Source organism: Caballeronia sp. SL2Y3 (assembly GCF_022879575.1).
GTDB lineage: Bacteria > Pseudomonadota > Gammaproteobacteria > Burkholderiales > Burkholderiaceae > Caballeronia.
In genome coordinates this window covers 966876-1192705 of record NZ_CP084260.1, presented here as the reverse complement: position 1 = coordinate 1192705, position 225830 = coordinate 966876, and the positions used below count along the sequence as shown (strand labels likewise).

Genomic DNA, 225830 nt, shown 5'->3' with positions numbered 1-225830 from the left:
CGACAGCTCGGGATGCCGCTCCATCGCCATGCCGACGCCGAACACGGTCAGCGGCAAGCCGCGCTTCTCGAATTCGCGCAAGATGCGCCAGACGCCTGCGCGCGAGCCGTATTCGTAGATGGACTCCATGCTCATGTGACGCGCCGGATACGACGCCGCGCCCACGATCTCCGACAAGAACTGCTCGGAGCCGGGATCGCCGTGCAGCACGCAGTTTTCGCCGCCTTCCTCGTAATTGAGCACGAATTGCACGGCGACGCGCGCACGCCCCGGCCAGTTCGCCTGCACGGGATGGCGGCCGTAGCCGATCAGGTCGCGTGGATAGTTCGGATCTAGAGACATGGCTGGGTCAGGAAACGGGGCGTTGGGAAGCGGAATGTCGACGATTCAGTGTAGCGAAAACGCCCGGACGCGCCCATACAGCGGCGCAGATATTGCGGGTCACGTCACCGGTATGTGTCGATCGTTCCGTGCGTTCAGCGCGGGCCGAAATCGGCGAGCACGCCGTCGTAGCGTTTCGCGAGCGGCCGCGCGAAGTCCCCGCGTTTAGCAGTATGCAGCCTGAGCGCGATGAGCGCCTCGGCCCATTTGACGGCCGCCGTTACGCCCTCCACGACCGGCGCGCCGATGGCGTCCTCCACTTCGCGGCAGAATTCCGCCATGCCCGCGCATCCGAGCACGATGGCGTCCGAGCCGTCTTCGTCGAGCGCGCGCCGGCATTCGTCGATGATCGTCTGCCGCGCCGCCGAGCCCGGCTCGTCGAGTTCGAGCACGGCGACGTCCGTCGCACGCACGTTCTTGCAGAAGCGCGTCATGCCGTAGCGCTCGGCGAGATGCCAGGCCATGCCGCACGTGCGCCGCAGCGTCGTCACGACCGAGAAGCCCGGCGCGATGACGCTCGCCGCGTGCATCGCCGCCTCCGCGATGCCGATCACCGGCCCGCGCGCCAGTTCGCGCGCCGCATACAGCGCCGGGTCGCCGAAACACGCGATCACGTAGCCGTCGAAGCCCTGCCGCTCGCCCGCCTCCACTTCGGCGAGCAGCCCGAGCGAGGCAATGGCTTCGTCGTAATAGCCTTCGATGGAAGGCGGACCCATCGTCGGGCTGACCGCGACGATTTCCGTGCCGGGCGCGGCGACCTCGCGCGCGCAGCGGGCCATCGAATCGGTCATGCGCTGCGTGGTGTTCGGATTGATCAGTTTGATGCGCATTGCTGTCTCCTGCTCATTGCGTCTTTCCGTCCGCCGCGACGTATCGCGGCGGCTCGGTTCCCTTCACTTCAAGCCACGTGCTTGCGATCCGCGAGCATCCAGTAGAACAACGCGCCGAGCCCCGCCCCGATGAACCACGAGAAGTTCGCGGCGCCTTCGAGCGAAGGCAGCATCACGCAGAGAATCGCGATGACTGCGGCTGGCAAGAGCGCCATGACCGCACGGCGATTGACGCCCTTCGTGTACCAGTACTTGCCGGTGTCGGACGTCGTGTAGAGGTCGTTCACCGCGAGCTTGCCGCGCTTCAGAAGATAGAAGTCGAGAATCAGCACGCCGTACAACGGTCCGATGAAGCTGCCGAGAATGTCCAGCGTGTAGTGGATCACGGCGGGATTGTTGAAGAGATTCCACGGCGTGATGAAGATCGACGCGGTCGCGGCCATCATCCCGCCCATGCGCCAGCTGATGAGACGCGGCGCGACGTTGGAGAAGTCGAACGCCGGCGACACGAAGTTCGCCACGATATTGATGCCGATGGTCGCGATGGTGAACGTCAGCGCGCCGAGAATGACGGCCGTCGGATGATCGATGCGGCCCACCGTTTCCACCGGATCGGTAATCAGTTGTCCGAACACCGGCAACGTGGCCGCCGTCGTGATGACCGTCACGAGCGAGAACGCGAGGAAGTTGACCGGCAGACCCCAGAAATTGCCGCGCTTCACGCTGCGAAAGCTCTTGCAGTAGCGCGAGAAGTCGCCGAAGTTCAGCATCGGCCCGGAGAAATAGGACACGACGAGCGAGATCGCGGTGATCATCACCGGCACGACTTCCATGCCGTGATACTTCACGCCGCCGAGATTCAGCCCGATGTTGTGGATGCCCGCGCGCCACACCATGTATCCGGCGAGCCCGAACATCACGACATAGACGGCAGGTCCGGCAAAGTCGATGAACTTCTTGATCATCTCCATGCCGCGCCAGAACACGACCGCCTGCAACACCCACAGCAGCATGAAGCCGGCCCAGCCGAGCGCCGACAGCCCGACGAAGCCATAGCGATGCACGTCCGCATAGGGCATCAGCGACGGCACGAACTTCAGCACGACGATCACGAGCGCGCTGGAGGCCAGATACGTCTGGATGCCGTACCACGCCACGGCGATCAGCCCGCGAATGACGGCGGGAATGTTCGCGCCGAGCACGCCGAACGTCGCGCGGCACGCGACCGGATACGGCACGCCCGCCACTTGACTCGGCTTTGCGATGAGATTGCACAGCAGATTCACGAACCCGATGCCGATGAGCAGCGACACGAGCACCTGCCAGCTCGTCAGCCCGAGCGCAAAGAGACTGCCCGCGAACACATAGCCGCCGACGCTATGCACGTCCGACATCCAGAACGCGAAGATGTTGTACGCGCCCCACGTCTGATTCCTGAGCGGCGCGAGATCTTCGTTGTACAGACGATCGCTGTAGCCGGCCGGCAAGCCGGTATCGTGCTCGGAAGATTCGTACGGGGTTTCATACGGCGGCAGTGCTGAACTGCCGGGCGTTGCACTGAACTGAGCCATGACCTCTCCTTGGATGGGCGGCTTGCGTCATGAAAAAGCGGCAATTGCTTGGGATCAAGCGTCGTCGGATACCTTCGCGAACGGGCTCGCCGCCACGCTCGCGCGGTACTCTTCGGATTTGCTCCATCGCCTGCGGCGTAGTGCCGAGAGCGAGCGGGCTTCGGCCCATCTCGCTCGCCGTCAGGCGTTTTTCATTGCACGCTCGTCGTTGAGCGTCTCGTTCAGTGCGGCGCATGCTGCGAACGGGGTCGCGCGCGCGTCTCGCCACGCGTCCGCTGCAATCGGCGCGGGCGCGGTCTCCAGTCATGTGTGTTCGTGCTGCGGCTTGGCTACGCGCCGAACGCCTTCTCGCGTTCGCCCGGCCTCGCGAATACTTCCTTCAGATCGACCGCGCCACGGGCGGGCCGCTCCAGCATCTTCAATTCGACATCGCGCAGATGTTGCGCCATCAGATCCGCGGCTTTCGCGGCGTCGCCGGCATCGAGCGCGGCGAGGATCGCTTCGTGATCTTCGAACGAGCACGAACTCTTGCCGAGCGATTCATACAGCGCCGAAATGAGCGTCGAGCGCGCGACGAGTCCGGACAGACAATCGCACAGCACGGCGTTGCCGGTGAGCGCGGCCAGTTCGGTGTGGAACTCGCCCGACAGCCGAATCCACGCGGAAAAGTCGCGGTCCTCAAACGCTCGCCTTTCGCGCCCGATGGTCGCGCCGATCGACTTCAGCCGCCGCGTGCCGTGCCCTTTGCAGATGCGCTCGACGACAGCCAGCTCGACGATGCGCCGCATCTCGAACACGTCGTGCACTTCCTGCAGCGACGGACTTGCCACGAACGCGCCGCGATTCGGTTCGAGATCGACGAGCCGCTCGCTTGCCAGCTGCGACAGCGCCTGGCGCACCGGGCCGCGTTTCACGTCGAACACTTCGCACAACTGCGCTTCGGTCAGCTTCGCGCCGGGAGCAAGCCGGTGTTCGAGGATCGCGGCGCGGATGTTCTCGGCGATCGACTCGGGGCTCGCTGCGGCGGCTCCGTTCAGAGAACCGGCGGAAGCGTTCGATGCAGCACTCGATTTACGGTCGGACATGATGTGCTCGCTTGCATGTTGATCATCTTAGAATCGACATAAAGATTGTCAACAATTCAAATTAAAAATCTTGGTGGTGAGCGGCGTCGCGGGAGGCGCTGCCTACCCGCAAGCCAATACCGGCAGGCATTTCGGGGGATTACACTACTTTTTGTCGGCATTGCCCGCCGTATTTTGTCGACAATTTCCAGTGCCTCGATGGTGCATCGCGATTCACGGTGATGCATACGAAAGACCGTTAGTTGCGCCGGAGGTCGAACAAAAAGGCACTCGCAACAAGTGCCCTAACCCGCAAACTCAAGCCAGATGCGGATAGTCCGAAAGCGCCAGCGTGAAACCCCGCTCCTTCGCGACAAGGTGTGCAGTCGCACCAAAAGGCAGCGTCAGCAGGTTATCGACGTGCCCGAACTGCAAGCCGGTGACGAACGGCACGCCGGTCGCCGCCCTCATCTGCTCGATCACCGTGTCGAGCGAGAAGCCGTTGTCGTAGTCGGACAGGCGCCCGCCCGAGAACTCGCCCATGACGACCGCCTGCTGCCGTCCGAGCACGCCCGCCTGATGCAGCTGGTAAATCATCCGCTCGATGCGAAACGGATGCTCGTTCACGTCTTCGATGAAGAGAATGCCGCCCTCGACAGGCGGCAAATACGGCGTGCCGACCAGCGCGGCCAGTATCGCGAGGTTGCCGCCCCAGAGCATGCCGGTCACATCCACTGACTGTCGCTGCGGCGTGTGGCTCGTCACTGTGAAGCTCGGCTGCGAGATCGCCTGCCAGAAGTGGTGCATGGTGAACGCGCTCAACTGCTCCGCGCCGAAGTTCCCGGCGAACATCGGGCCGCCGAAGCTCTTCACCGCCGAACGCGCGTACAACGCGCACTGAATCGCCGTGAAATCGCTATGGCCGACGAGCGCCACCGGTTCGTCGGCGAGCCGTCGCAGGCCGTCGTAGTCGAGGCCGTGCAGGATGCGCGATGCGCCATAGCCGCCCCGCACCGCCAGCACGATATCGGGCAGCCGCCGCGACGGATCGGCGAGACGGTTCAGATCGGCGGCGCGCTCGCTGTCCGTGCCGCCGAATCGTTGGAAGCGGCGGCGCGTCGCATCGAGATTTTCGAGCCGATGACCCTGCGCCCGCAAACGCCCGATGCCCCGCTCGACAGCCGCAGAATCGTGCGGATAGCCGGAAGGCGCGATGAGGTCGATGGTGCGTGATTTCACGATGTTGAATTCGTGTTGATGGAAAGATCGGTGTCGAGGCGCGCGGGCGATTGCGTTTGTCCTTGCTCTTGACGCGCGGCGCGCTCTTCCCGCGCGAGAAGCCGGCGCTCGGCGAAGAAGTTCTTGAGCGCGTGGCCGCATTCGTCGGCAAGCACGCCGCCCGTCACGGCCGTGTGATGATTCAGCCGTTCGTTCGCGAACATATCGACGACGCTGCCGCACGCGCCGGTCTTCGGGTCGGCTGCGCCGTACACGACCCGCGCGATGCGCGCGTGCATGATCGCGCCCGCGCACATCAGGCACGGCTCCAGCGTCACGTAAAGCTCGCAGCCCGGCAGCCGATAGTTCCGCAGCGCCTGCGCCGCAGCCCGCAGCGCGACCATTTCCGCGTGCGCGGACGGATCGTGCCCCCGAATCGGATGATTGAAACCCGTGGCGATGACTTCATCGCCCAGCACGACGACCGCGCCCACCGGCACTTCGCCCGCGCGGCGCGCTTCGTCGGCGGCGCGTTGCGCGAGCGCCATGAAGCGGCGATCGCGGTCGCTGGCGGGAGCGGTATCTTCTGATGTGTCGGGAGAAGCGCCGGGCGGCGGCTCGGGGAGCGTCAAGGCTGCTCCGGCTCCGTGTCGCCGCGCGCCGCGACGCGCTCGGAGAGCCGCTCCGCGATGCGCCGGCGATATTCGTGCGGCACGCAGCCGCCGCCGCGCAGCGATTCCAGCGCCATGTCGAGCGCGAGCATCTTCACCTGAATGCGGCAGCGGGCGGCAGGATCGGTCACTTTGTCGAGTTCGTCCTGCAGGCCACGCAGCGCGCGAAGCTGCTCGACGGCGGGCGGAACGAAACCCGCGTTCTTGAGAATACGGTTGGCGACGCGCACTTCCTCGGGAACGAGAAGATCGTCGTCCAACTTAAGCGGCGCGCCTGCGCCCGGCAAGTTGTTCAACTCGCCGCGAGACACGGCTTCGTTGATCCGCTGTTCTACCAGAGCATCTAGCAATTTCATCGGGGATTACGACCGGCTTTCGAATGACACCGAAGCGGTCTGTCACGATTTGCGGGGTTAGCGTGAAACCGGAGCCCGCCGGAACAACGCGCTCGCGCGTGGTTCGGCTCGCTTCGACAATTCATCTCGTATTCTATCAGCGGCGGCCCTGATTGCTTCGCGCCGCGCACGGCCGTTCGCGCGCGTGCGCCGTATAGAGAAGATATTCCGCGACATCGCTTGCCGCGCGGCAGGCGTCCGTGCTTACCAGCGCACGGGCTCGCGCGTGTAGCCTTGCGTCGCCAAGAGAAGCCGCCGCGTGTACTCGTGCTTCACGTCGTGCGCCCTCACCGCCTCCACTCCGAGTTGTTCGACGACTTCGCCGTTGCGCATGACAGCCACGCGCTGACACAGGAAGCCGACGACCGCGAGATTGTGGCTCACGAGGATCATCGTGAGCTTGCGCTCGCGATGCAGCCGTCGCAACAGGTTCAGAATTTCGGCCTGCACGGACACGTCGAGCGCGGACGTCGGCTCGTCGAGCAGAAGCACGCGCGGCTCGACGATCAGCGCACGAGCGATCGACACGCGTTGCCGCTGCCCGCCCGACAACTGATGCGGATAGCGAAAGCGGAACGCCGCGCCGAGCCCGACTTCGGCGAGCGCGTCCAGAATGCGGGTGTCCCGATTGCCGATGCCGTTGATCGCGAGCGGCTCGCGCAATGTGCGGTCGACGGTGAAGCGCGGATGCAGCGAGCCGTACGGGTCCTGAAACACCATCTGCACGTCGCGCTGCGGGCGATCCGCGACGCCCCGCCCTTCGATGCGCATCGCGCCGCCAGCGAGCGGCACCAGACCCGCGAGCGCGCGCAGCAGCGTCGACTTGCCGCTGCCCGATTCGCCGACGAGACCGAATACTTCGCCGTCCTCAACGCGCAACGACACGTCGCGCACCGCATCGACGTGGCCGGTTTTCGTCTTGAAGCGAATGTGCGCGTGGTCGATCTCGATCATCGCGCGGCTTCCTCGATGGTTTCTGCGAGCCACGACGGATCGCGGCGCAGCGTCGGCAGTTCGTCGGGCGGATGGGTCAACGGCGGGCTGGCCGCGAGCAGTCCGCGCGTGTACGGATGCCGCGCGTTGCCGAGTTCACGCGCCGCGCACGTCTCCACGACGCGCCCGCCGTACATCACCGCGACGCGATCGCAGAACGACATCACGAGCGGCAAGTCGTGGCTGATAAACACGAGCCCCGTGCGATGACGCTCGATCATTTCGTCAAGGACGGCGAGCACCTGCATCGACACGAGCATGTCGAGCGCGCTCGTCGGCTCGTCGGCAATCAGGAGGCGCGGACCGGCGCTCACCATCATCGCGATCATCACGCGCTGGCCCATGCCGCCGGACAGCTCGTGCGGATACGCGTCCGCCACGCGCTCCGGATCGCGGATATGCACGGCCGCGAGCGCATCCACGATGCGCGCACGCATCGCGCGCCGGCTCAAGCCGCCGTCCCGGCGCGCGATGGTCTCGCGCATCTGCTGGGCGACCGTCATCACCGGATTGAGCGAGTACTTCGGGTCTTGCAGGATCATGCTCATCTGCGTGCCGCAGAGGCGCCGGCGAGCGCTCGGCTTCATCGCGAGCAGGTCCTGGCCGTCGAAGCGCAAAGCCTTTGCGGACCATCGCGCTTCGGGCGGCAAGAGGCCGAGCAGCGCGCGGCCGGTCAGCGACTTTCCCGAGCCCGATTCCCCGACGATGCCGAGCCGCTCGCCGCGCCGCACCGTCAGCGAGACGCCGCGCACCGCGGGCATCGCGACGCCGTCGTGGCCGGCGAAGGCCACTTCGAGACCGTCGATTTCAGCGAGTGCATCTTCCATGTCAGCCTCCATGACGCGGATCGAAGACATCGCGCAGACCGTCGCCGAGCAGATTGAACGCGAGGCTCACCGCGAGAATCGCGAGGCCGGGAATGGTCGCGACCCACCAGGCGTCGAGCAGCACGTTGCGGCCGGACGCAACCATGTAGCCCCATTCCGGGCTCGGCGGCTGCGCGCCCAGCCCGAGAAAGCCGAGCCCCGCGACGGCGAGAATGATGCCGGCCATATCGAGCGTCGCGCGCACGATCACCGACGACGAGCACAGCGGCACGATATAGCGCAGCAGAATGCGCGTGTGCGATGCGCCCGCCAGCCGCGCCGCGTGGATGAAATCCGCCTGCGCGAGCCGCAGCGATTCGGCTCGCGCGAGCCGCGCATAAGGCGGCCACGCGGTGATGGAAATGGCGATGACCGCGTTCAGCACGCCCGGCCCCAGCGCCGCCGCGAACGCAAGCGCGAGCACGATCTTCGGGAACGCGAGCGCGACATCCGTCACGCGCATGAGCGCCGTGTCGACGAAGCCGCCGCAATAGCCGGCCACCGTACCGATCAGGAGTCCGACCGGCACGACGAGCACGACGACGAGCATCGCAATGGATAGCGTGAGACGCGAGCCGTGCACCAGTCTCGACAGAATGTCGCGGCCGAGCTGATCCGTGCCGAACCAGTGCGCGGCGCCCGGCGGCATCAGACGGTCGGCGAGCACTTGCCGCAGCGGGTCCTGCGTCACCAAGAGCGGCCCGACGACTGCCGCCACGACGAGCACGATCAGAATGACGAAGCCCAGCATGCTGAGCGGATTGCCCGAAAACCGCCGCCAGCGCCGGTACGCGCGCCCGAGCGCGGCCTGTCGCGGCGACGCGGGCGTGTCGGTCAGGAGCCACGCGCGCCATGTGGTCGGGGCGGGTTCCATCGGCGTGCGCTTGGCGGGCGAATGCATGCGGCGAGGGTCTCCGTTGTCAGCGAGCGCGCGGATCGAATACGCGGTACAGCGCATCCGTCAGCAGATTGAGCGCGATGAACGTCGCGCCGATCACGAGCGTGCTGCCCAGCACCGCGTTCATGTCGGCGTTCAGGAGCGCGCCCGTCAGATACGAGCCGATGCCCGGCCACGCGAACACGATCTCGGTCAGCACCGAGCCTTCCAGCAAATAACTGTATGCGAGCGCGATCACCGTCAGCAACGGCACCGCGATATTGCCGAACGCATGACGCCAGATCACGCGGCGCTCGGGCAGGCCCTTCGCGCGCGCCGTGGTCACGTATTCCTGGCTCAGTTGTTCGAGCATGAACGATCGCGTCATGCGCGACAGATACGCGATCGAATAGAACGCCAGCACGCCCGCCGGCAGCGCGATATGCGAAAACGCGTTGGCGAACACGTCCCACTCGCGGGCGATGAGCGCGTCGATGAGGAGACTGCCGGTGCGCGTATCGACCATGCCGTCGTACAGCGGATCGATGCGGCCCGGTCCCGACACCCAATGCAGCCGCGCGTAGAACAGCAGCAGCCCCATCAGCGCGAGCCAGAACACCGGCACCGAACTGCCCGCGAGGCCGATCACGCGCGCGACATGATCGACGATGCGATTGTGGCGCACCGCCGCGATCACGCCGAGCGGCACGCCGATCATCACGCCGATGAACGTCGAGAGCGTCGCCAGTTCGAGCGTCGCGGGAAAGACGCGCCGGATATCGTCGATGACCGGATTCGCCGTCAGCAGCGACACGCCGAGATTGCCGTGCAGTACGTCGCGGGCGTAGATCAGGAATTGATCGACGAGCGGCTTGTCGAGCCCGAGCTGCACGCGCGCCGCGGCATACGCGCTCGCCGATGCGCGGTCGCCGAGAATCGCGAGCACGGGGTCGATCGGGATCTTGCGCCCGATGAAGAACGTGATCGCGAGCAGGCCGGTGAACGTGACGGCGAGCATCGCAATCCAGCGCAGCAGCGCCAGCGCGATCCGCGCGCCGCCGCGATTCGCGTTCGCGGCGCGCAGGCGGTCGAGCACGGTCGGATGCGGCGTCATCGCGTCACTGCTTCTTTAGATTGCGATAGGAAACGAGATCGTTGATCGGCCCGACTTCGAGACCGGTGACGCCCGGACGCGCCGCCACTTGCGACACCTTCTGGAACATGATGACGAACGGCGACTTCGCGAGCATCTCGCGCTGCATCTTCTCGTACATCTGCGCGCGCTTCGTGGTCGAGCTTTCCGCGAGCGCCGCGTTGGTTTCCTTCGTCAGATCGGGGATATTCCACGCGTTGCGCCACGCGAGCATCTTAAAGCTGGACGCATCCGAGTTGTCCGGATTCCACGCGAAGCCCTGCGCGTTGCTGTGCGGATCGATATAGTCCGCCGACCATTCGCCGATATAGATGTCGTGCGCGCGCGCCCGGTAGCGGCCGAGCGTCTGCTTGTTGTCGCTCGGAATGAGCTGCACCTTGATGTTCGCGAGCGCGAGATTCGCCTGCACGGCCTGCGCGATCTCGCTATACGGATAGTCGTTGCGCACGTCCATCTTCACGGTGAAGCCGTCCGCGAGTCCCGCTTTGGCCAGCAGCGCCTTCGCCTTCGCGACATCCTGGTGATACGGATTCTCGTTGAGCGCGCCGAGAAAGCCTTCGGGCAGGAACGTCTCGTGAACCTTGTACGTCGTGCGGATCACGTTCTTCTGGATGCCCTGATAGTCGATCAGCCACTTCATCGCTTCCCAGACTTCCGGCTTCGCCAGGTACTGATTCTTGTTGTTCAGCCCGAGGTACATGAGCGTCGCTTGCGGCACGGCCGTCGCCTTGATGACGCCGTTCTTCGAGAGCGTGTCGAGGTCGTCGGGGCTCAGATCGCGCGCCACGTCGATATCGCCGTTCTGGATCATCAGACGCTGGCTCGCCGCTTCAGTCACATGGCGCAGCACGATGCGCTTCATCGCGAGCGGCAGGCGATACCCGTCGAAACGTTGCAGCACGATGCTGTCGTTCGCCGTCCACTTCACGAGCTTGTACGCGCCCGAGCCGGCCTCGTTGGTCTTGAGCCAGTCGTTGCCGTAGTCGTTACCCTTCGCGTGCGATTCGAGCAGCTTGCGATCCACCACCGACGCCGGCCACGCGCCCAGCACGTTGAGCACGAAAGTCGGCGCATAGCGTTGATCGGTCGTGACGGCAACCGTGCTGTCGTCGATCTTCTTTACGTTCGCGAGCGCGTTGGCCTTGGTGATGCCGATGCCCGCGAGCACCGCCGCCGCGCCTTTGTCGAGCAACGCGGTGCGCTGGATGGACCAGGCGACGTCATCGGCCGTGAGCGGATTGCCGGAATGGAACTTGAGGCCCGGGCGGATCTTGAACGTGAACGTGAGCCCGTCCGGGCTGACAGTCCACGACTGCGCGACGTCGCCGTCGAACTTCGACGGGTCTTTCAAATCGACGCGCACCAGCCGGTCATACGTGTTCGCGACGTATTCCTCCGGCACGAGTTCGTAGACTTCGCCCGGATCGAGCGTCGTGAATTCGTCGAGCAGCGTCGCCATGACGAACATGTCTTTCGGCGTCGCCGCGTGCGCTGCGGACGCAAAGCTCAACGCCAGCGTCATCGCGACAAGGGCCTTTCGTGCGCTCAGTCTCATGGTCGTTTATCCCGTTCACATCAGCCGCAAGGGGCCGCTTTCTTCGTTGTCGATGAGCGCGAGTTCGCGCGATCCGGGTAATTCGTAATGCCACCATTCGCTCGGAATATGCGCGAAGCCCGCGCCGTGCATCACGCCGAGCAACAGCGTGCGATTGCGCTGCACGTGAGCCGGCAGACCCGCGTGAAAGTGGCCGGACTCCGGCACCATCGCGTCGAAGCCGGTGCCCATGTCGAACTCGATGCCGTCGCTATCGACGAGCGTCAGGTCCACCGCCGTCCCGCGGCTGTGATTCGAGCCGCGGCCGAGATCGGCGATGAAGGTGGGATCGGGCAGGAAGTTCCACAGCACTTCCTGCGCTTGCGGCGGGCGGTAGGCGTCGAAGATTTTCAGCGTCGCGCCGAAGCTCTGCGCGATGCTCACGGCTTGGCGCAATGCCGCTTCGGCGGGTTCGAGCAGCAGACAGTGCTGCGTCTTGTAGATGGGCTTGCCGGTGAGATTGCGATCGGTCGCGTAGACGAGGTCGATCTGGACGTGATGCGTTTCGGGCGTGACGGGCAGCAGACGGGATCGAGTCATGTAAGCGGAATCCTTGGGTCGAACCCGTCAACCATAACCCGGACGAAAAATCCGCGAAACAGTTTATTCCGAATGTGCGGGTTCTTACACGTCGAGCGGCCAGCGTTCGATGACCTGATGCTCCGAGCGTCCGAGCAGACTGCGCACGAGCGCGAACTCGCGCACGGTCCATGTGATCGGCTCGACGGCTTGCCGCGCGACGCGGTGCTCGTCGTAAAGCAACGTCACATGCGGGATGAAGCGCGGATGCGATTTGACGAAGATGCCGACCAATTGCAGCGACTTGTCGAGCGTATCGACGAAAGCGGAGAACGCGTCGCCCGGCTCGCCGGCTATCACGAGCGGCCGCTTCGGACGGCGCGTGGCGAAGGTTTCGACGCGGTCGAGCGTTACGTCGAACGACGGCATGTGCACCGATGACGCCGCCGCGCGGGCTGCGGCCAGCGTGTCGGACGGCACGCCCGCGAAGGCGCCGAGGTAATGCAGCGTGATGTGCAGGCGGTCGGTTGGGATCGGCCGGGCTTTCATCGCGTGCTCGGCGCGAAGGCGGGCCGCATGGTCCCCGATGCGCGCGGCAGCGGCGGCATCGGGGTAGACGGCGAAGAAAAGGGAGTCGGTGGGGTGGTTGGGGCGAGGGGTGTTCATGCGTCTTCGCACGTTCGACTCGCGTGCCGATCGGGACGGCTGAGGTCGGCACACCGAATCAGCGCGCGTCTTATTTGGGTAATCACGAACATTGGCTGTCCCAGGCGACTTGTGAGCGCCTTCCCGTTGTTGATACTGTCAGACGCATTGAAGGATGCCCCAAATACCGTCACAACCGCAACGCCGCATCAAGATCATCATGTTCGAAGGCGCTTGCCATGCGAGCAACCTCTGCGCGCCGGCAACCGACTTCCTGAGCAACCGCTTGCCATGTACGGGTCACGTCTGCGACCTCGCGGATCGCGGCCCGAGCCTGCTTCACCGACAAACCGAAGAACTCCGCCGCGCTCTCTAGCAGGTCGAGCGAACACGTCCCCTCGTCGAGATCGATGTTGGTCGTCAGAATGCGCGCCTTGAGGTCGGTTGGCGTGGGGTTGAGGTCATAGGCCGGCGACAACACCCAGCCGTCGCGGCCGGCCCAGAGGAAACCATGGTTACGCAGATGGTCATCGACATTGGAAACCAGTACGTTGAAGGCCACGCGACGATACAACTGGGCAGCGTCGGCTCTCGCCCTGGCACCATGTTGTGTCAGTGCATCGACCAGTTCGGGATAGCTGCCGCGTTGGCCGTCCCGAGATCCTGTCATCGACATTGCCGAGAGAAAGGGAATGCGAACACCGCCAGCGCGATCGAAGCGCCGCGACAACAGCACAGGCTTGCCCGCTACCTGAAGCAGTTGATGATGCGGGGTCAAGATGCCGGCGCGTTCAGCCAATCGGAGGGCGACCTCCTCCCAGGCCTCGATGCTGTATTCGTCGAGCTCCTTCGGAAATTTGGCAATCGACAAATGGCCATACTCGTCGATGACCGACGCCTTGGGACGCGCGCCACCGAGCGATGATCCAGGCGCGAAGATCAGTTGCAAATCTTCATCGGTTTCCTCGTCTCGCAGGATACGCTCGGTGATTTCAAGCAGCCGGCCCAATTCGATCAGCGCGGGGACACCCGCGGGCACGGGCGCCTGGAATTCACTATCTCCGCCCCACCGGAATCGCAGCGCGCCGAGACGCGTTTCGTCCGCCACGCCCAACAAATAGTCAAGTTCACCAAGCGTCCGGACGCGCCGCCCCTCCCGTTCGGCCTGTCGACGCTCCGCGCGTTGCATGAGTCGCCGTCCCCAGGTGTCGGGCGCTGAATCGCCGATCGAACCGAAAATGGACTGATCTGGCGGCGGTGGAAAAACGCCGCGCGTCAACGCCAGCGCCGGCTCAATTGAGAACCGCCCGTCGTCGGCCAGCCATGTCTCGTCGTATTCGAACGTGACCGTTTCTTCTCGACGCGACGCATGACGTCTGAGAAGGCCTACCGGACGCGGTGAGCCATCTAGATCGATGTGCACCTCGACATCAGTCATGATCGCCCTTTCCTCTGCCGCTGCGAGGCGACCTGACGCGCTGAGGCAACGCGGCGGTTGCCAGCGACTGCCCCACGGTGTCCCGCGTGGCGTCGGCGACCTGAGTCAGTCCGTCCAGCAGCCCAAGCGCCTGTAACACGGCCGCGTAGATGCCGATGCTCACCCCCGCATCGCCCGCCTCGACCCGCTGCAAAGTCGCTCTCGACGTGAACGCACGGTCGGCGACCACCGCCATGGTCAGTCGGCGACGGCGGCGCGCATCGTGAATATCGTCGCCCAGTTTGCGCAGCGCACGCCGGACGCCGGCCGAAGGCGCGTGAGGGGTCGGCATATTGCTGTCTTCGTAAGCCTTTAGAGGCTTTAATGTATCACGATGTTAGCATTTCGCGAACCGTTGAGATCGAGAGGCTGTCTTGACGTCGTGCGGTACTTCGGTCGCGTCGCCCCGAGCGACGTATTTTGACCATGACCAGCGTTCAACGCGCCGCCCACGCCGTAGTTGCCTGCAGGGTCACGAAACCCGCAGCCATGTTCGCGGATATTTCCATCAGCCGCCTTTGCGCCGCAACCAGCCATCGAAGCCACGGTGATAAGAATGGTTGTTGCCACGCGCCGCATTTTTTCGACTCTCCCAGCAACGACGCATCGGTCGTGTTTCGTTCAGGCGAAGCATGACTTCGCCAACTTCGACCGTCTAGACGGAAGAGTGCAAGGGAAGGTCAATGAGATCGCTCCCCAAGCAATTCAACGCTCGATTAGCTTGGTTGTCCTAACACTTTACACCCACAGCAGCCACGACTCGAAGTCGGAAGGTAGTTCGATCAGTCGAGCGACTGACACGTCGACGCCGCGCGGATCAAGCCCCTGTCGCAGCGTATCCAGCTGCCGCCTCGGATACCGCCCACGCCGCGGACGGTATGCGGCAGGTGTCTTGCAAACAGCCCCCGCATACCGTCACAACTACCGCAGACTCCGGCCCTCTACGAGCCGGCACGAATAGGTTGAGAGATCCTCGTAGCTTCTAATTGGTTGGTAAACGACCCCGGCAAGCGATAAACAAGCACTGACTAGCTACCGGTCGCAGCAACCAACTACTCCGACCATTTACTCCCCCTCACTCCCACTCGATCGTCGCAGGCGGCTTGCCCGAGATGTCATACACCACCCGATTGATCCCGCGCACTTCGTTGATGATGCGGTTGCTCACATGCCCGAGCAGTTCATGCGGCAGATGCGCCCAGTGCGCCGTCATGAAGTCCATCGTCTGCACGGCACGCAGCGCGACGACGTAATCGTAGGTCCGGCCATCGCCCATCACGCCGACGCTCTTCACCGGCAGAAACACCGCGAAGGCCTGGCTCGTCAGTTCGTACCACGACTTGCCCGTTTCCTTGTCGATGGTATTGCGCAGCGTCTCGATGAAGATGGCGTCCGCACGGCGCAGCAGATCGGCGAACTCGCGCTTCACCTCGCCGAGAATCCGCACGCCGAGGCCGGGACCGGGGAACGGATGGCGATACACCATCGCGGGCGGCAAGCCCAGCTTCACGCCGAGTTCGCGCACTTCGTCCTTGAAGAGTTCGCGCAGCGGTTCGAGCAGCTTCAGCTTCAGCGTCTCGGGCAGGCCGCCCACGTTGTGGTGACTCTTGATCGTATGCGCGCCCTTCTTGCCCTTGCCCGCCGATTCGATCACGTCCGGATAAATGGTGCCCTGCGCGAGCCATTTCGCGTCGGTGAGCTTGTGCGATTCGGCGTCGAACACTTCGATGAACTCCGCGCCGATGATCTTGCGCTTCGCCTCCGGATCGGTCACGCCCGCGAGCTTCTCGAGGAACGCTTCGCTCGCATCGACATGGATGACCTTCACGCCCAGATGATCCGCGAACGTCGACATGACCTGCTCGGCTTCGTTCTCGCGCAAGAGGCCGTGATCGACGAACACGCACGTCAGCTGATTGCCGATCGCGCGATGCAGGAGCGCCGCCGCCACCGACGAATCCACGCCGCCAGACAAGCCCAGAATGACGTGCTCGTCGCCGACCTGGGCGCGAATCTTTACGACGGCTTCGTCGATGTAGTGGCCCATCTCCCAGTCCGCCTTCGCGCCGCACAGTTCGAGCACGAAGCGGTCGAGCATCGCGCGGCCCTGCACCGTGTGCGTGACCTCCGGGTGCCACTGCACGCCGTAGAAGCGGCGGTCGTCGTCGGCCATCGCGGCGATCGGGCACGCGGGCGTCGAGGCCATCAGCTTGAAGCCGGCCGGCATGTCGGCCACCTTGTCGCCGTGGCTCATCCAGACCTTGAGCATCGACTCGCCTTCGGCGGTCTTGAAGTCTTCGATGCCTTCCAGAAAGCCCGTATGGTTCAGCGCCTGCACTTCCGCGTAGCCGAACTCGCGCACCTTGCCCAGCTCGACCTTGCCGCCGAGCTGGTCGGCCATCGTCTGCATGCCATAGCAGATGCCGAGTACCGGCACGCCGAGATCGAACACGATCTGCGGGGCGCGCGGCGACTTCGCCTCGGTGACCGAGTTCGGCCCGCCCGACAGGATGATGCCCTTCGGCGCGAACTCGCGGATGAACGTCTCGTCGACGTCGTACGGATGGATTTCCGAATAGACGTGCGACTCGCGGATGCGCCGGGCGATCAGCTGGGTGACTTGGGAGCCGAAATCGAGAATCAGGATTTTGTCGTGCATGGCTGCGGCCAAAGGCTAAGTGAACGAATGGTGTGGGCGGCCGTCCCGGTGCTGCCGGGTCCGGCTGCCAATAAATCGACGGCCGGCGCGAAGGCCGACCGTCCTTGTGTTTCCTTGCTGCGCGCGCCGCCGCGCTCGCTTTGGCGCATCTGCGGGCGCCTCAGCGCGGCGCGCCGCTCGCCGGGTCCGGCGCCACGCGGCCTGTCAGCGGGTCCACGCGCCGTCCGGTCGCCGGATCGATGTCGCTGCCGATCACCGGGTCGATGGGTCTGCCGGTGGCCGGGTGGATCTCGCGGCCCGTCTGCGCATCGAGCGTGCGGCCCGTGACCGGATCGACGACGCCGGCTTCCGTGCGCGTGCGCGCAACCGGTGGCGCGGTATCGGCATCGATCGGACGGCCCGCCGGATCGACGGCGCGGCCGGTGACGGGATCGATGGCAGTCGCTTCGGGCGCGCGCGCTGTCGGACGCGTTGCCGTATCCGACGGCGGCACGGCGGTCGTGGCAGGCGGCCGCGTTTCGTCGCGCTTTTGCGCCGCCTTCTTTTCCGCCCGCTCCGCCGATGCCGCGCCGGCCAGTGCCGCGCGTTCCCGCCGCCGCACCGCGCCCGCGAGCCTCACGCTGCCGAGCCCCAGCACCAGCAACACGATGCCGATCAAGGCCGCGCCGACCTGCCCGAAGCCGTCGACCTCGGGCGTGCGCAGTCCGAGCAGCCAAACCAGCACGACGATGCCCGACAGCCATTCGACATGGCCCGACGCCCTCGCGGCTGCGGCGGTCAGCGCACCGTCGATGGCCGCGTGCAGCGACAGCCACGCGAAACCGATCAGCGCGATGCCGAGCAGTTGCCCGGCAAACGCCGGTTCCACTCGCATCGCGTCGAGTTGCAGCGCGTCGTAGAGTCCCGCCCACGGCGTCAGCAGGAACAGCACGCCGAACACCAGAAAAATCAGCGCATTGACGACCAGCACGACGCGCAGCAACGGTTTCATGATCGGTCCACGAGGTTATCGGCGCAAAAGCCGGGAGACGGCGCGAGCAAGCCGGTCAGTCGACGTGATAGTTCGGCGCTTCCTTGGTGATCTGCACGTCATGCACATGCGATTCGCGCATGCCCGCCGCCGTGATCTGCACGAATTCCGCCTTGTCGTGCAGTTCCGCGATGGTGCGGCAGCCGCAATAGCCCATGCTCGCGCGCACGCCGCCGACGACCTGGAACAGGATGGCGTTGACCGAGCCCTTGTAGGCCACGCGGCCTTCGATGCCTTCCGGCACGAGCTTGTCGATGTTCGCCGAGTTGTCCTGGAAGTAGCGATCCGCCGCGCCGTCCTTCATCGCGCCGACCGAGCCCATGCCGCGGTACGCCTTGTACTGACGGCCCTGGAACAGGAACACGTCGCCCGGCGACTCTTCGGTTCCGGCAAGCATGCTGCCCATCATGACGACGTTCGCGCCTGCCGCGAGCGCCTTCGCGACATCGCCCGAGAAACGCACGCCGCCGTCCGCGATGACCGGCACGCCGCTGCCGCGCAGCGCCTCGGACACGTTCGCGATAGCCGTGATCTGCGGCACGCCCACGCCCGCGACGATACGCGTCGTGCAGATGGAGCCCGGGCCGATGCCGACCTTCACGGCGTCCGCGCCGTACTCGACGAGCGCCTTGGCCGCCGCCGCCGTCGCGATGTTGCCGCCGATCACCTGCACGCGCGGATAGTTCTGCTTGACCCAGCGCACGCGCTTCAGCACGCCCTGGCTATGGCCGTGCGCCGTATCGACGACGATCACGTCCACGCCCGCCTGCGCCAGCAGATCGACGCGCTCTTCGTTGTCCGGGCCCACGCCGACCGCCGCGCCCACGCGCAGCTTGCCGTCTTCGTCCTTGCAGGCGTCCGGGTTCTCGGTCTGCTTCGTGATGTCCTTCACGGTCATCAGTCCGCGCAGTTCGAACGCGTCGTTGACCACGAGCACGCGTTCCAGGCGATGGCTGTGCATCAGCGCCTTCGCTTCGGCGAGCGACGTGCCTTCCTTGACCGTCACGAGACGCTCGCGCGGCGTCATGATGTTGCGCACCGGTTCGTCGAGCCGCTCTTCGAAACGCAGGTCGCGGTTGGTGACGATGCCGATGAGCTGCGCGCCTTCCACCACCGGGAAGCCGGAAATTCCGTGCTGCTGCGTGAGCGCGATGACATCGCGCACGCGCATTTGCGGCGGGACGGTGATCGGGTCGCGCACGACGCCGGACTCGAAGCGCTTGACCTTCGCGACTTCGCGCGCCTGTTCCTTCGCGGTGAGATTCTTGTGAACGATGCCGATGCCGCCCATCTGCGCCATGGCGATGGCGAGCCGGCCTTCGGTGACCGTGTCCATGGCGGCGGACACGAGGGGCATGTTCAGGGAGATGTTGCGAGTCAGCTGGGATTTCAGGCTGGTATCGCGCGGAAGAACGCTGGAGAACGCAGGCACGAGGAGCACGTCATCGAACGTGAGTGCTTTCTGGATCAGACGCATGGCAAATCCTATGGGCGCAAAAGCAGATTATACCGATAGTTCCCCGCATTTTCACTGCCCGAACAGCAGGTTACGGCCGAGCGCCGCAAAATCCGGGCCGGCGGCCGCGCGCCATGTGGTGCACGTTTGAACAAGACGCGGGCTGTGCGCCGCGCTACGCTTTCGCGTCATTCGAGTGCAAGTCGGAGTCGGTTCATGCAGCGCGGTGTCGTTTTCGGAATGCTGGCGGGAGCCATCTGGGGTTTCATTTTTCTCGCGCCGCGCATGTTGCCGGACTTTTCGCCGCTCATGCTGAGCATCGGGCGCTACGTGATGTATGGCGTCGTGTCGCTGGCCGCTGCCCTGCCGTTCGCGCGACGGCTCGCCGCGAAGCTCACGCGCGCCGATGTCATCGCGCTCGTGAAGCTCGCGCTCGTCGGCAATCTGCTCTACTACATGCTGCTCGCGAGCGCGGTGCAACTCGTGGGCGTGGCGCCGTCTTCGCTGATCGTCGGCATTCTGCCGGTGACGGTGACGCTGGCGGGCCGGCGCGATCACGGCGCGGTCGAGCTAAAGCGCCTCGCCGCGCCGCTCTTGCTGGTGCTCGCGGGCATCGCGTGCATCAATCTGGACGTGTTCAGCGACGTCTTCACGCATCACGGCGACGCGAGAGCGAGTAGCGTGCTCACGCGCCTTGCCGGGCTCGCGTGCGCGGTCGGCGCGCTGGCGTCGTGGACGTGGTATGCGGTCGTCAATGCGCGCTATCTGCAGGCGAACCGTCACTTCGACGGCAACGAGTGGTCCGTGCTGTGGGGCATCGTGACCGGCGTGCTCGGCGCGGTCCTAGGGGCGGTTGTCTGGATGTTGCCCGCCGGTGCCGTGCAGGCGAGCGTGCCGGCCGCGCGCTGGCATCTGTTCTGGATCGTATGCTTCGCGCTGGCCACAGGCGGTTCCTGGCTCGGCAACATGCTGTGGAACGCGGCGGCGAAACGCCTGCCGCTCACGCTTTCCGGGCAGATGATCGCGTTCGAAACGCTCTTCGCCCTGCTCTATGCCTTCGTCTACGACGCCCGCTGGCCGCGCGCGCCGGAATTGCTGGCTATCGTGCTGCTGCTCGCGGGCGTGAGCTGGTCGGTGCGGCAACATACCGTCGAGCCGGCGGCGGCATCGAAGGAAGCGCCCGCGCATTGATGCCGTCTTGCATCAGCGCGAATCCTTCGACTGCCACTTGCGCCCTTCGATCGACCCCGCCTTGCGCGCCTTGTCGACCCGGCGCTGGCGCGCGGTCTTCGGATCGACCTTCAGCGGCCGATAAATCTCCACGCGGTCGAAATCGGCAAGCGCTGCATCGAGCGCTTGCGACTTGCCGAAGACGCCGACCTTCTGCGCCGTCAAATCGATCTCGGGATGCGCCTTTAGGACGCCGCTCGCCTCGATAGCTTCACGCACGGTCGCGCCGTCGCGCAGATCGACGCGCGTGAGGAAGCTCTTGCCGTCCGGCAGGCCGTAGCAGACATCGATATGCAGATTCATTTCTTGCCGTACCGCTGATCCGCGCGCTTCACGAACGAATCGACGAAGGTGTTTGCGATATGGCTGAACACCGGCCCGATGATCTTCTCGAGAATTAAATTCGAGAACTCGTAGTGCAGCGCGAACTCGATCTTGCACGCGTCGGCGCGCAGCGGCGTGAAGCGCCAGTAGCCCGTGAACTTCTTGAAAGGGCCGCTCAGGAACTCCATATCGATGTTCGTCGGGCGCTTCTGCACGTTGCGCGTCGCAAAGTGCTGCTTGATGCCCTTGAAGTTGATGTCGATCTTCGCTTCCATGCCGGTCTCGTCCTGGCGGCCGATCTCGACGCCGCCGCACCACGGAAGGAAGTTGGGGTAGTCGGCGACATCGGTGACGAGGTCGAACATTTCTTCCGCTGAATGGCGGATCAATACGGTTTTCTGGACGTCGGCCATAAGGGCGCAGCGGGTGACGGGATCGGGGGGCGGCGCGTGCGGCTTTCCGCGATGAGCTACGTCTGCCCATCGTACGTCAAGCGGCGCGCTGCTAAAATCGTGATTTTAAACGAGTTGGGCACTTTCCATTCATGAGCATCATTGACAACAGAAAAGCCTTCTTCGATTACTTCATCGAAGAACGCTACGAGGCCGGTCTCGTGCTCGAAGGCTGGGAAGTCAAGGCGCTGCGCGAAGGCCGCGGGCAGATCAAGGAAGGCTATGTCGTGATCAAGAACGGCGAACTGTTCCTGATCGGCACGCACATCAGCCCGCTTCCCGAGGCGTCGAAGTTCGCCAATCTGGATCCGGTACGCACGCGCAAGCTGCTATTGCATCGCGAGCAGATCGACAAACTCATCGGCAAGGTGGAGCAGCGCGGCCATACGCTCGTGCCGCTCAATTTCCATTACAAGGAAGGCCGCGTGAAGTGCGAAATCGGTCTGGCGAAGGGCAAGAAGCTGCACGACAAGCGCGAGACCGAGAAGAAGCGCGACTGGGAGCGCGAGCGCGCGCGCCTGATGCGCACGTCCGCGCGCTGAGCTTTACGCTTGCATAGAACAAGGGGCGCTACGAAGCGCCCCTTGTTGCATCAACTCTTTCGGATGACGCCGCCGCCCTCGCCCTTCACGATGGCAAGCGCCGAAGCGATCATAGAACTCATGTCGGACATGTTGCCCGGCACGATCAGCGTGTTGCCGGTTTTCGCGATGTTCGCGAACGCGCCGACATACTGCTCCGCAACCTTGAGGTTAACGGCGTCCATGCCGCCCGCCGACTGAATGGCGGCGCCGATCTTCTCGATGGCCTGCGCGTTCGCCTCGGCCACCGCGAGAATCGCCGATGCCTCGCCCTGCGCCTGATTGATCGCCGCCTGACGTTCGCCCTCGGACTTCTGGATGGCCGCTTCGCGCGCGCCCGAGGCCAGATTGATCTGCTCCTGCTTGCGCCCTTCCGACGCCGCGATCAGCGCGCGCTTCTCGCGCTCGGCGGTGATCTGCGCCTGCATCGCGTGGAGAATCTCCTTCGGCGGCGTCAGGTCCTTGATTTCATAACGCAGCACCTTCACGCCCCAGTTGGACGCGGCTTCGTCGAGCGCATTCACGATGCTGTGATTGATGTACTCGCGCTCCTCGAAGGTCTTGTCGAGCTCGAGTTTGCCGATGACCGAGCGCAGCGTGGTCTGCGAGAGCTGCGTGATGGCGAGCACGAAGTTGCTCGAACCGTACGACGCCTTCATCGGGTCGGTGACCTGGAAGTACAGCACGCCGTCCACCTGAAGCTGCGTGTTGTCGCGCGTGATGCAGACCTGGCTCGGCACGTCGAGCGGAATCTCCTTGAGCACGTGCTTGTACGCGATGCGATCGACGAACGGCAGCACGATGTTCAGCCCCGGCGTGAGCGTGGCGTGATAGCGGCCGAGGCGTTCCAGCACCCACGCGTGCTGTTGCGGAACGATCTTGACCGTGTTGACCACGATCACGATTGCGATGACGAGCAGGACGACGGCGATAGTCATGTGTGACTCCTTCAGTTCTTATGCGGCGAGTGTGCGTGCTCTAGCGTTTGGCGGCCACGACGAGCCGGCTTCCGTCGAGCGCGGTGATGCGATACCAGCGCGCGCTTTCCGACTCGCCCGGCGCCAGTTCCACGTCCCACTCCGCGCCGCGATACATCGTGCGGGCCCGGCGGTCGTGCCATTCGGCGACTTCCAGCGTCGCGCCGATGTCGAGGTTCACGGCGGCATCGCGCGAGGCGTCGCGCCGCTTGCGGCTTCCGAAGCGCGACCGGCGCAGCGCTGCGACAGCGATCAACGCGACGAGCGCCGCGACGCCCACTTGCACGTGCAACGCGAGCCCGATGGCGAACGCGATGCCGCCCGCGATCATCCCGAGCGCGATCATCAACAGATAGAACGTGCCGGTGAAAAGCTCGGTGACGATCAGCGCGCCGGCTGCTATCCACCAGATGAGTTCATGGGTCGCCATGCCAGTCTCCAAACGAAAACACCCCGGAAGGTCCGGGGTGTTTTTTATAGCACGCGGCGCCTTCCCGAAAGCATCCTGAAAGGCGCGACCGACTTATTTTGACAATGTGGTCGCGAGCTTCTGCCACGTGTCGATGATCGTATCCGGGTTCAGCGACATCGATTCGATGCCCTGCTTCGCCAGCCACTCGGCGAGGTCCGGATGATCCGACGGCCCCTGGCCGCAGATGCCCACGTACTTGTTCAGTCTCAGGCACGTCTCGATGGCGCGCTTCAGCATGAACTGCACGGCTTCGTCGCGCTCGTCGAAGTCGGCCGCGAGCAGTTCCATGCCGGAATCGCGGTCGAGCCCGAGCGTCAACTGCGTCAGGTCATTCGAGCCGATCGAGAAACCGTCGAAGTATTCGAGGAACTGTTCGGCGAGAATCGCGTTGCTCGGCACTTCGCACATCATCACGAGCTTGAGACCGTTCACGCCGCGCTTCAGGCCGAACTTCTCGAGCAGCCCGACCACGCGCTCCGCCTGCTTCAGCGTGCGCACGAACGGCACCATGATCTCGACGTTGTCCAGACCCATTTCCTCGCGCACCTTCTTCAGCGCGATGCATTCCATGTGGAACGCCTCGGCGAAGTCTTCCGCGATGTAGCGCGACGCGCCGCGGAAACCGAGCATCGGGTTCTCTTCGTCCGGCTCGTAGCGGGAACCGCCGATCAGCTTCTTGTACTCGTTCGACTTGAAGTCCGACAGACGCACGATGACGGGCTTCGGATAGAACGCCGCCGCGATCGTGGCGATGCCTTCGGTCAGCTTGTCGACGTAGAACGCGCGCGGCGACGCGTGGCCACGCGCGACGCTCTCCACCGCTTTCTTGAGATCCGCGTCGACGTTCGGGTACTCCAGAATCGCCTTCGGGTGCACGCCGATGTTGTTGTTGATGATGAACTCGAGCCGCGCGAGGCCGACGCCCGCGTTCGGCAACTGCGCGAAGTCGAACGCGAGCTGCGGATTGCCGACGTTCATCATGATCTTGACCGGAATCTTCGGCAGTTCGCCGCGCTGGACTTCGGTCACTTCGGTTTCGAGTAGGCCGTCGTAGATCTTGCCTTCGTCGCCTTCCGCGCACGACACGGTGACGAGCGCGCCGTCCTTCAGCAAGTCGGTCGCGTCGCCGCAGCCGACCACCGCCGGCACGCCCAGCTCACGCGCGATGATCGCCGCGTGGCAGGTGCGCCCGCCGCGATTCGTGACGATGGCCGATGCGCGCTTCATCACCGGCTCCCAGTTGGGATCGGTCATGTCGGCGACGAGCACGTCGCCCGGCTGCACGCGTTCCATTTCCGACGGATCGTAGATCACGCGCACGGGACCCGCGCCGATCTTCTGGCCGATCGCGCGGCCCGTGGCGATCACGTTCGACTGGCCCTTCAGCTTGAAGCGCATCTCGGCCTTGCCCGCCGCCTGGCTCTTCACCGTTTCAGGACGCGCCTGAAGGATGAACAGCTTGCCGTCGCGGCCGTCCTTGCCCCACTCGATATCCATCGGACGCTGATAGTGCTTCTCGATGATGACCGCGTACTTCGCGAGCTCGATCACGTCTTCGTCCGAAATCGAGAAGCGGTTGCGCTGCTCGTGCGGCACGTCGACGGTCTTCACGCGGCCCGGTTCGCGCGGCTGCGTGAACTCCATCTTGATGAGCTTGGAGCCGATGGAACGGCGGATGATCGGATACTTGTTCTGCGCGAGCGTGGTCTTGAAGACGTGGAATTCGTCCGGATTCACCGCGCCCTGCACCACGGTTTCGCCGAGGCCGTAGCTCGACGTGATGAAGACCGTGTCCTTGAAGCCGGACTCGGTGTCGATGGTGAACATCACGCCCGCGGCGCCGACGTCCGAGCGCACCATGCGCTGCACGCCAGCCGAGAGCGCGACTTCCGCGTGCGTGAAGCCCTTGTGGACGCGATAGGAGATGGCGCGGTCGTTATACAGCGACGCGAAAACGTGCTTCATGCGATCGAGCACGTCTTCGATGCCGACCACGTTCAGATAGCTTTCCTGCTGCCCCGCGAACGATGCGTCGGGCAGGTCTTCGGCCGTGGCGGACGAGCGCACGGCGAACGACAGCTCTTCGGGCGAGCTCTTTTGCAGGACTTCGAATTGACGGCGGATTTCGTCTTCGAGACGCGGCTGCAGCGGCGCGTCGACGATCCACTGACGGATTTCCTTGCCGGCCTCGGCAAGCGCCTTCACGTCGTCGACGTCGAGCGTCTCGAGACGTTTGGCGATGCGCTCCGTCAGTTCGTTGTGATGGAGGAAGTCGCGGAATGCGAGCGCGGTCGTGGCAAAGCCCGTCGGCACGCTGACGCCGGCTTCGGAAAGCTGGCTGATCATTTCGCCGAGCGACGCATTCTTGCCACCGACGATTTCCACGTCGGTCATTCGCAACTGCTCGAATGGAACTACATACGCTTGATCCTTTGCGACATCGTTCGCAACATTGACTGCGTTGGTCATACAAGCCCCTAAGGTGGATGAAATTCACGATCGCACGAGTGGGCTCGCATGCGGCGGCGCTCATTGGAAGCGCCGGCGCATCTCGTACAACCTGTTTGATAAGCCTTCGCGGCGGTGGGGAATCGCACTCCGGCTTGCCGAAAACGGCGCAGTCATGCGGTGAAAACGCACGAACTACCCGTCAATTGAGGAAGATCAGGCTCAATCTCGACGCAATTGCTTATCGAACAGGTTGCCGCTATTCTACCGTGCCGATTCTCGCATTTGTCTGGGCACGGACAGTAAATCCACGGCAAAATCGAGGTCTTTCACGCCTCTTGGTGCGCCTGCGCACACGTTTGGGCCGCTCAATGTAACACACGCTCAGGCGAGGTCGCCTGACCGCGCACGCTCCGGTTCGAGCGTGCTGTTTTCAACTCGTTCCCACTGGTTCACCGCCGATGCCGCCTTCCGTATTCATCGTTTCCGACGGTACCGGGATCACCGCCGAAACGTTCGCGCATTCGATCCTCGCCCAGTTCGACCAGAAATTCCGGCTCGTGCGCGTGCCGTTCGTCGATTCCATCGACAAGGCGCATGCCACCGTCGAGAAGATCAACGAAGCCGTGTCGCTCGACGGACGCCGCCCGATCGTGTTCACGACGCTCGTGGACAGCGCATCGAACGAGATCGTCAAGCGCTGCAATGCGCTCGTGCTCGACATGTTCCAGACGTTCATCGAGCCGCTCGAACACGAACTGGAAATCAAGTCGACGCACGCAATGGGCCGCGTCCACCAGAACGCCGACACCGAGGAGTACAAGAACCGCATCGAGGCGATCAACTTCTCGCTCGCACACGACGACGGCCAGTCCAACCGTAATCTGACCGAAGCGGACGTGATTCTGGTCGGCGTGTCGCGCAGCGGCAAGACGCCGACGAGCCTCTACCTCGCGATGCAATACGGCGTGAAGGCGGCGAACTATCCGCTGATTCCGGAAGACTTCGAACGAGGCAAGCTGCCGACGCCGCTTCTGGAACATCGCGAAAAGATGTTCGGCCTGTCGATCGACCCGCAGCGCCTCGCCGAAATTCGCAACGAGCGCCGGCCCGGCAGCAAGTACGCGGCGCTGGAAAATTGCCGCTACGAGATCAACGAAGCCGAGAGCATGATGAAGCGCGAAGGCATCAAGTGGCTGTCCTCGACGCACAAGTCCATCGAGGAAATCGCCACGACGATCCTTCAGGAAATCAAGCCCGAGCGGCCTTCGTATTATTGATTTAGCGCTGCTGGCGGCACTGCTCGAAGAGACAGATCGCCGCCGCAGCTGCCACGTTCAGCGATTCCATGCCGCCCGGCTGCGGAATGGTCACGCGATGCGTCACGGCATCGCGCCAAACCTGCGACACGCCCGCGCCCTCGTTGCCGAAGACCCACGCGACGGGCGACGACAGATCGCAGTCGTAGATCGCGACCGCGCCGTGCGAATCCGTGATCGTGACCGGGACGTCGAGCCGCGCGATGAGTCCGGCCGGATCGACGTCCTCGAAGATATCGAGCAGAAAGTGCGCGCCCATGCCGGAGCGCAGCACCTTCGACGACCACGCGTACGCGGTGCCCGGCGCGCAGAACACGCGCCCGACGCCGGCCGCCGCCGCGCTGCGCAGAATCGAGCCGACATTGCCTGCGTCCTGAATGCCGTCGAGGATCACGCACGTCTCGCCGACGCGTTCGGGCAACGCCGCTTCGATCTTCTCGACGAGCAGCAGCATGCCCACGCCATGCACGACGCTCGATAGCTGACCGAATAGCGCATCCGGCAACACGATCACGCGCTTCTCTTCGATGCGCGCCACGATCTCGCGGGCTTCCGCGTGCGTCAACGCCCCTTCGGTGACGACGCACGTTTCCGGCTGGCCGGCGGTGTCCAGATAAGCAGCGGCGAGATGCAGACCTTCGAGCAGCGCGTGACCGCTGCGCCGCTGCTGCGCCGTCGAGCCGGCGAGCGCCTTCAGGCGCTTGTAAAGCGGGTTGTCCCGCGAAGTGACGGATTTCACGTTGGAATGGAACGGCAAGGCCGCTCAGAACGGATGCGCTTCGGGATCGGCGTCGAGCGCGGCGGTTGCCCGAATGACTTCAGGCGCGATGTCGGGCAGCACCGAGCCGAAGCGAAGATGCGCCTCGCGCACCGGCGCAAAAGAACGCCGGTGATGCTCGCAAGGCCCGTGTTCGCGCAGCGCGGCGAGATGCTGCGGCGTGCCGTAGCCCGCGTGCACGTTGAAACCGTACATCGGATGCGCTTCGTGCAACTCGCAGAGCAGGCGGTCGCGCGTGACCTTGGCGAGAATCGACGCCGCCGAAATCTGCTTGACGAGCGCATCGCCGCCGATCACGGCTTCCGCGCGTATCGACAGCACCGGGCAGCGATTGCCGTCCACTTTCACGAGCGTCGGCGCAACCGACAAGCCTTCGACCGCGCGCTTCATTGCGAGCATCGACGCGTGAAGGATGTTGATGGTGTCGATCTCCTCGACGCTCGCCGACGCGATGCAATACGCGAGCGCGCGATCCACGATCTTCTCGTAGAGGTCCTCGCGCTTCTTCGCCGACAAGGCTTTGGAATCGTCCAGCCCGTTGATGCGCGGCTTCGCCGGATCGAAGATCACGGCGGCCGCCACGACCGGCCCCGCGAGCGGGCCGCGCCCGGCTTCATCGACACCGCAGACGACGTCGAACGGCGAGCTGAAGTCGAGTCCGCGTTGCGCCGACCGGTTCGCAGCCTTCATTGCGGCCTCCGCGTGTCGAGCACCCGCGCCACGGCTTCGGCCGCCCGCTGCGACGTGTTCTGGCGCAGCGCGATGTGCATCTCGGTGAAAATCTCGGTCAGGGTACGGCGGTTCGCGTCGTCGTTCAACTGTTTCAGCGTGGCCTCGGCGAGCGCTTCGGGCGTCGCGAAGTGCTGGAGGATTTCCGGCACGACGAAACGGCCCGCGAGAATGTTCGGCAAGCCCACGTACGGCAGATAGCCCTGCCGCTTCATGATCTGGCCCGTGAGCCAGGGCACCTTGTACGAGATGACCATCGGCTTCTTCAGGAGCGCCGCTTCGAGCGTGACCGTGCCGCTTTTCACGAGAATCGCGTCGGCGGCGGTCATCGCGGTTTGCGCGCGCCCGTCCGTGATCGTCAGCGACAGATGTGGATGCGCCTCCACCAACGGTTGCAGCAACTCGCGCAGCGCCGGGTTCGCGGCCGGCATCAGAAAGCGCACGTTCGGCTCCCGAAGCTGCATCAGTTCCATGGCGTCGAAGAACGTCGGGCCGATCAGCGCGATCTCCGAACGGCGGCTGCCGGGCAGTACCGCGATGACCGGTCCGCCTTCCGCGATGCCGAGTTCGCGCCGCGCGGCCGCCGTATCCGGTTCGAGCGGAATTTCATCCGCGAGCGGATGGCCGACATAGCTCGCCGCGACCCCCGCTTTAGCCAGCAGCGCCGTTTCGAACGGGAACACGCAGAGCATGTGATCCACGGCTTTCGCGATCTTCTTGATGCGCCCGCCGCGCCACGCCCAGATCGACGGACACACGAAATGCACGGTCGGAATGCCGGCTTCGCGCAGCGGCTGTTCGAGCCCGAAGTTGAAGTCCGGCGCATCCACGCCGATGAACACCGACGGCGGATCGGCCAGCAACTGCCGCTTCAGCTCGTTGCGAATGCCGAGAATCTCGGGAATATGCCGCAGCGCCTCGACGTAGCCGCGCACGGTCAGCTTGTCCATCGGCCAGTGCGCTTCGAAGCCGGCCGCCGTCATGCGCGGGCCGCCGATGCCGCTGTAGCGCGTTCCGGCCGGCAGCCGTTCCTGCAAGCCCTTGAGCAGCGAGGCCGCGAGCAGGTCGCCGGACGGCTCGCCCGCGACCATCGCGATACGCGGCGCAGTGGTGATAAGCGTCATCGGATGGCGCGATCAGCGGATGATGCCGCGCTGCGACGCCGCGATGAAATCGGTGAACGCCTTGACCGGCGCGTCGCCGTCGCCGCCTGCCGCGCCCAGTTCCTTCAGTTGCGCCTTGGCTTCTTCGAGCGACAGACCGCTCTTGTAGACGATGCGATACGCCTGGCGCAGCGCCGAAATGGCGTCCGGCGTGAAGCCGCGGCGGCGCAGCCCCTCGACGTTGATGCCGTGCGGCTCCGCCTTGTTGCCGGCCGCGATGACGAACGGAGGCACGTCCTGCACGAGCGCGGACGCGCCGCCGAGCATCGAATGCGCGCCGATGCGCACGAACTGATGCACGCCCGACATGCCGCCCACAATGGCGTGATCGCCCACCGTCACGTGCCCGGCCAGTTGCGCATTGCTCGACATGATGACGTGGTTGCCGAGCGTGCAGTCATGACCGACGTGAACGTACGCCATGATCCAGCAATCGTCGCCGATCGACGTCACGCCGCGGTCCTGCACGGTGCCGGTATGCAGCGTGGTGAATTCGCGGATGGTGTTGCGGTCGCCGATGACGAGACGCGTCGGCTCGTCGCGGTACTTCATGTCCTGCGGCCGGCCGCCGATGGACGCGTAATGCCCGATGCGGTTCTCGCGTCCGATGGTCGTGTGACCTTCGATCACGCTATGCGAGCCGATTGTCGTGCCCGCGCCGATGACGACATGCGCGCCGACGACCGCGTATGGTCCGACTTCGACCGAATCGTCCAGTTGCGCGCCCGGCTCGATGATCGCGGTGGGGTGAATGGTGGTCATGCGCCTCGCCTCTGTATGCTGTGTTTCTGCCGTTGTCTGCTGCGCTTAAGCGCCGGCGTCCGTGTTCTTCACGGTGCACATGAGTTCCGCCTCGGCGGCCGTCACGCCGTCCACTTCGGCGCGCGCCTTGAACTTCCAGATGCCCCGCATGTACCGCTCGAAGTTGACGTTCAGAATCAGCTGATCGCCCGGCTCCACCACGCGCTTGAAGCGCGCACCGTCGATGCCGACGAAGTAGTAGAGCGTGGTCGTCGGGTCGTGCGGCTCTTCGGCGAACGTGAGCAACGCCGCAGTTTGCGCGAGCGCTTCGAGAATGAGTACGCCGGGCATCACGGGACGCGTCGGGAAATGTCCCTGGAAATACGGCTCGTTGATCGACACGTTCTTCAGCGCCTTGATGCTCTTGTGCGGCTCCAGTTCGAGCACGCGGTCCACGAGCAGGATCGGATACCGATGCGGCAGCAGCGTGAGGATCTTATGGATGTCGAGGTTGATTTTTTCTGTGCTCATGGTGGTTCTGCTCGCGCGCATCTCCTGCGCGGAAATTGACTGCGGGCGTCGTGCGCCCGCTTGTGAATTCACTCTGTTGCCGGTGCTCGCCTGCGCGCTCATCCGGCAGCCTTGCGGTTATGCTTCGTCGCCCTGCTCGCCTGCCTTCTGCTGGCTCAGCGCCGATTCCAGCGCCTTGATGCGATCGCGCAGCTTGTCCAGATTGCGCACGAGCGCGGCGCTCTTGTTCCAGTCAGCGTGATTCACGGCCGGAAATGCGCTCGTGTACATGCCGGGCCGCGTGAGCGACTTCGAGACGCCCGACTGCGCCGTCACGATCACATGATCCGCCAGCGTCACGTGGCCCGCGATGCCCACCGCGCCGCCGATCATGCAATGCCGCCCGATGTTCGTGCTGCCCGCGATGCCCGCGCACCCCGCGATCACCGTGTACGCGCCGATGCGGCAGTTATGGCCGATCTGCACGAGATTGTCGATCTTCACGCACTCTTCGATGACCGTATCGGCCATGGCGCCGCGGTCGATGGTCGTGTTCGCGCCGATCTCCACGTCGTCGCCGATATCGACCGCGCCGACCTGCGGAATCTTCACCCAGCTTCCGGTGCGCGCCTCGCCCTCGCCCACGAAATCCGGCGCGAAACCGAAGCCGTCTGCGCCGATCACCGCGCCCGCATGCACGATCACGCGCGCGCCCAGCTTGCAGCCATGATAGACGGTGACATTGGGATACAGATGCACGTCGTCGGCCAGCGTGACGCCCTGACCGACGGACACGCCGGCGTCCAGCCGCACGCGCTCGCCGACGACCGCGCCCGCTTCCACCGTGACGTGCGGGCCGATGACCGCGCTCGCGGCCACCTTCGCGGCCGGGTCGATCCATGCGCTCGGATGCACGCCCGGCACCGCCTTGGGCGACGCCAGATCGATGAACGCCTGCGCGACGCGAGCGAAGTAAGCGTAGGGATTCGGCGTGACGATGAAATTACTGCCTTCGCGCGGCGCGGGCAGTTTGTCGAGATCCGCGCGGGAAATCAGCACGGCGCCGGCGCGCGTCGTCTCGACCTGCGGCAGGTACTTCTGATTCGCGAGAAACGCGAGTTGCGCAGGCCCCGCCTTGTCGAGCGGCGCAAGGCCCTCGACGCGATGCGCGCCCTGGCCGACCACCTCGCCGCCAAAGCGCCTGACCAGTTCGTCGAGCGTGATCGCCATGCCTGATGCCATGCCTATGAAAACTCCTCGTCAGTTCGGGCTCGCGCCGCCGTTCTGGCTCGTCGCCGCCAGCGCCTTCAGCACCTGATCCGTGATGTCGATGCGCGGGCTCACGTACACCGCTTCCTGCACGATCAGGTCGTAGTGCTGCTGCTCGGCAATCTGCTTGATGACCTTGTTCGCGCGATCCAGCACCGCCGCCAGTTCTTCGTTGCGGCGCTGGTTCAGGTCTTCGCGGAATTCGCGCTGCTTGCGCTGGAAGTCCGCGTCGAGTTGCGCGAGGTCGCGTTGACGCGCGGCGCGGTCGGTGGCCGACATCGAGGCGCCGTTCTTGTCGATGTTGTCCGACATCGACTTGAGCCGCTGCGCCATGTCCTGCAGCGCCTTGTCGCGCTTGGAGAATTCCTGCTCCAGCTTCGACTGCGCGGCCTTCGCCGCCGACGATTCGCGCAGGATGCGGTCGGAATTGACCGCTGCGATGCGCGCTTCCTGAGCGTCCGCTTTCGCGACGGCGCCGAGGCCGAAGACCAGAGACAAAGCCAGCGCCAGCGCAGCATGTTTCGAAAGCATACCGGTTCGCAAAGTGTTCCTCACGTCACGTCGATTTGAATGAAGTGTCCGTTCGTTCACGTCGGGCCGTCTCTTAGAAGGCCGTACCGATCTGGAACTGGAACTTCTGGTATTGGTCGCCCGTGTGTTTCTGCAGCGGGAAGCCGAGACTCAGCTTGAGCGGGCCGATCGGCGAAATCCACGCAAGACCCACGCCGTAGCCGTAACGCAGGCCGTTTGCGCCGTCGCTCGTACCGCCCTGGTTCGGATCGCCCCACACGTTACCGGCGTCGAGGAACGTGAACACGCGCAGCGTGCGGTCGTAGCCCGTGCCCGGCAGCGGGAACGTCAGCTCGATGTTGCCGACTGCCATGCGCGAGCCGCCGATCGGATCGTTCGTCTTCGCGTCGCGCGGACCCAGCGAACTCGGCGAGTAGCCACGCACCGAACCGATACCGCCCGCGTAGTAGTTCTTGAAGATCGGGTACGTCTGCCCCTGGAAGCCCTTGCCGTAGCCGCCTTGCAGATTGAAGCCGAGCACGAACCCGCGCGCGAACGAGTAGTAGTACTGGAACTGCGCGTCGAACTTCGCGTACGTGGTGTTGCCGAGCGGCGTGCCGTATTCCGCGTTCGACTGGATGTAGTACCCGCGGCTCGGCACGAGCGCGCTGTCCCGGTTGTCGCGCGACCAGCCGACCGTCACCGGATAGTTGTTCACCACACGGCCGAAGTCGTGCACGTACTTCTGGTAGGACGCCGGCGTCGTTGAGTCCACGTCCATCGTGTTCTGCTCGGCGCCGAGGCCGAAGAACACCGTGTCCTGCTCCGAGAACGGAATGCCGAACTTCGTGTCCGCGCCCATCGTCACGATCTTGAAGCTCGAATCCGTCGAGTAATACAGCGGCTGATACGTGCGGTAGTACGCGTCGGTGATGCGCTTGATGCCGTCGATCGTGAAGTACGGATCGACCTGCGTGACCGTGAGCGTGCGATACGTCTTGGCCGTGTTCACGTTGACGGAAAGGCTCGTGCCCGAACCGAACACGTTGTCCTGCGACACGCCCGCCGACAGCACCACCTTGTCCGTCGACGAGAAGCCCGCGCCCAGCGTGATCGCGCCAGTCGGCTTTTCGGCCACCTTGACGTCGACATCGACCTGGTCGTTCGTGCCTTCCACCGGCGTGGTGGTGACGTCTACATCCGTGAAATAGCCGAGACGATTCACGCGGTCCTTCGACAGCGCGAGACGGCTCGAATCGAACCACGAGCTTTCGAGCTGGCGCATTTCGCGGCGCACCACTTCGTCGCGCGTGCGCGTGTTGCCGACGATATTCACGCGGCGCACATAGACGCGGCGGCTCGGATCCACTTGCAGCGTGAGCGCGACCGTGTGATGCGCCTGGTCGATTTCCGGCTGCGCATTGACCTGCGCGAACGCATAGCCGTACTGGCCGAGCTTGTCGACGATCGCCTTGGTGGTTGCCTGCAGCTTCTCCGCCGAGAAAAGCTGGCCCGGCTTCACGGTGATGAGCTTGTTGAGCTCGGCTTCGCGGTCGAGCAGATTGCCGGCGAGCTTGACGCTCGCGACCTTGTACGGCTCGCCCTCATGCACCGCGATGGTCAGGTACATGTCCTTCTTGTCGGGCGAGATCGACACCTGCGTGGAGTCGATGCTGAACTCGAGGTAGCCGTGGTTCAGGTAGTACGAACGCACGTTCTCGAGGTCGCCCGTCAGCTTTTCCTTGGCGTACAGGTCGCTCTTCGTGTACCACGAGAACCAGTTCGGCGTGGACAGCTGCATTTCGCTCAGCAACGTGCCGCTGCTCACGGCCTTGTTGCCGACGAAGTTGATCTGGCGGATCTTCGCGCTCGGGCCTTCGGCCACCGAAAAGAGGATCGACACGCGGTTGCGGTCCACCGGCGTCACCGTGGTGGTCACTTCGGCCGCGTAGTAGCCGCGCGTCAGGTACTGGCGCTTCAGTTCCTGCTCGGCCTTGTCGAGCAGCGACTTGTCGTACGAGCGGCCCTGCGACAGACCGACCGAGCGCAGCGCCTTGGTGATGGTGTCCTTGTCGAACTCGTGAAGACCGCTGAATTCGATATTCGAAATGGCCGGCCGCTCCTGCACCTGCACGACCACCACGTTGCCTTCGGTCGCGATCTGTACGTCGTTGAAGAAGCCGGTTGCATACAGCGCGCGAATCGCTTCGGAGGCCTTGTCGTCGGTGAACGTGTCGCCTTGCTTGATCGGCAGATAAGCGAATACGGAGCCCGGCTCGATGCGTTGAAGACCTTCGATCCGGATATCCTGCACGACGAACGGCGTGGTGGCGTGTGCCGCCATGCCCGTTGCGGCGAGCGCCGCGGCCACAGCCGACTTAGGAACAAAGCGATGAGGTTTGAACAACGTGCTTCCCCAGTATTTAAAGCTGCATTCGTTCCGGCGGTCGCGTGAGGAGCGCCGCCAGACATTATCAAAGTGGATCAGAAACGGATCAGGCGAGTCAGGTCGTTGAAGAGCGCGATCATCGACAGAGCGACGATGCAGACCAGCCCCGCCCGCTGCAGAACCAGCTGCCAGCGATCGGACACGGCTTTGCCGGTAACGGCTTCAACCAAATAATATAACAGATGCCCACCGTCCAGAACCGGAATCGGTAACAAGTTCAACACACCCAGGCTGATGCTGACGAGCGCCAGGAAAGACACGAACGCGGTCAGACCGAGCCGCGCGCTCTTGCCCGCGTAGTCCGCGATGGTGACCGGGCCGGACAGGTTTTTCAGCGACGCCTGCCCGACGATCATGCGGCCGAACATGCGCAGCGAATACACGCTGATGTCCCAGGTCCGATTGACGCCGAGACGCAGGCTTTCGAGCGGACCGTAGCGCACGTCGACGGTCGGCAACTGGTTCGCGAGCGCCGCGCCGATGCGACCCATGTCCTTGCCCGTCGCCGCGTCGCGCTTCACGTCGGGCACGATCTGTACCGAAGTCCGCTTGGCATCGCTGCCCGCGCCGCGCTCGATCTGAAGCGTCACGGGCTTGCCGCCGTGCGCCTTCACGTAGTCGATGAAGCTCGTCGCGTTGTCGACCGGACGGCCGTCGATCGCGCGCAGCCGGTCGCCGGCGACGAGACCGCTCTTCTGCGCCGCGCTGCCCGGCTCCACGCCCGCGACCGTCAGCGTGCCGCCGCCCGGCGCGAAGCCGAGCTTGTCCATGAAGTCCTGTTCCGCATCGGCGTCCGTTATGCCCGCGACGTTGACCGGAAAGTCGAACGTGCCATCGTGCGTCTTCGCCATCAGCACGACGCGCCGGTGATCGAACGACGCGTCGAGCAGCTTCCAGCGCAGGTCGGACCACGAGCGGATGGGCTCGGTCTCGCCGCCTTGCGCGTCGCGCATCGACACGATCTTCTCGCCGCCCTCGAAGCCCGCGCGTGCGGCGGCCGTCGCGGGCGCGGGCGTCGATACGATCGCCTGCGGTTCGGTCACGCCGCCCGCGAAGACGGCGGAAAAGAGCGCAATCGCGAGCAGGAAATTCGCCACCGGCCCGGCGGCGACGATCGCGATGCGCTTGATGACCGGCTGCCGGTTGAATGCGCGCGGCAGGTCCTCGGACGGGATGCTGTCTTCCGTCTCGCGCTCGTCGAGCATCTTCACGTAGCCGCCGAGCGGCAGCGCCGCGATCGTCCACTCGACGCCGGTCTTCTTGCTGACCCAGCGCACGAGCGGCTTGCCGAAGCCGACCGAGAACCGCAACACCTTGACGCCGCATAGTCGCGCGACGCTGTAGTGACCGAATTCGTGGACGACGACGAGCACGCCAATCGCGACGACGAAGGCGACGATTTCGGTCAGGAAGTTCATGACGGCCTCAATGGGCGATGGGTTCCGCGCCTGGCGCGCTCGCAGTGAGCTCTGCGACGAAACGGGACGCGAGACGGCGCGCGCTGGCATCGGCGGCGAGCACGTCGTCGAGCGATGCGGCGCTCGTGTTCGGCAAGGCGCTCAGCACCCGCTCGACCACGCCGCCGATCGACATGAAGCCGATGCGCCGCGCGAGAAACGCTTCGACCGCGATTTCGTTTGCCGCGTTCAACGCCGCGCTCGCGATGCCGCCGGCTTCGAGCGCGTCGATGGCGAGCGCGAGACACGGAAAGCGCGCGAAATCGGGCTTTTCGAACGTCAGCGACGCGATCTGCGCGAGATCCAGCGGCGCGACACCCGACTCGACGCGATCCGGGAACGCCAGCGCATGCGCGATCGGCGTGCGCATGTCCGGATTGCCGAGTTGCGCGAGCACGGAGCCGTCGGCGTACGACACCATCGAGTGAATCACGCTTTGCGGGTGAATCAGCACTTCGATGCGCGAGCCCGGCAGATCGAAGAGCCAGTGCGCCTCGATGACTTCGAGGCCCTTGTTCATCATCGTCGCAGAGTCGACGGAAATCTTGCGGCCCATCGCCCAGTTCGGATGCTTGCAGGCTTCGTCGGGCGTGACGTCCACGAGCGTCGAAGGCTCGCGCGTGCGAAACGGACCGCCGGACGCCGTGAGAATGATCTTCGACACGCCGCCGTGCAGGCGCGCCTCGCTGTCCGCGCAGGGCGGCAGGCACTGGAACACGGCGTTGTGCTCGCTGTCGACCGGCAAGAGCACGGCGCCGTTGTCGCGCACGGCGTCCATGAAGATCTGGCCGGACATGACCAGCGCTTCCTTGTTCGCCAGCAGAATGCGCTTGCCGGCGCGCGCGGCGGCCAGCGTCGGCGCGAGGCCCGCCGCGCCGACGATCGCCGCGACCACGGTATCGCACTGCGCGGCGCGGGCGACATCGACGAGCGCGTCCGGGCCGTACGTCACTTCGGTCTTGCTGCCGGCGGCGCGCAACGCCGCGGCGACGCGCGCGGCGGTTTCGGCATCGCCCACGACCGCTACTTCGGGCTGGAAACGCAGGCACTGCGCGACAAGTTTGTCGCCGTTACGGTGAGCGGTGAGCGCGTAGACCGAGAACCGGTCCGGGTGCCGCTCCACGACGTCGAGCGTGCTGTCGCCGATCGAGCCCGTGGAGCCGAGCAATGTAAGACGTTTTTGCATGAAATCTTCTCTGGCCGATCTATCCGAGCATGAGCAATGCGATCGGCAATACCGGCAACAATGCATCGATGCGGTCGAGCACGCCGCCGTGGCCCGGCAGCAGACCGCTTGAGTCCTTGACGCCGGCCTGGCGTTTCAGGAGCGATTCGAACAAATCGCCGACCACGCTGAACGCCACCAGCACGGTGAGCGCGACGAGCGCGCGCGCCCAGCCGAGATGTCCGACGAAAGCGGAAAACACGGTCGGCGCATAGACGCCGGTGGCCGCCGCCAGCGAGCCGATCACCATGACGGCCGCCCAGCCGCCGATGGCGCCTTCCCACGTCTTGCCCGGGCTGATGGACGGCGCGAGCTTGTGGCGGCCCAATGCTTTTCCGGCGAAGTATGCGCCTATGTCAGCCAGCCAGACGACTAGGAGAAGCGATAGCACGAACGCGACGCCGACGGTGCGCGCCGCGACGACTGCATGCCAGCACGCGACGAACACGATGATTCCGGCGAAAAGCAGGAACGCGCGCCACGCGCCGCCTGCCAGAACCGGCTTGCGCAAGAGCGCGTACGGTCCCGCGAGCACCCAGAAAATCGCCGTCATCTGGAAAAGCGCCTTTGGCGCGACGCCGAGGTACGTGCTGAAAATGAGCGCGAGCCCCGCGACCAGCGCGTACGCCACGGGCCCTGCGCCGTTGAGCTTCAGCAGGCGTCCCCACTCCCACGCGGCGAACACGACGACGAAACCGATCAGCGCGCCGAATGCGCCGATCGGCGCGAACAGCGTGACCGGCACGAGAACCGCCAGCAGCACGATTGCCGTGATGACACGGGTCTTTAGCATGAAAGGGTGTCGGCCTTCTGCGATTGGGACGCGAGTTGCGCACTGGTGCGCCCGAAACGGCGCTCACGGTCGCCATACGACGCAATTGCGCGGTCGAGCGCGTCGGCGTCAAAATCGGGCCAGTAAGTGTCGGTGAAATAGAACTCGGTGTACGCGAGCTGCCACAGCAGGAAGTTGCTGATGCGCTGCTCCCCGCCCGTGCGAATGAAGAGGTCGGGCTCCGGCGCGTAAGCCATGGCGAGATGCTCGGCGAACGACTCGTCGTCCACGCGGGCGGGCGTGCCCTGTTCGAGCGATTGCGCGATGAGCTTCTTCGTCGCCTGCATGATGTCCCAGCGCCCGCCGTAATTGGCCGCGATGGTCAGCGTGAGGCGCGTGTTGCGCGCGGTCTTGGTTTCGGCGCGCTGAATGAGCGCGCGGATGCGGTCGTCGAACATGGAAATGTCGCCGACGACGCGCAGGCGAATGCCGTTGGCGTGCAGCTTGCCGATCTCGCGTTCCAGCGCGGTCACGAAAAGCCGCATGAGGAACGACACTTCTTCCGTCGGACGACGCCAGTTTTCGGAACTGAACGCGAACAGCGTAACGAATTCGACGCCGCGCTTGGCGCAGCTTTCGACGGTCGCGCGGACCGCATCGACGCCGCGCGTATGACCGGCGACACGCGGCAGGCGCCGCTCGGTCGCCCAACGGCCGTTGCCGTCCATGATGATCGCGACGTGGCGCGGGACAGCCGCGACATCGGGCACGCGAACGGTAGAGCTGGTATAGGTCATGGCCGCTGAATCTTGTAATCGACGGGAAATGAAAAGCCAGCCTGGGTTTTTGGTCACCCGAGGCTGGCAGGACCGGTTAGGGCCTCACACCGTCATGATTTCGGCTTCTTTCGTCTGAACGAGCTTGTCGATTTCCGCCACGAATTTGTCGGTGAGCTTCTGAACGTCGTCACTTGCGCGGCGCTCGTCGTCTTCCGAGATCTCCTTGTCTTTCACGAGCTTCTTCAGCTGCTCGTTGGCGTCGCGGCGCAGATTGCGCACCGCGATCTTCGCCGTTTCGCCTTCGCTCTTCACGACCTTCGTGAGTTCGCGGCGGCGCTCTTCGGTGAGCGCGGGCATCGGCACGCGGATCAGATCGCCTTGCGTGGCCGGGTTCAGGCCGAGATCCGATTCGCGGATCGCCTTCTCGACGACGGCGACCATCTTCTTTTCCCACGGCTGCACGCCGATCGTGCGGGCGTCGACGAGCGTCATGTTCGCCACTTGCGAGATGGGCACGTTCGAGCCGTAGTAATCAACCTGGATGTGATCCAGCAGGCCGGTGTGTGCGCGGCCCGTGCGGATCTTGGCGAGATCGGCCTTGAATGCTTCGATCGATCGCTGCATCTTCTGATCGACGCCCTTTTTGATGTCAGCCACACTCATTTGAACCTCCAAAACCTGGGTTTACTGGCGATGCGGGCGCCCGCTTCGCCCTCACCCGGCGCGGTTCACGCCGGGGTGCGCGCGGCGCCCGATTACGCGAGAGTTTACACGTGGACGAGCGTCCCTTCGTCGTCGCCTTGCACGATGCGCTTGAGCGCGCCGGCCTTGGTGATCGAAAACACGCGGATCGGCAGTTTCTGGTCGCGGCACAGGGCGAAAGCCGTGGCGTCCATCACCTGCAGATTGCGGCCGATCGCCTCGTCGAAGCTGATCGTGCTGTAGCGCGTCGCGCTCGGGTCCTTCTTCGGGTCGGCGGAGTATACGCCATCGACCTTCGTCGCCTTCAACACCACTTCGGCGCCGACTTCCGAGCCGCGCAGCGCGGCAGCGGTATCGGTCGTGAAGAACGGATTGCCCGTGCCGGCCGCGAAAATCACGACCTTGCCTTCTTCGAGCTGGCGAATGGCGCGCGGGCGAATATACGGCTCGACCACCTGATCCATGCGCAGCGCCGACTGCACGCGCGCCTCGATGCCCGCGTGGCGCATGGCGTCCTGCAGCGCGAGTGCGTTCATCATCGTGGCGAGCATGCCCATGTAGTCGGCCGTCGCACGGTCCATGCCGGCCGCGCCGCCCGCGACGCCGCGGAAGATGTTGCCGCCGCCGATCACGACGGCCAGTTGCGTGCCCATCCGCACCACTTCAGCGACGTCCGCCACCATCCTTTCGATTGTTGCGCGATTGATGCCGAAAGCATCGTCGCCCATGAGGGCTTCGCCGGAGAGTTTGAGAAGTACGCGTTTGTAGGCTGTGGGCATATGAGGTTCCGATCGCGCCGAGGAGGGTTGCAACAACGTAGAACTGTAGGGGTGAAACAATAGTTACCGCAAGCGGCCCGGATCGGACTGACGGGCGCGGCATGTACGGGTTAACCCGAACCTACCGCGCCCGCCACATGATGCGAACCGGAACGCCTTGAATCGTGCGGCAGATGCATGATGCGGTCCGCCGCGGTGTTCGCTTCGACGCGGCGCCGCGCCATTTGCGCGCAGGCGCCGCGGATACCGCTTATGACTGTTTGGCCGCCGCGACTTGCGCCGCCACTTCGGCTGCGAAGTCGTCCTGGCGCTTCTCGATGCCCTCGCCCACGACGAACAGCGCGAACTTCTGCACCGACGCGTTGGCCGCCTTCAGCATCTGCTCGATGGTCTGCTTGTCGTTCTTCACGAACGGCTGGTTCAGCAGCGACACTTCCTTCAGATACTTCTGGATGCTGCCGTCGACCATCTTCGCGACGATCTCGGCCGGCTTGCCCGACTCGGCGGCCTTCTGCTCGGCGATGCTGCGCTCTTTCGCGATCAGGTCCGCCGGCACTTCGTCCGACGACAGCGAGACCGGCTTCATCGCGGCGACGTGCATGGCGACGTCCTTGCCGACTTGCTCGTCCGCGCCCGTGAACTCGACGAGCACGCCGATGCGCGTGCCGTGCAGGTAGGACGCCAGCTTGTTCGACGTTTCGAAGCGCACGAAGCGGCGGATCGACAGGTTTTCGCCGATCTTGCCGACGAGCGCGAGACGCACGGCGTCGACCGTGTTGCTTTCGTACGGCATGGCCGACAACGCAGCCACGTCAGCAGGATTGCTCTTCGCGACCAGCGCCGCGATGCCCTTGCCGAACGTCATGAAGTCGTCGTTCTTCGCGACGAAGTCGGTTTCGCAGTTCAACTCGACGAGCGCGCCCACGCCGCCTTCGACGTGCGCCACGACGATGCCTTCGGCCGTCACGCGCGATGCCGCCTTGCTCGCCTTGTTGCCGAGCTTCACGCGCAGCAGCTCTTCAGCGCGCGCCATGTCGCCGTCGGCTTCGGTCAGCGCCTTCTTGCATTCCATCATCGGCGCATCGGTCTTCGCGCGCAGTTCTGCCACCATGCTTGCGGTAATTGCCGCCATCATTCGCTCCTTGAGTCTGTTTGATACGTGCCGCCGGCGTCTGCGCCCACGGCAAAGATTGGTTCAACCATCGCGCCGACTAAAAAAAAGGGGCCTTTCGCAAAGCCCCCTTTTTTGTCGGCCACAGGGCTCGATTACGCCTCTGCGTTGACCTCGACGAACTCGTCGCCTTCGCCGTTGCGCACAGCCTGAACGACGTCGTTCACGGCGTTCGCGCGCCCTTCGAGGATCGCGTCCGCGACGCCTTCGGCGTACAGGGCCACGGCCTTCGACGCGTCGTCGTTACCCGGGATCACGTAGTCGATGCCTTCCGGCGAGTGGTTCGTGTCGACCACGGCGATGACCGGAATGCCGAGCTTCTTCGCTTCGGTGACGGCAATCTTGTGGTAGCCGACGTCGATCACGAAAATCGCGTCCGGAATGCCGCCCATGTCCTTCACGCCGCCGATCGACTTTTGCAGCTTGGCGATTTCACGTTCGAACAGAAGGGCTTCCTTCTTGCTCATGCGCTCGGTTTCACCCGACTCGACCGCTGCTTCCATGTCCTTCAGGCGCTTGATGGACACTTTCAGCGTCTTGAAGTTCGTCAGCATGCCGCCGAGCCAGCGGGCGTTGACGAACGGCATGCCCGCGCGCTGGGCTTCCTGCGCGATGGTGTCGCGCGACTGGCGCTTCGTGCCGACGAAAAGAATCGTGCCGCGATTCGCTGCCAACTGGCGCACGTACTTCAGCGCGTCGTTGTAGAGCGGCAGCGTCTTTTCGAGGTTGATGATGTGAATCTTGTTGCGATGACCGAAGATGTACGGGGCCATCTTGGGGTTCCAGAAGCGCGTTTGGTGACCGAAGTGGACACCGGCTTCCAGCATTTGACGCATCGTGACTGCCATGAAATTCTCCGCGAGGGTTGGGTCTTAAGCCGGCTGCCGCATCCTGCGCCCGGTTCAGCATCTCTCGCTCACCAGACGCCGGACACCCTGGGTGCGCCGGCTTGAGTTTCGGCTTCAGTTTCGAATCAGCGCCGCGTTGTAAACCGCGAACGCTCTCAGCCTTGCCCACTCCGAGTGGACTAAGACTTAGCCCATGAGTATAGCATGTGACGATTACGCCGCTCAAGCCGCCCGATGCCCGCAAAAAGCGGCGCGCGAACCGGCTGCGCCCTGGCGCGCGCCGCAGAATCGCGCTGCGGCGCCTTTCCTAAGGTGCGATAATGCCGGCTTCGCGGCTCACGCCCGCCTCCCTGCAAAACCGCGCATTCAGAGCCCGTCATGTCCATTACGCTGAAAAACGAACACGATATCGCGCACATGCGCGTCGCCTGCCGGCTCGCCAGCGAAGTGCTCGATTTCATCACGCCGCATATCGTGCCGGGCGTGACCACCGAAGAACTCGACCGCCTCTGCCACGAATACATGGTGAAGGAACAGGGCACGGTTCCCGCGCCGCTCAACTATCAGCCGCCCGGTTATCCGCCGTATCCGAAGGCCACCTGCATCTCCGTCAACGACGTGATCTGCCACGGCATTCCCGGTGAGAAGGTGCTGAAGAACGGCGACGCGCTCAACATCGACATCACGGTAATCAAGGACGGCTACTTCGGCGACACGAGCCGCATGTTCATCGTCGGCGAGGGCTCGATTCTCGCGAAACGCCTCGTGCAGACGACCTTCGACTGCATGTGGCTCGGCATCGATCAGGTGCGCCCCGGCGCGCACCTGGGCGACATCGGCCACGCCATTCAGAAGCACGCCGAAGCGCAGGGCTACAGCGTCGTGCGCGAATACTGCGGCCACGGCATCGGCACGGTGTTCCACGAGGAGCCGCAAGTGCTGCATTACGGGCGGCCGGGCACGGGCATCGAATTGCAGCCGGGCATGATCTTCACCGTCGAGCCGATGATCAACGCCGGCCGGCGCGACATCCGCACGATGCCCGACCAGTGGACCGTCAAGACGCGCGACCGCAGTCTGTCGGCGCAATGGGAGCACACCGTGCTCGTCACGCCGACGGGCTACGAAGTGCTGACGGTGTCCGCCGGCACGCAGGCGCCGTCGCAACTGATCGCGGCTGCGGCCTGACGCCTGCGCCAATGCGCTGCGCGCCGCGCGCGCAGCCGTCTTCCGCCGTTCCATTCACCTCTCGCCGATCCGTCCCATGAGCGTCACTGCCGTCGTCGCCTCGCCTTGCGAAACGCTGCGCGCCGCCTACAAGGCGGCGAAGGCGGCACTCATCGAACGCTTCGAGACGGCATCGAATGTCGACTCGTTGATGCAGGCGCTCGGCCGCGCCACCGACGACGCGCTCAAAGGCGCCTGGTCGGCATCCGACATGCCGGCGAGCGCCACGCTCGTCGCGGTCGGCGGCTACGGGCGCGGCGAGCTTGCGCCCTACTCGGACGTCGACATTCTCGTGCTGCTGCCGGACCCGGTGCCGCAGGCCGAGGAGGCCGACATCAACGAACGCGTCGAGCGCTTCATCGGCATGGCGTGGGATCTCGGGCTGGATATCGGCAGCAGCGTGCGCTCGGTCGAGCAATGCATCGCGGAAGCCGCCAACGATGTGACCGTGCTTACGTCGCTGCTCGAAGCGCGGCGCCTGTGCGGCGACGCGGCGCTCTTTTGCCGCTTCACGGAGCGCTATCGCGAAACGCTCGATCCGCGCGCCTTCTTCCAGGCGAAGGTGCTGGAGATGCGGCAGCGTCACGCGAAGTTCCAGGACACGCCGTACAGCCTGGAGCCGAACATCAAGGAAAGCCCGGGCGGCCTGCGCGACCTGCAATTGATCCTCTGGATCACGCGGGCGGCGGGGTTCGGGTCGAGCTGGCGCGAACTGGATGCGCGCGAGCTGATCACCGAGCGCGAAGCGCGCGAACTGCGCCGCAACGAAGCCTTTCTGAAGACGCTGCGCGCCCGCCTGCATGTGATCGCCAAGCGCCGGCAGGACATTCTCGTGTTCGACTTGCAGACGCCGCTCGCCGAGAGCTTCGGCTTCAAGGCGACCGCCGCCAAGCGCGCGAGCGAACAGCTGATGCGCCGCTATTACTGGGCCGCGAAAGCCGTCACGCAGCTCGCCACCATCCTGATCCAGAACGTCGAAGCGCAGCTGTTCCCGTCGACGTCGGGCGTCACGCGCGTGCTGTCGGAGCGTTTCGTCGAAAAGCAAGGCATGCTCGAAATCGCGAGCGACGACGTGTTCGAACGCGAACCGCACGCCATTCTCGAAGCCTTCCTGCTCTACGAGCAGACGCGCGGCGTGAAGGGCCTGTCCGCGCGGACACTCCGTGCGATCTACAACGCGCGCGAGATCATGGACCGCAACTGGCGGCGCGACCCGGAGAACCGGCGTCTTTTCATGGAGATCCTGAAGCAGCCCGAAGGCATCACGCATGCGCTGCGGCTCATGAACCAGACGAGCGTGCTCGGGCGCTACCTGTTGAACTTCCGGCGCATCGTCGGGCAGATGCAGCACGACCTCTATCACGTCTACACGGTCGATCAGCACATCCTGATGGTGCTGCGCAATCTGCGCCGCTTCGCCATTGCGGAGCACGCCCACGAATACCCGTTCTGCAGTCAGCTGATGGGCAACTTCGAGCGGCCGTGGGTGCTTTACGTCGCGGCGCTGTTTCACGATATCGCGAAGGGCCGCGGCGGCGATCATTCGACGCTCGGCATGGCGGACGCCCGCCGCTTCTGCCGCGAGCACGAGATGAGCGCGGACGACACGGAACTCGTCGTGTGGCTGGTGCAGCAGCATCTGACGATGAGCCATGTCGCGCAGAAACAGGACACGAGCGATCCGGAAGTCATCAAGCAATTCGCGTCGGTGGTGAAGACGGAGCGGCGTCTGACCGCGCTCTACCTGCTGACCGTGGCCGACATTCGCGGCACGAGCCCGAAGGTCTGGAACAACTGGAAAGGCAAGCTGCTCGAAGATTTGTACCGCGCGACGCTCGCCGTGCTCGGCGGCGCGCGGCCCGACACGCATTCCGAACTCAAGTCCCGGAAAGAAGCCGCGCTTGCGCTCCTGCGCCTCGAAACGGTGCCCGAGCACGCGGAAAAGCGGCTGTGGGATCAATTGGACGTCGGCTATTTCCTGCGACACGATCCGGCGGACATCGCGTGGCAGACGCGCGTGCTGTACCGGCACGTCGAGAGCGCCGCGCCGATCGTGCGCGCCCGTCCCTCGCCGATCGGCGCGGCGCTGCAGGTGCTCGTCTATCTGCGCGACCGGCCGGATCTCTTCGCCGGCATCTGCGCGTATTTCGACAAGAACGGCCTCTCCGTGCTCGATGCGCGCATCACCACGACGCGCCACGGTTACGCGCTCGACAACTTCCTCGTCGCGCATCCGGATCACGACGGGAGCTATCGCGATATTGCGAATCTCGTCGAGCAGCAACTGAGCGCGCGCTTGATGGACGAAAGCATTCTGCCGGAGCCGTCGAAAGGCCGTGTCTCGCGGCTCGTGCGAAGTTTCCCGGTCACGCCGCGCGTGGATTTGCGCCCTGACGAGCGTGGCCAGTACTACATCCTGTCCGTGTCGGCGAACGACCGGCAGGGCCTTCTTTATTCGATCGCGCGCGTGCTCGCGCAACACCGGATCGGCGTGCAGGCGGCGCGCATCAACACGCTCGGCGAACGCGTCGAAGACGTGTTCCTGCTCGATGGCCGAGGCCTGTCGTCGAACCGCACGCAGATCCAGGTCGAAACCGAACTGCTGCGCGCGATCGCAGCCTGAGACTTTATGCGCGTCAAACTGACAGCCAAACATCCGCGTCCCACGTCGTCGACGCGATCGCCGATCCGTTCCGGATCGATCACTGGGCGCAAGCCTGCGCGCGATGCCGCGCCTGAGAAGCCGCTGGTCAAGCGCGGAAAGCCGGCCGATGCGCGGGCGGGGTCGACCGGACGGTCGGAGGCGTCGGGCGAGCGGCGTGCTTTCAAGCCGCGTGATGCGGCTGGGGATCGCAATCGCGATACGCGCGGCGATGAGCGGCGTGCTTTCAAACCGCGTGGGGATGAGTCGCGTGCTGCGTTTGGCGATCGCGGTCCGCGTCGGGCGGCTGAAGGACACGGCGAGCGACATTCCCGCAGCGACGAGCGCCGTCCGTTCAAACCACGCGGGGATGATTCGCGCCCGGCATTCGGTGATCGCGGCCCGCGTCGGCCGGCGGAAGCGCGCGGCAACAGCGATTCCCGCAGCGACGAACGCCGTCCGTTCAAACCACGCGGCGATGATTCGCGTGCTGTGGGCGATCGTGGTCCGCGTCGAGCGACTGAAGGACGCGGCGATCGCGAATCGCGTTCCGACGAGCGGCGTGCTTTTAAGCCGCGCGGCGATGATTCGCGACCGGCTTTTGGCGATCGCGGTCCGCGTCGGGCGGCTGAAGGACGCGGTGAGCGCGATTCGCGTTCCGACGAGCGGCGTGCTTTCAAACCGCGCGCCGGTGATTCGCGGGCTGCGTTCGGCGATCGCGGCGGTCCGCGTCGGGCGGCTGAAGGACACGGTGAGCGACATTCCCTCAGCGACGAACGCCGTCCGTTCAAACCACGCGGCGATGAGTCGCGTGCTGTGGGCGATCGCGGTCCGCGTCGAGCGGCTGAAGCGCGCGGCGACCGCGATTCGCGTTCCGACGAGCAGCGTGCTTTCAAACCTCGCGGCGATGATTCGCGTCCAGCGTTCGGCGACCGCGGCCCGCGTCGAGCGGCCGAAGGACGCGACGATCGCGATTCCCGCAGCGACGACCGCCGCCCGTTCAAGCAACGCAGCGACGACCCGCGCCCGACTTTCGGCGATCGCGGCCCGCGTCGGCCGGCCGAAGCGCGCGGCGGCCGCGATTCTCGCAGCGACGACTCCCGCCCGTCATTCGGCGACCGCGGCCCCCGCAAACCGACTGAAGCACGCGATTCCCGCACAGACGACCGTCGCTCATCGAAAACGCACGGCGACGCTCCGCGAGCGGCCTTAGCAACCAACGAAGGAGCCCCCAAGAAACCCCACGCTCACGGCGACAACCTCGTTCGCCTGTCGAAAGTCATGTCCGAACTCGGCCTGTGTTCGCGCCGCGAGGCCGACGAGTGGATCGAAAAGGGCTGGGTGCTGGTCGATGGCGAAGTGATCGACACGCTAGGTTCGCGCATTCGCCCGGATCAGAACATCGAGATTCTGCCCGCCGCCCGCTCGGCGCAGTCGCAACTAGTGACCATCCTCTTGCACAAGCCCGTCGGCTACGTGTCGGGTCAGGCCGAAGACGGCTACGAGCCTGCCGTCACGCTCATCAACCCGTCGAATCACTGGGACGAAGACCGCTCGGGAATTCGTTTCTCGCCGGGACATCTGCGCACGCTCGCGCCGGCGGGCCGTCTGGATATCGACTCCACAGGCCTGCTCGTCCTGACGCAGGACGGCCGCATCGCGAAGCAGCTGATCGGCGGGCACTCCGAAGTGGACAAGGAGTACCTCGTGCGCGTGCGCTACGGCGAGCATACCGTCGATGTCGACCAGCACCTGCCCGCGGAGAAACTCGCGCTGCTGCGTCACGGCCTGGAACTCGACGGCGTGCCGCTCAAGACCGCCCAGGTGAGCTGGCAAAACGGCGAACAGCTTCGCTTCGTGCTGCGCGAAGGCAAGAAACGTCAGATTCGCCGCATGTGCGAGCTCGTCGGGCTGGAAGTCGTCGGCCTGAAACGCATTCGCATGGGACGCGTGACGCTCGGTGCGCTGCCGCCCGGCCAGTGGCGTTATCTCGCACCCAACGAGACGTTCTGATTCATCACACGTCGCAAAAACGCGACATCCGAAGTCCAAAAACGGCGCGATCGCTTATCGATCGCGCCGTTTTATTTTGTTCACATTTAGGCTAAAGAAAATCGGTCAAATGTCCGTTAGGTACGGAATGTCCGAGCACTTTTGACAGCCTCAACGCGTCGAGGACGGGCACCGGAATAACGGCAATCAGCATCAACGCTTCAAGGAGAATGGCCATGTCAGTTGAAATCATCGTTCGTGCGACGGAAACCGGTCTTGAAATCGTGAGCGGCCGACGACGGCTCGAAGCCTTGCTCGCCCTGCGTGATGAAGTCGTCGTGACGAGCCCCGGCATCGGAGAGATGGTGTTCGCCCGCCTGCCCGACGGCCGTCTGCAAGGCTCCGCCAATCCCAAGCACGTCGCGCTCTTTCGCCAGCCCGACACCGCGCGCGACCCTGAAACGTTGGCCTGAACGAAAAAACCCGCTTGCAGCAAGCGGGTTTTTTCGTGGGCGGTGCCTGAATCGGTCGGTTCAGTCGTCGCGCGGGTCGAGCCCCGGAAAAAGCACTTCGGTGAAGCCGAACTTCGAGAAGTCGGTGATGCGCATGGGATACAGCTTGCCGATCAGATGATCGCACTCGTGCTGCACGACGCGCGCATGAAAGCCTTCCGCGAGCCGTTCGATCGCGTTGCCGTACTGATCGAAGCCCTGGTAGCGAATCATTGAGAACCGCTGCACCGCCCCGCGCAGCCCCGGCACCGAAAGACAGCCTTCCCAGCCCTCCTCCATGTCGTGCCCGTTCGGCGTGATGATCGGATTGATGAGCACCGTCTCCGGCACGGGCGGCGCGTCCGGATAACGCTCGTTGTGCCCGAAGCCGAAGATGACCACCTGCAGATCGACGCCGATCTGCGGCGCGGCGAGTCCCGCGCCGTTCGCGTCGCGCATCGTGTCGAACATGTCCTGCACGAGCGTGTGCAGTTCCGGCGTGTCGAAATGTTCGACAGGCTGAGCAATGCGCAAAAGACGCGGATCGCCCATCTTGAGAATTTCCCGGATCATGGAGTGACTCCTTCCAATAGCTTCTTCATGCCGTCTTCGTCGACGACGGGAACCCCGAGTTCCTCCGCCTTGGCGAGCTTGCTGCCCGCCTCCGCGCCCGCCACCACGTAGTCGGTCTTTTTCGAGACGGAACCGGCCACTTTCGCGCCCGCCGCCTCCAGCATTTCCTTCGCTTCCTCGCGCGAGAGCGTGGGCAGCGTGCCCGTCAGGACTACCGTCTTGCCGGCGAGCGCCCCCTGCGGCGCTTTCGGCGCGGGCGGCCCTTCCGGCCACGACACCTTGGCGCGCAACTGCTCGATCACGTGCTGGTTATGCGCTTCGCTGAAAAAGTTGTGAATGGCTTCAGCGACGACCGGGCCGACATCGTTGACTTCCAACAACTGTTCGACCGATGCCGCCATGATCGGATCTAGCGAGCCGAAGTGCTTCGCGAGGTCCTTCGCCGTCGATTCGCCGACATGCCGGATGCCGAGCGCGTAGATGAAACGCGGCAGCGTCGTATGTCGCGCCTTTTCGAGCGAATCGAGCAGGTTCTGCGCCGACTTGTCGGCGAAACGGTCGAGCGCCGCGAGCGTCGAAAAGCCGAGATTGAACAGATCCGCAGGCGTGCGCACGAGGTTCTGCTCCACCAACTGGTCGATGATCTTCTCGCCGAGACCGTCGATGTCGAGCGCGCGGCGCTGCGCGAAATGCCGCAGCGCCTGCTTGCGTTGCGCCGGACAGAAGAGCCCGCCCGTGCAGCGCGCCACGGCTTCGTCCGGCAGGCGCTCGATCTTCGAGCCGCAGACCGGGCATTGCGTCGGCATGACGAACTCGCGGGCGTCGGCAGGACGGCGTTCGAGTATCGCGCCGACGACCTCCGGGATCACATCGCCCGCGCGGCGCACGGTCACCGTGTCGCCAATGCGGATGTCCTTGCGGCGCACTTCGTCTTCGTTATGCAGCGTCGCGTTGGTCACCGTCGCGCCGCCGACGAACACCGGCGTGAGCCGCGCCACCGGCGTGATCGCGCCCGTTCTGCCGACCTGCACGTCGATGGCCACGAGTTGCGTGAGGGCTTCCTGCGCCGGGAACTTGTGCGCGAGCGCGAAGCGCGGCGCGCGCGAGACGAAGCCGAGCTTGTCCTGCTCGTCGCGCCGGTTGACCTTGTACACGACGCCGTCGATGTCGTACGGCAGCTTCTCGCGCTTCTCGCCGGTCTTGCGGAAAAAACCCAGCAAGCCTTCCGCGCCTTCGACCACGCCGCGCTCCGCGTTGACCGGCAGCCCCATTTCGCGGTACCAGTCGAGGAGCGCCGCGTGCGTGTCGGGCATCTGAGCGCCTTCGAGCACGCCGATGCCGTACGCGAAGAACGACAACGGCCGCTGCGCCGTCATCTTCGGGTCGAGCTGGCGCAGGCTGCCCGCCGCCGCGTTACGCGGATTCGCAAACTCGCGCTGTCCGGCGTCGCGCTGGCGGGCATTCAGCCGGTCGAAGTCGCGCTTGAACATCAGCACTTCGCCGCGCACGTCGAGACGCTTCGGCACATTCGCGCCTTTGAGCGTCAGCGGGATCGAGCGGATAGTCCGCACGTTGGCCGTCACGTCCTCGCCAGTCGCGCCGTCGCCGCGCGTCGACGCCTGCACAAAGCGGCCGTCGTCATAGCGCAGGGAGATGGCCAGTCCGTCGAATTTCAATTCGCACGCGTACTGCACCGGCGCGTGGCCGAGCGCGTCGGACACGCGTTTGTCGAACGCGGCGATGTCTTCGTCCGCGAAACCGTTGTTGAGCGACAGCATCGGCACGTCGTGGACGACCGGCGCGAAACCTTCGGCGACCTGGCCGCCCACGCGCTGCGTCGGCGAATCCGGCGTGACGAGTTCCGGATGCGCCGCCTCGATGCCCTGCAACTCCTTGAAGAGCGTGTCGTATTCGGCGTCGGGCAAATCCGGCTGGTCGAGCACGTAGTACGCGTAGTTCGCGCGCTCGAGCTCCGCGCGCAGCCACGCGGCGCGCTCCTCCGGCCGGTCGGCGCTGGGCACGGGCGCGAGCGACTTGGCGGTGGCGGCGGATTCGGCTTTGGTTTTTGCGGACATGCGGCTTTCGAGGAATGAAATGAGTCAGTTGGACCGACCGTTCGATTGTCTCAGAAGATCGGTCGTCGCGGCATCGGCCGAAAGGTCTAGGCCGCGTGCACATCTGGCGGCGCGTATCAACGCAAAGCGCCCCGAAGCGGGGCGCAATCGCGACACGACATGCAGGCTGCGAACGCTGCGCTTACTGGCTGAACAACCTGCGCGTGGCGGGCGACCCGGCCGGCATGCCCGCCTGCTCCAGCTTCGCGTACAGCGTCATTAGCTGTTTCTCGATGGCGAGCAGCGCCGATTCCGGCAACGGGCGACGCTGATCGTCGACCACGCGCGCCCCGATGCGCTCGGACAGCGACTTCGCGTAATCGCACATCAGGCGGAACGGCAGAATATCTTCGTCGGCAACGGGCACGTCGAGCACCAGCGTAATCATCTGGCCGCCCTTGTACGTGAGGTCGTCGCGCAAGAAATTGGTGTCGCCGAACTGGAGCATGAACACCGGATTCTGCTTCGCGTCGAGCTTGACGAAGCGCGTGCCGTCGCGCGACAGCAGCAAGCCGTCTTGCGAGGCCACCGCCTGCACGTAATTCGCGGACCACGGCGCGCCGTCGGAGAGAATGTTGATGGACAGCTGCGCGTCGCACTGGGCGGCGAACGCGTCCAGCTCGCGCGCCATGCCGACGGTTTCCATCATGTCGGGAAATTCGGGCGCGCCGTCGATGGCGTCCGCGAGACGCTGCACGCCCGTCACGAACTCCGAGAACTCGAGTTCGTTCAGCGGACCGCTGCGGTTGGCGAGTTGGGCCGCCGCGCGCAGTTCCTCATAGCGCACGCCGTGGCGCAACAGTTCCCAAGTGCTCTCGCCTTCGGCCTTGCCTTCGATGGTCACGGGCTTCGTGCCCGCGCGACGCAGCCGCTGCGCGAGCGGAATCACGCGGTCGCCGGCCACGGGCGCCGCGAGCCGGATCGGCACGACGCAGTCGATGCGCCGGTCGACGACAGCGGGCGGCGTCGAAGATATGGTCGTGGCGGCGGGCATGACCGGCTCGCTGCGCTCGTCTTCTTCTACGACCGCGGGTTCATCGGCGACGCCGTTCGCGGAGGTCGCTTCGGCCTGCAGATCGACGGGCGTATCCGCCGGCGCGACGGCTGGCGTGACCGCCGCAGGCTCGGTCGATACAGACGCACCGCCGAAGCTCGGTTCGACGCGCGCGTCTTCCTGTGCATCGGCCGCGAGAGGCTCGCGCCGCGCCGGGCGCACCGGCTCGATGAACGGCTGCTCGTCGTCGGTTTCCTGGCGCGCGAGCGCATCGGCGGCTTCGTCGGGCATCGGGCGCGGCATCTTGCGCCGCACTTTCGCGCTCTGCCACGCGTTGTACACCACCACGCCGCCGACCACGACAGCTCCCGCTCCGATCAATCCGAGTGTCAACTCGTCCATGCACGCTCCATCATTCTTTTGAGTTACGAAGCGCCGCGCGATCTGTCGCGCGCATCCGATGCACGCCACTCCGCGCCTGCGCGCCTGGCCGGCTCAACGTCCGGCCGTCATTCAAAAAACCGGGTCAGCCGTTCTGCGCGAACCCCGCGGCGGATTCCATATCCACCGCGACGATGCGCGACACGCCCTGCTCCTGCATCGTGACGCCGATCAGTTGCTGCGCCATCTCCATCGCAATCTTGTTGTGCGAGATGAAGAGGAATTGGGTCTTGCTCGACATGGCCCGCACCAGGTTGGCGAAGCGTTCCGTGTTCGCGTCGTCGAGCGGCGCGTCCACTTCGTCCAGCAGACAGAACGGCGCGGGATTCAGCTGGAACATCGCGAAGACGAGCGCGGTCGCGGTGAGCGCCTTTTCGCCGCCCGAGAGCAGGTGAATTGTGGAGTTCTTCTTGCCGGGCGGCTGCGCCATGACCTGCACGCCCGCGTCGAGAATTTCGTCGCCCGTCATGATGAGCTTCGCCTGCCCGCCGCCGAAGAGGCGCGGGAACAGCTCGCCGAAATGGCGGTTCACTTCGTCGAAGGTGCCTTGCAACAGCGCGCGCGTTTCCTGGTCGATCTTCTGGATCGCGTCTTCCAGCGTGCCGATGGCGTTGTTCAGATCGGCCGACTGCGCGTCGAGGAAGTGCTTGCGCTCGGTCGCGGCCGCCAGTTCTTCGAGCGCGGCCATGTTGACCGGCCCGAGCGCGATCACGGCATTGTTCAGGCGCGTGACTTCGCCTTGCAGGTACGACGGCTTCATGTCGGGCGTGAGCTTCGCCTGCAATTCGGCTTCGTCGACGCCCGCAGCCTGCAACTGCTCGGCGAACTGCTCGCCGCTGATGCGCGCCGCCTGCTCCTTCAACTGCAATTCGTTGATCTTGTCGCGCAGCGGCTGAAGCGACCGCTCGGTCTGAAGACGCTGCTCGTCGGCCTGACGCAGCCGCGCGGTGAGATCGTCCAGTTCGATGCGCGCCGCGTGCAGCGCCTCTTCGCGGGCCGCGCGCACTTCGAGCGCGTCCTGCAAGCCGGTCTGCGCGGTCTGCGCGTTGATGGTTTCGAGTTCGGCCCGCGCGTCTTCCAGCGCGCCTTCGACGCGTTCGCTCTGCTCGTGCGCCGTGTCGATGCTGCGCTTGTATTCCTCGATCTTGGCCGCGAGACCGCGCGCCGCGAAGTTCGCGTCGCTGGCCGCGCGTTCCAGTTCGCGCAGTTCGTGGCGTGCGTTGGTGAGCGCCTCGTCGAGCGATTCGAACGCAAGCTGATTGTCTTCGAAGCGCGCCTGCAATTGCGCGATCTCGGCGTCATGCTGCTCGAACGCAGCTTCCGATTCGGCCCGCAGCGCGCGCTGTTCTTCGATCTGCGCGGCGATTTCTTCGAGTTCCTCGCCGATCTGCGTGCTGCGCTGCGTGTAGCGCTCGTGCGCCTGCGTGAGCTTGAGCACGTCCATCTGCAACGCGTGGACGCGCTGCGTGGCGCGCTCGGCGGCGGAACGCGCATCGGCGAGAACTTGCGATGCATGCGTGTGAGCCGCGTCGGCGCGCACGGCGTTGGCCTTCGCTTCGTCCGCGAGCAGCGCTTGCGCGCGCACTTGCCGCGCGAGGTTTTCGATTTCCTGCGCGCGCGCCAGCATGCCCGACTGCTCGGAATCCGACGCATACAGTTGCACGCCGACGCGCGTGACCATGTGCCCGGCCTTCACAACGAACGCGCCGCCTTCGGGCAACTGATTGCGCATGGCGAGCGCCTGCGCGATGTCGTCGGCAATGAACGTGTTGCCGAGCCATTCGTTGAGCACGGCGCGGACGCCGGGATCGTCGATGCGCAACAGCGATGTCAACGGCCGCAAGCCTTGCGGCGCGTCCAGCGGCTTGCCCGCGACAGGCGGCGCGAAGAACGCGAGCTTGGCGGGCGGCGCGTCGCTCGCGAACGCCTTGATCCAGTCCAGATTCGAGACTTCCAGCGCGGCGAGACGCTCGCGCAGCACGGCTTCAAGCGCCGGCTCCCAGCCCGCCTCGACGTGCAGCTTCTTCCACAGACGCGGCAACCCGCCGAGTTCGTGCTTGTCGAGCCACGGCTGGATCTTGCCTTCGGTCTGCACGCTCTCCTGCAACGCTTTCAGCGCGGCAAGGCGTGCTTCCAGCTGATGAATCTGCGCGCTTTCCGCCTGCACGCGCTCTTGCGCGGCGCGGCGCTCGGCGTCGAGGCGCGGGACGGTTTCCTGCGCATCGGCAAGACGCGCTTGCGCTTCGGCCAAGATCTCTTCGTTCTCGGCAAGCTGCATGCGCAGTTCTTCGAGTTGCGCTTCGTCGGGGGCATCGAGGCCGCCCGCTTCGTTCTTCAGGCGTTCCTGACGCTGCTGCAATTGCTGAAGCTGCTGGTCCGCGTTGCGCTGATGCGCGGCTTCGAGCTTCAACGCCTGCTCCGCCCGCGCGATGCCGGCGCGTTCCTCGTTCAGCTGTGCCTGCGCGTCGCGCCAGCGGGCTTCGAGCGCGGGCAGCGCGTCGTGCTTCGCGGCGGCGTTCTCTTGCGCGATCGCGGCCTTCTCTTCGCCTTCGGCCAATGCTTCGGACGCCGTTTCGATTTCGTCGCGCGCCTTTTGCGCCTGCATCTGCCATTGCTCGCGCTGCGCGGCGAGCGCGGCGATCTGCGCCTGCACGCGGTTGCGCGACTCGACGATGAAGCGGATCTCCGCTTCGAGCCGGCTCACTTCGGCGTTGGCTTCGTAAAGCGCGCCCTGCGCGCCCTGCATTGCGTCGCTGGCGCTGTAGTGCGCGACGCGCAGCGTTTCCAGTTGGGCTTCCACTTCGCGCAGACGCGCCGTTTGCGCTTCCAGTTCGATCTGCGCGTCGCGAATGGCGCGCTGCTGGCGCTCGGCTTCGTTGCCCGCCTCGTTCTTGCGCAAGAGCCACAGCAGGCGCTGCTTCTCTTCGCCTTCGGTCTGCAAGGCCTTGTATTTCGTCGCGACGATGGCCTGCGCTTCCAGCTTCTCCAGATTGGCCGTCAGCTCGCGCACGATGTCTTCCACGCGCGTGAGATTCTCGCGCGTATCGTGCAGACGATTCTCCGTCTCCCGCCGACGCTCCTTGTACTTCGACACGCCCGCGGCTTCTTCGAGGAACACGCGCAGGTCTTCGGGCTTCGCCTCGATGATCCGCGCGATCATGCCCTGCCCGATGATCGCGTAAGCGCGCGGGCCGAGGCCCGTGCCGAGAAAGATGTCCTGAATGTCGCGGCGGCGCGCGGGCAGGTTGTTGATGTAATAGCTGGAGGTGCCATCGCGCGTGAGCACGCGCTTGACGGCAATCTCGCCGTAGGCGCTCCATTGACCGGCGGCGCGGCCGTCGGCGTTATCGAAGATCAGTTCGACGCTCGCGCGGCTGCCCGGCTTGCGCGCGGTGGAGCCGTTGAAGATGACGTCCTGCATCGACTCGCCGCGCAATTCGGATGCGCGCGATTCGCCGAGCACCCAGCGCACCGCGTCGATGATGTTGGACTTGCCGCAGCCATTCGGCCCGACGACGCCGACCAGCTGGCCGGGGACCTGGAAATGCGTGGGATCGACGAAGGACTTGAAACCAGCGAGTTTGATCGAAGTCAGACGCACGGCGATATCGCTGTTTGAAGTGAATGACGGAGGATGAACGGCAGACAAGCCGCGGCGCGGCCGGTCGCGGACGAAGGTCTCATGCGCGCCGGACGCCGCCTGCCGCGGCGCGAGCGGACACCATCATACCATCGCGCGTGTCGATTTCTTTTCGGGTTCGGCCTCGCCGGGCGGGCTTTGCGATGCGTCGCGCCCCTGCCTGTGCGCCCATGCCGACAGCACGCACGCGGCCACGATGCACGCGCCGCCCGCCCATTCGCGCGGCCCCGGCACTTCGCCCGCGATGAGCCACGAGGACAGCGCCGTCACCACGAGTTCGAACAGCATGATGATGGACGCGCGATTGGCCGGCACGCGCGCGAGCCCGATCTGCACGATCACGTTGTTGACCGCGAGCACGACGCCCAGCGCGATCACGATGAACGCGACCGTGCCCATCTGCGCTGCGGCGGGCGGCGCGGGCATCGGCTCGAACAACGTGGCGACCGACGCCACGATCGCCGCGCCGCCGAAGATCACGGCCGTGCGCATCTCCGGCTTCATGTCCGGCATGACACGCGTGATCTTCACGACGAGCACGTTGCTCATCGCGAAGCCCATGCCACCCATGAGCCCGGCCCACTCCGCGAGGTTCGCGGGCAGCGGCACGCCGAGTTCGGGCGACCAGAGCATGGTGACCGCGCCCGCGAGCGACAAGAGCGACAGCGCGGCATCGGCGCGCGTCAAGCGGTCGCGCAAGATGCAATGCGCGAAGACGGCGGTCCACGCGGGCGTCAGATAGAAAAGCAACAACACGCGCATGACCTGCCCGTGGATCGCGCCCCAGACGAAGCCCACGCTCGTCACGCCCGCCGCCAAGCCGAGGCACGCGAGCAGCCAGTGCCACGACACCGTGCGGATCGAGCGGCGCTTGAGCAGCAGCACGAAGAGACACGCGGCGCCGCTCGTCGTCGCGCTCGCGGCGGTGCCGGTGAGTCCCATCGATGCGATGAGGCGCATCGGATACCAGACGAAGCCCCACACGGAAGCGCCGATCATGATGGCGAGCGTGGGCAGCGCGTCGTGCAGGCGGCGCGTCATTGCGGCGCTCCTTTGCGCGTTCGTTTCGATACGGTTTCGCTGCGTGTCATGCGTCTGTCGTCCTTGCTGCCGCGCGCCGTGAAGCGCAAAAGCGCGCGGTATAATCGCCCGTTCTCTGATGTCTTTCTCGTGCCGCCATGCATATCGCAGCGGCCGCATGGCGCTCGCCGCCGACCGACGTTCATCGCTCAATCGACACGCCGTGAATCCACTTCTCCAGAAACTCCAGCCGTATCCCTTCGAAAAGCTGCGCGTGCTGTTCAAGGGCATCGAGCCGCGCGCCGGATTCACGCCGATCAGCTTCGGCATCGGCGAGCCGAAGCATGCGACGCCCGCCCCCATCCGCGACGCGGTGATCGACGCGCTCGGCGGCCTCGCCGCCTATCCGGCGACGCTCGGCAGCGAGCCGCTGCGCGAAGCCATCGCGGCATGGGTGAAGGCGCGCTACGGGCTCGCTTCGATCGACGCGGCCACCGAAGTGCTGCCCGTTTCCGGCTCGCGCGAAGCCTTGTTCGCGCTCGCGCAGACGGTCGTCGACAGCCGCAGCACGCACGAGCTCGCGGGCGCGAAACCGCCGATCGTACTCTGCCCGAACCCGTTCTATCAAATCTACGAAGGCGCCGCGTTGCTCGCGGGCGCGGAACCGTACTTCGTCAATAGCGACCCCGCGCGCAACTTCGCGTGCGATTACTCGGCCGTCCCCGACGACATCTGGGCGCGCACGCAACTGCTCTATGTCTGCTCGCCCGGCAACCCGACGGGCGCGGTGCTCACGCTCGACAACTGGCGCGAACTCTTCGCGCTCTCGGACAAGCACGGCTTCGTGATCGCCTCTGATGAATGCTATTCCGAGATCTACTTCGACGAAGGACAGCCGCCGCTCGGCGGTCTCGAAGCCGCGCGTCTGCTGGGCCGCGGCTTCGAGCGCCTCGTGATGCTGTCGAGCCTCTCGAAGCGATCGAACGTGCCGGGCATGCGTTCGGGCTTCGTCGCCGGCGACGCTTCGGTGCTCAAGAGCTTCCTCTTGTATCGCACGTATCACGGCGCGGCGCTTTCGACCGTCTTTCAGCGCGCGAGCATCGCCGCGTGGCAGGACGAAGCGCACGTGCGCGAGAACCGCGCGCTCTACGCGAGCAAGTTCCGCACGGTCACGCCGATGCTCGCCGAGGTGCTCGACGTGCGTCTGCCCGACGCCGCGTTCTATCTCTGGGCGAACGTTTCGCGCACCGGACTCACGGACACCGAGTTCGCCGCGCGCCTGTACGCCGACTATAATGTGACGGTTCTGCCGGGCTCCTATCTCGCTCGTCCCGCGCATGGCACGAATCCCGGCGAAGGGTTCGTGCGTATCGCGCTCGTTGCCGGGACCGATGAATGTATCGAAGGCGCCCGCCGCATCGTCGAATTCTGCCGCACGCTCAAGCCCTGAATGGTTCTGAAACGCGCTGCCGGTCCCTCTCTCCATCCTTGATATCACTATGTCGGAACAACTTCAGAGCATCATCGACAACGCCTGGGAAAACCGCGCCGAGCTGTCGGCGAAAGCCGCGCCCGCGGAAGTGCGCGAAGCCGTCTCGCACGCCATCGAGCAACTGGATCGCGGCGCCTTGCGCGTCGCCGAGAAGCGCGACGGCGACTGGGTCGTGAACCAATGGCTCAAGAAGGCCGTGCTGCTGTCGTTCCGCCTCGAAGACAACGTGCCGATGCCCGCCGGCGGCTACAGCCAGTTCTACGACAAGGTGCCCTCGAAGTTCGCGAACTACACCGCCGAAGACTTCGCAGCGGGCGGCTTTCGCGTGGTGCCGCCGGCCATTGCCCGCCGCGGCTCGTTCATCGCGAAGAACGTGGTGCTGATGCCGTCGTACACCAACATCGGCGCTTACGTCGACGAAGGCACGATGGTCGATACGTGGGCCACCGTCGGCTCGTGCGCGCAGATCGGCAAGAACGTGCACCTGTCGGGCGGCGTGGGCATCGGCGGCGTGCTGGAGCCGTTGCAGGCGAACCCGGTCATCATCGAGGACAACTGCTTCATCGGCGCGCGCTCGGAAGTGGTGGAAGGCGTGATCGTCGAGGAGAACTCGGTCATTTCGATGGGCGTCTACCTCGGCCAGAGCACGAAGATCTATGACCGCGAAACCGGTCAGGTGAGCTACGGCCGCATTCCGGCGGGCTCGGTCGTCGTGGCGGGCAATCTGCCGTCGAAGGACGGCTCGCACAGCCTCTACTGCGCGGTGATCGTGAAGAAGGTCGATGCGAAGACCCGCGCGAAGGTCGGCCTGAACGAACTGCTGCGAGGCGACTGATCGTGGCGCGCGGCCCCAATGCCATGACGGTCGTGTACGGCATTCCCAACTGCGACACGGTGAAGAAGGCGCGCGTGTGGCTGGAAGAGCACGGCGTGCCGTTCGAGTTCCACGACTTCAAGAAGGCCGGCGTGAACGAGAAGCTGCTGCAGGACTGGCTGAAGGACGTGCCGCTGGAGCAGCTCATCAACAAGCGCGGCACGACGTGGCGCGGTCTTTCGGACGTGCACAAGGCGGAAGCCGACACGACTTCCGGCGCGATCGCGCTGATGATCCACAAGCCGTCGATCATCAAGCGGCCGGTCGTCGTGGTGAACGGCCGCGTGAAGACGCTCGGCTTCTCGGCCGAGCAGTACGAGACGCTGTTCGCGTGATCTCTTTGCGATGGCTCTGGACATCACGCCGTCGCATCACGCCAAACCGCTTGCCGGCCCCGCGCCGGCATTTTTTTACGCTGTCGAAAGAAATGCAGGCTGAAACCATGTCCGGCACCTTGTCCCTAACCGAAGCCCTGATCGAGCGGGCGTCCGTCACGCCCGACGACCGCCATTGCCAGGCGCTGATGATCGAGCGTCTGTCCGCCGTCGGCTTCGAATGCGAAACCATCGAGTCGGGCGGCGTCACGAACCTGTGGGCCGTGAAGCGCGGCACGGACGGCGCGTCGGGCAAGCTGCTCGCGTTCGCCGGACACACCGATGTCGTGCCGACCGGCCCGCTCGATCAATGGACTTCGCCGCCCTTCACGCCGACGCATCGCGACGGCAAGCTCTACGGGCGCGGCGCCGCGGACATGAAGACGTCGCTCGCGGCGTTCGTCGTGTCGAGCGAAGAGTTCATCGCCAAATGTCCGCAGCATCGCGGCTCGCTCGCGCTGCTCATCACGAGCGACGAGGAAGGCCCCGCCACCGACGGCACCGTGAAGGTGGTCGAAGCGCTGAAGGCGCGCGGCGAGCGGCTCGATTACTGCATCGTCGGCGAGCCGACCTCGAACGAGACGCTCGGCGACATGGTCAAGAACGGGCGGCGCGGGTCCATGTCCGGCAAGCTCGTCGTCAAGGGCGTGCAGGGGCATATCGCCTATCCGCATCTCGCGCGCAATCCGATTCACCTGCTCGCGCCCGCGCTCGCCGAACTCGTCGCGCAACGCTGGGACGACGGCAACGAATATTTTCCGCCGACCACCTGGCAAGTGTCGAACCTGCGCTCGGGCACCGGCGCGACCAATGTCATTCCGGGCCACGCCGAACTGATGTTCAACTTCCGCTTCTCGACGGCGAGCACGGTCGAGGGCCTGCAAAGCCGCGTCCAGGCGATTCTCGACAAACACGCGCTCGACTACGATCTGACGTGGACGGTGAGCGGCCTGCCCTTCCTGACGCCGCGCGGCGCGCTGTCGAACGCGCTCGAAAAAGCCATTCACGATGAAACCGGCGTGCGTCCGGAACTGTCCACTACGGGCGGCACGTCCGATGGCCGCTTTATCGCGCGCATCTGCGAGCAGGTCGTCGAGTTCGGGCCGCCGAACGGCAGCATCCACAAGATCGACGAACATGTCGACGTGCGCTTCATCGAGCCGCTGAAAAAAGTCTACCGCCGCGTGCTCGAAGAACTGATCGCGTAAATCCTTACCGTAAAAAAACAAGGAGCCTTCGATGGCGCTACCCTTCACCACCGTCCGCGACCTGCTGCGCTTCGGCGTCTCGCGTTTCACGGAAGCCGGCCTCTCGTTCGGTCACGGCTCGACCAACGCCTATGACGAAGCGGCGTATCTGATCCTGCATACGCTGCACTTGCCGCTCGACACGCTGGAACCGTTCTTGGACGCCCGCCTGCTCGACACCGAAATCGATGCCGTCATGCAGGTCATCGAGCGCCGCGCCAAGGAACGCGTGCCGGCCGCGTACATCACGCAGGAAGCGTGGATGCACGGCCATCGCTTCTATGTCGACGAGCGCGTGATCGTGCCGCGCTCGTTCATCGGCGAGTTGTTGCAGGACGGGCTGCAACCGTACGTGGCCGATCCGGACCACGTCACGCGCGTGCTCGAACTGTGCACCGGCTCCGGGTGCCTCGCGATTCTCGCCGCGCAAGCGTTCGAGAACGCCGATATCGATGCCGCCGACATCTCAGCCGATGCGCTCGCGGTCGCGCGCCGCAATGTCGACGACTACGCGTTGCAGGACCGCATCGCGCTGCATGAAGGCGACCTGTACGCGCCGCTTTCGCCGGCCCGCTATGAGGTCATCATCACCAACCCGCCGTACGTGAACGCGGCCGCGATGCAGGCGCTGCCCGAGGAATACCGTCACGAGCCCGAACTCGCGCTCGCGGGCGGCGCGGACGGCATGGACGTCGTGCGGCGCATCGTGCGCGAGGCTGGCAAGTGGCTGACCGAAGACGGCGTGCTCGTCGTCGAAATCGGCAACGAGCGGGCGAACGTCGAGGCCGCGCTCGGCGGGCTCGATCTCGTCTGGCTGTCGACCAGCGCCGGCGACGACAACGTGTTCCTGATTCAGGCGGCGGACCTTCCCGCCTGAGCGGCATTCGCCGCGCAAGTCAGGTTCGGTAAGCAGGTTCGGTAAGCAGGTTGGGTAAGCGGGTTCGGTAAGATAAGGCATCGCCGCCGCGGCTCGCGGCGGTGTTCGTCGTCTGGCTTCGCGCCGATTCGCGCGCATCAAGCTCCGAACCGAACGCATCTATGCAAGCAGCAGACTGGCTCCACGTCGGCACGCTCGTGATGGCCGCGCATGTGCTCGGCGTGATCGCGGCCGTCCACGCCATCATCAATACGCGGACCTCGCAAGGCGCGGTCGCGTGGGCGGTCTCGCTCGTCGCGATGCCGTATCTCACGCTCATTCCGTATCTCTTTCTCGGGCGCAGCAAGTTCGCCGGTTATATCGACGAGCGCCGGCTGGAAATCGAGATCCTGCGCAACCGCACAAAGCCGACCGAGTGGGATTCGACCGACCGCAGCGACGCTCCAACGACAGGCACGGCGCTCGTCGACGCTTCGGGCGCGCGCGGCGAACTCGACCCCGGCCCCGCGCGCTACCTCGGCAATCCGACCATCCGCACGCTGCAACGACTCTCCGGCATGCCGTTTCTGCGCGGCAACGCCGTGCGCGTGCTGGTGAACGGCGACGCGACGTTTTCCGCGATCCTGGAAGCCATCGAAGCGGCCGAACAGTATGTCGTCGTGCAGTTCTTCATCGTGCGCGCCGACGCGCTCGGCGAGATGCTGAAGGACGCGCTTATCGCCAAAGCGAAAGCCGGCGTGCGCGTCTATTTCCTCTACGACAGCATCGGCAGCTTCGACCTGCCGCATCGCTACGTGCATGCGCTGCGTGCCGGCGGCGTCGAAGCGCATCCGTTCGCGACCAAGCGCAAGTTCGTGCACCGCTTTCAGATCAACTTCCGCAATCATCGGAAGATCGTGGTCGTCGACGGCAAGCGCGCATTCGTCGGCGGACACAACGTGGGCGTCGAGTATCTCGGCGGCAACCCGCGGCTTTCGCCGTGGCGCGACACGCATGTCGAAGTGCGCGGGCCGGCGATCGCCAGCATTCAGTTCGTCTTCACCGAAGACTGGTACTGGGCGACGCAGCGCCTGCCCGAACTCGGCCCCGCGTCGCATGCGGACGAGAACATGCATTGCATGGTGCTTTCGAGCGGCCCCGCCGACAAACAGGAGACCTGCTCGCTCTTCTTCGTCGAGGCGATCAACGCGGCGCGCGAGCGGATCTGGATCACGTCGCCGTATCTGATCCCCGACGAAGCCGTGTTCTCCGCGCTGAGACTCGCCGTGATGCGCGGCGTGGACGTGCGCATTCTCATTCCGAGCCGGCGCGATCATCGCGTAGTGTTCGCCGCGTCGAAGCTGTACGCGTACGATCTTGTGCAGGCGGGCGTGCGTATCTTCCGCTACAAGCCGGGCTTTCTGCACCAGAAGGTCGTGCTCGTCGACGACATCGCCGCGTCGGTCGGCAGCGCCAATCTCGACAACCGCTCCTTCCGGCTGAACTTCGAGATCACCGTACTGACCGTCGATCACGACTTCGCCCGCGAAGTGGAGAGCATGCTGCTCGTGGACTTCGCGCATGCGTACGAGATCGACGGCAACGACTATCGCGGCGCCGCGTTCTGGCGGCGTATGGCGATGCACGTCGCCCGGCTCTTTTCCCCGATTCTCTGAGCGTCAGAGCAACTTTTCGATGTCGTCCGCAATCGACTCGGGCTTCGTGATCGGCGCGTAGCGTTTCACGATGTTCCCGTTGCGGTCGATCAGGAACTTCGTGAAGTTCCATTTGATCGCTTCGAGCCCGAGCACGCCCGGCTCTTTCTCCGTCAGATACTTGAAGAGCGGATGCGCGTTCGGCCCGTTGACGTCGATCTTCGCGAACATCGGAAACGTGACGCCATAGTTCGACTCGCAGAAGCTGCCGATCTGCGCCGCGTCGCCCGGCTCCTGCTTGCCGAACTGGTTGCACGGAAAGCCGAGCACCTCGAAGCCGCGCCCCGCGTAAAGCGTGTACAGCTCTTGCAGGCCCCTGTACTGCGGCGTGAAACCGCATTCGCTCGCCGTGTTCACGATCAGCAGCACCTTGCCGCGGTACGTGTCGAGGCTCGTGGTCCTGCCGTCGAGCCGCTCTGCCGTGAAGCCGTAGATGCTGTCGGTAGTCGAATTCATGCCGTGCTCCGCGCGTTGAAGTGGTGAGACATTGAAGGGTGAAAGTCAGGCGATGCTACTCCGCCGCGCGCTCGCCCGCCATTAGCCGAATGGACGATCCCTTGCGGCGTACGCGCCCGGTCTAAAATAGCGGTTTCCTCCAGTCCGCGCTCTGCCGCCGCCCCCCCGACGTGATTCGCTTCAACCAGTTCAGCCTGTCCCGCGGCACCAAGCCGCTCTTCGAAGAGACCAGCTTCACGCTCAATCCGGGCGAGAAAGCCGGTCTCGTCGGCGCGAACGGCGCGGGCAAATCCACGCTTTTTTCCGTGCTGCGCGGCGAGTTGCACGCGGACGGCGGCGATTTCTCGATGCCGCCGTCGTGGCGCATCGCGCATGTCGCGCAGGAAACGCCCGCCGTGGATCGCACCGCGCTCGACTACACGCTCGACGGCGACACGCAGTTGCGCGCCATCGAAGCGCGCATCGCGGCGGCGTCTGCGGCGCACGACGGCGCAGCGGAAGCCGAAGCCCACGCCGCTTTCGCCGATGCCGACGGCTACACCGCGCCCGCCCGCGCGGAAACGCTGCTGCTCGGGCTCGGCTTCACGCTCGAACAGACGCGCGAGCCGGTGGCGAGCTTTTCGGGCGGCTGGCGCATGCGGCTGAACCTGGCGCAGGCGCTGATGTGCCCGTCCGACCTGCTGCTGCTCGACGAACCGACCAACCACCTTGACCTCGACGCGATCGTCTGGCTCGAAGACTGGCTCGGCCGCTATCCGGGCACGCTCGTCGTGATCTCGCACGACCGCGAGTTTCTCGATGCAGTCTGCAACGTCACGCTGCATCTGGAAAACCGGCAGGTGAAGCGTTACGGCGGCAACTACAGCCAGTTCGAAGTGCTGCGCGCGCAGCAGCTCGCGTTGCAGCAAAGCGCCTACGAGAAGCAGCAGAAGACGGTGCAGCATCTGCAGAGCTTTATCGACCGCTTCAAGGCCAAGGCCACGAAGGCGAAGCAGGCCCAAAGCCGCGTGAAGGCGCTCGAAAAGATGGAACTGATCGCGCCCGCGCACGCGAGCTCGCCGTTCACGTTCGAGTTCCGCACGCCGGATGCCGCGCCCAATCCGATGATGGTGATGGAAGACGTGAGCTGTGGTTATCGCACCGACGAAGGCATCGAGATTCCGATTGTCGAAGGCGTGACGCTGTCGATCCAGAACGGCCAGCGCATCGGTCTGCTCGGCGCGAACGGTCAGGGCAAGTCCACGCTCATCAAGACGCTCGCCGGCACGCTCGACGCCCTCTCGGGTCACGTGCGGCAAGGCAAGGGCTTGCAGATCGGCTATTTCGCGCAGCATCAACTGGAAACGCTGCGCCCCGACGACTCCGCCCTCGCCCATCTCGCGCGCCTCGCGCCGGACACGCGCGAGCAGGAACTGCGCGACTTTCTCGGCAGCTTCAACTTCTCCGGCGACATGGCCACCGCGAAGATCGCGCCGTTCTCCGGCGGCGAAAAAGCGCGGCTCGCGCTCGCGCTCATCATCTGGCAGAAGCCGAATCTGCTGCTGCTCGACGAACCGACGAATCACCTCGACCTCGAAACGCGTCACGCGCTGACCATGGCGCTCGCGCAATTCGAAGGCACGCTCATTCTCGTGTCGCACGACCGGCATCTGCTGCGCGCCACCACCGACACGTTCATGCTGGTGGCGAAGCACCGGCTGAGTCCGTTCGACGGCGATCTAGACGATTATCGCGACTGGCTTCTGCAACATGCCGCCGAGACCCGGGCGGCGGCGAAGGAAGCGAACGGCGTCGCGTCGGCTGCCGGCAATGCGCCGGACAGCGCGGCGAATCGCAAGGAACAGCGCAGGCAGGAGGCGCAGGAGCGGCAAAAGCTTTCGCATCTGCGCAAGCCGCTGCAATCGCGCATCGCGAAGATCGAGAAGGAAATGGACGCGCTGAATGCCGAGAAAACGACGCTCGATGCGTTCGTCGCCGATCCCGCGAGCTACGACGCCACGCTGAAGGCGAAGCTCACCGATACCATTCGCCGTCAGGGCGAAGTCAACGCGCGGCTGGAGACGCTCGAACTGGAGTGGCTCGACGCGCACGAGGAACTCGAACAACTAAGCTCGTAATCCTTCAAGGAGACCGACGACTTGACGACCTCCCCCGCTCTCGCCGGTCTTCGCGTGCTGGATCTCACGCGGCTTCTGCCCGGTCCGCTCGCCACGCTGCGCCTCGCCGAACTCGGCGCGGACGTGTTGAAGATCGAGCCGCCGGGCGAAGGCGACTACGCGCGCTCGATGCTTCAAAGCGACGCCGACCGCGCGAGCGGCGCGCCGAGCGCGTTCTATCGGATCGTGAATCGCGGCAAGCGGTCGCTGACGCTCGATCTGAAGACCGAAGCCGGGCGCGCAAAGTTGATCGAACTCGCAAGGGACGCGGACGTGCTCGTCGAGAGCTTCCGGCCGACGGTGATGACGCGGCTCGGCGTCGGCTACGACGTGCTGCGGCAGGTCAACCCGAAGCTCGTCTACTGCGCGATCACGGGGTTCGGCAGCGAAGGCGCGTTCGCCGACAAGGCGGGGCACGACCTGAACTACATCGCGTATGCGGGCGTGCTTGATCAGCTTGCCAATGGGGACGGCGCGCCGATCGTGCCCAACTTCCAGCTTGCGGACCTGCTCGGCGGGGCGCTCGCGGCGGTGACGCAAATGCTGGCCGCGCTCTGGCACGTCGCGCGCGGCGGCGAAGGCCGCTTCCTCGATGTTTCCATGACGCACGCCGTTCACGCCCACAACGTGATGGCGCACATCGCGCTCGCCAATGCCGATGAGCCGGGCACGCGCGCGGGAGCCGGCCTGCTCAACGGCGGCGTGCCTTGCTACAACGTCTATCGCACCGCGGACGACAAGTTCGTGGCCGTCGGCGCGCTCGAACTGAAGTTCTGGCAGACGCTATGCGGCGCGCTCGGCCGCCCGGAGTGGGCCGCGCGGCACTGGAGTCTCGGGCAGGCCATCGGCGGCGCGGATGCGAAGGAACTGACGGCGCGCCTCGCCGCGTGCATCCGCGAGCGCACGCGCGACGAATGGATGGCGCTCCTCGAACCGCTCGACTGCTGCGTCGCGCCGGTGCTCACGCCGGCGGAAGCGGCGGTGCATCCGCTCTTTCGCGGCCGCGAAGACTAACGTCGCGGCAAGGTCTGACGCGGCTGACGCTCGTCGTCGACGAGCACGTGCTTGCGGCCCGTGACGTGACGGCGAATGGTCGCGACGACTTCGGCCTCGGTCACGTCCGCGGACACGACGCGCCGCGAAATCTGCCCTTCGCCATCGATCCATTCGACGATCCGGCATCCGCTGCCGAACGGCTGTTGCAGGGGCGCCGAGACGCGGCAGCCGCGCAAATGGAATGCTGGGGCGGGCCGGGCTGTTTTGACATGTTTCAAAGCGTGATCCTCTCGATCCATCCAGTCACTTCGGCGCGGCGGCGCGTGGTGGCTTCATCCGCCGGTCCTGGGTCCCAGAAGGATATGAAAACCGCGCCCGCGCCAGGTTACAGCGGCGCGCGATTTTCTTACGGCCCGTTACCGAGGGTCCGATCCGTTCATTCGAGATCGCGCACGCGGTCGATGGCTTCTTCGATCCGATCGACCGCGATCACCTTGAGACCGTCCACCGCCTGTTTCGGCGCATTGGCCTTCGGAATCAGCGCGACGGAGAAGCCGAGCTTGGCCGCTTCCTTCAGGCGATCCTGCCCGCGCGGCGACGGCCGGATTTCGCCGGCCAGCCCTACTTCGCCGAACGTGATGAGGCCCTTCGGCAGAGGCTTGTTGCGCATCGACGAATGAATCGCGAGCAGCACGGCCAGATCGGCGGCGGGTTCGGTGATCTTCACGCCGCCCACCGCGTTCAGGAACACGTCCTGATCGAAACACGCGATGCCCGCGTGGCGATGCAGCACCGCGAGCAGCAGCGCGAGCCGGTTCTGCTCCAGCCCGACCGCGAGGCGGCGCGGATTCGGCACATGCGCCGTATCGACGAGCGCCTGCACTTCGACGAGCAGCGGCCGCGAACCTTCCTGCGTCACGAGGACACACGACCCCGCGACGCTCTGCTCATGCTGCGACAAGAAAAGCGCCGACGGATTCGCCACGCCGCGCAAGCCTTTCTCCGTCATCGCAAAGACGCCGAGCTCATTGACCGCGCCGAAGCGGTTCTTGAACGCACGCACGAGCCGGAAGGACGAATGCGTGTCGCCTTCGAAGTACAGCACCGTATCGACGATATGCTCCAACACGCGCGGCCCAGCGAGACTGCCTTCCTTGGTCACGTGGCCGACCATGATGATGGCCGTGCCCGTCTGCTTGGCGATGCGCGTCAGTTGCGCCGCGCATTCGCGGACCTGCGCGACGGAACCCGGCGCGGAGGTCAGCGCCTCGGAATAGACGGTCTGGATCGAATCGATGACGGCGACTTCCGGACGTTGTTCGTCGATGGCCGCCTGAATCTTTTCTAGCTGGATTTCGGCGAGCAGCGCGAGGTCCGCCGCCGCGCTCGCAGAGCCGCCGAGCAAGCCGAGCCGCTGCGCGCGCAACGCGATCTGCGCGCCGGACTCCTCGCCGCTCACGTAGAGCGACGGCCGCTCGCGCGCGATTTCGGCGAGCGATTGCAGCAAGAGCGTCGATTTGCCGATGCCCGGGTCGCCGCCAATCAGCACCACGCCGCCCGGCACGAGACCGCCGCCGAGCACACGGTCGAACTCGCCGACGCCGGTCGAAAAGCGCGGCACGTCCGCCGCTTCGATGTCGGCGAGCCGCTGCACCGGCGAGCTTTTCGCGAGCGCCTGGAAGCGATGCGCCGACGGCGCCTGCTCCACCGATTCCACGAGCGTGTTCCACGCTCCGCATGCCGCGCACTGTCCGGTCCACTTCGGCGCTTGTCCGCCGCACTCGCTACAGATGTAAAGCGTCTTTGCCTTCGCTGCTTTTGCCACGTATTGCCTTTAGATTTTCAATGCCAACGCCCGATGCGGCGTTCATTCCGCGCGGACCGGCACGCGCTGCGCGATCGCGCACATCAGCTCGTAGCCGATGGTGCCGCACGCGCGGGCCACGTCGTCGATGGGCAGGGTCGCGCCCCACAATTCCACGCGCGAACCCATGCCCGCGTTCGGGCACGGCGTCAGATCGACGGTGAGCATGTCCATCGAGACGCGGCCGACGAGCGCCGTCCGCACGCCGTCGACGATGACCGGCGTGCCTTCGGGCGCGATGCGCGGATAACCGTCCGCGTACCCGCACGCGACCACGCCGATGCGCATCGGCCGGTCCGCCGTGTAGGTCGAGCCGTAGCCGATGCTGTCGCCCGGCTGCACCGTCTGCACGGCGATCAGCTCGGAAGCGAGGGTCATGGCGGGTTTGAGGCCCGTATCGGCGATATCGGCCGTCACGCCCGACGGCGACGCGCCGTAGAGAATGATGCCCGGGCGCACCCAGTCAAAATGCGCGTTCGGATGCCACAGCACGGCCGCCGAGTTCGACAGGCTGCGCGCGCCCGCGATGCCTTCCGCGCCCCGCTCGAACGCCTCCAGTTGATGCGCGATGCCGCGTTCGCTGTCGGCGTCGGAAAAATGGGTCATGAGCGTGATCTGGCCGATGCCGTGGCAGGCGCGCGCCCGCTCCCACGCCGCGCGGAACCGCTCCGGCGTGTAGCCCAGCCGGTTCATGCCGCTATTCATCTTCAGCTGGATGTTGACCGGCTTCGAGAGCCGCGCCATTTCCAGCATGCGCAACTGCTCGTCGCAGTGAATGGCCGTGGTCAGACTATAACGGTCGATCACGTCGATATCGGTCGGACGAAAGAAGCCTTCGAGCAACAAAATGGGGCCCGCCCAGCCGAGTTCGCGCAACTTCGCTGCTTCTTCGAGGTCCAGAAGACCGAATCCGTCCGTTGCGCGAAGTCCGGGGAACGCTCGCGCGAGACCGTGGCCATACGCATTGGCCTTCACGACGGCCCAGATTTTGGATTTCGGCGCGTACTTGCGCGCAATGGCAAGGTTGTTGGCGAGAGCGGCGGTGTGAATCGTTGCGGAAAGGGGGCGCGGCATGAGTTTTGGTCGGAGATGCGGTCCAAAAGGCGGTTCAGGCGGAAAGGCAAGCATACGCCAACGGCGCAAGCGGCCGGTTCGCCGATCGAGACACCTTGCGGATCAGTACCTTATGACAAAAGAGACGTGCAAACGTACCGTCTCGCATGTAATCGAGATTACTGCTAGTCAGAATGCGCCTATTTTCGTGTTATAAAGCCGTGCGCACAACCCATTTCGAACGGCATAAGCCCGAACGCGCGACCGGTATCAGCGGCGGCGTCGGGGGCGAATTCCCGGCAGTGAGGAAAGCTTCGGATCAGATGAAAAAAGGTTTTTACACCATCATGGCCGCGCAGTTTTTCTCGTCGCTGGCCGATAACGCTCTACTGATCGCTGCCATCGCACTGCTGAAAGACCTTCACGCGCCGAACTGGATGACGCCGCTGCTCAAGCTGTTCTTCGTGCTCTCCTACGTGATTCTGGCGGCGTTCGTCGGCGCTTTCGCGGACTCGCGGCCGAAGGGGCGCGTGATGTTCGTGACGAATTCCATCAAGGTGGTGGGCTGCATCACCATGCTGGTCGGCGCGCATCCGCTTCTGGCTTATGGCATCGTCGGCTTCGGCGCGGCGGCCTATTCGCCCGCGAAGTACGGCATTCTCACGGAACTGCTGCCGCCCGATCGGCTCGTCGCCGCGAACGGCTGGATCGAAGGCACGACGGTCGGCTCCATCATTCTCGGCACCGTCATGGGCGGCGCGCTCATCAGCCCGCATATCGCGAGTCACTTGCTGACGCTGCACATACCGCGCATCAATACGCCCGCCGAAGCCGCGATGCTCGTCATCATGCTGATGTACGTGGTCGCCGCCGTCTTCAACCTGCGCATTCCCGATACGGGCGCGCGCTACCCGAAGCAGGAACATCGGCCCATCAAGCTCATCACCGATTTCGCCGACTGCTTTCTCACGCTCTGGCGCGACAAGCTCGGCCAGATCTCGCTCGCGGTCACGACGCTCTTCTGGGGCGCGGGCGCGACGCTGCAATTCATCGTGCTCAAGTGGGCCGAAGTGTCGCTCGGCATGACGCTTTCGCAGGCGGCCATCCTGCAGGCGGTGATCGCCGTGGGCGTGGCGGCCGGCGCGGTGCTCGCGGCCGCGCGCGTGCCGCTCAAGCGTTCGCTCTCGGTGCTGCCGGTAGGCATCGCGATGGGGCTCGCCGTCATGCTGATGGCCTTCTACACGCGGCATCTTTTTCCCGCGCATTGGGGCGTCTACTTCGGCCGGATGCACTTCCCGGGCTATCTGCTGATCGCGTATCTGTTCCTGATGATCGTGGGCGGTCTGTCGGGCTTTTTCGTCGTGCCGATGAACGCGCTTTTGCAGCATCGCGGGCACGTGCTGCTGTCCGCCGGCCATTCGATCGCCGTGCAGAACTTCAACGAGAACCTGTCCGTGCTCATCATGCTGTGCCTGTACGCGGTGCTCGTCTGGCTCGACATGCCGATCCAGTTCGTGATCGTGATGTTCGGCTCGTTCGTGTGTCTGATGATGTACTTCGTGATGCGCCGGCATCAGGCGAACCAGCGCGCGTTCGATTCCGTCGCGCTGATCGGCGAAGCGCGGCACTGACGTTGCCGATTTGGCTGCTGTTTGGGCTGCGGTCATCGGCCGATCGGGCTAATCTCTCTTCATCATGCTTGCTGCCGATCTCTTCTCGTTCGTCACGCGCGTGCGCGAGCGCGCGCCGCTCGTCCACTGCCTGACGAACCTCGTCGTCACCAACTTCACGGCCAACGTGCTGCTCGCCATCGGCGCGGCGCCGGCGATGGTCGTCGCGCGCGAGGAAGCCGCGCAGTTCGCGCCGCTCGCCAATGCGCTCCTGATCAACCTCGGCACGCTCGACGTGCCGCAAATGCGCGCGATGCGCGCCGCCGTCGATGCCGCCAACAACGCGGGCACGCCCTGGGTGCTCGATCCGGTCGCAGTCGGCCCGCTCGCGTTCCGCACCGAATTCGCGCTCGAATTGCTCGACGCGAAGCCGGCCGTGATTCGCGGCAACGCGTCGGAAATCATCAGCCTGTCGGGCGGCGAAGCGAGCGGACGCGGCGTCGACAGCACCGCGGCCACCGACGCCGCGCTCGACGCCGCGCAAATTCTCGCGCTGAAAACGCAGGCTGTGGTCGCGGTCACCGGCGCGACCGACTACATCACCGATGGCCGCCGCGTGATCGCGCTCTCGAACGGCTCGCCGCTGATGACCCGCGTGACGGGCGTCGGCTGCGCGCTTTCGGCGACCGTCGCGGCGTACGTCGGCGCGGCGCAATCGCGCGATGAACACTGGGCCGCGACGATCTCCGCGATTGCCTATTCGACCGTGGCCGGCGAGCTCGCCGCCCGTGAAGCCGCTCTGCCCGGCAGTTTCGCCGTCGCGTATCTGGACCGGCTGGCGTCCGTGGACTCGGCCGCATTCGACGCGACGCTCGTGCTGCGCGAGGTGGCCGTATCGTGAACATGCGGCGCGCGTTCGATCTCTCGCTCTATCTCGTGCTTGACCCGGTGCAGTGCGGCGGCCACGACGCGGCCGTTTCGGTCGCCCGCGCGGCGCTGGACGGCGGCGCGACGCTGCTGCAACTGCGCGCGCCGGAGTGGCACAAGCGCGCGTGGCTCGCGCTGGCACTCGACTTATTGCCGTTGACGCGTGCGCGCGGCGTTCCGCTCGTCATCAACGATCACGTGGATGTCGCGCTTGCGGCCGGCGCGGACGGCGTTCACGTCGGCCAGCGCGATCTGCCCGCGGACGTCGCGCGGCGGCTGCTCGGGCCGGATGCGCTGATCGGCCTGTCGGTGTCGAATCTCGCGGAAGTCGCGGATGCGAACCGGCTGGAAGGCGTGATCGACTATGTCGGAGCGGGACCGGTCTACGCGACGCCGACCAAAACCGACGCCTCCGCGCCCTGCGGCATCGATGGCCTCGCCGCGATGCGTTCGAGTTCGCGCTGGCCGACCGTGGCGATAGGCGGCATCCAGGCACACAACGCGGCCGACGTCATGCGCGCGACACCGGCGGGACTCGCAGTCGTCTCCGCGATTTGCAAGGCAGCCGACCCGCGCGCTGCGTCGGCCGAACTGCGCGAGACCATCCGTCGCGCTTCATCCTGACTTTTCTCATGTCTTCGACCCAACCTATTCCCAACGTGCTCACTGTCGCCGGTTCCGATTCCGGCGGCGGCGCGGGCATTCAGGCCGATCTCAAAGCGTTCTCCGCGCTCGGCGCGTACGGCGCGAGCGTCGTCACCGCGCTGACCGCTCAGAACACGCGCGGCGTCACGGCTGTCCACGCGCCGGAGCCGGCGTTCGTCGCGGCGCAGCTCGATGCCGTTTTCGACGACATCCGCATCGACGCGGTGAAGATCGGGATGCTGGCCAATGCGGGCATCGTGCGCGCGGTCGCCGACGCGCTCAGGCGGCATCGCCCGGCGCATGTCGTGCTCGACACCGTGATGATCTCGAAGAGCAATCACGCGCTGCTCGCGCCCGAAGCGGTGGCCGCGCTGCGCGACGAGCTGTTGCCGCTCGCCACGCTCGTCACGCCGAATCTGCCGGAAGCGGCGGCGCTGCTCGGCACGCAGCCCGCCGCAGACGAAGACGCGATGGTGCGTCAGGGCGAGGCGCTGCTTGCCTCGGGCGCGCGCGCCGTGCTGATGAAGGGCGGGCATCTGGCATCGGCGGACAGTCCGGACTGGCTGATCGAAACGACGGGCGCCCTGCGGGTTGCCGGCGCGCGCGTCGCGCTGAAGAACACGCACGGCACCGGCTGCACGCTGTCGGCGGCGATTGCCGCGCTGATCCCTCAGACCGGTGATCTCGCCAGCGCCACCGCCGAGGCGAAGCGGTATCTCAGCGGCGCGATCGAGGCGAGCGCGCGACTGGACGTCGGCCACGGCGTCGGGCCGGTGCATCACTTTTATCGATGGTGGTGATCGGGCAGCCCTAGGAGGCGGCGAACGCTTCGGCTGGAAAGAAGAAGCCGCGCGATTCCTTCGGTGAGCGCCACCGCCGAGGCGAAGCGCGGCCGAACGCCGACCACGGCGTCCGATAGTCACGCGGGCGCAGAAAGCTCCGAAGCAGCGAACGCCCTCGCCCGCTCGGGCCAGTCGTCCGGGACGATGAAGCCGCGCGATTCCTCGCTCCAGCCGGTCGCGCCGTCGCGCAGGTAGGCGGCGACCATGGTCGGCGCGGCGATGGCGGCGAGACGCGTGTGAATGGCGGCGGCCTCGTCCATCAGCGAATCGGCATCCGGCGCGTTGAGGCGGCGCGGTGCGAGCCACGCAAGCCGAGGCTGCACCACCCACGCGCGCGCTTCATGCGCTTCGTGCGCTTTATGCCGATCGCGCCATTCCGTCGCCGTCAGCCACCAGCCGCGCACGTGCGCTTCGCCCACTTCCGGCGCGGGCGCGATGCCTTCATCGTGATAAAAGAGCCGCCCCTTGATGAACAACTGCGGCTGCCACGGCCCCTCCAGCCCGAGCGCGGCGAACTCCGCCCGCGACGTCAAGCCGAGTTGATGCGTCAAAAGCCGCGCGTGCTTCAGATCGAAGCGGTCCTGCAGATTGGGCCCGACATAGTCCGACAAGCGCGCCGCGCGCTCGACGCCATCGCCGATGTGCAGATAGAACTTCACCGCCAGTTCCCAGTGCAGCCGCGCGCCGGCCGCCGTCTCCAGCAGAAAATCGCACTCTCCGATGGTGCGGCGCTGACGCCGCAGCGGCGCGTTCGCCGCAATCAGCCGCGCGGCCGGCCCGTGCGCCAGAAAGAATTCGAGCAGGCTTTCGGCGTAGATGCCGAGGCGCGTCGATTTGGGATTACGCGAGCGCACGTGCAATGCGTCCGGCGCGGCGTCGAGTGCGGCGAGCCACGTAAGCGTGGCGTCTCGCGCATTGGCCGACTCAAACGGGTGCGCGAGCGGCGCGCCCGCCGCGCTCTCGCGCAGAAGATCGGGTGAGAAAAGCAGCCACGCCAGATCACGCACCGTCGCGTCCCCGAAGCGATCGACGAGGCGCGACAGGCCGGTCATCCGCGCGCGCCCTTCCCGGCTCCCGGTTCGACGCCGAGCGCGGCGAGCGCATCGGCGTGCGTCTTGCGGGCGAGGCACAGATCGGCCCAGGCCTTCGCCTTGTCGGGCAGACTGCGCAACAGATACGCCGGGTGATAGGTGACGACGACCGGCACGCCGCGATACTCGTGCACGCGCCCGCGCAACGCCGCGATGCTCGCCTCGCTCTTGAGCAGACTCTGCGCCGCAAAACGCCCGAGCGCGACGATGATCTTCGGCTTCACCAGTTCGACCTGACGTTGAAGATACGGCTCGCAACGCGCGACTTCGTCGAGTTCCGGATTGCGGTTGCCGGGCGGCCGGCACTTGATGACGTTCGCGATATAGACGTTCGATTCGCGCGAAAGGCCGAGCGCATGCAGCATGTTGTCGAGCAGCTTGCCCGCCTGTCCGACGAACGGCTCGCCCTGCTTGTCCTCGTTCTCGCCGGGCGCTTCGCCGATCAGCATCCAGTCGGCTTCGCGGTCGCCCACGCCGAAGACCGCGTTCGTCCGGCGTTCGCACAGTCGGCACAGTTCGCAGCCCGTGACGCGATCGTCGAGCGCCGTCCAGTCGAGCGTGCGGACGTCGTCGGGGACGGCGGGCGCGACGGGCGTGGCAGACGATGGCGCGTCGTCGGTCCACGGGAGGTCGTCGTAGGCGTCGAACGGAGGGTAATCGGAGTACTGCGCGTCTGATTCGGACTGCGGCTCGGTGCGGACTTTCGCGGATGTGGCGTTGCGGGCGAGCACAGGAGCCGGAGCGTCGAGCGGCGGCGTCGGTCTCTCGGAGCGGCTCGGGGGCGCTGCCGGGTCCGGGCGGGGCGCCGCTTTCGCTGCATCGGCCGCTCGCGCGCGGGGGGCCGCAGTATCCGCGAAATCTGGCGCGACTGTGCCGGAGGCGTCGATCGGCGGCATCGGTGCTTGCAAACCGGGCGCGGCGACTGCCGTGTCCGGCTGTGGCGCCGCTTTCGCCGCATCGGCGGCAGTATCGCGGGAGGCGCGCGGCGGCAGCGGCTCGGCGGGCGCATTCGCCCCCGCCTTTCTCCTCACCCATAGGAACCCGATCCCGAGTTCCTCGACTAGCGATTCATCGAGCGCCATGCGCACTCTCCTTGAACGACAGACGCATGACGATTGCGTCCTCGCGCGACCGATGCCGCGCGGGGTAATAATTCTTGCGACGCCCGATGGCCGTGAAGCCGAAGCGCTCGTAAAGCTGGATGGCGCGCGCATTCGACGGCCGCACTTCGAGCAGCATGCCTTCGAGCTTTTCGGCACGCGCGACGCGCACCGCCTCGCGCAGCAGCGTCAGGCCCGCGCCGGCGCGCTGGGCGCACGGCGCGACGCAGAGATTGAGCAGATGCATCTCATCGACGACCGGCATCAGCACGCAATAGCCGATGAGCGTGCCGGTCACGTGGCGCAGGCACACGCCGTAGTAGCCGTTGCGCAGGGAGTCCTGGAAATTGCCGCGGCTCCATGGGAATTCGTACGCGAGCTTCTCGACGGCGGCGACTTCGTCGAGGTCCGCTTCGGTCATCGGCGTGAGATACCGATCCGCGAGCAACACGCCGCTCACCGAAGCGCCTCCGCGCCGGCCGACTGCGCGCCGGCCTTCGCCGCAGCGGCGCGCGCTTCGGTGCGCTCGGCTGTCGTCTGCGCGACCTTGTTGCGCACGTACTCCGGCGCGGCGAGTTCCGGCGCGACCGCTCGTCCGGCCCGCAGCGCGCGCAAACCGAGCAGCGCGACCGGCAGCGCGTGGGGCAGCGCATCCCGGTCCACATGCGCGGCGGCCGCCAGCGCGGGCAGACGATCGCCAAAGGCCGCCGCCGCGTTGCCCGCGAGCGCGAACAGCACCGAGGGAAGCGGCAGCGCGTCGGGACGATCGAGCGATGCGGCGTGCACTTCGCGCCAGTCGCCGAGCGTGGGTTCGCGCTCGTATTCGAATTCGGCCCAATAGACTTCATCCATGCGCGCATCCAGCGCGACGAGCACGCGATCCGGCAACGACGCGTCGTTGAGCCGGGCCGCTTCCGCGCAGGCGACCAGCGTGCTCACCGGCACCACCGGCACATTCAGCCCGAACGCGAGCCCTTGCGCGACGCCGGTCGCCGTGCGCAGGCCGGTGAACGACCCCGGCCCCGCGCCGAAGGCAATGGCGTTGCAATCGGCGAGCGCGAGCCCTGCTTCGTTCAGCAGCTCGCGCACCGCCGGCAAAAGGCGCGTGCTCGACACAGCGCCCGTCGCTTCGTGGCGGAACCACACCGATGTATCGCCGCTCATGTAGGCGGGCGCGGCAGCGGACGACGGCTTTGGCGCGGGATCGTCGAGCAGGAGCGCGACGGAGCAGAATTCCGTCGAAGTATCGAGAGCGAGCAGTACGGTGCGTGTCATAGGCCGTATTGTAATGCGGGACTGCGCCGGCTTTTGCGGCTCGCGTGACATGCGGCATGCGTTCGCGGACTTTTCCGCGCGATGACGCGCGCAGTTTGTCATGCGACCGGATTCGAAGGATGCCTCCACAGCCGGCCCGCTCGCGCTTGCTAAGATCGTCTGCATCTCAAATTCGATAGGACGCCCGCATGACCGACATCGATCAGCAATTCGCCCGCGCGCAAGCCGAGGTCACGCAGTTGCCCGAGCGCCCCGGCAATCTCACGCTCCTGCGTCTTTACGCGCTCTATAAGCAGGCGAGCGTCGGCGACGTGCAAGGCGACGCGCCCGGCTTCACCGATATCGCCGGCAAATACAAGCACGAAGCCTGGGCCGCGCTGAAAGGCACGCCGGCCGATACCGCAAAGGAGCGCTACGTCGAACTCGTCGAGTCGCTCAAGCGCGGCGAGGCAGGCTGACCGAACCACGTGTGCCGCGCGCCGTCGATGCCCTCCGATGGCGCGCGAATGCGTCAAACTGTGGCGCGGTGCAGCAAATTCCGATATACTTCTTGTCATGCAGCTTGATTACGTGGCGCACGCCGCAAGGCAACGTGCCCCGTTTGAAAGCGCTTCGTAGCGTTTCGCTCCAATCCAGTTTAGAAACTGTCCCTTCCCTGCCAGGCCGTAGCGCATCGTTTATGCGCTATTCATTTCGCGGCCCGTCATGCACCAGGCTGACGTCAGTGCTTAAGCGCCCTGACGTATCCGATACAGCTTCTAACAACGATGCTCGCCGTCTGTTTGCGCGAGTTGCCCCCGTTTTTCGATTTGCTCGCTGTTTCTTCGCTCGCTGAATCCAACGACCTGGGTATGCCGATTGGCGCCGACGCCTTATTTCCCGTTTCAAGGATCGACATGACTTCGAGCTTCACCCCCAGCCCGTTGGACAACATCGCAGCACAAACGCTTGGCATTTCCCCGGACGCCGACACGGCCGCACCCGCAGCTTCGGCCGCTGCCTCAGCCGAAACGGCTCCCGCAGTGCCCGCCGGCCCCACTTTCGAATCGCTCGGTCTTTCGGCCGATATCGTTTCCGCATTGACCGAAGCCGGCTACCAGTCGCCGACGCCCGTGCAGCAGCGCGCGATTCCCGCCGCGCTCGCCGGCCGCGATCTGCTCGTTTCGAGCCCGACCGGCTCCGGCAAGACGGCGGCGTTCATGCTGCCGGCCATCGAAAAATTCGCGCAACTAGAAAAGCTCCAGGCGCAGCAGCCGCGTCAGCCGCGCGACCCGAACGCCCGTCCCGGCCGCCGTCCGCAGCCGATCGCGCGCCCGCAGTTGCTCGTGCTCACGCCGACGCGCGAACTCGCAATGCAAGTGTCCGCCGCCGCGACCACGTACGGCCGCCATCTGCGCCGCCTGCGCACCGTCAGCATTCTCGGTGGCGTGGCGTACGGCCAGCAACTGATGCTGCTCGCGAAGAACCCTGAAATCCTCGTCGCGACGCCGGGCCGTCTGATCGACCATCTGGAGCGCGGCCGCATCGACCTGTCGAACCTCAACATGCTCGTGCTCGACGAAGCCGACCGCATGCTCGACATGGGCTTTATCGAAGACATCGAGACGATCGTCGCGGCCACGCCGGCCACGCGTCAGACGCTGCTCTTCTCGGCAACCATCGACGGCAAGATCGCGTCGCTGACCGGCCGCCTGCTGAAGGACCCGGAGCGCATCGAGATCGTGCAGAAGCTCGAAGCGCGCAGCAACATCGCGCAAACCGTGCATTACGTCGACGACCGCGACCACAAGGATCGCCTGCTCGATCACCTGCTGCGCGATACCGAGCTGGATCAGGCTATCGTGTTCACGGCGACGAAGAGCGACGCCGATCTGATCGCGAATCGTCTGTCGGACGCGGGCTTCGAATCCGCCGCGCTGCACGGCGACCTGCCCCAAGGCGCGCGCAACCGCACCATCCGCGCGCTGCGCGAGCGCCGCGTGCGCGTGCTGGTGGCCACGGACGTCGCGGCACGCGGCATCGATATTCCGGGCATCACGCACGTCTTTAACTACGACCTGCCGAAGTTCGCCGAAGACTACGTGCACCGCATCGGCCGCACGGGCCGCGCGGGACGCAGCGGCACGGCCGTGAGCCTCGTGCATCACGCCGAAATGGGCGCCCTCAAGCGCATCGAGCGCTTCGTGCACGCGCCGCTACCGGTGAACGTCGTCGCGGGCTTCGAGCCGCGCAAGTCGCCGCCGAAGGGCGGTTTCGGCGGCCGCGGCCGTCCGGGCAGCGGTAACGGCGGCCGGCGCTTCGGCAGCGGCAATGGCGGCGGACGCGGCTACGGCGCGGCAAACGCCAGCGGCTACGGCAACAAGTCGGGCGCCGGTTCGCGCGAAGGCGGCTACCGCGAAGGCGGATATCGTGGCAGCAACGCCGGCAGCGGCGACCGCGACGGCGGCTATCGCGGCGGCAGCCGCGAAGGCGGCTTCGGCCAGCGCGACGGCTACAGCGCCCGCCGCAACGACGGTCCGCGCGCACCGCGCCGCGGCAACTGATGTAAGCCCAGGGACGGCGCGATAGCGCCGTCTTCCGCCAGCAGGACAAGAAAACCGATGCCTCGCGCATCGGTTTTTTTTCGCCCGTCTTTGAATTTCATAATGCGCAACGTTTTTTTGCGTCGCAAAAGCCTTGCTGCGCGGCACAACGGGCGCGATTGCGGCATGGGAAAGGACGTTTCACTTTATGGAAAGGTGGCCTTAAGCGATTGATTTCAGGAGAAATTTATATCGGCTAAAACTCCTTGCGACAGCTTTTTATCGACCATCGACCGGCCTACACTCTTATATAAGAGTTGAGCAAAAACGCTGCGGCATTGCTCACAACGCGGTAAAGCATCGACCACGGTTTCGTGTACAGCCCAATCTCAAGGAGAAACGCCATGACCTCACGTCAACAACAAGCCCAGCAACTCCATCAGCAGTGGGAAACCGATCCGCGCTGGAAAGGCATCAAGCGCGGCTACTCGGCCGAGGACGTCGTGCGCCTGCGCGGCTCGGTGCCGGTCGAGCACACGCTCGCGCGACGCGGCGCCGAGAAGCTGTGGTCGCTAATCCAGGAAGAGCCGTTCGTCAATGCGCTCGGCGCGCTGACCGGCAATCAGGCGATGCAGCAGGTCAAGGCGGGCCTCAAGGCCATCTACCTGTCCGGCTGGCAAGTGGCCGGCGACGCCAACATCGCGGGCGAAATGTATCCGGACCAGTCGCTGTATCCGGCCAATTCGGTGCCGCTTGTCGTGAAGCGCATCAACAACACGTTCACGCGCGCGGATCAGATCCAATGGTCCGAAGGCAAGAACCCGGGCGATGAAGGCTATATCGACTACTTCGCGCCGATCGTGGCGGACGCGGAAGCCGGCTTCGGCGGCGTGCTCAACGCGTTCGAGCTGATGAAGGCGATGATCGAAGCCGGTGCGGCGGGCGTTCACTTCGAAGACCAGCTCGCCTCCGTGAAGAAGTGCGGCCACATGGGCGGCAAGGTGCTCGTGCCGACGCGCGAGAACGTCGCGAAACTGGTCGCCGCGCGTCTCGCCGCGGACGTCTGCGGCACGCCGACGCTGCTCGTCGCGCGCACCGACGCCGAAGCCGCCGATCTCGTGACCTCCGACATCGACGAAAACGACAAGCCGTTCCTGACCGGCGAGCGCACCGTGGAAGGCTTCTATCGCACGCGGCCGGGTCTCGAACAGGCCGTGTCGCGCGGTCTCGCTTACGCGCCGTACGCCGATCTCGTCTGGTGCGAAACGGGCAAGCCGGATCTCGAATACGCGAAGAAGTTCGCCGAGGCCATCCACAAGCAATTCCCCGGCAAGCTGCTGTCGTACAACTGCTCGCCGTCGTTCAACTGGAAGAAGAACCTCGACGACGCGACCATCGCCAAGTTCCAGCGTGAACTCGGCGCGATGGGCTACAAGTTCCAGTTCATCACGCTCGCGGGCTTCCACGCGCTGAACTACTCGATGTTCAACCTGGCGCACGGCTATGCGCGCACGCAGATGAGCGCGTTCGTCGAGTTGCAGCAGGCCGAGTTCGCCGCCGCCGACAAGGGCTTCACGGCGGTCAAACATCAGCGCGAAGTGGGCACGGGCTACTTCGACGCGGTCACGCAGACGGTCGAGCGCGAAGCATCGACGACCGCGCTGCACGGATCGACCGAAGACGAGCAGTTCTTCGACAAGAAAGTGGCCTAAAGCATCGCCCGAGGGCAGGCTGAATCAGGGAGAGCGGTAGAGAAAGCGGCGGCCCGGGCGCGCGTGGTAGGCACGTCGGCCGCCGCGACATCAGCGGTACACGATGACCGGGATGCGCGTGTGCGTCAGCACGCGCTGCGTTTCGCTGCCGATAAGCAGGCTTCCGAGCCCGCGACGGCCGTGCGACGCCATCAGAATGACGTCGCAGCCCTTCTGCTCCGCCGCGTCGATGATCCCGATATACGGCGCCGCCTCGATGCTCGTCACGCTGTCGCACGGCACGCCCGCCTCCTCCGCCGCGCGCTCGACGGCCCGCAGATGCTCGCGCGCCTCGCGTTCGGCGCGGGCGTGAAAGTCGTCGGGCGGCTCGACGGCGACATCCGCGAACGGCGAGTACGGATACTGCGGCAGACACGCGTAAGCGGTGATGCGCGCGCCGACCGACTGCGCGAGGTCGATCGCGCCGTCTATGGCTTTCTGCGACAGCTCCGAGCCGTCGGTCGGTACCAGGATGTGCTTGAACATGGCGTCCTCCTTCGAACGGCGGGGCACGCTTTCATTGTAGCCAGGCGGCCGCGCGGCGATGCAATCGAAATCAAGATAAGTAGGAATCCGTAGCGAGTCGCGTTACGAAACGAGCGCTTCCCAGTATCCCGGAGCGGCATAGGTATGCTTGAGCAGATCGAGAAACAGCCGCACCCGCAACGGCAGGTGCCGGCGCTGCGGAAACACAGCGTGAATACCGATGGGCGGCGCGGCGAAATCGTCGAGCACGCTGACGAGCCTTCCCGCGCCGATATCGGCGCCCACTTCCCACCAAGATCGCCACGCGAGGCCGCGCCCTTCGAGGCACCAATCATGGAGCACCGCGCCGTCCGAGCATTCCATCGTGCCGGACACCTTGATCGTCACGACCTTGCCGTCCTGCTGAAACACCCAGCCGCGCTGCTGATTGGCGGACGCGCCGAGCGCGAGGCAGTTGTGATCGGCAAGCGCGCTCAACGTGGCGGGCTTGCCGCGCTTTTGCAGATACTCGGGCGACGCCACGCAGACGCGCCGGTTTTCGCCGAGCTTGAGCGACACCAGCGACGAATCCGGCAACTCGCCGAGCCGCACCGCGCAATCGAAGCCTTCGTTCACGAGATCGACCATGCGATCCGTCAGGTCGAGGCTCACGGAAACGTCCGGGTGCAGCGCCGTGAAAGCCGCGACCAGCGGCGCGACGTGGCGCCGGCCGAAGCCCGCGGGCGCCGACACGCGCACGTGCCCGCTCGCCTTCACGCCGCCCGCCGACACGCTCGCCTCCGCGTTCTGCATGTCGTTGATGATGCGCTGACAGTCTTCGAGAAACGCGGAGCCTTCGAACGTGAGCGTGATCTTGCGCGTCGTGCGCACGAGCAGCTTCACGCCGAGCCGTTCCTCCAGCGCGTCCAGCCTTCTGCCGATGACCGCCGGCGCGATGCCTTCCGCCTGCGCCGCCGCCGAAAGACTGCCTTTCGCCGCGACGGAGGCGAACGTCTCCATCTGCTTGAACCGATCCATGCGTCTTGCTCGTCAATGCGGGACACTGGCGCACAGATTAGCTATGTAAAAGTAAAAGATCAAGTGATCTCGCCGGCCTTTTTCCACCCGTTCGATCACCAATAGAATCGACCCCGACCTCTTTATGGAGCGCACGGCTATGTCGGCCACAACGACACACGCATCGTCCACACCCTCGCCCACGCCCACGCATCTTCTTCCCCGCGCAGTCATCTTCGACGCTTACGGCACGCTCTTCGACGTTCACTCGGTCGTCGCTGCCGCCGAGCAGCTTTTTCCCGGCAACGGCCAGGCGTTGTCCCAGCTTTGGCGCCAGAAGCAGATCGAGTACACGCAGCTCCGCAGCCTCGCCGATCCGTCCGGCAGCCACTACGCGCCGTTCTGGGACATCACCATCGACGCGCTGCGATACGCAGCCGCGCGCCTCGGCCTCACGGACGCGCTGACGGCCACTGCCGAGAAGCGCCTGATGGACGAATACGCCTGCCTCTCTGCCTTCCCCGACACGCTGCCCGCGCTGAAAACGCTGCGCGAACGTCACGGTCTGCCGCTCGCGATTCTGTCGAACGGCAATCCGCCGATGCTGGACATCGCCGTCAAAAGCGCCGGCATGACGGGCTTCTTCGATCACGTGCTGTCGGTCGAGGCCGTGCGCGCGTTCAAGCCCTCCGCCGCCGCCTATGAACTCGGCCTACAGGCGTTCGGCGCGGCGGCGCGCGAGATCGTGTTCGTCTCGTCCAACGGCTGGGATATCGCGGGCGCGACGTGGTTCGGCTACACCACGTTCTGGCTGGATCGCGCGAGCCTGCCGGTCGAGGAACTCGGGGTCGCGCCGCGCGCGATGGGGCGCGGCATGAACGAACTCGTCGCGTTCATCGAAGCGGGTTGCGCGCAGCAGCCCATTGCGCTTGCCGCCGATCGCGCGGGCGCGCGAATGCGCTCGTCATCGCCGAACCAGTAGAACCCAAAAGCAAAACCGTCTGACCGACCAAGGAGAAAACACATGACGCACCCTTCGAACCCGCTCGCGTTGCCGGAAGGCATGGCCATTTCGGCTGAGATCAAGCCCGGCTTCGAAGCCATTCTGACGCCCGGGGCGCTCGCGTTCGTCGCAATGCTGCATCGCCGGTTCGAGCCGCGCCGTCAGGAACTGCTCGCCGCGCGCTTGGAGCGCACCAAGCGCCTCGACGCGGGCGAGCGCCCCGGCTTTCTCGAAGAATCGAAGGCGATCCGCGAAGGCGACTGGACCGTCGCGCCGCTGCCGAAGGATCTGCAATGCCGGCGCGTCGAAATCACCGGCCCGGTCGAGCGCAAGATGATCATCAACGCGCTCAACTCCGGCGCGGATTCGTACATGACCGACTTCGAGGATTCGAACGCGCCCGCGTGGGAGAACCAGATCGTCGGCCAGATCAACCTCAAAGAAGCCGTGCGCCGGACGATCTCGCTCGAGCAGAACGGCAAGTCGTACACGCTCAACGACAAGACCGCGACGCTGATCGTGCGTCCGCGCGGCTGGCATCTCGACGAGAAGCACGTGACCGTCGACGGCCAGCGCGTGTCGGGCGGCATCTTCGACTTCGCGCTTTATCTCTTCCACAACGCGAAGGAACTGATCGCTCGCGGCAGCGGCCCGTACTTCTATCTGCCGAAGATGGAAAGCCATCTCGAAGCGCGTCTGTGGAACGACATCTTCATCTCGGCGCAGGAAGGCGTCGGCATCCCGCGCGGCACGATTCGCGCGACCGTGCTCGTCGAGACGATTCTCGCCGCGTTCGAAATGGACGAGATTCTCTATGAGCTGCGCGAACATAGCGCCGGCCTGAACGCGGGCCGCTGGGACTACATTTTCTCGGCGATCAAGAAGTTCAAGAACGATCCCGACTTCTGCCTCGCGGACCGTTCGCAGATCACGATGACGGTGCCGTTCATGCGCGCCTACGCGCTCGAATTGCTGAAGACGTGCCACAAGCGCAACGCGCCCGCCATCGGCGGCATGTCCGCGCTGATTCCGATCAAGAACGATCCCGCCGCGAACGACAAGGCGATGGGCGGCGTGCGCTCCGACAAGGCGCGCGATGCCACCGACGGCTACGACGGCGGCTGGGTCGCGCACCCGGGGCTCGTGCCGGTCGCGATGGAAGAGTTCGTCAAGGTGCTCGGCGACAAGCCGAATCAGATCGAAAAGCAGCGCCCCGATGTGCAAGTGACCGCGCACGACTTGCTCGATTTCCGCCCGGAAGCGCCGATCACCGAAGCGGGCCTGCGCAACAACGTGAACGTCGGCATCCATTACCTCGGATCGTGGCTTGCGGGCAATGGCTGCGTGCCGATTCACAACCTGATGGAAGACGCCGCCACGGCGGAGATTTCGCGCTCGCAAGTGTGGCAGTGGATTCGTTCGCCGAAGGGCAAGCTCGAAGACGGCCGCAAGGTCACGGCCGCGATGGTGCGCGAGATCATCATCGACGAACTGGAGAAGGTGAAACAAAGCGTCGGCGGCGCGGGCAGCGATACGAAGCCGTATGAGCGCGCCGCGAAGATCTTCGAAACGATGTCGACCTCGGAGCAGTTCACCGAATTCCTGACGCTGCCGCTGTACGAAGAAATCTGAAACGCGCGTCCTTGCGTACCGCATGAAAAACGGCCCGCGGGTTCACGCCCGCGGGCCGTTCGCACATGCGAGGCGCGTCACGGGGAACGCATGGCGTGTGCTACATTGCGCATCGTCTTTTTCAACGATTCAACCGTGGAGCGCACTCGCGTGCGAACGACAGCATGAGCAATATTCAACTCGATATCGAATGGACCGACGCGGCATCGCGCAAGATCGAGAAACTGATGCCGCGCAACGCCAACAAGGACGCGTTCCTGGCGCTGCCGCCGGTCGAGTGCCTGCCGATGGAAGGCGACGTGCTGTTTCTCGGGCCGGCAGGCAAGCAGCAGCCGTTTATCGTGGCGGAACGTCAGTATCACCATGACGGCGAAGCGGACTGGACCATCATCCTGATCCTGGATGTCCCGCACGAAACGCACTGACGACTTGCTTCAGAGCAGCTTGCTCGCGACGTGCACTTCGCCGTGTTCATAGAGTTCGGGAGCCTTGGCCCTGAACGCCTGAATGTGCGCGGTCTGGCCGTGGTCTGCGAGCGCGGCTTCGCTTTCCCAACGTTCGACGAAGATAAAGCGGCGCGGCTCCTTGATGTCGCGATGCAGATCGTACTGAAGCGCGCCGCGTTCCTGGCGCGTCGGTTCGACGTTGGCTTCCAGCACTTGCCGCAACTCTTCTTCTTTTCCCGGCTTGGCGATAAAAATGGCGACCACGGCGACTTCTGACATACGCGTTCTCTCCTGTCTTCAATAAACGATTAAAAGCAAAGCATAAACGCGTGACGCAAAACGCGCCGGGAACGATTTAAACGCGCAAAGAAAAAACCCGCGTTCCGGGTGGAACGCGGGCAAAAGCCGTCGCCCTACGAGGATAGGCGACGGGGCCATCGGGACTCGCTGCCGCGAGCCGTTATCGGGTGTTGTCTGCGGGTGACTTGCTGCTCTGAATCGAGCGGCGGCGCGTCAATCACGCCATGACCGCAATGTACTGTCCCCCGTGATTTTTTTATAAGCTATTGCGCACATTGGATGATGAAAAGAATCCTCTGCGCAATATAAGCACGCTCTTCGCATGCAATTCGTCTGTCGGCGCACTTTGCATTCGGCGCCAGACTCCGCGGTTCGCCTGTATGCGTGGCGAAAAAAAACCGCCTCGTGAAGAGGCGGTTCTCATAGCGCTGAGCGACTGTGCGCTTCAGACGCCGGATCAGCTGATCTGATCAGCCAGCAATGCCATGATCTGCCGCGCTTGCGGAGACGAATCCACCTGGCCCTTGTCATCGACGATCGCCACGCGCGTTTCGCCTTCGGTAATGGCGCGCACGTTGACCTGATACTGCTTCACGGCGATTTCCTTGCGGCCGTGGAAAACCTGGCTCCAGAACCCTTGCTCGCGGGCCGACTTGTCGTTCGGGTCGGCATAACGCACGAAGTAGACGCCGCGCGCCCGGTCCCGGTCGTCCACCGTGAAGTTTGCACGGTCGAGCGCAATGCCCACGCGCAGCCACGCGCGGTCGTACGCTTCGGGCAACGTGAGTTGCGCGGACTCGGCCCGCGGCACCGTCTCATTGCGAATCGGGCTATTGCCGGCGTTCGCGACGTTCTGCGCGGCCGTGGCGGCCGCCTTGTTATCGCCGCCCTTCGCGGGCTGCGCGTTCGCGGATGCGGCCGTGTCGCCTGCGCCCGCGACACCCGCCGCCTGGCGAGAGTCAGCGATTGCCAGCGACGACATCAGCCGCTTCAGGTATTCGTTTTCGAGCGCCGGATCGTTCGGACGCGCCTGCCACTGGCTTGTGTCGTTGTTGACGCCGGTCAGCGCCTCACGCATGCCCTTCTGGCTGATGAACACGTAGGTGCCGCCGTTCGATCCCGCTTCCAGACGCGTGCGGTACTTGTTGCGCTCGGCCGTCACATACGAATTGCCGGTGGCCTTCGCGAGCGTGTCGCGGATAAGGCCGTCCGAAATCTGCGGATGCGTTTCGTTCCAGTCGGTTTCCATCACGCCCTTGTCGCGCGAATCGACGACGAGCAGGAAGCCCTGCTCCTGCCAGAAGCGGCGGATCTGCGGCCAGACCTGATCGGGCGATTTGTTGTCGATGACGAGCCAGCGCTCCGCGCCGTCGCGCTGGATATGCATGCCCGAAACCGGCGGCACCACGGTGGGCGCGTTCGGCGCGACTTTCTGAACCTGCTGAAGATCCGAGAGCGACGCCTGCCCGCCTTGCGGCGGCAACGAACGCTGGTCGACCGCTTCGTCGAGAAGGTTCGGCGGAACGGCGAGCGACGATTGCTTCGAGCGTTGATCGCTCTTGTAGTTGATCGCGGTGGGCGATGAGGTGCCGCAACCCGCCACGATTCCGGCCACCGCGAAAAGCGCAGCCATCCGCTTGGTTACACGAAAATCTGTCATGTCTGGAAAGTCCTTCCGCTACGCCACGGGGTCGTCCGTGGATCAACCCAGCATTTTACCGGTCCGGCGCAACGCCGTGCAAAAAGAGGGGTAAGCGACTCGCCGGGCGCGACCGGATGACATCGCATTCTTCTGGCCGCGATCGACGCGCGACGATGGAGTCGATCCCCATCCTTATTAGACCGCCGTCGCACACATTTGACAATTTATGACATTCGCGCAAATCGGCAATGTGCCGTTCCGTTTTCCGCAACGTCTTGAATTTTCGGACTTCTCTGCGTTTTTCCGTCGCTTTCCTAGCGCGCTCGTTCCCGTATCGCTCGCCTTCGCATTCATCTTAGAATTCTGTCTTGAAAATAGGATTGCTCCTAGAACAATCGGAGACAACGATGCGAAACATAAGATGTCCTCAGTACCTTGCCGCCGCCTGCATCGCGCTCGGCGTCAGCACGCTGTGCCATGCGCAACTCGGCGCGACCAAGCGCGCGTCGGACGCAGCGGACGGCCCGGTAGTCCACCGGGCACAGAGCGGGCTCGCGACCTACCGCGAGACGACAGATCCGCACGGCATCGTGCTGCGCGAATACGTCGATGCGGCCGGCACCGTGTACGCCGTCTCGTGGCGCGGACCGGCGATGCCGAACGTCGAGGCGTTGCTCGGCGCTTACTTCTCGCGCTTTCGGGAAGGCGCAAGCGCCACGGCGGGCGATGCCGGGCTGCACACGGCCCGCGTGTCGGACGCGGATCTGAGAGTCGAGAATCGGACGCGCCTGCGGGAATTCAGCGGGCGCGCGTGGCTCATGAGCGCGTTGCCGGCGGGCGTATCGGCAGCGGATATCCAATAAAGCGCGAGAGACCAGCCATGACCATCCGCACGCTTTGCCGCCTGCCCGTGATCGCCGTCTGCCTGCTGCTTCACGCTTGTGGCGGCGGCGGCTCGGGAAACACGACGACCGCTTCGCCAGCCGCGCCGGCACCATCGGCAGCAAGCACGCCCGCCCCGGCCAGCGCGCCGGTTGCCGCTAGCCCGCCGAGCGCCGCGAGCAACGTCGTCGTTCAGTCTGTGACGCCCAACGTGCAGCCCATTCAAGTCACGCGCATTTCCACCGGCACGCGCAACATGCTGCAAACGAGCGTCACCCTCTGCGTACCCGGCACGAACAAGTGCCAGACCATCGACAACATTCAGGTGGATACCGGCTCGCAAGGCTTGCGCGTGCTCGCGTCCGCGCTCGATCCGTCGATTGCGTTGCCTCTCGTGGCGGGCAAGACGAGCAGCGCGGGCAGTTCAGTCGTCGCGGAATGCGCGGTGTTCGGCTCCGGTTATACGTGGGGCGCGGTGCGCCAGGCCGATGTACGGCTTGCCGGCCAGGTGGCGAGCGCGATCTCCGTTCAGCTGATCGCCGATTCCGCCGTGCCCGCCGCCGCCACGGATTGCAGTCAGTCCGGTCTGCCGATGCTCACCGCGTCGAACCTGCGCGGCAACGGCATTCTGGGCGTCGGGCCGTTCACCGCCGATTGCGGCGCCGGTTGCGCTGCGTCCGCGATGCCGCGCTGGTACTACGACTGCACGTCGAGCGCGTGTTCCGCCACCACGGTCGCCGTCGCGCAGCAAGTGACGAATCCGGTCGCACGCTTCGCCACGGACAACAACGGCGTGCTGATCGAATTGCCGGCCGTGCCGCCCGAAGGCGCGTCCACGGTCGCGGGAACGATGACCTTCGGCATCGGATCGCAGGCGAACAATCTGTTGGGCTCGGCGACGGTGCTCAAGTCCAACTCCATCACAGGCTACGTCTCGACGAACTTCGGCGGCAGCGACTACGGCTCGAGCTTCATCGACAGCGGATCGAACGGCCTCTTCTTCCCTTCGACCACACTTCCGTCCTGCGGCGCGTGGTACTGCCCGGCCACGACGCAATCGCTGAACGCGACGCTCAGTTCCGCGACCGGCGCGTCGGCCGCCGTGTCGTTTTCCGTCGCCAGTTCGACGACGCTCCTGTCGAGCAGCAATAACGCGTTCAGCAATCTGGCGGGGCCGGCGAGCGGCTACTTCGACTGGGGCCTGCCGTTCTTCTACGGCCGACGCGTGTTCACCGCGCTCGAAGGCCGCGCGACGCCAGCGGGCAACGGACCGTACTACGCGTTCTAGAAGCGCAAAAGCCGTCTCCGGCATAGCGGAGACGGCTTTTTCGAACGTGATCCGGCTACTGCCCGCCCGACCGCGCTTCTTCCTCGAAAATCTTCTGCGCGAGGTGGAACGCCGAATTCGCCGCAGGCACGCCGCAATAGACCGCGGTCTGCATCAGCACTTCCTTGATCTCGTCCTGCGTCACGCCGTTGTTCTTCGCGGCGCGCAGGTGCAGCGCGAGTTCTTCGCTGCGGTTGAGCGCCACCATCATCGCGATGGTGATGAGACTGCGCGTGTGGCGCGGCAAGCCTTCGCGCGTCCAGATCTCGCCCCATGCATAACGCGTGATGAAGTTCTGGAACTCGGTCGTGAGGTCCGTGCGGTTGGCGAGCGAGCGGTCCACGTGCGCGTCGGACAGCACCGCGCGGCGCACTTGCATGCCCGCTTCGTAGCGTTCGTCGTCGGTCATTGCTGTTCTCCGAGGAAGTCGAGCACGGCGTGCGTGTAGGCGTCGTGCTTCTCGATGTTCGACAGATGCGCGGCATCCAGTTCGACGTAGCGCGATCCGCCGATGGCGCCCGCGAGTTCGCGGCCCTGCTCGGCCGTCGTCGACAGGTCGTGCGTGCCCGCGATCACGAGCACGGGCAGCGCGATGGTCTTCGCTTCTTCGCGAAGGTCTGCGTCGCGGATCGCCTCGCAGTTGGACGCGTAGCCGTCGCCTGAGGTGTGGCGGAACACGTCGCGGATATTGGCGAGCACGAGCCGCTCACGCTCGATGAACGGCGCGGTGAACCAGCGCGCGATGACGCTATCGGTGAGCGCGGCCATGCCGCCCGTCTCGCGCGCTTTCGCGGCGCGCGGCGTCCACACGGCGTCCGATCCGATCTTCGCGGCCGTGTTCGACAGCACCACGCGCGAGAAGCGCTCGGGATGACGCGCGGCGAGCCCGATGCCGGTCAGGCCGCCCATCGAAAGGCCGCAGTAGTTCGCGCGCTCGATGCCCACATGGTCCATCAGCGCGACGACATCGCCGATCAGTTGATCGACGGTGTACGGGCCGGCCGGCACGTCCGAATGGCCGTGACCGCGCGTGTCGTAGCGCAGCACGCGGTAGTGCTTCGCGAACGCCTCGATCTGCGGCGTCCACATCGACACGTCCGCGCCGAGCGAATTCGAGAGCACGAGCCACGGCGCGTCGTTGCCGGCGGCGGCGTCGATCCGGTAGTGAATCCGGGTTTGGTTGATATCGGCAAAAGGCATGCTGTTATTGCTCCGAATCTTGGTCTTGATACTGGCGATGCTGCGCGATGGCGGCATCGACGAACGCCTGAGCCTGACCGACGTAGTTCGCCGGATCGAGCAGTTCCTTGAGACGCGCTTGCGACAGATGCGCGCTGACCGTTTCGTCCGTGGCGAGCACGTCGAAGAGCGACTGACCGCTCGCGACCGCCGCCTTCGACGCGCCTTCGACGAGCTTGTGCGCGTCGAGCCGGCCGATGGCGTCGCCGAGCGCGAGCATCACGGCCTCGCCGAGCACGAGGCCGTTCGTCGCGTTCAGATTCGCTGCGAGCCGTCCGACGTTGACTTCGAGCCCCGGCACGATGTCCTTCACGTTGGCGAGCGCGCCCGACGTCAGCCGCGCGAGGTCCGGCAACGCTTCCCACTCGGCTTGCCAGCCGCCGAGCGCGCGCTCGTGTTCCTGCACCATGCCCGCGAAGATCGTCGCGACGAGATTCGGCGCGCGCGTGGCCGCCGTGAGCACGGCCGCGCAGCCGACCGGGTTGCGCTTGTGCGGCATCGTCGACGAGCCGCCCTTGCCCGCCGCCGACGGCTCGGCCACTTCGCCGAGTTCCGTCTGCATCATGAGCGAAATGTCCCGCGCGATCTTGCCGAGCGTGCCCGTCAGCATGCCGAAGAACGACGCCGCTTCCGCGATCCGATCGCGCTGCGTATGCCAAGGCAGCGCAGGCAGCGCGAGGCGCAGATCGTCGGCGAGCGCGCGCGCCGTCGGCAGCGCCTTGTCGCGCAGGCTCGCGAGCGTGCCCGCCGCGCCGCCGAACTGGAGCGCGAGCGCGCGTGCGCGCACATCGGAAAGACGCGCGCGATGACGTGTCACCGCGTCCAGCCATTGCGCGAACTTTAGGCCGAGCGTGATCGGCAGCGCCTGTTGCAGCCACGTGCGGCCGATCATCGGCGTCGCGCGATGCTTGTCCGCCTGATCCGCGAGCGCGTCGGCAAGCGTGCGCAGGTCCGCGTCCAGCAGATCGAGCGCCGCGCGCAATTGCAGCACCACGCCCGTGTCGATGATGTCCTGGCTCGTCGCGCCCCAATGCACGTACTTCGCGGCTTCGCCGTCGCGCGTCTTGACGACGGCGGTCAACTGCTTGACGAGCGGAATCGCGAGATTGCCGCCCGCGGCCGCGCCCGACATCAGCGCCGCCGCGTCGATGTTGTCGGCGTCGCACGCGGCGACGATCGCATCGACGGCGCTCGCGGGAATCACGCCCGCTTTGGCCGACGCGCGCGCGAGCGCCGCTTCCACGTCGAGCATGGCCTGCACGGTGGCGCGCGGCGACCAGACCGCGTTGGCCGCTTCACTGCCGCAGATGAGGTCGGTCAGTCGTCCGGTGGAGTCGAACATGTCGTCAGACGCGTTCGATGACCATCGCAATGCCCTGACCCACGCCGATGCACATGGTGCACAGCGCGAAGCGGCCGCCGGTGCGTTCGAGTTGATACGTCGCCGCCGTCACGAGCCGCGCGCCGCTCGCGCCGAGCGGATGCCCGAGCGCAATTGCGCCGCCGTTCGGATTGACGCGCGGATCGTCGTCGCCGACGCCCAGCATGCGCAGCACCGCGAGCCCTTGAGACGCGAAGGCTTCGTTCAGCTCGATCACGTCCATCTGGTCGATGGTCATGCCAAGACGCGCGAGCAGCTTCTGCGACGCCGGACCCGGCCCGATGCCCATCACGCGCGGCGGCACGCCAGCGGTCGCCATGCCGAGGATGCGCGCGCGCGGCGTGAGGCCGTGGCGCTTCGCGCTGTCTTCGTCGGCGATCAGAAGCGCGCAGGCGCCGTCGTTGACGCCCGACGCATTACCCGCCGTCACGCTGCCGTCCGGGCGCACGACGCCCTTGAGCTTGGCCAGCGCTTCGAGGCTCGTTTCGCGCGGATGCTCGTCGCGATCGACGACGATCGCATCGCCCTTCTTCTGCGGAATCGTGACCGGCGTGATTTCCTGCGCGAGCGAGCCGTCCTTCTGCGCGCGCGCCGCCTTCTGCTGGCTGCGCAGCGCGAACGCGTCCTGATCTTCGCGGCTCACCTTGTAGTCGTCGGCGACGTTCTCGGCGGTCTCCGGCATCGAGTCGACGCCGTACTGCTTCTTCATCAGCGGATTGACGAAGCGCCAGCCGATGGTCGTATCGTAGATATCGGCCTGACGCGAGAACGCGCTCGTCGCCTTGCCCATGACGAACGGCGCGCGGCTCATGCTTTCGACGCCGCCCGCGACGAGCAACCCCGCCTCGCCCGACTTGACGGCGCGCGCCGCGATGCCGATCGCGTCCATGCCCGAACCGCAGAGACGATTCACCGTGGAACCGGGCACGCCGACCGGCAGGCCCGCGAGCAGCGCCGACATGCGCGCGACGTTGCGGTTGTCTTCGCCCGCCTGATTCGCGCAGCCGTAGATGACTTCCTCGACAGCTTCCCAGTCCACTTCCTTGTTGCGCTCCATCAGCGCGCGCAGCGGCACGGCGCCCAGATCGTCCGCGCGCACCGACGACAGCGAGCCGGCGTAGCGGCCGAACGGCGTGCGGATCGCGTCACATACGAATGCATCTTTCATCGCTTGCTCCAAATCTAGATATGTTTCTCAGGCTGCCTCGGAAATGGGCGCGTACTGAAGCGGCACGTTGGCCAGCTTCTGCAATTCCTCGAACGACAGACCGTCGACGATCTCGCGCACGACGAAGCCGTCCGGCGTCACGTCGAACACGGCGAGGTCCGTGTAGACGCGGTCGACGCACTGCACGCCCGTCACCGGATAGGAACACTCGGCGACGAGCTTGCTTTCGCCCTGCTTCGTGAGCAGTTCCATCATCACGTAAACCTGCTTGGCTCCGATGGCGAGGTCCATCGCGCCGCCGACAGCCGGAATCGCGTCGGGCGCGCCGGTGTGCCAGTTCGCCAGATCGCCTTTCGCCGACACCTGGAACGCGCCCAGTACGCAGAAATCGAGATGGCCGCCGCGCATCATCGCGAACGAATCCGCGTGATGGAAGAACGCGCCGCCCGTCAGCAGCGTGACGTGCTGCTTGCCGGCGTTGATGAGTTCGTCGTCCTCTTCGCCTTTCGCCGGCGCCGGTCCCATGCCGAGCAGTCCGTTCTCGCTGTGCAGGAAGATTTCGCGATCGGCCGCGAGATGATTGGCCACGAGCGTCGGCACGCCGATGCCCAGATTCACATATGCGCCTTCGGGAATGTCCGCGGCCACGCGCTTGGCCATTTCGTCACGAGTCAGTTTCTTCATGGCATCTGTCCTTTATGCGGCTTCGGCGGCGAGTTCGGCGGCATGCACCGCTTGCGGCACTTCCACGACGCGCTGCACGAAGATGCCGGGCGTCACGATGTGTTCCGGGTCCAGTTCGCCGAGCGGCACGACCTTCGAGACCTGCACGATGGCCGTCTTCGCGGCGCTCGCCATGATCGGCCCGAAGTTGCGCGCCGTCTTACGATAGACCAGATTGCCCCAGCGGTCGCCCTTGAACGCCTTCACCAGCGCGAAGTCCGCGTGCAGCGGCGATTCGAGCACGTAATGCTTGCCGTCGATCTCGCGCGTTTCCTTGCCTTCCGCGAGTTTCGTGCCGTAGCCGGTTGGCGTGAAAAAGCCGCCGATGCCCGCGCCCGCCGCGCGAATGCGCTCCGCGAGATTGCCCTGCGGCACGAGTTCCAGTTCGATCTCGCCCGCGCGGTAGAGGGCGTCGAAGACGTGCGAATCCGTCTGCCGCGGAAACGAGCAAATGATCTTGCGCACGCGCTTTGCCTTCAGGAGCGCGGCGAGCCCGGTATCGCCGTTGCCCGCGTTGTTGTTCACGATGGTCAGCTCGCGCGCGCCCTGCTCGATGAGCGCGTCGATCAGTTCGGACGGCATGCCCGCCGTGCCGAATCCGCCGATCATGATGGTCGCTCCGTCGTGAACATCCGCCACCGCGGACGCGAGCGATTCGAAAATCTTGTTGATCATTGCCGTTCTTCTCCGGTCCCGTTCGGCGCGCGCAGACACTACGCGCTGCTTCGAACTTCGGGTTTACCTGCGCGTCGGTGACGCTTGCGTGAGTATGTTCGATATGCGAACATGGATTCGTTTAGCGAACAACCGAATGGTAGTCCTGCGTTCGTTGCAGTGTCAACGAAACCCGCGCGATTCGCGGGTTTGTACGGAGCCAGAGCCGTCGAGAATGTCATGAATAACCTCCCAACGCCCTCTTCCGATACCGACGTGCAGGACGCGCCGTCGCGTCCCGGCGACGCCTATGTGCAGTCCTTCGCGCGCGGCCTGGCCGTGATCCGTTCGTTCGATGCAAGCCGCCCCGCGCAGACGCTTACCGATGTCGCCGCCGCCACGGGCCTCACGCGCGCCGGCGCGCGGCGCATTCTGCTCACGTTGCAGTCGCTAGGCTACGTGGAAGCCGACGGCCGGCTCTTTCAACTGACGCCGAAGATTCTCGATCTCGGCTTCGCCTATCTCACCTCGATGCCGTTCTGGAATCTGGCCGAGCCGGTTATGGAGGATCTCGTCGAGAAGGTTCACGAAAGTTGTTCGGCGGCCGTGCTGAACGGCGCGGAAATCGTCTATGTGCTGCGCGTGCCGACGCACAAGATCATCACGCAGAACCTGTCCATCGGCAGCCGTCTGCCCGCGTTCTGCACGTCGATGGGCCGCGTCCTGCTCTCGGCGCTCGACGACGCGCGGCTCGACGCGGTGCTCAACGCCAGCAACATCGTCGCGAGGACGCCGCATACGATCACCGACCGCAATGCGTTGAAAGACGCGATCGCGCTCGTGCGCCGCCAGGGCTGGGCCATCGTCGATCAGGAACTGGAAGAAGGACTGATCTCGATGTCCGCGCCGATTCGCGACCGGCAAGGCCGCGTGATCGCGGCGCTCAATATCAGCGGGAATGCACAGCGCAAGAACGCGAAGCAGATGGTGAAGGCGTTTCTCGACCCGCTGCAAAGCGCGGCGCAACGCGTATCCGAACTGGTCGCGCGACGCGGCTGACGGCGGCCCGCGCTCCACATCATGAACGACCTCGACCTGAACCTGATTCCGTTTCTCGTCGCCATCGAGGAAACGCGTAACGTGAGCCGTGCAGCCGAACGGCTCGGCGTGAGTCAACCGCGCGTGTCGACGGCGCTCGGGCGGCTGCGCGAGTACTTCAACGATCCGCTTTTCGTGCGCACGTCGCGCGGCATGGAACCGACGCCGCGCGCGCTCGCGCTCGTGCCTGCGGCGCGCGAGGCGCTGAGCCGCATCGAGCGCGGCCTGCTGGACACGCAGCATTTCGATCCGTCTTCCAGCACCGACACGTTCGCCATCGCGCTCTCGGATGTCGGCGAGATCGTGTTTCTGCCGCGTCTGTTGCAGGCGTTCGCGAAAGAAGCGCCGCACGCGAATCTGCGCTCGGTGTCGGCATCGCACGGCGAAGTCGAGCGCGGGCTCGCGTCCGGCGACATCGATCTGGCCGTCGGTTACTTCCCCGACCTGCACGGCAACAACTTCTTCCAGCAGCGGCTTTTCTCGCATCGCTTTATCTGCCTGATGCGGCGCGATCATCCGTTTGCGAATGCGCCGCTCACGCTCGAACGCTTCGTCGAATGCGGTCACGCGGTCGTGCGCGCGGAAGGTCGCAGCCAGGAAATCCTTGAGAATTATCTGGACAAAGAGCGCGTGCGACGCCGTGCCGTGCTGGAGACGCCGCACTTCATGAGCTTGCCGTTCATCCTGTCGCGCACCGATCTGATCGCGACGGTGCCGCATGCGATCGGCTTCGCGTATGTCGCCGAGCACGCGTCGATCACGCTCGCCGAGCCGCCGCTGCCGTTGCCGCGCTTCGATCTTAGGCAGCACTGGCATCGCAAGTATCACAACGATCCGCGCACGACATGGCTGCGTGGCGTCGTCGCCTCGCTCTTCAACGACGCGCTCGATGAATGGCCGAAGTGATCCGGCTAAGATCGCGCTTTCCCTTCCCTGCGGATTCTGAACGATGGATGCGCTCACCAGCCTGCGCGTGTTTCGCGAAGTGGTCGAAGCCGGCAGCTTCGTGAAGGCAGCCGAGCGCCTCGACATTTCGACGGCCATGACGAGCAAGCATGTCGCGAATCTCGAACGTCAACTCGGCGTGCGGCTGCTGAACCGCACGACACGGCACCTGAGCCTGACCGAAGCAGGCAGCGTGTACTACGAGCAGTCCCGCGAGGCGCTCGACATATTGCAGGCAGCCGAGGCGGCGGTCGGCGCACAGACCGCCGAGCCGAAGGGCGTGCTGAAGGTGACGGCACCGGGCTGGTTCGCGAATCGCCGGTTCGCGGATCTGCTCGTCGCGTATCAGGCGCGCTATCCCGGCGTGCTGGTCGACTTGCGGCTGGAGAACCGCTTCGTCGATTTGGTCGAAGAAGGCTACGACATGGCATTGCGCGCGACGTCGGAGCCGTCGCCTTCGCTGATCGTGCGGCCGCTCTGCACGATGCCGTTCGTGCTGGCCGGCTCGCGCGCTTATCTCGAACGTCACGGCGAGCCTCGCCATCCCGACGATCTCGCGCGGCATCGCATGGTTCTGCCGACTTATACGAACATCGAGTCCGTGACGCTTTCCGGCCCGGACGGCGCTGTCATCGTCAGAAATCAAGCCGTGTTGAAAACAAACGACACTTCGATGGCGCTACAACTGGTGAAAGCCGGCATCGGGCTCGCGTATTTCCCGCTGTGGATCGTCGAAGCGGAGTTGGAATCGGGCGCGCTCGTGCGCGTGCTGCCGGACTACGCGGCCTTTGCGCCAGCCGTCTACGCCGTGTACACGAGCCGCAAATACATGACGACGAAGGTGCGCACGTTCATCGACTTTCTCTCCGGGGCGCTGGCGGATCGGCCAAACTGATTAGGAATACTCTTATTCAAGCACAACGGGGCTGCGTGTGAAGATCGCGCCCGGCGTCCGGTTGGCGGGCGGCCGATCTCTTCAGCGCATGAGGCATCCGCACATGGACTTCCCCTGGGTTCCGTTGCTTTTCAATCTGTTACTGCTGGGCGCGGTGCTCTTCGCGTGCCGCACGGCCAACGCGGCGAGCGGCAAACCGGTCTGGAACGGCGCGCTCATCTACTGCGTCTTTTGCGCGCTGGCCATGGTCCTCGACTTCACTCTGACGATGGTGTTCGCGTCCGCGGGCTTTCATGCGCATACGCGGTACGAGGCCGTCGGGTCGCGCACGGCGTGGAGCGCGCGCGTGCTCGGCTATCTCGTTCCGTGCGCGGTGTCGCTGGTGCTGGCGCTGCGGTTCCGGCAGCGGCAACGGAGCGCCAAGCCGCGCGTCGTGGAAGCGAAGATGCCGGACATGGTGGAAGCAGATGCCACGTCGGCCGCGGCGTCGTAACGCATGAGCGGCAGAAGTGGATTCTTCGACGTTTGCCGTAAAAATCGCCGAAGCAGTTCTACTATCCGTTTCGCTCTGATATACTTTCGCTCTTTCGGGGCGTAGCGCAGCCTGGTAGCGTACCTGCATGGGGTGCAGGTGGTCGGAGGTTCAAATCCTCTCGCCCCGACCAAAAATTCAAAAGGCTCTCCGGCTTTCGGCCGGAGAGCCTTTTGTCTTATTCGGCTACGGTTTCCTCGTTTGGCCATGACGACGCTCCGCGTCGAGCGCGTGTCTCGCAACCGCCGCGGCGCGCGCGAATTCACTTGCCCAACAGCCACTTAAGCTCTAATGTTCGACTGACACATAAGGAGCGGCACCGCAATGCCTCTGTCCGCTTGCGCGACTGTCGATCACAGGCGCGCCCAGGCCAAATACACCCCATCCTCTTTGCGCAGTGAAATCGCCAGAAGGTTCGATGCGCGAAGTGCTGCGCGCGTGGCGCGCTTCGGCCGCATTTATCCCGGCGGAAGCCGCTATGTCTGCGTAAGCGCGCCCGACACAATACGCGGCGGCTTTTACGCGCTCTACTTCTTTCACCATGGCGCGAACGACTGGCGCATTTACCCGCCGCGCGGTATCGGGCCCAGCATCGTCTATTGGTCGGTCGCGGGATCGGAGAAAAGCGTCAAGGCCGCACCGGGCTGACGCCGCTCATCCTTTGGCGACGAGCAGCACTTGTCCGGTCATCGCTTCGTCGATCGTGCGCTTGTATGCCCGCGCCACATCTGCGGCCGGAATGCCGCCGGAGGGGTCCTTGCCCATCGACTGAAGCGTCTCGGCAACCCATCCCGGACTCACCACGTTGACGCGCATCGTGCCCTGCAACTCGAGCGCCGCCGCACGCGCGAATCCTTCAACGCCCGCGTTGACGATACTCACGGCCGCGCTGCCGATCATCGGCTGTTGAGCGAGCGTGCCGCTCGTCAGCGTGATGCAGCCGCCCGCGTCCACATGGCCGATCGCGCAACGCACGAGGTTGACCTGTCCCATCAGCTTGTTGGCGAGACTAAACGCGAAGTCGTCGTCGGAGAGCGAGTCGAGCGGCGCAAACTTCGCCGTCCCGCCGACGCATAGCACCCCGCCCACGTTGCCGACCTTCGAGTACATCGCCGCGATGCTCGCCTGGTCGGACAAATCCACAGCGACATCCGAGCCCTTGCGGCTCGCCGTTATCACATCGTGCTCGGGCGCCAGAATCCGCGCGATCTCGGTGCCCAGCAATCCCGTCGCGCCCACGATCAAGACTCGCATAAAGCCTCCCTGAAGAGAACGAGAAAGACACGCGGGTATCGTACAGCCGGCCTGCGATGCACGCTCGATACAAACGAAAAAGCCGCGATACGCGATCGCGGCTTTCTCGTGTTCATGCAACCGGCGCTCATCCGCCGAGCAGATCGATCACCTGCATGAGTTCCTTGCGAAGCTGATCGACGTCGACCGCCGGCTGCTGCGCCTCTGTCGCGCCGGACGACTCGGCGGACATGGCATCGTCGCCATTGGCGCGCCCTTGCGCGTCGAGCCGATTACGCGCGCCGTTGATCGTGAAGCCCTGCTCGTAAAGCAGTTCGCGAATCCGCCGGATCAGCAAGACTTCGTGATGCTGATAGTACCGCCGGTTGCCGCGCCGCTTGACCGGCCTGAGTTGCGTGAACTCCTGTTCCCAATAGCGCAGCACGTGCGGCTTGACACCGCACAGCTCGCTGACTTCGCCAATCGTGAAATAACGCTTGGCCGGGATCGGAGGCAAGACGACTTTTTCCATCGTCGATCAACCATCGTGGTGAGTGATGTCGATGAAGCGCGGCGGTCGGACAGCGGGATGCGCCCTCAGGCGCGAGATACGCGTCAGCGAGTCAGACTCGTCTCCGCTCCCGTTTCGACCAGCGCCTTCAACTTCTGGCTCGCGTGAAACGTGACGACCCGCCGCGCCGCGATGGGAATGGCTTCGCCAGTCTTCGGATTGCGTCCCGGACGCTGCGGCTTGTCGCGCAACTGGAAGTTGCCGAAGCCCGACAGCTTGACGCTGTCGCCGCTTTCGAGCGCGTCGCGGATGACCTCGAAAAACGCTTCGACCATGTCCTTCGCTTCGCGCTTGTTCAGACCGACGTGGTCGAACAGCATTTCCGCCAGTTCGGCCTTGGTGAGCGTCGGCGTGTCATTCGACAACGCGCCCGAAGTGGTGTTGTCTCGGGTCATGGCGCTACGCTGCGCCGAAAGAAGGGCTTCGAAATCACTCGAGTTCATTTGGTTCATATCGGTAAAACGGCAAATGCGTGTGAGACGGAGGGGCCAACTGCAGGCTATCCGCGCAACCGCGCGCCGTGTACTCGAGCCAGGCGATCCACCAGCGTGTTGATGGCCGTGTCGACCGTTTCGTCCTGAAGCGTGCCGCCAGTATCTTGCAACGTTACACGGAAGGCAAGACTTTTCTCGTGCGCTCCCAAACCGCCGGAAGTGTTTGATTTTGGACGGAATTCGTCGAAAAGCACAACCCGCGTGACGTACTTGCAGGCGGGCTCCGAACGGGCGTTTTCGAGCTCGTCGAGAAGCGCCTGCACGGGCACGTTCTGATCCACGACGACAGCGATATCACGTCGCACCGGCGGGAATTTCGATACTTCGGACGGCGTCGGCAGCGCACGTTCCATGAGCGCCTCGGCGTCGATTTCGAAGAGAATCGGCGCGTGCGGCAGGTCGTACTTCTGCATCCAGCGCGGATGCAATTCGCCGATCCAGCCGACCGCGCGCCCGGCTACGTCGATGCGCGCGCTGCGTCCCGGATGCAGCGCCGGATGCTCGGCCTTGACGAAGCGCGGCACGACCGGCGCGAACAGCGCCTCGACGTCGCCCTTCACGTCGAAGAAGTCGACTTGACGCGACGCCACGCCCCACTGCTCTTCGAGCGCGGGACCGTACGCGAGACCGCCGATGCGCTTGGGCTGCGCGAAGCCTTCCACGGTAAGTTCGCCCGCCTTCACCGATGCATCGCGCAGAAACACGCGCCCTGCCTCGAACACGCGGATGCGCTCCGCGCGGCGATTCAGGTTGTAGCGCAGCACGTCGAACAGACTGCCGAAGAGCGTCGTGCGCATGACCGAAAGCTGGCTCGCGATCGGGTTGATGAGCCTGACCGGATTGTCGTTGCCGGCGAAGTCCTTCTCCCACTCCGCGTCGACGAAGCTGAAGTTGACCGTCTCCGCATAGTCGCGCGCGGCAACGGCATGACGCAGCACGTGAATGGAGCGAACCGTCTCGTTCGTGCGGCGCATCTCGCTCGCGGCCACCGGCGGGCGCGCCGGAATCTTCTCGAAACCGTAGATGCGCGCCACTTCCTCGATCAGGTCCTCTTCGATCTCGATGTCGAAGCGATACGGCGGCGGCGTCACCTTGAAGGTGTCGCCGTCACGTTCGAACGCGAGGTTCAGGCGCGTGAAAATCTGCGCGATCTCCTCCGCGCCGATCTCGACGCCGATGATGCGATGCGCGCGCCCGACGCGCATCGTTACCGGCCGACGCTCGGGCACGTTGAGGATCTGGTCGTCGACCGGACCGGCTTCGCCGCCGCAGATATCGAGGATCAGTTGCGAGATGCGTTCGATGTGCTCGACGGTCGTCGAATAATCGACGCCACGCTCGAAGCGATGCGCTGCGTCCGTCGAGAAGTTGTACTTGCGCGCCCGGCCGCGGATCGCGTCGGGCCACCAGAACGCGGCTTCCAGATAGATGTTCGTGGTATCGAGCGAGACGGCCGTGCTGTCGCCGCCCATGATGCCGGCGAGACTTTCGACTTGGCGGTCGTCTGCGATCACGCCGACGGTTTCATCCAGCTCGACGGTGTTGCCGTTCAGGAGTTTCAGCGATTCGCCCTTCTTCCCCCAGCGCACTTCGATGCCGCCGTGAATCTTGTCGAGATCGAACACGTGCGTCGGACGGCCGAGTTCGAGCATCACGTAGTTCGAAATATCGACGAGCGCGGAGATGCTGCGCTGGCCCGCGCGTTCGAGACGCTCGACCATCCATTGCGGCGTCTTCGCGCGTGCATTCACGCCGCGAATCACGCGGCCGGAGAAGCGGCCGCACAAGTCCGGCGCCAGCACCTTGACCGGCAGCTTTTCGTCGAGCGCCGTGTTGACGGGCGGCATGTCGAGCGTCTTCAGCGGTGCGCCGGTGATCGCAGCCGTTTCGCGCGCGACGCCGAACACCGAGAGGCAATCCGCCTTGTTCGGCGTGAGCTTGATTTCGAAGACGGTGTCGTCGAGGTTCAGCGCCTCGCGGATGTCCTGACCAACCTTCGCGTCCGCCGGGAGAATCAGCAAACCGCTGTGGTCTTCCGACAGCTTGAGTTCGCGCGCCGAGCACAGCATGCCCTGGCTGTCGATGCCGCGCAGCTTCGTCGGCTTGATGGCGAACGGCTCGCCGCCTGCTTCGACCGGCGGCAACACCGCGCCGATCAAAGCCACCGGCACCTTGATGCCCGGCGACACGTTCGGCGCGCCGCAGACAATGTTTAACTGCTCGCCCGTGCCGGCATCGACCTGGCAGACGTTGAGCTTGTCGGCGTTCGGATGCTTCGCCACTTCCAGCACTTGCCCGACGACGATCTTCGCGGTCGGCGGCGCGACCGGGCGCAGGTCTTCGACTTCGAGACCGGCCATCGTCAGCGCGTGAGCGAGTTCGTCGGTGGAGAGCTTGGGATCGACGAAGCTACGGAGCCATGATTCGGGGAATTGCATGTGTGTCTACGTTCGAATGAGGTGGTGTCTCGCGCCCGATGCTTCCGTGAAGACCGGGCGTCGCGGGCTGTGCGGCTTCAGGCGAACTGGCGCAGGAAACGCAGATCGTTTTCGAAGAAGAGGCGCAAGTCCTGCACGCCGTAACGCAGCATGGTCAGGCGCTCGAGCCCGCTGCCGAACGCGAAGCCGATGTACCGCTCCGGGTCCAGGCCCATGTTGCGGATGACGGTCGGATGCACCTGCCCCGAGCCGGAGATTTCCAGCCATTTGCCCGCGTTCTTGCCGTGCTCGAACATCATGTCGATCTCGGCCGACGGCTCCGTGAACGGAAAATACGACGGGCGGAAGCGCACGAGAATGTCGTCGCGCTCGAAGAATTTCTTGAGGAAATCGGTGTAGACGCCCTTCAGGTCCGCAAAGCTGATGTTCTCCTCGATCCACAAGCCTTCGACCTGATTGAACATCGGCGAGTGCGTGGCGTCGCTGTCCACGCGATACGTGCGGCCCGGCACGATCACCTTGATCGGCGGCTTGTTCATGCGCGCGTAGCGCACCTGCATCGGGCTCGTGTGCGTGCGTAGCAAGAGCGGGCGTTCTTCGGCGTCCTTGCCATCGACATAGAACGTGTCCTGCATCGAACGCGCCGGATGATTCTCCGGGCTATTCAGCGCCGTGAAGTTGTACCAGTCGGTCTCGATCTCGGGACCATCGGCCACGTCGAAACCGATTGAGCCGAAAATCTGCTCGACGCGTTCCCACGTGCGCATGACCGGATGCAGCGTGCCCACGCCCGCGCCGCGCCCGGGAAGCGTGACATCGATGGCTTCGGCGGCGAGCCGCTGGTTCAAGAGCGCATCGGCCAGCGCCTGACGGCGCGCGTTGAGCGCGGCCTCGACCTGCTGCTTCGCCTGATTGATGCGCGCGCCTTCGGTTTTCTTCGCTTCGGGATCGAGCTTGCCCAAGCCCTTCAGCAGTTCGGTCAGCGCGCCGGACTTGCCGAGAAAGCGGGCCTTCTCGTTTTCGAGCGTCGTGGCATCGGTGGCGTGTTCAAAGGCGCTTTTCGCGTCGGCGACAATCTGGTCCAGATCCATTGATCCCATCTTTTCAACGTCGAAAGTTCTAGTCTGATTTGCGGTTTTGCGCGTGACCTGTGGACAATCCAAGTCATGCGCAAAACCGTCCGGCCAACAAAAACGGGGCTCGGTGAGAGCCCCGTTTTCTGCCTTTGCGCAACCGTCTACGACACGGCGGCGCTCAGGCAAACCACGCAGTACTAATTTCGCAATTAGGCTGCGACGGCGGCTTTCACCTGCTTGACGATCGCAGCAAAAGCAGCCTTGTCGAACACAGCCATGTCAGCCAGCACCTTGCGGTCGAGTTCGATCGAAGCCTTCTTCAGGCCGTTGATGAACACGCTGTAGGTCATGTCGTGCTGACGCACCGCCGCGTTGATACGCGTGATCCACAGTGCGCGGAACACACGCTTCTTGTTGCGGCGATCGCGGTAGGCGTACTGCCCAGCGCGCATGACCGCCTGCTTGGCGATGCGATAGACGTTATTGCGACGGCCGCGGTAACCCTTGGCCAGACGAATGATCTTCTTGTGACGGGCCCGTGCGGTAACCCCACGTTTTACTCGAGGCATGTTGCTCTCCTTAAGTTAGATGAGGTTAGGCGAACGGCAGCATTGCGCGGACGGAGTTCAGATCGGAATCATGAACGGCCGTGGCGCCACGCAGATGGCGTTTGTTCTTGGTGGTTTTCTTGGTAAGAATGTGGCGCTTGAAGGCCTGACCGCGCTTGACGGTACCGCCCGGACGCACCACGAAGCGCTTTGCAGCACTCTTCTTGGTCTTCATCTTCGGCATGAAACTACTCCAGTTTATTAGATGGTCATGGGTGTGCGGCTGATCTTCGCGTACCGGCCAAGATCCCTTCCCGCCCTTCGAAACCCACGCTCCACTTGTATGCGGACGATCTCGTTTGCAGACCGCCGCTTTTCATGAACCGCGCCGCTGAACCGGCACGCTTCTGAAAACCGCTGGCGATGCCGCGCTGGCCGCCCTGTCCGCAGACCGGGCGGCGCGCGATCCATCGCTTACTACTGTGCTTACTTCGCCTTCTTTTTCGGCGCCAGCACCATGATCATCTGGCGGCCTTCCATCTTCGGCATCTGCTCGACCTGGCCAACTTCGTCCAGATCCGCCTTCAGGCGTTCGAGCATGCGCATGCCGATTTCCTGGTGCGCCATTTCGCGCCCACGGAAACGCAACGTGATTTTCGTCTTGTCGCCGTCTTCGAGGAAGCGCGTGAGGTTGCGCAGCTTGACGTTGTAGTCACCGTCATCCGTGCCGGGGCGGAATTTGACTTCCTTCACCTGCACGATCTTCTGCTTCAGCTTTGCCTCGTGCTGCTTCTTCGCTTCCGAGTACTTGAACTTGCCGTAATCCATCAAACGGCAGACAGGCGGCGAGGCCTGCGGCGCGATTTCGACGAGATCCACGTCGAGCTGTTCCGATTGACGGAACGCCTCGGCCAGTTTCACGATTCCGAGCGGCTCGTTGTCCACTCCGACCAAGCGCACTTCCGGCGCAGTAATTTCACCGTTGATGCGATGTGACGACTTATCAGTAGCGATGTTACGTTTCCTCTAAAAATGAAAAAACTAGCCGCGCTGCGAGTGACTTACTTGAACGCCCGCACTTCCTGCTGCAGACGTTCGAGGAATGCGTCGACCGGCATGACGCCGAGATCGACACCGCCACGAGCACGCACGGCCACGGTTTGCGCCTCACGCTCCTTGTCACCGACAACCAGCAAATACGGGACCTTTTGCAGCGTGTGCTCGCGTATTTTATAGCTAATCTTCTCGTTGCGCAAATCGGCCTCAACTCTAAGCCCTTGTTTTTGCAACGATTGGACTAGCGATGCCGCGTATTCGGTCTGACTTTCGGCAATATTCAGCACGACTGCCTGCACAGGCGCGAGCCACGGCGGCATTGCACCGGCATGGTGCTCGATCAGGATGCCGAGGAACCGCTCCATCGAACCGACGATCGCGCGGTGAAGCATGACCGGGCGGCGGCGGCTGTTGTCCTCAGCGACGTACTCCGCGCCGAGACGCTCCGGCAGCACCATGTCGAGCTGCAGCGTGCCGCACTGCCAGGAGCGGCCGAGCGCGTCCTTGATGTGATACTCGATCTTCGGACCGTAGAACGCGCCCTCGCCTGCCAGTTCTTCCCACTTGAGACCGCACGCGGTCAGGGCTTCGCGCAGGCCCTGCTCCGCGCGGTCCCAGATCTCGTCGGTGCCGGCGCGCTGCTCCGGGCGCAGCGACAGCTTGATGTCGATGTGCTCGAAGCCGAAGTCCTTGTACACGCTCATGGCCAGCGTGTTGAAGGCGATCGACTCGGCGATGAACTGGTCTTCGGTGCAGAAGATGTGCGCGTCGTCCTGAACGAAGCCACGCACGCGCATGAGACCGTGCAGCGCGCCCGACGGCTCGTTGCGGTGGCACGAGCCGAACTCCGCGTAGCGCAGCGGCAGATCGCGGTACGAGCGCAGGCCGTGGTTGAAAACCTGCACGTGGCCCGGGCAGTTCATCGGCTTAATCGCGTAGTCGCGCTTTTCCGATTCGGTCGTGAACATGTTCTCACGATAGTTCTGCCAGTGACCCGACGCTTCCCACAGCGAACGGTCCATGACCATCGGAGTCTTGATTTCCAGATAGCCGGCTTCGTTCACGCGACGGCGCATGTACTGCTCGACCTGTTGCCACAGCGACCAGCCCTTCGGATGCCAGAACACCATGCCCGGCGCCTCGTCCTGCAAGTGGAACAGGTCGAGTTGCTTGCCGAGCTTGCGATGGTCGCGCTTTTCCGCTTCCTCGAGCATGTGGAGATACTGGTCCTGGTCTTCCTTCTTGGTCCAGGCGGTACCGTAAATGCGCTGCAATTGCTCGTTCTTCGAATCGCCGCGCCAGTAAGCGCCCGCGACCTTCATCAGCTTGAAGACCTTCAGCTTGCCGGTGGACGGCACGTGCGGGCCACGGCACAGGTCGATGAAGTTGCCGTGCGAATAGAGCCGAATCTCGTCGGACTCCGGAATCGACGAGATGATTTCGGCCTTGTACTGCTCGCCGATGCTCTTGAAGTACTCGACCGCCTCGTCGCGCGAGACGACGCGGCGCGACACCGGCTCGTCCTTCTTCGCGATTTCCTGCATGCGCTTCTCGATCTTCTCGAGATCTTCGGGCGTGAAGGGGCGGCTGTACGAGAAGTCGTAGTAAAAGCCGTTGTCGATGACCGGTCCGATGGTCACCTGCGCTTCAGGGAAAAGGTCCTTGACCGCGTAGGCGAGCAAGTGCGCCGTGGAGTGGCGAACGACATCCACGCCTTCCGGGTCTTTGTCGGTGACGATGGCGAGCGAAGAATCGTGGTCGATCACGAACGACGTATCGACGAGCTCGCCGTTCAGCTTGCCGGCGAGCGCCGCCTTGGCGAGGCCCGCGCCGATCGATGCCGCGACTTCCGCGACGGTCACCGGGTGGTCGTATTGGCGGACCGACCCATCAGGCAAACGTACCGAAACCATTTCGTTCTCCAGGACGCCGGCGCACGCCGAGCGAGTTCGAATAAGCACTGGCCCGCGGTGTCGAGAAACAGAAACCGAGGGACAAAAAAAATGCGGCCCCGCTTTCGAGGGGCCGCATTCACTTTTCACACATACCGCGAAACAAAAAGGGCAGAAGGCGAAAGAGGTCCTCGACTAGCGTCGCTCCGAATATGTTTCGGTCAACGTTCGAAGTGCCATTTCTTTGTTCGCCTTTTGCGCCTTCGCGCTTCTTGCGGAGTGAAACTCCGTGAACCGATGATTCGCCGAAGTCTCGTTTTCGTTGGTAGGCTCGATTGGACTCGAACCAACGACCCCCACCATGTCAAGGTGGTGCTCTAACCAGCTGAGCTACGAGCCTGAAAGAAGTGAGATTATATGGAGCGTTTCGTATTTTGGCAAGTGTTTCTGCACATGAATCGCGAAAACATTCGCCGATCCGTTCAACTTTCCGCGCTATCAAGCGCTAGGCGCGCCGCGACGCGCGGATGACGCCCGGCACTTCGCCGAGCAACGTGCACGCGCGCTGGATCTGCGCCGCGTTCGACACCTCGACCGTGAACTGCATGAAAGCGATGTTTCGCCGGCTCTGGCTTTTCACGCCGATCACGTTGATCTTCTCCCGCGCGAACACTTCGGAGATATCGCGCAGCAGCCCCTGCCGGTCCGCCGACTCCACCGCGAGATCCACCGGATAAACCGACGATCCGCGTCCGTTCATCACCTCTGCGGACCACGTCGTATGCAGCACGCGCTCCGGCGAGCGATGCGCCATGCGCTGGAACGTCGCGCAGTCGGTGCGGTGAATCGACATGCCTTTGCCGCGCGTGACAAATCCGGCGATCGGATCGGGCGGCGCGGGACGGCAGCAGCGCGCGAGCTGCGTGAGCAACGCGTCGACGCCGACGACCAGCACGCCCGTCGACGCGCCGTGCGCCACGCTCTGCCCGCTGCTGCGCTTTTCGAACTGCGCGGGCGCTTCCGGCTCCGGCTCGGGCGGCGGCGCGTCCGAGAGCGCCTGCTCGATGTTCCGAAGGCTGAACTCGTCTTTCGCGACGACCGCGTATAGCTCCTCGGGCGCCTTGAAGCCCAGCTTGGCCGCGAGCTGATCCAGATTGACCGAGGTCTTACCTTCGCGCTGCAAGGTCTTTTCGACGATCGCGCGACCCTGCGCGACGTTCTCCGCCGCGTCGATCGCGTTGAACCACGCGCGCACTTTCTGCCGCGCGCGCGGGCTATGCAGATAGCCGAGCTGCGGATTGAGCCAGTCGCGCGACGGTCCGCCCTCCTTCACCGCGATGATCTCGACGGTCTGCCCGTTTTGAAGCGGCGTGTTGAGCGGCACCATTGCGCCATCGACACGCGCGCCCCGGCAGCGATGCCCGAGCTCGCTATGCAGGTGATACGCGAAATCGACGGCCGTCGAACCGTGCGGCAGCGCGATCACGCGTGCCTGCGGCGTCAGCACGTAGATGTGGTCGTCGTCGAGCGTGGCGTCGCGCAGATGCTGCCAGCCGGGACGATCGCCCTCCACGTCGTCTTTCCACGCAAGAAGCTGACGGAGCCAGGCGATCTTTTCGTCGTACTTCTCGCTTGCCATGACCTGGCCCGCGTAGCCGCGCGCGCCGGCCTCCTTGTAACGCCAATGCGCGGCCACGCCGTACTCCGCGAACTGATGCATCTCGTGCGTACGAATCTGCACTTCGAATGCGCGTCCGTCGTCGCCGACGACCACCGTATGCAGCGATTTGTAGCCGTTCGGCTTCGGCCGCGAGATGTAATCGTCGAATTCGCGCGGCACCGGCTGCCACAGGTTATGCACGATGCCGAGCACCGTGTAGCAATCCTTGATATCGCCGACGATCACGCGGAACGCGCGCACGTCGTTCAGTTCCGAGAAGTCGAGCTGCTTGCCGCGCATCTTCTTCCAGATGCTATAGATATGCTTCGGCCGGCCGCTCACTTCGGCCTTGATGTGCGCGGTATCCAGTTCCTTTTGCAGCCGCGCGATGGCCTCGGTCACATACGATTCGCGCTCGATGCGCTTTTCGTCGAGCAGCTTGGCGATGCGCTTGTAGGTAACCGGGTCTTCGAAGCGAAACGACAGATCTTCGAGTTCCCATTTGAGCTGCCAGATGCCGAGACGGTTGGCGAGCGGCGCGTAGATGTCGAGCGTCTCGCGCGGCACCTCGGGCGGCGGCTCTGTCTTGTTCGCGGCGTGGTAGCGCAGCGTCTGCAGGCGCGAAGCGAGCCGGATCAGCACCACGCGAATATCCTGCGCGAACGCGAGCAGCATCTTCCGCAGCGATTCGACCTGCGCGCGCCGCGCCGCCTGCGCGTCGCGTGTGTTGTCGGGCAACGCGGCGAGCGTCGCACGGGAACTGACCGAGCCTAAGCGCAAGAGCTTACGCACATCGCTCACGAGCCGCTGCACTTCCGGCCCGAAGCGTTCGGCGATCAAGGTCTCCGGATTGTCGAGATGCGGCGCGAGCGCGAACAACGCGGCGGCGGCGACCGCATGCGGGTCGACGTTGAGCGTCTGCATGATGCGCGCGGTGCCGGCGGCGTGGTCCGCGAGCAATTCGCCCGTCGAGAGCCGCGCGTCCTTCGCGTGCTCGCGCACGAACGCGAGCGCGTCGTCGAACGACGGCTCGGGCAGCGTGTCAGCGGGGGCGGTGCTCTCGGTCATACGGTAAAGCCACGACGGTCGTAATGCTGACCGGTTCAGCTGCGCTGCGCAGCCACCACAACGACTTCGACGAGGCAAGCCGGGTTCGCGAGCTTCGCCTCGACGGTGGCGCGCGGCGGCGTGTGGCCCGGCGCGACCCACGCGTCCCACACGGCGTTCATGCCGGCGAAGTGCACCATGTCCGAGATGAAGATCTGCACGGACAACAGGTGCGACTTGTCGCTGTTCGCCTCTTCGAGCAGACGGTCGATGTGGCCCAGCACTTCGCGCGTCTGGCCGGTGATGTCCTGATCGGTGTCCTCCGCGATCTGGCCTGCGAGATACACGGTGCCGTTGTGAATCGCGATCTCGGAAAGGCGCGCGCCGACGTGATGACGAGTAACTGCCATGGGTTATCCAGTCCTGTGATGAGTTCAAAAACGAGACAGAGCGTCACGCGCTCAGCCCGTTATTATGCCCCGCGGCCCTCGTTTTCGAGAAAGAAGCGCTGCGCGACGGCGATCTGCTCGCTGTCGAGAAACGCGGGCGCATGGCCGGCGTTCGGCACTTCCACGCTCGATACCGCCTGCCCCTTCTCGACCATCTGCGCCACGGTCTCGCGCGACAGCAGGTCCGAGCTTTCGCCGCGCACGACGAGCACCGGCGTCGCGATCGACGCGAACGAATGCCACAGAAACGCCTCGCCCGCCGCGTTCTGTTCGTCCGTGGCCTCGGAGAACGGCGCGGCGATGCCCGGGTCGTAGCGGAACGTCCACACGCCGTCGCGCTCGTGCAGAAGCGGCGCGTTGATGCTCGCCCACTCCTCGTCCGTGAGCGGCCCGAAGGACGCCGCGAGCGCCGCCGCGTGCCGGATGCCTTCATCCAGCGTCGCAAAACGCGCGGGCTTGCCAAGATAGCTGCGGATACGCTCGAGCGCGACCGGCTCGATATGCGGCCCGACATCGTTCAGGAGCAGCTTGCGGATGGGCGTGTTCTTCAATCCGCCGAGCACCATGCCGATCAGCCCGCCCATCGACGTGCCGAACCAGTCGACCGTTTCGACATTGAGCCGCGCGATCAGCGTGGCCATGTCGGCGACGTACTGCGCGAGACCGTAATAGCGCGAATCGGCAAGCCAGTCCGAGAGGCCGCGGCCCACCACGTCCGGGCACACCACGCGATACTCGCTCGCGAACGCCTGCGCGACCTTGTCGAAGTCGCGGCCCGAACGCGTCAGGCCATGCACGCAGAGCAGCACGCGCGGATTCGCGGGATCGCCCCACTCGGTATAAGCCATGCGATGCAGCCCCGCCGGACTCGCGCACTGCACGAAACGCTGGCGCGGCGCGGTGAGCGTGGAATGCGAAGCCTCGACGACGATGGATGCGCTCATGGAGATTCCTCGTGGAAGTTGTCCGATCGATTCTAAAGCGTCCGGCGCACGGCCGAGCGTCGTTAGCCGAACGGACGATGCCTTGCGCGCCCCAAAAGCAAAGCGGGCGAAGCCTTCCGCCCCGCCCGCTTCCGAACCGCGTTCTCTTGCAAACTTACTTCACGCTGCTCACGTCGAGCGGCGCGCCGGTCTTGCGCTGAATCTCTTCGACGGTCACGCCGTCGGCTAGTTCGACGAGCTTGAGGCCGCTATCGGTCACGTCGATCACGCCGAGATCGGTGATGATGCGATCCACGACGCCCACGCCCGTCAGCGGCAACGTGCATTCTTCGAGAATCTTGTGCTGGTCGCCCTTCGCCACATGTTCCATCAGCACGACGACGCGCTTCACGCCCGCGACGAGGTCCATGGCGCCGCCCATGCCCTTGATCATCTTGCCGGGGATCATCCAGTTGGCGAGGTCGCCCTTCTTGCTGATCTGCATCGCGCCGAGAATGGCGAGGTTGATGTGGCCGCCGCGAATCATCGCGAACGAATCCGCCGACGAAAAGATCGACGAACCCGGCAGCGTCGTCACCGTCTGCTTGCCCGCGTTGATGAGATCGGCGTCGACTTCTTCCTCGGTCGGCGACGGCCCGATGCCGAGCAGCCCGTTCTCCGATTGCAGCCACACTTCGACGCCCGGCGGCACATGGTTCGCGACGAGCGTCGGCAAGCCGATGCCCAGGTTCACATAGAAGCCGTCCTGCAATTCCTTCGCCGCACGCGCGGCCATCTGGTCACGAGTCCAAGCCATGGTCATTCTCCTTTCGCGCGGACGATGCGTTGTTCGATGCGCTTTTCCGGATGCGCATTCAGGACGAGCCGTTGGACGAAAATGCCCGGCGTGTGGATCGCGTCCGGATCGAGTTCGCCGACTTCCACGATCTCTTCCACTTCCGCGACGGTGATCTTGCCGGCCATCGCGCACATCGGATTGAAGTTGCGCGCCGTGCGGCGATAGATCAGATTGCCGGACTTGTCGGCTTTCCACGCCTTCACGAGCCCGACGTCCGCCGTCAGCGAATGCTCCAGCACGTAGTGATTCTCGCCGAACTGGCGCGTTTCCTTGCCTTCCGCGATGATCGTGCCGTAGCCGGTATTCGTGAAGAACGCCGGAATGCCCGCGCCGCCCGCGCGCAGCTTCTCAGCCAGCGTGCCCTGCGGCGTGAATTCCAGCTCTAGTTCGCCGGCCAGATATTGCCGCTCGAATTCCTTGTTCTCGCCCACATAGGAGGAGATCATCTTCTTGATCTGGCGCGTCTCCAGCAAGAGGCCGAGGCCGAAGCCATCGACGCCCGCGTTGTTGCTGATGCACGTGATGCCCTTCACGCCCGAATCGCGCAGCGCGGCAATCAGCGCCTCGGGAATGCCGCACAAGCCGAATCCGCCGACGGCGAACGTCTGCCCGTCCTTGACGATGTCATCGAGCGCCGCTTTCGCGCTGGGATAGACCTTGTTCATCTGTTTGTCCCTTCCATGTTGAACCCGACTAAAGAACCGGTTTTAGCGCCGCCCGATATCGCGCGGCGGCGTTTTGATCTGGCCGAAAGGGTACGCTGCGCGATCCATCCTGCACAATACGCAAAAATACATAAGTCATTGCCCGCGCCCGGCCGTTGCTTGCAACGCCGGCGGGGCGCCGGAATCGACATGCGTGAACTGGACTATCAAACCGCGTTTCATCTCGCGCCCGTCGGGCTCGTGTTGTCGCGAGAACGCAGCATCGAAGACTGCAACGAGGAAGTCTGCGCGATTTTCGGCGCCACGCGCGAGACGCTCATCGGCTGCTCGTTCGAGGTGCTCTATCCGACGCCGGACGAATTCGCGCGCATTGGCGAGCGCATCGCGGCGCATATCAGCGGCCGCGGCACCTACAGCGACGACCGCATCATGAAACGCGCGAACGGCGAACTCTTCTGGTGCCACGTGACCGGCCGCGCGCTCGACCGCGCCGCGCCGCATGCGGCGGGCGTCTGGACGTTCGAGGACCTGAGCGCGACGCGGCGCGTCGCCATCGAACTGACGCCGCGCGAGCGCGAGATTGCCGCGCAGCTCGTTACGGGCAAGACGAGCAAGCAAATTGGCCGCGTGCTCGATATCAGCCCGCGCACCGTGGATATCTACCGTGCACGGCTCATGCGCAAATACGACACCGGCAATGCAACCGAGCTTTTGCAGCGGCTGCTCGGCAATTGAGCCGCGCGATCAGGACGCGACGGGCGCGGCGGTTTCGATCATCTGACGCAGCAGATCGGGAATCGGCACCGACTTGCCCGCCGCGTAATCCACCCACACGACCTTCGCCGCGCCGCACGCGTACAGCGTGCCCGGCGCATCGGCGCGATACAGCTCGAAGTGCGTGTCGAAACTGCTGCGTCCCGGCTTGCCGACCGACATGCGCGCGATGACGTCGCCCGGATAGTGCAGCTGCTTCAGAAACTCCATCGACGCATTCACGATGACGGGCCCCTGGCCCTCGCCGTTGCCGCCCGCCGCGCCGATCTGCTCGAACCACGAAATGCGGACCTGCTCCATGTAGCGGAAGTAGACCGTGTTGTTGACGTGCCCGAAGGCGTCCATGTCGCCCCAGCGGATGGGCATGGACATCTCGAAGACCGTGTGAAATTCGGGGTCCGCGTTCTTGGGCGTATTGGTGTTGCTCATTCAACCTTCCAGTGTCTGATAACAGCGCGCCGCGCGGCGTTTGCCCGCGCGATGCTCATAGTGAAAAACCGTCGTCCGCCGAAATGACCGAGCCATTCATGAATTGCGATTCGTCGGCTGAAAGCAGCAGCAAAAGGCCGTCCAGGTCTTCGGGCGCGCCGACGCGCCGGCGCGGCAGCATCGACACGAGCTTCTGGCCCTGCTCGGTCTTCCAGTGGTGGTGATTGATCTCGGTGTCGATATAGCCCGGGCAGATCGCGTTCACGTTGATGCCGTGGCGGCCCCATTCCATTGCCATGGCCTTGGTCATCTGCACGACGGCGGCCTTGCTCATGGAATACAGGCCGATTTGCGGAAACACGCGCAGCCCGGCCACGGAGGCGATGTTGATGATGCGATAAGCGGGCTTGGCCGCGCCGTTGCCGCGCATGATCATGCGCTTGGCCACTTCCTGCGCGACGAAGAACGCGCCGCGCACGTTCGTGCCGAAGACGAACTCGAAGTCCGCCGGGGTCACGTCGGTCAGCTTCTGCGTGGTGGAGACGCCCGAGTTATTGACGAGAATGTCGATGGTACCCGCTTCCGTCTCGGCGTGCGCGACGGCGGCCTTGACGCTCAGGTAGTCCGTGACGTCGAGCGACACGACGTGCGCGGCGCCGCCGGACGCCTCGATTTCGGCGCGCAGTTCCTTCAGCCGCTCGACGCGGCGGCTCGCGAGCACCACTTTCGCGCCCGCCTGCGACAGCACCTGCGCAAAACGCTTCCCAAGCCCACTGGACGCGCCGGTAATCAGCGCGACCTTGCCTTCCAGGTTGATCGAACGGCCCATTGTGCTTCCTTCTTGTACGGTTGATGCAGCCTTGCGGGGGACGCGGGCAGCGCGAGGCGCGCGGTCGCGCCACTTGGCGTAGACACCGATATCACGGTATTACGGAAAATAGTACGATCGTGCAGATCAGGACGCCTTCGGTTGCAGCCCGCCTGACGTTCGCTGACAATACGCGATCCTGGAAGGCCATTCTAACGGTAGAGAGGAATATTGATGACCCCGGCGAGCCTTATCGAGCAATACGGTCCCCGCGAATCGATGGAATACGACGTGGTGATCGTCGGCGGCGGCCCAGCGGGTTTGTCGGCTGCGATTCGCCTGAAGCAACTGGCGGCGGAAAAAGGCGTCGAAATCGGCGTCTGCGTGCTGGAGAAAGGCTCGGAGGTCGGCGCGCACATCCTCTCGGGCGCGGTGATGGACCCGCGCGGCCTCACGGAACTCATCCCCGACTGGAAGGAACAGGGCGCGCCGCTCGACGTGGAAGTGACCGAAGACCGGTTCCTTTTCCTGTCGCCTACCGGCGCAAAGCAGGTCCCGAACTGGCTGCTTCCCGACAACTTCAAGAATCACGGCAACTACGTCGTGAGCCTGGGCAACGTCACGCGCTGGCTCGGGCAGCAGGCCGAAGCGCTCGGCGTCGAGATTTTCCCCGGATTTCCGGCAGCGGAAGTGCTCTATGCTGACGACGGCTCGGTGCGCGGCGTCGTCACCGGCAACATGGGCGTCGGCAAAGACGGACAACCGACCGACAACTTCCAGCTGGGCATGGAACTGCACGCGAAGTACACGCTCTTCTGCGAGGGCGCGCGCGGGCATCTGGGGCGCCAGCTCATCGACAAGTTCAAGCTCAATCAGAATGCCGATCCGCAGGTGTACGGCATCGGCATCAAGGAATTGTGGGAGGTCGATCCGGTCAAGCACAAGCCGGGGCTCGTGATTCACACGGCCGGCTGGCCGCTGGAACCGGATACGTACGGCGGGTCGTTCCTCTATCACATGGACAATAACCAGGTCGTGGTCGGCTTCGTGGTCGGGCTCGGGTATTCGAATCCGTACCTGTCGCCGTTCGAGGAATTCCAGCGTTACAAGACGCATCCGTCCATCCGTGGCTTTCTGGAAGGCGGCAAGCGCCTGTCCTACGGCGCGCGGGCCATTACGGCGGGCGGTCTGATGTCGCTGCCGAAGCTGACGTTCCCGGGCGGCGCGCTCGCTGGCGACGACGCCGGTTTCCTGAACGCATCCCGAATCAAGGGCAGCCACGCGGCGATCAAGACCGGCAAGATGGCCGCCGAAGCCGCGTTCGACGCCGTGCAGGCCGGACGTCAGGCCGACGAACTGACAGCTTACCCGGAAGCATTCGAGAACTCCTGGCTCAAGACCGAGCTCTACCGCGCGCGCAACTTCAAGCAGTGGATGAGCAAGGGCCTGTACCTCGGCTCGTTCATGGTCGGGCTGGAGCAGAAGGTGATGGGCGGCAACGTGCCGTGGACGCTGCATCATCAGCATTGGGATCATGAGATGCTGAAGCCGGCGTCGCAGTGCAAGCCGATCGTGTATCCGAAGCCCGATGGCAAGCTCACGTTCGATCGCCTCTCGTCCGTGTTCATCTCGAATACGAATCACGAAGAGAATCAGCCGGCGCATCTGACGCTGAAAGATCCGAGCGTGCCGGTCAACGTGAATCTGCGGACGTATGCCGGTCCCGAAGCCCGCTACTGCCCCGCCGCGGTCTACGAATTCGTGAAATCGGAAGACGGTAGCGATCGCCTGCAAATCAACGCGCAGAACTGCGTGCACTGCAAGACGTGCGATATCAAGGACCCGACGCAGAATATCGTCTGGGTGACGCCGGAGGGCGGCGGCGGGCCGAACTATCCGAACATGTGACGAGAGCGCCGGTCCCAGGACCGGCGTTTCTTTTTTTATGCGGCGTTACTTGCCCGGTACGTGCGCGGGAATCTTCGGCGTGGCGACGGTCACATCGCCGCATTGCGCGCGGTGCCGCAGCGCGTGGTCCATCAGCACCAGCGCGAGCAGCGCCTCCGCGATGGGCGTCGCGCGGATGCCGACGCAAGGATCGTGGCGCCCGAACGTCTCGACGGTAGCCGGCGCGCCCGACTTGTCGACGGACTGACGCGGCGTGCGAATGCTCGACGTCGGCTTGGTAGCGATGGACACGGTAATGTCCTGCCCGCTCGAAATGCCGCCGAGAATGCCGCCCGCGTGATTGGTGGCGAAGCCTTCGGGCGTCATCTCGTCGCCGTGCTGCGAGCCGCGTTGCGCGACGCTCGCGAAGCCCGCACCGATCTCCACGCCCTTCACGGCGTTGATGCCCATCATCGCGTGGGCGATGTCGGCGTCCAGCCGGTCATACAGTGGTTCGCCAAGACCGACCGGCACGCCGCTCGCCACCACTTCGATGCGCGCGCCGACCGAATCGCCATCGCGGCGCAGAGCGTCCATGTACGCTTCGAGCTGCGGCACGACATCCGCGTTCGGCGCGAAAAACGGATTCTCGCGCACGTGTTTCCAGTCGACGAACGGAATCGGAATCTCGCCGAGCGCGCTCATGTATCCGCGCGTTTCGATGCCGAACTTCTCGCGCAGCCACTTCTTCGCGACCGCGCCCGCCGCGACCGTCGGCGCAGTCAGGCGCGCGGATGACCGCCCGCCGCCGCGATAGTCGCGCACGCCGTACTTTTGCCAGTAGGTGTAGTCGGCATGACCCGGACGGAACGTCTCGGCGATATTGCCGTAGTCCTTGCTGCGCTGATCCGTGTTGCGGATCAGAAGCGCGATGGGCGTGCCGGTGGTGACGCCTTCGAACACGCCCGACAGAATCTCGACCTGATCGGCTTCCTGCCGCTGCGTCACGTGACGCGACGTGCCCGGACGGCGCCGGTCGAGTTCCACCTGAATGTCGGCTTCCGTGAGTGCCATGCCCGGCGGGCAGCCGTCGATCACGCAGCCGATCGCCGGTCCATGCGATTCGCCAAAATTCGTGACGGTGAAAAGCGTGCCAAGGGTGTTGCCGGACATGAGTCGACCTGAGAGAAGTGTCGGGGGAGACCGCTATTATGCCAGCGCCGTCCAGCGTCCACCGCTATCGCCGCGCGCCTCGCAGCGCCGTCACGCGGTCCTGCAAGTGCTGCGGGGTCGCATCTTCCGGGGCGATCGGCTCGCCCACCGCTAGCGTAAGGCGCGTCATCACGCCTCGCCGAATGGGACGCGGCCACTGCGCGTTCTGATCGCGCGAGAAGACGCTGCCCCACAGTCCGCGCAGCGCCATCGGCACGACGGGCGCGGGATGCCGCCGCAAAATCTCCGAGATACCGTGCCTGAACGGGTTCATTTCCCCGGTACGCGTGAGTTTCCCCTCGGGGAAGATGCAGATCAGATCGCCGTCTTCGAGCGCGCGCTGGCATGACTGATACGCGCGTTCGAGCAATTCCGCGTCTTCGTGCGCGGGCGCGATCGGGATCGCCTTCACATGACGGAACAGCCAGCCGACGAACGGCGTGCGAAAGATGCGGTGATCCATCACGAAGCGGATCGGGCGCGGACTCTCAGCCATGATGACGACCGCATCCACGTAACTCACGTGATTGCACACGAGCACCGCCGCGCCGTGCGACGGAATGCGCGCGGCATCCACCAGGCGAATGCGATAGAACGTGTGCACGAGCATCCACGCGATGAATCGCAGCAGAAACTCGGGCACGAGCGAGTAGATATAGACGGCGACGAGCACGTTCAGCAGCGCCGTCACGAGAAAGAGACCGGGAATGCCCACGCCCATCGACGTGAGCGCGAGCGCCATGAGCGCCGAGACGATCATGAAGAACGAATTGAGAATGTTGTTCGCGGCGATGATGCGCGCGCGGTGCGTCGGCTGGCTGCGCGCCTGAATGAGCGCGTAGAGCGGCACGCTGTAGAAGCCGCCGAACATCGCGAGCAGAAACAGGTCCGCGAGAATGCGCCAGTGCCGCGACACGAGCAGAAATTCGCTGACGTTGAGCAGATGCGAAGCCGGCGCGATGCGGTGACTCGCGAAGAACAGGTCGATCGCAAACACGCTGATGCCGATGGACCCGAGCGGCACCAGCCCTATTTCGACGCGGTGTTTCGAGAGCCGCTCGCAGAGCAGCGACCCGGTGCCGATGCCCAGCGAAAAGGTGGCTAGCAGAATGGTCACCACATCGGGATTCGCGGACAGCACGTCTTTCGCGAAATTGAAGAAGGACGTGAGAAACGTCGCGCCGACGAACCACAGCCACGAAATGCCGAGCAGACTCAGAAACACGGTTCGGTCCGACCGGGCGAGTTTCAGGTTGCGCCAAGTCTCGGACACCGGATTCCAGTTGATGCGCAGATCGCGCTGAGACGCCTCCGACTTCGGCACGGAGCCCAACACGACGCGCCCGACGATCGCGAACGCGAGGCACGCCGCAGCGAGCCACAGCGCGCCGTGCTCCGCCGCGCCCGCCGCCGCCCCGCCGATGATCGTGCCGATGAGAATGGCGACAAACGTGCCCATTTCGACGAGGCCGTTGCCGCCGACGAGTTCGGTGCCTTTCAGATGCTGCGGCAGATAAGCGTACTTCACGGGACCAAAGACGGTGGAATGAACGCCCATCAGGAAGGTGCAGACGTACAGCAGCGGCGCGCTGTGCAGCAGGAATCCGGCGCCGCCGATCAGCATCACGACGATCTCGAAGCTCTTCACGAGACGCGCGAGCACGGCTTTGTCGTACTTGTCGGCGATCTGTCCGGAAGTCGCCGAAAACAGCACGAACGGCACGATGAAGATGGCGGAGATCAGAAACGCCGCGGTCTTCGGATCCACGCCGGAGAAGCGCGCCGCCTGAAACGTCACGAGCGAAGTGAAGCCGACCTTGAAGACGTTGTCGTTCATGGCCCCGAGAAACTGCGTCCAGAAGAACGGTGCGAAGCGGCGCTCGCGCAGCAGACGGAACTGGCTCTCGCCTGCTGCGGGCGAGTTGCGGGAAGCACGCGGGCCTGCGTCGTTCTTTGCGTTCAACGGGTTGTCACTCATGGGTTGTCGGTCAAACTGTGTCTTTGTGTGCTCAAACGCCGGGCGAAAAAAAACGCGCCCTTCGGCGCGCTGCGATGTTCCGGCTCGACTTCTGTATGGCGATTTCGGTCAGTGCAGGCAGCCGCGCGACGACGACGCGCGGCATCAAGCCCTGACGTCAGCGAACGTTCTGCTGCTCCTGCTGGCCCTGCTCTTCCGGCCAGTCGCGGATATACGCCTTCAACATGCGATTCTCGAAACCCTGCTCCTCGACCACGGCCTTCGCCACGTCGTAGAACGAGATGACGCCCATCAGCGCGCGATTCTCCATGACCGGCAGATAGCGCACGTGATGCTCCAGCATCATGCGGCGGATTTCGTTCACGTCGGTTTCCGGCGTGCAGGTGAGCGGATGGTCGTCCATGACCTTGCGGATGGTCGTGGTGCCGACGCCGCCGCCGTTCTCGCGCAGCGTCAGGATGATTTCGCGGAAAGTCAGCATGCCCACCAGATCGCCGTATTCCATGACGACCAGCGAGCCGATGTCGTGCGCCGCCATCACGTTGATCGCGTCGGAGAGCGGCGTATCGGGCGTAACGGTGAATAGCGCGTTGCCCTTCACCTTCAGAATATCGCTGACTCGCATGACTTTCTCCTTGCGAAATGCCTGTTCAGATGCCTAAGCGTTTGTGAAACCATGGGTCGATGCTATCGGAAAGGCCCGCAAAAGGAAAGCGAACGGCGCCCGCGTTAGCCTTTCGGATAAGGCTTCGCGGCCCGGCCGCAGGCGTTCGCCCTAGGTTTGCGCGCGCCGCCGCGATGATAGGATGGCCGACCGACATTTTCGCCGGACGCACGCCGCGCCGGCCGCCGACGATGCCCGCCAACCGCTTCGATACGCTCGCGCTGCACGCGGGCGCCGCTCCCGATCCCGCCACCGGCGCACGCGCGACGCCCATCTATCAGACCACGTCGTTCTCGTTTCGCGACACCGACCACGCCGCCGCGCTGTTCAACATGGAACGCTCGGGGCACGTCTATTCGCGCATCTCGAATCCGACGGTCGCCGTCTTCGAGGAGCGTGTCGCGGCGCTGGAGAACGGCGTCGGCGCCATCGGCACGGCGAGCGGGCAGGCGGCGCTGCATCTGGCGATCGCCACGTTGATGGGCGCGGGCTCGCATATCGTCGCGTCCGCCGCGCTGTATGGCGGCTCGCATAATCTGCTGCATTACACGCTGCGGCGCTTCGGTATCGAAACCACGTTCGTGGCGCCGCACGATCTCGACGCGTGGCGCGCCGCCGCCCGGCCGAACACGCGCCTGTTCTTCGGCGAGACGCTCGGCAATCCGGGGCTGGACGTGCTCGATATCGCAGGCGTCGCGGAGATTGCGCACGCGCACGGCGCGCCGCTGCTCGTCGATTCGACGTTCACGACGCCCTACCTCCTGCGCCCGTTCGAGCACGGGGCGGATCTCGTCTATCACTCCGCGACGAAGTTTCTCGGCGGCCACGGCACCACCATCGGCGGCGTGCTGGTGGATGGCGGCACCTTCGACTTCGCCGCGAGCGGCCGTTTCCCCGAATTCACCGAGCCTTACGAAGGCTTTCACGGCATGGTCTTCGCCGAGGAAAGCACGGTCGCTCCGTTCCTGCTGCGCGCCCGGCGCGAGGGCCTGCGCGACTTCGGCGCGTGTCTGCATCCGCAGGCCGCGTGGCAACTGCTTCAAGGCATCGAAACGTTGCCGTTGCGCATGGACCGGCATGTCGCGAATACGCGCAAGGTCATCGAGTTCCTGCTGAGTACGCCGGCGGTCGAAGGCGTGGCCTATCCCGAACTGCCGACGCATCGCGATCATGCCCTCGCCAAGCGCCTGCTGCCGCGCGGCGCGGGCGCCGTCTTCAGCTTCGATGTGCGCGGCGGCGTGCCGGCAGCGCGCGCGTTCATCGAATCGCTGACGCTCTTCTCGCATCTGGCGAACGTCGGCGACGCGCGCTCGCTCGTCATTCATCCGGCCTCCACGACGCATTTCCGCATGGACGCGGCCGCGCTCGCCGCCGCGGGCATCGGGCCGGGACGGATTCGCCTTTCGATCGGGCTGGAAGATCCTGACGATCTGATCGATGACCTCAAACGCGGGCTGAAGGCTGCGCAAAAGGCCGCCGAGAGCGGTGACGGCGCGAACGCGACGCCGCTCGGGAGCCGCGCATGATGCTCGATCTTGACGGCCGCCGCGCCTACGCCTACACCGGCGGCAAGCTTTTCGACGCGGCGCGCCCCGCCGTCGTCTTCATTCACGGCGCGCAGCACGACCATAGCGTGTGGGCGTTGCAGACGCGCTACTTCGCGCATCACGGCTTCGGCGTGCTGGCGCTCGACCTGCCCGGCCACGGCCGCAGCGACGGTCCCGCGCGGCACGACATCGCCGGGCTCGCGGACTGGGTCATCGGCGTGCTCGACGCCGCAGGCGTGCGCCGGGCCATGCTCGTCGGCCACAGCATGGGCTCGCTGATCGCGCTCGACGCCGCCGCGCGCTATCCCGACCGCGCCGCCGGTCTCGCGCTGATCGCGACAGCCGCCCCGATGACGGTTTCCGACGCCCTGCTCGACGCCGCCCGCGAGCGCGAGCCGCAGGCGATAAGCATGGTCAACCAGTGGTCGCATTCGACCATTGCGGCGAAGCCTTCGAGTCCCGCACCCGGCTTCTGGCTGCAAGGCATGAATCAGCGGCTGATGGAGCGCGTGAGCGCATTGGGCGAGGGGCAGCTTTTTCACACGGACTTCAGCGCCTGCAACGCTTACACGGAGGCGCTCGACCGCGCCGCGTCCGTGCGCTGTCCCGTCACGGTGCTCTACGGCAAGCGCGATGTGATGACGCCGCCGCGCGCCGCGCGCTCGCTCGTCGATGCATTGCGCAAGGCGGGCGGCCGGGTGCGCACGGTCGAACTGGACGGCGGCCACGCGCTGATGACTGAACAGCCGGACGCCGTCCTCGATGCGCTAATCGCGTTCGCGCTGGAGTGTGCCGAAGGCCAGTGAAGCGCGGCTTGCGCGCTTGGGGCCGCCGGTCGCAGAATGGATCCTGCTGATGAATCGGATATCCGCCCAGCAGCGGCTCATCGACACGGAGGCCATCATGGCGCACACGGCACACGGGGAGCACTTCGCGAGCTTCGCCGAGTTCTATCCGTATTACCTCGAAGAGCACCGCAACCTGATCTCGCGCAGGCTGCATTTCATCGGCTCGCTGGGTGTGATCGGCTGCCTCGCGATGGCGCTCGCCACCGGCGACTGGCTCTGGCTTCCGGCGGCCGTCGTCTGCGGCTACGGCTTCGCGTGGATCGGACACTTCTTCTTCGAAAAGAACCGCCCGGCCACCTTTCGCCATCCGCTCTATAGCCTGATGGGCGACTGGGTCATGTTCAAGGACATCTGCATCGGCCGGATTTCGCTTTAAGCCGCGTTATGCCGTTTGTTGGGGCATCGGCGAACGCGGCGTCTCGCGCACCGGCGCATTCGGCAGTTCCTTCGCGCGCACCGCGATCAGCGAGCCCAGCGTCGCTTCGAGTTTTTCGTTCTGCAGCGCGTTGATGAGCGCATCGCGCTCGATCTGAGTGGCATCCAGACGCAACTGGTAGTCCAGTTCTTCGCGGTCGACGACAAATTCCTGAAACAGCATGGTAAGCGTGATCTGGTTCGGATTCGCGATCATCACGTAGCGCGGCATGCGCGCGTCCTCCAGCCTGCCGATCCAACCGAGCGTGTCGAGCCGCGCGATGATGCGCGTGGACGTATCGAGATCGCAGCGCACCAACTTCGACAATTCGAGCGCGGTATAGCCGGGCTTGCCCTCCTCGCGCGCCTCGACGAGCCGGGCAAGAATTTCGAGCGCGTCCAGCAGGTCGCTGCCCGGAAACGCGCGCCGGTGATACTGCCCGATGCGGATGGCGGGCAGCGCCGAAGTCAGCATCGCGCCGACGAGCGCGATCATCCAGCAGAGATACACCCACAGCAGAAACACGGGCAGCGAGGCGAACGCGCCATACACGGCGGTATAAGTGGGGATGCTGCGCACGTAGAGCCCGAAGCCGCGCTTGCCGATCTCGAACGCGACGGCGGCGATCAGCCCGCCCACGACCGCATCGCGCCACTCGACCTTGCAGTTCGGCATGTAGACGTAGGTGATCGTGAAGCCGAACACCGTGAGCGGCAGCGAAACGCCGGTGAGCAGCCATTCGACGACGGGCGGCATCAGATTATGCGAGCCCGCGTACGCAACCGAATGCGCGAAGACATAGGACGAAATCGACAGGCTGCAGCCAAAGAGAATCGGGCCGAGCGTGATGATCGACCAGTAGACCAGCACGCGCTGCGCGAGCGGACGCGCCTTCTTCACGCGCCAGATGACGTTGAATGCGGATTCGACCGTCATCATCGTCATCACGGACGTGACCAGAAGGATGATCATCCCGACGGTCGTGAGCCCTTTGGCCTTCGACGCGAACTCGTTCAGGTATCCGAGGATCTGGCTGTTGATCTGCGCGGGCATGAGGTGATCCGCGAGGAAATCCTGCAACGAAGCCTGGAAAGACCCGAAGATGGGAAACGCCGTAAACAAAGCGAAAGCGACAGTGGCGAGCGGCACGAGCGACAGCACGCTCGTGAACGTGAGACTGCCCGCGACTTGTGCGACGCGATCCTCGCCGATACGCCGCGCGACGAAACCGGCGAGGCGCTTGACTGCTGCGAGATCGATTGAAGGACGCTGCAAACGTTTTCTCCTGTGCATTGCATGGGGTCGCCGCGGTTCACGAACAGCCAGCCCGCTGACCGCCTCGCCCCACGCACGCCGACCCAATCCCTATAATAGCCGTTCACCAAAAAGCTCATATGAACGACATCCTCGTGCTTTACTACAGCCGCCACGGCGCGACGCGCGAGCTTGCGCTCGCGATCGCGCAGGGCGTCGACAGCGTTCCCGGCATACAAGCCCGCGTGCGTACGGTGCCGCCCGTTTCCACCGTCTGCGAAGCGACGCAACCCGACATTCCGGCAGACGGCCCGCCCTACGCGGAGTTGCGCGACCTCGAAGAATGCGCGGGCCTCGCGCTCGGCTCGCCGACGCGCTTCGGCAACATGGCCGCGCCGCTCAAATACTTCCTCGACGGCACCACGCCGCAATGGCTCTCCGGCGCGCTCGCCGGCAAGCCCGCGAGCGTCTTCACATCGACCGGCAGTCTCCACGGCGGCCAGGAAACCACGCTGCTTTCGATGATGCTGCCGCTTCTGCACCACGGCATGATGATCGTCGGCATTCCGTACACCGAGTCCCGGCTGACGACGACGCAAACCGGCGGCACGCCGTACGGCGCATCGCATCACGCGCGCACCGGCGACGAGGCCGGCCGGCAAGGCATCTCCGCCGACGAGAAAGCGCTCGCCGTCGCACTTGGCGCGCGTCTTGCCCGCGCGGCGCGCGACCTCGTTCGCGGCGCGCAGGCGAACTGAGCCGGCCATGCGCGCGCCTTCCGTCGACGAATCCCGAAACCACGGCGCGTTCGCACTCGGCGCCACCACGAGCCTCGCCGCGCTCATCGCGCTCACACTGCTCTGGGAGTTGTGGCTCGCCCCGCTGCGCCCCGGCGCGTGGGTGCTTGCGCTGAAGGCGCTGCCGCTCGCATGCGCGCTGCCGGGCGTCGCGAAACGCAACGTCTACACGCTGCAATGGTCGTGCATGCTCGTGCTGCTGTATCTCGCCGAAGGCATCGTGCGCGGCATGAGCGACACGGGCTTGTCCGCGCGGCTCGCCTGGCTCGAAGCGTTGCTTGCGCTCGCATTCTTCGTTTGCGCAATCGCCTATGTCGCGCCATTCAAGCGCGCCGCGCGTGCGTACAAACGCCAGCGATGACCGCTGTCGTGCCGCTTCGTGCTTGCGCTGAGAAGCTTTGTAGCACGAAATACGGCCACAGGCGCATGGGGCGCGCGTGCCTATGCCATTCGGCCGATGCTTCGCCAATCGGCCGCCTGCGTGATACTGTCGCTTAATCTCAGCACTTCCCTTCGCCCATGACCGCTTCTGCCGCAACTTTCATCGACGCCTGCGTTCAACTGATCGGCGCGTCGCACGTCCTCACCGATGACCACGACACCGAGCCGTATCGCGTTGACTGGCGCAAGCGCTATCGCGGCAACGCCTGCGCCGTGCTGCTGCCCGCCGACACCGAACAGGTCGCCGGCGTCGTGCGGCTCGCGCGCGAGCATCGCGTGGCAATCGTGCCGCAAGGCGGCAACACGGGACTCGCGGGCGGCGCGACGCCGGATGCAAGCGGCGCGCAAGCCATCATCAGCCTGAAGCGGCTGAACCGCATTCGCGGCGTGGACCCGCACAACAATACGATCACCGTCGAAGCGGGCGTCGTGCTCGCCGAGATTCAGGCGCGCGCCGAAAGCGCGCAGCGTCTCTTCCCGCTGAGCCTCGCGGCGGAAGGCAGTTGCACGATCGGCGGCAATCTGTCGACGAACGCGGGCGGCACCGGCGTGCTGCGCTACGGCAACACACGCGAGTTGTGCCTCGGTCTCGAAGTGGTGACGCCGCAAGGCGAAATCTGGGACGGCCTGCGCGGACTGCGCAAGGACAACACCGGCTACGATCTGCGCGATCTCTACATCGGCGCGGAAGGCACGCTCGGCATCATCACGGCGGCCGTGATGAAGCTGCATCCCGCGCCCGTCGCCAAGGTCACGGCGCTGGCCGGGCTGGCCTCCCCTCATGCCGCGCTCGACTTTCTCGCCATGGCGCAGCAGCACGCCGGCCCGCTTCTGACCGGCTTCGAACTGATGTCCGACTTTTCGATGCGCCTCGTCGGACGCCATTTCCCGCAACTGCGTTATCCGTTCGGCGAGCCGCACGCGCAGACCGTGCTCCTGGAGCTGTCCGATAGCGAAAGCGACGAACACGCCCGCGCGCTCTTCGAACGCCTGATGGAGCAAGCCATCGAACAAGGCATCGTCGAGGACGCGGTGGTGGCCGAGAACCTCGCGCAGTCGCAGGCATTCTGGGACTTGCGTGAGCACATTCCGCTCGCGCAGGCGCAGGAAGGGCTCAACATCAAGCATGACATCGCCGTGCCCATTTCGAGCATCGGCCGCTTTATCGACGAAACGGATGCGATCATCGCGAAAGCCGTGCCGGGCGCGCGCATGGTCACGTTCGGGCATCTGGGCGACGGCAATCTGCACTACAACGTTCAGGCTCCGGAAGGCGTCGATCAGAAGGCGTTCCTCGTCGAGTACCAGACGCCGGTCAACGCGCTCGTGTACGAGCAGGTACACAAGCATCGAGGGAGCGTCAGCGCGGAGCACGGGCTCGGGCAACTGAAGGTGGACGAAGCCATGCGCCTGAAATCGCCGGTCGAAGTGCGGCTGATGCAAACCATCAAGGCCGCGCTCGATCCCGAGAATCTGATGAACCCCGGCAAGGTCGTGCGCTGGAACGCCGAAGCCGGCAAGGAGAGGACCGCATGAAGATTCGTGTGCTCTCGGACCTGCATCTGGAATGCGACGAGCCGCTCGCCATTCCCTATGCCGACGCCGATCTCGTCGTGCTCGCGGGCGACATTCACAACCACGCGGAAGGCTTGCGCTGGGCAGCGGAGAACTTCGACAGCGGCGTGCCCATCGTCTATGTGCCCGGCAATCACGAGTACTACGACGGCGAGTTCGGCGCGATGGAAGCCGCGATGCACGACGCCGCGCGCAGCGTCGACAACGTGCACTATCTGAACAACGCCGCACTCGTCGATCGCAGAGGCGCGTGGCGCGTGCTCGGCACGACGCTCTGGACCGACTTCGCCTTGTTCGGGTCGGGCGCGGATGAGATTGAGAAAGCGAAGGAAGCGTGCGCGAAGGTGATGCTGGACTATCGCGGCCTGATCCAGCTCGCCTGGCCCGAACCCGACGGCGAACCGCATGCCTTCACGCCGGACGATTCGCTCGCGCTGCACGTACAGGCGCGCGCGTGGCTCGAAAGCGAGCTGGCGAAGCCGTTCGCGGGGCAGACCATCGTGGTCACGCATCACGCGCCGCTGCGCGAAAGCCTCGCGCCGCGCTATGCAGAAGACATCGTGTCGGCGGGCTTCATCAATCACTTGCCGGCACTCGCCCGAGAACCGGTCGCGCTCTGGATTCACGGCCACACGCATACGGCGTTCGACTACACCGTGAACGGCACGCGCGTCGTGTGCAATCCGCGCGGCTACTTCGACAAGCGCACGCAGCGCTGGGAGAACCCGGAATTCGCGTGGGACAAGGTCGTCGAGATCTGACGCCGAAGTGGAGGAACGCCATGTGCGGCCGAATCAGCCAGTACCGACTGCCGATGCACTATGCCGAGCGCCTGCATCTGAAGAACCCGTTCGTACTCGTGGACGCCGCCGACCGCCGCCCCGGCTATAACCTGTCGCCCGGCACGCATCCGCTCGCGGTCTATCCCGACGAGACCATTCGCGCGGTCCATTGGGGCTACTGCCCGCCGTGGGCCCGAGAGAAGAAACTGCCGCAGACGATCAACGCGCGCGTCGAGACGGCATCGACGAGTGCGTATTTCCGGGACTTGTGGCGCAACGCGCGCATCCTCGTGCCGGCGGACGGCTGGTTCGAATGGCGCGTGGAACCGCGCCCGGGCGATCGCGCGGGCAAGCCGTTCAAGCAGCCGTATTACATTCGCCGCGCGGACGGCGAGCCGATGTTTCTCGCGGCGCTCACGAGCATCGTGCGCGATGAAGACGCCGCGACGCCGGGCGCGGGCTTCGTGATCGTGACGTCGAAGGCAGACGAGGGTCTGGTCGATGTGCACGACCGCCGTCCGCTCGTCTTTTCGCCCTCTGCGGCCCGGCGCTGGCTGGACGCGACGGCCACGCCCGCCGATCTTCAAGCGCTCGTGAAAAGCGATGGCGTGCCTGCCGCGCACTTCGTCTGGCATCGCGTGACGAGCGACGTCAATCGCACGGTCAACGACGAACCGCGCCTCATCGAGCCCTTAGAAGCCGCTTAGCGACGATAGCGGTCACGATCGTCGTCGATCCGCACCGGCACGAGGCGCCGCTTGGCCTCACGCTCGGACTGGGCGCGCATTGCCTGAAAGAGGTCGCGCGAGGCAGGCACGGCGACCAGCACCAGTAGCGCGGCAAGGGCGAACAACAAAGGCGTGCTCATTCGACGTTTTCCCGGAAAAGTTGCGTTGAGGGGAGTCCAGACGAGTCCAGACGTTACCAAGCTGCGGACGAAACGGGCGTAAGCAAGTGTTGCACCGCGCTTTATTCGGTAACGAAAGACTCGAGCGGGCGCATCAGGTCGCGACGAACTCTTTGAGCGACTCCTCGTCGGCTGCGAGCGTTGCGGGCAACGCCTCGCGCAAGAACTCGACCCATGTGCGGATCTTCGCGTCCAGATACTGGCGCGACGGATACAGCGCGTAGACCCGCAGCTCCTGCATCGTGTATTGCGGCAGCACCCGCACGAGCGTCCCTGCGCGCAGCGCGGGCAGCGCGGAGGACGTCGGCAGCACGCCGATTCCCATGTTCTCGCGAATCGCGACGACCATCGCTTCGGCGACGTTCACCGTGAACGTGGACGGCCCGAGCGTCACGGTCTCCTGCCCGTTCGGTCCGTCGAAGACCCATCGGCCGGGCGGAAACACCGGCGTGATCAGATGCAGACAGGTGTGGTGCGCCAGATCGGCCAAGGTGTGCGGCGCGCCGTGCTTTTCGATATACGCCGGCGATGCGCACGCGATGCTGAACACCGTGCCGAGCCGCGCGGATACGAGGCCCGAGTCCGGCAACTCGGAGGCGAGCACGAGCGACACGTCGTAGCCTTCGTCGAGCAGGTCCGGCATGCGCTGCGCGAGCGTCAGATCGACCTGCACGGACGGATGCCGCTCCTGGTAGCGCGAGATCATCGGCACGACGTAATGCTGGCCGAAGCTCGTCATCGAATGCACTTTCAGACGGCCGGCCGGACGGGCGTGCGCGTCGCTCGCCTCGGCTTCGGCCTGATCGACATACGCCAGAATCTGCTCGCAGCGTTGAAGATAACGCTCGCCCGCTTCGGTCAACGCGATGCGGCGCGTCGTGCGATTCAGAAGGCGCGTGCGCAGATGCGCCTCCAGATCCGACACCGCCCGCGACGCGTAAGCGGTCGTCGTATTCAGATGTTGCGCGGCGGCGGTGAAGCTGCCTGCCTCGACCACGCGCACGAATACGCGCATGTTTTGGAGCGTGTCCATAGCGTTCTTCGACCCTGAACTGTCCTGTCGTCTCCTCAGACCTGAGCGACTGCCCTCGCATTGTTGCATGGGCTAGGACTCCGCATTCTCTCACGATCTGCAAGAATTCTTTGCGATAGCGCCGGTTATTCGCGGATCGTTGCAAAAATATAATCACCGCTTGGTCGATTCTTTTGCGATTGAGGAGCGGAACGTGCAAGGCCGGGGGTTCAGACGCGCTAGCTGCGCCGCGCTGCTTACAACAATACTCACGATGGCGGGCTGCGCAAGCACGGGCGACATCGCGCCGCAGGACTCGCTGAAGGACGCTTCGGCGCTCGATGCCGGCCACGCGATCGAAGCGACCACCCGCGCCGCCGATGCCGACGCCGCCTGGCCCGATGCGCAATGGTGGCGCGCCTACCGCGACCCGCAGCTCGACGCATGGATCGCCCGCGCGACGGCCGGCAATCCGACGCTAGCGATGGCCGCGGCGCGCGTGCGCGAGGCGCGCGAACAGGCGGGCATCGCGCGCTCGGCGCTGTTTCCACATGTGGACGGCAGCATGAGCGTCACCCGCAAGAAATGGCCGGACAACGCGTTCTACGGGCCCGGGCCTTTCGCGGACGCCACGACCTGGGACAACACGGCCGGTCTCACCCTCTCCTACGATCTCGACCTGTGGGGCCGCGACGAGCACGCCGCCGAGCGCGCGCTCGATGTCGCCCACGTGCGGGCCGCCGATGCGCGGGCCGCGCAACTCGAACTCCAAACGAACGTCGTGCGCGCCTACGTCGGCTTTTCGCAGTCGTTCGCGCTGCTCGACATCGCGCAGCAAACGTACGACCAGCAGGCGCGCATTGCCGAACTGGCGCGGCGGCGGCTGAAAGGCGGGATCGGCACGCAGCTCGAAGTGAGTCAGGCCGAAGCGCCGCTGCCCGAGTACGAACGCCAGATCGATCTGTACAAGGAAGCGATCCAGCTCGCGCGTCATCAACTGGCCGCGCTCGCGGGCGGAGGCCCCGGCGCGGGCGAAGCGCTCACGCGCCCGGCGCTATCGCTCGCGACGCCGCTGCCGCTGCCCTCTTCGTTGCCCGCGGAACTCATCGGGCATCGGCCGGATATCGTCGCGGCGCGCTGGATGGTCGCGGCACAGGCGCGCGGCATCGACGTCGCGAAGGCGCAGTTCTACCCGAACATCAATCTGGCGGCGTCACTCACGCAGATGTTCGCGGGCGGCGCGCTGTTGAGCTTCCTGACGAGCCAGGCGACCGGCTACGCGTTCGGCCCGGCGCTCTCGCTGCCGATCTTCGAAGGCGGACGGCTGCGCGCGCAACTCGGCGCGGCGTCGGCGCAATACGATCAGGCGGTCGACCACTACAACGCGACGCTCGTCGCGGCGCTCAAGGACATCGCCGATCAGGTCGTGCGCGTGCAGTCGCTCGACACGCAGCTCGAAACGTCGGGCCGCTCGGTCGCCGCCGCGCGCAAGAACTACGACCTCGCCAACGAAGGCTACAGGCGCGGCCTGACCGATTACGTCAACGTGCTGATCGCGCAGTCGCAACTGCTGCGCGCAGAGGACGGCGAAGCGCGCGTGCGGGCGCAGCGGCTTGCCGCCTACGCGACGCTCACGGCCGCGCTCGGCGGCGGCATCGACGATCCCGCGAACGGACCGGACGCAGCGAAGCTCGCGCCGTCGAAGCATATCGGGCCGCTCGCTCGCGTGGCCGGCGAGAAGTAGAGGGAACGCGCATGTCGTCCTTAACTGCCAAACCCGCGCATCAATCCGCGCATCAATCCGCGATGGACGCGCTCGCCGACTGGGCGCGCACCGATGGCCTCGCGTGGGTCTACATCTTCAAGGCGGTGCTCGCGGCGCTGCTCGCGCTCTGGATCGCGATGCGCCTCGACATGCAGCAGCCGCGCACCGCGATGACCACGGTCTTCGTCGTGATGCAGCCGCAAAGCGGCATGGTGCTCGCGAAGAGCTTCTATCGTTTCTGCGGCACGATGGTCGGTCTCGTCGTGATGCTCGCGCTGATCGCCGTTTTCGCGCAGCAGCCGGTGCTCTTTCTGTCGGCGACGGCGCTGTGGTTCGGCGTCTGCACGGCGGGCGCGGCGCGCAACCGCAATTTCCGCTCGTACGGCTTCGTGCTCGCGGGTTACACGGCGGCGCTGATCGGCATTCCGGCCGCGCAGCATCCGGATGGCGCTTACTTGTCGGCGCTCACGCGCGTGGGCGAAGTCACGCTCGGCATCGTCTGCGCGGGCACGGTCAGCGCGCTCGTTTTTCCGCAGCACGCGGGCGAGCAGATTCGCGCGACGGTGCGCCGCCGCTTCGCGCAGTTCGTCGATTACGTATGCCGCGCGATGTCCGGCGACATGGAGCGCGCGCAGATCGAGCGGGCGAATCTCGGCTTCGTCGCGGATGTCGTCGGCTTCGAGGCGGCGCGCAGTGTCGCCGTGTTCGAGCATCCGGAATCGCGGCGGCGCGGCGGACGGCTCGCGCGCCTCAATAGCGAATTCATGACCGCCTCGACGCGCTTTCACGCGCTGCATCAGTTGATGAACCGACTGCGCGACAGCGCGTCCGCGACGACCATCGCGGCGCTGACGCCGTTCATCCACGAAGTCCCGCCGCTCTTGCTCGACGCAGGCGAGCCCGTGCGCAATGCCGCCGAAGCCGCCCACGCCGCCGCGCGATTGCGCGAGTTCAAGGCTGCGCTGCCGAAGCGCGTGCGCGCGGCGCGCGAGACGATCGCGAGCGACGCGGCCTTTGCGCCGCTGGAATTCGACACCGCGACGGAACTGCTCTACCGCTTCGTCGACGACATGCTGGCGTACGCGGAAACGTACGCGTCGCTGGCTGCGCCGTCGCATGAACGCGAACGCTGGACCGCGCGCTACGTGCCGAAGACCAACCTCGCCGCCGCCGCGATCTCCGGCGTGCGCGGCGCCATCGTGATGTTCGTGCTCAGCGCGTTCTGGATCGCCACTGCGTGGCCGAGCGGCGGCACGATGGTGCTGAACGCGGCGGCCGTTTGCGCGCTCGCGTCGTCGTCGCCGCGCCCAACGCTCATGTCGGCGCAAATGGCCATCGGCACGGCGCTCGCTGCGGTGGTCGGCATGATCGTCATGTTCGGCGTGTTCCCGCACATGGACGGCTTCGTGCTGATGTGCGTCGCGCTCGTGCCCGCCCTCTTGCTCGGCGCATTCCTCAGCACTCGGCGTCCGGTGGCGGGCGTGGGCATCGGCTATTGCATCTTCTTCTGCTTTCTCGCGGGTCCGGACAACCTCGTTCACTACGATCCCACCGGCTTTATGAACGACGGCATCGCGCTCGTGCTGTCGATGATCGTCTCCGCCGTCGCGTTCGCGATCATCCTGCCGACCGATGCGCCGTGGCTGCGGCGTCTGTTGCTTGCCGACCTGCGCCGCGAAGTCGTGCTTGCGCGGCGCGGCCGTCTGACGAACGTGGCGACGCGCTTCGAGAGCCGCACCCGCGACGTGCTTTCGCAGATCGACGCGCTCGCCGCTGGCCGGCCCGCGCTGCAACGCGAGGCGCTGCGTTGGCTCTTTGCGGTACTGGAGGTCGGCCGCGCGGTCATCGACTTGCGGCGCGAGATCGCCGCGCTGTCCGACGCGCCGGAGTATGCAGCTTCTCAGCCGTGGCGGCGCGCGATCGACGCCACGCTCGATGCCGTCGCGCGTCTCTTCGATCGCCCGAATACGGCGCGCTTCGATGCCGCGCTGCGCTGCGCGGAAACCGCCATCGCCGAAGTGCAGCGTCTCATCGCGGCGTCGGAGCGTCCGCGCGAAGAGCGGCATCGGTTGCAACGCATCGCGAGTCATCTGCATTTCATTCGCACCGCGCTGCTCGATCCCGAGTCGCCTTTCGCCACGCCCGATTCCGATTCACCCGAAGGAGCGCCCCATGCCGCGTGACACCGCGATTCTCGAAGCCTATGTGCCGACGCTCTTGCTTCTGTTCGTTGCGGGCGCGCTGATCACATGGGTGATCGACCGCGCGCTCGCGCTGACCGGCATCTATCGCGTGGTCTGGCATCCGGCGCTGTTTCGCGCGAGCCTGCTCGTCTGCATCTGCGGCGCGCTCGGGCTCGCGGTGTATCGCTGAAAGCAGTCATTCGCTCACACACGTTCACACACGTTCTTACACGTTCACAAGAGTTGCATCATGGTTCTCAGGAAAATCATCGGCTTCGTCATGACGATCGTCATCTTCGCGGCCGCGCTCGTCATCGGCCGCATGCTGTGGGTGCATTACATGGATGCGCCGTGGACGCGCGATGGCCGCGTGCGCGCCGATGTCGTCAACGTCGCGCCGGACGTGTCGGGCGCGGTCGTGCAGATGCCCGTGCGCGACAACCAGTTCGTGAAGAAAGGCGATCTGCTGATGGAGATCGATCCGTCGCATTACCGGATCGCGGTCGAGCAGGCCGAGGCGAACGTCGCGGCGCGCGCCGCCGAACTGCGCATGCGGCGCTCCGACGCGGCGCGGCGCGCGGACATGGACAGCCTCGTCGTCTCCAAGGAAGCGCAGGAAAACGCGATGCAGACGGCATCGACGGCGGCGGCGCAGCTTCAGCAGGCACAGGCGGCGCTGGATGCGGCGAAGCTCAATCTGGAGCGGACGAAGGTCTATTCGCCGGTGGACGGCTACGTGACGAACCTGAACGTGTATCGCGGCGACTACGCGACGGCGGGCGCGGCGAAGCTCGCCATCGTCGATAGTCATTCGTTCTGGGTCTACGGCTACTTCGAGGAAACGAAGCTGCCGCACGTGCGCGTGGGCGACCGCGCGCAGATTCGCCTGATGAGCGGCGGCGAGCTGACGGGACATGTGGAGAGCATTTCGCGCGGCATTTATGATCGCGACAATCCGCAAAGCCGCGAACTGCTCGCCGACGTGAACCCGACGTTCAACTGGGTGCGGCTCGCGCAGCGCGTGCCGGTGCGCGTGAGAATCGACGAGGTGCCGCAAGGCGTCATGCTCGCGGCGGGGACGACGTGCACGGTGGTGATTGCGCCGTCGATGTGATAGCTTCGGCGTATCCGGATGAACGCGAGTCACATAGAAATGGCACCGAAACGAATAGGTCGATTGCTGGCCGACGAGATCCCGCCGCGCGTCAAGATTGCACCGCGCGCGGACAGAAGTATCGACATGTCGACGCCTGAAGCGCGCGAACGTGTCATGCAAGCCGTGCGGAAGGTGATTCGAACGCACAACGTCGCGATCAAGGCGCTCGCCAAACGCTAATGCTGCTCGATGCGCAGTACGTCATCGCGGTGCATGATGACATCCTGGAGCATGAAGGCGGCCTTTCCGGCTTCGCGCAGGCAGGCCCGGGCGGCGTGGAGGCGGTTCTGGCTCGCGTTGAAAATCACGCGCACTACGCCGGACTGGACGATACCTTCGGGATCGCGGCCATGTATGCCGTGGCTATTGCAAGAGGCCACGTCTTCAACGATGGAAACAAACGTACAGCACTGGTTTGCGCACTGACGTATTTGAGCGTGCAGGGATACGACCTCGCATCAACCGTGGATATCGAAGACGATCTCGTCGAAGTGATGGTCGAAGTCGCCGAAGGAAAGATCGACCGCGAAGAACTGGCGGACTATCTGTCGGTCGTCTGCATGTGCTCGTGATATCGACGCAAAAAAGCCCGCCCCGGCCACGACCGGAAGCGGGCTTCGCACCACCCTCACGCCCTTACTTCAACACCACCTTCACATCGAAGTACTTCGCGGCAAGCCGGTCGATGGAGCCGTCGTCCTTCAGCTCCTTCAGCGCGCGGTTGAGCGCGTCCTTCAGGGCGCGGTCGCTCTTGCGCACGCCGAAGCCCACGCCCGAGCCGAGCAGCTTGTCGTCGCTCACCGCCGGACCCGCGAACGCGAAGCCCGCGCCCTGCGGCTGCTTCAGAAAGCCCTTCGACGCCGCCTCGGCATCCTGAAACGCCGCATCCAGACGCCCCGACGCGAGATCCGCGTAAATCTGGTCCTGCGCCTGATAGGACTCCACATCGATGCCCGCGGGCGCCCACTTCGCCTTCGCGTAGGTCTCCTGAATCGAGCCCTGCAGCACGCCGACGCGCTTGCCCTTCAGGCCGTCGACCGTCGGGAGAATCGCGCTGCCCTTCTTCGCGATCAGCTGGTTCGGAATCGTGTAGATGGGATCGGTGAAGTCGATCGCGAGCTTGCGCTTGTCGGTGATCGTCATGTCCGAATTGATGCCGTCGAACTTGCGCGCCTCCAGGGCCGGAATCAGCCCGTCGAACGAGTTCTCGACCCACACGCACTTCATCTTGAGCTTCGCGCAGACCGCGTTGCCGATGTCGATATCGAAGCCCGTCAGCTCGCCCGTCGGCGTCTTCGATTCGAACGGCGCGTACGACGCCTCCACGCCGAAGCGCAGTTCCTTCATGTTATCGGCGGCGTGCGCATTAAGCGACGCGGCGCCCGCGGCGGTCATGGCGCCGAGCACGGCGAGCGCGGCGAATTTGCGGTTGATCCATTGCGATTTCATCTACTGCCATCTCCTTCCAGTGTGTTTCGTGATCTGTCGTCCGATGCGGCACAACGCCGACCATTGCAGAATCGCGGCGTCAATAAAAACGCTCAAACGAGGCGCGCGCTTTTGATGCGCCGCATCATGGACAGGGCCGCGATTGTATCGCGCGTCCGAAGCCGCACCCGCGCGGCGGCGCGCGGCGTGTGCAGCAAAAGCGGAAACGAAAACTGGCAAGCGGATGTCGCGCCCATGCAAGTCCGGGCGCAAGGAGGCAGGATTATTCGAGCGATGCGAGCGTCGCGTCGGTGGTATCGACGACCATCAGACCCGCGCGCAGACCGGGCTTCACCTTGGGATTCGGAAACACGATGCGCTCTTCGTCGTGCGCCACGCGATAGGTGTAATCGCCGTCGCGGGCGAGCTCCGCGCCTGCCGGAAACGCCGTGAAATTCGGCACATCGGCCGCGACGTTCAGCACGAATGCTTCGCTCTGCTTGTCGATTTGCGCGACGACGGTGAATACGCGCAGCGGCGCCTCTTCGACCGGCGCGCTGCCCGCGACGAGCCGCCGCAAAGCCGCATCCGATGCCGCGAAGCGCGCGAGATCGTTCTGACCGAAGGGCCGCACCTTGCCCAGTTCGAGCGTGCAGGCGAGCGCGCCACACTGCTCGGCGGTGAAATGCGTGAACGTGTTGCCCTTCTCCCGATGCAGCAGCACCGCTTGCAGACGCGCATCCCGCAGCCAGTCGAACATCGCGCGGGAAAGCGGCGCGCCGGTGTACGGCAAGAGCGCGAACTGCTCGAAGACCGACGCGCGAATGGCCGTATGCATGTCGATATGCCACTTCGGATGCGCGACGCCCTCGAAGAAGCCGCGCGCCGCGCGTTCGAGCTCGGCTGCGCGCGGCGCTTCCGCGCTCGAAGGCAAGTTCGCGTGACGGCCGCTGAACAGGCGATTGAGGTCGTCGTCGGCATAGCGCACGCCCGCTCGCATCGCGCCGATATTGCCGAGGATCACCAGCACGCGGCCTCCAAGCGCAGCTTTCCCGCTCGCGATATCGGCAACAAGGCGCGACAGCATTTCGATCGGCGCGGTTTCGTCGCCGTGAATGCCGGCAGACGCGATCACGCTATGCGTCGCGGCTTGCGCGGCGGGTTCCAGCAGCAAGACGCCTTCGCCCTGCCACGTCCAGCGCACGCCGGATGCCGCCGTGCCGGACCGCGTCGCAGGCTCTTCGCCCGAGAGACAGAACGCGAGAAAGTCGTCGAGATGCTCAGTGCTGGAAGTCATAGATCGCGCCCAGTCCGAGAAGCGTCGTCAGTTCGTCGAGCGCCCTGCGCGATTGATCCAGCAGTTGCGGATCGGCAAGATCGGCGGGCGCGAGGCGATCGCGATAATGCGTGTCGATCCACGCGTCGAGGCGCGCAAAGAGCGCGTCGTTCATCCACACGCCCGGGTTCACCGCCGCGCGCTCGGCAACGTTGAGCACGACGCGCAGCCGCAGGCACGCCGGGCCGCCGCCGTTTTTCATGCTTTCGCGCAGATCGAAGACGAGCACTTCGTCGATAGGCGTCGCGCGATTGGCGAGCGAATCCAGATACGCCGCCACGCGCTCGTTCTCGCGGCACTCCTGCGGCACGACGAGCACTTGCGTGCCGTCCGAGCGCGACAGCAGCTGGCTATTGAACAGATATGACGACACCGCATCCGCCACGCTCACTTCGCTCTGCGGCACTTCGAGCGCCGTGAACGCCGCGCCGTGTTGCGCGAGCTTCGCGGCGAGTTCGTCGTAGACCTTCTGCTGATCCACGAACGCGCGCTCGTGGCAGAACAGCGTCGTGCGATTGCCGACCGCGATGACGTCGTTGTGGAACACGCCGGCGTCGATCACATCGGGCGATTGCTGCGCGAACACGGTCGATGCGTCCGAGAGTCCGTGCAGGCGCGCCACCGCGCGGCTCGCCTCCAGCGTCTGCCGCGCCGGAAAGCGCTGCGGCTGCGGCCCCTCGCCGTATTCGCTGCGGCCATATACGAAGAACTCGACGCCCTTCTCGCCGTATTCCCGCGCGAAACGCGTGTGATTGGCCGCGCCTTCATCGCCGAGCGCGGGCGTGCCCGGCAACGCATGATGAATGCGAAAGCGCGCTTCGTCGGCGAAGATAGCGGCAAGCGAGCGGCGCGTTTCGCCATGCTCGATCGCGCGATGCAGCTTCGCCGCCAGATTCGCGGGCGTGAAGTGGACGCGGCCATCGGCGGTATCGGCCGAAGGGCTCACGGTCGCCGCGTTGGCGGTCCACATCGCGGAGGCCGAACTCGCGGCCGCGAGCAGTTCGGGCGCATCAACGGCGGCGCGCTCGATCACGGCGGCATCCGTTCCGGTGAAGCCGAGACTTCTCAACAGCCGGATCGACGGACGTTCGAGCGGCGGCAGCACGCCCTGATGAAAGCCCAGGTCCGCGAGCCGCTTCATCTTGCGCAAGCCCTGCTTCGCCGCGGCCTTCGGATTGGCGACCGACTTCTCGTTATTGCGCGACGCCACGTTGCCGAACGACAGCCCCGCATAATTGTGCGTCGGCCCGACGAGCCCGTCGAAATTCGCTTCGCTCGCCGCGCGAGCTTCGTGGGTCTGATTGGCTTGCTGTGCCTGCATGTCGGATTCCGGTGCTTAGAACGTGAGACCCGGCGATACGCTCGCGGGCATCTGCAATTGCGCGCTTTCCACGGATGCCATCGGATACGAGCAGTAGTCCGCCGCGTAATACGCGCTCGGCCGATGGTTGCCCGAGCGCCCCACGCCGCCGAAGGGCGCCGCCGACGACGCGCCGTTGGTCGGCCGGTTCCAGTTGACGATGCCCGCGCGAATCGTGCGCTGGAAGTGCCGCCACGCGGTCTCGTCGTCGGCGAGGAGGCCGGCGGAGAGGCCGAAAGCCGTGTCGTTCGCGCGCTCGATGGCTTCATCGAAAGTCTTGTAGCGCGTGAGTTGCACGATCGGGCCGAAGTGCTCTTCGTCGGGAACGTCGCGGGCATCGGTCACGTCCAGAATCGCGGGCGTGACGAAACCGAGATTCGCCGCGCGCTGCTGCATCGTAAGCAAGGGCTGTGCGCCGGCTTCGATCAATTGCGTTTGCGCCGCGACGAGCCGCGCCGCCGCCCGCGCCGAGATGACCGCGCCCATGAAGGGCTGCGGCTCGTCGTCGTACGCGCCGATGCGGATGCCCGCGCTCACTTCCGCGAAGCGTTGCAGGAAACGCTCGCCGAACGCATCGTCCGGGACGAAAAGACGGCGCGCGCACGTGCAACGCTGACCGGCCGAAAGAAACGCCGATTGAATCGTGTGATGCACGGCTGCGTCGATATCCGCGACCGGCGCGACGACGAGCGGATTGTTGCCGCCCATTTCCAGCGCCAGCACGATTTCCGGCCGCCCGCCGAACTGGCGATGCAACAGCGTGCCGGTATCCGAGCTGCCGGTGAAGAACAGCCCGTCGATCTGCCGATGGTTGGCGAGCGCGATGCCCGTGTCCTTTTCGCCTTGCACGAGGTTGAGCACGCCCGCAGGCAGCCCCGCCTCGATCCACAGCGCGACGGTCGCCGCCGCGACGCCCGGCGCGAGTTCCGAAGGCTTGAACACGACCGCATTGCCCGCGATCAGCGCCGGCACGATATGGCCGTTCGGCAAGTGCCCGGGAAAGTTGTACGGCCCGAACACGGCGACCACGCCGTGCGGCCGGTGCCGCAGCACGGCAACGCCATCGGCCATCGGCGCGCGCTTTTCGCCGGTGCGTTCGTGATACGCCTGCACGGAAATATCGACCTTCGCGGCCATCGACGCCACTTCGGTGCGCGCTTCCCACAGCGGCTTGCCGGTTTCGCGGCCGATGGCGTGCGCGAGCGATTCCTTGTTTTCGTTCAGCAGCGACGCGAAACGCTTCGCGACCGCGACGCGCTCATCGAAGCTCACGGCCGACCACGACGCGAACGCGCGCCGCGCCGAGGACACCGCGCGATCCACGTCGTCGGCGGATGCGCTCGCGCCTTGCCACACGGTTTCATCGCTTGCTGGATTGCGCGACGCGAACGACGCGCCCTGCCCGTCCTGCCACTCACCGCCGATATACAACTGGTTTCGGATATCCATGACGTCTCTCAGTTATTTCGCACGCTGCGATGTCAGCACGCGCACGGTGTCGCCGTTCTTCACGCGCAAGGCGGCGGCTTCGTCGGCTGTCAGCAGGAATTTGCCGTCGTTGACCGCGCCGGAGGTTGCGCCGCAGCGGAAGTCGTCGAGCGAGGTGTTCGATACCAGGCTCTTCGCATGGCTCTGCGCGTCGTCGCGCTCGCCGATGCGCACCGTCGCCAGCACGCTTTCGCGCACCGTGCGCAAGTCCGCGACGTGGCATTCGAGCACCGGACCGGCATCGAAGATATCGACGTGGTTCTCGTAGCGCAGGCCTTCAGCTTCGAGCATCTTGCGCGCGGGCGCGGTGTCGCGGTGCGTAACGCCGACCGTCTGCTGCGCGGACTCCGGCAGCAAGTCCAGATACACCGGATAGCGCGGCATCAGTTCCGCGAGGAACGACTTCTTGCCGTGCGAGCTTAAGTAATCGGCTTCGTTGAAGTCGATCTGATAGAAGTGCGAGCCGACCGCGTTCCAGAACGGCGATTCGCCGTTCTCGTCGAAATGGCCGCGCAACTCCGCGCACAGCCGCTGCGGAAAGCGGTCCCGGAATTGCGCGATAAACATGAACCGCGAGCGCGACAGCAACCCGCCCACGCCCGCCGTGCGATAACGCGGGCTCAGGAACAGCGAGCAAACCTCCGAGTAGCCCGTGAGATCGTGCGAAATGTTGAGCAGCGACATGCGCGTCCACACGCCCATGTCCTTGCTCGCATGCACGACCGTCGACACGCGATAGTTGTAGAACGGCTGCTCCAGCCCGACTTCCGTTTCGATGCCGCACACGCCGGCGACGTCCCCGGTCGCGGTGTCTTCCATCACGAAGAAGTAGCCCGCTTCGAACGGCTCTGCATCGCCCGCGAGCGTGCGCCGCGCGCGCTCGACACGGGCCGCCAGCGCGGCGCGATCCGGCTTGAACGTGGTGAGCCCCGGGCCCGTTTCCAGCGCCAGCGCGACGAGCGCGTCGACATCTCCCGGCTGCACGCAGCGCACGACGATCATTGCAATTCTCCCGAGGCTTGATGCAGCGGCACGCAGCGCACCGTGTCTTTTTCCGCGACGCCGAGCGCGCCGCACGCATCGGCGCTCAACGCCGCGCCGTCCGAGCGCGTGCCCGTCAGTTCCGCGACGATGCAGCGGAACTCGTGCGCCCCGCCCGCCGCGACGAGATACGCCGCGCCTTTCGTGTCCGTGCCTTCGTGCACCGCGCGCAGTTCGCCCGAACTCGCGGATGCGCTCTTGTCCACCGCGAGCGTCAGCACCGGGCCGGCGTCGAAAATATCGACGAAACGGTCCGGCTCGAAGCCTTCTTCGAGATGAATGTCGTAGGCGAGCAGCGTGCTCGCGTTCGGCTCGCCGAGCACGCGCTGCGCCTCGCCGGGCAGAAGCGGCACATAGAGCGGATACGTCGGCATGACTTCGGCAATGAACGTGCGGCTGCGCCCGCCCGACTCCAGTTCCACCTGCTCGAAGTCACGCCCGAAGAACTTGCGGCCGACGGCTTCCCAGAACGGCGACACGCCCGCGTCGTCGGTGACGCCCAGCATCAGCGAGAACACTTCGCTCGAAAAGCGCTTGCGGTTCGCCGCGATGTACATCATGCGGGCGCGCGAAAGAAGATGCGCGGTCGCTTCGCCTTCGGGCGTGCGCAGCGACGGATCGATATAAAAGCCCGTGAGCCGGCTCTTGCCCGTCAGTTCGTGCGACATGGTGAGCGCGTGAATCTTGCGGTTCACCTTGAGTTCGCGCGATGCGTGAATCAGCGCGTCGTTGCGAAACGTGTAGAACGGCTCGGAATAGCCCGCCGACGCGACAATGCTCGACGTGCCGTAGAGCTTGCCGCTCTGCGCGTCTTCCAGCACGAAGAGATAGAACTCCTCGCCCGGAAAATCGACTTCGGCGCGAAACGAATCTTCGGAGAGCGCGACGCGCGTTTCCAGCGCGCGCCGGTCGCGCGGCAACGAGTGCAGCACGGGCGCGGCCGAGCGCGCCATGCGCTCGAGCTCGTCGAGATCGGAGAGTCTTGCCGGACGAACGAATAGCATCGCCGTTTCCTGTAAAGCGGTGATCAACGATGAATCAGCGCGCGACGGCCGTCGCGCCCACGACCTGTTCGATCGCCTGCTCGATGCGCGCGAAGCCTTCGTCGAGATCGGCCATCGGCATGATGAGCGACGGCGCGAAGCGCAGCACGTTCGGCCCGGCGATCAGCATGATGACGCCGTTGGCCGCAGCCGCATTGAGCACGTCCTTCGCGCGGTCCTTGTAGGCGTCGGCGAGTTCCGCGCCGATCAAAAGACCGCGGCCGCGAATCTCCTTGAAGAGGCCCAACCGCTCGTTGATGCGCGCAAGATGCGCCTTGATCGCTTCGCTGCGCGCGCCGACGCCTTCGAGCAATTTCGGATCGCTGATCAGTTCGACCACTTTCTCCGCGATGGACGCGCCGAGCGGATTGCCGCCGTACGTCGTGCCGTGAACGCCGACCTTGAAGTGCTGCGCGATCTCATCGGTGGTCAGCATGGCGCCGATGGGAAAGCCGTTGCCGAGCGCCTTCGCGGTCGTGAGGATGTCGGGCGTCACGCCGTATTGCATGTACGCGTAGAAGGTGCCCGTGCGGCCGACGCCCGTCTGCACCTCGTCGAAAATCAACAAAGCGCCGTGCTTGTCGCACGCTTCGCGCAGGCCCTTCAGGAACGCGGGATCGGCGGGCAGCACGCCGCCTTCGCCCTGCACCGGCTCCACGATCACCGCGCACGTCTTGTCGCCGATGGCTGCGAGCGCCTGCGCGAGATCGTTATACGGCAGATGGCGGATGCCTTGCGGCTGCGGCCCGAAGCCTTCGGCATACTTCGGCTGGCCGCCGACGCTGACCGTGAAGAACGTGCGGCCATGAAACGACTGCGTGAACGAGATGATCTCGATCTTCTCGGGACCGAACTTGTCGATGGCGTAGCGGCGCGCGAGCTTCAACGCCGCTTCGTTCGCCTCGGCGCCCGAGTTCGCGAAGAACGCGCGATCCGCGAACGTCAGGTCCGTCAGGCGTTTCGCGAGACGCAATACCGGCGCGTTCGTATAGCCGTTGCCGATGTGCCAGAGCTTCTCGCCCTGCTCGTGCAGCACCTTGAGCAGTTCGGGATGCGCGTGGCCCAGCGCCGTCACCGCGATGCCGCCCGCGAAGTCGATGTAATCGCGGCCTTCGGTGTCCCATACGCGCGAGCCGCGGCCTCTGTCCGGCACGAAATTGGCGGGCGAAAACACCGGAACCATTACTTCGTCGAACGTACCGCGATTCACATTGATGTCGGTCATGTGCCACTCCTCTACGGGTTCTTGCTGCAGTCGTATTGCAATGCTTTCGATATTAGGCGCTTGCGTGCGTTCCGTCTTGCGCGTTCGCGACATGCTTTCATGCGCTTTCACGCCAGGCTCAAACGTCGATTCAACGAGCTTCGGGCGGCTCGATCAACGCCCCGCCGCGCGGTTCGTCGAGCGCGCCGCGCTGCTTTTCGATCCAGTTGCGCCGCTCCTCGCGCGGCGTCACGCCGAAGCGGTCGCGATACGCATTGGAAAAATGCGCCGCCGATGAAAACCCGCACGCGAGACTGATCTGCACGACCGATTTGCTCGTGCGCTGCAACTGCGTGCGCGCCTTCGTCAAACGCAGATTGAGGTAATACTTCGAGGGCATCGCGCCGAGATACTGACGAAAGAGCCGCTCCAGTTGCCTGCGCGAGATACCGACGAGATTTGCTATGTCATCGGTGGACAGCGGGTCTTCGATATTCGCTTCCATCAGTTGCAGCGCGTCGTTCAGGCGCGGATGCCGCTCGCCGGGCGCAGTGACGAACGGTATGCGCTGCCGCTCGGTGCCCGCGCGCAACGCGCCGACGCCGAGCGAATCCGCGATGCGCTCCGCCAGATCCTGACCGTGATCGCGAGCGATCATCGCGAGCATGAAGTCGATGCTCGCCTGACCGCCGGCGCACGTCGCGCGGTCGCGGTCGATTTCGAAGATCTGCTGCGAGACGATGGCGCGCTCGAACTGCTCGGTGAACTGCTGATACGTCTCCCAGTTCACGGCCACGCGATATTGCGCGAGTTGTCCGGCCATCGCGAGCCACCAGACGCCGTGATGGATGCCCGAGACGAGCGGCGTGCGCGGCGCGACGCGCGCAAGGCTCGCGAGAAAGAGCCGGTAGTCGGCGAACTGCTGATAGCGTTCGGAGACGACGATCAGCCAGTCGCAATGAACGGCGTCGTTGAAGGCGCAATCGGCGGGAAGCTGCGCGCCGCCCGAAAGCGGCACCGGACGGCCGTCCCACGAACAGACGCGCCAGTCATAGAGACGATGCCCGTCGATTTCGTTGGCGAGCGTGAGACTGTCGATGATCGGCGCGATGCCGCTCATCGATACCGGCGGGAGCGCCACGATCGCCACTTGCAGCGGCCCGCGCGCCGGGCCCGAAGCGCTCGCCACGTTACTTGAGACTGCCCGACAGGAACTGCTTCAGGCGCTCGCTCTTCGGCGCGCTCAACACCTCGGAAGGCGCGCCTTCTTCTTCCGTGCGTCCCTGATGCAGGAACATGACGTGATTCGACACGTTGCGCGCGAAGCCCATTTCATGCGTCACGACGATCATCGTGCGGCCTTCTTCGGCGAGGCGCTGCATGACCTTCAGCACTTCGCCGACGAGTTCGGGGTCGAGCGCGGAGGTGGGTTCGTCGAAGAGCATCACGTCCGGATGCATGGCAAGCGCGCGTGCAATGGCGACGCGCTGCTGCTGCCCGCCCGACAGATGCGACGGATACTGCTTTTCCACGCGCGGCGGCAGGCCGACCTTCTCCAGATACTCGCGGGCGCGGTCCTCGGCTTCCTTCTTCGAGATGCCGAGCACGTGAATGGGCGCTTCCATCACGTTCTCGATGGCCGTCATGTGCGACCAGAGATTGAAGTGCTGAAAGACCATCGCGAGCTTCGTGCGCACGCGCTGGAGCTGCTTGTGATCGGCCACTTCGAGATTGCCGTTGCGGTCGGTCTTCGTGCGCACGGCTTCGCCATCCACGACGATCTGCCCCGCGTTCGGCTTCTCCAGAAAGTTGATGCAGCGCAGGAACGTGCTCTTGCCCGAGCCGCTCGCGCCGATGATGCTGATGACATCGCCCGCGCGCGCCGCGAGCGACACGCCCTTCAGCACCTCGTTGTCGCCATAGCGTTTGTGGATGTCCTCGGCGACGAGCTTCGTCGCGACGTCTTTGGCTTTCGGCTCCAACGCAATCTCCTCGGGTGATGACATGATTCTCCGCACGGCTGGAATTTTAACGCTCGTCAGGCGCTCGACGGGCTCAGGTACGCGAGCCAGCGGCGCTCCGCGCGTCGAAACGCCGCGACGAGCACGAACGAAATCGCCAGATACAGAAGCGCCGCGATGCCGAACGAACCGAACGATTCATACGTGGCGGAATTCGCATCGCGGGCGACCTTCAGGATGTCCGGCACCGTCGCCGTGAACGCGACGGTGGTCGCGTGCAGCATCAGGATCACTTCGTTGCTGTACAAAGGCAAGGCGCGGCGCAGCGCGGACGGCAGGATCACACGTCGATACATCGTGAACGTGCCCATGCCGTAGGCGCGCGCGGCTTCGACTTCGCCGTGCGGAATCGCGCGGATCGCGCCCGCGAAGATTTCAGTCGTATAGGCGCAGGTGTTCAGCGCGAACGCGAGCACCGCGCAGTTGAAGCCGCTGCGAAAGAACGCTTCGAGCAAGGAATGCGTGCGCACGAATTCCAGGCTGTACATGCCCGTGTAGAGCAGCAGTAGTTGCACGTAGAGCGGCGTGCCGCGAAACACGTACGTGTAGAGGCGCACGGGCGTCGAGAGCCAGCGGCGCTTCGACACCCGCGCGCAGGCGAGCGGCACGGCCGCGCAGAAGCCGATGGCAATGGACGCCGCGAGCAGCCACAGCGTCACGACGAGGCCCGACGCGCGCATGCCGTCGGAATACAGAAACGGACGCCAGTATTCGGCGAAGATCGACATCATATTCTCGGTCCTCAAAGATCGGCGTGACGCACGCCCGTCGAATAGCGTTGTTCCAGCGCCATCAGCACGAAGTTCGACGCCGTGGTGATGGCGAGATAGATGAGCGCGGCGATCAGAATGAAGAAGAACATGTTGAACGTGCTCTTGCCCGCGTCCTGCGCGGCCTTCACCACGTCCGCGAGGCCGATGATCGACACGAGCGCCGTCGCCTTCACGAGCACTTGCCAGTTGTTGCCGATGCCCGGCAGCGCGAAGCGCATCATCTGCGGAAACAGGATGCGGCCGAACACGCGCATGCCGCTCATGCCGTACGCGCTGCCCGCTTCGAGCTGGCCGCGCGGCACTGCCAGAAACGCGCCGCGAAACGTCTCGGTGAAATACGCGCCGTAGATGAAGCCCAGCGTGAGGACGCCCGCCGTGAACGGATCGATATCGAACTGATCCCAGCCGAACGCATCGGTGACATGGTTGATCGCGATCTGGATGCTGTAGAAAAGCAGCAGCATCAGCACGAGATCGGGCACGGAGCGGATGAGTGTCGTGTACGCGGTCGCGATGCCGCGCAAGAATCCGTGCCGCGAGAGCTTCGCCGACGCGCCGACCAGTCCGAGCAACACCGAGACCGCGAGCGAAAGCAGCGCGAGCGCGAGCGTTTCCTTTGCGCCCGCCCAGAGCAGCGGGCCGAAGCCGTACAACGACATGAGCGCCTCCTGTTTCGTCTAACGGAGGCGGCGTCCTGCCGATGCGCGCCTCCCGGATTGGCGCGGATAGTCGCAAGCGAAAAATAATCGCTCAAAGAAGCGGCGTCGGCTTGTTGCGATGCAGCATCCGGTGCGCGGGCGCGGCGTGCGGTTCATGCGCCCGCGCCGCAACGTCGGCGACGCGCGACAGCCGTGAAAACCCGCATGGGCGCGTCGTGCGGAATTCGTGCTTTTGCGTCGCTTTTTCGATAGCGGAAAACGCGGCGCCGTCAGCCCGCAGCCACGCCTCGCACGACCTGCACGACATGGCCGTTGGCGACCGCGATCTCCGGGCTCTCTTGCAGAAGCGGCAGGAAGCGTTCGGCGAAGGCGGGATCGCGCGTCTCCGCGCGGAACATGCCGATGACCGCCTTCGCATGCCCGACGCGCGCATCCGGCGTGGCTTCTTCGTCGTCGAGCACGTCGTCGAGGGCGGCGATGAGCGTCGACAGCGGCGAGAGCCAGCGATACGCGCTGCCGTTGATCACGATCTGCAGGAATTCGCCGGGCGACACCGGCCCGAACTCGGCCTCGTGCGCATGGCGCAGGTGCGCGAGCACCGCGCGATGCAGCGCGAGCAGCGGATGCCGAACATCGCGGAGAAAGGAAACGGCGGTTTGATCGTCCATGAAGGCGTCCAGTTGGGGCTTGAGATTGCGTCTTAACGATGAAGGCTCAACGAGCGCGTGTCGCGCCCGCGTAGCGGATGAATTCGGCGGCCGTGAGCGGCGGCGAAAAGAGCCAGCCTTGCCCGAACTGCGCGCCGCGTGCGTGGAGATACGCCGCCTGCTCTTCGCGCTCGATGCCTTCGGCGATCACCTGCACGCCGAGCGTCGCGGCCATCTCGATGATATGCGAAGCGACGCTGCTCGACGCCGCGTCCTGTCCGATCGTATCGACGAACGACTTGTCGATCTTGAGGCCGTCCACGCGAAACGTCTGCAAGTGCGACAGACTGGAATAGCCGGTGCCGAAGTCGTCCAGATAGACGGCGTGGCCCGCCGCGCGGAACGCGCTGATGACCTCCTTCGCCGCGTCGGCGTCGAGAAAGCCGCGCTCGGTGGCCTCGATGCGGATCTGCTGCGGGCGGATGCCTTGTCGCGCGAGCGCGGGACCGATCACGCCGAGAAAACGATGCGTCGTCAGGTCCGGCGCGGACACGTTCACGGAGATGTAATAGTCGGCGTAGCGCCTGAGAAAGTCGCCGAGTTCCAGCAGAACGGTGTCGAGCACCTGATCGGTGATCGCCTGAATGAGCCCGCGATGCTCGGCGAGCGGAATGAAATGGTCCGGCCGCACGATGCGGTCGTGATGCTTCCAGCGCACCAGCGCTTCGGCGCCGACGCATTGGCGCGTCGCGAGATCCACGATCGGCTGATACGCGACGATGAACTGGTGGCGGCGCACGGCGTCGCGCAACTGTCCGCGCGGCGAGAGCCTGCGCACGATGACAGCGGCCGCCCAGCCCGCGCACGCCACGCCCGTCGCGATCCCGGCGAGCAACGACGCCCACGGCAGCGAGCGAGCGCGCGTGCGCCACGTCTCGCGCGGCGTGCTGACGACGACCGCTAGCGGCATCGTCGCCGAGCGGCGCACGGCGACCGACGCGCAATCCAGCAGCGACGGCGAACTGCGATAGACCGCGAGGACCGCGGACGCATCCGTGGCGGGCGTGCCGGCGATCACGCGCCGCGCCTCGGTGTTGATGACGGCAACATGGCCCGAGCGCGCGATGTCCGCGTCGATGCCGTCGACGTAGAGCGACGGATCGGCGGCAATGTAGACGCCGCCGCGCCCCATCACGAGCGAATCCTTGCCCCCCGGCAGGCGCGCCATGCCGTACCACGCGCTCACGCCATCGCGGGGACGCCAGTCGGGCGGCGGCAATGCGAGACCGTCCGACGCGCCCGCCGACACCGCGCCGAGCGACGACGAGCATTGCCACCGGCCGTCGCGGTCGTACGCGCCCGCGTCGCGCAGCGGCGCACGCGTGAGCGCGATGTGCCGCAGCGCGCGAAGATAGCTCGTGGAGCACGGCGCGTCGCTCACTTCGCCGATGTCGCCCAGCGCGCCCGACAGACGCCGCGTCAAGACTTCGGCGCGAACCAGCGCGGCATCGGCGAGCTTGCCAAGCCGCTCGACGCGCGCCTGCCGTTCGCTGCGCGCGGCGAGCGTGAAGGCGATCCCCGCCGGCGCGAGCGCCGCGATCATCACGACGACGATCAGGAGCGCCGCCAGCGCCCCGCGTTGAAGTTTGTTCATTCGTATTGTGGTCGTGCGCTGCAGGGCAGGACGCTCGGCGCGCTGCCGCGCCGCGTGCGCTGATCGCGCTGACGTGCCTGCGTTGCGACGGCTGCGCGGAAATGCGGAGAACAGGCCGCCGCACGAGGCGCACGCGCCGGCTCGGTCGACAGGCGCCTTAGTGTAGAGGGCGGCAAGCAGGCGACTCAACGTTTATTTAGCCAGAAAGTGGCGCATTCGGTGGGCTGGCGCACGAGCCGCACGCGATTTATGGTCTTCGCGCGGCGTGCGAAAATTGCGGCTGCAAAGCCCGCCGATGCGGGCTTCTTCGGCCGCCACCCGAGAAACCGCCATGACATCGAATCGCGCGCCAGCGCCCATCATTCGCGACGCCGCGTCCGGCGACTTCGACGCCATCGCGCGCATCTATTCGCACTACGTGCTGCACGCGCTGGCGACGTTCGAGGAGGCGCCGCCGACGGCCGACGAGATGCGCGCGCGTCACGCGACGGCGGTCGCGGCGGGCCTGCCTTATCTCGTCGCGGAACTCGACGGCGAGGTGGCCGGTTACGCGTATGCCTCGACGTATCGCGCGCGCTCGGCGTACCGGCATACGATCGAAGATTCCGTCTATGTCGCCGACGGCTTCGGCGGACGCGGCATCGGGCTCGCGCTGCTTTCGGCGCTCGTCGAGCGATGCGAGCGCGGCCCGTGGCGGCAGATGATCGCGGTGATCGGCAACAGCGGCAACGCCGGGTCCATCGCGTTGCATGCGCGGCTCGGGTTCGAGCATGTCGGCGTGTTGCGCGACGTCGGCTTCAAGTTCGGCCGATGGGTCGATACCGTGCTCATGCAGCGCGCGCTTCGCGCCTCGGCCTGAATCCCATTCGTTCTCGCAGAAGCATCCCGCCTTGCCTACCTATACGCTCGCCTCTCCCGTCTGCGCCGAAATCGACGTGCGCAAGAGCCGCTTCATCGCGCTCGCCATTCCGGTTTCCAACCGGGACGCCGCCATGCAGGAACTCGACCGCCTGCGCGCTGAGCATCCGACGGCCACGCACGTGTGCTGGGCGCTGCTCGCGGGCGGCCAGTCGGGCATGTCCGACGATGGCGAGCCGTCCGGCACGGCGGGCCGCCCGATTCTCGAAGTCCTTCGGCATCACGAAGTGGACGGCGTGCTGGCGGCGGTCGTGCGCTATTACGGCGGCATCAAGCTGGGCGCGGGCGGGCTCGTGCGCGCGTACACCGACGCGATTGCCACCGCGATGCAGTCGGCCGAGCGCATCGAGCGTATCGAGCGCGGCCTGCTCGCCATCGAGATCGACTACGCCGACGAAGCGCGTGTGCGACGCTGGATCGAGCAGCACGAAGCCGAACTGGTAGACAGCGCCTATGGGATGACGGTGCGCCTCGTCGTGCGCATGGCCGCCGCCGCGCGCGACGAGGCGGCCGCCGAACTGCGCGATCTCACGCACGGACGGGCGAACGTCGAGGTGCGCACGTGAGCGAGCCGCGCGTCTTTGCGATGACCGTCGCGCCGCGCGGCGATGTCGTCGAAGTGCAGCCGGGCGAATCCCTGCTCGAAGCGGCTTGGCGCGCGGGGCTGTCGCTGCCCCGCTCGTGCCACAACGGGACCTGCCGCACATGCATTTGCAAGCTGGAATCGGGCGACGTGGACTATCGCATCGAGTGGCCGGGGCTCACGGCGGAGGAGAAGGCGGACGGCTGGATCCTGCCGTGCGTGGCGCTCGCGCGTTCGGACGTGACCATCCATCAGCCGGACGCGGAGCCGCGCGAGCCGGAAGACCGTCCGCGCCGTTCTCGCGGCTTCTGAGCCAACACGAGGGCCGGGTTATTCAGGATTTGTCGTCTCGATTCAACGACCTACGATGTGAATCCCGAGCCGCGCCGCGCAGATTCTCGTGCAAAGAGGATGCAGCGCGTCTCTCAGAAAGTGTACAATTGCGCTTTACCCCAAATTCTGGCAGGGCCAGATCAACCGAGATTTCAATGACTAAAGTACTGTTGAAAGAGAATGAGCCTTTCGACGTCGCCATGCGACGTTTTCGTCGTACCGTCGAACGCACGGGCCTGATTCAAGAACTCAAGTCGCGCATGGCGTACGAAAAGCCGACGACTGAGCGCAAGCGCAAGAAAGCTGCTGCTGTCGCTCGTCTTCGCAAGCAGATCCGCCGCGCGCAACTGCCGAAGAAGTTTTATTGATCGCTGCGCGCAGCCATCGACGGTGGGCGTGACGCCCTCGTTTTTCGCAATGCGTAGTGGGTCGGCGGTCCGAGTTCGAACGGGTCGCGGTTTCGCGGAAGCGGCGTTGAAAACGCCGGACGCGAAAGCTCGCTGATAGCACGTCTAGCGCGTGCGCCCGGTCGGATGAAGGCCGAAGGATTCGCAAAAAGCCTGCATGAGTTGGTGCTCATGCAGGCTTTTCGTGTTTAGGGTGGTCGCTCGGGGTAAGGCGAGCCGACGACGAACGCACTCGCCTAGCGACGGAACGGGAGCAGTAGAGATTTTGACGACGGACGGATCACAAGCAACGCAACTGCCTTGTTCCGACGCGTCGAGGAAGAAATACTGGATTGGCGCTTGCGCCACTTGGACAACGTCTCCAAGCGGCCTGATACAACGGCCGCCGGAAACGCGGTTTTGAATTCTGGTTGCGGGGGTAGGATTTGAACCTACGACCTTCGGGTTATGAGCCCGACGAGCTGCCAGACTGCTCCACCCCGCGTCTGAAGAATTAGATTATAGACTGAACCGCTCAGCGTCGTCAAACAGTGTTTTCGCTCAAGACGCCGAAACCGGCGTCATGCGTTTGGCATCGGTGCTCGCACTCGCGCCTGCCGCGCGATGATGCGCCCGCGACAGTCTGCCGAGCAGCGGCAACAGCACGAGCGCGATGGCCGCCCCGCCCGTCGCGAGCCAGCCGAGCGACACGAAAAGATGCGTGTACATCGGCAACGACTGAAGCGGATAGAGATGGCCCGACGGCATACGGGCGAAGTTCGCCACGACGGTGCCGAGATACTGCGACACCCCTGTCGCCACGAAATACGCGCCCATCATGAAGCCGCTCATGCGGGCCGGCACGTAGCGCGCGATCATCGCGAGGCCGAGTCCGGACACCAGCAATTCACCAAGCGAATAGAGGCCGTAGCCCGCCACCATGAACCACGACGAAACACGGCCCTCCACTGCGTAGCGCCCGCTCAGGCCGAACACGAAGAAGCCTACCGCGACCACCACGAAACCGAACGCATATTTGGCGGCCACCGACACGTCTCGGCCGCGCCGCGCGAGCCCCGCATAAGCGACGGCGAGCAGCGGACTCAGAATCATGATCCAGATCGGGTTCAGCGCCTGGAACTGCGCCGCGCTCCACGTGAAAAGACGCACGCCGGCAACCGAGAACGCAGGATCGACATTGCGCAGCGCGAACAGCGTGAGCGACGTCGACATCTGCTGATAGAAGACGAAAAACAGGATGACTTGCAGCGTTAGGATGAGCGCCGCCCAAAGGCCGGCCCGCTCGCCGCGGTCGCAGCGCGCCAGCATATAGCCGAAGATCCCGAGAATGCCGAGCGCGGCGGCCCAGACGCAAACTCTCGCCACCGTCTGATGCTGGAGGATAAACACCGTCGCCGCCGCGAGCACCGCACCGCCGGCCGCGACCGCGATGAAGCGGCCCCAGCGCATCGGCTGATCGTCCGGCGCGGAGCCCACATGCGCAAGCGTGCGGCGCATCAGCGCGAAATTCGCGAGACCGAGCGCCATGCCGCCGCAGCATACGGCGAACGCCGCGTGCCAGCCCCAGTGGTCCTTGATCCACGGCGTCGCGAGCATCGAGAACGTCGATCCGATATTCACCGCCATGTAGTAAATCGTGAAGGCACTGTCGATGCGCGCTTCGTCGCCTTCGTAGATGCGGCGCACGAGATTCGCCGCGTTCGACTTGAAGAGCCCGTTGCCCACCACGATCACGCCGAGCGACGCATACATGAAGCCGAGCGCGTCGTACGGCAGCGCGAGCATGAAGTAGCCGAGCGACAGCACGATCGCGCCGAAGGTCATCGTGCGGCGGGCGCCGAGCACCTTGTCGCCGATCCAGCCGCCAATCGACGGCGCCGAGAACACGAGCGCGGAAAATGCGCCCCATGTGAGATTGGCGTAATCGTCGGCGAAACCGACTTTGTCGATCATGAACAGGACGAGCAGCGCGGCCATGCCGTAATAACCGAAACGCTCCCACATTTCGATCAGAAAGACGGTCGCAAACGCGCGCGTCTGCGACACGGCGGGCGATTGATTATTCATGGGAAATTCCTTCAACCACAGAAGCGGTACGACGCCTTCGAGAATGCGTGGAGATTGAAACGAACTCGTCCTGAAAAGGACGATGACTGTGCAAAAGCACGTGATTATCGCTTATCGCTGCCAAAGGAGGCGTGGATAAGCCGCAACGACTTATTCCGAATCAAGGCGCGGAGCCTTCAACGTGCGATTGGAGAAAATCGCGAAAAGAAAAATGACAAACGTCCGGGTGCGCGGACGACCCGTTCTCAGGCCGCCGGACGGCGCACCAGCGCGAGCATCACGCCGAAGCCGATCATCAGCGCGCCGCTGACGCGATTGAACCACCTGAAACCGCGAGCGCCGCGCGAAAGCGAACCGAGCCGTGCGCCGAGCGCCGCGTAAATGACGATCGCGACAAGCTCGAACAGCAGGAATATCGCGCCGAGAATTGCAAAGCTCGTCGCATACGCGCTGCGGTCGACGAATTGTGGGAAGAAAGCGGTGAAGACGAGAATCGCTTTGGGATTGCCGGCGGCGACGAGAAACTCCTGCTTCGTAAGCCGCGCGAGTCCGGCAGCGCCCGCGCCCTCCTCGCCCGTGATGGTTTGCGGTCCCGAGCGGATGAGCTTGATGCCGATCCACACGAGGTAAGCCGCGCCCACGAGCTTGATCGCCGTGAAAAGCGTCTCGGACGCGAGCAGCAACGCGCCCAGTCCCAAGCCGGCAATCGCGATCATGACGGCGAACGCGGCGAGCCGTCCGAACGACGCAAGCACCGACGTGCGCACGCCCCGACGCGCGCCGTTCGAAAGCGAGAGCATGTTGTTCGGCCCGAACGCCATGTTGATGGCGAAACACGCGGGCACGAACAGCGAGAACGTCTGAATCGACATGGGACACCCTTCGAGGCGAGCAACCGGATCTCGCCAAATTACCAGATTCAGAACCGGTGGCGAATGCCTGTGGTGAACATCAACTGATTGCGGCCGCTCGACGGGTCGTTCGTGTTGATGACAGCGGGCGCGTACGACGACGCGCGCTGATAGATGGACTCGACATACACGTCCGTGCGCTTGCCCAACAGATAGTCCACCTGCAACGCGCCTTCGTGCCAGTGCGCGCCGCCGCCGTTCGTGTACACGTACATGCCGGCGAGCAGGATCGCGGGCGTCAGCTTGTAGATGCCGTTGATCTCGTAGTTATTGAGCGCGAGCGACGGCAGCGCGGCGCCGGTATCCGCGTCGTTCACGCCGGAATTGATCGAGCGGGAGAATGCGCCGGCAAGCTGGAAGTCGCCGATGCCATAGCTCATCGCGACGCCGAAGGTGTTCTGCCGCTGCACGTTGGCCGCGATGACCGCGCCCGGCCCACTGCCGGGCAGCGCGAGCGCGTCGTATGCGCCGCCGGTCGTGTTGCCGCGTCCGTCGTTGTGCAGATAGGCCGCCCCGGCGCTGAACGACTCGAGCGTGTAGTTGGCGCCGATGCTGTACGCGCGGTTATTCGCGAACCCGCCCGCCGCGTTGGAGAACGCGTAGAGGCCGCCGAAGCTGAAGCCGCCGTACGTCGCGCTCGTGTATTTGACGGAGTTGGCCGCGAGAAACGAGTTGTTCGCGTTGTCGTTGTCGAGCACATGCGCGAAGGCCGTGCCGCCGGTGCCGCCCGTCAGCGTGAAGGGCGCGAAATAGTCGTGGATGGAGTCGTACTGACGGCCGAACGTGAGGGTGCCGAGCGCGTCGGTGCCGAGGCCGACGTACATCGGATGATCGTTGAGGCCCTGCCCCGTCGACACCGCATAGCCGCGCTCGAGCCGGAAGATCGCCCGCGCGCCGCCGCCCAGATCTTCGCTGCCTTGCAGCCCCCAATAGCTGCCGTCGATGGTGCCGGTCGTCAGCCGGTATTGCGAGTGCCCGCCGACATTGCTGACATACGCGAGGCCGGCGTCCAGCTCGCCATAGAGCTGCACCGAGCTTTGCGCCCATGCGGCGCCCGGCACGCCGATGAATCCGATGCACGCCGCGAGCACCGCCGCGAACTTCGGGCGGGCCGCTGCGGGAGAAACTGCGCGCCGGGCACGCGTGACGGACGGCGCGACGTTGCGTGCGGTTAGACGGATTGGCATAGAAGAACTCCAGATCGTTTCGCGGCTGACGATTGTCGATTCTGCAGCCCATCTTGTCAGGTAAAAAAACGCTCGGCGCACGGGTGTGACCCATTACCAACGGATGACCGGAAGCCCCTTCCCAATTCGGCGTTTCGGCGCTATTGAGGCGAGCGCCGCTAGAATCGGAAGACATCGACTCCTTCCAAGCCACCGGATCTCTCCATGCCACAGACCACTCTCGCGATCGTTACCGGCCACACGCGCGGCCTCGGCGCGGCGCTCGCCGACGCGCTGCTCTCGCGCGACGCCGAGATTCTCGCGATCTCGCGCAAGCGCAATGCGGCCCTTGCGGCGCGCTATCCCGGCCGGCTGCACGAAGCCGAGCTGGATCTCGCCGATCTGTCCGCGCTCGGCGCGTGGCTCTCGGACGGCGCGCTCGGCCGCTTTCTGGCGCGCGCCGATCGCGTGCTGCTCGTCAACAATGCGGGGATGCTCGCGCCGGTCGGGCCGCTCGCGGATCAGGATGCGGGTGCGGTCGCGCGCGCAGTCAGCGTGAACGTCGCGGCTCCGCTGATGCTTGCCGCTGCCTTCGCCGCCGCGAGCGCGCAGGCGGCGGACCGGCGCGTCGCCCATATTTCGAGCGGCGCGGCGCGCAACGCGTATCCCGGCTGGAGCATCTACTGCGCGACGAAGGCCGCGCTCGATCACCACGCGCGCGCGGTCGCGCTCGACGACAATCGCGGCTTGCGCATTTGCAGCGTCGCGCCGGGCGTCGTCGATACGGACATGCAAGCGGAGATTCGCGGCACCGCGCTCGAGCGCTTCCCGCTGCGGGAGCGCTTCGACACACTGAAGCGCGAGGGCCAGCTCGCGACGCCCGAGCAGTCGGCAAGCAAGCTCGTCGATTTTCTGCTGAGCGATGCCTTCGGCAGCTCGCCGACCGCCGATATCCGCGAGCTCGGCTGACGGTCAGGGCGTCAGGGCGTCAGGCCGCTGACACCGCGCACGCAGGCGCATCCCCGACGGCGAGCGCCTCGCGCGAAAGCCGGTCGGCGTGCGCGTTGCGGGCGCGCGGAATCCATTGCAGGCGGACTTCGCCGATCTGCGCGATGAGCGCCCGCACGCGTGCCGCGTGATCCGCAAGCGACTGGATGCCGCGAGCTTCGCCGCCTTGAACGTCGTCGATGACGACGCGGCTGTCGCCATAGATTGTGAGATTGACGGCGCCTTCGCGCTGCGCCGCTTCGAGAAGCGCAGTCAGCGCGAGATACTCGGCCACGCTGCTGTCTCCCTGCCCGGCCGTCGCGCTGATGTGCAGCGTGCGGCCATCCGGACTTTTAAGCACCGCGCCGATGCCGATGCGCCCCGGATTCGGCAGCGCGGAACCGTCGAACCAGCCGGTCCACGCGCTCCCATCGTCCGGTCGCGGATCGGACGCGCGCGGCTGCGCCGGACGGTCTGCACGCGCCAGCCTGCGCAGGCGCAGCGCGTCAGCGGCTCTCGCGTGCGCGGCGCGCCGTGCATCGACCAATTCTTTCAAGGACTGCGTGCCCGCCGCCTTCGTCAGCGTCTTCACGAGCGCCGCGTGCTCGGAATAGGCCGCGCTCTTCACGAGCCGGCGGCTTTTCAGACGTTCCTTCTTGTAGGCGACGGCGAGCAGTTCCTCGAATTCGATCATGGGCGGCACGAAGGATGAACGAGCCCGCAGCTTAGCAGAACGCAGCAGGCGCACGGGCACAGGCGTTGCTCATGCGGAGTAGTCCGGATAGCCAACGACGCGGCGAACCGGACACCGACGAACAGCAGCCAGACACACGCCTGGGCATCAGGGAAACGTCAAGGAGCAGATCATGAACCGACCGATGGGAGAATCGTCCGGTGGTGCAACGATCATCGGCAAGGGCGCCGCGACGGCCGCGGGTCCGGGCCCCGACGTCATGGCGGCGAGCACGCTGGATGGCAACGCAGTGCTGAGCAGCGACGGCCACGACGTCGGCTCGCTCAAGGAAATCATGCTGGATGTGACGAGCGGCCGCGTGGCGTATGCGGTGCTCTCAAGTGGCGGCTTTCTCGGCATCGGCGACAAGCTGCTGGCTGTGCCCTGGAGCGCGCTGACGCTCGACACGGACAACCGCTGCTTTCGCCTGGCGGCGACGGCCGACCAAGTGCGCAATTCGCCGGGATTCGACAAGGACGCGTGGCCGTCGATGGCTGATCCCGTCTGGGCGAGCTCGGTGCATCAGCACTATGGCCGCGAGCCGTACTGGTCAAGCGGGTCCAGCGGCCCCGGCGCGCCGAGCACGAACGACGTCAGCGGCACCGGCGCGATTCCGCCCGGAGGCGTCGACGCGCCGGAAGCCGGCGGCGTCAAGCTGTAGCGAAGCGCGCGCCGCACGGCGCGCGCGTCAACGGCAATCAGTCGAGCGGACGCTCGCCGATCGGCAAGTCGACGTCTTGCGCGTCGTCGCCCATGAGCACGCGCAGGACATCGGTTGCGAACTCTTCCACCGCGAAATGCCATTCGAGCGAGCCAACGGGGAAGTCGTTCGGGCTGCACTTGCCCTGCGCGCGACGAATCGCGCCGACGGACAGACTCAGCGCGCGCGCGTGCTGGAAGTGCGGATCGTTTGAATCGAGAAACGGCAATTGATCTTTATCCATGACACCCTTCTGGCCCCGGCCGCTGACACATAACAACGATATCGGCCGGAACCGGAAATTCTTTAGTACCGGCTTTGATTAAATGCTTGCCGCCCGCCCTGCGGCGAGAACGTGCGGGGAAAACGCTTATGCAGCCCTATCGGAACGACGCGGGCAATTCCGGCGTGTCGGCTTATGAAATTCTGCCCGACGGCATTCGCGTGCGCTTTGCCGACGGACGGACCTATCTTTACAACTACCGCGAGTCGGGCCGCACGCACGTCGAGCAAATGAAGCGGCGTGCCCGCGCCGGCCGCGGCCTCTGCAGCTACATTTCGCAGACCCACGTTTCGTACGCCGACAAAGACGAGCGAAGAGACGCTTGACGGCGCGGTTGCGCCCGGGATTCTGCCTCAACGCCCCGATGGCAGATGTGGCACCGTTTCGTTGCTGGTCGCGGCGAGCTGGTGCATTTGCCGTTGCAGCTTGTTCAATTGCGCCTGAGCCGCCACGCGCCGCACTTCCAGTTGCGCGAGATCCTTGCGAACCTCCTGTTGCCTGAGCGCAACCTCCTGGTCCTGCGTACTGCCGCGCTGGAGATCCACGCGGGAACGTTCGACCTGCGCCTCCGACTCGGCAATCAGCCGTGCGAACTGCTCGTTTTGCGCCTGCAAGTGCGCGCGCCGCATTTCTGCTTCCGCGAGCCGCACGGCCTGCTCGACGAAATGCCGGAATGCGGGCTCGGCGGCGTCGATATCGCCCGCTTTCAGCACGCGCCATACGGCGTCCTCGTGATAGAGCACGGCATAGTAAGTGAGATCGCGCGGATAGAAAAGCAGGCTCGCACTATACGCGAAACTTTGAAATGTCCGGAAAACGGCGAGCGTGGATTGCTGAATCAGCCACTCCACTTCCGCAATCTGCGCCGCCTGCAGACCGTGCGCGGCAAACGGCGCCGACCCGCCTGTCGGACGCAGCGGCGTGACGCGCGTGGCGGTTTGCGGCGCGGCGGGTTCGGATTCGTCGGACGGCTCCGGTGCGTCGGGCTTGCTTTGCGCAGCGAAGCGGACCGGAGCACTCCCCTTCTGGCGGAGAAGGAACGAGGGCGCGTTATCGAGTAATGTGCCGCGTCTGCTCAGCAGGCTTTTCACGATGACTCCAGAGTTGACTTACGGCTGCGTTTTTGACGTTCCCTGATGAATCCAGGTGCCTTTATGCGCGTCGCATATTCTGAATATTCGCGCTGATTATTCTGGATGACGAACAAGCGACCACGAGAATCGAACAGACTTTCGGCTGATGAAACCCAGTATAGGCGAGCGATTTTCAGATGCAATCGAACTCATGCAGCAAATCAAATCGCCGGCATGTCAACGCGTTAAACGGTAAGTGACCCGGTCATTCGTTTCGCGCGCACAGATAATTACATGTGCCGGTAGACGGCCTGCATTCCGCTGATGCGCAGATTGGCGAGTTGCGCCGATCGCGCCTTCGACATCAGCGCCACCATCCGCATGATCCGGATACCCTGAATGCCGCACGCGATGCCCGGCGTATCGGCAAGCCGCGACTCGAGATTCTTCATCCGCCCATAGAGATTGACGATCGGCTCGGCCGGCGTTCCCGCTCTGATCGCGTAGTTCGCGTCGCCGTTGGTCGCGACGGGCGCGCACAGCCGGTCTGGGCCGGCCTGACCGTCGACGAAGGAATCGGCGAGAATTTCGGGCGCTTCGAAATGCAAGCGCCCTTCGTTGCGATCCCGAAAATATTCATACACCGCCTCCAGATGCGCGGTGGAAGTTTGCTCGATGCGCCGCGCCGTTGCCGCGCACCGATGCAGTTTCCAGTTCTCTTGCTGACTCACGGCCGCAATCAAATCAGCGATGCGCAATCTCAATTCCGCTTCACGTTTCTGGATGAGTGCGTCAAGCATTTTCGCTTCGTCGCTATTGCGATCGGGCAGGCTTTCGCTCCATGCCAATAAATCGTTCAGTGTGATCGACATGAAACACTCCGGTTGCATCGGGCCCATTGAATCGAATATGGGCGGCTCAAGTTCGTTTGGAGCGCGAATTGTAATGAATCGGCATCCGTTTGGCAGCGCCAATATTCATCGTAGATGGTTTTGAGATAAGCGGCAGATTTCGTCTGTAGAGCGCGGCACAGCCGATGCTATTACCCTTGCACGGCGCGACTTGCGCCTGGAACCAGGAGACAGCCATGAAAGCGACCGCAGCGATCGCAGGCGCCCTTCTCGCGCTTGCCAGCACCGCCACCCTTGCGCAGGAAATGACGCGCGACCAGATGAACCAACGCCCGGAAACGCAGCAGCAGGGGCAGAACGCCTCGCCCGGCGGCGCAAACGATGCGTCGCAGGGCGGCGCGCCTTCCGGCACGTCCGGGAGCGGCACGCTGATGGAAAAGCGCGAGCAAGGCATGTCGCCGGATACGTCGCAACAGCCGGCGCGTGGTTCCAAGTCGACCGGGACGATGAAGCAATAACGCGCCCGCCGTTCTACCACGCCTGCGCAGCGACGCCGGAAGGCGAACCGGCGTCGCAGCATGTCTGTTAAGCAGCCGAATCCTTGACTCGTTGACGGAAAACGTAAAGGATCGTTGCCGACTGCGCGAATAGGAAAAGTCCTGCTGTATTTTGTCCGGCGAGCCGATTTAATGCCGCATTCTTCTGAACGAATGAGGCACGCATCATGAAAGACCTGCACATTTCCGTCGACGCGAACGGCCGCGCAACCCTGTCGCACTCCATGCACATCAAGGAGCATTGCGTGAACCGTGCGCGTCTCTTGACGTCGCTCGTCAATATGGTCGCGGCGCCCGGCGGCTTCGAGCACTTCTGTTCGTATCCGGAGTCGATGCGCCGCGACATCCTGAGTCTTCTCCACTCGATCGCCGAAGAGCAGATTCCGCTGATCTCGGCGCTGGAAGAACACACCGCGCGCGCGTCGTACGACCGCGGCGTGCAGGCCGCACGCGAGTTCCTCGTACAGGAGCAGGCAGCCAATTCCGCGCTGCACTTCGACGCCGAGAACCACCAGCCGGAACAGCTTGCCATCACGCATTGAGCGACGGATTCGACGCATCGAACGCGCCAATCGTCGGTGATGAATCGAGCCGCACGCATTATGTCGTGCGGCCATCGCCGTTTCGCGCTTGGAAATCCAAAACGACAAGAAGAAACCTCATGCTCGCACGAAAAGCCTGCTTCGCTCTGCTGCTTTCCTTCACGGTTCTGACGCTGACCGCGCCTGCCTTTGCCAAGTACACCGAAGAGTGGATCGGAAGCGGCAACGTCACGCGCCCGCAGACGGCGCCGCGCGCCAGCGACAAAGCGACCTCCGCGTCGAGCGCGGCAGCGTCGCGTGCGCCTTCGCAGCCGGGCCGGCCGAAAGCGCCGCTGACAGCTTCGCCGTTCGACAAGGATCCGATCGCCGCCTATGCCGACGATCCGATCGCCGAGTTCGCGCGCCCTCGGACCAAGCGCAATCATCTTTGATGCTGCGCGCTGTCGCAGGAGGCGCGCTGCCATCGCCCGCCCTGCCATGTGCGCGACGGTTTGCGCATTATCAGAAGCGCGGACGTCCAGGCAGGCCACCTCTTCCGACGCCTATTACTGTAACAACGCGAGCAGCGATGTAAGCAAAAAAGCCCGCGACCAGCAATGAACTGCTGGATCGCGGGCTTTCGCTTGTGCGCGCCTTTAGCCAATGAGATCGGCGGGCAACTTGCCGCCGTTCGCGGCGAGCGCCTGCATCAGTTGCTTGTGCAACCAGATGTTCATCGAAGCGGAGTCGTTCATGTCGCCGCTGTACTTGAGCTCCGTGGCGAGTTGCTTGCGATGGTCCAGACTGCTGTCGACGTCGAGCAGCTTCATCATGTCGACGATGGAAACGCGCCAGTTCAACTGCTGGCTGCTCTCGCTCGCCAGTTGATCCATCACGGCGGCGACGTCGATGTCGGACAGCGGCGCGGGGGCCGGAGCGGCCTCGACGCTTGGCTGCGGCGCCGGGTCCGGCGCGGCGACGGGCGCCGGATCGGCGGGTTTCGCCCTGTGGAAGATCTTGCCTACGATGTCACCGAAGATGCTCATGTCTGTGTCCTTTGCGAGTTAGCTACGGAAGTGCCGGCCGCTTGCCGGTCAGCGACGGGACGCGGCGACGGCTGCCGGAGGCTTTAACGCCGGGCGCTTTGGGAAGTTGACTCGTTGACACAAAACGGAGCGGATTTTGATGAATAGTTGCAGTGGTGATTAGGAGTCCCGTCCATACCGAAGGCGCGTGCAGGTCGCCTTATGAGGAAGGTTGTCGTTCTGTCTTGGGACCGTTGCAACCATGCTTGCGAGACCGAGATGCCCTGTCGGGCCTCGACAAAAAGGAAAAAGATCCTGCTTGCCCGACGGCGTCTCACTGCTTCAGCGACACCGACTCACACAGTACAGCCATTTCTCCTCCGCACGACGGTTCAAGAACGAACAGCGTTCTTCGCCCGGTCTCGAGATCCCGCATGTACTCCCCTGCTTGTTCCTCGCTGATATCTCGCGCCTTCGAATCGTCGCGACTGTTAATCCACTGAATCCAGAAGCGGACCTCGGCGAGCGAAAACATATATCTAGGCGAAAACAAAAGCCTGGACGCGACATTCTGAGTGGCGAAGTCGATCATCCGCAAGGCGGTTACCCCCGAAAATCTTAGCGTCTCCAGTTCGCCGCCCACCCGACGGAAGCGGAGTTCGAGAAAGCGCTCTTCGCGGTCGTGCTCTATGCCAAGCAACTCGGCATCGTGAAAGCTTGGAAAATTTCTTATATCTCGAATATTAATGTAAGTAGCTCTGTTCATACGGTCTCCCGTCAAAAGCTCACAATGGAGAAAAGGAAACTCCGGGGCCACGCACCCCGTTTTGCCAATTGTGCGCATCTGGCACGCCCTGCCCATGGTCGTGGTCAAAATCGAAGTCCACAAGGGGCTTACCATCGTCTCCATACATGCGCATCTGGCCGCTTCCCGGGTTGGTGTACCATGTTCCGGGCACACCGGCGTTCGGCGTTTTTGCGATCTCGAACGAATCGCTCTCCGGTGCCGCGTCTTCGCTGTACTCGAAAGGCGACGCATCGCCGAGCGCAGTTGAATCGTTGGATACGTCACTATCGGTGGAAACTTCTGTGAAACCTTCGACAACGCTGGGAATACCCTCGCGGTCGTGATCCACATCGTCACTCTCGCCAGGCAAAGCGCCCGCCGCTAATTCCTCGGCACCGATAAAGTCGAACTCATCTTCCGCGGAGGCCGGAGCGCCTAGACCCGGTAACGGGTCCAGCGTAGTACCCGCCACGCCGCCGGCCAATGAGTCTAGCGCGGGAAGCTCCCCGTTTGCTCGCTTGAGGGCGAAGAACTTCGCGGTAGTCAAGACTTCAGTTGGGTAGGCATGGCCACCGCCGACTATTGCAGGCCAAGATTGCGGCGCTGGGTCAGGCTGTACCACTCGCGGCGCGGCGCTAGATCTGCGATTCACTACAGGTACGAATCGGCCAGATGTCACCGCAACCTGTAGCAGCTTCTGTACTTCGGTGTTGTTAGTCGGCAATTTCCAGTGCGCTAACTTAAGTCGGTCGCGGACAAATGCCTGAACGTCGCGCAGCGCCTTCGCGCCGACAATGGAACGTAAATCCCAATCGGGGCGAAAGTGTCGGGAGAAAACAGCCCGATCATCCGCAAGCTGCCTTAGGCGTCCTTTCTCCCACAACTCGCCCTTATCCACTTCGCTGAGGGGTCGCGCATTTCCCGAACCGGCAAAGGCTTCCCGCGCGGCGTCCGGATAAAGCATGCGAGCCGACATGTCACCGTATCCGCGTCCCCAACGCGTCAGGTCGTGATATTGCACCTCCGGGATGAGCATGCACTGCCACCCGGTCTCAAGCGGCACGAAAAGCGTGTTCCACGTCATAACTTAGCCGTTCAGTTTTCGAGGTTTCAGCGTACTGCGCATTCACGAACTAAGTTGCAAAATATGTTTAACATCCAAACGGATAACCTCTGAAGGGCTACTGTGCGCAACGTGATGCACACGCCGGCACGCGAAGACACCTCGTTGCGGGCTTGTCTTGGGTGAGCAAATGAACTCACGGTTACAGTCCGATTTTTGAGAGGCGATACAGGGCGAGCCTCCATCATGGAAGAATTCCGCCGGACGGCTGGACGTACACAGAGAAGGAAGGGCTTCGCAACAGGGAAGCGATGTAGTCTCGTTTGGCTAGACTGAGGCGGTCAACATAGCCGCCCTTCGCGACCAAGCCGCGAATATCGCCCAGTTCGCGTGCTGATCGGGCCTAGTACCTTCGAGTTCGTGGCGTTTTCGATCAGTCGGACGTGGACTGGATAAAGGGCGCAGTGGTCGTCCGGCGCACTGCGACGCAGACAGCCGACGAAGCAAAGGACACCAAACGAAGACGAGCCGCCACGAGCTGAAGTTGTTGCTGCCTGCCCTCGCCGCTCTACAGGCGCAAGAGGTGCACACGTTCGTAGCCAGCGTTGATGTGTTCCAAGGTCCGCGCAACCACAAGCGGCGGACTGAAGATTCCTCGATCTGGACATTGTGAACGCGCGGGTTGCGCAAGGCGCAAGTGCGCTACCCAAAACCTTACCAAACGCGCCATACATACGCGTCTATGATGCTCTCGGCGGGCGAACATCCCTTGGGTAGCTAGGCAAATGGGCGTATCTATGCTCGATGGATGCCGAGCGGGGACCCTAATGCAGGAGGAAAAGCGGTGGAGAAATTCGCAGCGGAGGTGCTGCGATTAGCGTGCGATTCAGAGACGAAAATAGCCGAAAACAGCTAAATGAATCGCAGCGGGGATTTTCTAAGTGCTTGATTCTTAATGTTTTTCTGGCGGAGAGAGGGGGATTCGAACCCCCGATAGGTTTTACCCTATACACGCTTTCCAGGCGTGCGACTTAAACCACTCATCCATCTCTCCGGAAGACTGCGATTATACCAAGTTCCCGCCGCCCGCCTAGCCCCTACGGGTGACGAATGTAGTCGACGAGCGCGCGCGTGTACTCGTCCGGCTTGCGATCGACAAGACTCACCGCAATCGCCACCGCGAAGCCGGCCGGCACGCCGAACACGCCCGAGCTGATCGGCTCGATGCCGAACCAGCGCGGCCCGTCGAAGCCCGTCAGGTGCGTGAAGAACGGATACGTCGACACGATGTAGTACACGCACACGATCAGCCCCGCGATCATCCCCGCGACGACGCCTCGCTGCGTCGTGCGCTTCCAGAACACGCCGAGCACGAGCGCCGGAAACAGACTCGACGCCGCCAGCGAAAACGCCGCGCCCACGAGGAACAGAATGTTCCCCGCATTGAGCGACGCGACATAGGACGCAAGCAGCGCAACACCGAGCAGGAGTATTTTCGAAATCGTGACGCGCCGCTGGCTCGTCGCGCGGCGATCCACCATGCAGTAATACACGTCGTGCGACAGCGCGTTGGCGATGGTGAGCAGCAGGCCATCCGCCGTCGAAAGCGCCGCGGCCAGCGCGCCCGCCGCAATCAGTCCGGACATGACGTAAGGCAAGCCCGCGATCTCGGGCGCGGCGAGCACCACCATGTCCGGCTGCATCTGAATGCCGGCCCAGCGCACGACGCCATCGCCGTTGATGTCGCCGATACGGATCAGATACGGCTCGATATGCCGCCACTGCGTCACCCATTGCGGCAGCTCCGCGAAGCGATGCCCGACGAGCCCCGTCAGAATCTCGTGCTTGATCAGCACTGCAAGCACCGGCACGGTCAGATAGAACAGCGCGACGAAAAAGAGCGTCCAGCCAACCGAGCGCCGCGCCGATGCCACGGAAGTAGTCGTGTTATAGCGCGTGAGAATGTGCGGTAAGCTCGCCGTGCCGATCGACAAGCACAGGATGAGCGAGAGAAAGTTCAACCGGTGCGCCCGCGCGCTGCCCTGCTCCGCCGTGCCGGAGGAAGACGCGAACGCAGCGGTCAGCGGCACGGGGGCGGCGACGCGCTCGCTCAACGCATCGCGTTCGCGCGACCACTTGGCCTGCGCATCGGCGGGATCGCGCGGAAACGACGCCAGTTCGCGCTCGCGCTCGCTGATCTCGCGCAGCGGGCCGTTGTGCCGACGCAAATCGGCGATCTCGGCGACGAGCCGCGCGTGCTCGTCGAAGAACGATCGCGGCAGCGCATCGATCCGCTCCTGCGCACGCGCCGCCTGACGCGCGAGATCGGCGCGGGCGCGGGCTTCGTCGGGCGACACGGCCAGCGCGCGTTCGAGCGTCTCGACGCGCTCCATGACGCGGCCATAGTTGAACTGCGGAAACCAGCCGAGCCCGTCGCGATGCGCAATCATCGACACGGGAATCAGCATCGCGCTAATCAGGATGATGTACTGCGCCACCTGCGTCCAGGTCACCGCGCGCATGCCGCCGAGAAACGAGCACACGAGAATGCCCGCGAGCCCGCAGAAGATGCCGATCGAGAACTCGATGCCGATGAAGCGCGACGCGATCAGCCCGATGCCCTGAATCTGCGCGACCAGATAGACGAACGAGCACAGGATCGCGGCGATGGCCGCGAGTCCGCGCACGAGGTTGCTCGAAAAGCGCGTGCCGAGAAAATCGGGAATCGTGTAGCGCGCGAGTTTGCGCACGTACGGCGCGAGCAAGAACGCGACGAGGCAATAGCCGCCGGTCCAGCCCATCACGTAGGCGAGGCCGTCGTAGCCGCTCGCATAGATGGAGCCGGCCAGTCCGATAAACGACGCCGCCGAGAGCCAGTCCGCCGCCGTCGCCATGCCGTTGAACGCGGATGGCACGCGCCGCCCGGCCACATAGTATTCGACGAGATCGGACGTGCGCGAGAGCAGGCCGATGACCGCATACACGGCGATCGGCACGAACAGGAACACATAGCCGACCCACATGCCCGCGCCGGCCGTCCGCTCGATACGCTCCATCAGGAAGATGAACAGCAAAAAGCCGAGCGTATAGAGCGCGTAAGTGACGATGAGCCGGTTGGTGAGCTTCATCGTTGGCCGTCGTCACTCGCTTGGGCGTCTCCGACGGCGCGCGCGAGTCGCGCATCGGCGAGTTGCATCAGCACGATATAGACGGCGATCAGCGTCACATAGACGAGAATCGCGCCCTGCGCACCGAAGAAGAACGGCAGCGGAAAGCCGGCGATGCGCACGTGCTGCAGACGCTCCGCGAAAAGCGGCACGCAGAACGACACCACGAATCCGACGGCAAGCAGCACCGCGATCAGCGCGACATTGAAGCGCCAGTACGCGCGATGCGCACGTGCCGCGGCCGCCGGGACGCGCGGCGGCGGGGCAAGCGTGGGATTGAGCGGATCGGCGGGCGTGACCATGCGGTTATGTACCAAAACCGCGTGGCATCGGCAATCGGGATCGACCGCCGCTTATCGGGCGGCGGTCGTTTAGAACAGCTTCAGCGGGCTTCGCCGAGTTGATCGAGAATCGCGGGATTCTCCAGCGTGGACACGTCCTGCGTGATTTCCTCGCCCTTCGCGAGCGAACGCAACAGACGCCGCATGATCTTGCCCGAGCGCGTCTTCGGCAAGTTCTCGCCGAAGCGGATGTCCTTCGGCTTCGCGATCGGCCCGATCTCCTTCGCGACCCACGCGCGCAAGTCGTTGGCGACCTGCTTCGCTTCGTCGCCTTCCGGACGCGCGCGCTTCAGCACGACGAACGCGACCACGGCTTCGCCTGTGGTGTCGTCGGGACGTCCGACCACGGCGGCTTCCGCGACCATCGGATTCGCGACCAGCGCCGACTCGATTTCCATCGTGCCCAGACGATGTCCCGAGACGTTGAGCACGTCGTCGATGCGGCCCATGATCGTGAAGTAGCCGGTCTCCTTGTCGCGGACCGCGCCGTCGCCTGCGAGATACAGCTTGCCGCTGAGTTCTTCCGGGAAGTAGCTCGTCTTGTAGCGGTTCGGGTCGCCCCAGACGTTGCGCAGCATCGACGGCCACGGGCGCTTCACGACCAGAATGCCGCCCTGCCCGTTCGGCACGTCCTGCCCGGTTTCATCGACGATCGCGGCCATGATGCCCGGCAGCGGCAGCGTGCACGATCCCGGCACGAGCGGCGTCGCGCCCGGCAGCGGCGTGATCATGTGGCCGCCGGTTTCCGTCTGCCACCACGTATCGACAATCGGGCACTGCCCGCCGCCGACATTCTCGTGGTACCACATCCACGCTTCCGGATTGATCGGCTCGCCGACCGTGCCGAGAATGCGCAGCGTCGAGAGGTCATAACTCTTCGGATGCACTTTCGCGTCCGCTTCCGATGCCTTGATGAGCGAGCGGATCGCCGTAGGCGCGGTATAGAAGATGGTGACCTTGTGACGCTGGATCATGTCCCAGAAGCGGCCCGCGTTCGGATACGTCGGCACGCCTTCGAACATGACCTGCGTCGCGCCGATGGCAAGCGGCCCATACGCGATATAGCTGTGTCCCGTGATCCAGCCGATGTCCGCCGTACACCAGAAGATGTCGCCCGGCTTCATGTCGAAGGTCCACTTCATCGTCTGCGCGGCCCACAGCAGAATGCCCGCCGTGCTGTGCTGCACGCCCTTCGGCTTGCCGGTCGAACCCGACGTGTACAGGATGAAAAGCGGATGCTCCGCGCTCACCCACTCGGGCTCGCACTGCGCCGCTTCGTTTTCGACGATCTCGTGCAGCCACACGTCGCGCCCTTCGTTCCACGCGATCTTGCCGCCCGTGCGGCGATACACGATGACATCCTTCACCGCGTCGCAGCCGCCGGCCGCGAGCGCTTCGTCGGCGATGCTCTTGAGCGGCAGCGCCTTGCCGCCGCGCATCTGCTCGTCGGCGGTGATGAGCGCGACCGCGCCGACATCGACGAGCCGCTCGTTCAGCGACTTCGACGAGAAGCCGCCGAACACGACCGAATGCGTCGCGCCGATGCGCGCGCACGCCTGCATCGCGACGACGCCTTCCACGGACATCGGCAGATAGATCACGACGCGGTCGCCCTTCTTCACGCCGCGCTTCTTGAGCGCGTTGGCGAGGCGGCACACGCGTTCGAGCAGGTCCTGATACGTGACGTTGGTCACCGTGCCGTCGTCGGCTTCGAAGATGATCGCGTTCTCGTTGCCGCGCCCCGCTTCGACGTGCCGGTCGAGGCAGTTATACGACGCGTTCAGCTCGCCATCCGCGAACCACGTATAGAACGGCGCGTTGCTTTCGTCGAGCACGTTCGAGAACGGCTTGTGCCACGCTAGCGTTTCGCGCGCGAGCCGCGCCCAGAAGCCTTCGTAGTCGCGCTCCGCTTCGGCGACGAGCGCCTTGTACGCGTCCATGCCCGAAATCGCCGCGCCGGACGAAGCCTTGGCTGACGGCGGAAACACACGTTTTTCCTGAAGAACCGATTCGATCGCAGACATCGACAACCCCTCCGATGGTGATTCCAAAAGCCGGCGGCGCGCTCGACGCTTAAGGCGGGCACGCCGCATGTTATTGAGGTTCGAGAGCGTCACGCGCACGGGCGTTCTCGCCGAACCCTGTCTCCTTTCGACCGGCTCCACCGTCTCGCGGAACGCCGGCCACTTGCAACCTTGCCGGCGCGATTCGTTCGAGAATCGCGCTTGCCGACTCGTTGCAGCCTGCATGAAGATCAAGATAGGCCGCGCAACTTACCCGCTTCTTACGCGGCCGACGGCTGCGGCACGGGGTATACACGGAGTCGGCGCGGCTTCTACAATGCGTCCCCACAATCGTAACTGAACTCGCCGCGCGCTTGTCGTGCGCTTGCTGCCGAAATCACAGCTTGAATCGCTACGCCCTCTATCTCATCGCGTCGATGCTGCTCGTCGGAAGCAACGTCGGCATCGGCAAGTCCATCGTCACGTCGGTGCCGGTGCCGCTCTTCGCGCTGCTGCGCTTCGTCATCGCGCTGGCGGTGCTGTGGCCGCTGCTGCGTCCGTCGAAGATGAGGCGCGTCGCGCGCGCCGAGTGGATCAACCTCTTCTTGCAGGCGCTCTTCGGCACGTTCGGCTTCACGCTGCTGATGCTCAACGGCGTCGCGCGCACGAGCGCGGTCGCGGCGGGCGTCATCACGAGCACCATGCCGGCTGTCGTCGCGCTCTTCGCGTGGCTCTTCCTTAAGGAAAAGCCGGGCGGACGAGCGTTCGCTTCGATTGCGCTGGCGGTCGTGGGCGTCGTCGTGATCAACGTCGCGCACAGCGGCGGCGGCGGCGATCACGGCGGCGGGTCGCTCGCGGGCAATCTGATGGTGGTCGGCGCGGTCTGCTGCGAATCGCTCTATGTAATCCTGTCGCGGCGGCTGACGCAGACGCTGCCCGCCATCGACATCTGCGCTTACACGCACGGCCTGGGCTTTCTGCTGATGTTGCCGCTCGGCCTGCCGAGCGCGCTCGCGTTCGACTGGCGCGGCGTGGACGGGGTTACGTGGGCGCTCGTCGGATGGTATGCGCTTTCGGCGAGCGTCTTTTCCTTCTGGCTCTGGATGAAAGGCATCCGCCACGTCGCCGGCAGCCTCGCGGGCGTCTTCTCGGCCGTCCTGCCGATCGCGGCGGCGCTCTACGGCATCGCGTTTCTCGGAGAGCGGCCGACGCTCGCGCATGGCATCGCGCTCGCTTGCGTGATGGCGGGCATCGTGCTCGCGAGCCTGAAGCGCCGCACGCCAGCGCCGCGCGACGAGCGCGAGCGGCGCGAAAGCGGCGTGTAGCCAGCCGCGCGCGGGCCACGCGCTCGCCGCTTGCCGCTTGCGCGTTCAGGCAGCCGCACGCCGTGACACGCTACAATACCGAGCTTTCCCGGACGGGCCATAACCGCCCGTTTCACGTTTTCAGCCGTTCACTCTCCGCCGACCGCCCGACCGACACGCCGCCCATGTCCGCTCAGAAGCCCTTCCCCGACTCGCCCGCTCGCCCCGGCCCGATGAAGGCGTTGCCCAGAATCGTCTTCATGAGCCGCTGGCTGCAGGTGCCGCTCTATCTCGGACTGATCGTCGCGCAGGGCGTCTACGTCGTCCTGTTTCTGAAGGAAGTCTGGCACCTCGTCACGCACGCGATGACGCTCGACGAAACCAACGTCATGCTGGTCGTGCTCGGCCTCATCGACGTGGTGATGATCTCGAACCTGCTCATCATGGTGATCGTCGGCGGATACGAAACGTTCGTGTCGCGTCTCGGCGTGGAAGGCCATCCCGACGAACCCGAGTGGCTCGATCACGTCAATGCGGGCGTGCTGAAAGTGAAGCTCTCGATGGCGCTCATCAGCATCTCGTCGATTCATCTGCTGAAGACCTTCATCAATCCCGATCAGCACACGTTCCATACGGTGCTGTGGCAAGTCGTGATTCACGTGGCGTTTCTCGTGTCCGCGCTCGTCATGGCCTATGTCGACCGGCTGACCACGCATACGCATCCGCGGCATTTCCACAGCGAAACAGCAACACCCCGAAGCGCACTCGATTGAAGCGTCGAAGAGAACGCAGGCAGTCTTTCGTCCCCAGAGCCCAAGCCATGACCGTTATCAAGCAAGAAGACCTGATCCAGAGCATCGCCGATTCTCTGCAGTACATCAGCTACTACCATCCGCTCGACTATATTCAGGCGCTCGGCCGCGCCTACGAGCTGGAGGAAAGCCCCGCCGCGAAGGACGCCATCGCGCAGATCCTGACCAACAGCCGCATGTGCGCCGAAGGCAAGCGCCCGATCTGTCAGGACACGGGCATCGTCACGGTGTTCGTGAAGGTGGGCATGGACGTGCGCTGGGACGGCGCGACGATGTCCGTCACCGACATGATCAACGAAGGCGTGCGCCGCGGCTATCTGAACCCGGACAACGTGCTGCGCGCGTCGATCGTGAGCCCGCCCGAAGGCGCGCGCAAGAACACGAAGGACAACACGCCGGCCGTGATCCATTACGAGATCGTGCCGGGCGACAAGGTCGATGTGCAGGTCGCCGCGAAGGGCGGCGGCTCGGAGAACAAGTCGAAGTTCGCGATGCTCAATCCGTCGGATTCGATCGTCGACTGGGTGCTCAAGACCGTGCCGACGATGGGCGCCGGCTGGTGCCCGCCGGGCATGCTCGGCATCGGCATCGGCGGCACGGCCGAAAAGGCGATGGTGATGGCGAAGGAATCGCTGATGGACCCCATCGACATCCAGGACATCATCGCTCGCGGGCCCAAGGACTGGATCGAAGAACTGCGCGTCGAACTGCATGAGAAGGTGAACGCGCTCGGTATCGGCGCGCAGGGTCTCGGCGGCTTGTCGACCGTGCTCGACGTCAAGATCATGGCCGCGCCGACGCACGCGGCTTCGAAGCCCATCGCGATCATCCCGAACTGCGCGGCGACCCGCCACGCGCACTTCACGCTCGACGGCTCGGGCGCAGCCAAGCTCGACGCCCCGCCGCTCGACGCATGGCCGCAGGTCACGTGGCAGCCGAACACCGAGACGAGCAAACGCGTCGACCTGAACACGCTGACGCCTGAAGAAGTCGCGTCGTGGCAGCCGGGACAGACGCTCTTGCTCTCGGGCAAGATGCTGACCGGCCGGGACGCCGCCCACAAGCGCATCGCCGATATGCTCGCCAAGGGCGAAAAGCTGCCGGTGGATTTCACGAACCGCGTGATCTATTACGTCGGTCCGGTCGATCCGGTGCGCGACGAAGCGGTCGGCCCGGCGGGTCCGACGACGGCCACGCGCATGGACAAGTTCACGGAAATGATGCTCGCGCAGACCGGCCTCATCTCGATGATCGGCAAGGCCGAGCGCGGCCCGGTCGCCATCGAGGCGATCAAGAAGCACAAGGCCGCGTATCTGATGGCGGTCGGCGGCGCTGCGTATCTCGTGTCTAAGGCGATCCGCGAGGCCAAGGTGCTCGCGTTCGAAGACCTCGGCATGGAAGCCATCTACGAGTTCGACGTGAAGGACATGCCGGTGACGGTCGCGGTCGATTCGAACGGAACGTCGGTTCACAAGACCGGCCCGGCGCAATGGCAGGCGAAGATCGGCAAGATTCCGGTCGCGACGGCGTAAGCATGCGACGCGGACCGCATCGCGCGTGACCTGCGCGGCGCGGCCGCAAAGCCGGGCCGTGCGCCCGGCTTTTCTTTGCAAGCCGCATCTGCCGATAGCGCTTTCCCTTCTTACTTTCGGCCGCGACAAAAAATTCCCTCTCTACCTTGGCAGGCCCCAGCCCCAAGGTTTATCTTTCCCCCATGCTCACACGCCCGGAACAAGGACACCTATGAAAGGCGACGCGAAAGTCATCGAATATCTGAACGCGCAGCTGAAGAACGAGCTGACCGCAATCAATCAATACTTCCTCCACGCCCGGATGTACAAGCACTGGGGCCTCGAGCAGTTGAACAAGCACGAATACGACGAGTCCATCGGCGAGATGAAGCATGCCGACTGGCTGATCCAGCGCGTGTTCATGCTCGACGGCTTGCCGAACCTGCAGGACCTGCACAAGCTCCTGATCGGCGAAGAGACCAAGGAAATCATCGAGTGCGATCTGAAGCTCGAACAGATTTCGCAGTCCACCTGCAAGGAAGCCATGGCGTATTGCGAGTCCGTGCGGGACTACGTTTCGCGCGATATCTTCGACAAGATTCTGAACGACACCGAAGAGCACATCGACTGGCTGGAAACGCAACTGGATCTGATCGACAAGGTCGGCATCCAGAACTATCAGCAGAGCATGATGGGCGAGCAATAAGCCGTCCCAACCGATGTCCGCTGTCGTCGCATCCTCCCCCGCCACCAACGCGCGCGCGCCGGCCGGCGCTAACGCGCCCGTCGGCATCTTCGATTCCGGTCTGGGCGGTCTGTCGGTGCTGCGCGCGGTGCGTGCGGTGCTGCCGCACGAGCGGTTGATCTACGTGGCGGACTCGCTGCACGCGCCCTACGGCGAGCGCGACGATGCGTTCATCACCGCGCGCACCACGGCCATCGGCGAATGGCTCGTCGGACAGGGCGTGAAGGCGCTCGTGGTCGCATGCAACACGGCGACCGCGCAGTCCATCGCGCACGTGCGCGAGCGGCTGGCGATTCCGCTCGTCGGCGTCGAGCCCGGCGTGAAGCCGGCCGCGGCGGTGTCGAAAACCGGCGTGGTCGGCGTGCTCGCCACGCAGGCGACGCTGCGAAGCGCGCGCTTTCAGTCGCTTCTGGACCGCTATGCCGGCAATTGCCGCTTCATCTGCCAGCCGGGGCACGGGCTGGTGCAGGCGGTGGAGCGGTGCGACACGTCATCGCCCGGCCTCATGGCGCTGCTCGAAAGCTATCTCAAACCGATGCTGGACGCTGGCGCCGACACCCTCGTGCTCGGCTGCACGCACTACCCTTTTCTCGACCGCGCCATCCGGGAGATTGCGGGCGAGCGGCTGCATATCGTCGATACGAGCGTCGCGGTCGCGCGGCAACTCGAACGTCTGCTCGACGCCAGCGGACTCCGAAACGCCGATGTGTCGGTCGCAACGACCCCGCTTTTCTACTCCACGGCCGACGGCGAACCGCAGCGGCAACTCGCCGCCTCCCTGCTGCAAATCCAGGCGGAAGTGCGGCACGCGGCTATTCCGAGCGCGTAATCGCCACAGCGCGCGAGTTGCTCCTCCGCCCCGAGGCCCGCGAAAAGCCGCCTTGCCCCGCCCGGTAAGTCTCCAGCGGGCAAACCCCGCATCCTGTTACAAAAAACCCCACCTCTCGCTTGCCAAGCACGCGACACTGAATGATAATAATTCGCATTAACGGAAGCTATCGCGAACCATCATGATCGTCTGTGTCTGCAAGTCAGTGTCCGACAGAAAGATTCGCGCCGCCATCGCGGAGGGCGTCGATACGTTCGACGAGCTCCAGTTCGAACTCGGCGTTGCCATGTGCTGCGGGAAGTGCGAGGAAAGCGTGCGCGATGTGATGGCGCAAAGCGGCGTCTGTGCCTCGCACTGCGGCGTGCAGGCGGCGCCGGTCACGTTCTACGAACGCCAGGCCGCCTGACGTATTTGCGCCATTCGGTCGCACGCCCGGTCGCGCCATTCGGTCGCGCCGCGCCGGTAGCCAGCCGGGGTACCTTCTGCAAACCGTTCAGTCCTGTCCGAGGAGAACGAGATGGAATTGCTGATCGGTTTCGTGGCTACCCTGTTCATTTCGCTGCTGATATTTCGTCGATGACTTCGCCCTTCGCTTTCGGGCCAGCTTATGTTCGGGATCTCAGCATCAGGAGCCGTCAGGCAAGCAGACTCTCGAACAACGCCCAAGAATGCAGTCCCCGACCACGTCTTCAGCCGCCTTTTCGCCCGCGCCGTCATCCGGCATCAGTCCTCGCATGGTGGCCGCGTGCGCGCTGGTACTCGCGATTCATGCGGCGCTCCTCGGCACCGTGCTGACGATGCGGCACGAAGCGCCGCCGCGCCCCGTGGAGTCCAAGGCGATCACCGCGCAGCTGATCAGCGAGACTCCGCAGCCCGCGCCGATGCCCGTTGCCGTCCAGTCCCCGCCGACGCCCCAGCCGCCCAAACCCGTCCCGCAGCCGAAGCCACAGCCGAAGCTCAAGCCAAAGGCCGAGCCTAAGCCCGCGCCGATGCCAGTCACGCCGGCGCCGTCGCCGATTGCGGCGCCCGCGCCCGAGCCGACGCCGCCCGCTCCCCGCTGCGCCGCCGCCCGCGCCGGCGCCGGCTGCGCCCGCTGCCCGCCGCCCCCGCCATCGGGCAGCCGACGATGGACCTCGCCGCGCCGAAGAACGTCGCGCGCCTGTCGTGCAATATCGCGCAGCCGGACTATCCGGCCATGTCGCGCCGCCGGGGCGAGACGGGTACGGCGCTGGTGAGGCTGACCGTCGGGCTGTCGGGCAAGATCGAAAACGTGACGCTGCAAAAAAGCAGCGGCTCTTCCCGCCTCGACGACGCCGCGCTCGACGCCGTTCGTTCCAGCGCATGCACGCCCTACAAGGAAAACGGCGAGGCGATCCGCGCCACGGCCACCGTCCCGTTCGTCTTCAGCCTGAACGACTGACCGATTTTTTGGAAACAAGGAAACAGCAATGCAAAACTACGGAATTGCGCACGTCTGGGCGCAGGGCGATTTCGTGACGCGCGGCATCGCGCTCGCGCTCGTCATCATGTCGGTGCTTTCGTGGACGGTGATCGTCGTCAAGGCGTGGAACGTCGTGCGGCTCAAGCGCCTGACGAAGAACGCGGAGCAGGCCTTCTGGCACTCGGACGACTTCAACGACGGCATCCAGAAACTGGGCGCGCAGTCGTCGAGCGCAGCCGACAACCCGTTCCTCGTGCTCGCGCTCGCCGGCCAGGAAGCGGCGGATCATCATCACCAGACGCAGCCGCATCTGCACGATCGCATGGATGTCTCCGACTGGATCACGCGCTGCCTGAAGGACGTGATGGACGAAGGCGTCGGCCGCATGCAGGCGGGGCTCGCGGTGCTGGCGTCGATCGGCAGCACGTCGCCGTTCGTCGGACTGTTCGGCACGGTGTGGGGCATTTATCACGCGCTCCTGACCATCGGCGCGACGGGGCAAACGTCGATCGATCAGGTGGCGGGCCCGGTCGGCGAATCGCTCATCATGACCGCCTTCGGCCTCTTCGTCGCGATTCCGGCGGTGCTCGGCTACAACGCCCTCACCCGCGCGAACAAGAGCATCGTGACCAAGCTGAACCGCTTCGCGCACGGCCTGCACGCGTTCTTCGTCACGGGCTCGAAGCTGTCGTCGAGCAAGCGCGCGACGGCTGCGCAATCCGACAGCCTGCGTCTTGCGACGCGCGCGAGCTAAACGGAGGTTCGCATGGCCATGAGTCCATTCGCCGGCGACGAAGACGACGGCATGATGAGCGAAATCAACATGACGCCGCTCGTCGACGTCATGCTCGTTCTCCTCATCATTTTTCTGGTGACCATCCCCGCGATGCATCACGCGGTCAAGATCGACTTGCCGCACGCGAGCAGCCAGCCGCAGGACGAAAAGCCCGCGCATGTGAACGTGGCGATAGAGGCCGACGGCACGATTCTCTGGAACGACCAGAAGATCGACGACGCCGCGCTCGACGCGCGCATCGCGCAGGCGTCGAAAGAAACGCCGCAGCCGGAACTGCATTTGCGCGCGGACCGCAAGGTGCCGTATGAGCGCGTCGCCGATGTCATGTCCGCGGCGCAGTCGGGCGGCTTGTCGAAGATCGGTTTCGTGACGCAGCCGAAGAGCGCCAAGTAAGCTGCGGACAACGCGTAGCAAAGCAAAAGGCCTTCATCGTCGGATGAAGGCCTTTTTTCGTGCGCACTCGGCGCATTCGGGCGAGACGGTTACTTCGGGCTCGAATACCCTGAGCCGCCAGAACCGTCACATGCGGCAGCCGTGGTCGACACGGACAGCGCGATCAGCCCTATCAGGCTAACTATCAGAGTAGCCGTCAGTTTTCGCATAAGAAGCTCCTTAGCGAAAGAGACCTCAATATAACGCCGCCGATTTTGCCGTACAAGATTCCGCGCGATTGAATCTCTGCATCGCAAACGCGTGCTTCAATGTCTGAAGCGATGCTAAACCGTTTCCTGCTCGGCAGACTCGATCACGGGGCATTCGCCCGGAAAGCGCTTGCCGTCGTCGATGCATTCGACGAGAAAATCGACGAACGCGCGAATGGCGGGGACCATGCCCTGCCGCGACAGAAACACGGCGTAAAGCTGCGGCGTCGGGAAGGTCCAGCCGGGCATCACGGGCGAGAGCTGTCCGCTCCTGAGCGGCGCGCCGTACATCATCTCGGGCAACGCCGCGATGCCGACGCCGCGCATCACGGCTTCGCGAATCATCGAGAGGTCGGCGGTGACGAGCCGCGGCTCGTGCTCGAATTCGTGGCGCGTGCCGTCGGGCGCGATGAGGCGATACACGTGCCGCCCGTCCGCCGATGGCGTGTCGAGCGTGTCGTATTGCGCGAGGTCCGCGACGCTCATCGGCGGCGCGTTGGGTTTGAGCAGCGAGGGCGCGGCAACCAGCATCTGCTGCGTGCGCCAGAGCGGCCGCGCCACGACGTTCGAGCTCGCGGGCGGCTCCGAGCGCACGCGCAGCGCGACGTCGATGGCGTCCTCGAACAGATCCACGACGCGGTTCGTCACGCGCAAGACGACGCGCACTTCCGGATAGCGATGCATGAAGTCGGGCATGACGGCCGCGAGAAACGTCTGCGCGATGGTCACGGGCACGCTCACGCGCACGGTGCCGCGCGGCGAATCGCGCAGGCTCTGCACGACGTTGACGGCGGCTTGCGCCTCGGCCAGCATCGCCTGGCAGTGTTGGTAGAACAACTGTCCCGCCTCGGTGAGCGCGAGCTTGCGCGTGGAGCGCTGCAACAGCCGCACGCCGAGCGATGCCTCTAGTTCCGATACTCGCCGCGACAGCCGCGACTTCGAAATGCCCAGCACGCGCTCGGCCGCGGAAAAACCGCCGTGTTCGACGACGTGCGAGAAGTACATCAGATCGTTGAGATCGTGCGAGTCGGATGTCATGGCGTGTTCGGCGTTGGCCGTTGTCGCCGGCGCAAGGCCGGTTTGTTTATCGCAGCAGGACAATCCATTGCGCTGCGGCGTCTTTTACCCACAAATACGGCTCATATAATAGCTGCGTGTTTCACATTTATCGCTATTCCCCTAATGGCGACGCGAGGCAAAACATCATGAGCCGCACTATTTCGAGCATCATTCCCGCCATGCGCACCGTCGAAGGCGGCGGATTCGTCGTGCATCGCCCGTTTCCGACCCGCCTTCTGATGGACTTCGATCCGTTTCTGTTGCTCGACGAGATGGGCCCGGTCGACTACGCGCCCGGCGAGGCGAAAGGCGCGCCGGATCACCCGCATCGCGGCTTCGAAACGGTGACGTACATGCTCGAAGGCGAGTTCGGCCACAAGGATTCGGCCGGACATTCCGGCACGCTGCGTCCGGGCGACGTGCAATGGATGACCGCCGGCGCGGGCGTCGTGCATAGCGAAATGCCGGGCGAAGCGTTCACGCAGCGCGGCGGGCGCGTGCACGGACTGCAACTGTGGGTGAATCTGCCCAAGCGCGACAAGATGATTGCGCCGCACTATCAGGAGATTCCGTCCGAGCGCATTCCCGTGGCGACGAGCGAGGACGGCAAGGTGCGCGTGAAGGTGATCGCGGGCGAAGCGCTCGGCGTGAAGGCCGCGATCCAAACGCGCACGCCCATCCTGTACAAGCACTTCTCGCTGCAACCGGGCGCGACCATCGAGCATCGCGTGCCGCGCGATTTTCGCCTCTTCGCGTACGGCCTCTCGGGCACTGCGCTCTACGGCCCGCAGCGCCAGCCGGTGCGCGCGCAGCAGATGATCATCTTCCGCGACGATGCCGATACGATCACGCTCGCGGCAGGAGACGAGCCCGCCGAAGTGCTGCTGCTCGGCGGCGTGCCGCTCAAGGAGCCGGTCGTGCGCTATGGCCCGTTCGTGATGAACACGGAAGACGAGATTCGCCAGGCCGTGACGGACTATCAGGCGGGACGCATGGGCGCGATCACGCACTGAGCGGGCGTATATCGCAGTGTTGAAATAATGCGGAACGGCGCGGCAAGAACGGGTACATTGCGTCACAATGACCGTTCGGCCGGCGCCGTTTCTTCGCGTCCGTCGGTCGTCACGCTGTTTGTTCGTCATCGATAAATCCGAGGAAACGCGCATGTCCGCTCCCGTCGTGACCGCCACCATCGGCAGCGCCGATTACGAAACCCGCCTCGAAGACGGCACGCATACGTGGTTCGCCGACGAGCCGGCCAGTCTCGGCGGCGCGGATTCGGCGCCGCAGCCTTCGTCGCTCCTGCTATCGAGCCTCGGCGCATGCACGTCCATCACGCTGCGCATGTACGCGAAGCGCAAGGGCTGGCCGCTCACGTCGCTGCGCGTCGAGCTGTCGATGAACACCACGGCGGACGGCACCGTGATCGACCGCCGCATTTCGCTCAACGGCCCGCTTGACGAAACGCAACGGGAACGTCTCTTGCAAATTGCCAATGCCTGCCCGATGCACAAGGTTCTCGTCGGTGCCATTCGCATCGACTCGGGGCTCGTTCCCGCCGAACCGGTGTGACCGGGCGTCACGAACGTCCAAGGAAACGTCGTCTTGAATTTTGAACACCTCATCCAGATTAACGATCCGACGAACCCGCTCGTCGACTCGCTGACGCGCGAGCAACTGTGGGAAGGCCTCGTGCTGCGCGCGGAACAGCCGCAGCTTTTCGTACTGGGCCTCGATAGCTGCGCGATCCTTTTCCGCGAGGGCGATGTGATGGAGCGCGAGCTGCACTACGGTCAGGCCGTGGTGCGAGACCGCGTGACGCTCGATCCGCACAACAGCGTGCGCTACGACATTCTGCCCACTGCCGAGCACGTCGGCGGCTCGCTCACGATGGCGATCGAGCAGCCCGACGCCATGCAGCTTTTCCTGCGCTTCACCTACAGCACGACGCTGCCCGAGAGCGAGAACTCGACGCCCGACGAACGGCAGACGCAGGAGATCGTGAAATCGGCATATCGCGAGTCGGATATCGACACGGTGCGGCTCATACGCCAGTACGCGCACGGGCGCACGGGCGAGAGTCCGCTGCACTGACGCATGATGGATGAAGCGCGGCTATCGGAAGCCGCGTTTTCATCGGAAAGCCTTAGTTGCAAATAGGAATGGTTATCATTTACTATGGACCTATCGAATCAACGACGGCACTTTCCGACCAACCCACGAACATGACCGACACGCCGCGATCCACCACGCTCAGGCTGCGCCGCCCGCTTGCTCGCGACGCGGCCATCACCCGCCCGAAGCCTCCGGCAGAAACCACGGAGCGCGTCTCGGCGAACGATGCCAACGGCGAACGGTCGCTGCGCAGCGACGCGCTGCTGCAAGGCCGCAGCCATGTCGCCATCGTGCATAACGGGGAAACGTATCAATTGCGCGCGACGCGTCTGGGCAAGCTCATCCTGACGAAGTAGCGCGAAAGAACAGCAGGACGTACCGGGTATTGTGGGGACCACCTCGCCAAGAGGTGTTTGGCCTTAGCCAGCAAGGACGACTTGCACGCGAGAATTTAGACCCCTTCGTGCAAACACCAGCCAGTCGTCGGTAGCCAGCGAAGCCGTTTTTTTGCCGCTCCAACGCTTGAACAAACGGCGCGATCTCTTGCGAGACCGCGCCGTTTTTCTATTTGCGGTCGGCCATGAATTCAGACGTTCTCGATTCCCAGCGCCGCGATACCCGCGCGCGCGATCTGCGCATCCTGATCCGACTTCACGCCCGAGACGCCGAGCGCCCCGACGATATCCGTGCCGACGAAAATCGGCACGCCGCCTTCGAGCATCGCCGTCATCGGCGCCGACAGGAACGCGGTGCGCCCTTGCTTGATCGTGTCTTCGTAGACCTTCGTCTCGCGGCGGCCGAGCACGGCCGTGCGCGCCTTGCCCGTCGCCATTTCCACCGTGCTCGCGCCCGCTCCTTCCAGCCGATGCAGATGCAGCAGATGCCCGCCGTCATCGACGATGGCGATGGTCACGTTCCACTTGTGATTCTTCGCGTGCGCCTCGGCGGCGGCGGCCATGGCCAACACGTCGTCGTCGGTCAGTGCGGGTTTGGTTCTCACTTGGCGCGCCTCCTGTGCTGGCTTTATCGGGAAAAGCCCCAGAACATCAGGTACCAGGCGCTGTCGACCACGGCCAGCGCCGCGATCAACCATATCATCGAAAGGAGCCGGGGACCAGGCGTCGACGCATAACGCCCGGTCACGCGCCACGCGAGCCATGCGCTCCACACATTCGCGATGGCCAGAAGCGCGAGCCGCAGATCCGCGACCCACCACAACGGCACGTGCTCGGCGCGCAGAAGCGAAACCGTCGTCGCCGAAAGACCGAGGAACACGCCGACGCCCGCAATCGGAATCAGCGCGAGCGTCAGATGATGCACCCGCGTCGCGTTCAGCTTCCCGAGCATGCGCGCGCCGATTGCAATGAGCGCGAGCAGCGTCGTGCCGTAGACCAGCGCCGTCGCGAGGATGTAGCCGACGACCATCGTGCCGTCCAGCCACGAAAAGACGTCGTTCTGCTCCGGATAATGCGTGAACAGGAACCACGGCGCGTTGGTGTCGAGCGGCCAGAGGATGTTGTGATCGATCAGCCAGCCCGCGAAGAACTGCTTCAGATCGACGAACCATGTGCTCACCGTCCAGTGGAACGCGCCGATGGCAATGCCGAGCAGGCCATAGAGAATCAGCGCCGTGTCCCACGGATTCGCCGCCTTGTCGCCGAGCTTCACGACTTCCTCGGCGGGCGAGCGCCACGTCAGCGCGATCGCATCGCGATGACCGCTGCAACGGCCGCACATGTGGCAGTCGGCTGCGCCCTTCATGTTGCGCAGCGGCACGAGCGGCGCGCAGTTGATCGGAATGACGCGGTGCCCGTGTTCGCCCTGCTTGTAAGAGCGGCGCCACGCGTCTTCGCTGACCTTGTAGTGGAACGGCGCGAGACGCGCGAGCAGCGAGAACACGCCGTTGACCGGGCACAGATACTTGCACCACACGCGCTTTTCGCGGCCGTACAGCAGGCCGATGACGATCGCCGCGACCGTCGAGCCGCCGAGCACGAGCAGCACCGCTTTCGGATATTGATAGACGCTGACCATCTGGCCGTAGATGGTCGTGAGTCCGAACGCGACGAACGGCCAGCCGCCCCAGCGCATCCAGTGCGGAATCGCGCGCCCGCGGCCGAAGCGGCTCGCGAACTCGGTCAGCGCGCCTTCGGGACACAGCACGCCGCACCACACGCGGCCGAGCATGACCATCGACAGCAGCACGAACGGCCACCAGATGCCCCAGAACACGAACTGCGCCGCAAGCGTCAGGTTGTTCCAGAGATGCGCGGAGCCGTCGGGCAGCGGCAGCACGGCCGGAACGATGATCAGAAACGCATACACGGCAACGACGACCCACTGAATTCCGCGGATCACGCTGCCGTGCCGTTGCATCCAGTGGCCGGCTTGCTGGAGCCGGCTCTGGCCTTGCGTATCGGGCTGCACGCTGTGTTGCATCGAGGAGCTCATGCGGGGCGTCCGGCCGCCTTCTGTTTCTGCGCCATCTGGCTATTCGAGCGGCGCAACAAGAGATAGATGACGATCCAGTACACCGCATACGCGACGATGTTCATGCCCGCCGGATGCGCGCGATACCCCGTGAGCGTCGCGACGAGCGAGCCGAACGTGCCGGAGTCGTCGAGGATCGCAGACGTCTTCCACATCTGATTGACGATGACCGGCAGCACTTCCATGTCGATCAGCTTGTCGACGCCCGTTTCGAAGAGACCCGCCGCGAGGAACAGCAGCATGATTTCGGTGACGCGGAAGAATGCGCGCCACGAGAACACCTTGCCGCCGAGCTGAAGCACGTAGAAGGTCAGCAGCGCGAGCCCGAATCCGATGATGATGGCCGCATACTGCGAAGCCGCGACGTGTCCGGATTGCCCGAAGCCGACGCCGTACAGGAACACGGCGGTTTCGCTGCCTTCACGCGCGATGGCGAGCGCCACAAGCAGCGCGATGCCCCACCAGTGGCCGTCCTGCGTGGTCTTTTGCAGCGACGTTTCCATGTCGCGCTTGAGCGTGCGGCCGTGGCGCTTCATCCACAGCACCATCTGCACGATCAACACGCACGCGACGAGCACCATCGCCGTCTGAAAGTAGTCTTGAGCATTGCCGGAGAGAACTTCGGTGAAGCCGATCAACGCTGCCCCGAGACCGACCGCCGCGAGCAACCCCGCCACGACGCCGAGCCACAGATAAGGCAGGCCGCGACGCGCCTGATGATCGCCGTTCTTGAGCCACGCGTACAGAATGCCGACGACGAGAAGCGCCTCGACGCTTTCCCGCCACACGATGAAAAGTACCTGCCCCATATCGAAACTCCCTGCCCGTTCTGCTGTATCGGCCGCGCGATGCCTATGCTGAAGCGCCGCGCGGCTCAATCATCACTTCGCGACGATCACGCCTTGCGCCGTCTGATGAAAATCGTCGAAGAACTTGTACTCGCCCGGATCGAGCGGCGCGATCACCACGAACGAATCCGCGCCCGGCGCCAGCACTTTCTCTTTGCGCAGCTGCACGCTTTCGAACTCGGCCGCGCCCTTGCCCACGTTATGCACTTCGATCTTGATGCGCTGTCCCGCCGGCACCTCGATGCGCGCCGGGTTCAGCTTGCCGTCGTTCATTTCCAGCTTGAACGTCGGCAGATCGGCCGCGCCCGCCGTGCCGGCCACCACGGACAACGCGAGCGCAACTGCCTTGATTTTCGAGCTCATTCTTTCTTCCCGAAGATGCTCGCGCCCGCCAGTCGATTGAACTCGGGCGCGCATTCAAGCAAACTGCTTAATAGCCGCCCTTCTTGCCGATGCCCGCGAACGGGAAGTCGTATTCCACCGTGAACGGCTTGAACCACGCGCCGACGCCCGTTTCCTTGTCGGTATGACGGCCGAACGCCATGTGGCCCGTCTCCGACGGCGGCGCGATATGCAGCTTCAGGTGATACTTGCCCGGCCCGAACAGCTTGACGTTGTCGCCGTAGTGCGGGCCGTCGCTCGCGACCATCGGCATCAGGTCGCCCTTGACCGTCTGCGTCGTGCCGACCTTGCTCAGTTCGTACGTGACGTTGAGGTACGGCATCCAGTCGCCTTCCGCGAAACCGGTCGGATTGTTCTTGACCGCGTGGATATCGGCTTCCAGATGGATGTCCGAGTCCGACGCCTTGCGCATCATGCCTTCCGGCGCCATCGTGATCGGCTGCAGGTAGACGGCCCCCGTTTCCATGCCGCCTTCGATGTGCTGCTTGCCGATCGGATATTCGGCAGCCGAGGCCGCCATCATCGCGGTGAGACCAGCGGCGGCGACGAGGCCGCGCGTCAACGTTGAAACCATCAAACACACTCCTTTCTTGTTATCGGTCGGCGCGTGCGGCGTTGCTTCGCGCTGCCTTGCCACGAGACGGCTGCATCGCGGTTTTCCGTCGCCCGACCGGGCTGCGGCGTAACGTTAATGCGAACCATTCTCAATGTTTGTCAGTTTAGCATCGTTTGATGCGGCGAACAATTTGGCGGAGCGAATGAGACCAATGCTCGTAAGGGTTTTCGGCTGTCGGGCGGCTTTCACGGACGGTCAAGAAAGTCACGAAAGGCGGCGAACTCCAGCCTCGCCGCCTTCCCGGGGCTCATTTGCCGCCGATTCCGCTCACATGATCGCCCACGTTCGCGCCGAACACGCGCTGACGCAGGAGCGCCAATTGGTCGCGGGTCTGCGCCGCCTTTTCGAATTCGAGGTTCTTGGCGTGATCCATCATCTGCTTTTCGAGGCGCTTGATTTCCTTCGCGATCTGCTTCTCGCTCATGTCCTCGAACTTGGCGCGCGCCTGCGCTTCCTTTAGCTCGGCGCGCGCTTCGTCGGCGCTGTAGACGCCGTCGATGATGTCCTTGATGCGCTTCTCGACGCCGCGCGGCGTGATGCCCATCGCCTGGTTATGCGCGATCTGCTTCGCGCGCCGCCGCTCGGTTTCGTCGATGGCGCGCTTCATCGAGTCGGTCATGTTGTCGGCATAGAGAATCGCCTTGCCGTTCACATTGCGCGCGGCGCGGCCGATGGTCTGAATGAGCGAACGCTCGGCGCGCAGGAAGCCTTCCTTGTCGGCGTCGAGAATCGCGACGAGCGACACTTCCGGGATATCCAGCCCTTCGCGCAGCAGGTTGATGCCGACGAGCACGTCGAACGTGCCGAGGCGCAAATCGCGGATGATCTCGACGCGCTCAACCGTATCGATGTCGCTATGCAGATAGCGCACCTTCACGCCGTGGTCGGAGAGGAATTCGGTGAGCTGTTCCGCCATGCGCTTGGTCAGCACGGTGACGAGCACGCGCTCCCCTGCAGCAACGCGCGCGTTGATTTCCGAGAGCACGTCGTCCACTTGCGAGCGCGCAGGCCTCACTTCGATTTCCGGATCGACGAGGCCCGTCGGTCGCACGAGCTGCTCGGCGACCTGCCCTGCCTTCTTCTGCTCGTAGTCGGCGGGCGTGGCCGAGACGAAGATCGCCTGACGCATCTTGCGCTCGAACTCGTTGAACTTGAGCGGCCGGTTATCGAGCGCGGACGGCATGCGAAAGCCGTAATCGACGAGATTCTCCTTGCGCGCGCGGTCGCCGTTGTACATGCCGTTCAACTGGCCGATCAGCACGTGCGATTCGTCCAGAAGCATCAGCGCATCGGGCGGCAAATAATCGACGAGCGTCGGCGGCGGCTCGCCGGGCGCGGCGCCCGAGAAGTGCCGCGAGTAGTTCTCGATGCCCTTGCAGAACCCCAGTTCCTGAAGCATTTCCAGGTCGAAACGCGTGCGCTGTTCGAGCCGCTGCGCCTCGACGAGCTTGCCCTCGCGGTGGAAGAACTCCAGCCGGTCGCGCAGTTCTTCCTTGATGGTCTCGATGGCGCGCATGACGGTGTCGCGCGGCGTCACGTAATGCGACGACGGATACACGGTGAAGCGCGGGATCTTGTTGCGCACGCGGCCGGTGAGCGGATCGAAGAGCTGCATGGCCTCGATCTCGTCGTCGAACAGCTCGACGCGCACCGCCATTTCGGCATGTTCCGCCGGAAAGATGTCGATGGTGTCGCCGCGCACGCGGAACGTGCCGCGCTGGAAGTCGGCTTCGTTGCGGTTGTACTGCATCGCGATCAGCCGCGCGATGATGTCGCGCTGGCCGAGCTTGTCGCCCGTGCGCAGCGTCAGAATCATCTTGTGGTACTCGGACGGATTGCCGATACCGTAGATCGCCGACACCGTCGCCACGATCACCACGTCACGCCGTTCCAGCAGGCTCTTGGTGGCCGAGAGCCGCATCTGCTCGATGTGCTCGTTGATCGACGAATCTTTCTCGATGAAAAGATCGCGCTGCGGCACGTACGCTTCCGGCTGGTAGTAGTCGTAGTACGAGACGAAGTACTCGACCGCGTTGCGCGGGAAGAACTCGCGGAACTCCGCGTAGAGCTGCGCGGCGAGCGTCTTGTTCGGCGCAAACACGATGGCCGGCCGGCCGAGCCGCGCGATCACGTTCGCCATCGTGAAGGTCTTGCCGGAGCCCGTGACGCCGAGCAGCGTCTGGAACGAGAGGCCGTCCTCGACGCCTTCGACGAGCGTCTCGATTGCGCCGGGCTGGTCGCCGGCGGGCGGATACGGTTGATAGAGCTGAAACGGCGAGCCGTCGAAGGTGACGAACTTCGACTCGTCCAGTGCGTCGGGCGCTTCGATGAGGGTATCGGACATGGGAAACGGAGTCTTCGCCGGGACAAACACTTATTCTAGCGGCTGCCGCAAAACTGGCGCTGCGCCCGGACGGGTGCGAAAAGGGGCGTCGGTATGACGCGCATGAGAATGCACATTGGGCCCGTCACGGCGATCTCAAGCGCTTTCTCCGCGCTGGCCGGGCGCCTTGCGACCCAACCGGTAAAAAGCACGCGCGTTCTCGCCACTGCGCGCCGAAAAAATGCGACGGATTCGATACAATGTGCGACTGGGCCGAACGGCACGCGAGCGTTGTTTGAACCGCGTACCGCATTCGTCACCCGCGCGCGAGCGCCCTCCGCTTTTGCCGCAGCCTGTCCTTTCCACACTGCCGATAGATCATGTCCCTTTTTTCTGCCGTCGAACTCGCCCCCCGCGACCCGATTCTGGGCCTCAACGAAGCCTTCAACGCCGATCCGCGCCCGACGAAAGTCAATCTGGGCGTCGGCGTGTACACGAATGAAGAAGGCAAGATTCCGCTGCTGCGCGCCGTGCGCGAGGCGGAAAAAGCTCGCGTCGAGGCTGCGTTGCCGCGTGGTTATCTGCCGATCGACGGCATCGCCGCCTATGACGCCGCCGTGCAGTCGCTGTTGCTCGGCAAGGACTCGCCGCTGGTCGCAGACGGCCGCGTCGTCACGGCGCAGGCGCTCGGCGGCACGGGCGCGCTGAAGATCGGCGCGGACTTTCTGAAGCGCATGAACCCGAACGCAATCGTCGCGATCAGCGATCCGAGCTGGGAAAACCATCGCGCGCTGTTCGAAGGCGCAGGGTTCGAGGTCGTCAACTATCCGTACTACGACGCCGCGACGCACGGCGTGAACTTCGAAGGCATGCTGGCCGCGCTCAACGGCTACGCGGCGGGCACGATCGTCGTGCTGCACGCGTGCTGCCATAACCCGACGGGCGTCGATCTGACCGACGCGCAGTGGGCGCAGGTCGTCGAAGTGGTGAAGGCACGCGATCTCGTGCCGTTCCTCGACATCGCGTATCAGGGTTTCGGCGAGAGCATCGAGGCGGATGCCGCCGCCGTGCGCCTCTTCGCCGCCGCCGGACTGAACGTGTTCGTGTCGTCGTCGTTCTCGAAGTCGTTCTCGCTGTATGGCGAGCGTGTCGGCGCGTTGAGCATCATCACCGCGAGCAAGGAAGAATCGACGCGCGTGCTGTCGCAACTCAAGCGTGTGATCCGCACCAACTATTCGAACCCGCCGACGCACGGCGGGTCGATTGTGGCAGCCGTGCTGGCATCGCCCGAACTGCGCGCGACGTGGGAGCAGGAACTCGGCGAAATGCGCGACCGCATTCGCGCGATGCGCAACGGCCTCGTGCAGCGTCTGAAGGCGGCGGGCGTGGACCGTGACTTCTCGTTCGTCGACAAGCAGCGCGGCATGTTCTCCTACTCGGGCCTGACCGCCGCTCAGGTCGACCGCCTGCGCGAAGAGTTCGGCATCTATGCGGTGAGCACGGGCCGAATCTGCGTGGCCGCGCTGAACACGCGCAATCTGGATGTCGTCGCGAACGCCGTGGCCAGTGTGCTGAAGTAAGTAGCCTTATCGCGCGATCGATGGAAACACAAATGGCGTCTTGCGAATGAAGGACGCCATTTTTTGTGCGCCGCGTAAGCGGCGAGAGCGGCCAGAGCGATCAGAGCGCGCGGGAGGCCGGGCCGACGGCGGGCGCCGCTTCGTCCGATTCGACGAGACCGTAGGAAATCGCGCGTGCCAACTCCGCGCTGACGCTGGCGACGCCCGGCTGCTTGTGACGGACGGCAGCGGACTCGCGCTCCTGCGCGTGCATGCAAACGGTCAGCGCGGCGATCAAGAGCACCGCGAGAGGCCAGTAAGTCGATATGTTCTTTCTCATGGGGACTACCTTCATTGGATGCCGGAGCGGGCAGATCGCCCACTTATCGACGCTACGAATGGTACGGAATCGTCCATCTCTTAAAAAGCCGGCTATGAGCGAAAGTCCGTTGCGCGAAGGACAACAAGCAAGGCGCCGGCCTGACGCTTTCCCGTACAAAAAAGTGCAACGGCCGTCATAAAACCTTACAAAGTTCATAGGGACATTGGCCTCAAGCTGATGTCTCATGAAACATGCTTGCAACGAAACGCTCAACGGTCATGAAAGTCGCTGGATTGCTTGTTTTCTCGTCTGCGCTGCTGCTCGGCGGCTGCGCAGCCTATCCCGATGGTCCCGCGTATGGCGGCTATCCGGCCCCGTACTACGGCGATCCGGGCTACGAAGCCTACGGATACGGCGGCCCGGTGGTGCAGCCGGGCGTCGTGGTTCAGGGCGGCTATTACGGCGGCGGCGGCTATTACCCGGGCCCCGGACGCTACTGGGACGACGGCCCCGGCTGGCGCCACGCCCCTCCGCGCGGATGGAACGACGGCGGTCGCCACCACGGCGGTCCGCCGCCGGGTCACGAGGGTCAGGCGGGCGGTCCGCCCCAGCACGGCGGGGGTGGCAATCCCCAGGCGGGAGGCGCACCGCACGGCGGCGGCGGCGGGCCGCTGCCGCAGGCAGTCGGCGGCGCGCGGCCACGGCCGCCACAGCCCGCCCCGGCGCCTGCGGGCGGCCACGGCGATCCCGCTCGTGGCGGAGTGGATCAACGCGGTTTTCTCGGGCGCACCGGCGGCTAGCGCGCACTGACAAGCGCGAAATCGAAAAGGCCGCGCCGGATCACGCGATCCGGCGCGGCCTTCCCTTTTTCGCGACGCGTCGACCGAATCAGCCGATGTGCGACCGCTGCGCCTTGTACAGTTCCCGGAACGTGCGGCCGACCGGCGCGGGCATATCGCGCGTCGCGGTCCACCCCGCGCCGAACGGCAAGCGCGAGATCGCCTTCCGGCTGCCGCCCGCGCGTTCCAGTACGCGCACCATCAGTTTGGTCAGCAGCGCATACGCAGCAGGCCGCATCGCCAGATAACCCCACGCCGCGAGCGCCGCGCGTTCGGTCCACGGACGCAGCCGCCGCTCCATCTGCTTTTCGCGCAGTTTGCGAAGCAGGTCCGAGATCGGAATGCCCACCGGGCACACGCTATTGCATTCGCCGCAGAGCGTCGCGGCTTGCGGCAGGTCCAGCGCCTTGTCGATTCCCACATACGCCGGCGTGAGCACCGAGCCCATCGGCCCGGGATACACCCAGCCGTACGCGTGTCCTCCGACCTTCTGATACACCGGGCAATGATTCATACACGCGCCGCAGCGAATGCAACGCAGCATCTCCTGGAAGTCGCCGCCGATCAGTCCCGTGCGTCCGCCGTCGACGAGCACGAAATACATATGCTCCGGCCCGTCCGTCTCGCCGGGCGCGCGCGGGCCGGTCAGCAGCGAGAAATAGTTCGAGATGGTCTGACCGGTCGCCGAACGCGGCAGCAGGCGCATGGCCGTGGCGAGATCTTCGAGCGTCGGCAGAATTTTTTCGATGCCCGTCACCGCGACGTGCACGCGCGGCATGACGGTACACATGCCCTCGTTGCCTTCGTTGGTCACGACGGCGACCGAACCCGTCTCCGCGATCAGAAAGTTGCCGCCCGTCACGCCCATGTCCGCGGTCATGAAATGCGGCCGCAAGACTTCGCGCGCCTCGCGCGTCATCGCGGGAATTTCGGTCAGGCGCGGCCTTCCGTGCGTCTTCGCGAACAGGTCTGCGATCTCGTCCTTATCCTTGTGCACGACCGGCGCGATGATGTGGCTCGGCGGCTCGTTGTCGTTGATCTGCAGGATATATTCGCCGAGATCCGTCTCGATGGACTGCACGCCCATCTCGCCGAGCACGCGGTTGAGCTGCATCTCCTCGGACACCATCGACTTCGTCTTGATGACCTTTTTCACGCCGTGCTCGCGTGCGATGTCGGCCACAAGACGCGCCGCGTCCGCCGTCGATTCGGCGTAAAGCACCGTCGCGCCGCGCCGTGTCGCCTCGCGCTCGAAGGTCTCGAGCCACACGTCGAGGTTCTCGAGCGCGCGATTGCGCCGTTCCTTGAGCGCCGCCCGCGTGGCGTCGAAGTCGATGTCGCGCACGGCGCTCGCCCGCGCGCTGACGAACTTGGTCGAGAGCTTGGTGAGATTGTGCTGAAGCCGTTCGTCGGCGAGCTTGCTGCCGGCGCGCGCCTTGAAGTGCATCGTCTGTACTTGCATGAGTGGCTCTCAGGTGAGGCGCTGCGCATCGCCGGCGAGCACCTGCGCGATATGCAGCACGCGCGTCGTGGTGTCGCCGGTGCGGCGCAGGCGGCCTTCGATGTTGAGCATGCAGCCGAGGTCGCCGAGCACGACGGCCTCCGCCCCGCTCGCCTTGATGTTGGCGCATTTCTCGTCGACGATTGCGGTCGAAATGTCGCCGTACTTCACCGCGAAGGTGCCGCCGAAGCCGCAGCAGTGCTCGCAGCCGGCCATCTCCTTCACCGGCACGCCGGCCTGCGCGAGCAGTTCGCGCGGTTGCGACTTCACGCCGAGTTCGCGCAAGCCCGAACAGGCATCGTGGTACGTGACGATGCCGTCGAAGACGCCCGGTTCCATGCGCGCTTTTGCGACCGTCACCAGAAAATCGGTCAGTTCGAATACGCGCGGCTGCAAGCGCGAATAGCGGTTCATGAGTTCGGGATCGTCGCGGAACAGGTCGCCGTAGTGCGCGCGGATCGTGCCGCCGCACGACCCCGACGGCACCACCACATAATCGAACTGCTCGAATTCGCGCAGGGTTTTTTCGGCCAGATCGCGGGCGAGGCGGCGGTCGCCCGAGTTGTATGCAGGCTGACCGCAGCACGTCTGCGCCGGCGGCACGCTGACCTCGAAGCCCGCGCGCTCGATCAGCTTGATGACGGAGAAACCGATCTCCGGCCGCATCATGTCGATGAGACACGTCACGAATAAACCGACCCGCATGGCGTTTCCTTGTTTGAGTTGATGCGAAAGCGCGGCGATTACCGCCGACGGTCGGCTGTTCCGGAATGCGCCGTCTTTTCACATTATGAGATACAATCGATCTTCCGCTGTTTGACGCATCAACCGATTCAGACGATGAGCGATACGAACCCGGAATCAAAAACGTCCATTCAGGTCATCGAGCGCATGATGAGCCTCCTGGACGCCCTCGCCGATCATACCGATCCGGTCAGCCTGAAGGAACTCTCGCACAACACGGGGCTGCACCCATCCACCGCGCACCGCATCCTGAACGACATGGTGCTGTGCCGGCTGGTCGACCGCTCCGATCCCGGCACGTACCGGCTCGGCATGCGCCTGCTCGAACTCGGCAATCTCGTGAAAGCGCGGCTTTCCGTGCGCGAAGCGGCCATGTCGCCGATGCGCGAGCTGCACCGCCAGACCGGGCAGACTGTGAATCTCTCCGTCCGTCAGGGCGATGAGATCGTGTATATCGAGCGCGCGTATTCGGAGCGTTCGGGCATGCAGGTGGTTCGCGCGATCGGCGGGCGCGCGCCGCTGCATCTGACGTCGGTCGGCAAGCTTTTTCTCGCCGCCGACGAAGCCGCCCGCGTGCGCGCTTACGCCATGCGCACCGGCCTGTCGGGGCACACGCAGAACAGCATCACGGATTTGGCCAAACTGGAGCGCGAGTTGTCGTTCGTGCGTCAGCAATCGTGCGCGCGCGACAACGAAGAACTCGAACTGGGCGTGCGCTGCATCGCGGCAGGCATCTATGACGACACCGGACGGCTCGTCGCGGGTTTGTCGCTGTCCGCGCCGGCCGACCGGCTTCAGGACGCCTGGCTCAAGCAACTGAGCCATACCGCGCTGGAAATTTCGCGGTCGCTCGGCTATCAGGAGCAACAGCCGGGCGAGGCCCATCAGCCGCAGCGTTGATCGCGCGATCAAACGGAAAAGCCGGATTCGTCTCTCGACAAATCCGGCTTTTTATTTGGCCGCTGACTGCGGTGACCGCTAACTTTGCTTACGCGATCACGGGTTCGCGCCGCCACCCATGTCCGCGCTCATGATGCGCGGCTCGCCGAGCGTGTCGAGATACGTGCGCAGACGCGTTGCATCGGCAAAACGCGAGTACTTCCCGTACGAATCGAGCAGCACCATGATGACGGGACGTCCGTGCACGTTCGCCTGCATCACGAGACATTCGCCCGCTTCGTTGATGAAGCCCGTCTTCTGCAAGCCGATATCCCACGACGCGTTGCGCACCAGCGCGTTGGTGCTGTTGTACGCGAGCGTGCGCTTGCCGGTGAAGACGTCGTAGCTACGGTCCGTGGAAAACTTGCGGATCAGCGGATACTGGTAGGCCGCGTTCACCATCTTGACGAGGTCACGCGCGCTCGACACGTTGAGGCTCGTGAGGCCGGTGGAATTCTCGAAGTGCGTGTCGGTCATGCCGAGCGCCTTTGCCTTCGCGTTCATCGCCGCGATGAACGCCGGACGCCCGCCGGGGTAATAGCGCGACAGCGCGGCCGCAGCGCGGTTTTCAGACGCCATCAGCGCGATGTGCAGCATGTCTTCGCGATTCAGCACCGAGCCGACGGAAAGCCGCGAGCCCGTGTACTTCTCGTAATCGCGGTCTTCGTCCGTCACCGCGATTTCATCGGTGAGCGGCAAGTGCGAATCGAGCACGACCATGGCGGTCATCAGCTTCGTGATCGACGCGATGGGCACAACGGCGCGCGAGTTCTTGTCGAAAAGCGTCTCGGACGTGTCCTGATCGACGACGTAGGCCACGCTCGAACGCAGCGCGAGACTATCCGCCGTGTCATGCAGACCGAACGCCTGGCCGACCGACGTGGCGCGCGGCTGATACGCCACCGCATGCACGGCAGACCGGCGCGCGTGCGGGTCCATCCGGTAGTTCACGCGATGCTTGCGCGAGACCTTCGGCGCGTCGTCGTCATCGCCAGCTGCGGCGACTTTCGCGGCGCGTGCCGACTTGCCCGCCTTCGCGACGCGAGCGCGGCCGGCGGTCTTTTCTTCGGTAGCGGACTTCTTGTGATGCGTGGCGGTGGCAGTTTTGGCGAGGGCTTCAGCCGGAGCCGCTGCAAACGATGTCGCTACAGCCAGTGATACGGCAAAAGACAAAGCTGAGCGCAATGCCACGCCGTGCACCACCTTTAGCGACGAAAACATTTCGGTTTTCATTAGTGTTCTGTTGGGCGGCTGAGGTACCGCCAAGTGTAGTGAAGCTGCGAAATTTAAGCAATATTAAGCACTTATCGACGCTCGTTAAACTGAGTTGTAAGCGTTGATTGCTTGTTTCTGAATAATTTCCAGTAGCGATCGGCAAAAACGATCGCTTTCTGCAGACCGAAGGCCGCTGAGAACGCGCTTTTGTACGACACGACTGACGCGCTATCGGCAAATTTTCCTGAAACTTGAGTGCTGAACGATGAACGGACCAACTCGCTCTCGAACTGGCCGCGATGCTGCGGAGCATCGGGGTGCGTCGGATCAACAGTCGAAATGTTAACGGTTCTTTAACAATTTGGTGTACGGCGACATCCTAAAAATAGGACGGATGCACGAATCGTCTGATCTGCCGCAGTGCGAGGCTCGCACCGGCGTCGGTCACCCACCGCCAGAAGCGTTCCCATACGGTGCAACGGGCGCTGTCCAGCAGTGCCGGTTGGCTTGCCAGCGTCGATTACTTAAGTCCATGATTCACAACGCCTTCGCAACGATTGTGCAATGCACAAAAACTGCTTGACATCACTAAGAATATCTCTAAAATGGGCTTCATGTTGCGACGCACCAATAGAAGTAGCACCAACTAGCAGCGCCTCGCTGCATCAACCAAGCCACGACCCGCCATGATGGGTCGGCAATCAGGAGCCTGAGATGACCCTACTGACCCCCGAACAAATTGCCGCTGCACAGAAAGCCAACTTCGACACGCTGTTCGGTCTGACGAACAAAGCGTTCGAAGGCGTGGAAAAGCTCGTCGAACTGAACCTGCAAGTCGTCAAGTCGACGCTCGCCGAAGGCCAGGAAAACGCCCAGCGCGCGCTGTCCGTGAAGGACGCGCAAGAACTGCTCGCGCTGCAAGCCAGCCTGACGCAGCCGGTCGCCGAGAAGGTGCTGTCGTACGGCCGTCACCTGTATGAAATCGCGTCGGCCACGCAAGCCGAGTTCGCCCGTGTTGCCGAAACGCAATACGAAGAGCAGAACCGCAAGGTGCAGGCACTCGTCGACAACGTCGCGAAGAACGCGCCCGCCGGTTCGGAAACCGCCGTCGCCGTGATGAAGTCGGCCATCACCGCCGCCAACACGACGTACGAAACGGTTCACAAGGCAACGAAGCAAGCTGTCGAGATCGCCGAGAGCAACTTCAACGCAGCCGCCACGGCCGCGACGAAGGCTGCCACGCAAGCGACGGAACAAGCTGCCCGCGCTGCAAAGCGCCCGACGGTCGCCTAAGTTCGAACGACTGTTCGTGCTGTAAGCGTTGTACGAGAAACCCGGCTGCGGCCGGGTTTTTCTTTGCACCGACGACTCGTCGCGCCAAATAAAAAGGCGCGTTCCCGCCAAGGGAACGCGCCTTTCTCACATCTGACCACCGACTGCCTTACTTCTTGCGCTGCGGCGGCAGGTCCGTACAGACGCCCTCGTAAAGCTCGGCCGCCATGCCGATCGACTCGCCGAGCGTCGGGTGCGGGTGAATCGTGCGGCCGATATCGGTCGCATCCGCGCCCATTTCGATCGCGAGGCATACTTCGCTGATCAGATCGCCCGCGTTCAGGCCGACGATGCCGCCGCCGATCACGCGATGCGTTTCTTCGTCGAAGATCAGCTTGGTGAAGCCCTCGTCGCGGCCATTGGCGATCGCGCGGCCCGACGCGGCCCACGGGAACACCGCTTTGCCGTACTTGATGCCTTCGGCCTTGCACTGGTCCTCTGTCTTGCCCGCCCACGCGACTTCCGGATCGGTGTAGGCCACCGACGGAATCTGCATCGCGTCGAAGTACGCCTTCTCGCCGCGCGCCGCTTCCGCCGCGACGTGGCCTTCGTGCGCGGCCTTGTGCGCGAGCATCGGCTGGCCGACCAGATCGCCGATCGCGAAGATGTGCTCGACGTTCGTGCGCATCTGCTTGTCGACGTTGATGAAGCCGCGCTCCGTCACCGCGACGCCCGCCTTGTCCGCGCCGATCTTGCCGCCGTTCGGCGTGCGGCCGACCGACAACAGCACGAGGTCGTAGCGTTGCGGCTCCGCCGGCGCCTTCTCGCCTTCGAAGGTCACGTAGATGCCGTCTTCCTTCGCTTCGGCCTTCGTGGTCTTCGTCTTCAGCATGACGTTGGCGAAACGCTTGGCGTTGAACTTCTCCCACACCTTCACGAGATCGCGGTCCGCGCCCATCATCAGGCCGTCGAGCATTTCGACGACATCGATCTGTGCGCCGAGCGTCGAATAGACCGTCGCCATCTCCAGACCGATGATGCCGCCGCCCACCACCAGCATGCGCTTGGGCAACTGACGCAGTTCGAGCGCGCCGGTGGAATCGACGACGCGCGGGTCATCCGGGAAGAACGGCAGCTTCACCGCCTGCGAGCCCGCCGCGATGATCGCCTTCTGGAACTTGACGACCTTCTTGCCATCCGCGCCCTGCACTTCCATGTGATGCGGATCGACGAAGGTGCCGACGCCCGTCACCACCTGCACCTTGCGCGCCTTCGCCATGCCCGCGAGGCCGCCCGTCAGCTTCTTGACGACGCCTTCCTTGAAACCGCGCAGCTTGTCGAGGTCGATGGTCGGCTTGCCGAAGGTGATGCCGTGTTCCGCGAGCTCATGCGTTTCATCCATGACGAGCGCGGTGTGCAGCAGCGCCTTCGACGGAATGCAGCCGACGTTCAGACACACGCCGCCGAGCGTCGAATAACGTTCGACGAGCACGGTCTTCATGCCGAGATCGGCGGAGCGGAACGCCGCCGAGTAGCCGCCGGGGCCGGCGCCGAGCACGAGCATCTCGCATTCGACATCCGCCGAGCCGGAATAGCTGCCCGCTTGCGGCGCGGGCGCGGCGGTTGCCTTCTCGGCGGGTTGCGGCGCGGCGGCCGCCGGGTTCGTCGGCACATAGGTCGTGCCGCCGCCCTGGCCTTCGAGCGTCAGGATCAGCGTGCCTTCCGACACGTTATCGCCGACCTTCACCTTCAGTTCCTTGACGGTGCCGGCTGCGGGCGAAGGCACGTCCATCGTCGCCTTGTCGGATTCCAGCGTGATGAGCGACTGTTCCTTCTCGACCGTATCGCCCGGCTTCACGTGGACTTCGATGATCGGAATGTCCGTGAAGTCGCCGATATCCGGCACCTTCACCTCCTGCGTGCCGCCGCCCGAAGCAGCAGGCGCAGCGGGAGCGGGCCGGGCCGTCGATGCTTCCTTCGGCGCGCCGCCGGCCGGCGCGCCCGACCCGGCCGCCGCGCCTTCGGTTTCGACCATCGCGATGACCGAGCCTTGCGAAACCTTGTCGCCCTGCTTGACCTTCACTTCCTTGATGGTGCCTGCCACGTCGGCGGGCACTTCCATCGTCGCCTTGTCGGTTTCGAGCGTGATGACGCCCTGTTCCTTTTCGATGACGTCGCCGGGCTGAATATTGACTTCGATGACATCGACATCGGAGAAGTCGCCGATGTCGGGTACTTTTAGTTCGACGAGACTCATGGTGTCCCCTAAGAGAAGAGCGGATGGAACCGGCACGCGCATCGCGGCGCGCGCGGTTCCGCCGTCGGCTGGGCCGCGCGTTCGGACGGACAAGCCCGGACGCGCGCCACGATCAAAGAATCACGCGACGGAAATCCGCCAGAATCGCCGACAGATAAGCGTTGAAGCGCGCGGCCTCCGCGCCGTCGATCACGCGATGGTCGTACGACAGCGAGAGCGGCAGCGTGAGACGCGGCACGAACTGCTTGCCGTCCCACACCGGCTTTTGCTGGCCGCGCGACAACCCGAGGATCGCCACTTCCGGCGCGTTGATGATCGGCGTGAAGTGCGTGCCGCCGATGCCGCCCAGCGACGAGATCGAGAAGCAGCCGCCCTGCATCTGGTCCGGCTTCAGCTTGCCTTCGCGCGCGAGCTTCGACAGCTCGGCCATTTCCTTCGCGATATCGACGAGGCCCTTCTTGTCCGCATCGCGGATCACGGGAACGACGAGGCCGTTCGGCGTGTCGGCCGCGAAACCGATGTGGTAGTACTTCTTGAAGACGAGGTTGTCGCCGTCGAGGCTCGCGTTGAAGGTCGGGAACTTCTTCAGCGCCGCGACCACGGCCTTGATGACGAACGCGAGCATCGTGAACTTCACGCCCGCTTTCTCGTGTTCCTTGTTCAGCTTGACGCGCAGCTCTTCCAGCTCGGTGATGTCCGCTTCGTCGTTGTTCGTGACATGCGGGATCATGACCCAGTTGCGATGCAGGTTCGCGCCCGAAATCTTCTTGATGCGCGAAAGCGGTTTCGGATCGACCGGACCGAACTTCGCGAAATCGACCTTCGGCCACGGCAGCAGCCGCAACTCGCCGCCGCCACCGCCCGCCGGCGCGGCTGCCGCGGCGGGCGCCTTGGCCTGCCCCGTCATCACGCCCTTTACGAATGCGGTGACGTCCTGCTGCGTGATGCGTCCCTTCGGACCGGTGCCGTTCACGCGCGTCACGTCCACGCCCAACTCACGCGCGAACTTGCGCACCGAAGGCGAAGCGTGGCTCGACGTGCGCGTGCCGTCGCCGGCCGGGATCACGGGCGCTTGCGCGAGCGCGGACGGCGCTTCCTTCGCGGGCGCGGGCTTCGCGGGCGCATCCGGCGGCGCTGCGGTGGGCGACGGCGCTTCCTGCTTCGGCGCTGCTGCCGCTGGCGCTGCGGCAGCACCGCCTTCGCCGCCTTCGAGCACGAGAATCAGCGATCCTTCGGACACCGTATCGCCGATCTTCACCTTCAGTTCCTTGACCGTGCCCGCAGCCGGGCTCGGCACGTCCATCGTCGCCTTGTCGGATTCGAGCGTGACGAGCGACTGTTCCTTCTCGACCTTGTCCCCGACCTTGACGGCGATCTCGATGATCGGAATGTCCGTGAAGTCGCCGATATCCGGCACCTTCACTTCCACCGAGCCGCCGCCGCCCGAAGCCTGCGCGGGCTGCGAGTGCGTCTGCGTTTGTGCGGGCGCTTCTTCTTTCGCGGGCGCGGCAGGCGCAGCCGCCGCAGCGTTCGCGCCGCCTTCCAGCACGACGATGAGCGTGCCTTCGGAGACGTTGTCGCCCACCTTGACCTTCACTTCCTTCACGGTGCCCGCCGACGAACTGGGCACGTCCATCGTGGCCTTGTCGGATTCCAGCGTGACGAGGGATTGTTCCTGCTCAACGACATCGCCCGGCTTGACCAGCACCTCGATCACGGGAATGTCCTTGAAATCGCCGATGTCCGGCACTTTGACTTCGATCGCTTGACTCATTATTAGTGTCTCCTGGGTTGCACGCGGCCTCTTTCCGCTTCGGAAAGAGGTCGCGTCACAACGCTCGGGGGCGATGCCTTTAGACGGTCATCGGGTTGGGTTTGGCCGGGTCGAGGTTGTACTTCTTGATCGCCTCAGCGACGACGTTACGCTCGATCGTGCCTTCGTCGGCGAGCGCATTGAGCGCCGCCAGCGTGACCCAGTAGCGGTCGACTTCGAAGAAGTGGCGCAGCGCCTCGCGCGTATCCGAGCGGCCGTAGCCGTCGGTGCCGAGCACCACGAACTTGTTCGGCACATAGCCGCGGATCTGGTCGACGAGCGCGCGGATATAGTCCGTCGACGCAATCACCGGACCCTGCGCGCCGTTGAGCAGCTTCGTCACGTGCGGCACGCGCTTCTCTTCGGTCGGATGCAGCAGGTTGTAACGCTCGCAGTCCTGGCCTTCGCGGGCCAGTTCCGTGAAGCTCGGCACGCTCCAGAGATCGGCGGACACGCCCCAGTCGTTCTTCAGCAGATCGGCGGCGGCGATCACTTCGTTGAAGATCGTGCCCGCGCCCATCAGCTGCACGTGCGCACGGCCTGCGCTCTCGGCCTTCTTGAACGAGTACATGCCCTTGATGATGTCGGCCGCAACGTTCTCAAGACCCGCACCTTGCGGAATCGCCGGATGCTCGTAGTTCTCGTTCATCACGGTGATGTAGTAGTACACGTCCTCCTGCTCCTGCACCATGCGGCGCAGGCCGTCCTGCATGATGACCGCGAGTTCGTAGCCGAAGGTCGGGTCGTAGCTCACGCAGTTCGGAATCGACGCCGCCCACAGCAGCGAGTGGCCGTCTTCGTGCTGCAGACCTTCGCCGTTGAGCGTCGTGCGGCCAGCGGTGCCGCCCAGGAGGAAGCCGCGCGAACGCATGTCGCCCGCGGCCCACGCCAGATCGCCGATGCGCTGGAAGCCGAACATCGAATAGAAGATGTAGAACGGGATCATGATCTCGCCGTGCGTCGAGTACGACGTCGCGGCCGCGATCCAGTCACACATGCCACCGGCTTCGTTGATGCCTTCCTGCAGAATCTGACCCGTCTCCGATTCCTTGTAGAACATCAGCTGGTCGGAGTCTTCCGGAATGTACTTCTGGCCGTCCTGATTCCAGATGCCGATCTGGCGGAAGAGGCCTTCCATGCCGAACGTACGCGATTCGTCCGGCACGATCGGCACGACGCGCTTGCCGATGGCCTTGTCCTTCAGCAGGATGTTCAGCACGCGCACGAACGCCATCGTCGTGGAGATTTCGCGGCCTTCGCCCGTGCCCTTCAGGAGCGGTTCGAACGCGGACAGCGCCGGCACCGGCAGCGATTCCGCCTTTTGGCGGCGCGCCGGCAGATAGCCGCCCAGATCCATACGCTTCTGGCGCATGTATTCGAGTTCCTTCGAGCCTTCCTCGAACGTGAGATACGGCACGTCGACGATCTGCTCGTCGCTGATCGGCAGGCGGAACTGGTCGCGGAACTTTTTCAGCGTCTCGATCGGCAGCTTCTTCTGCTGATGCGTGATGTTCATCGCCTGACCGTGCTCGCCCATGCCATAGCCCTTGATGGTCTTGGCGAGGATGACGGTCGGCGCGCCCTTCGTCTTGGTGGCGGCGTCGAACGCGGCGTAGATCTTGTGCGGATCGTGGCCGCCGCGGTTCAGGTTCCAGATGTCTTCATCGGACCAGTCGGCAACCAGCGCCTTCAGTTCCGGCGTGTTGAAGAAGTGCTCGCGCACGAACGCGCCCGACTCCGACTTGTACGTCTGGTATTCGCCGTCGACCACTTCCATCATGCGGCGCATCAGCGCGCCGGTCTTGTCGCGGGCGAAGAGCGCGTCCCAGCGGCTGCCCCAGATCACCTTGATGACGTTCCAGCCCGCGCCGCGGAATTCGCTTTCCAGTTCCTGGATGATCTTGCCGTTGCCGCGCACCGGACCGTCCAGACGCTGCAGGTTGCAGTTGATGACGAACACGAGGTTGTCGAGACGCTCGCGGCCGGCCATGCCGATCGCGCCGAGCGATTCCGGCTCGTCCGTCTCGCCGTCGCCGAGGAACGCCCAGACCTTGCGGCCGTCCGTCTTCGCGATGCCGCGCGCCTGCATGTACTTCATGAAGCGCGCCTGATAGATCGCCATGATCGGGCCGAGACCCATGGAGACGGTCGGGAACTGCCAGAAATCCGGCATCAGCCACGGATGCGGATACGACGAGATGCCCTCGCCGCCCACTTCCTGGCGGAAGTTGTCGAGTTGCTTCTCGGTCAGGCGACCGAGCAGGAACGCGCGCGAATACACGCCCGGCGACGAGTGACCCTGCACGAACACGAGATCGCCGCCGTGTTCCTTGGACGGCGCGTGCCAGAAGTGATTGAAGCCGACGTCATAGAGCGTCGCGGCCGACGCGAACGAAGCGATGTGCCCGCCGACGTTCGTGTCCTTGCCCGCGCGCAGCACCATGGCGATGGCGTTCCAGCGCGTGTACGAACGAATGCGGTGCTCGACGTCCTGGTCGCCGGGAATCTTCGCCTGCGACGCGACCGGAATCGTATTGATGTACGGGGTGTTGGCCGAAAACGGCAGATGTTCGCCGTGCACGCGAGCGAACTCGATCTGTTTCTCGATCAGGTAATGCGCGCGGTCAGGGCCGACCGCCGAAATCACGCCATCCAGTGCTTCGAGCCATTCGGCGGTTTCTTGCGGATCGTCGTCCTTGGCATTGGCGACATATTTGAGAACTTCGTCGGGTACAGCGGACATGCTCGTCTCCTGATGTGAGGAACGCTCTAAGAACAGCCGAAAAACACACGCCCGCACGGACTCGGGCACTGGCCGCGTGCCGGCATTCTAAAGAGGGTCCAGACCTAGTAGCAAGGAATTTTTCGAATCATGGGAGCGGATCTCATGATGTGAAAAAATGCTGCAATGCACCGTCCCATATGGTTTTTCTGCTCAGACGTTTCTCCTCCTTTTCCCGCAAATGAGCCGTCTTTACCGTCTTTTTACGCCAATTAACAATCGGGTGCTGCGTTACAATCGCTTCCATGTTGACTGACCGGCTGATCAAACGCTCGGCGCGCGTCGGTAAGAAACCGACCGACTCGTCGCCCTCCCGCTGGCACCACGGCCCGTGGTGGTCGAACTCCTATTTACTCACGCCGCTCATCTCCATCATCGTTTTTTTGGTGGTCATGAGTCTGATTCTCTGGAGCCTGAACCGGCGCGAGCAGCAGCAACAGGAAGACACGCTGTACCGCAACGTCGCGTGGGCGCAGCAGCAAATCCGTCTTGCCATGACGGGTGCGCAAGAACAAATCCAGGCCCTCGCGCGCGACATCGCGGCGGGCCACGGCGACTCGCAAAACTTCCAGACCGCGTCCACCGACATCATGCAGGGGCATCCTGAGATCCTCTACATGAACTGGTACACGAGCGAGCACAAGCCGCGCTGGCCCAACACGCCGCTGCCGGTGCTCGGCTCCCGCCTCGCGAAACCGAACGACACGCAAATGGACGAGGCCGTGCAGGCCGCGTTCGACGAAGCGCGCACCACGCGCCGCCAGGTCTACTCGCCGCTTCTTTACGACGACCTCGGCAACGGTTACATCACGCTGCAGACGCCCGTGTTTCGCGACCGCGAATTCCTCGGATCGATCGCGGCCGTCTTTTCGATCGAAGGCATTCTGAAGCGCGACATTCCGAGCGAACTGTCTGCGAAGTACAAGATCTCGATCACCGATCTGAACAATCGCGAGCTCGCGACCACGTCGAGCCGGCCGCGCCTGCCGCGCGACATGTTCTACGACCTGCCGCTCGATCCGCCCGGACAGGGCCTGTCGGTGCGCGTGTATTCGTATCCGCAGCTCACGAACTTCACCAATAACACGCTGGTGTGGCTCGTCGCGGGCTTGTCGTGCTTCGTGCTGTGGAGCCTCTGGAGCCTGTGGAAGCACACGCGTCAGCGCTTCGAGGCGCAGCAGGCGCTCTACGCCGAAGCCTTCTTCCGCCGCGCGATGGAGAACTCGGTGCTGATCGGCATGCGCGTCCTCGACATGCACGGCCGCATCACGCACGTGAATCCCGCGTTCTGCCGCATGACGGGCTGGGACGAGAGCGATCTCGTCGGCAAGAACGCGCCGTTTCCGTACTGGCCGCGCGACGCGTACCCGGAGATGCAGCGCCAGCTCGACATGACGCTGCGCGGCAAGGCGCCCTCGTCCGGCTTCGAACTGCGCGTGCGTCGCAAGGACGGCTCGTTCTTCCACGCGCGGCTCTATGTGTCCCCGCTCATCGACAGTTCCGGCCGTCAGACGGGCTGGATGTCGTCGATGACGGACATCACGGAGCCGAAGCGCGCCCGCGAGGAACTCGCCGCCGCGCACGAACGCTTCACGACCGTCCTCGAAAGCCTCGACGCGGCCGTGTCCGTGCTCGCCGCCGACGAAGCCGAACTGCTGTTCGCGAACCGCTACTACCGGCACCTGTTCGGCATTCGCCCGGACGGACACCTGCAACTGGCGGGCGCGGCCTTCGACGGCAACGCGCAAAGTTCGTCCGACACGCTCGACATGATCGACACCTACGCGGGCCTGCCCGCCGCGGTGCTCACCGAAAGCTCGGCGGACGCGCAGGAGGTCTACGTCGAGGGCATCCAGAAGTGGTTCGAAGTGCGCCGCCAGTACATTCAGTGGGTGGACGGCCACCTCGCGCAGATGCAGATCGCGACCGACATCACACAGCGCAAGCAGGCGCAGGAACTGGCGCATCAGCAGGAAGAGAAGCTGCAGTTCACGAGCCGCCTGATGACCATGGGCGAGATGGCGTCGTCGCTCGCGCACGAGCTGAACCAGCCGCTCGCGGCCATCAACAACTACTGCTCGGGTTGCGTGGCGCTCGTGAAGTCCGGGCGGATGACGCAGGAAACGCTGCTTCCCGTGCTGGAGAAGACCGCGCAGCAGGCCGTGCGCGCGGGCATGATCATCAAGCGCATCCGCGAGTTTGTGAAGCGCAGCGAGCCCAAGCGCCAGGCCACGCGCGTGGCGGATATCGTCGCGGACGCGGTCGGTCTCGCCGAAATCGAAGCGCGCAAGCGCAAGATCCGCATCGTCACCGAGATCCGCTCGCGCATGCCGGTGATCTACGTCGATCCGGTTTTGATCGAACAAGTGTTGGTCAACCTGTTGAAAAACGCAGCGGAAGCCATGCATGATGCAAAGCCGAACGCCGTCGATCCGGTGATTCGCGTGGTCGTGCAGCGAACCGATGGCGGTTTCGTGTGCATCAGCGTCGTGGATCAGGGTCCGGGCGTCGACGAAGCCACGGCCGAGCGTCTGTTCGAGCCGTTCTACAGCACGAAATCCGACGGCATGGGCATGGGCCTGAATATTTGCCGCTCGATCATCGAATCGCATCGCGGGCGGCTGTGGGTGGTGAACAACGTCGAGGCGGACGGCCACGTGACCGGCGCGACCTTCCACTGCAGCCTGCCGATCGGCGAAGCGGACGGGTCGAGCGGACCGGGCGCCGACGCGCGCGACGAACATACCAATACGAGACAACATACCGTTACGGGAGAACTATGAGCAGTCCAGTCACCACTCAGGAAACCGTCTTTGTCGTCGACGATGACGAGGCCGTGCGTGATTCTTTGCGCTGGCTGCTCGAAGCCAACGGCTATCGCGTGCAATGCTTCTCGAGCGCCGAATCGTTCCTCGACGTCTACCTGCCGATCGCGCATTCCGGCGCCATCGCCTGCCTGATTCTCGACGTGCGCATGGCCGGCATGACGGGCCTCGAATTGCAGGAAAAGCTGATCGCGGACAACTCCGTGCTGCCGATCATCTTCGTCACGGGTCACGGCGACGTGCCGATGGCCGTCTCGACCATGAAGAAAGGCGCGATGGATTTCATCGAGAAGCCGTTCGACGAGGCGGAACTGCGCAAGCTGGTCGAGCGCATGCTGGAAAAGGCGCGCAGCGAGAGCACCAGCGTCCAGCAGCAGCGCGCGGCCGCCGAGCGGCTCGGCAAGCTGACGGCGCGCGAGCATCAGGTGCTCGAGCGCATCATCGCGGGGCGGCTCAACAAGCAGATCGCGGACGACCTCGGCATCAGCATCAAGACGGTGGAAGCGCATCGCGCGAACATCATGGAAAAGCTGTCGGTGAATACCGTCGCAGATTTGTTGCGCCTCGCGCTGTCCAACAAGCCTCAGCAGTAAAGCGTCTCGGCAGTTTCCTCGCGTGGCCGGCTTTCATGCCGGCCACTGTCGTTTGCTTCGCTTGCCGCATCCGCAAAATCGAAACGCGTCATTTCGAGTTTCGCGTTGACACCAATGAGCGCCCGCCCGTAGTTTGATCGTGCCCCAACACCGGAGTCGATCATGCGCGACAAGGCAACCGCTGCACGCACAGGCAAACGTTTCGCCATCCACCGCAAGCCCGCGCGAACGTCTGAATCCCTTGCCGCTTTCTTTCGCCGATCCGAGAACGCATCCGAGTCTGCTGCTTTCGATCCGTTGAGTTGCCGATGGTCAGTCGAAGCACCGACGTTCCTGCGCCTTGGCAGCTATGTCGCGCGCCGGGCGGACTCGAAGTTGCACGAGACGTCATGCCCGTCGGTCGCGTGCCGCCTGCGTCCGGCGCGCGTGCTTGCGCTAGCGGCGATGCTTGCCGCCGCGCCGCTCGCCGTATTTCATTCGCCGCCCGCGCACGCTCAGACACAGCCCGCCGGCCAGAAGCTCTCGAACCAGCAGATCGATGCGCTCGTCGCGCCCATCGCACTTTATCCCGATGCGCTGCTCGCACAGGTGCTGATGGCCTCGACGTATCCGCAGGACATTCAGGCGGCCGCGCAATGGTCCAAGGCGAATCCGAACATCAAGGGCGACGACGCGGTGAAGGCCGTGCAGTCGGAGCCGTGGGACCCGAGCGTGCAATTGCTGGTTGCGTTCCCGCAAGCATTGGCGACGATGGCGTCCAAGCCCGACTGGGTGACGCAGCTCGGCAACGCGTTCATCGCGCAATCCGGCGACGTGATGGATTCCGTGCAGCGGCTGCGGCGCGCGGCGCAGAGCGCGGGCAATCTCAAGAGCAGCGAACAGCAGAAGGTGGTCGTCGAGCAGAGCACCATCCAGATCGTGCCGGCCAATCCGCAAGTGGTCTACGTGCCGACCTATAACCCGACCGTGGTCTACGGCGCGTGGCCGTATCCGGCATATCCGCCGGTCTACGTGCCGCCGCCGCCCGGCTATGCGATCGCCTCCGGTTTCGCGGCCGGACTCGCGTTCGGCACCGGCGTCGCGGTCGCCAACGCGTTATGGGGCGACTGCGACTGGGGCCGCCGCGACGTCAACGTGAATGTGAACCGCTATAACAACATCAACGTGAACAACCGCCTCAGCGCGAACAGCAACAACGTGCGCTGGAACCGCAACGACCCGCAGTTCAACCGCAATAACATCGGCAACCGGCAGAACTTCGGCAACCAGAATCTCGGCGCGGCGAATCGCGATCAGTTCCGCGGCCGCGATCAGGCGCGCGCGCAGGCGGCCCAGACGCTGCAGCAGCGCACCGGGCAGAACCTCAATCAGTCGGCGAGCCAGCGCGTGCAGAACATCCGGCAAGGCGGCGACTCGCGCGGCGCCGGCAACAACGATCTGCATCAGCGCGCGCAGAGCGTGAACCGCGACAACGCGCTGCGCGGCGCGGGCGACGGCAACGCGGCGCGGCAGGACATCCAGCGCGGGCAAGCGAGCCGCCAGTCGTTCGCGAGCGCGCATCCGAACGCGGGCGGCGGCCTCGAACGACAAGGCGGCGGACTAGGCAGCGGCGGCGGCGGAATCCAGCGCGGCGGCGGGTTCCAGGGCGGCGGCGGGGGCGGCGGGTTCCATGGCGGCGGCGGCGGTTTTCATCGCCGCTGAACCGCTGAGCCGCTGCGCCCCGCTGCGCCACACCCATGCCCACGACTCAGGAGTCCGAGATGATCTCGATGAAGACACTTGCCGCATCGCCCCGCCCTTTCCTTTTCGCATCGCTTTTGCTCGCGGCCTCGCTCGCGCATGCGCAGGCCGTCTATCCGACGCCCGAAGCCGCCGCGCAAGCCCTGACAGACGCCATTGCATCGAACGACGAAACCGCGCTCTCCAAAGTGCTCGGCAAGGACCACGCGCGCTACGTGCCGACCGACAACATCGGCCAGGACGACATCTACGAGTACCTCGGCTCATGGGCGAAGGGACACGCCATCGTCGAAGATAACGCGCCGGCCGGCGGCCCCAGGCGCGCGCATATCCAAACCGGCGACAGCGGCTGGACCCTGCCGATTCCGCTCGTCGATACGGGCCGCGGCTGGCGCTTCGACATGCCCGCCGCGCGCGACGAAGTGCTGACCCGGCGCATCGGCCGCAACGAGCGATCGGTGATGCGCGTCGCGCTCGCCTACGTCGATGCGCAGAACGACTATCGCAAGCTCACGAACCACTACGCCGACCGCTTCGTGAGCACGCCGGGCAAGCACGACGGCCTCTACTGGGACACCGCGCCCGGCGAGCCGGAAAGCCCGCTCGGCCCGCTCGCGGCGGCCATGCCGAACAAGGCGACGGCCTCGGGCGGCTACTACGGCTATCACTACCGCATCCTCACCGCGCAAGGGCCGCACGCGAAAGGCGGCGCGAAGAACTACATGCAAGGCGGCGCGCTCGCGGACGGCTTCGGGCTGATCGCCTGGCCGGCGAAGTACGGCGAAACGGGCGTGATGTCCTTCATGATCGACCAGGACGGGCAGCTGTATCAGAAGAACCTCGGTCCGGCGTCGGCGCGCGTGGCGGCGTCGATCAGGTCGTTCGATCCCGATCCTTCGTGGCAGCCCGTCTCGCCGTAATTCGACGCGCACGGCAGGCACGCTCTCGCAACACGCCGCCGGACGCCGCAAAGCGCCCGGCGGTATAATCTCGCCCTTCTTCGAGGCGCCTTGCGCGCCCTGGCACGCACGGCACAACGACGTATCGCCTGCGCGCCTCTCCTCGCTACGCCGCCCAATCTCGATTCCGATTCGCCATGACTGCCCAACTCATCGACGGTAACGCCCTCTCCAAGACTCTTCGCGCCGATGTCGCCGCCCGCGCGGCCGCGCTCACCGCTCGCGGACACAAGCCGGGGCTCGCCGTGGTGCTCGTCGGCGACAATCCGGCGAGCGAAGTCTACGTGCGCAACAAGGTCAAGGCGTGCCAGGACAACGGGCTCCATTCGGTGTTCGATCGCTTTGCCGCGACGCTCGCCGAAAGCGAGCTGCTCGCGCACATCGAGAAGTTGAACGCCGATCCGGCCATCCACGGCATTCTGGTGCAGTTGCCGCTGCCCGCGCATATAGACAGCCACAAGGTCATCGAAGCCATCGCGCCGGAGAAGGACGTGGACGGCTTTCACGTCGCGAACGCGGGCGCGCTGATGACCGGCAAGCCGCTCTTTCGCCCGTGCACGCCGTATGGCGTGATGAAGATGTTCGAGGCGCACGGCATCGACCTGACGGGCGCGAATGCGGTGGTGATCGGCCGCTCGAATATCGTCGGCAAGCCGATGGCGCTGTTGCTGCTCGAAGCGGGCGCGACCGTCACGATCTGCCACAGCAAGACCCGCGATATCGCGCACTACACACGCAACGCGGATGTGGTCGTCGCGGCGACCGGCCGCCGCAACATCCTGACCGCCGACATGGTGAAGCCGGGCGCGACGGTGATCGACGTGGGCATGAATCGCGATGAAGCCGGCAAACTGTGCGGCGACGTCGACTTCGCGGGCGTCAGGGAAGTCGCGGGCTACATCACGCCGGTGCCGGGCGGCGTCGGCCCGATGACCATCACCATGCTGCTCGTCAACACCATCGAAGCCGCCGAGCGCGCGGCACAGGCGTAAGCCGCCGGGGACGCGCGCCATCGCGATCGTCCCCTTAGAAACAATCCATTGGATTTTGGCCCCGCGGCCCCAATAATGCTCCAATAGCATTCGGACACGAGCGGCGCGGGCTTCGCATGACTGGCCCGCTCCGCGCTTCAACGATCACAGAACCGGGAGAGCCATGAGCGATACCACCGCAGCCACGCCGACCACGGCAGCATCCAATCCGCTGCTCGATTTTTCCGACTTGCCGCGCTTCGGCGACATCAAGCCCGAGCATGTCACCCCGGCGCTCGACGTGCTGCTGGCGGCGGCCAAAAGCGCCGTCGATCGCGCGAGCGCGCCCGACACGCCGGCCACGTGGCAGGACGTCGTCGAAACGGTGGAGCGCGAATCGGAGAAGCTCTCGCGCGCGTGGGGCATCGTCGGGCATCTGAACGCCGTCGCCGATACGCCTGAGCTGCGCGCCGCCCATGCCGAAAACCTGCCGCGCGTCACGGAGTTTTCCGCGAGCGTCGGTCAGAATCTCGCGCTGTACGAGAAGTACAAGGCGATCGCCGCAGGCGACGAATTCGCGGGCCTTTCGCCCGAGCGCAAGAAGATTCTGGAGAACGCACTGCGCGATTTCCGCCTGTCCGGCGCGGAATTGCCTGAAGACCGCAAGCCGCGCTTCGCGCAGTTGCAGGAAGAACAGGCTGCGCTCTCGAAGGCGTTTTCGGATCACGTTCTCGATTCGACCAACGCATACTCGTATGTGGTCACGCAGCAGAGCGACCTCGCCGGCCTGCCCGACGACGTGATCGAAGCCGCCCGCGAAGCCGCGCAGAAAGAAGGCAAGGAAGGCTGGAAGTTCACGCTGCACTTCCCTTCGTATTTCCCGGTGTTGCAGTACGCAGAGCATCGGCCGATGCGCGAGGCGATGTATCGCGCGTATGTCACGCGAGCGTCGGAACTCGGCGAAACCTACGGTCACGGCAAAGCCGAGTGGGACAACACACAGAATATCGTCGAGCATCTGAAGCTGCGTCTGGAAGAAGCGCGCACGCTCGGCTATCAGAACTTCGCGGAAGTGTCGCTTGCGCCGAAGATGGCGGAATCGCCCGCGCAGGTCATCGCGTTTCTCGAAGACCTCGCCAAGCGCGCGCGTCCGTATGCCGAAAACGACTGGATGGAACTGCGCGCGTTCGCCGCGACCGAGCTCGGCATGCCGGAGCTTCAGCCTTGGGATGTCGCGTATGCAGCCGAAAAGCTGCGCCAGAAGCGCTATTCGTTCTCCGAGAACGAAGTGAAGCAGTACTTCCCGCAGGAAGCGGTGCTGAAGGGCCTTTTCAAGGTGACCGAAACGTTGTTCAACGTCTCGATTCGCCGCGACGAAGCCGCCGTGTGGAATCCGGACGTGCGCTTCTTCCGCGTCGAGAACAAGGACGGCTCGCTCGTCGCGCAGTTCTATCTGGACCTGTACGCGCGCGAAGGCAAGCGCGGCGGCGCATGGATGGACGACGCCCGCGCCCGCCAAAAGCGCACGCAAGGCGACGTGCAGACGCCGGTCGCGTATCTGACGTGCAATTTCTCCGCGCCCGTCGGCGGCAAGCCCGCCTGCTTCACGCACGATGAAGTCATCACGCTCTTCCACGAATTCGGGCACGGACTGCATCACATGCTCACGCGCGTGGACGAACTCGGCGTGTCGGGCATCAACGGCGTCGAATGGGACGCGGTCGAGTTGCCGTCGCAATTCATGGAGAACTTCTGCTGGGAGTGGGACGTGCTGACCGACATGTCGGCGCACGTCGAAACGGGCCAGCCGCTGCCGCGCGAACTCTTCGACAAGATGCTCGCCGCGAAGAACTTCCAGAGCGGTCTCGGCACGCTGCGTCAGATCGTCTTCTCGATGTTCGACATGGTGCTGCACACGTCCTACGATCCGGCCAACGGCACGCAGAACATCAACGACCTCGCCCGCGAGATCAACGAGAAGTTCCACGTCATTCCGCAGGCGCCGTTCTCGCGCTGGCCGAATACGTTCAGCCACATCTTCGCGGGCGGTTACGCAGCGGGCTACTACAGCTACAAGTGGGCCGAAGTGCTGTCCGCCGATGCCTATGCCGCGTTCGAGGAAGCCGCGAAGGCCGCGAACGGGTCGGTGCTGAACGCGGAGACCGGCACGCGCTATCGCCGCGAGATTCTGGAAATCGGCGGCAGCCGCCCGGCGATGGATTCGTTCAAGGCGTTCCGCGGACGGGAGCCGAGCATCGACGCGCTGTTGCGTCACAACGGCATGAGCGAGCACACGCAGACGGTGCACTGATCGAAAACCCCGGCCCCCGCGCCGGGGTTTTTTCTTTCAGCGCTGGATTCTGAAGTCCACTTCCGCGGGCCGGCCTTCGAGCGCGAGCGTCGCGCGCATGGCCGGGCTGCGGCTCACCACCTTCCCTCTTCTGATCACCGCCGTGCGCGCCGCGCGCAGACGGATCGCTTCGATCGGATCGCGCGCGTCCAGCACGACGCAGTCCGCATGGCAGCCCACTTCCACGCCGTAGCCTTCGAGCCCGAGAATGCGCGCGGGCGTGCGCGTGACGGCATCGAAGCACGCATGCATCGCGTCGACGCCCGTCATCTGCGCGACGTGCAAGCCCATGTGCGCGACTTCGAGCATGTCGCCGGAGCCCAGGCTGTACCACGGGTCCATTACGCAGTCGTGGCCGAACGCGACGTCGATGCCCGCCGCCATCAGTTCGGGCACGCGCGTCATGCCGCGCCGCTTCGGGTACGTGTCCGAGCGACCCTGCAACGTGATGTTGATGAGCGGATTCGCGATCGCCGACACGCCCGCTTCGCGCATCAGCGGAATCAGCTTGCTGACGTAGTAGTTGTCCATCGAATGCATGGACGTGAGATGCGAGCCGGTCACGCGGCCGTGCAGTCCCAGCCGATGCGTTTCCGCCGCGAGCGTTTCGATGTGGCGCGACATCGGATCGTCGGATTCGTCGCAGTGCATGTCCACGCGCAAGCCGTGCTGGGCCGCGTACTCGCACAGCAGCGTGACGGACGCCGCGCCGTCGGCCATCGTGCGCTCGAAGTGCGGAATGCCGCCGACGACATCGACGCCGAGCGCGATCGCGCGCTTCAGGTTCTCGAATGCGCCCGGACTGCGCAGCACGCCGTCCTGCGGGAACGCGACGAGTTGCAGGTCGAGATACGGCTTGACGCGGCGCTTCACTTCGACGAGCGCCTCGGCGGCGAGAAGACGCGCATCGCAGACATCGACGTGCGAGCGGATCGCCAGCAGCCCGCGCGCGACGGCCCAGTCGCAATACTGCAGCGCGCGCTCGACGATAGCTTCCTGCGTGAGTTCTGGCTTCAGTTCGCCCCATAACGCGATGCCTTCGAGCAGCGTGCCCGACGCGTTCACGCGCGGCAAGCCGTACGAGAGCGTGGCGTCCATGTGGAAGTGGGCGTCGACGAAGGGCGCGGTGACGAGCGAACCGTCCGCGTCGATTTCTTCACGCGCGCTCGCATTCAGATGCGGCTCGATCGCAGCGATACGGCCTGCTTCCATGCCGATATCGACGAGCCCCGTCGAGCGCACGAGCGATGCGCGGCGAATGATGAGATCCATATGAAGCCCCCGGGCGTAAGCGGTTCTGACGATTGTAGCGGGACATAAATGCGCGGGCGCGATCGCTGTGGCTCGTGTGCCGCCCAGCGTCGCGATGAGCGTGGGGCCCTCGCCGTGCATAGACGCCGCGCGTCACGCGATAGGTCGCGCGTGCGCGTAGGCAGCATTGAGGGCGGCGCAATGGTCGGCGCGGCCGTCGTGTTCTGCGCCCGAACGCGAACGGGGTAATGACATCGCCTTACGAAGGCGTCGCCGCCGACGCTGCGCGCGGATACGCAAAAGACTGCACGCGCCGAGTGCGAGCCCGGCATCGGTGATCTAACGCCGCGCCGCCTCCGATACCGCGCGATCGCCCATGCACGCCTTACATACGCTCGCCCTGCTCGATATCCGGCGGCGCTTCGTCCGCCGGCAGCGTGAACCAGAAGCGCGCGCCGCACACGCGCCCTTCCGTGTCGACGCGATTCTCCACGCCGATGCGCCCGCCGTGCGCCTCCACGATCGCGCGACAGATCGCGAGCCCGAGCCCGATGCCCGGTTGAGCCGATTCCTTCTCGCCGCGCGTGAACTTATCGAAGAGGCGCGTCTCCATGCCGGCCGGCACGCCCGGCCCTTCATCGTCGATCACGACGCGCACATCGCCCGATGTTTCTTCTTCCGCCGCAATGCGAATCGGCGTATGCGCGGGCGTGTACTTCGCAGCGTTCTCCAGCAGGTTCGCGAATAGCCGCTCCATCAACACGGCGTCGAGCCGCAGCATCGGCAGATTCGACGGCATGCGAACCTGCACGGGTCGGCCCGCGAGCGTGCGCCTCATTGAGGCGAGCGCCGCGCCGACCGTTTCTTCGAGCATCGACCACTGCCGGTTCAAGCGAATCGCGCCCGCCTGCAAGCGCGCCATGTCGAGCAGGTTCGTGACGAGCCCGCTCATGCGCAGCGCCTCCTCGTGGATCGCGTGCACCAGTTCCTGCGACTCGCCCGAAAGACCGCCGATCGCGCGCGCCTCATCCTCCAGCACCGACGCAAAGCCGACAATCGACGTCAACGGCGTGCGCAAGTCATGCGAGATCGCCGAGAGCAGCGAATTGCGCAGGCGTTCGGACTCCATGTTGACGAGCGCGTCCTGCGCGATATCCACGTAATGCACGCGTTCGAGCGCAAGCGCAATCTGCGCCGCGAACGTCTCGATCATGCGCCGCTGCTCGGGCACGGCCAGCTCCGCTTCCCGCTCGACCACGATCGCGAGCACGCCGCGCGTTCGCATCGGCGCGCGCAGCGGCAAGTAGAGCGCATCGGTGGCGGGGAGCGTGTCGGTGCCGCGGCCCGCAGGCTTCTGCTGCTCGTAGACCCATTGCGCGATATCGAGGTCGATGCGCGCGGCGTCCAGCATCGCGTCCGCGTTCGGCTCGTCCACTTTCTGGCGCACGCGTTCGGTCGCATCGGGCAAAAGCATCGCGACTTTTGCGTGAAAGACTTCGGCCACATGCCGCGTGCCGATCTCGATGATCTGCCCGGTCATCAGCGCGGCGGCGAGTTCTTTCGTCATCGCGTACATGGCGCTCGTGCGCCGTTCCCGCTGCGACGCGATGCGCGCCTCGCGGCGCAGGCTCGACGTGAGATGGCTTATCGTGAGCGATGTCAGCAGCATCACGACGAAGGTGAGCACGTATTGCGTGTCGGTGACGGAAAACGACAGCGCGGGCGGCACGAAGAAGAAGTCGAACGCCGCGACCGACACGAACGACAGCATCACGCCCGGTCCGCGCCCGAGCCGCGCGGCGGCGAAGATCACGCCGAGCAGATACAGCATCACGAGATTGGCGAGCGCGATATGCCGCGCGGCCAGCCCATGCGCGACCAGCGTAATCGCCGCGCCGATGGCGAGCGCGCAGAAGTAAGCGCGCGGCGGCGAATGCCCGGCGTCGCGCCATGCGCCGGTTATCGACGCCCGCCGCGTTTGCGATTCGTCGCGCGGGGTGGCGGAGACGAGCGTGACATCGATATCCGCCGCATGCCGGACGATGCGCTCGGCGACCGGCGTTTGCGCGATGCGCCGCCAGCTTCGCGCGGCCGACGCGCCCGCGATGAGCTTCGACACATTGCGCATGCGCGCATAGTCGATGAGCGTCGCGGCGGCGTCCGCGCCATCGAGCGTCACGGTTTCCGCGCCGAGTTCCGAGGCGAGCTTGAGCGCGTCGAGCGTGCGGCGGCGCTCATCGTCGGAGAGGCGCTGGAGCTTCGGCGTTTCGACATAGACCGCGAGCCAGTCCGCCCTCAGCGCCGCCGCGAGCCGCGCCGCCGCGCGCACGAGCGCCGCGCCTTCCGGTCCCGGCCCCACGCACGCGATCAAGCGCTCGCGCGCCCGCCAGATGCGCTCGATCGACTGGTCCGCGCGGTACTCGCGCATCTGCGCATCCACACGGTCGGCGGTGCGGCGCAACGCGAGTTCGCGCAGCGCGATCAGGTTGCCCTTGCGAAAGAAGTTGCGCACCGCCTGCTCGGCCTGCTGCGGCAGATACACCTTGCCGTCGCGCAGGCGGTCGAGCAGTTCCTCGGGCGGCAGATCGACGAGCGTCACTTCATCGGCGAGATCGAACACGCGGTCGGGCACCGTCTCCCACACGCGAATGCCGGTGATGCGCCCGACGATATCGTTAAGGCTTTCCAGATGCTGCACGTTGACGGTCGTGTACACGTCGATGCCCGCGTCGAGCAGTTCGTGCACGTCCCGCCAGCGCTTCAGGTGCCGCGAACCCTGCACGTTCGAATGCGCGAGTTCATCGACGACGATGAGTTGCGGCTTGCGCGCGAGCGCGCCGTCGAGATCGAATTCCGCGAGCGTGCGGCCGCGATAGTCGATGTGCGCGGGCGGCAGCGTCTCGAGTCCGTCGCAGAGCGCGAGCGTCTCCTTGCGGCCATGCGTTTCGACGACGCCGATCGCGACATCGACACCTTCGTCGCGGCGGCGTCGCGCGGCTTGCAGCATCGCGAAGGTCTTGCCGACGCCCGCCGACGCGCCGAAGAACACCTTCAGCCGGCCGCGCTGGCGCTTCGCTTCCTCGCGTTGCAGCTTGTCGAGGAGTTCATCGGGGGTCGGGCGCATGGGCTCCTGGGCGGGTCGTCGTCACTGGCGCTTAGGGAATGGCGGCGTTCAGCGAACGCTCGCCCGGTCCAGCGCGAGATTCAATTTAAGCACATTCACCGTCGGTTCCCCGATGATGCCGAATGTGCGCGTGGACGTCGCCTCGACGACGAGCGCATTGACTTGCGCGACGGACAGCCCGCGCGCCCGCGCCACGCGTGCGATCTGATACGCGGCCGCCGCCGGGCTGATGTGCGGATCGAGCCCGCTGCCCGATGAGGTCACGAGATCGACGGGCACGGCCGCGTCGTTGGAAGGATCGGCGGCGTGCAGCGCGGCGATGCGCGCCTTCACGGCATCGGCGAGCGCGGGATTGGTCGGCCCGAGATTCGATCCGCCGGAGCTGCCCGCGTTGTACGGATTCGGCGTCGTGGCGGACAAGCGGCCCCAGAAATAGCGCGGCGCGTCGAACTGCTGGCCGATCAGTTCGGAACCGACGATCTTCCCGTCGAGCTCGATGAGACTGCCGTTCGCCTGATGCCTGAACACCGTCTGCGATACCGCCGTCACGATGAGCGGATACAGCAAGCCCGTGATGATCGTCAGTGCAACGAACAATACGATGGCAGGACGCATTGCATTCTTCATGATGTGTTCTCCTAGTTCCAACCGAGCGCGGTGATCGTCATGTCGATCAGCTTGATGACCGGAAACGGCAGCACGATGCCGCCGAGCCCATAGACGAGGAGATTGCGCCGCAACAACGAAGCTGCCCCGAGCGCACGATACTTCACGCCCTTCAATGCGAGCGGAATCAGGAACACGATGATGAGCGCGTTGAAGATCACCGCCGAAAGAATCGCGGACGACGGCGACGCGAGATGCATCACGTCGAGCACGCGCAATTGCGGATACGTGGTGGCAAAAGCGGCAGGAATGATCGCGAAGTACTTGGCGACGTCGTTGGCGATGGAAAACGTCGTCAGCGAGCCGCGCGTCATCAGCATCTGCTTGCCGATCTCCACGATCTCGATCAGCTTCGTCGGGTTCGAATCCAGATCGACCATGTTGCCCGCTTCCTTCGCCGCTTGCGTGCCGGTGTTCATTGCCACCGCGACGTCGGCCTGCGCGAGCGCGGGCGCGTCGTTGGTGCCGTCGCCGGTCATCGCCACGAGCCGCCCTTCGGCCTGATGCGCGCGAATCGTCGAGAGCTTCGCTTCGGGCTTCGCTTCGGCGAGAAAGTCATCCACGCCCGCTTCCGCCGCGATGGCCGCCGCCGTCAGCCGGTTGTCGCCGGTGACCATCACGGTCTTGATGCCCATCTTGCGCAGTTCCGCAAAGCGTTCCTTGATGCCGCCCTTCACGATGTCCTTCAGTTCGATCACGCCGAGCGCGCGCGCCTTGCCCGCGACGTATTCCGCGACGACGAGCGGCGTGCTGCCGCGCCGCGCGATCTCGTCGACGCCATGCTGCACTTCCTGCGGAAAGCGCCCGCCGCGTTCTTCGACGTACTTTCTCACCGCTTCGGCCGCGCCCTTGCGAATCTCGCGGTCCGGCACATCGACGCCGCTCATGCGCGTCTGCGCGCTGAACGCGATGAACGTTGCGCCGAGCGTCGCCATATCGCGTTCACGGATGTCGAAGCGCTGCTTCGCCAGCACGACGATGCTGCGGCCTTCCGGTGTTTCATCGGCGAGCGACGCGAGTTGCGCGGCGTCGGCGAGATCGCGCTCGCTGACACCGGGCGCCGGCGCGAACGACGACGCCTGCCGGTTGCCGAGCGTGATGGTGCCGGTCTTGTCGAGCAGCAGCACGTCGACGTCGCCGGCCGCTTCCACCGCGCGGCCGGAAGTCGCGATCACGTTCGCCTGCATCATGCGGCTCATGCCCGCGACGCCGATGGCCGACAACAGTCCGCCGATGGTCGTCGGAATCAGGCAGACGAGCAGCGCGACGAGCGCGGTGATCGTGACGACATGCCCGGTTTTCGCGGCTTCGACCGAGAACATCGAGAACGGCAGCAAGGTCGCGGTGGCGAAGAGCAGCACGAGCGTCAGCGCGACGAGCAGAATGGTGAGCGCGACTTCGTTCGGCGTCTTCTGCCGCTTCGCGCCTTCGACCATCGCGATCATGCGGTCGAGAAACGCCTCGCCGGGGTCGGCGCTCACGCGCACGACGATCCAGTCCGACAGCACGCGCGTGCCGCCCGTCACCGACGAGAAATCGCCGCCCGACTCGCGGATGACGGGCGCGGATTCGCCCGTGATCGCGGATTCATCGACGGACGCGACGCCGTCGATCACTTCGCCATCGGCGGGCACGGCGTCGCCGGCTTCGATCAGCACGACATCGCCCTTGCGCAGATCGCTCGACGCGACCATGCGAATGGGCGACTTCGGATGCGGCTCGTTCAGCTTCTTCGCCATCACGTTATGCTTGGCGCTGCGCAACGACGCGGCCTGCGCCTTCGAGCGCCCTTCGGCGAGCGCCTCGGCGAAGTTCGCGAAGAGCACGGTGAACCACAGCCACAGCGCAACGGCGAGGATGAAGCCCGCGGGCGCTTCCGCCTGGCCCAAGAGCGCGGCGATCCAGAGCACCGTCGTCAAGATGCTGCCGACGTACACGCAGAACATCACGGGATTGCGCAGTTGCGTGCGCGGCGCGAGCTTCGCGAAGGAATCGGCGATGGCGGGTTTCAAAAGCGCCGGATCGAACATCGAACGCGCCGCCGTGCGCGCTTGCCCGAGGTTCTCCGGGCGATGCAGCGGCGCTTGATTCAGTTGAGTCATCTGTTCCTCGAAATCAGTGAGCGGCGATCATCGTCAGATGCTCGACGACAGGCCCGAGCGCGAGCGCCGGCACATACGTGAGCGCGCCGACGAGCAAGAGTGTGCCGAGCAGCAGCACCACGAAAAGCGGTCCGTGCGTCGGCAAGGTGCCGGCGGTGACGGCGAGGCGCTTTTTCGCCGCGAGCGATCCCGCAATCGCCAGCACGGGCACGATGGAGCCGAAGCGGCCGAGCCACATCGCGATGCCGAGCAGCACGTTGTAGAACGGCGTGTTCACCGAAAGGCCCGCGAACGCGCTGCCGTTGTTGTTCGCCGCCGAGCTGAACGCGTACAGCACTTCCGAGAAACCGTGCGCGCCCGGATTGGCGATGCCCGCCGTGCCCGATGCCGTCAGCACCGCCACCGACGTTCCCGCGAGCACCAGAAGCGGCGTGAGCAGGATCGCGATGGACACCATCTTCATCTCGAACGATTCGATCTTCTTGCCGGCGTACTCGGGCGTGCGGCCGATCATCAGCCCCGCGACGAACACCGCGAGCAGCGCGAAGACGAGCATGCCGTACAAGCCGGAGCCGACGCCGCCGAAGATCACTTCGCCGAGCTGGATCAGGAGCATCGGAACGAGGCCGCCCAAGGGCGTCAGCGAGTCGTGCATCGTGTCGACCGCGCCGCAGGACGCAGCGGTCGTCGCCACCGTGAAGATGCCCGACTGCGCGATGCCGAAGCGCGTCTCCTTGCCCTCCATGTTGCCGCCCGCTTGCAGCGCGCTCGCGTGGGTATCGACGTGAAGCGACGCGAAGAGCGGATTGCCCGCCTGCTCCGCCGATATCTCGCCGACGCACGCTGCCGCGAACGCGATGGTCATTGCCGCGAGCACGGCGTAGCCCTGCCGCTTATCGCCGATCATGCGGCCGAACACGACGCACAGCGCGGCGGGAATGAGCAGCATCGCGATCATCTGCATGAAGTTGGAGAGCGGCGTCGGGTTCTCGAACGGATGCGCCGAGTTCGCGTTGAAGAAGCCGCCGCCGTTCGTGCCGAGCATCTTGATCGCTTCCTGCGACGCCACCGGGCCCATCGGCAGCGACTGCTTGTCGGCTTTCATGTCGCGCATGACAGGATTGCCGTGGGCATCTTTCACCGCGTTGCCTTGCGCGTCTGTCTGCGGTGACTGATAGCTCGTGACTTGCAGCGTCGACACCTCCTGATACGGCCTGAAGTTCTGAATCACGCCCTGGCTCACGAAGACGAGCGCGAACACCACGGCGAGCGGCGCGAGCACGTAGAGCGTCGTGCGCGTGAGATCGACCCAGAAGTTGCCGATGGTCTGCGCGCTATGCCGCTTGAAGCCGCGAATCAGCGCGACGACGACCGCGATGCCGGTCGCCGCCGACAGAAAGTTCTGCACCGTGAGGCCGAGCATTTGCGCGAGATAGCCCAGCGTGCTTTCTCCGCCATAGTCCTGCCAGTTCGTATTGGTGACGAAGCTCACCGCTGTGTTGAACGCGGCATCCGGCGTCATCGCGGTCATGCCTTGCGGATTGGCCGGCAAGACCTGTTGCAGGCGCAAGAGCGCGTAGAGCGCGAGCGCGCCGAGCGCATTGAAGAGCAGCACCGCGAGCGCGTAATGCTTCCACGACATTTCGGCATCGGCATCGACGCCTGCGATGCGATACAACGCGGCTTCGAGGCGCTTCGTCTTGCGCACGACAGCCGACGAGCCGTCGAGCACGTCGGCGATGTATCGCCCGAGCGGAACGGCGAGCGCGATCAGTACGACGATGAACAGCGCCGTCTGCGTGAACGTGTTGGCGTTCATTCGAGATCCTCCGCGCGCAGCAGCGCGTACACGAGGTAGGCGAAAAGCAGCAGCGTCGATGCAGCCGCGAGCCAGATCATCCATGCGGTCATGCGCTCGCTCCCGGCAGACGGCGGCGCAAACGCTCGCAGCCCACGGTCAGCGCCGCGCACAGCGCCCAGAACAGGGCGATGCCGGCGACGTAAAGCAGGTCCATTGTTCGGTTCTCCTCTTGTGCATTGGACGCCTGCAAGAGTAGAAGGACCGGGATAAAGGGCGTGGCAAGAGATCGCGCGGCGGCGTAAAAATCGCGTAAACGAGCGCGCGGCGGTACGCAAGCGTCGTGGCGTTATCATTCCGGCTTCGATCGACACTCAAGAAGCCGCAGGCCATCGCCGTCACATGAAAATCGCCACCTGGAACGTCAACTCACTCAAGGTCCGTCTTCAGCACGTCACCGACTGGCTGCAACTCTCGCAAGTGGATGTGCTATGCCTTCAGGAACTGAAGCTGCCCGACGAGAAATTCCCCCGCGCCGAATTGGAAGCCGCCGGATACAAAAGCTGGTTCGCGGGACAGAAGACGTATAACGGCGTCGGCATTCTGGTGCGCGACGGCATCGACGTGCACGACGCCACCGTCGTGCGCAATATTCCCGGCTTCGAGGACTTGCAGCAGCGCGTGATTGCCGCGACGGTGAACGGCGTGCGCATGGTGTCGGCGTATTTCCCGAACGGGCAGGCGCCCGGTTCCGAGAAATTCGCGTACAAGATGCGTTGGCTGGATGCGCTGCGCGAATGGCTGCGCGAAGAGATGATGCAGTATCCGAAGCTCGCGCTGCTCGGCGATTACAACATCGCGCCGGAAGACCGCGACGTGCACGACCCGAAAGCGTGGGAAGGTCAGAACCTCGTTTCGCCGGAAGAACGCGCGCATTTCATGCAGCTCGTCGGCCTGGGACTCACCGACGCCTTCCGCAAGTTCGAGCAGCCCGAGAAGCTCTTTACGTGGTGGGATTACCGCATGATGGCGTTCCGGCGCAACGCGGGCCTGCGCATCGACCACATTTTGTTGTCGTCGGAGTTGTCGGCGCTGTGCACGTCATGCGAAATCGACAAGGTGCCGCGAAAGTGGGATCAGCCGTCCGACCACGCGCCTGTCGTCGCGACGGTCGGCTGCTGATCCGTGCCATGCGGTCACGCGTCGAGATGCAATTCCTGAATCTTGCGCGTGATCGTATTGCGGCCGATGCCGAGACGCTCCGCCGCCTCGACCTTGCGCCCGCGCGTGAAGTCGAGCGCCTCGCGGATCACGGCGGCTTCGAAGCGGCGCGCGAGTTCGTCCATGACATCGGCGGAATTTTCGCGCAACAGCCGCGCGACTTCCGTG

At 64.7% G+C, this 225830-nt stretch carries 216 protein-coding genes, 4 tRNA genes and 1 pseudogene (2 of these 221 cut by a window edge); 83 read left to right on the top strand and 138 right to left on the bottom strand.

The features are described 5' to 3' along the window. The 19 genes from puuE to guaB all read right to left on the bottom strand — a co-directional run. On the bottom strand, window positions 1-342 hold the start of the coding sequence (gene puuE, locus LDZ26_RS05600; RefSeq protein WP_244848535.1) for an allantoinase PuuE. 615 nt of this gene lie to the left of the window's left edge; 342 of the gene's 957 nt are visible here — the first part of the coding sequence; its start codon is at window positions 340-342; its stop codon lies beyond the left edge, outside the window. 134 nt (window positions 343-476) lie between these two features. Beyond that, complete coding sequence (locus tag LDZ26_RS05595) at window positions 477-1211, bottom strand: aspartate/glutamate racemase family protein (protein ID WP_244848534.1); 735 nt, start codon at window positions 1209-1211, stop codon at window positions 477-479. 68 nt (window positions 1212-1279) lie between these two features. Further along, window positions 1280-2782: an NCS1 family nucleobase:cation symporter-1 gene (locus LDZ26_RS05590; protein ID WP_244848533.1), complete on the bottom strand. Its 1503-nt coding sequence runs from the start codon at window positions 2780-2782 to the stop codon at window positions 1280-1282. Between the two features lie 329 nt (window positions 2783-3111). Beyond that, window positions 3112-3867 (bottom strand): GntR family transcriptional regulator, encoded by a 756-nt coding sequence (locus LDZ26_RS05585; protein ID WP_244848532.1) that lies wholly within the window; start codon window positions 3865-3867, stop codon window positions 3112-3114. A 297-nt stretch (window positions 3868-4164) separates the two neighbouring features. Continuing rightward, entirely contained in the window at window positions 4165-5088 is a 924-nt protein-coding gene (ldcA, locus tag LDZ26_RS05580; RefSeq protein ID WP_244848983.1) for a muramoyltetrapeptide carboxypeptidase, read from the bottom strand. After that, window positions 5082-5696: a tRNA adenosine(34) deaminase TadA gene (tadA, locus tag LDZ26_RS05575; RefSeq protein WP_244848531.1), complete on the bottom strand. Its 615-nt coding sequence runs from the start codon at window positions 5694-5696 to the stop codon at window positions 5082-5084. The genes ldcA and tadA overlap by 7 nt, the downstream gene beginning before the upstream one ends. Beyond that, the gene (locus LDZ26_RS05570) at window positions 5693-6091 is read right to left on the bottom strand and encodes a DnaJ family domain-containing protein (RefSeq protein ID WP_244848530.1); all 399 of its coding nucleotides are present in this window, start codon (window positions 6089-6091) and stop codon (window positions 5693-5695) included. The genes tadA and LDZ26_RS05570 overlap by 4 nt, the downstream gene beginning before the upstream one ends. Before the next feature lie 243 nt (window positions 6092-6334). After that, the gene (locus LDZ26_RS05565) at window positions 6335-7084 is read right to left on the bottom strand and encodes an ABC transporter ATP-binding protein (RefSeq protein WP_244848529.1); all 750 of its coding nucleotides are present in this window, start codon (window positions 7082-7084) and stop codon (window positions 6335-6337) included. Continuing rightward, entirely contained in the window at window positions 7081-7950 is an 870-nt protein-coding gene (locus tag LDZ26_RS05560; RefSeq protein ID WP_244848528.1) for an ABC transporter ATP-binding protein, read from the bottom strand. The genes LDZ26_RS05565 and LDZ26_RS05560 overlap by 4 nt, the downstream gene beginning before the upstream one ends. A 1-nt stretch (window position 7951) precedes the next feature. Beyond that, window positions 7952-8890 carry a nickel transporter permease gene (gene nikC, locus LDZ26_RS05555; RefSeq protein WP_244848527.1) on the bottom strand — a complete coding sequence of 313 codons (939 nt, stop codon included), beginning with the start codon at window positions 8888-8890 and terminating at the stop codon, window positions 7952-7954. 19 nt (window positions 8891-8909) lie between these two features. Further along, a complete protein-coding gene (locus LDZ26_RS05550; RefSeq protein ID WP_244848526.1) occupies window positions 8910-9980 on the bottom strand; it encodes an ABC transporter permease in 1071 nt (356 codons plus the stop codon). 4 nt (window positions 9981-9984) lie between these two features. Further along, the gene (locus LDZ26_RS05545; protein WP_244848525.1) at window positions 9985-11574 is read right to left on the bottom strand and encodes an ABC transporter substrate-binding protein; all 1590 of its coding nucleotides are present in this window, start codon (window positions 11572-11574) and stop codon (window positions 9985-9987) included. A 15-nt stretch (window positions 11575-11589) separates the two neighbouring features. Next, a complete protein-coding gene (gene ddpX, locus LDZ26_RS05540; protein ID WP_244848524.1) occupies window positions 11590-12153 on the bottom strand; it encodes a D-alanyl-D-alanine dipeptidase in 564 nt (187 codons plus the stop codon). An 84-nt stretch (window positions 12154-12237) separates the two neighbouring features. Beyond that, the gene (thpR, locus tag LDZ26_RS05535; protein WP_244848523.1) at window positions 12238-12798 is read right to left on the bottom strand and encodes an RNA 2',3'-cyclic phosphodiesterase; all 561 of its coding nucleotides are present in this window, start codon (window positions 12796-12798) and stop codon (window positions 12238-12240) included. Between the two features lie 169 nt (window positions 12799-12967). After that, a complete protein-coding gene (locus LDZ26_RS05530; protein ID WP_244848522.1) occupies window positions 12968-14215 on the bottom strand; it encodes a type II toxin-antitoxin system HipA family toxin in 1248 nt (415 codons plus the stop codon). Then, entirely contained in the window at window positions 14208-14546 is a 339-nt protein-coding gene (locus LDZ26_RS05525; protein ID WP_244848521.1) for a helix-turn-helix domain-containing protein, read from the bottom strand. The genes LDZ26_RS05530 and LDZ26_RS05525 overlap by 8 nt, the downstream gene beginning before the upstream one ends. Before the next feature lie 783 nt (window positions 14547-15329). Further along, a complete protein-coding gene (guaA, locus tag LDZ26_RS05520; RefSeq protein WP_244848520.1) occupies window positions 15330-16913 on the bottom strand; it encodes a glutamine-hydrolyzing GMP synthase in 1584 nt (527 codons plus the stop codon). A gap of 160 nt (window positions 16914-17073) precedes the next feature. Beyond that, the gene (locus LDZ26_RS05515) at window positions 17074-17904 is read right to left on the bottom strand and encodes a hypothetical protein (protein ID WP_244848519.1); all 831 of its coding nucleotides are present in this window, start codon (window positions 17902-17904) and stop codon (window positions 17074-17076) included. A 55-nt stretch (window positions 17905-17959) separates the two neighbouring features. After that, on the bottom strand, window positions 17960-19420 hold the full coding sequence (gene guaB / locus LDZ26_RS05510; RefSeq protein WP_244848518.1) for an IMP dehydrogenase: 1461 nt from the start codon (window positions 19418-19420) through the stop codon (window positions 17960-17962). Between the two features lie 195 nt (window positions 19421-19615). Here guaB and LDZ26_RS05505 point away from each other — a divergent pair, with 195 nt between their 5' ends. Then, entirely contained in the window at window positions 19616-20590 is a 975-nt protein-coding gene (locus LDZ26_RS05505; RefSeq protein ID WP_244848517.1) for a DMT family transporter, read from the top strand. Between the two features lie 12 nt (window positions 20591-20602). On the opposite strand, the gene LDZ26_RS05500 is transcribed toward LDZ26_RS05505, so the two are convergent. Together LDZ26_RS05500 and LDZ26_RS05495 are read right to left on the bottom strand one after the other, a co-directional pair. Then, on the bottom strand, window positions 20603-20932 hold the full coding sequence (locus tag LDZ26_RS05500; protein ID WP_244848516.1) for an RnfH family protein: 330 nt from the start codon (window positions 20930-20932) through the stop codon (window positions 20603-20605). Then, on the bottom strand, window positions 20929-21366 hold the full coding sequence (locus LDZ26_RS05495; protein WP_175940150.1) for a type II toxin-antitoxin system RatA family toxin: 438 nt from the start codon (window positions 21364-21366) through the stop codon (window positions 20929-20931). Before LDZ26_RS05495 ends, LDZ26_RS05500 begins: the two co-directional genes overlap by 4 nt. Window positions 21367-21497: 131 nt before the next feature. Between LDZ26_RS05495 and smpB the strand changes: the two genes are divergently transcribed. Continuing rightward, entirely contained in the window at window positions 21498-21947 is a 450-nt protein-coding gene (smpB, locus tag LDZ26_RS05490) for an SsrA-binding protein SmpB (RefSeq protein ID WP_244848515.1), read from the top strand. A 50-nt stretch (window positions 21948-21997) separates the two neighbouring features. Here the strand turns inward: smpB and LDZ26_RS05485 are convergent, their stop codons facing one another. The 3 genes from LDZ26_RS05485 to ppsA all read right to left on the bottom strand — a co-directional run bounded on the left by LDZ26_RS05485 (window position 21998) and on the right by ppsA (window position 25904). Further along, a complete protein-coding gene (locus LDZ26_RS05485; RefSeq protein ID WP_206468039.1) occupies window positions 21998-22924 on the bottom strand; it encodes an SPFH domain-containing protein in 927 nt (308 codons plus the stop codon). Window positions 22925-22964: 40 nt separating this feature from the next. Further along, the gene (locus LDZ26_RS05480) at window positions 22965-23393 is read right to left on the bottom strand and encodes an NfeD family protein (protein WP_244848514.1); all 429 of its coding nucleotides are present in this window, start codon (window positions 23391-23393) and stop codon (window positions 22965-22967) included. Window positions 23394-23486: 93 nt separating this feature from the next. Further along, on the bottom strand, window positions 23487-25904 hold the full coding sequence (gene ppsA / locus LDZ26_RS05475; protein WP_244848513.1) for a phosphoenolpyruvate synthase: 2418 nt from the start codon (window positions 25902-25904) through the stop codon (window positions 23487-23489). 440 nt (window positions 25905-26344) lie between these two features. On the opposite strand from ppsA, the gene LDZ26_RS05470 reads away from it, so the two are divergent. Further along, complete coding sequence (locus LDZ26_RS05470) at window positions 26345-27163, top strand: pyruvate, water dikinase regulatory protein (RefSeq protein ID WP_244848512.1); 819 nt, start codon at window positions 26345-26347, stop codon at window positions 27161-27163. A 1-nt stretch (window position 27164) separates the two neighbouring features. Here the strand turns inward: LDZ26_RS05470 and LDZ26_RS05465 are convergent, their stop codons facing one another. The 16 genes from LDZ26_RS05465 to rpsB all read right to left on the bottom strand — a co-directional run bounded on the left by LDZ26_RS05465 (window position 27165) and on the right by rpsB (window position 43084). Next, a complete protein-coding gene (locus LDZ26_RS05465) occupies window positions 27165-27941 on the bottom strand; it encodes an RNA methyltransferase (protein WP_244848511.1) in 777 nt (258 codons plus the stop codon). Window positions 27942-27965: 24 nt separating this feature from the next. Beyond that, on the bottom strand, window positions 27966-28670 hold the full coding sequence (gene rnhB, locus LDZ26_RS05460) for a ribonuclease HII (protein ID WP_244848510.1): 705 nt from the start codon (window positions 28668-28670) through the stop codon (window positions 27966-27968). Further along, entirely contained in the window at window positions 28667-29833 is a 1167-nt protein-coding gene (lpxB, locus tag LDZ26_RS05455) for a lipid-A-disaccharide synthase (protein WP_244848509.1), read from the bottom strand. Before lpxB ends, rnhB begins: the two co-directional genes overlap by 4 nt. Window positions 29834-29845: 12 nt before the next feature. Beyond that, window positions 29846-30634, bottom strand: a complete 789-nt coding sequence (lpxA, locus tag LDZ26_RS05450) for an acyl-ACP--UDP-N-acetylglucosamine O-acyltransferase (RefSeq protein WP_244848508.1) — start codon at window positions 30632-30634, stop codon at window positions 29846-29848. A gap of 45 nt (window positions 30635-30679) precedes the next feature. Continuing rightward, window positions 30680-31144 (bottom strand): 3-hydroxyacyl-ACP dehydratase FabZ, encoded by a 465-nt coding sequence (gene fabZ / locus LDZ26_RS05445; RefSeq protein WP_175940140.1) that lies wholly within the window; start codon window positions 31142-31144, stop codon window positions 30680-30682. A 117-nt stretch (window positions 31145-31261) separates the two neighbouring features. Further along, window positions 31262-32353 (bottom strand): UDP-3-O-(3-hydroxymyristoyl)glucosamine N-acyltransferase, encoded by a 1092-nt coding sequence (lpxD, locus tag LDZ26_RS05440; protein WP_244848981.1) that lies wholly within the window; start codon window positions 32351-32353, stop codon window positions 31262-31264. A gap of 30 nt (window positions 32354-32383) precedes the next feature. Further along, window positions 32384-32923, bottom strand: coding sequence for an OmpH family outer membrane protein (locus LDZ26_RS05435; RefSeq protein ID WP_175940139.1), 540 nt, complete (start codon window positions 32921-32923; stop codon window positions 32384-32386). A gap of 73 nt (window positions 32924-32996) precedes the next feature. After that, window positions 32997-35309 carry an outer membrane protein assembly factor BamA gene (gene bamA / locus LDZ26_RS05430; protein ID WP_244848507.1) on the bottom strand — a complete coding sequence of 771 codons (2313 nt, stop codon included), beginning with the start codon at window positions 35307-35309 and terminating at the stop codon, window positions 32997-32999. A 77-nt stretch (window positions 35310-35386) separates the two neighbouring features. Beyond that, window positions 35387-36769 carry an RIP metalloprotease RseP gene (gene rseP, locus LDZ26_RS05425; RefSeq protein WP_244848506.1) on the bottom strand — a complete coding sequence of 461 codons (1383 nt, stop codon included), beginning with the start codon at window positions 36767-36769 and terminating at the stop codon, window positions 35387-35389. A 7-nt stretch (window positions 36770-36776) separates the two neighbouring features. Beyond that, a complete protein-coding gene (locus LDZ26_RS05420; RefSeq protein WP_244848505.1) occupies window positions 36777-37994 on the bottom strand; it encodes a 1-deoxy-D-xylulose-5-phosphate reductoisomerase in 1218 nt (405 codons plus the stop codon). Between the two features lie 19 nt (window positions 37995-38013). After that, window positions 38014-38826, bottom strand: a complete 813-nt coding sequence (locus tag LDZ26_RS05415; RefSeq protein WP_244848504.1) for a phosphatidate cytidylyltransferase — start codon at window positions 38824-38826, stop codon at window positions 38014-38016. Then, a complete protein-coding gene (gene uppS / locus LDZ26_RS05410; RefSeq protein WP_244848503.1) occupies window positions 38820-39602 on the bottom strand; it encodes a polyprenyl diphosphate synthase in 783 nt (260 codons plus the stop codon). Before uppS ends, LDZ26_RS05415 begins: the two co-directional genes overlap by 7 nt. Window positions 39603-39686: 84 nt before the next feature. Next, window positions 39687-40247, bottom strand: a complete 561-nt coding sequence (gene frr, locus LDZ26_RS05405) for a ribosome recycling factor (RefSeq protein ID WP_159835988.1) — start codon at window positions 40245-40247, stop codon at window positions 39687-39689. Between the two features lie 104 nt (window positions 40248-40351). Further along, window positions 40352-41065 (bottom strand): UMP kinase, encoded by a 714-nt coding sequence (pyrH, locus tag LDZ26_RS05400; RefSeq protein ID WP_159835987.1) that lies wholly within the window; start codon window positions 41063-41065, stop codon window positions 40352-40354. A gap of 250 nt (window positions 41066-41315) precedes the next feature. Then, the gene (tsf, locus tag LDZ26_RS05395; protein WP_244848502.1) at window positions 41316-42197 is read right to left on the bottom strand and encodes a translation elongation factor Ts; all 882 of its coding nucleotides are present in this window, start codon (window positions 42195-42197) and stop codon (window positions 41316-41318) included. A gap of 134 nt (window positions 42198-42331) precedes the next feature. Beyond that, entirely contained in the window at window positions 42332-43084 is a 753-nt protein-coding gene (gene rpsB / locus LDZ26_RS05390; RefSeq protein ID WP_087043768.1) for a 30S ribosomal protein S2, read from the bottom strand. 378 nt (window positions 43085-43462) lie between these two features. Here rpsB and map point away from each other — a divergent pair, with 378 nt between their 5' ends. The 5 genes from map to LDZ26_RS05370 all read left to right on the top strand — a co-directional run bounded on the left by map (window position 43463) and on the right by LDZ26_RS05370 (window position 49417). After that, the gene (gene map, locus LDZ26_RS05385; RefSeq protein WP_244848501.1) at window positions 43463-44272 is read left to right on the top strand and encodes a type I methionyl aminopeptidase; all 810 of its coding nucleotides are present in this window, start codon (window positions 43463-43465) and stop codon (window positions 44270-44272) included. Between the two features lie 76 nt (window positions 44273-44348). Then, on the top strand, window positions 44349-46934 hold the full coding sequence (locus LDZ26_RS05380; protein WP_244848500.1) for a [protein-PII] uridylyltransferase: 2586 nt from the start codon (window positions 44349-44351) through the stop codon (window positions 46932-46934). Between the two features lie 709 nt (window positions 46935-47643). Then, the gene (locus LDZ26_RS25645; protein WP_370650680.1) at window positions 47644-48165 is read left to right on the top strand and encodes a hypothetical protein; all 522 of its coding nucleotides are present in this window, start codon (window positions 47644-47646) and stop codon (window positions 48163-48165) included. A 56-nt stretch (window positions 48166-48221) separates the two neighbouring features. After that, window positions 48222-48965, top strand: a complete 744-nt coding sequence (locus LDZ26_RS25640; protein WP_350029192.1) for an rRNA pseudouridine synthase — start codon at window positions 48222-48224, stop codon at window positions 48963-48965. 215 nt (window positions 48966-49180) lie between these two features. Continuing rightward, window positions 49181-49417 (top strand): hypothetical protein, encoded by a 237-nt coding sequence (locus LDZ26_RS05370; protein ID WP_244848498.1) that lies wholly within the window; start codon window positions 49181-49183, stop codon window positions 49415-49417. 60 nt (window positions 49418-49477) lie between these two features. Here LDZ26_RS05370 and def read toward each other — a convergent pair whose 3' ends face one another. The 5 genes from def to LDZ26_RS05345 all read right to left on the bottom strand — a co-directional run bounded on the left by def (window position 49478) and on the right by LDZ26_RS05345 (window position 58238). After that, window positions 49478-50008: a peptide deformylase gene (gene def / locus LDZ26_RS05365; protein WP_244848497.1), complete on the bottom strand. Its 531-nt coding sequence runs from the start codon at window positions 50006-50008 to the stop codon at window positions 49478-49480. Then, a complete protein-coding gene (gene ligA, locus LDZ26_RS05360; RefSeq protein ID WP_244848496.1) occupies window positions 50005-52083 on the bottom strand; it encodes an NAD-dependent DNA ligase LigA in 2079 nt (692 codons plus the stop codon). Before ligA ends, def begins: the two co-directional genes overlap by 4 nt. A 181-nt stretch (window positions 52084-52264) precedes the next feature. Next, window positions 52265-53518, bottom strand: coding sequence for a cell division protein ZipA C-terminal FtsZ-binding domain-containing protein (locus tag LDZ26_RS05355; RefSeq protein WP_244848495.1), 1254 nt, complete (start codon window positions 53516-53518; stop codon window positions 52265-52267). Window positions 53519-53642: 124 nt separating this feature from the next. After that, complete coding sequence (gene smc, locus LDZ26_RS05350; protein ID WP_244848494.1) at window positions 53643-57158, bottom strand: chromosome segregation protein SMC; 3516 nt, start codon at window positions 57156-57158, stop codon at window positions 53643-53645. Window positions 57159-57281: 123 nt separating this feature from the next. Then, the gene (locus LDZ26_RS05345; RefSeq protein WP_244848493.1) at window positions 57282-58238 is read right to left on the bottom strand and encodes a DMT family transporter; all 957 of its coding nucleotides are present in this window, start codon (window positions 58236-58238) and stop codon (window positions 57282-57284) included. 157 nt (window positions 58239-58395) lie between these two features. Between LDZ26_RS05345 and dapC the strand changes: the two genes are divergently transcribed. The 6 genes from dapC to cls all read left to right on the top strand — a co-directional run bounded on the left by dapC (window position 58396) and on the right by cls (window position 64736). Continuing rightward, complete coding sequence (dapC, locus tag LDZ26_RS05340) at window positions 58396-59667, top strand: succinyldiaminopimelate transaminase (RefSeq protein WP_244848492.1); 1272 nt, start codon at window positions 58396-58398, stop codon at window positions 59665-59667. Between the two features lie 49 nt (window positions 59668-59716). Further along, the gene (gene dapD / locus LDZ26_RS05335; RefSeq protein ID WP_244848491.1) at window positions 59717-60544 is read left to right on the top strand and encodes a 2,3,4,5-tetrahydropyridine-2,6-dicarboxylate N-succinyltransferase; all 828 of its coding nucleotides are present in this window, start codon (window positions 59717-59719) and stop codon (window positions 60542-60544) included. A 2-nt stretch (window positions 60545-60546) separates the two neighbouring features. Then, window positions 60547-60918, top strand: a complete 372-nt coding sequence (locus tag LDZ26_RS05330; protein ID WP_175940121.1) for an ArsC family reductase — start codon at window positions 60547-60549, stop codon at window positions 60916-60918. Between the two features lie 107 nt (window positions 60919-61025). After that, the gene (dapE, locus tag LDZ26_RS05325; protein ID WP_244848490.1) at window positions 61026-62165 is read left to right on the top strand and encodes a succinyl-diaminopimelate desuccinylase; all 1140 of its coding nucleotides are present in this window, start codon (window positions 61026-61028) and stop codon (window positions 62163-62165) included. A 31-nt stretch (window positions 62166-62196) separates the two neighbouring features. Beyond that, window positions 62197-63081 carry a 50S ribosomal protein L3 N(5)-glutamine methyltransferase gene (gene prmB, locus LDZ26_RS05320; protein WP_244848489.1) on the top strand — a complete coding sequence of 295 codons (885 nt, stop codon included), beginning with the start codon at window positions 62197-62199 and terminating at the stop codon, window positions 63079-63081. 161 nt (window positions 63082-63242) lie between these two features. Further along, a complete protein-coding gene (gene cls, locus LDZ26_RS05315; protein WP_244848973.1) occupies window positions 63243-64736 on the top strand; it encodes a cardiolipin synthase in 1494 nt (497 codons plus the stop codon). Window positions 64737-64739: 3 nt separating this feature from the next. On the opposite strand, the gene LDZ26_RS05310 is transcribed toward cls, so the two are convergent. Next, window positions 64740-65231 carry a glutathione peroxidase gene (locus LDZ26_RS05310; RefSeq protein ID WP_244848488.1) on the bottom strand — a complete coding sequence of 164 codons (492 nt, stop codon included), beginning with the start codon at window positions 65229-65231 and terminating at the stop codon, window positions 64740-64742. 170 nt (window positions 65232-65401) lie between these two features. Here LDZ26_RS05310 and LDZ26_RS05305 point away from each other — a divergent pair, with 170 nt between their 5' ends. Further along, window positions 65402-67348 carry an ATP-binding cassette domain-containing protein gene (locus LDZ26_RS05305; protein WP_244848487.1) on the top strand — a complete coding sequence of 649 codons (1947 nt, stop codon included), beginning with the start codon at window positions 65402-65404 and terminating at the stop codon, window positions 67346-67348. A 21-nt stretch (window positions 67349-67369) separates the two neighbouring features. Continuing rightward, window positions 67370-68401, top strand: coding sequence for a CaiB/BaiF CoA-transferase family protein (locus LDZ26_RS05300; RefSeq protein WP_244848486.1), 1032 nt, complete (start codon window positions 67370-67372; stop codon window positions 68399-68401). Here LDZ26_RS05300 and LDZ26_RS05295 read toward each other — a convergent pair. The 3 genes from LDZ26_RS05295 to alr form a co-directional block, all read right to left on the bottom strand. Next, the gene (locus LDZ26_RS05295; protein WP_241269851.1) at window positions 68398-68661 is read right to left on the bottom strand and encodes a DUF2866 domain-containing protein; all 264 of its coding nucleotides are present in this window, start codon (window positions 68659-68661) and stop codon (window positions 68398-68400) included. The two genes, LDZ26_RS05300 and LDZ26_RS05295, sit on opposite strands and share 4 nt — an antisense overlap. A gap of 158 nt (window positions 68662-68819) precedes the next feature. Beyond that, complete coding sequence (gene radA, locus LDZ26_RS05290) at window positions 68820-70208, bottom strand: DNA repair protein RadA (RefSeq protein WP_175940113.1); 1389 nt, start codon at window positions 70206-70208, stop codon at window positions 68820-68822. Window positions 70209-70250: 42 nt separating this feature from the next. Beyond that, window positions 70251-71321 carry an alanine racemase gene (alr, locus tag LDZ26_RS05285; protein WP_244848485.1) on the bottom strand — a complete coding sequence of 357 codons (1071 nt, stop codon included), beginning with the start codon at window positions 71319-71321 and terminating at the stop codon, window positions 70251-70253. 302 nt (window positions 71322-71623) lie between these two features. Between alr and lplT the strand changes: the two genes are divergently transcribed. From lplT to thiD, 4 genes are all read left to right on the top strand, one after another. Beyond that, window positions 71624-72931, top strand: a complete 1308-nt coding sequence (gene lplT / locus LDZ26_RS05280) for a lysophospholipid transporter LplT (RefSeq protein WP_244848484.1) — start codon at window positions 71624-71626, stop codon at window positions 72929-72931. A gap of 64 nt (window positions 72932-72995) precedes the next feature. Beyond that, entirely contained in the window at window positions 72996-73811 is an 816-nt protein-coding gene (thiM, locus tag LDZ26_RS05275; RefSeq protein WP_244848483.1) for a hydroxyethylthiazole kinase, read from the top strand. Window positions 73812-73813: 2 nt separating this feature from the next. Further along, a complete protein-coding gene (gene thiE / locus LDZ26_RS05270; protein WP_244848964.1) occupies window positions 73814-74461 on the top strand; it encodes a thiamine phosphate synthase in 648 nt (215 codons plus the stop codon). Between the two features lie 8 nt (window positions 74462-74469). After that, complete coding sequence (gene thiD, locus LDZ26_RS05265; RefSeq protein ID WP_244848482.1) at window positions 74470-75282, top strand: bifunctional hydroxymethylpyrimidine kinase/phosphomethylpyrimidine kinase; 813 nt, start codon at window positions 74470-74472, stop codon at window positions 75280-75282. A 119-nt stretch (window positions 75283-75401) separates the two neighbouring features. Here the strand turns inward: thiD and LDZ26_RS05260 are convergent, their stop codons facing one another. Genes LDZ26_RS05260 through tsaB form a run of 4 tightly spaced genes read right to left on the bottom strand, consistent with a single transcriptional unit; the run spans window position 75402 to window position 78790 of the window. Beyond that, window positions 75402-76376 (bottom strand): DUF1853 family protein, encoded by a 975-nt coding sequence (locus tag LDZ26_RS05260; protein WP_244848481.1) that lies wholly within the window; start codon window positions 76374-76376, stop codon window positions 75402-75404. Further along, window positions 76373-77497, bottom strand: a complete 1125-nt coding sequence (locus LDZ26_RS05255) for a uracil-DNA glycosylase (RefSeq protein WP_244848480.1) — start codon at window positions 77495-77497, stop codon at window positions 76373-76375. The genes LDZ26_RS05260 and LDZ26_RS05255 overlap by 4 nt, the downstream gene beginning before the upstream one ends. Further along, window positions 77484-77975 carry a ribosomal protein S18-alanine N-acetyltransferase gene (rimI, locus tag LDZ26_RS05250; RefSeq protein ID WP_244848479.1) on the bottom strand — a complete coding sequence of 164 codons (492 nt, stop codon included), beginning with the start codon at window positions 77973-77975 and terminating at the stop codon, window positions 77484-77486. Before rimI ends, LDZ26_RS05255 begins: the two co-directional genes overlap by 14 nt. Next, window positions 77972-78790: a tRNA (adenosine(37)-N6)-threonylcarbamoyltransferase complex dimerization subunit type 1 TsaB gene (tsaB, locus tag LDZ26_RS05245; protein WP_244848478.1), complete on the bottom strand. Its 819-nt coding sequence runs from the start codon at window positions 78788-78790 to the stop codon at window positions 77972-77974. Before tsaB ends, rimI begins: the two co-directional genes overlap by 4 nt. 188 nt (window positions 78791-78978) lie before the next feature. Between tsaB and LDZ26_RS05240 the strand changes: the two genes are divergently transcribed. From LDZ26_RS05240 to aceA, 3 genes are all read left to right on the top strand, one after another. Beyond that, the gene (locus tag LDZ26_RS05240) at window positions 78979-79248 is read left to right on the top strand and encodes an acyl-CoA-binding protein (RefSeq protein ID WP_175940104.1); all 270 of its coding nucleotides are present in this window, start codon (window positions 78979-78981) and stop codon (window positions 79246-79248) included. A gap of 438 nt (window positions 79249-79686) precedes the next feature. After that, window positions 79687-81333: a DEAD/DEAH box helicase gene (locus tag LDZ26_RS05235; protein WP_244848477.1), complete on the top strand. Its 1647-nt coding sequence runs from the start codon at window positions 79687-79689 to the stop codon at window positions 81331-81333. 383 nt (window positions 81334-81716) lie between these two features. Next, window positions 81717-83024: an isocitrate lyase gene (gene aceA, locus LDZ26_RS05230; protein ID WP_175940102.1), complete on the top strand. Its 1308-nt coding sequence runs from the start codon at window positions 81717-81719 to the stop codon at window positions 83022-83024. Between the two features lie 90 nt (window positions 83025-83114). Here the strand turns inward: aceA and LDZ26_RS05225 are convergent, their stop codons facing one another. Then, window positions 83115-83549, bottom strand: a complete 435-nt coding sequence (locus LDZ26_RS05225) for a universal stress protein (protein ID WP_244848476.1) — start codon at window positions 83547-83549, stop codon at window positions 83115-83117. A 102-nt stretch (window positions 83550-83651) separates the two neighbouring features. After that, entirely contained in the window at window positions 83652-84566 is a 915-nt protein-coding gene (locus LDZ26_RS05220; protein ID WP_244848475.1) for a LysR family transcriptional regulator, read from the bottom strand. 139 nt (window positions 84567-84705) lie between these two features. On the opposite strand from LDZ26_RS05220, the gene LDZ26_RS05215 reads away from it, so the two are divergent. From LDZ26_RS05215 to LDZ26_RS05205, 3 genes are all read left to right on the top strand, one after another. Further along, the gene (locus LDZ26_RS05215) at window positions 84706-85527 is read left to right on the top strand and encodes a haloacid dehalogenase type II (RefSeq protein ID WP_244848474.1); all 822 of its coding nucleotides are present in this window, start codon (window positions 84706-84708) and stop codon (window positions 85525-85527) included. A gap of 42 nt (window positions 85528-85569) precedes the next feature. Next, a complete protein-coding gene (gene aceB, locus LDZ26_RS05210; protein ID WP_244848473.1) occupies window positions 85570-87180 on the top strand; it encodes a malate synthase A in 1611 nt (536 codons plus the stop codon). Window positions 87181-87344: 164 nt separating this feature from the next. After that, on the top strand, window positions 87345-87605 hold the full coding sequence (locus LDZ26_RS05205; RefSeq protein WP_159835951.1) for a DNA-binding protein: 261 nt from the start codon (window positions 87345-87347) through the stop codon (window positions 87603-87605). A 9-nt stretch (window positions 87606-87614) separates the two neighbouring features. Here the strand turns inward: LDZ26_RS05205 and LDZ26_RS05200 are convergent, their stop codons facing one another. Both LDZ26_RS05200 and bamC read right to left on the bottom strand, forming a co-directional pair. Next, window positions 87615-87905 (bottom strand): putative quinol monooxygenase, encoded by a 291-nt coding sequence (locus tag LDZ26_RS05200; RefSeq protein ID WP_244848472.1) that lies wholly within the window; start codon window positions 87903-87905, stop codon window positions 87615-87617. A gap of 478 nt (window positions 87906-88383) precedes the next feature. Then, a complete protein-coding gene (gene bamC / locus LDZ26_RS05195; RefSeq protein ID WP_244848471.1) occupies window positions 88384-89586 on the bottom strand; it encodes an outer membrane protein assembly factor BamC in 1203 nt (400 codons plus the stop codon). 389 nt (window positions 89587-89975) lie between these two features. On the opposite strand from bamC, the gene LDZ26_RS05190 reads away from it, so the two are divergent. After that, the gene (locus tag LDZ26_RS05190) at window positions 89976-90431 is read left to right on the top strand and encodes a DUF2844 domain-containing protein (RefSeq protein ID WP_244848470.1); all 456 of its coding nucleotides are present in this window, start codon (window positions 89976-89978) and stop codon (window positions 90429-90431) included. 17 nt (window positions 90432-90448) lie between these two features. Beyond that, window positions 90449-91738 carry a DUF3443 domain-containing protein gene (locus tag LDZ26_RS05185; protein ID WP_244848469.1) on the top strand — a complete coding sequence of 430 codons (1290 nt, stop codon included), beginning with the start codon at window positions 90449-90451 and terminating at the stop codon, window positions 91736-91738. A gap of 55 nt (window positions 91739-91793) precedes the next feature. Here LDZ26_RS05185 and pcaC read toward each other — a convergent pair whose 3' ends face one another. From pcaC to LDZ26_RS05155, 6 genes are read right to left on the bottom strand one after another with little or no spacing between them, the layout of a single operon-like run. Then, window positions 91794-92186 carry a 4-carboxymuconolactone decarboxylase gene (gene pcaC / locus LDZ26_RS05180; protein ID WP_244848468.1) on the bottom strand — a complete coding sequence of 131 codons (393 nt, stop codon included), beginning with the start codon at window positions 92184-92186 and terminating at the stop codon, window positions 91794-91796. Beyond that, complete coding sequence (pcaD, locus tag LDZ26_RS05175) at window positions 92183-92977, bottom strand: 3-oxoadipate enol-lactonase (protein ID WP_244848466.1); 795 nt, start codon at window positions 92975-92977, stop codon at window positions 92183-92185. Before pcaD ends, pcaC begins: the two co-directional genes overlap by 4 nt. Window positions 92978-92981: 4 nt before the next feature. Then, a complete protein-coding gene (locus tag LDZ26_RS05170; protein WP_244848465.1) occupies window positions 92982-94358 on the bottom strand; it encodes a 3-carboxy-cis,cis-muconate cycloisomerase in 1377 nt (458 codons plus the stop codon). Between the two features lie 4 nt (window positions 94359-94362). Next, on the bottom strand, window positions 94363-95565 hold the full coding sequence (gene pcaF, locus LDZ26_RS05165) for a 3-oxoadipyl-CoA thiolase (RefSeq protein ID WP_244848464.1): 1203 nt from the start codon (window positions 95563-95565) through the stop codon (window positions 94363-94365). A 27-nt stretch (window positions 95566-95592) separates the two neighbouring features. Then, the gene (locus LDZ26_RS05160; RefSeq protein WP_244848463.1) at window positions 95593-96249 is read right to left on the bottom strand and encodes a 3-oxoacid CoA-transferase subunit B; all 657 of its coding nucleotides are present in this window, start codon (window positions 96247-96249) and stop codon (window positions 95593-95595) included. A 12-nt stretch (window positions 96250-96261) separates the two neighbouring features. Next, a complete protein-coding gene (locus LDZ26_RS05155; protein ID WP_175940087.1) occupies window positions 96262-96963 on the bottom strand; it encodes a 3-oxoacid CoA-transferase subunit A in 702 nt (233 codons plus the stop codon). A 219-nt stretch (window positions 96964-97182) separates the two neighbouring features. On the opposite strand from LDZ26_RS05155, the gene LDZ26_RS05150 reads away from it, so the two are divergent. The 6 genes from LDZ26_RS05150 (at window position 97183) to LDZ26_RS05125 (ending at window position 101060) form a co-directional block, all read left to right on the top strand. Then, window positions 97183-98001: an IclR family transcriptional regulator gene (locus LDZ26_RS05150; RefSeq protein ID WP_244848462.1), complete on the top strand. Its 819-nt coding sequence runs from the start codon at window positions 97183-97185 to the stop codon at window positions 97999-98001. A 21-nt stretch (window positions 98002-98022) separates the two neighbouring features. Continuing rightward, window positions 98023-98946, top strand: coding sequence for a LysR family transcriptional regulator (locus LDZ26_RS05145; RefSeq protein ID WP_244848461.1), 924 nt, complete (start codon window positions 98023-98025; stop codon window positions 98944-98946). Between the two features lie 43 nt (window positions 98947-98989). Continuing rightward, entirely contained in the window at window positions 98990-99880 is an 891-nt protein-coding gene (locus LDZ26_RS05140; protein WP_244848459.1) for a LysR family transcriptional regulator, read from the top strand. A gap of 103 nt (window positions 99881-99983) precedes the next feature. Beyond that, the gene (locus LDZ26_RS05135; RefSeq protein ID WP_244848458.1) at window positions 99984-100373 is read left to right on the top strand and encodes a hypothetical protein; all 390 of its coding nucleotides are present in this window, start codon (window positions 99984-99986) and stop codon (window positions 100371-100373) included. A gap of 95 nt (window positions 100374-100468) precedes the next feature. Then, window positions 100469-100545 (top strand) — tRNA-Pro (locus LDZ26_RS05130). 305 nt (window positions 100546-100850) lie between these two features. Further along, window positions 100851-101060: a hypothetical protein gene (locus tag LDZ26_RS05125; RefSeq protein WP_244848456.1), complete on the top strand. Its 210-nt coding sequence runs from the start codon at window positions 100851-100853 to the stop codon at window positions 101058-101060. A 6-nt stretch (window positions 101061-101066) separates the two neighbouring features. Here LDZ26_RS05125 and LDZ26_RS05120 read toward each other — a convergent pair whose 3' ends face one another. From LDZ26_RS05120 to LDZ26_RS05050, 15 genes are all read right to left on the bottom strand, one after another. Continuing rightward, window positions 101067-101666 (bottom strand): short chain dehydrogenase, encoded by a 600-nt coding sequence (locus LDZ26_RS05120; protein WP_244848455.1) that lies wholly within the window; start codon window positions 101664-101666, stop codon window positions 101067-101069. Window positions 101667-101793: 127 nt separating this feature from the next. Next, window positions 101794-102177, bottom strand: a complete 384-nt coding sequence (locus LDZ26_RS05115; RefSeq protein WP_244848454.1) for a MerR family transcriptional regulator — start codon at window positions 102175-102177, stop codon at window positions 101794-101796. Between the two features lie 83 nt (window positions 102178-102260). Further along, complete coding sequence (locus LDZ26_RS05110; protein WP_159835930.1) at window positions 102261-102668, bottom strand: integration host factor subunit alpha; 408 nt, start codon at window positions 102666-102668, stop codon at window positions 102261-102263. A 47-nt stretch (window positions 102669-102715) separates the two neighbouring features. After that, window positions 102716-105148, bottom strand: a complete 2433-nt coding sequence (gene pheT / locus LDZ26_RS05105) for a phenylalanine--tRNA ligase subunit beta (protein WP_244848453.1) — start codon at window positions 105146-105148, stop codon at window positions 102716-102718. Window positions 105149-105225: 77 nt separating this feature from the next. Further along, window positions 105226-106239, bottom strand: a complete 1014-nt coding sequence (pheS, locus tag LDZ26_RS05100) for a phenylalanine--tRNA ligase subunit alpha (protein WP_244848452.1) — start codon at window positions 106237-106239, stop codon at window positions 105226-105228. Between the two features lie 194 nt (window positions 106240-106433). Beyond that, window positions 106434-106793, bottom strand: a complete 360-nt coding sequence (gene rplT, locus LDZ26_RS05095; RefSeq protein ID WP_008350196.1) for a 50S ribosomal protein L20 — start codon at window positions 106791-106793, stop codon at window positions 106434-106436. A 25-nt stretch (window positions 106794-106818) separates the two neighbouring features. Further along, on the bottom strand, window positions 106819-107016 hold the full coding sequence (rpmI, locus tag LDZ26_RS05090) for a 50S ribosomal protein L35 (protein WP_004191477.1): 198 nt from the start codon (window positions 107014-107016) through the stop codon (window positions 106819-106821). 242 nt (window positions 107017-107258) lie between these two features. After that, window positions 107259-107786, bottom strand: a complete 528-nt coding sequence (gene infC / locus LDZ26_RS05085; protein ID WP_175940639.1) for a translation initiation factor IF-3 — start codon at window positions 107784-107786, stop codon at window positions 107259-107261. A gap of 47 nt (window positions 107787-107833) precedes the next feature. After that, window positions 107834-109741: a threonine--tRNA ligase gene (gene thrS / locus LDZ26_RS05080; protein WP_206467992.1), complete on the bottom strand. Its 1908-nt coding sequence runs from the start codon at window positions 109739-109741 to the stop codon at window positions 107834-107836. 302 nt (window positions 109742-110043) lie between these two features. Next, window positions 110044-110120: transfer RNA gene (locus LDZ26_RS05075), tRNA-Val, on the bottom strand. A 105-nt stretch (window positions 110121-110225) separates the two neighbouring features. Continuing rightward, window positions 110226-112448, bottom strand: a complete 2223-nt coding sequence (locus tag LDZ26_RS05070; protein ID WP_244848451.1) for a bifunctional (p)ppGpp synthetase/guanosine-3',5'-bis(diphosphate) 3'-pyrophosphohydrolase — start codon at window positions 112446-112448, stop codon at window positions 110226-110228. Window positions 112449-112483: 35 nt separating this feature from the next. After that, entirely contained in the window at window positions 112484-112837 is a 354-nt protein-coding gene (locus LDZ26_RS05065; RefSeq protein WP_175940075.1) for a RidA family protein, read from the bottom strand. 62 nt (window positions 112838-112899) lie between these two features. Further along, window positions 112900-113820 carry an alpha/beta fold hydrolase gene (locus LDZ26_RS05060; RefSeq protein ID WP_244848449.1) on the bottom strand — a complete coding sequence of 307 codons (921 nt, stop codon included), beginning with the start codon at window positions 113818-113820 and terminating at the stop codon, window positions 112900-112902. Between the two features lie 154 nt (window positions 113821-113974). Next, window positions 113975-114616, bottom strand: a complete 642-nt coding sequence (locus tag LDZ26_RS05055) for a CoA transferase subunit B (protein WP_244848447.1) — start codon at window positions 114614-114616, stop codon at window positions 113975-113977. Window positions 114617-114618: 2 nt separating this feature from the next. After that, complete coding sequence (locus LDZ26_RS05050) at window positions 114619-115323, bottom strand: CoA transferase subunit A (protein WP_206467987.1); 705 nt, start codon at window positions 115321-115323, stop codon at window positions 114619-114621. Window positions 115324-115512: 189 nt separating this feature from the next. Between LDZ26_RS05050 and LDZ26_RS05045 the strand changes: the two genes are divergently transcribed. Continuing rightward, a complete protein-coding gene (locus LDZ26_RS05045; RefSeq protein ID WP_244848445.1) occupies window positions 115513-116058 on the top strand; it encodes a LuxR C-terminal-related transcriptional regulator in 546 nt (181 codons plus the stop codon). A gap of 9 nt (window positions 116059-116067) precedes the next feature. Here LDZ26_RS05045 and LDZ26_RS05040 read toward each other — a convergent pair whose 3' ends face one another. Then, window positions 116068-116526, bottom strand: coding sequence for a thioesterase family protein (locus LDZ26_RS05040; protein ID WP_244848443.1), 459 nt, complete (start codon window positions 116524-116526; stop codon window positions 116068-116070). A gap of 55 nt (window positions 116527-116581) precedes the next feature. Continuing rightward, window positions 116582-117355 carry an SDR family oxidoreductase gene (locus LDZ26_RS05035; protein ID WP_244848441.1) on the bottom strand — a complete coding sequence of 258 codons (774 nt, stop codon included), beginning with the start codon at window positions 117353-117355 and terminating at the stop codon, window positions 116582-116584. Between the two features lie 213 nt (window positions 117356-117568). Here LDZ26_RS05035 and LDZ26_RS05030 point away from each other — a divergent pair, with 213 nt between their 5' ends. Then, window positions 117569-119242 carry an electron transfer flavoprotein-ubiquinone oxidoreductase gene (locus LDZ26_RS05030; protein WP_244848439.1) on the top strand — a complete coding sequence of 558 codons (1674 nt, stop codon included), beginning with the start codon at window positions 117569-117571 and terminating at the stop codon, window positions 119240-119242. A gap of 45 nt (window positions 119243-119287) precedes the next feature. On the opposite strand, the gene aroC is transcribed toward LDZ26_RS05030, so the two are convergent. The 3 genes from aroC to LDZ26_RS05015 form a co-directional block, all read right to left on the bottom strand. Continuing rightward, window positions 119288-120394, bottom strand: a complete 1107-nt coding sequence (gene aroC, locus LDZ26_RS05025; protein WP_244848438.1) for a chorismate synthase — start codon at window positions 120392-120394, stop codon at window positions 119288-119290. A gap of 64 nt (window positions 120395-120458) precedes the next feature. Next, on the bottom strand, window positions 120459-122411 hold the full coding sequence (locus tag LDZ26_RS05020) for an MFS transporter (RefSeq protein ID WP_244848436.1): 1953 nt from the start codon (window positions 122409-122411) through the stop codon (window positions 120459-120461). Between the two features lie 157 nt (window positions 122412-122568). Continuing rightward, entirely contained in the window at window positions 122569-123036 is a 468-nt protein-coding gene (locus LDZ26_RS05015) for a CBS domain-containing protein (protein ID WP_175940065.1), read from the bottom strand. A 230-nt stretch (window positions 123037-123266) separates the two neighbouring features. Here LDZ26_RS05015 and LDZ26_RS05010 point away from each other — a divergent pair, with 230 nt between their 5' ends. The 3 genes from LDZ26_RS05010 (at window position 123267) to LDZ26_RS05000 (ending at window position 125846) form a co-directional block, all read left to right on the top strand. Further along, window positions 123267-124601 carry an O-acetylhomoserine aminocarboxypropyltransferase gene (locus tag LDZ26_RS05010; RefSeq protein WP_244848434.1) on the top strand — a complete coding sequence of 445 codons (1335 nt, stop codon included), beginning with the start codon at window positions 123267-123269 and terminating at the stop codon, window positions 124599-124601. Beyond that, window positions 124598-125428, top strand: coding sequence for an alpha/beta fold hydrolase (locus tag LDZ26_RS05005; RefSeq protein ID WP_244848433.1), 831 nt, complete (start codon window positions 124598-124600; stop codon window positions 125426-125428). The genes LDZ26_RS05010 and LDZ26_RS05005 overlap by 4 nt, the downstream gene beginning before the upstream one ends. Before the next feature lie 97 nt (window positions 125429-125525). After that, complete coding sequence (locus tag LDZ26_RS05000) at window positions 125526-125846, top strand: Mpo1-like protein (RefSeq protein ID WP_175940062.1); 321 nt, start codon at window positions 125526-125528, stop codon at window positions 125844-125846. 6 nt (window positions 125847-125852) lie between these two features. On the opposite strand, the gene LDZ26_RS04995 is transcribed toward LDZ26_RS05000, so the two are convergent. Further along, window positions 125853-127160 (bottom strand): YihY family inner membrane protein, encoded by a 1308-nt coding sequence (locus tag LDZ26_RS04995; protein WP_370650650.1) that lies wholly within the window; start codon window positions 127158-127160, stop codon window positions 125853-125855. A gap of 119 nt (window positions 127161-127279) precedes the next feature. Between LDZ26_RS04995 and wrbA the strand changes: the two genes are divergently transcribed. The 5 genes from wrbA (at window position 127280) to LDZ26_RS04970 (ending at window position 131441) form a co-directional block, all read left to right on the top strand. After that, entirely contained in the window at window positions 127280-127897 is a 618-nt protein-coding gene (wrbA, locus tag LDZ26_RS04990; protein ID WP_244848431.1) for an NAD(P)H:quinone oxidoreductase, read from the top strand. A gap of 7 nt (window positions 127898-127904) precedes the next feature. Next, entirely contained in the window at window positions 127905-128297 is a 393-nt protein-coding gene (locus tag LDZ26_RS04985; RefSeq protein WP_244848430.1) for a DUF2069 domain-containing protein, read from the top strand. Between the two features lie 158 nt (window positions 128298-128455). After that, window positions 128456-129913: an FAD-binding oxidoreductase gene (locus tag LDZ26_RS04980; protein WP_244848429.1), complete on the top strand. Its 1458-nt coding sequence runs from the start codon at window positions 128456-128458 to the stop codon at window positions 129911-129913. Beyond that, the gene (locus LDZ26_RS04975; RefSeq protein ID WP_244848428.1) at window positions 129910-130713 is read left to right on the top strand and encodes a metallophosphoesterase; all 804 of its coding nucleotides are present in this window, start codon (window positions 129910-129912) and stop codon (window positions 130711-130713) included. Before LDZ26_RS04980 ends, LDZ26_RS04975 begins: the two co-directional genes overlap by 4 nt. A 20-nt stretch (window positions 130714-130733) precedes the next feature. Beyond that, on the top strand, window positions 130734-131441 hold the full coding sequence (locus LDZ26_RS04970; RefSeq protein ID WP_244848426.1) for an SOS response-associated peptidase: 708 nt from the start codon (window positions 130734-130736) through the stop codon (window positions 131439-131441). On the opposite strand, the gene LDZ26_RS04965 is transcribed toward LDZ26_RS04970, so the two are convergent. Further along, window positions 131438-131602 carry a hypothetical protein gene (locus LDZ26_RS04965; protein WP_175940055.1) on the bottom strand — a complete coding sequence of 55 codons (165 nt, stop codon included), beginning with the start codon at window positions 131600-131602 and terminating at the stop codon, window positions 131438-131440. The two genes, LDZ26_RS04970 and LDZ26_RS04965, sit on opposite strands and share 4 nt — an antisense overlap. A 133-nt stretch (window positions 131603-131735) precedes the next feature. Continuing rightward, window positions 131736-132674 (bottom strand): LysR family transcriptional regulator, encoded by a 939-nt coding sequence (locus LDZ26_RS04960; protein WP_175940054.1) that lies wholly within the window; start codon window positions 132672-132674, stop codon window positions 131736-131738. A gap of 253 nt (window positions 132675-132927) precedes the next feature. On the opposite strand from LDZ26_RS04960, the gene LDZ26_RS04955 reads away from it, so the two are divergent. The 5 genes from LDZ26_RS04955 (at window position 132928) to LDZ26_RS04935 (ending at window position 138329) form a co-directional block, all read left to right on the top strand. Then, window positions 132928-134397 (top strand): efflux transporter outer membrane subunit, encoded by a 1470-nt coding sequence (locus LDZ26_RS04955; RefSeq protein ID WP_244848425.1) that lies wholly within the window; start codon window positions 132928-132930, stop codon window positions 134395-134397. Between the two features lie 11 nt (window positions 134398-134408). Further along, window positions 134409-136601 carry an FUSC family protein gene (locus tag LDZ26_RS04950; RefSeq protein WP_244848424.1) on the top strand — a complete coding sequence of 731 codons (2193 nt, stop codon included), beginning with the start codon at window positions 134409-134411 and terminating at the stop codon, window positions 136599-136601. Continuing rightward, window positions 136591-136791, top strand: coding sequence for a DUF1656 domain-containing protein (locus tag LDZ26_RS04945; RefSeq protein WP_206467971.1), 201 nt, complete (start codon window positions 136591-136593; stop codon window positions 136789-136791). Before LDZ26_RS04950 ends, LDZ26_RS04945 begins: the two co-directional genes overlap by 11 nt. A gap of 60 nt (window positions 136792-136851) precedes the next feature. Further along, a complete protein-coding gene (locus tag LDZ26_RS04940) occupies window positions 136852-137715 on the top strand; it encodes an HlyD family secretion protein (protein ID WP_244848423.1) in 864 nt (287 codons plus the stop codon). A 221-nt stretch (window positions 137716-137936) separates the two neighbouring features. After that, window positions 137937-138329 carry a type II toxin-antitoxin system death-on-curing family toxin gene (locus LDZ26_RS04935; protein ID WP_244848422.1) on the top strand — a complete coding sequence of 131 codons (393 nt, stop codon included), beginning with the start codon at window positions 137937-137939 and terminating at the stop codon, window positions 138327-138329. Between the two features lie 64 nt (window positions 138330-138393). Here the strand turns inward: LDZ26_RS04935 and LDZ26_RS04930 are convergent, their stop codons facing one another. The 13 genes from LDZ26_RS04930 to LDZ26_RS04870 form a co-directional block, all read right to left on the bottom strand. After that, complete coding sequence (locus tag LDZ26_RS04930) at window positions 138394-139206, bottom strand: ABC transporter substrate-binding protein (protein WP_244848420.1); 813 nt, start codon at window positions 139204-139206, stop codon at window positions 138394-138396. A gap of 262 nt (window positions 139207-139468) precedes the next feature. Beyond that, on the bottom strand, window positions 139469-140482 hold the full coding sequence (astE, locus tag LDZ26_RS04925; protein ID WP_244848419.1) for a succinylglutamate desuccinylase: 1014 nt from the start codon (window positions 140480-140482) through the stop codon (window positions 139469-139471). After that, the gene (astB, locus tag LDZ26_RS04920; RefSeq protein WP_244848418.1) at window positions 140466-141842 is read right to left on the bottom strand and encodes an N-succinylarginine dihydrolase; all 1377 of its coding nucleotides are present in this window, start codon (window positions 141840-141842) and stop codon (window positions 140466-140468) included. The genes astE and astB overlap by 17 nt, the downstream gene beginning before the upstream one ends. 15 nt (window positions 141843-141857) lie before the next feature. Beyond that, window positions 141858-143330 (bottom strand): succinylglutamate-semialdehyde dehydrogenase, encoded by a 1473-nt coding sequence (gene astD / locus LDZ26_RS04915; RefSeq protein WP_244848416.1) that lies wholly within the window; start codon window positions 143328-143330, stop codon window positions 141858-141860. 12 nt (window positions 143331-143342) lie between these two features. After that, window positions 143343-144371 (bottom strand): arginine N-succinyltransferase, encoded by a 1029-nt coding sequence (gene astA, locus LDZ26_RS04910; protein ID WP_244848414.1) that lies wholly within the window; start codon window positions 144369-144371, stop codon window positions 143343-143345. After that, window positions 144368-145414 (bottom strand): arginine/ornithine succinyltransferase subunit alpha, encoded by a 1047-nt coding sequence (gene aruF / locus LDZ26_RS04905; protein ID WP_244848412.1) that lies wholly within the window; start codon window positions 145412-145414, stop codon window positions 144368-144370. The genes astA and aruF overlap by 4 nt, the downstream gene beginning before the upstream one ends. Window positions 145415-145448: 34 nt before the next feature. Further along, window positions 145449-146678: an aspartate aminotransferase family protein gene (locus LDZ26_RS04900; protein WP_244848411.1), complete on the bottom strand. Its 1230-nt coding sequence runs from the start codon at window positions 146676-146678 to the stop codon at window positions 145449-145451. 130 nt (window positions 146679-146808) lie between these two features. Further along, window positions 146809-147777, bottom strand: a complete 969-nt coding sequence (locus LDZ26_RS04895) for a GlxA family transcriptional regulator (RefSeq protein WP_244848962.1) — start codon at window positions 147775-147777, stop codon at window positions 146809-146811. Between the two features lie 70 nt (window positions 147778-147847). Further along, a complete protein-coding gene (locus LDZ26_RS04890) occupies window positions 147848-148663 on the bottom strand; it encodes an ABC transporter ATP-binding protein (protein WP_175940039.1) in 816 nt (271 codons plus the stop codon). Between the two features lie 32 nt (window positions 148664-148695). Next, entirely contained in the window at window positions 148696-149409 is a 714-nt protein-coding gene (locus LDZ26_RS04885) for an ABC transporter permease (protein WP_244848410.1), read from the bottom strand. Window positions 149410-149420: 11 nt separating this feature from the next. Next, the gene (locus LDZ26_RS04880; protein ID WP_244848409.1) at window positions 149421-150110 is read right to left on the bottom strand and encodes an ABC transporter permease; all 690 of its coding nucleotides are present in this window, start codon (window positions 150108-150110) and stop codon (window positions 149421-149423) included. 269 nt (window positions 150111-150379) lie between these two features. After that, window positions 150380-150778, bottom strand: a complete 399-nt coding sequence (locus LDZ26_RS04875) for a hypothetical protein (RefSeq protein WP_244848408.1) — start codon at window positions 150776-150778, stop codon at window positions 150380-150382. 46 nt (window positions 150779-150824) lie between these two features. Beyond that, a complete protein-coding gene (locus LDZ26_RS04870; protein WP_244848407.1) occupies window positions 150825-152411 on the bottom strand; it encodes an EAL domain-containing protein in 1587 nt (528 codons plus the stop codon). Window positions 152412-152742: 331 nt separating this feature from the next. On the opposite strand from LDZ26_RS04870, the gene LDZ26_RS04865 reads away from it, so the two are divergent. From LDZ26_RS04865 to rpsU, 4 genes are all read left to right on the top strand, one after another. Beyond that, window positions 152743-153270: a GNAT family N-acetyltransferase gene (locus LDZ26_RS04865; RefSeq protein WP_244848406.1), complete on the top strand. Its 528-nt coding sequence runs from the start codon at window positions 152743-152745 to the stop codon at window positions 153268-153270. 31 nt (window positions 153271-153301) lie between these two features. Then, on the top strand, window positions 153302-153895 hold the full coding sequence (locus tag LDZ26_RS04860; protein ID WP_244848405.1) for a YigZ family protein: 594 nt from the start codon (window positions 153302-153304) through the stop codon (window positions 153893-153895). Continuing rightward, window positions 153892-154224, top strand: a complete 333-nt coding sequence (locus LDZ26_RS04855) for a 2Fe-2S iron-sulfur cluster-binding protein (RefSeq protein WP_370650649.1) — start codon at window positions 153892-153894, stop codon at window positions 154222-154224. Before LDZ26_RS04860 ends, LDZ26_RS04855 begins: the two co-directional genes overlap by 4 nt. A gap of 176 nt (window positions 154225-154400) precedes the next feature. After that, entirely contained in the window at window positions 154401-154613 is a 213-nt protein-coding gene (gene rpsU, locus LDZ26_RS04850; RefSeq protein ID WP_006999077.1) for a 30S ribosomal protein S21, read from the top strand. A 446-nt stretch (window positions 154614-155059) separates the two neighbouring features. Here the strand turns inward: rpsU and LDZ26_RS04845 are convergent. The 4 genes from LDZ26_RS04845 to LDZ26_RS04830 form a co-directional block, all read right to left on the bottom strand. Continuing rightward, window positions 155060-155136 (bottom strand) — tRNA-Met (locus tag LDZ26_RS04845). A 56-nt stretch (window positions 155137-155192) separates the two neighbouring features. Next, on the bottom strand, window positions 155193-156719 hold the full coding sequence (locus LDZ26_RS04840) for a peptide MFS transporter (RefSeq protein ID WP_244848404.1): 1527 nt from the start codon (window positions 156717-156719) through the stop codon (window positions 155193-155195). A 245-nt stretch (window positions 156720-156964) separates the two neighbouring features. Further along, on the bottom strand, window positions 156965-157591 hold the full coding sequence (locus tag LDZ26_RS04835) for a LysE family translocator (RefSeq protein ID WP_244848403.1): 627 nt from the start codon (window positions 157589-157591) through the stop codon (window positions 156965-156967). Between the two features lie 47 nt (window positions 157592-157638). Beyond that, window positions 157639-158817 carry a porin gene (locus LDZ26_RS04830; protein WP_244848402.1) on the bottom strand — a complete coding sequence of 393 codons (1179 nt, stop codon included), beginning with the start codon at window positions 158815-158817 and terminating at the stop codon, window positions 157639-157641. A gap of 204 nt (window positions 158818-159021) precedes the next feature. Between LDZ26_RS04830 and LDZ26_RS04825 the strand changes: the two genes are divergently transcribed. Beyond that, window positions 159022-159765 (top strand): SDR family oxidoreductase, encoded by a 744-nt coding sequence (locus LDZ26_RS04825; protein WP_244848401.1) that lies wholly within the window; start codon window positions 159022-159024, stop codon window positions 159763-159765. A 19-nt stretch (window positions 159766-159784) separates the two neighbouring features. Here the strand turns inward: LDZ26_RS04825 and LDZ26_RS04820 are convergent, their stop codons facing one another. Continuing rightward, the gene (locus tag LDZ26_RS04820; protein ID WP_244848400.1) at window positions 159785-160477 is read right to left on the bottom strand and encodes a ribonuclease HI family protein; all 693 of its coding nucleotides are present in this window, start codon (window positions 160475-160477) and stop codon (window positions 159785-159787) included. A gap of 172 nt (window positions 160478-160649) precedes the next feature. On the opposite strand from LDZ26_RS04820, the gene LDZ26_RS04815 reads away from it, so the two are divergent. Beyond that, entirely contained in the window at window positions 160650-161177 is a 528-nt protein-coding gene (locus LDZ26_RS04815; protein ID WP_244848399.1) for a PRC-barrel domain-containing protein, read from the top strand. 37 nt (window positions 161178-161214) lie between these two features. On the opposite strand, the gene LDZ26_RS04810 is transcribed toward LDZ26_RS04815, so the two are convergent. Further along, on the bottom strand, window positions 161215-161460 hold the full coding sequence (locus LDZ26_RS04810; RefSeq protein WP_244848398.1) for a hypothetical protein: 246 nt from the start codon (window positions 161458-161460) through the stop codon (window positions 161215-161217). Between the two features lie 86 nt (window positions 161461-161546). Here LDZ26_RS04810 and LDZ26_RS04805 point away from each other — a divergent pair, with 86 nt between their 5' ends. Next, the gene (locus LDZ26_RS04805; RefSeq protein WP_370650648.1) at window positions 161547-161825 is read left to right on the top strand and encodes a hypothetical protein; all 279 of its coding nucleotides are present in this window, start codon (window positions 161547-161549) and stop codon (window positions 161823-161825) included. A 27-nt stretch (window positions 161826-161852) separates the two neighbouring features. Here LDZ26_RS04805 and LDZ26_RS04800 read toward each other — a convergent pair whose 3' ends face one another. Together LDZ26_RS04800 and LDZ26_RS04795 are read right to left on the bottom strand one after the other, a co-directional pair. After that, complete coding sequence (locus LDZ26_RS04800; RefSeq protein WP_244848397.1) at window positions 161853-162590, bottom strand: DUF2968 domain-containing protein; 738 nt, start codon at window positions 162588-162590, stop codon at window positions 161853-161855. Window positions 162591-162862: 272 nt separating this feature from the next. Then, window positions 162863-163546, bottom strand: a complete 684-nt coding sequence (locus tag LDZ26_RS04795) for a hypothetical protein (RefSeq protein ID WP_244848396.1) — start codon at window positions 163544-163546, stop codon at window positions 162863-162865. A 113-nt stretch (window positions 163547-163659) separates the two neighbouring features. Between LDZ26_RS04795 and LDZ26_RS04790 the strand changes: the two genes are divergently transcribed. From LDZ26_RS04790 to LDZ26_RS04780, 3 genes are all read left to right on the top strand, one after another. Next, window positions 163660-163941 carry a hypothetical protein gene (locus LDZ26_RS04790; RefSeq protein WP_244848395.1) on the top strand — a complete coding sequence of 94 codons (282 nt, stop codon included), beginning with the start codon at window positions 163660-163662 and terminating at the stop codon, window positions 163939-163941. 206 nt (window positions 163942-164147) lie between these two features. Beyond that, window positions 164148-164522, top strand: coding sequence for a hypothetical protein (locus tag LDZ26_RS04785; protein ID WP_244848394.1), 375 nt, complete (start codon window positions 164148-164150; stop codon window positions 164520-164522). Window positions 164523-164587: 65 nt separating this feature from the next. Next, window positions 164588-164953, top strand: coding sequence for a hypothetical protein (locus tag LDZ26_RS04780; RefSeq protein WP_244848393.1), 366 nt, complete (start codon window positions 164588-164590; stop codon window positions 164951-164953). A gap of 204 nt (window positions 164954-165157) precedes the next feature. Here the strand turns inward: LDZ26_RS04780 and LDZ26_RS04775 are convergent, their stop codons facing one another. From LDZ26_RS04775 to acs, 7 genes are all read right to left on the bottom strand, one after another. Continuing rightward, complete coding sequence (locus LDZ26_RS04775; protein WP_244848392.1) at window positions 165158-165547, bottom strand: DUF3597 domain-containing protein; 390 nt, start codon at window positions 165545-165547, stop codon at window positions 165158-165160. Between the two features lie 313 nt (window positions 165548-165860). Next, complete coding sequence (locus tag LDZ26_RS04770; protein ID WP_244848391.1) at window positions 165861-166292, bottom strand: hypothetical protein; 432 nt, start codon at window positions 166290-166292, stop codon at window positions 165861-165863. A 19-nt stretch (window positions 166293-166311) separates the two neighbouring features. Next, window positions 166312-167397 carry a hypothetical protein gene (locus LDZ26_RS04765; protein WP_244848390.1) on the bottom strand — a complete coding sequence of 362 codons (1086 nt, stop codon included), beginning with the start codon at window positions 167395-167397 and terminating at the stop codon, window positions 166312-166314. Between the two features lie 943 nt (window positions 167398-168340). Beyond that, window positions 168341-168430 (bottom strand) — tRNA-Ser (locus LDZ26_RS04760). A gap of 43 nt (window positions 168431-168473) precedes the next feature. Continuing rightward, on the bottom strand, window positions 168474-170504 hold the full coding sequence (locus LDZ26_RS04755) for a sodium:solute symporter family protein (protein ID WP_244848389.1): 2031 nt from the start codon (window positions 170502-170504) through the stop codon (window positions 168474-168476). Continuing rightward, window positions 170501-170845 (bottom strand): DUF4212 domain-containing protein, encoded by a 345-nt coding sequence (locus LDZ26_RS04750; RefSeq protein WP_244848388.1) that lies wholly within the window; start codon window positions 170843-170845, stop codon window positions 170501-170503. The genes LDZ26_RS04755 and LDZ26_RS04750 overlap by 4 nt, the downstream gene beginning before the upstream one ends. A gap of 80 nt (window positions 170846-170925) precedes the next feature. Next, on the bottom strand, window positions 170926-172908 hold the full coding sequence (gene acs, locus LDZ26_RS04745) for an acetate--CoA ligase (protein ID WP_244848387.1): 1983 nt from the start codon (window positions 172906-172908) through the stop codon (window positions 170926-170928). A gap of 383 nt (window positions 172909-173291) precedes the next feature. Here acs and LDZ26_RS04740 point away from each other — a divergent pair, with 383 nt between their 5' ends. The 9 genes from LDZ26_RS04740 to LDZ26_RS04700 all read left to right on the top strand — a co-directional run bounded on the left by LDZ26_RS04740 (window position 173292) and on the right by LDZ26_RS04700 (window position 180718). Next, window positions 173292-174212, top strand: a complete 921-nt coding sequence (locus LDZ26_RS04740) for a DMT family transporter (RefSeq protein WP_244848386.1) — start codon at window positions 173292-173294, stop codon at window positions 174210-174212. Window positions 174213-174376: 164 nt separating this feature from the next. Then, window positions 174377-174964 (top strand): TIGR00645 family protein, encoded by a 588-nt coding sequence (locus LDZ26_RS04735; RefSeq protein WP_244848385.1) that lies wholly within the window; start codon window positions 174377-174379, stop codon window positions 174962-174964. Window positions 174965-175011: 47 nt separating this feature from the next. Then, the gene (locus LDZ26_RS04730) at window positions 175012-176535 is read left to right on the top strand and encodes a fumarate hydratase (protein ID WP_244848384.1); all 1524 of its coding nucleotides are present in this window, start codon (window positions 175012-175014) and stop codon (window positions 176533-176535) included. A 211-nt stretch (window positions 176536-176746) separates the two neighbouring features. Continuing rightward, a complete protein-coding gene (bfr, locus tag LDZ26_RS04725; protein ID WP_244848383.1) occupies window positions 176747-177220 on the top strand; it encodes a bacterioferritin in 474 nt (157 codons plus the stop codon). A 13-nt stretch (window positions 177221-177233) separates the two neighbouring features. Continuing rightward, window positions 177234-178088, top strand: a complete 855-nt coding sequence (gene murI, locus LDZ26_RS04720; RefSeq protein ID WP_244848382.1) for a glutamate racemase — start codon at window positions 177234-177236, stop codon at window positions 178086-178088. Between the two features lie 181 nt (window positions 178089-178269). Then, entirely contained in the window at window positions 178270-178494 is a 225-nt protein-coding gene (locus LDZ26_RS04715) for a bacterioferritin-associated ferredoxin (protein WP_244848381.1), read from the top strand. Between the two features lie 720 nt (window positions 178495-179214). Then, window positions 179215-179508 carry an energy transducer TonB gene (locus tag LDZ26_RS25635; protein ID WP_370650647.1) on the top strand — a complete coding sequence of 98 codons (294 nt, stop codon included), beginning with the start codon at window positions 179215-179217 and terminating at the stop codon, window positions 179506-179508. Window positions 179509-179536: 28 nt separating this feature from the next. Continuing rightward, the gene (locus LDZ26_RS04705) at window positions 179537-180283 is read left to right on the top strand and encodes a MotA/TolQ/ExbB proton channel family protein (protein WP_244848380.1); all 747 of its coding nucleotides are present in this window, start codon (window positions 179537-179539) and stop codon (window positions 180281-180283) included. A 12-nt stretch (window positions 180284-180295) separates the two neighbouring features. Beyond that, entirely contained in the window at window positions 180296-180718 is a 423-nt protein-coding gene (locus LDZ26_RS04700; protein WP_244848379.1) for a biopolymer transporter ExbD, read from the top strand. A 323-nt stretch (window positions 180719-181041) separates the two neighbouring features. On the opposite strand, the gene LDZ26_RS04695 is transcribed toward LDZ26_RS04700, so the two are convergent. Beyond that, window positions 181042-182004, bottom strand: coding sequence for a LysR family transcriptional regulator (locus LDZ26_RS04695; RefSeq protein ID WP_244848378.1), 963 nt, complete (start codon window positions 182002-182004; stop codon window positions 181042-181044). A 167-nt stretch (window positions 182005-182171) separates the two neighbouring features. Between LDZ26_RS04695 and LDZ26_RS04690 the strand changes: the two genes are divergently transcribed. The 4 genes from LDZ26_RS04690 to hemP all read left to right on the top strand — a co-directional run bounded on the left by LDZ26_RS04690 (window position 182172) and on the right by hemP (window position 184496). Beyond that, complete coding sequence (locus LDZ26_RS04690) at window positions 182172-183038, top strand: pirin family protein (RefSeq protein ID WP_244848377.1); 867 nt, start codon at window positions 182172-182174, stop codon at window positions 183036-183038. A gap of 151 nt (window positions 183039-183189) precedes the next feature. Continuing rightward, window positions 183190-183597, top strand: coding sequence for an OsmC family protein (locus LDZ26_RS04685; RefSeq protein WP_244848376.1), 408 nt, complete (start codon window positions 183190-183192; stop codon window positions 183595-183597). A 33-nt stretch (window positions 183598-183630) separates the two neighbouring features. Continuing rightward, the gene (locus LDZ26_RS04680; RefSeq protein WP_244848375.1) at window positions 183631-184119 is read left to right on the top strand and encodes an SRPBCC family protein; all 489 of its coding nucleotides are present in this window, start codon (window positions 183631-183633) and stop codon (window positions 184117-184119) included. Window positions 184120-184250: 131 nt separating this feature from the next. Continuing rightward, the gene (gene hemP / locus LDZ26_RS04675) at window positions 184251-184496 is read left to right on the top strand and encodes a hemin uptake protein HemP (protein WP_244848374.1); all 246 of its coding nucleotides are present in this window, start codon (window positions 184251-184253) and stop codon (window positions 184494-184496) included. Between the two features lie 230 nt (window positions 184497-184726). Here hemP and LDZ26_RS04670 read toward each other — a convergent pair whose 3' ends face one another. From LDZ26_RS04670 to uvrB, 6 genes are all read right to left on the bottom strand, one after another. Beyond that, entirely contained in the window at window positions 184727-185140 is a 414-nt protein-coding gene (locus tag LDZ26_RS04670) for a heme-binding protein (protein WP_244848373.1), read from the bottom strand. A gap of 23 nt (window positions 185141-185163) precedes the next feature. Next, window positions 185164-186516, bottom strand: a complete 1353-nt coding sequence (locus LDZ26_RS04665) for a 4Fe-4S binding protein (protein ID WP_244848956.1) — start codon at window positions 186514-186516, stop codon at window positions 185164-185166. 71 nt (window positions 186517-186587) lie between these two features. Continuing rightward, a complete protein-coding gene (locus LDZ26_RS04660) occupies window positions 186588-187439 on the bottom strand; it encodes an FTR1 family protein (RefSeq protein ID WP_244848372.1) in 852 nt (283 codons plus the stop codon). A 72-nt stretch (window positions 187440-187511) separates the two neighbouring features. Continuing rightward, window positions 187512-187841: a cupredoxin domain-containing protein gene (locus tag LDZ26_RS04655; RefSeq protein ID WP_244848371.1), complete on the bottom strand. Its 330-nt coding sequence runs from the start codon at window positions 187839-187841 to the stop codon at window positions 187512-187514. 67 nt (window positions 187842-187908) lie between these two features. Continuing rightward, a complete protein-coding gene (locus LDZ26_RS04650; protein ID WP_370650646.1) occupies window positions 187909-188454 on the bottom strand; it encodes an iron transporter in 546 nt (181 codons plus the stop codon). A gap of 289 nt (window positions 188455-188743) precedes the next feature. Next, window positions 188744-190840, bottom strand: coding sequence for an excinuclease ABC subunit UvrB (gene uvrB, locus LDZ26_RS04645; RefSeq protein ID WP_244848369.1), 2097 nt, complete (start codon window positions 190838-190840; stop codon window positions 188744-188746). 359 nt (window positions 190841-191199) lie between these two features. Between uvrB and LDZ26_RS04640 the strand changes: the two genes are divergently transcribed. Beyond that, the gene (locus LDZ26_RS04640) at window positions 191200-192399 is read left to right on the top strand and encodes an amino acid aminotransferase (protein WP_244848368.1); all 1200 of its coding nucleotides are present in this window, start codon (window positions 191200-191202) and stop codon (window positions 192397-192399) included. Between the two features lie 100 nt (window positions 192400-192499). Here LDZ26_RS04640 and LDZ26_RS04635 read toward each other — a convergent pair whose 3' ends face one another. Further along, the gene (locus LDZ26_RS04635) at window positions 192500-192718 is read right to left on the bottom strand and encodes a hypothetical protein (protein ID WP_244848367.1); all 219 of its coding nucleotides are present in this window, start codon (window positions 192716-192718) and stop codon (window positions 192500-192502) included. A 260-nt stretch (window positions 192719-192978) separates the two neighbouring features. Here LDZ26_RS04635 and LDZ26_RS04630 point away from each other — a divergent pair, with 260 nt between their 5' ends. Further along, entirely contained in the window at window positions 192979-193500 is a 522-nt protein-coding gene (locus LDZ26_RS04630; protein ID WP_244848366.1) for a hypothetical protein, read from the top strand. Between the two features lie 88 nt (window positions 193501-193588). Here the strand turns inward: LDZ26_RS04630 and LDZ26_RS04625 are convergent, their stop codons facing one another. Then, the gene (locus LDZ26_RS04625; protein ID WP_244848365.1) at window positions 193589-195001 is read right to left on the bottom strand and encodes a lactate utilization protein B; all 1413 of its coding nucleotides are present in this window, start codon (window positions 194999-195001) and stop codon (window positions 193589-193591) included. 9 nt (window positions 195002-195010) lie between these two features. Continuing rightward, complete coding sequence (locus LDZ26_RS04620) at window positions 195011-195745, bottom strand: (Fe-S)-binding protein (RefSeq protein WP_175939994.1); 735 nt, start codon at window positions 195743-195745, stop codon at window positions 195011-195013. A 135-nt stretch (window positions 195746-195880) separates the two neighbouring features. On the opposite strand from LDZ26_RS04620, the gene LDZ26_RS04615 reads away from it, so the two are divergent. After that, complete coding sequence (locus LDZ26_RS04615; protein WP_244848364.1) at window positions 195881-196684, top strand: IclR family transcriptional regulator; 804 nt, start codon at window positions 195881-195883, stop codon at window positions 196682-196684. A 96-nt stretch (window positions 196685-196780) separates the two neighbouring features. Here the strand turns inward: LDZ26_RS04615 and pbpG are convergent, their stop codons facing one another. Then, complete coding sequence (gene pbpG / locus LDZ26_RS04610) at window positions 196781-197956, bottom strand: D-alanyl-D-alanine endopeptidase (RefSeq protein ID WP_244848363.1); 1176 nt, start codon at window positions 197954-197956, stop codon at window positions 196781-196783. Window positions 197957-198652: 696 nt separating this feature from the next. On the opposite strand from pbpG, the gene LDZ26_RS04605 reads away from it, so the two are divergent. After that, window positions 198653-199231, top strand: coding sequence for a phasin family protein (locus tag LDZ26_RS04605; protein ID WP_244848362.1), 579 nt, complete (start codon window positions 198653-198655; stop codon window positions 199229-199231). A gap of 148 nt (window positions 199232-199379) precedes the next feature. Here LDZ26_RS04605 and lpdA read toward each other — a convergent pair whose 3' ends face one another. The 4 genes and pseudogenes from lpdA to aceE all read right to left on the bottom strand — a co-directional run bounded on the left by lpdA (window position 199380) and on the right by aceE (window position 206023). Then, a complete protein-coding gene (gene lpdA / locus LDZ26_RS04600; RefSeq protein ID WP_370650665.1) occupies window positions 199380-201122 on the bottom strand; it encodes a dihydrolipoyl dehydrogenase in 1743 nt (580 codons plus the stop codon). Between the two features lie 126 nt (window positions 201123-201248). Then, window positions 201249-201467, bottom strand: a pseudogene (locus LDZ26_RS25630) (biotin/lipoyl-containing protein); the annotation flags it as partial. 112 nt (window positions 201468-201579) lie between these two features. Next, a complete protein-coding gene (aceF, locus tag LDZ26_RS04595) occupies window positions 201580-203241 on the bottom strand; it encodes a dihydrolipoyllysine-residue acetyltransferase (protein WP_244848360.1) in 1662 nt (553 codons plus the stop codon). A 79-nt stretch (window positions 203242-203320) separates the two neighbouring features. Then, a complete protein-coding gene (gene aceE / locus LDZ26_RS04590) occupies window positions 203321-206023 on the bottom strand; it encodes a pyruvate dehydrogenase (acetyl-transferring), homodimeric type (RefSeq protein ID WP_244848359.1) in 2703 nt (900 codons plus the stop codon). Between the two features lie 284 nt (window positions 206024-206307). On the opposite strand from aceE, the gene fixL reads away from it, so the two are divergent. Then, window positions 206308-208845 carry an oxygen sensor histidine kinase FixL gene (fixL, locus tag LDZ26_RS04585; RefSeq protein WP_244848358.1) on the top strand — a complete coding sequence of 846 codons (2538 nt, stop codon included), beginning with the start codon at window positions 206308-206310 and terminating at the stop codon, window positions 208843-208845. Next, window positions 208842-209480, top strand: coding sequence for an oxygen response regulator transcription factor FixJ (gene fixJ / locus LDZ26_RS04580; protein ID WP_159835767.1), 639 nt, complete (start codon window positions 208842-208844; stop codon window positions 209478-209480). The genes fixL and fixJ overlap by 4 nt, the downstream gene beginning before the upstream one ends. Here the strand turns inward: fixJ and LDZ26_RS04575 are convergent. After that, window positions 209471-209689 carry a hypothetical protein gene (locus tag LDZ26_RS04575; protein WP_244848357.1) on the bottom strand — a complete coding sequence of 73 codons (219 nt, stop codon included), beginning with the start codon at window positions 209687-209689 and terminating at the stop codon, window positions 209471-209473. The genes fixJ and LDZ26_RS04575 overlap by 10 nt on opposite strands. Window positions 209690-209924: 235 nt before the next feature. Here LDZ26_RS04575 and LDZ26_RS04570 point away from each other — a divergent pair, with 235 nt between their 5' ends. From LDZ26_RS04570 to LDZ26_RS04555, 4 genes are all read left to right on the top strand, one after another. Continuing rightward, window positions 209925-211181 carry a DUF3300 domain-containing protein gene (locus LDZ26_RS04570; protein ID WP_244848954.1) on the top strand — a complete coding sequence of 419 codons (1257 nt, stop codon included), beginning with the start codon at window positions 209925-209927 and terminating at the stop codon, window positions 211179-211181. Window positions 211182-211249: 68 nt separating this feature from the next. Then, on the top strand, window positions 211250-212140 hold the full coding sequence (locus LDZ26_RS04565; protein ID WP_244848356.1) for a DUF2950 domain-containing protein: 891 nt from the start codon (window positions 211250-211252) through the stop codon (window positions 212138-212140). 176 nt (window positions 212141-212316) lie between these two features. After that, window positions 212317-213171 (top strand): bifunctional methylenetetrahydrofolate dehydrogenase/methenyltetrahydrofolate cyclohydrolase FolD, encoded by an 855-nt coding sequence (gene folD, locus LDZ26_RS04560; RefSeq protein WP_244848355.1) that lies wholly within the window; start codon window positions 212317-212319, stop codon window positions 213169-213171. Window positions 213172-213334: 163 nt separating this feature from the next. Continuing rightward, a complete protein-coding gene (locus LDZ26_RS04555) occupies window positions 213335-215461 on the top strand; it encodes a M3 family metallopeptidase (protein ID WP_244848354.1) in 2127 nt (708 codons plus the stop codon). Between the two features lie 36 nt (window positions 215462-215497). On the opposite strand, the gene LDZ26_RS04550 is transcribed toward LDZ26_RS04555, so the two are convergent. From LDZ26_RS04550 to LDZ26_RS04520, 7 genes are all read right to left on the bottom strand, one after another. Continuing rightward, complete coding sequence (locus LDZ26_RS04550; protein WP_244848353.1) at window positions 215498-216772, bottom strand: amidohydrolase family protein; 1275 nt, start codon at window positions 216770-216772, stop codon at window positions 215498-215500. Between the two features lie 364 nt (window positions 216773-217136). Then, window positions 217137-219875, bottom strand: coding sequence for a sensor histidine kinase KdpD (locus LDZ26_RS04545; protein ID WP_244848352.1), 2739 nt, complete (start codon window positions 219873-219875; stop codon window positions 217137-217139). A gap of 48 nt (window positions 219876-219923) precedes the next feature. Further along, window positions 219924-220502 carry a potassium-transporting ATPase subunit KdpC gene (gene kdpC, locus LDZ26_RS04540; RefSeq protein ID WP_244848351.1) on the bottom strand — a complete coding sequence of 193 codons (579 nt, stop codon included), beginning with the start codon at window positions 220500-220502 and terminating at the stop codon, window positions 219924-219926. 11 nt (window positions 220503-220513) lie between these two features. After that, window positions 220514-222643 (bottom strand): potassium-transporting ATPase subunit KdpB, encoded by a 2130-nt coding sequence (kdpB, locus tag LDZ26_RS04535; RefSeq protein ID WP_305038313.1) that lies wholly within the window; start codon window positions 222641-222643, stop codon window positions 220514-220516. Window positions 222644-222656: 13 nt separating this feature from the next. Continuing rightward, entirely contained in the window at window positions 222657-224462 is a 1806-nt protein-coding gene (gene kdpA / locus LDZ26_RS04530) for a potassium-transporting ATPase subunit KdpA (protein ID WP_244848350.1), read from the bottom strand. After that, window positions 224459-224554: a K(+)-transporting ATPase subunit F gene (gene kdpF / locus LDZ26_RS04525; RefSeq protein WP_244848349.1), complete on the bottom strand. Its 96-nt coding sequence runs from the start codon at window positions 224552-224554 to the stop codon at window positions 224459-224461. Before kdpF ends, kdpA begins: the two co-directional genes overlap by 4 nt. Continuing rightward, window positions 224551-224658: a potassium ABC transporter ATPase gene (locus LDZ26_RS04520; RefSeq protein WP_244848348.1), complete on the bottom strand. Its 108-nt coding sequence runs from the start codon at window positions 224656-224658 to the stop codon at window positions 224551-224553. Before LDZ26_RS04520 ends, kdpF begins: the two co-directional genes overlap by 4 nt. A 185-nt stretch (window positions 224659-224843) precedes the next feature. Here LDZ26_RS04520 and xth point away from each other — a divergent pair, with 185 nt between their 5' ends. Next, the gene (gene xth, locus LDZ26_RS04515; RefSeq protein WP_244848347.1) at window positions 224844-225623 is read left to right on the top strand and encodes an exodeoxyribonuclease III; all 780 of its coding nucleotides are present in this window, start codon (window positions 224844-224846) and stop codon (window positions 225621-225623) included. Window positions 225624-225637: 14 nt separating this feature from the next. On the opposite strand, the gene ntrC is transcribed toward xth, so the two are convergent. Next, a protein-coding gene (gene ntrC, locus LDZ26_RS04510) for a nitrogen regulation protein NR(I) (protein WP_244848346.1) crosses the window boundary here: on the bottom strand, window positions 225638-225830 show its 3' portion. Its footprint extends 1292 nt past the window's final position; the window shows 193 of its 1485 coding nt (coding positions 1293-1485); the start codon falls outside the window, past its right edge — the gene reads right to left on this strand; it ends in the stop codon at window positions 225638-225640.

What these genes read in the sequence shown, in the direction of transcription:
- LDZ26_RS05595 (WP_244848534.1), bottom strand. Translation starts at nt 1,211, where the DNA reads ATGCGCATCAAACTGATCAATCCGAACACCACGCAGCGCATGACCGAT.
- LDZ26_RS05590 (WP_244848533.1), bottom strand. Translation starts at nt 2,782, where the DNA reads ATGGCTCAGTTCAGTGCAACGCCCGGCAGTTCAGCACTGCCGCCGTAT.
- LDZ26_RS05585 (WP_244848532.1), bottom strand. Translation starts at nt 3,867, where the DNA reads ATGTCCGACCGTAAATCGAGTGCTGCATCGAACGCTTCCGCCGGTTCT.
- LDZ26_RS05570 (WP_244848530.1), bottom strand. Translation starts at nt 6,091, where the DNA reads ATGAAATTGCTAGATGCTCTGGTAGAACAGCGGATCAACGAAGCCGTG.
- LDZ26_RS05565 (WP_244848529.1), bottom strand. Translation starts at nt 7,084, where the DNA reads ATGATCGAGATCGACCACGCGCACATTCGCTTCAAGACGAAAACCGGC.
- LDZ26_RS05560 (WP_244848528.1), bottom strand. Translation starts at nt 7,950, where the DNA reads ATGGAAGATGCACTCGCTGAAATCGACGGTCTCGAAGTGGCCTTCGCC.
- nikC (WP_244848527.1), bottom strand. Translation starts at nt 8,890, where the DNA reads ATGCATTCGCCCGCCAAGCGCACGCCGATGGAACCCGCCCCGACCACA.
- LDZ26_RS05550 (WP_244848526.1), bottom strand. Translation starts at nt 9,980, where the DNA reads ATGACGCCGCATCCGACCGTGCTCGACCGCCTGCGCGCCGCGAACGCG.
- LDZ26_RS05545 (WP_244848525.1), bottom strand. Translation starts at nt 11,574, where the DNA reads ATGAGACTGAGCGCACGAAAGGCCCTTGTCGCGATGACGCTGGCGTTG.
- ddpX (WP_244848524.1), bottom strand. Translation starts at nt 12,153, where the DNA reads ATGACTCGATCCCGTCTGCTGCCCGTCACGCCCGAAACGCATCACGTC.
- thpR (WP_244848523.1), bottom strand. Translation starts at nt 12,798, where the DNA reads ATGAACACCCCTCGCCCCAACCACCCCACCGACTCCCTTTTCTTCGCC.
- LDZ26_RS05530 (WP_244848522.1), bottom strand. Translation starts at nt 14,215, where the DNA reads ATGACTGATGTCGAGGTGCACATCGATCTAGATGGCTCACCGCGTCCG.
- LDZ26_RS05525 (WP_244848521.1), bottom strand. Translation starts at nt 14,546, where the DNA reads ATGCCGACCCCTCACGCGCCTTCGGCCGGCGTCCGGCGTGCGCTGCGC.
- guaA (WP_244848520.1), bottom strand. Translation starts at nt 16,913, where the DNA reads ATGCACGACAAAATCCTGATTCTCGATTTCGGCTCCCAAGTCACCCAG.
- LDZ26_RS05515 (WP_244848519.1), bottom strand. Translation starts at nt 17,904, where the DNA reads ATGAAACCGTTGCTGCGCGTCGTGCTGGTCGTCAATGCGCTGATTTTT.
- guaB (WP_244848518.1), bottom strand. Translation starts at nt 19,420, where the DNA reads ATGCGTCTGATCCAGAAAGCACTCACGTTCGATGACGTGCTCCTCGTG.
- LDZ26_RS05505 (WP_244848517.1), top strand. Translation starts at nt 19,616, where the DNA reads ATGCAGCGCGGTGTCGTTTTCGGAATGCTGGCGGGAGCCATCTGGGGT.
- LDZ26_RS05500 (WP_244848516.1), bottom strand. Translation starts at nt 20,932, where the DNA reads ATGAATCTGCATATCGATGTCTGCTACGGCCTGCCGGACGGCAAGAGC.
- LDZ26_RS05495 (WP_175940150.1), bottom strand. Translation starts at nt 21,366, where the DNA reads ATGGCCGACGTCCAGAAAACCGTATTGATCCGCCATTCAGCGGAAGAA.
- smpB (WP_244848515.1), top strand. Translation starts at nt 21,498, where the DNA reads ATGAGCATCATTGACAACAGAAAAGCCTTCTTCGATTACTTCATCGAA.
- LDZ26_RS05485 (WP_206468039.1), bottom strand. Translation starts at nt 22,924, where the DNA reads ATGACTATCGCCGTCGTCCTGCTCGTCATCGCAATCGTGATCGTGGTC.
- LDZ26_RS05480 (WP_244848514.1), bottom strand. Translation starts at nt 23,393, where the DNA reads ATGGCGACCCATGAACTCATCTGGTGGATAGCAGCCGGCGCGCTGATC.
- ppsA (WP_244848513.1), bottom strand. Translation starts at nt 25,904, where the DNA reads ATGACCAACGCAGTCAATGTTGCGAACGATGTCGCAAAGGATCAAGCG.
- LDZ26_RS05470 (WP_244848512.1), top strand. Translation starts at nt 26,345, where the DNA reads ATGCCGCCTTCCGTATTCATCGTTTCCGACGGTACCGGGATCACCGCC.
- rnhB (WP_244848510.1), bottom strand. Translation starts at nt 28,670, where the DNA reads ATGAAGGCTGCGAACCGGTCGGCGCAACGCGGACTCGACTTCAGCTCG.
- lpxB (WP_244848509.1), bottom strand. Translation starts at nt 29,833, where the DNA reads ATGACGCTTATCACCACTGCGCCGCGTATCGCGATGGTCGCGGGCGAG.
- lpxA (WP_244848508.1), bottom strand. Translation starts at nt 30,634, where the DNA reads ATGACCACCATTCACCCCACCGCGATCATCGAGCCGGGCGCGCAACTG.
- fabZ (WP_175940140.1), bottom strand. Translation starts at nt 31,144, where the DNA reads ATGAGCACAGAAAAAATCAACCTCGACATCCATAAGATCCTCACGCTG.
- lpxD (WP_244848981.1), bottom strand. Translation starts at nt 32,353, where the DNA reads ATGGCGATCACGCTCGACGAACTGGTCAGGCGCTTTGGCGGCGAGGTG.
- LDZ26_RS05435 (WP_175940139.1), bottom strand. Translation starts at nt 32,923, where the DNA reads ATGCTTTCGAAACATGCTGCGCTGGCGCTGGCTTTGTCTCTGGTCTTC.
- rseP (WP_244848506.1), bottom strand. Translation starts at nt 36,769, where the DNA reads ATGAACTTCCTGACCGAAATCGTCGCCTTCGTCGTCGCGATTGGCGTG.
- LDZ26_RS05420 (WP_244848505.1), bottom strand. Translation starts at nt 37,994, where the DNA reads ATGCAAAAACGTCTTACATTGCTCGGCTCCACGGGCTCGATCGGCGAC.
- LDZ26_RS05415 (WP_244848504.1), bottom strand. Translation starts at nt 38,826, where the DNA reads ATGCTAAAGACCCGTGTCATCACGGCAATCGTGCTGCTGGCGGTTCTC.
- uppS (WP_244848503.1), bottom strand. Translation starts at nt 39,602, where the DNA reads ATGACCTATACCAGCTCTACCGTTCGCGTGCCCGATGTCGCGGCTGTC.
- frr (WP_159835988.1), bottom strand. Translation starts at nt 40,247, where the DNA reads ATGAGTGTGGCTGACATCAAAAAGGGCGTCGATCAGAAGATGCAGCGA.
- pyrH (WP_159835987.1), bottom strand. Translation starts at nt 41,065, where the DNA reads ATGCCCACAGCCTACAAACGCGTACTTCTCAAACTCTCCGGCGAAGCC.
- tsf (WP_244848502.1), bottom strand. Translation starts at nt 42,197, where the DNA reads ATGGCGGCAATTACCGCAAGCATGGTGGCAGAACTGCGCGCGAAGACC.
- rpsB (WP_087043768.1), bottom strand. Translation starts at nt 43,084, where the DNA reads ATGGCAGTCACGATGCGTCAAATGCTGGAAGCCGGTGTCCACTTCGGT.
- map (WP_244848501.1), top strand. Translation starts at nt 43,463, where the DNA reads ATGTCCATTACGCTGAAAAACGAACACGATATCGCGCACATGCGCGTC.
- LDZ26_RS05380 (WP_244848500.1), top strand. Translation starts at nt 44,349, where the DNA reads ATGAGCGTCACTGCCGTCGTCGCCTCGCCTTGCGAAACGCTGCGCGCC.
- LDZ26_RS05370 (WP_244848498.1), top strand. Translation starts at nt 49,181, where the DNA reads ATGTCAGTTGAAATCATCGTTCGTGCGACGGAAACCGGTCTTGAAATC.
- def (WP_244848497.1), bottom strand. Translation starts at nt 50,008, where the DNA reads ATGATCCGGGAAATTCTCAAGATGGGCGATCCGCGTCTTTTGCGCATT.
- ligA (WP_244848496.1), bottom strand. Translation starts at nt 52,083, where the DNA reads ATGTCCGCAAAAACCAAAGCCGAATCCGCCGCCACCGCCAAGTCGCTC.
- LDZ26_RS05355 (WP_244848495.1), bottom strand. Translation starts at nt 53,518, where the DNA reads ATGGACGAGTTGACACTCGGATTGATCGGAGCGGGAGCTGTCGTGGTC.
- LDZ26_RS05345 (WP_244848493.1), bottom strand. Translation starts at nt 58,238, where the DNA reads ATGACGCGCCGCCTGCACGACGCGCTGCCCACGCTCGCCATCATGATC.
- dapC (WP_244848492.1), top strand. Translation starts at nt 58,396, where the DNA reads ATGGCGCTCGCCGCCGACCGACGTTCATCGCTCAATCGACACGCCGTG.
- dapD (WP_244848491.1), top strand. Translation starts at nt 59,717, where the DNA reads ATGTCGGAACAACTTCAGAGCATCATCGACAACGCCTGGGAAAACCGC.
- dapE (WP_244848490.1), top strand. Translation starts at nt 61,026, where the DNA reads ATGTCCGGCACCTTGTCCCTAACCGAAGCCCTGATCGAGCGGGCGTCC.
- prmB (WP_244848489.1), top strand. Translation starts at nt 62,197, where the DNA reads ATGGCGCTACCCTTCACCACCGTCCGCGACCTGCTGCGCTTCGGCGTC.
- cls (WP_244848973.1), top strand. Translation starts at nt 63,243, where the DNA reads ATGCAAGCAGCAGACTGGCTCCACGTCGGCACGCTCGTGATGGCCGCG.
- LDZ26_RS05310 (WP_244848488.1), bottom strand. Translation starts at nt 65,231, where the DNA reads ATGAATTCGACTACCGACAGCATCTACGGCTTCACGGCAGAGCGGCTC.
- alr (WP_244848485.1), bottom strand. Translation starts at nt 71,321, where the DNA reads ATGCCGCGCCCCCTTTCCGCAACGATTCACACCGCCGCTCTCGCCAAC.
- lplT (WP_244848484.1), top strand. Translation starts at nt 71,624, where the DNA reads ATGAAAAAAGGTTTTTACACCATCATGGCCGCGCAGTTTTTCTCGTCG.
- thiM (WP_244848483.1), top strand. Translation starts at nt 72,996, where the DNA reads ATGCTTGCTGCCGATCTCTTCTCGTTCGTCACGCGCGTGCGCGAGCGC.
- thiE (WP_244848964.1), top strand. Translation starts at nt 73,814, where the DNA reads ATGCGGCGCGCGTTCGATCTCTCGCTCTATCTCGTGCTTGACCCGGTG.
- thiD (WP_244848482.1), top strand. Translation starts at nt 74,470, where the DNA reads ATGTCTTCGACCCAACCTATTCCCAACGTGCTCACTGTCGCCGGTTCC.
- LDZ26_RS05260 (WP_244848481.1), bottom strand. Translation starts at nt 76,376, where the DNA reads ATGACCGGCCTGTCGCGCCTCGTCGATCGCTTCGGGGACGCGACGGTG.
- LDZ26_RS05255 (WP_244848480.1), bottom strand. Translation starts at nt 77,497, where the DNA reads ATGGCGCTCGATGAATCGCTAGTCGAGGAACTCGGGATCGGGTTCCTA.
- tsaB (WP_244848478.1), bottom strand. Translation starts at nt 78,790, where the DNA reads ATGACACGCACCGTACTGCTCGCTCTCGATACTTCGACGGAATTCTGC.
- LDZ26_RS05240 (WP_175940104.1), top strand. Translation starts at nt 78,979, where the DNA reads ATGACCGACATCGATCAGCAATTCGCCCGCGCGCAAGCCGAGGTCACG.
- LDZ26_RS05235 (WP_244848477.1), top strand. Translation starts at nt 79,687, where the DNA reads ATGACTTCGAGCTTCACCCCCAGCCCGTTGGACAACATCGCAGCACAA.
- aceA (WP_175940102.1), top strand. Translation starts at nt 81,717, where the DNA reads ATGACCTCACGTCAACAACAAGCCCAGCAACTCCATCAGCAGTGGGAA.
- LDZ26_RS05225 (WP_244848476.1), bottom strand. Translation starts at nt 83,549, where the DNA reads ATGTTCAAGCACATCCTGGTACCGACCGACGGCTCGGAGCTGTCGCAG.
- LDZ26_RS05220 (WP_244848475.1), bottom strand. Translation starts at nt 84,566, where the DNA reads ATGGATCGGTTCAAGCAGATGGAGACGTTCGCCTCCGTCGCGGCGAAA.
- LDZ26_RS05215 (WP_244848474.1), top strand. Translation starts at nt 84,706, where the DNA reads ATGTCGGCCACAACGACACACGCATCGTCCACACCCTCGCCCACGCCC.
- aceB (WP_244848473.1), top strand. Translation starts at nt 85,570, where the DNA reads ATGACGCACCCTTCGAACCCGCTCGCGTTGCCGGAAGGCATGGCCATT.
- LDZ26_RS05205 (WP_159835951.1), top strand. Translation starts at nt 87,345, where the DNA reads ATGAGCAATATTCAACTCGATATCGAATGGACCGACGCGGCATCGCGC.
- LDZ26_RS05200 (WP_244848472.1), bottom strand. Translation starts at nt 87,905, where the DNA reads ATGTCAGAAGTCGCCGTGGTCGCCATTTTTATCGCCAAGCCGGGAAAA.
- bamC (WP_244848471.1), bottom strand. Translation starts at nt 89,586, where the DNA reads ATGACAGATTTTCGTGTAACCAAGCGGATGGCTGCGCTTTTCGCGGTG.
- LDZ26_RS05190 (WP_244848470.1), top strand. Translation starts at nt 89,976, where the DNA reads ATGCGAAACATAAGATGTCCTCAGTACCTTGCCGCCGCCTGCATCGCG.
- LDZ26_RS05185 (WP_244848469.1), top strand. Translation starts at nt 90,449, where the DNA reads ATGACCATCCGCACGCTTTGCCGCCTGCCCGTGATCGCCGTCTGCCTG.
- pcaC (WP_244848468.1), bottom strand. Translation starts at nt 92,186, where the DNA reads ATGACCGACGACGAACGCTACGAAGCGGGCATGCAAGTGCGCCGCGCG.
- pcaD (WP_244848466.1), bottom strand. Translation starts at nt 92,977, where the DNA reads ATGCCTTTTGCCGATATCAACCAAACCCGGATTCACTACCGGATCGAC.
- LDZ26_RS05170 (WP_244848465.1), bottom strand. Translation starts at nt 94,358, where the DNA reads ATGTTCGACTCCACCGGACGACTGACCGACCTCATCTGCGGCAGTGAA.
- pcaF (WP_244848464.1), bottom strand. Translation starts at nt 95,565, where the DNA reads ATGAAAGATGCATTCGTATGTGACGCGATCCGCACGCCGTTCGGCCGC.
- LDZ26_RS05160 (WP_244848463.1), bottom strand. Translation starts at nt 96,249, where the DNA reads ATGAAGAAACTGACTCGTGACGAAATGGCCAAGCGCGTGGCCGCGGAC.
- LDZ26_RS05155 (WP_175940087.1), bottom strand. Translation starts at nt 96,963, where the DNA reads ATGATCAACAAGATTTTCGAATCGCTCGCGTCCGCGGTGGCGGATGTT.
- LDZ26_RS05150 (WP_244848462.1), top strand. Translation starts at nt 97,183, where the DNA reads ATGAATAACCTCCCAACGCCCTCTTCCGATACCGACGTGCAGGACGCG.
- LDZ26_RS05145 (WP_244848461.1), top strand. Translation starts at nt 98,023, where the DNA reads ATGAACGACCTCGACCTGAACCTGATTCCGTTTCTCGTCGCCATCGAG.
- LDZ26_RS05140 (WP_244848459.1), top strand. Translation starts at nt 98,990, where the DNA reads ATGGATGCGCTCACCAGCCTGCGCGTGTTTCGCGAAGTGGTCGAAGCC.
- LDZ26_RS05135 (WP_244848458.1), top strand. Translation starts at nt 99,984, where the DNA reads ATGGACTTCCCCTGGGTTCCGTTGCTTTTCAATCTGTTACTGCTGGGC.
- LDZ26_RS05120 (WP_244848455.1), bottom strand. Translation starts at nt 101,666, where the DNA reads ATGCGAGTCTTGATCGTGGGCGCGACGGGATTGCTGGGCACCGAGATC.
- LDZ26_RS05115 (WP_244848454.1), bottom strand. Translation starts at nt 102,177, where the DNA reads ATGGAAAAAGTCGTCTTGCCTCCGATCCCGGCCAAGCGTTATTTCACG.
- LDZ26_RS05110 (WP_159835930.1), bottom strand. Translation starts at nt 102,668, where the DNA reads ATGAACCAAATGAACTCGAGTGATTTCGAAGCCCTTCTTTCGGCGCAG.
- pheT (WP_244848453.1), bottom strand. Translation starts at nt 105,148, where the DNA reads ATGCAATTCCCCGAATCATGGCTCCGTAGCTTCGTCGATCCCAAGCTC.
- pheS (WP_244848452.1), bottom strand. Translation starts at nt 106,239, where the DNA reads ATGGATCTGGACCAGATTGTCGCCGACGCGAAAAGCGCCTTTGAACAC.
- rplT (WP_008350196.1), bottom strand. Translation starts at nt 106,793, where the DNA reads ATGCCTCGAGTAAAACGTGGGGTTACCGCACGGGCCCGTCACAAGAAG.
- rpmI (WP_004191477.1), bottom strand. Translation starts at nt 107,016, where the DNA reads ATGCCGAAGATGAAGACCAAGAAGAGTGCTGCAAAGCGCTTCGTGGTG.
- thrS (WP_206467992.1), bottom strand. Translation starts at nt 109,741, where the DNA reads ATGGTTTCGGTACGTTTGCCTGATGGGTCGGTCCGCCAATACGACCAC.
- LDZ26_RS05070 (WP_244848451.1), bottom strand. Translation starts at nt 112,448, where the DNA reads ATGACCGAGAGCACCGCCCCCGCTGACACGCTGCCCGAGCCGTCGTTC.
- LDZ26_RS05065 (WP_175940075.1), bottom strand. Translation starts at nt 112,837, where the DNA reads ATGGCAGTTACTCGTCATCACGTCGGCGCGCGCCTTTCCGAGATCGCG.
- LDZ26_RS05060 (WP_244848449.1), bottom strand. Translation starts at nt 113,820, where the DNA reads ATGAGCGCATCCATCGTCGTCGAGGCTTCGCATTCCACGCTCACCGCG.
- LDZ26_RS05055 (WP_244848447.1), bottom strand. Translation starts at nt 114,616, where the DNA reads ATGGCTTGGACTCGTGACCAGATGGCCGCGCGTGCGGCGAAGGAATTG.
- LDZ26_RS05050 (WP_206467987.1), bottom strand. Translation starts at nt 115,323, where the DNA reads ATGAACAAGGTCTATCCCAGCGCGAAAGCGGCGCTCGATGACATCGTC.
- LDZ26_RS05045 (WP_244848445.1), top strand. Translation starts at nt 115,513, where the DNA reads ATGCGTGAACTGGACTATCAAACCGCGTTTCATCTCGCGCCCGTCGGG.
- LDZ26_RS05040 (WP_244848443.1), bottom strand. Translation starts at nt 116,526, where the DNA reads ATGAGCAACACCAATACGCCCAAGAACGCGGACCCCGAATTTCACACG.
- LDZ26_RS05035 (WP_244848441.1), bottom strand. Translation starts at nt 117,355, where the DNA reads ATGGGCCGTTCGATCAACCTGGAAGGCAAGGTCGCGCTGATTACCGGC.
- LDZ26_RS05030 (WP_244848439.1), top strand. Translation starts at nt 117,569, where the DNA reads ATGACCCCGGCGAGCCTTATCGAGCAATACGGTCCCCGCGAATCGATG.
- aroC (WP_244848438.1), bottom strand. Translation starts at nt 120,394, where the DNA reads ATGTCCGGCAACACCCTTGGCACGCTTTTCACCGTCACGAATTTTGGC.
- LDZ26_RS05020 (WP_244848436.1), bottom strand. Translation starts at nt 122,411, where the DNA reads ATGAGTGACAACCCGTTGAACGCAAAGAACGACGCAGGCCCGCGTGCT.
- LDZ26_RS05015 (WP_175940065.1), bottom strand. Translation starts at nt 123,036, where the DNA reads ATGCGAGTCAGCGATATTCTGAAGGTGAAGGGCAACGCGCTATTCACC.
- LDZ26_RS05010 (WP_244848434.1), top strand. Translation starts at nt 123,267, where the DNA reads ATGCCCGCCAACCGCTTCGATACGCTCGCGCTGCACGCGGGCGCCGCT.
- LDZ26_RS05005 (WP_244848433.1), top strand. Translation starts at nt 124,598, where the DNA reads ATGATGCTCGATCTTGACGGCCGCCGCGCCTACGCCTACACCGGCGGC.
- LDZ26_RS05000 (WP_175940062.1), top strand. Translation starts at nt 125,526, where the DNA reads ATGGCGCACACGGCACACGGGGAGCACTTCGCGAGCTTCGCCGAGTTC.
- wrbA (WP_244848431.1), top strand. Translation starts at nt 127,280, where the DNA reads ATGAACGACATCCTCGTGCTTTACTACAGCCGCCACGGCGCGACGCGC.
- LDZ26_RS04985 (WP_244848430.1), top strand. Translation starts at nt 127,905, where the DNA reads ATGCGCGCGCCTTCCGTCGACGAATCCCGAAACCACGGCGCGTTCGCA.
- LDZ26_RS04980 (WP_244848429.1), top strand. Translation starts at nt 128,456, where the DNA reads ATGACCGCTTCTGCCGCAACTTTCATCGACGCCTGCGTTCAACTGATC.
- LDZ26_RS04975 (WP_244848428.1), top strand. Translation starts at nt 129,910, where the DNA reads ATGAAGATTCGTGTGCTCTCGGACCTGCATCTGGAATGCGACGAGCCG.
- LDZ26_RS04970 (WP_244848426.1), top strand. Translation starts at nt 130,734, where the DNA reads ATGTGCGGCCGAATCAGCCAGTACCGACTGCCGATGCACTATGCCGAG.
- LDZ26_RS04965 (WP_175940055.1), bottom strand. Translation starts at nt 131,602, where the DNA reads ATGAGCACGCCTTTGTTGTTCGCCCTTGCCGCGCTACTGGTGCTGGTC.
- LDZ26_RS04960 (WP_175940054.1), bottom strand. Translation starts at nt 132,674, where the DNA reads ATGGACACGCTCCAAAACATGCGCGTATTCGTGCGCGTGGTCGAGGCA.
- LDZ26_RS04955 (WP_244848425.1), top strand. Translation starts at nt 132,928, where the DNA reads ATGGCGGGCTGCGCAAGCACGGGCGACATCGCGCCGCAGGACTCGCTG.
- LDZ26_RS04950 (WP_244848424.1), top strand. Translation starts at nt 134,409, where the DNA reads ATGTCGTCCTTAACTGCCAAACCCGCGCATCAATCCGCGCATCAATCC.
- LDZ26_RS04945 (WP_206467971.1), top strand. Translation starts at nt 136,591, where the DNA reads ATGCCGCGTGACACCGCGATTCTCGAAGCCTATGTGCCGACGCTCTTG.
- LDZ26_RS04940 (WP_244848423.1), top strand. Translation starts at nt 136,852, where the DNA reads ATGGTTCTCAGGAAAATCATCGGCTTCGTCATGACGATCGTCATCTTC.
- LDZ26_RS04935 (WP_244848422.1), top strand. Translation starts at nt 137,937, where the DNA reads ATGCTGCTCGATGCGCAGTACGTCATCGCGGTGCATGATGACATCCTG.
- LDZ26_RS04930 (WP_244848420.1), bottom strand. Translation starts at nt 139,206, where the DNA reads ATGAAATCGCAATGGATCAACCGCAAATTCGCCGCGCTCGCCGTGCTC.
- astE (WP_244848419.1), bottom strand. Translation starts at nt 140,482, where the DNA reads ATGACTTCCAGCACTGAGCATCTCGACGACTTTCTCGCGTTCTGTCTC.
- astB (WP_244848418.1), bottom strand. Translation starts at nt 141,842, where the DNA reads ATGCAGGCACAGCAAGCCAATCAGACCCACGAAGCTCGCGCGGCGAGC.
- astD (WP_244848416.1), bottom strand. Translation starts at nt 143,330, where the DNA reads ATGGATATCCGAAACCAGTTGTATATCGGCGGTGAGTGGCAGGACGGG.
- astA (WP_244848414.1), bottom strand. Translation starts at nt 144,371, where the DNA reads ATGATCGTCGTGCGCTGCGTGCAGCCGGGAGATGTCGACGCGCTCGTC.
- aruF (WP_244848412.1), bottom strand. Translation starts at nt 145,414, where the DNA reads ATGCTATTCGTTCGTCCGGCAAGACTCTCCGATCTCGACGAGCTCGAG.
- LDZ26_RS04900 (WP_244848411.1), bottom strand. Translation starts at nt 146,678, where the DNA reads ATGACCGACATCAATGTGAATCGCGGTACGTTCGACGAAGTAATGGTT.
- LDZ26_RS04895 (WP_244848962.1), bottom strand. Translation starts at nt 147,777, where the DNA reads ATGAGCGGCATCGCGCCGATCATCGACAGTCTCACGCTCGCCAACGAA.
- LDZ26_RS04890 (WP_175940039.1), bottom strand. Translation starts at nt 148,663, where the DNA reads ATGTCATCACCCGAGGAGATTGCGTTGGAGCCGAAAGCCAAAGACGTC.
- LDZ26_RS04885 (WP_244848410.1), bottom strand. Translation starts at nt 149,409, where the DNA reads ATGATGTCGATCTTCGCCGAATACTGGCGTCCGTTTCTGTATTCCGAC.
- LDZ26_RS04880 (WP_244848409.1), bottom strand. Translation starts at nt 150,110, where the DNA reads ATGTCGTTGTACGGCTTCGGCCCGCTGCTCTGGGCGGGCGCAAAGGAA.
- LDZ26_RS04875 (WP_244848408.1), bottom strand. Translation starts at nt 150,778, where the DNA reads ATGGACGATCAAACCGCCGTTTCCTTTCTCCGCGATGTTCGGCATCCG.
- LDZ26_RS04870 (WP_244848407.1), bottom strand. Translation starts at nt 152,411, where the DNA reads ATGAACAAACTTCAACGCGGGGCGCTGGCGGCGCTCCTGATCGTCGTC.
- LDZ26_RS04865 (WP_244848406.1), top strand. Translation starts at nt 152,743, where the DNA reads ATGACATCGAATCGCGCGCCAGCGCCCATCATTCGCGACGCCGCGTCC.
- rpsU (WP_006999077.1), top strand. Translation starts at nt 154,401, where the DNA reads ATGACTAAAGTACTGTTGAAAGAGAATGAGCCTTTCGACGTCGCCATG.
- LDZ26_RS04840 (WP_244848404.1), bottom strand. Translation starts at nt 156,719, where the DNA reads ATGAATAATCAATCGCCCGCCGTGTCGCAGACGCGCGCGTTTGCGACC.
- LDZ26_RS04835 (WP_244848403.1), bottom strand. Translation starts at nt 157,591, where the DNA reads ATGTCGATTCAGACGTTCTCGCTGTTCGTGCCCGCGTGTTTCGCCATC.
- LDZ26_RS04830 (WP_244848402.1), bottom strand. Translation starts at nt 158,817, where the DNA reads ATGCCAATCCGTCTAACCGCACGCAACGTCGCGCCGTCCGTCACGCGT.
- LDZ26_RS04825 (WP_244848401.1), top strand. Translation starts at nt 159,022, where the DNA reads ATGCCACAGACCACTCTCGCGATCGTTACCGGCCACACGCGCGGCCTC.
- LDZ26_RS04820 (WP_244848400.1), bottom strand. Translation starts at nt 160,477, where the DNA reads ATGATCGAATTCGAGGAACTGCTCGCCGTCGCCTACAAGAAGGAACGT.
- LDZ26_RS04815 (WP_244848399.1), top strand. Translation starts at nt 160,650, where the DNA reads ATGAACCGACCGATGGGAGAATCGTCCGGTGGTGCAACGATCATCGGC.
- LDZ26_RS04810 (WP_244848398.1), bottom strand. Translation starts at nt 161,460, where the DNA reads ATGGATAAAGATCAATTGCCGTTTCTCGATTCAAACGATCCGCACTTC.
- LDZ26_RS04790 (WP_244848395.1), top strand. Translation starts at nt 163,660, where the DNA reads ATGAAAGCGACCGCAGCGATCGCAGGCGCCCTTCTCGCGCTTGCCAGC.
- LDZ26_RS04785 (WP_244848394.1), top strand. Translation starts at nt 164,148, where the DNA reads ATGAAAGACCTGCACATTTCCGTCGACGCGAACGGCCGCGCAACCCTG.
- LDZ26_RS04775 (WP_244848392.1), bottom strand. Translation starts at nt 165,547, where the DNA reads ATGAGCATCTTCGGTGACATCGTAGGCAAGATCTTCCACAGGGCGAAA.
- LDZ26_RS04770 (WP_244848391.1), bottom strand. Translation starts at nt 166,292, where the DNA reads ATGAACAGAGCTACTTACATTAATATTCGAGATATAAGAAATTTTCCA.
- LDZ26_RS04765 (WP_244848390.1), bottom strand. Translation starts at nt 167,397, where the DNA reads ATGACGTGGAACACGCTTTTCGTGCCGCTTGAGACCGGGTGGCAGTGC.
- LDZ26_RS04755 (WP_244848389.1), bottom strand. Translation starts at nt 170,504, where the DNA reads ATGAAGCTCACCAACCGGCTCATCGTCACTTACGCGCTCTATACGCTC.
- LDZ26_RS04750 (WP_244848388.1), bottom strand. Translation starts at nt 170,845, where the DNA reads ATGGTCACGCCCGCCGATCCGCTCAATCCCACGCTTGCCCCGCCGCCG.
- acs (WP_244848387.1), bottom strand. Translation starts at nt 172,908, where the DNA reads ATGTCTGCGATCGAATCGGTTCTTCAGGAAAAACGTGTGTTTCCGCCG.
- LDZ26_RS04735 (WP_244848385.1), top strand. Translation starts at nt 174,377, where the DNA reads ATGTCCGCTCAGAAGCCCTTCCCCGACTCGCCCGCTCGCCCCGGCCCG.
- LDZ26_RS04730 (WP_244848384.1), top strand. Translation starts at nt 175,012, where the DNA reads ATGACCGTTATCAAGCAAGAAGACCTGATCCAGAGCATCGCCGATTCT.
- bfr (WP_244848383.1), top strand. Translation starts at nt 176,747, where the DNA reads ATGAAAGGCGACGCGAAAGTCATCGAATATCTGAACGCGCAGCTGAAG.
- murI (WP_244848382.1), top strand. Translation starts at nt 177,234, where the DNA reads ATGTCCGCTGTCGTCGCATCCTCCCCCGCCACCAACGCGCGCGCGCCG.
- LDZ26_RS04715 (WP_244848381.1), top strand. Translation starts at nt 178,270, where the DNA reads ATGATCGTCTGTGTCTGCAAGTCAGTGTCCGACAGAAAGATTCGCGCC.
- LDZ26_RS25635 (WP_370650647.1), top strand. Translation starts at nt 179,215, where the DNA reads ATGGACCTCGCCGCGCCGAAGAACGTCGCGCGCCTGTCGTGCAATATC.
- LDZ26_RS04705 (WP_244848380.1), top strand. Translation starts at nt 179,537, where the DNA reads ATGCAAAACTACGGAATTGCGCACGTCTGGGCGCAGGGCGATTTCGTG.
- LDZ26_RS04700 (WP_244848379.1), top strand. Translation starts at nt 180,296, where the DNA reads ATGGCCATGAGTCCATTCGCCGGCGACGAAGACGACGGCATGATGAGC.
- LDZ26_RS04695 (WP_244848378.1), bottom strand. Translation starts at nt 182,004, where the DNA reads ATGACATCCGACTCGCACGATCTCAACGATCTGATGTACTTCTCGCAC.
- LDZ26_RS04690 (WP_244848377.1), top strand. Translation starts at nt 182,172, where the DNA reads ATGAGCCGCACTATTTCGAGCATCATTCCCGCCATGCGCACCGTCGAA.
- LDZ26_RS04685 (WP_244848376.1), top strand. Translation starts at nt 183,190, where the DNA reads ATGTCCGCTCCCGTCGTGACCGCCACCATCGGCAGCGCCGATTACGAA.
- hemP (WP_244848374.1), top strand. Translation starts at nt 184,251, where the DNA reads ATGACCGACACGCCGCGATCCACCACGCTCAGGCTGCGCCGCCCGCTT.
- LDZ26_RS04665 (WP_244848956.1), bottom strand. Translation starts at nt 186,516, where the DNA reads ATGCAACGGCACGGCAGCGTGATCCGCGGAATTCAGTGGGTCGTCGTT.
- LDZ26_RS04660 (WP_244848372.1), bottom strand. Translation starts at nt 187,439, where the DNA reads ATGGGGCAGGTACTTTTCATCGTGTGGCGGGAAAGCGTCGAGGCGCTT.
- LDZ26_RS04655 (WP_244848371.1), bottom strand. Translation starts at nt 187,841, where the DNA reads ATGAGCTCGAAAATCAAGGCAGTTGCGCTCGCGTTGTCCGTGGTGGCC.
- LDZ26_RS04650 (WP_370650646.1), bottom strand. Translation starts at nt 188,454, where the DNA reads ATGGTTTCAACGTTGACGCGCGGCCTCGTCGCCGCCGCTGGTCTCACC.
- uvrB (WP_244848369.1), bottom strand. Translation starts at nt 190,840, where the DNA reads ATGTCCGATACCCTCATCGAAGCGCCCGACGCACTGGACGAGTCGAAG.
- LDZ26_RS04640 (WP_244848368.1), top strand. Translation starts at nt 191,200, where the DNA reads ATGTCCCTTTTTTCTGCCGTCGAACTCGCCCCCCGCGACCCGATTCTG.
- LDZ26_RS04635 (WP_244848367.1), bottom strand. Translation starts at nt 192,718, where the DNA reads ATGAGAAAGAACATATCGACTTACTGGCCTCTCGCGGTGCTCTTGATC.
- LDZ26_RS04630 (WP_244848366.1), top strand. Translation starts at nt 192,979, where the DNA reads ATGAAAGTCGCTGGATTGCTTGTTTTCTCGTCTGCGCTGCTGCTCGGC.
- LDZ26_RS04625 (WP_244848365.1), bottom strand. Translation starts at nt 195,001, where the DNA reads ATGCAAGTACAGACGATGCACTTCAAGGCGCGCGCCGGCAGCAAGCTC.
- LDZ26_RS04620 (WP_175939994.1), bottom strand. Translation starts at nt 195,745, where the DNA reads ATGCGGGTCGGTTTATTCGTGACGTGTCTCATCGACATGATGCGGCCG.
- LDZ26_RS04615 (WP_244848364.1), top strand. Translation starts at nt 195,881, where the DNA reads ATGAGCGATACGAACCCGGAATCAAAAACGTCCATTCAGGTCATCGAG.
- pbpG (WP_244848363.1), bottom strand. Translation starts at nt 197,956, where the DNA reads ATGAAAACCGAAATGTTTTCGTCGCTAAAGGTGGTGCACGGCGTGGCA.
- LDZ26_RS04605 (WP_244848362.1), top strand. Translation starts at nt 198,653, where the DNA reads ATGACCCTACTGACCCCCGAACAAATTGCCGCTGCACAGAAAGCCAAC.
- aceF (WP_244848360.1), bottom strand. Translation starts at nt 203,241, where the DNA reads ATGAGTCAAGCGATCGAAGTCAAAGTGCCGGACATCGGCGATTTCAAG.
- aceE (WP_244848359.1), bottom strand. Translation starts at nt 206,023, where the DNA reads ATGTCCGCTGTACCCGACGAAGTTCTCAAATATGTCGCCAATGCCAAG.
- fixL (WP_244848358.1), top strand. Translation starts at nt 206,308, where the DNA reads ATGTTGACTGACCGGCTGATCAAACGCTCGGCGCGCGTCGGTAAGAAA.
- fixJ (WP_159835767.1), top strand. Translation starts at nt 208,842, where the DNA reads ATGAGCAGTCCAGTCACCACTCAGGAAACCGTCTTTGTCGTCGACGAT.
- LDZ26_RS04575 (WP_244848357.1), bottom strand. Translation starts at nt 209,689, where the DNA reads ATGGCGAAACGTTTGCCTGTGCGTGCAGCGGTTGCCTTGTCGCGCATG.
- LDZ26_RS04570 (WP_244848954.1), top strand. Translation starts at nt 209,925, where the DNA reads ATGCTTGCCGCCGCGCCGCTCGCCGTATTTCATTCGCCGCCCGCGCAC.
- LDZ26_RS04565 (WP_244848356.1), top strand. Translation starts at nt 211,250, where the DNA reads ATGAAGACACTTGCCGCATCGCCCCGCCCTTTCCTTTTCGCATCGCTT.
- folD (WP_244848355.1), top strand. Translation starts at nt 212,317, where the DNA reads ATGACTGCCCAACTCATCGACGGTAACGCCCTCTCCAAGACTCTTCGC.
- LDZ26_RS04555 (WP_244848354.1), top strand. Translation starts at nt 213,335, where the DNA reads ATGAGCGATACCACCGCAGCCACGCCGACCACGGCAGCATCCAATCCG.
- LDZ26_RS04550 (WP_244848353.1), bottom strand. Translation starts at nt 216,772, where the DNA reads ATGGATCTCATCATTCGCCGCGCATCGCTCGTGCGCTCGACGGGGCTC.
- LDZ26_RS04545 (WP_244848352.1), bottom strand. Translation starts at nt 219,875, where the DNA reads ATGCGCCCGACCCCCGATGAACTCCTCGACAAGCTGCAACGCGAGGAA.
- kdpC (WP_244848351.1), bottom strand. Translation starts at nt 220,502, where the DNA reads ATGAAGAATGCAATGCGTCCTGCCATCGTATTGTTCGTTGCACTGACG.
- kdpB (WP_305038313.1), bottom strand. Translation starts at nt 222,643, where the DNA reads ATGACTCAACTGAATCAAGCGCCGCTGCATCGCCCGGAGAACCTCGGG.
- kdpA (WP_244848350.1), bottom strand. Translation starts at nt 224,462, where the DNA reads ATGAACGCCAACACGTTCACGCAGACGGCGCTGTTCATCGTCGTACTG.
- kdpF (WP_244848349.1), bottom strand. Translation starts at nt 224,554, where the DNA reads ATGACCGCATGGATGATCTGGCTCGCGGCTGCATCGACGCTGCTGCTT.
- LDZ26_RS04520 (WP_244848348.1), bottom strand. Translation starts at nt 224,658, where the DNA reads ATGGACCTGCTTTACGTCGCCGGCATCGCCCTGTTCTGGGCGCTGTGC.
- xth (WP_244848347.1), top strand. Translation starts at nt 224,844, where the DNA reads ATGAAAATCGCCACCTGGAACGTCAACTCACTCAAGGTCCGTCTTCAG.